Origin of the sequence: Paenibacillus sp. FSL R7-0652 (assembly GCF_038595045.1) — a bacterium.
Lineage (GTDB): Bacteria > Bacillota > Bacilli > Paenibacillales > Paenibacillaceae > Paenibacillus.
The window spans coordinates 402,672-633,357 of record NZ_CP152001.1 but is presented as its reverse complement, the minus strand read 5'-3'; the positions used below and the strand labels follow the sequence as shown (position 1 = coordinate 633,357).

The window sequence follows — 230,686 nt, the reverse complement described above, 5'->3', positions numbered from 1 at the left end:
GCGCAGCATCATCTGTGACGACATCAGCTGGCATCTCATCCGATCTTGGCCATTCCAAGCAGCCTGCCCGCACTGATCGCATCCTGCGTGAAGTCCGGACAGCAGATTTTGTGCCGCACGGCACCGAATATTATATCGATGTGTTCGAAGCGCTGAAACGAGTTAAACAAGCATAACTTCATTTTCTCAACATCAGCATCACTTCATACCTTAAATCTTTCTTACTTTAAATTTCATACCTAAATCTTCTTACCTTAAATTTCATACCTTAAGCAGCATTAACCTGGATCTGAAATACTGTACTAGTCCTAACAACAAAAGGACGAGGCGCAGCGAGCCATCGTCCACGGATCGTCCTTTTATAGTTCACGGCCATAAAGCCGCTATGTCTGCTTCTCTTCCCGTTACCGTACATCTCTTGGTGCAGGGGAAGACCAGTACCGTGCAGCGATATCTGCATATCGTCGTCCGTAACGGCTCTGCAGCTCCTCACCCATGTCCTGCTCCAGTTCATACAGCACCAGTTCCTGTGCAAAGTGATTCAGCAGCAGGCCCGTCATCACCGGATGCTCTGTGACCACGGCCTGCGTTGAAGTGGACTGCCCGCGCATGCCGAGCATGCACCAGCGGCGATCCACGACCAGCGAGAACTTGCGCCCCGTCCCCGTTCCAGATATCGGCAGGCCCGGGAAAGGAAGCGGATGGTCCAGCATGCCTTCTCCGCCCTCACAGGACCACAAGAGGCGCACGCCCCGAGCCTCCGCCTGCTGCAGATCTTCCCGAAGCAGCTCGGCTTCTTCCCGCCAGACGTCTACCACGATCTCCTGCTCGGCCCCGGCCAGCTCACGGCTCAGGTTCTCAAACACATTTTTGTCACCTTCCACATTGTAAAACACAGGTTTCTCCGGCTCACTCTTCGGCATACTTCGCTCCACATAATCCAGCGAAGTATGCATCTGATCCGAGATCATGCGTGTCATCTCTTCAGGTTTCAGCATGCTGTATTTCGCAGGCTCGCCCGGGCTGCACCTGAGAAATCCCCGCTGTTCCAAGCGCTGCAGGGATGCATACACATTCGAACGGGACACCCCCAGCCGTTTGGCAACCTCATACCCCGAGGCTGATCCCTGACGGGCTAATTCCACCATAATTCTGGATTCCATCTCGGTAAACCCGAGATGACGTAAATGATGCAGCAGTTGGTCCATATTTCTGTCCCCCCATGCTGTCAGCAACCAGCACTGCCTAATGGCAGCACGTCCACTGCATCAGATCAGATCTGCTCGGCACCGCAGCGCGGGCACCACTTCGAGCCTTTGGGCAGTTCGGATGCACAGATCTGACATTTCACCATTTCACGCGGCAGTTCTGTCTGTACATCTACTGTATTTACAATTGGATTGTTTTCTTTCCAATAACGAATACGCTCATCCAGCTCCTGCTGACGCTCACGTTCCCGCTGCATCTCCTCTTCCCTGCGGCGCTCCCACTCTGCATCGAACGCCTCCTTCTCTTCCAGTGTAAACTCGGTGCTGTTATACTCCGGCTCTGTTTCGAGATCGGCAATGGATGGAATAACCGTATGATACGGCTCAGGCTCTTCATGATCTTCCACGGCTTGTGCATTAAAAATCGACTGTTCCACAGCCGGATTCTGAGCGGCTGCTGCTTCTTGTTTTGCCGTATTAACGGCTGGAGCAGCTTCTGCAGCTCCCGATGCAGCCGTACCTGGTTTGAATTCCCCCAGCTTGCGTCCACACTTCGGACAGAAGTTGGCATCCAGCGTTGCGACGTGTCCACACTCGCACAGCCGTTCATTTTTCAGCTCAGCAATCTTGCTCCGCAGAGCGTCGATCTCATCCTGCAATTCGTCGCACAGTTGAGACAGATCCACCATCTCTTTTTCGGCCCGCGTCATATCCTGTATACGGTAACCCTCATAGAAGATCCGGCCCATATCGGTAAAATGGACTTCCTGTTCCTGCTGCAAGCCCACAATCTGATTGTTCAATTTGCCAATCTCAACGGCGTGTTGTGCCCGTTCTGTTGCTTTATTTGCTCCATTTTTGATGCGCTGAAGCAGTTTCATATTCATTCCTCCTCTGTCCCGTCAAAACAATATCATTTCATTCTTCATTAGTAGTAGGTCGGCAGTTCGCAGCATGCGAATTGCCCTAGATATATAACTTATACGATATGAAGCCAAAAAGTTGCGAAAAATCGCGCCGGCACCCCATTTTATGCGGATATTGGATAGAAACAGGGGCTTTCGTCAAGACCATACGTTCGGTATAATGGAACTTTGGCTCCATTACTTATGGATTTTCACTCCATATCGATGAAGCGATGCCGTTTGAAACACGCATGACTCGCAGCTAACTCTATCTTACCAATTTACAATGCGATTGTGAAAAGGGCAAATGGTTTACTTTTGAACGGGATAGTCCTATCCCTGAATGCATACAGAGGTGGATGAAACATGTTAAGTCCGAACTCAACGTTTTACCCCCGTCCGCTCGGGGTGACCCCGGCAGCATCCCTGCCCCAATCCCCGTCAGCACCGCTGGAAACCAGTCGGCAGCTTGTGGGTGACGACCAGCAGGATGCATATTACTTCCGCTCGCTAGAGGAAGCAGGCATCAAGCTTAACGGTCCGCAAATCTCGGCCGTGCGCCATGGCAGAGGACCTATACTCACCCTCGCGGGTGCCGGATGCGGCAAAACAACCGTACTCGCTGCAAGAGCAGGCTATCTGATGGAAGTCAGTGGTGTACAAGCGGCCAGCATACTGCTCGTAACGTTTACCAACAAGGCTGCCGCCGAGATGAAAGACCGGATCGCTGCTCTGCCGGGCATCAGACCTGCTGCAGCAAGGGCCGTGCAGGCTCGAACTTTTCACTCGTTTGCACTGACATTGCTGCGCCATTACGGAGTGCAGGAAGACATTTTTGGTGAGCCGCGAGCCCAGCATACGGTGCTGAAAATGCTGCTTCGCCAGAATGGCATGAGCGAGGCTTTCCAGCCGGAGAGTCTGCTGGCGATGCTGTCCGCGTGGAAGATGCAGGGATCAGATACGGCAGATCTGCCGGAGAAAACGCAGGATGAGCGCGATGCCAAACGGGTGCTGCTCGGATACGAAACCTGGAAGCAGGATCGCGGCAAAATGGACTTTGATGATATCCTGCTGCGCGCGGCCGCGCTGCTTCGTGATCCGGCGGTGTTAAAGCCGCTGCAGCGGCGTTTTCAATACATTATGGTTGATGAATTTCAGGATACCAACCGGCTGCAGTACGAAATTGTACAGATGCTCGCTGGAGCACACCGCAATCTGATGGTTGTCGGAGACGATGACCAGACAATATATACGTTTAACGGCGCACGGCAGGAATCGATTTTGGAATTCGATAAAGTATACCCGGGTGCGCGCATCGTGACGCTGGATATTAATTATCGCAGTGATGCTCGTATTCTGGGGCTCGGCAGTGAGCTGGTTGCACGCAATAAACGCAGACGGGACAAACGGCTGCGTGCGGCAGGACAGCGTGGGGATGCACCTCGCTTTGCCACTCCTTCCAATGCCGAAGAAGAAGCGGCCTGGGTCGTTCATCAGATCTGTCAGCAGGTGGAGGAAGGGCTGTATCCATATCGGGACATAGCCATTTTGCACCGGACAGCCAGCAGCAGCCGGGCCGTGTTTGAGCAGTTGGTACTGAAGGATGTGCCGTTTGTACAGCATGGGGCTGCCCCGGTATTCTATGATCAGTCTCTCATCAAACCTTTGATGGATCATATGCGGCTGTCTCTGAACCCGCGGGCAATGGATGCTCTGCCAAGTGCACTCGGTCCGCTGTACGTGTCCCGTGATGCAGGATTGGAGTATATCCAGCGCTGTGAGCAGGAACAGGCCAAGAAATACCCGCTGATCCATCTGAGCAAATGGGACAAGCTAAAACCTTTTCAACAGGAGCAGGTCAAGGAACGCATCAAGCTGATCAAATCCCTGCATAAGCTCAAGCCCATCAATGCGATTCAGGAGATGCGCCGTCATTTTTATGATAAATATATGGAGAGCGGCGATCCTTCCATTTTCACCCATTATAAGGAAACGATGCTGGAAACACTGGATGAGTTTGAAGCAGCTGTCAAAAAGTTCGAAACCGTGGAGGAATTCGTGCAATTCGCGGACGAGCTGTCACGCAGGCATCGGGAGATGGAATCACTGCGCCGCGCGCAGGATAGTGACGCCGTGCAGCTCATGACCATTCATAGGGCCAAAGGACTTGAGTTTCCCTGCGTCTACTGGATCGGAGCCAGCGAAGGCATCGTGCCGCACAGCACTGCTCTGCGGCAGGATATTCCGGAGGATCAGAAGGCAGCACTTACCGTGCAGCAGACGGATGCTGATCTGGATATGGCACTGGAGGAGGAACGCAGACTCGCTTATGTTGCAATCACCCGAGCGAAGCAGCATCTCTATGTAACCTCACCAGCGAGCCATCACGGTAAACCTGCAGACGTGTCTCGTTTCCTGCTGGAAGCCTTCGGTATGGAAGTACCCGACAAACGCAAAACACGGGAAGAGAGCCGTGCCGGCGGCACAGCATCTTATGGAAATAACCGAAATGAAGGATATAACGGAAATGGAAACAGCCGAACCGGCAGCGGCAACTGGAAAAGCATCCGGGACGCCGGGAATGGCAGCAGACATGAGAGTGGTCAGAGCGGCGGGACGCTTCATCATTCAAGGTCACAGCCAGCGAATGCTGCTCAGCGGCATTCGCTGCAGCGCAGTGCGATCAATCATAAGGATCATCGGGAAATGGAGATGCTCGATGAACGGGATGAAGATCGCCTCAGTGAGCAGCGCGGCAGCGGAATTATTCGAGATCATAAAGCATTCAGTACACCCGGCCTTCATCCAAAAACGGCGCAGACGGCCTCCACTTCCCGATCGGCTGCATCCTCACCCGCAGGTTCAGACAAAACGGAGCGGACGGAAATGGTAGCTGTCTGGAAATGCAGCTCAGCTTCGTGCAAAGCATGGTTACGACAGAAACCGGCTGTCCCTTCCGGAAAATCGTCGAAAAAAGACTCTTCCGTGCCTCCGGTTTGTCCACTATGTTCAGGGACAATGGTGGCAGGCACCCGGCAGGTTCCGGTGACGAATCGGTTCGGGAAATAGACTACACTTTCGTTTCAGGACGCTTACTGCTGTTTATTAACAGTAAAAGCGTCTTTTTTCCAGTTCAACAGTATCAGGTCTTTTTTCAATATTGGAATGGGGGTTGGATTATGCAGGACGGTAAACAGCATCTGTATGTATCGGTGACTCATAACCTGATTGAGCAAACCAAAAATGAATCTACACCGTTTGAAGTTATCGTGGATGACGGACAATTGGCCACTTTACAGGACTTGATGAAAATGCTGGAAAAGGGTGATGACTATTCACTGCAGCGTGCACCCGTGCCTTACAAGTCGGCAGATCACGATGAGGGAAATGAGCGGTTTACGGACGGCGTGACGATGCTGTACACCTTTCTTTACGATCACGGCACACCTGAGACCAGACAAGCCATAGATGATATGAACGTGCTTCCCAAGCTGCAGAATACCGACTACAATGACCCGGGATACGAAGATTCGCCCATGAATAAGTAACAAGTACAGATTGGAATGTCGGCCGGAACAGAACTTTATTCATCAAATGCAGCACCCCTCCTTCTAACCAGTAGAGCTTAAATGGAGGGGTGCTTTTATATCAACGATCTACTTAGTCCAGCCTGATCTCCTGCCCTTTTTCGGCAGACTCATAAATGGCGCACAGCATACGCGTGGAGGCCACCCCATCCGCAATCGGACTGATGGGCGGCGTACCGTTCAGGCAGCATTCCACGAAATGATCGATCTGATTCTGGAACGCACCATGTATATCGAGACCGGAGTGGTCTGTCTGGGGTTCAATGTTCATGATCGTGTCATTTTTCTCCGTGACAATCAGCGTTTTCGGCTCCAGTTCAAATCCGCCTCGTTCTCCGTACAGCTTAACTAAAGACTCGTCCCCACGGGCATGCAGGGTAAAGCTCACATCCACTACCAGCGAAGCACCATTTTCGAAACGAATCAGGGCATTTGCCATATCCTCTACGTTATTAACGGCGGCACTGTAGTCTGCTGCTTTATAAAATGAGAGATGTTCAATGTTCGCCCGGTTGCCGAGTTTACGATACGTATTGCCGCTGACCGACACAGGCTTCGGTCTGCCCATCAGATACCAGCACTGGTCGATAATATGTACACCCAGATCAATCAAGGGGCCTCCGCCGGAACGAGCTTTATCTGCAAACCACCCTCCCGGATTGCCCAGACGCCGCAAAATAGAAGCTTTGGCATAATACAGCTGGCCAAACTCTCCGGCATCTATAAATCTGCGCAGCATCTGCATGTTGTTATCATAACGGCGTACAAAACCTACAACAAAGGTACGACCGCTCTTTTTCACCGCTTCCTCAATCCGCAGCGCATCCTCCACATTCGTAGCCACCGGTTTCTCCAGAAGTACATGCTTGCCTGCCTCAAGTGCAGCAATGGCAAACTCTGCATGGGTATTGTTCCACGTACAGATACTAACTGCATCTACATGCGGATCTTCCAGCATCTCGCGGTAGTTGGTATATACGGACTGAGCGTCATACTTTGCAGCAGCCGCCTTGGCCCGTTCCTCGTTCAGATCACAGATGGCATAGATGACCGCATCCTCATTTTTGGCATAACACCTCATATGAAGATCCGAGATCGAACCTGTGCCGATCATGCCGATATGCAGCATTTGCTTTGTGCTCATCCTGGTCCTGCCTCCCTTTTCCAAAACTTCGTTAACGTCTAGTCTGCCCGCAGCATGCCTTCATAAATACCGGGTGTAGAATTTTCAATCTCCACCGCTCCCAGTGTTCGTTTGTAGAATTCGACCGGACCAGCCGATCCAATAATCGCATACCCGTAGCCATCTGCTCTCATCGCGTGCATGCAGGCCAGCAGCAGCGCTGTCCCTACACCCTTTCCGCGTGCATCCGAGCTTACTCCAGTTGGACCAAAGAAATTGCGACAAGTAGCTTCATAACAGGCAAAACCGATCATTTTCCCATGCTCCAGCGCAATATAACAGGTCACAGGCTGACGTGCAAAAGCGACATCACATTCATCTACCCAAGGCTGGTTAAAATGGGATCTCACCCAGTTCAGCACCTGCTGCTTCTCCGGGGCAATCGCTCTGCGAATCACAATGGATTTCGCTCTCAGCTTCTCCAGTCCACTCTCCTGCTCTGGCAAACGATAGAGCGCGACCAACATATCACTCATTCGTATATCCCTCCTCATATCTCACATGCAGCCCTGATTGATTTCTTCAAATGCAGTTCTGTAGAGGTTCAATTTCACAAGTTTGTCCGCTTACCTTCACATTAACCTAAACCTACTACCGATAACCTGCTTCTTACGCGAACATCTGAATTTAGGCTAACACGCTGTTTACATTGTTACAGACCAAGTGCAACACTGGGCCAGGTTATCCCGTCAGTAAATATGATATGCGGCACTCTATTTAAGAGTTTACCGTGACATTACACTGATGAGAAGGGATGATCATATGAAGAACAGCATGAAAAAAGTAAGCACCTTGATGGCCCTTTCGATGGTGCTGAGCGGCGGAGCCGCTTATGCAGCGTCACTGGATAACGCAGCTCCGCCTGCAGAGCAGCATGCTGCTTCCACTGATAACAGCACTGCCGGAGTTGTTAAAATATCCGTTAACGGTGCATTCGTGGCCGACGGTTACTGGAATAAAGAAAGTAAAGCTGCCATGGTTCCGCTTCGCTCTCTGGCGGAAGCTCTGGGTATCGAACTGAAATGGCATAAAGAAAACAAATCCGCCGAGCTGACTCGCGGAGCAATGTGGACCCAAGTGGTTACGGATAAAGATCAGTATTCTGTGAATAAGATGCTGCTCACCCTCGGTACAGCACCTGAAATCAAGGACGGAACGCTATACGTACCTGCTGTGTTTGCGGAGAAAGTATTGCATGCCCAGCTGAATACAACGGGTAATCAGGTGACGATTACGAGTGAAGAGGATGTGAAGACAGTTACAGATCGCGGTGTAATTACCCGAATTTCGAATCAGGATAAATACCAGTCGATTCAGATTGGCGGTGCAGGTCAGGATGGCATCGTGCTGAACCTGAACAAAGACAGTCAGTTCATCTCCGCAGACGGAAAAGAGATTAAACTTGCCGATCTATCCCTGGGTATGGTTGTTGAGGCCGAACATTCCTTAATGATGACAAAAAGCCTGCCCCCACAAACACCGACGTATAAAGTGACTGTGCTGGATACAGCAGCCGAAACAGCAGCGCAGCCTCAAGAACTTTTTGGAACCTCTGGTACGATTGAAGATGTAAATATGAAGGACGGCGCAGTGTCCCAAATTGAAATTAACGGCACACGCCTAACTGAAACAGCACCAGATCATGTTGTACTGAATATCGACAAAGCCACTTCGCTGGTTAGTCAAAATGGCGAAGCTGTAAAAGCCGAGCAGTTGATCAAAGGTGCCAAAGTCATTGGATTCTACAGCCCCATGCTGACACGCAGCCTGCCTCCAATCGGCACAGCCTGGAAATTGGTTATAGAACTTCCGGCGGTGCAGCCTAAAGCGGAATAAGACGACAGCAGTAAACTATAGGTTACAGTGCACAGCTATACCCTGTAACCTATAGTTTAGAGTCTATAGTCTAGAACCCTTTAAACCAGAGGAGAAAATCTACCTTCGACTTCGCGGAAGTATTGAAAATACGGGTAGATAAAGTGTTGGTAACAGCACAGCAATGCCAAATAACCTTGCCACTTGTCTTCGGAGAAGCGGCAAGGTTATATATATTTTTTCCACCCCGTCTGTGTTAGAACTTCTGAATACAGTGCTGAATGAATAAGGGGATTTACACTTCCTCTGAAGTATCAATGATTGCCTCAGCCTCAATCTCAACCATCAGCAAGGGATCAATAAGCGCATTCACTTCGACCATGGTAGCCGCGGGTTGAATCTGCCCAAAGAATTCCCCATGTGCTCTCCCGACCTCTTCCCACTGTGTAATATCCGTGACAAACATGCGTGTTCTAACGACATCGGCCATGTCTGCCCCCAGCTCTTTCAGTGCCTTTTCAATGGTCTGCAGAATAAACTTGGTCTGCACATAGGGATCACCCGCGCCAACAACGACCCCGTCCTGCATGGCTGTCGTTCCAGCTACCTCAACCCGGTTACCCACACGAATAGCTCGGCAATACCCCACCAGCGGTTCCCAAGGGGAGCCGGTAAATACCTGCTGTCTGCTCATTTTCTTGTCCCTCACTTTGTTATGTAATAGAAACTGTAAGTAAACTTAAATTATAACAGCTCAAATTCATTCCGAATATATAAATCTGGCACCTTCCACCCGGCAGCCTGCCTATTCCACAACATCATAAATCCCCTGAACAGCCGCACGATCTGAAAAATAGGCCATTCAAGGGATTGATGATAGGGTCATCCTGGTTCGAAAAAAGTTATACACATGTGGATAGGTGATGTCACCGGTTTACGGTTTAGATACGATTTACAGCTTAATATTCGCTTCGTCAAAATATTCCTCAAGCGTCAATCCGCTTTTGACCACATCCGGTGCGAGGTCGGCACCCACATAACGAATATGCCAAGGCTCGTATACGTAACCGGTCTTGTCCTCTTCACCTTGCGGATAACGGATGATAAAGCCGTACTCGGCTGCATGTTCATCCAGCCATTTGCCTTCTTTGGACGAGCCAAATACCTCTTCCAGCACATTACCCACGCTTGGACTCGATACATCTATCGCTAGTCCGGTCTGATGTTCACTTCTGCCGGGAACGGCGCTTACACGAGAAGCATACTCTTCCCCTTTGGTTTTCACATTGTTATTGTAGATAGATACTTGTCGTTTGTAAGACCGGTAACCGGATACTGCACGAAGCTCGATACCGTCTGCTTTTGCACCTGCAAACAGTTTCTCCAGCGCTTCCGCAGCTTCCTTGCGCATATGCCGTTTCTCATGGGGGCCCTCGAAGGAAAACGGTACGTTTGGCTCTACGAGATCACTCGGCTCATATCCTTCCGGCAGACTGCGCTGTTTGTTAACAATCACCGTCATCGCCTGTGCATTAGTCACGACGGATTGAGAATCTACCGTTGTCTGCAAAGCACTAATACTGCGTTTCTCCATCAAGGGATCTTCAGCCGCCGCTCCACTTCCATTGTCCGAAGAACCCTGATCCTGTCCTGCAGATGTGCTGTCTGAGCCGCTCTCTGCACCTTTATCACTGCCCGAATCGGATGCGTTCTCTCCCATATTGCCTTTTCCCTCTGTGCCCGGGTCTTCGGTCAAATGAACAGTAGTACCATCGGCGCCCTGCTCCGTGGATGATCCGTTTGCGTTCTGATTCTCATTCGATCCAGAACCGTTCTGGCACGCAGCCAGAACAGCTCCACATATCATAAGTGAGGACAGCAGCACCACGATCCGGCGCTGTCTTCCTGTTCCTGATTTCATCGTAAAACCCCTATCACGTTAGTATTAGATTACATATATTCATGTGCGTTTTTACACGGTTCCTATAATGTTCCCTGCGACAGTATACCTTAATTGCATGCGAAGCTCCACCAGTAAAGAGTACCTTCTCCCAAGTTCTATATGGATCTATACCCTATATACAGCTTGTACCCTGGTTTTCTGTAGATTTAATACGCCATTCCAAACTTAGTCAACTTCGATGCAAACTGGAAATGGGTATGCATCTCCACAAAAACAAGCGAGGGCGATCATCCGATCTCCCCCGCTGAATAGGTGATATGCCTCATTTGGCAGCCGGGCTGTCCTTGCGCTTCTGGACAGCCTGCCACATCCGCGCCGCCACGCGCTCGCGGATCAGATCCAGACCTGCGGCTGCGGGCACACCCGGCAGCAGTGCGGTCAGTTCAGGCAGCGCCGGCGGTGTACCCGGCTGCGCGAGCCGCACCTCCACGGCGCCGAAGCCCGGCCCCGGCTGGTGCATGGCGCCGTCCGCGGCCGCCTCGGCGATCCATTCGCCGACGGCCGCGCCGCCTTCGCCAGCCCGCGCCTGCGGGCGGCCCGCCGTCTCCGGCCGCGCGGCCCGGGCCGCTGGGATCATGGGCAAGTTCCTCTGCCCATGATCCCAGCACGCCGGCGAGCGGCGCTTCGCGCGGCAGGCCGGCGTGCGCCAGCGGCGCAGCGGCTCGGCCGCGAGGCGTGCGCGGCGGCGGCACGCTCCGCGGCCGCGGCATGCGCGCGCCCTGCGGCGCCGCAGGTGCACGCCGCCGCGCCGGGCACGGCGTCGCCTGGCGCGCCTGCAGGCTCAGCCGCGGCCAGCAGCCCGGCGAGCTCCTCGGGCGCCGGGCCGCCGCGCAGCAGGGCGTACAGCGCCAGCGGGCGCCTGCGCAGCTGCGCCAGCACGGCCTCGCGCTGCGCCTCGCTCAGCTGCGGCAGCGTGACCGTGACCGTGAACACGCCGGTGGAGGCGGTTCCGGTCTCATTCGCATCAGCGGACCCGGATGCTTCCTTTCCCGAATTCGCTGCTGTATTTACCTCTGCTGTCCACATCCCGGGGGACATATGCAGCTCCACTTTCCACTTTTCGCTCATCATCATCCCCCTTTCTCCCTTGATCATCCGAGCCGATTTTTGCTGCACCACACACAGCTTTAATACCTTCATCACTGAACATTATGGTTTATAAGAGTAAACTACAGCCATGTCTCCCCTTGAAGCGAGATCAGGCTGCGCAGCTCGTCATCGGACATCTCGGTCAGCCAGTTCTCTCCTGAACCAACCACCTGCTCGGAGAGTGCTTTTTTGCTCTCGATTAACTCATCGATCCGTTCCTCTAGCGTCCCCTGACAGATTAGCTTGTGTACCTGCACGTTGCGGTTCTGCCCGATGCGGAACACCCGGTCTGTCGCCTGATTCTCCACCGCAGGATTCCACCAGCGATCATAGTGAATGACGTGGCTTGCCCGCGTCAGATTCAGGCCAACACCGCCTGCGCGTAGAGATAGAACAAACATGGATGGTCCTTCTCCCCTTTGGAATGTCTCCACCATTTCATCCCGCTGTGCCTTGGACACACTGCCGTGCAGGAAATAAGGCTCTTCCTCATAACGCCGCTTCAGCCTGGAAACGAGCAGTTCGCCCATCGCCACATATTGAGTAAATACGAGTGCTGATTCTCCGTTATCCCGAATCGCGTCCAGCAATTCAAGAAGCCGCTCCATCTTGCCGGAAGCTTCTGTCTTCCCATGGTCCTTCCGGCTGCTGTCCGCCAGAACAGGATGATCACAGATTTGTTTCAGCTTGGTCAGAGAGGACAGCACGATGCCTTTGCGAGCAATACCGTTTCGGCCATCCAGACCGCCCATAAGGTCATCGACGACACGTTGGTACAAAATCGCCTGTTCCGGTGTCAGTGAACAATAGGATTTCAGCTCCAGCTTCTCGGGCAGGTCTTTGCGAATGTCCGGATCACTTTTCAGCCTGCGCAGCATAAACGGCGACACCAACCGGTGCAGCTCACGCAGCGAGGCCGCATTCTCTTCCGATGGAACCAGACCTGTATAACGCTGGCGGAACGATGAGGATGTGCCGAGATAACCCGGGTTGAGAAATTGGAAAATAGACCAAAGCTCACTAAGCCGATTCTCCACCGGCGTGCCTGTCATGGCAATACGATGAGAGGTCGACAGCCGCATAACACTCTGTGCCTGCTTTGTACGATAATTTTTAATATACTGTGCCTCATCCAGCACAACCGTAGACCAGTGCAGAGAAGCGAGATCCGGACCGTCACGGCCAGCCAGATGATAGGTGGTGAGCACGATGTCATGCTTCTGCGCCTCCTCCTGAAAGGCACTGCCATGAAGCCGCTGTCCGCCATGATGAATATACAGGGACAGATTTGGCGCAAAACGCTTCAGCTCGCGCTGCCAGTTGCCCAGCAGCGATGTTGGACAGACAATAAGTGCCGGCCATGGACCTTCCAGCATGTCTGCAGCGCCATGCATCGCAGCAGTCTGCATTCTTTCGTTGGACTCACTATGTTTCGAAACCATGCTCTTTCCAGGGTCTTTGTCCTGTATAGTTTCGGTTATCCATCCTCGATCTGCAGATGGACCAGCAGTGGACTTTTGGGCTTCTTTTGATTCCTGTGCCTCCTGCAGTGCAGCCTGCCGTTCCTCTTGTTTCCGGTCCAGCAGACATGTAATCACTTGGACCGTCTTGCCAAGTCCCATATCATCAGCCAGACATACCCCGAAACCAAGCTCTCCCATAGCCGATAACCATTGATACCCGCGTTCCTGATACGGTCGCAGTTCGCCATGCAGCTCCGCTGGTACGGGACGTGGTTCGATGCTGCGAAGCACCTGCCCCTCGAGCAGAAAGGCAAGCATCCCCTCGGACGCAGCACCGAACACAGACATGCCTTTCCAGATGGAGTCCTCTCCCTCATCTGCGGCCAGATGAAGCCATTCGGAGAGCGGCATATACTGCTCTTCTTCTTTTTTCATATAACGAAGCACCTGGCGAATTTCTTTCGTGTCTACTTCTATCCATTCTCCGCGAAACATCACATAAGGAACGGTTGCTTCAGCCAGAGCTGCCAGCTCTTCCGCCGTAATCGGCTTGCCATCCAGCATCGGCTCTGCAGTAAAGGCTACCAGCTGCTCCATGCCCAGCGCAGACACAGCTCCGGGCTGACGTTCCGGAATTCCGTTCATCATCTGCAGACGCAGCCCGGCCCGCCTTTTTCCGGCACGGCTCCATCTCGATGGCATCAGGACCGTTACCCCGGCCTTCTGCAGTTTGGGAACCGCATGGGTCAGAAATTCAAAAAAACTCTGCTGCTCCAGCTGAATCCCTTCTGGTCTAGCATGCAGCAGAGCGGTTTCCAGTTCCGGTGCCAACTCGGACGCCTGACCGATGGCCATCAGTAACTGCTCTGCCGCTGACGCGTAGTACACCTTGCCCCGGTCCAGATCACGCTCCGGATGTGCCCATATGGTACGTGCTGGCAGCCTCAATCCAGCTTCCTGATCACTGTCTACCCAGAAACTGATGCCCCAGGTAGAATCCTGTTCACCCAAAGGCGGCTCCAAACGCAGCACCAGCTTGAATTTGCCTTCGGCGGGCAGCGTCTCTTCGGCACCTAATGCAGGCATCGTTGTGCCGCCAGCTTCATGAATGCTGTCCACAAAGGCAGCCATTTCCTCCGTCGGACCCTGCACAGTAACGGGACGGAACATCGAGATCAGACTGTTCCACCAGAGCTCCGACACCGGTGAAGAACCGCGCCGGAATGATGTCCGATAACGCGAAAGTTCGCTATCCATGCCTTCCAGTTCACTAGTGACCACGGCATGAATGATCCCGCTCATAAACGAAAACAGCACTGCACCAGCCGCCTCTTCGCGTGTTTCCGGCTCCATGGAGGCATAAGCTCCGGGTGCTGACAGCGCAATCGGCGGCATCGATTCGGCAAGGCTTCTGAAACGCTCCTGATCCTCTTCAAGATGCAGACGCGGACGCCAGACCCCTGCCAGTGTCTCCTGTCCGGTTCTCCGCCTTGCACCGGTCTTGGCAGCAAATGCAGCCGCTGGAGCGATTGCCCCGCGAAGCAGCAGTTCCTGTGTGAACTGTGCCGCCTTAACCCAGTAACGCATTTCCTCCCCAGCCTGAATGCCCGCCGCAAGAAACATCCGGTCGTCCCACTGCATCAGCATCCGGAAGGCATCCTTCGGCGAAACTGCCAATCCTTCCAGCGTGCGTCCAAGCAGCTGCCGCCGTTTCACCGTCTTGGCTTCTGCAGCATTTCGAAGCGGATTCGGCCAGCGCAGTTCGGCAAGACGCAGTGCAGCAGGCTGAAACAGACGACCCCCGTCGCCAAATTGCAGCCTTCTAACCACGCTGCTCCATGCATCCACACGCGGTTCCGATGTTTCACCGGAAAAACAAAAAAATACGTCTCCAAGCCATACTCCATACAGCGATTGCATCATTACAGTCTCCCGTCATCCCTTCGCATTGTTACTCTCCATCATATACGAAAATGAACGGATTTAAAAACCTTTACACATAAAAAGTGCCGCTCATCCTCTTTTTCAGCATAAAAAAATGTCCCTTCTCCAGAAAACAGAGAAGGAACATTTTGTTTAATCGTTTGTTTAAATGAAACGAGCCGTATAGGCTGTCACCCGTTTTTAATGATCAAGAACGGATCAGACTGCCAAGCAGTACGTCCAGATTCAAAATACCTGCACGGTGATCTGCGCAAAATCCGATTTTGTCGAAAACACCAATCATGAAGCGGCGATGCTCTTCAGCAGGTTCTTCAAACCGATCATACGTCACAACCGAATCTACCATGTCTACAATTAGCGGCACAAACCCGTTCTTGTATGGAACAACGATAATCCGTGTAGATGAGGTATCTTCCTGTTCAGGCATACCGAGCAGCACGCGAAGACTTACGACCGAAACCACCTTGCCGTACAATGAAGCAAATCCTCTGATTTCAGGGCTTCCAAAAGGAACCGTTGTAACCTCTACCATTCTGATAATTTCATGAACCTCATCAATGCGAAGTGCAAAAATCTGTTCTCCGACCGAGAAATTAATATATTGCATCACTTCATCCATAATTGTCCCCATACCCTCTCATTCCGTAAAATCAGATCTTCAACACGCTTTTGGCTGTCGAACTTTAGACGATGAGTCGTTACATGTTGTATCGGCAATTTTGGCGTAAATGTTTAGGCTTCCAAGCAAGAAGGGGCCCACTCCTCTTTCTTTTTCGATCCTCTTCCCAAAAAATGAGTTTTGATGCGCATTTCTGTGGATAACCACTTCGATAAACCTTGATGTTGGACAAAAATATATAGTTATACCTGTTTTGTGGATAAGTTGTGCACATATTGCTCACAACCTGTGGATATATACGTATATTTATGTGGATATTTAATATTTCAGTGTGGACATGTTGTGTATTTGTTGGTAAATCTGACGTAGAATTTTGTCGTATTTAGTCCTTTCATCCCTTATTGTGGACATATTGTGGAAAGAGAAGGCCTTCTATGGTAATAAACATTCGGGCAGCAGACGGCTGAACTATTCTTATTCAACCGCTTTCTCCTGCCCATGCTGCAAGAATCTCCGCTGTATGCTCATACTCCAACACAGGGAAGTAGTGGTTATAGGGTACCTCGACTTTTTTATACCCGGCCTGCAGACCGCTTGGAAAGCGGTATTCCCGATCCTTGGCAGCCCAGACAACCAATCGATCCGAGGTATTTCCGGTCTTTGTAAAGCTTCCGTATTCCTCCCAAAAACTTAATCCCCGTCTATTCCCTTGACCCAGGTGAATCCACCGCAGCAGGTCGACGTGTGCGCCTGCAATGCGAGGAGATCGGAAATAAGCGTACACCCTCTGGCCCAGTCTCGTGACGCTGCTATCATTGATTTGTCCGCCACTGCCTGTATTGAACATTCGTGTCCAGCTCTGACGGGACCTGCCGCGAAGCAAGGCTCTTACCATGCGGCGCGGTAAACGGAGTATCTGTTTCAAACGCCAATCTCTCGCGTTATCTGCGGCAGGCTGCAGTAAAGCAGTGCGAATATCGGTGCGCCCACTTTGCTTCACCGCCGCTGCTGCGACAGCAGCCCCTACGGAATGTCCAACGAGTCTAAGCGGACCACGGATTGCAGCCAGAACTTCCGCAAGAGCATTAACCTGACCGATAAATGCGTCATGTTCAAGGTGAATAGGTGAACGGCCAAACCCTGCCATATCGATAATCCAGACGGGATTTCCTGTAAGCCGCCGCAGCTGTGCTCCAAGCGGGAGCAAATCGTCAGCACACTGCAGCAGCCCATGCACGATCACCCACGGTTCCCCTTCGCCTTCCCAGCCTAACATGGCCAAATTTCCTTTTCGCACGCGGATATAATCGGTTGGAGAACGTTCAGCTTCAGGCTTTGGCAGAAGGCGGTAATCCAGATCGGCCGTAATGAACGGAAGCTGCTCCTGAATATCCGGCCAGCTTCTCCCCATACGTGCCAGAAGCGCCTCCGTCTCATGTACCGGGAAGGTCCTGTCTGTAACAAATGCGAGTGATTGTGCAGGGATACCGCTGATTCGACTTCCGCCAAGGCTCAAGAGTCGTTGAATCAAGCTTAAAGGTAAGGATCCTGCTGGTTTAGGCACATCAAGCTCCCTTGTGATCAGATTGAGCAGTTCTTTCATATTCGGACTATCTTCCTTGCGAGCCAACAGGGGGTACGTCCCATCAAGCGGAGCTTCATCACGGGCCAAGAATACAAGTGTCTCTGCTACGACATCGTTCTCGACAAGCGGCAGCCAGAAGGACTTTCCGCCAGGTACTACAGGCATCAGACCTTTCTGCACAGCTCCAATGAGCAGTCCGATGCCACCCGTCTGCTCGGTTTCACCTGTGGGACGGGGCCCAACCACCGTACTGGGATTTACGACAGACAGAGGATAGCCATACTGTTTTGCATGTTCCCGAATATAAGCATCTGCTTGGAATTTCATCTCTTCATATGCACTCTCTTGGCTGCCCGCATGGCTCACCTTCATCCGTTCTTGCTGCTCAATTTCCTGTCCGTAAGGACTCATGAAACCAACCACATGAATAAAATGCCGCAGTGCTCCGCTCACCTGGATATCCTGTGCCAGCTGCGCTATTTCTCTTGCCCCATTCATGAAGATTCTCTCTGCCTTCTCTCGCTCCAGAGTAATGTCCATCGTACCGCCTGCATGAAGGATTACATTGGACTCCCTGACGAGTTTGTGTTCTCTTTGTGCAAGTCCCAAACCCTGCAGGGATAAATCCCCAACGATAAACGTTATCCGCTCAAAGCTTTTTACACCATAACTCGCCAGTACTGTTCTGGCCCGCTGCTCGGAGCGAACCAGGAGAAGCATATGTATATCCGTGTTTTCTACAAGTTGTTTGACCGTTTCCCTTCCAATAAAACCTGTACTGCCCGTCATAAAAAGAGTCGTTTTTGCTGAAGCTGTTTTCTCCATTTCATGCCTCCATATTTGCTCATATTTAATATCCAGTCTTTTTGATCATTATCTAAATCAGTACCATAACCATTCCACAAACTAGTACTATATAGTACTATTAAAGTCCAAAAAAAGAGCTTCGTTTAACGAAGCATCTGACAAAATGTACCCGCCGCCCGCTCAATCATACCCAGATCACGAGAAGTTCCGGCCAAGATCAATGAACCTTCAAGTGCCGCCACGAATAGCGAAGCTGCAGCTCCGGGTTCAACCCCTCTGCGGAATTCTCCGCGTTCCAGCCCTTGCTGGAGCAGCTTCTCCACCATAGGTACAAGCTCTCGAAAGAAAATCGAGATGCTTTCCTTCGCTTGGGATGCACTGTCGGGGGCCTGGATATATAGCGTGACAAACGGGCATGTTCCTTCGAAGTTTCGACTTTCTATACCTGCCGAAAGAAGTGACAGGAATGAATGGATTCGTTCCTCTACACTCCGCTCGCGCTGGCTGAGCAGCAGATACAGCTCTGATTCATACTGCGCAATCCAGAACTGTACAACGGCCTGAAGCAGTTCCTCCTTATTTTTGAAATGATAATAGATGTTGGATTTGGATACGCCGCTGACCCGCACCACCTCGTCCATGCTGACATAAGCATACCCCTGCCGTAGAAACAACTGCGCGGCCACTTCAACCGCTTTGGTGCGGTTCACCGGACCAGAGCTTCTAGGCTTGGACAGTTTAGACATTCCTTGATGTGGTGCATTGCTTTTATTGTTATTCATAATTAGAACTATACAGTACTATTTTAACGAAAGCAAGTAAATCCGTTGATACAAGCAGCTCATAGTCCTCATTTTCAAAAAGTTGTCCACATTTAGATCATATACGCACAGGATATCCACATGTAGTATCAAATTCATGTAAAGTATCGTTTGCTTGCTGTAAATGAAAATGAGTTATCCACACATCTTCAAGGCTGCCTGCTGCATTCGGTTGACAGCAAAATAAAGGAGCCAGCTGTACATACAGCTGACTCCACATTGCGTGTGCTTTATTTCTTTTTCAGACTATCCCAGTTCTGCTGCAGGCCATCCAGCAGTGCTTTTTTATCCGATTTGCCTGCTACATAAGCTTGAATGGTGCTGCCGAATTCCTGTGGAACCCCTTCAGGGAAACGGTTAAAGTTCCAGCTTAACGTTTTATTCTCCTGACTATACTTCATAATATCTGTCGCGAGGTCTCCAAGCTCTTCCTCAGAGGCCTGAATAGAACTAAATGCCGGGATGAACTTGAATTCTTTGGTCAGATACTTCTTGCCGATGTCGGAAGTGACCAACCATTCCAGAAACTCTTTCGCTTCCGGCTTCACTTGGGAGTTTTTGTTCACAACCCAGTAGTTAGGCACACCCACAAACAATTTGTCGTTTGGTTCATTAGTAATCGGCATCGGCAGAATGCCCAGATTCAGATCCGGATTAATTCCGTCAATCTGTACCTGTGTCCAGTTCCCCTGCTGCATCATTGCTGCTTCGCCGCTGGCAAACAGCGTTACTTGGGTGTTGTAGTCTGTAGTAAGCGGATTTTTGTTACTGTATTTCAGCGTCAGGTCCAGCAGATTTAACCAGTCGTTAAACACAGGATTGCCTGGAATTTTCTCTGTGCCTTCGTTCAATCCTTGAATGAACTTTACCGGATCGGCCTGATTGGCAAACGCTACGTTAACGTTATGATTCCCCAGCACCCACCACTCCTGATAACCGTTGGAGAATGGCGTAATGCCTGCGTCCTGCAGCTTCTTCGCTGCTTGATCCAGCTGCTCCAGCGTTGTTGGAATTTCAGTAATGCCGGCTTTGGCAAATAGATCCTTGTTATAAATAAATCCGTACCCTTCCAGTGCAAGCGGCTGTCCGTAAAGCTTGCCATCTTTAGTCATAGGCTCTTTGGCAACTTCCAGAACATCCTTGGCCCAAGCTTCACCAGACAGGTCTTCCAGATATTCAAGCCAGGTATCCAGTTCACGATATCCACCCACGTTAAAAATATCCGGCTGTTCGCCTGCAGCAAACTTGGCTTTTAATGCAGCACCGTAGTCACTGCCGCCGCCTACCGTCTGTATATCCAGCTTGATGCCCGGATGGGAGGATTCGTACTCGGCTTTGAGGCGATTAAGGGCTTCTGCAATTTCAACTTTGTATTGAAAAATTTTAATTGTTTTTGAGCCAGCCGCTGCTTCACCGCCGCCAGTTTGCGCATCCGTGTTGACGGGACTGCCGCTCTTGTCCCCGTTTCCGCAACCCGCAAGCATGACTGAAAAAGCGATGAACATCAGCAGCGTTAACTTCGTCATTCTTTTCATAGATACACTCTCCCTGTAAGTAGTTTCATTTTAACTGTCTGCATGCCCCTGCTTACTACCGTTTGCTTCTTGTACTCTGGATTCTTGATTCGCTTTTGCTCTGTTTGCCAGGATTGATCCTGTCCTTAGCCTCTTCTTTCTTTTCCTTACTATATAGATGAACTAGCACGATCCACACAACGTGTCACGCGTAGTTAATCACGGAATTAGCGGACAACCCAAAATCCTTATCTTCTTTGTTTCTTCTCTAACCTTATCTGTCCTTCTCTGCTTTTGACTTCCTTGCACCGTCCTACTCCGGCACATCTGCCCAAGCCTTGCGGGTAGATGTGCCCTTTGCCTCTACCTCCGTGCGAGTCAGAGCGAAGGCAGCATGATGCGCTGGAGGAGCAACAGCGACCAAAAGCACACATGATGCCGGAGCAGCCTACTCTCGCACTACCCTTTAACTGATCCTGCGGTAATGCCCTGAATAATATACTTCTGCATGAGCAGGAAGAAAATAATGATCGGCATAATGCCGAGAACCAGAGCAGGAAGTGCCAGATCCCACTGCTTGGTATATTGACCAAACAGCGCGAAGGTCGCAATCGGAATGGTTCGCAGATTAGAGCTCTGCAGGATCAAGGATGGCAGCAGATAGTCGTTCCAGATCCAGAGCGTATTTAGAATGATTACGGTTACATACATAGGTTTCATCAGCGGGAATACGATCCGGAAGAACACTCCGTAGACCGAGCTGCCATCAACCCGAGCCGCTTCTTCAATCTCCAGCGGAACCGATTTAACGAAGCCATGGAACAAAAAGATAGACATCGGTGCACCAAATCCGAGATAACAGATAATCAGCCCGCCCAGACTGTCGATCAGTCCCAGATTACTGGTTACCGTGACGAGCGGAATCATGATAGACTGAAACGGAATTACCATTGCGGCAATAAATACACCGAATAATATCCGGTTAAACCGTGTATTGCTTCGAACCATACGGTACGCAGCCATGGAACTGATCAGTACCAGCAGCAGATTGCTGATGATGGTGACGATCAGGGAGTTCATGAGCGCTGACGGGAAGCTGATTTTCTCCCAGGCATTGGCATAATTCCCCCACTGGAACACTTCCGGCCAGGCGGCCGAATTCGTAAGCAGGTCACCGAATGTTTTGACCGAATTCACAAACAGGAAGTAAAACGGAATCAGAAACAGTATCCCGATAAACACCATGATGATCTCGGTAATCACCGTACCGAAGCGATAATTTTTCGTCGTCTCCATCAGGCTTCAACCTCCTTGCTCTTCGTCACACGCACCTGAATCATGGTGATGATCGCAACGATTACGAAGAATATAAATGCTTTGGCGGTTCCAATGCCGTACCGGTTGTTCACAAAGGCTTCATTATAAATATTAAGTGCAACCGATTCAGTTGATCCAAACGGTCCGCCCTTCGTCAGCGATAGGTTAAGGTCGAACATTTTGAAAGACCAGGAGATTGCCAGAAACAAACAGATCGTTACACCAGGCATGATAAGTGGTAAAATAATGCTCCGCAGCACCTGCCAGCGGCTGGCCCCGTCAATCTCGGCAGCTTCCAACAGATCAGGTGACACATTTGTCAAAGACGAGATATAAATCACCATCAGATAACCAGCGGTCTGCCATACAAAGACGATGACAATTCCCCAGAAGGCTGTCGGTTCATCACCAAGCCATGGGAGGTTAAAGAAAGACCAGCCTGTCACGTCACCTACCGCTGAAAACCCTTTCACAAATATAAATTGCCAGATAAACCCGAGCAGCAGCCCACCAATGACGTTAGGCATAAAGAAAATTGTGCGCAGCACGTTTCTTGTCTTGAGTGGTTTGGTCAGGAAATAGGCCAGAAAAAAACCGATGACGTTGGTAAGAATAACCCCTATAACGGTAAAGCGTACCGTGAACCAGAAGGCCGACTGGAACTTGGGATCGTTTGCAAAAATATGCACGAAGTTATCAAGTCCTACCCAGTTCACGCTGGCAGATACTCCGTTCCAATCTGTAAAGGAATACACCATGCCAAGCAGGAAAGGGACCACGATGATGAGAATAAAAAATACAACGGAGGGACCCACGAACACAAGCTGCTGTAACAGCTGTGAAGACTTGCGATGCTTCATATCGTTCTCCCCTTCTATAGATGGATGATATTGGTCTCTTGTTCTATTAAACTCCAAAATCGTAAAGGGAAACACCGACATTCTTGAACAGTTGGGTGTAATATATTGTCCTCCCTTGACGAGGCGCCTAGAAGGGGTGTACTGATGTCCAAATATTACAGTATCCGCACCAAGCTAATTGCCTTTATGTTGATTGCAACAACTATTCCGCTGCTGGCATCCATCAGCATGACTTTTATTCAGACCAAAACAGCCCTGCGGGAACAGGCCTTGGAAGAAAATAAACGACTGATCTATCAGGCATCAACCAATCTCAATAACTACGTGGATAACGCGGCACGGGCCTCACTTGCTGTTTACAATGATCCAAATTTCCTGCGAAATTTGGCGAAGCTTCCTGGGGATTATCGCGCTGTTGCCGAGGTATATACCACTTTACAAACGATCAGGTCAGCTGTGCCCGATGTGTTTCAGCTCTATCTGCACTCCTTCGCATCCAACCAATCGACGCTGATTGCTAACCCTTTTCCGAAACGGGAGGAACGGAAGCAGGCCTACTCGGATTCACTGCATGGTAAAACAGGGGACGGAAACTCCGATATCTGGGTAGAATCTGCACATATGAGCCATACCTACGGCTTCAAAGCTGCTTCTCCAGATGATTCACCGAGAACCGTGATTACCCTGCACCGGATCATTCGAGATATTCCCTCTCCTGAACGACTGGGTGTGCTTGCCATCGATCTCAACATGAACAGCATTGCTGCCATCTGCAGCAGGCTGTATGATCCGGCTAAGGAGCAGATTTACGTCGTAGATGGACAAAACCGGATAGTCTACCAAGGGCATTCCGAGGTACAGAAAGCAAGTAATACGGACCATCTGCAGCGAGCGGCAGCTGATGCCCTGCAGGACGGGCGAGCAATTGCAGGCACGGCACTCGATGCGGCCGGTCATTTTGAACAGGATCACTCGATGTATGTGTATCAGCAGCTCGGGAGCAGCTACGCAGACTGGACGATCGTCAAGCAGATTCCAAATGAAACGTTATATGCAAGGGCTACTGCGCTTACATGGAATAATGCAGTGATTGCTTTTGCAGCACTTATTCTTGTCATCGTGGCAACCTTATTCATTTCCATACGGATCACAGGTCCGCTCAAGCAGTTAATGCGGTATATGACTCAGATTCAGGCAGGACGTCTGCATGTGGATATCCGGTTGTCGAGCCGGGATGAGTTCGGGGTGCTTGCAAGGCATTTCCGGGATATGATGGACACCGTTAACAACCTGATTCTAAGAGAATATCAGTTGGAGATTGCGAACAAGACTCATCAGCTCAGAGCTTTACAAGCGCAGATTCAACCCCATTTTCTCTATAACACCCTGCAGTCGATCGGTACACTGGCGCTGCAGCAGCAGGGAAAGCGAGCTTATACCTTACTGTCTTCTCTATCCAAAATGCTGCGTTACAGCATGAGGGATCAAACTCGTGTGACACTTCATGAAGAAGCAGAACATGCCCGGTTATACCTGGAGCTGCAGCAGGAACGCTTTGGTGAGCGGCTGGAGGTACACATGGATTTTGCGGAGGATACCCGATCTGCTCCGATCCCTCGTATGACACTGCAGCCTCTCATTGAAAATTATTTCAAGCACGGTGCAGACATACAGCCTGGAAAAGGAATTATTTCAATTACCAGCCGCCGGGTTGACGAACAGTGGATTGAGATTGTACTAATGAACAATGGACCCGTCATTCCTGAAGACAGATTGGCCGAAATTCGGAAATGGCTCCAACCTGAAGCTGCACTATCTGACATACCACAGGAATCGACAGGATCCGAATCTATTGGCCTGCGCAACGTTGTACGCAGACTCGCACTTAACTCCCCACCGGGCAAACCTGCCCGGATCGAAATGAACAATATAGATCCAAGCGGTGTGAAGCTTCAAGTCAAACTATACGCGGGAGAGTGAACAACATGAAAGCACTGCTTGTCGATGATGAACAGCATGTCCGTCATGCCATCCGGCTTCTCGGTCACTGGCACGACCTCGGAATTAATGTGTTACTGGAAGCAGCAGACGGGTCTGAAGCGATTGAAGCAATTACAGCACATCAACCGGAGATTATACTGACGGATATGCGTATGCCAGGCAAGGACGGCATGGTACTGCTTGAATGGATTTCAGCTCATTCCCCGCACAGTAAGGTCATTGTCGTCAGCGGGTATGATGACTTTGAACTGGTGAGGCATGCCATCCGGCATGGCGGCATGGACTATTTGCTAAAACCTGTCGAGGCGGATGAATTAAACTCCTCCTTGAGGAAAGCCGTGAAGGCCCGGGAAGAGGAGGATGCCCTGCGTATAGAAACCACCAAGCAATCCATCGTAGTGAACTGCATGCGTCCGCATTATCAGGATCGCCTGCTCACTGAACTGGCTGTCGGCAGAGGCAGCACCTCTGCACACATACAGCGGCTGCAGGAGGAACTGAATTTTCCCGTTTTCATTCCGAGGTGCTCTGCTGCCGTCACCAGTCTGTCCCACCTGGATGCGGACTGCTTGGCTAAATATCGCAGCCAGCCGGATCTGCTTGTATTTTCAGTTCTTAACATCTGTGCCGAGATGATGCGCATGCCGGCAGAAGGCGTCACATTCCGCCAGCTCAACCAACCAGATGAAATTGTACTGCTGCACTGGGGATCTCAGTCCTCGCTCGAACGCATTCTGGAAAGTATCAATGATGGATTAGAACAGACAATTCAGCGCCGGCTCCATTTTGGAATATCCACTTGTGACAATTACCCTGCCGGTATTTCAGCTGCCTATCTGGATGCCAGTTCGAAATTGTGGAGACGCAATACGTTACATACTCGGCAGCGCATCCACTCCACGCTTGAATCATCTGCCAAAAATAAAGGCAAGCGGCTCACTGCATTCGAAGAGTCTATGCGCGTGGCAGCCTTGAGTTACCGTGCTTCCAGTGTATCTGCGGTAGTCGCGGAGTGGCTCGATCCCTTCACCAAGCTGGATATAGTCAGCGCAGAGCAGCTGCTGCAGTGGATGCAGGAACTGGAATGGATGCTCAGCCGATGGTTGGATGATGCGGAAGGCCCGCTCTCCCATGACGAGGAGGGTGCTGAGGATCCGTTCCCTCCTTTTGCGGAACTGCCCTTTGACGATGAAGGTCTGCTTTCGTTCCCGCTCCTTCGCTCTCTCTTGGAACAGCGATTGCTTGCAGCCGGGAAGGCACTTTCAGCGCAGCAGCACGCTGTTTCTGATCCTATGAGTGAAATTGCCCGTTACATGGATGCCCACTATCAGGAGGACTTGTCATTGCAGCAGATTGCGGCACGCTTTTATCTGAGCAGGGAGTACATCTCCCGTAAATTTAAACAGCAATTCGGGCTGAACTGGTCGGAATATCTCGGTAAACTGCGGATCAATAACGCCAAGCTCCTGCTGCAGAATCCCTCACTTCGGGTTGCCAAAGTCTCGGAGATGGTCGGTTTCCAGGATGAAAAGTACTTCAGTAAAGTTTTCAAAAAGATGGAAGGCATGACCCCTGCGGAATATCGGAAAACGGTATGCCGAACCGGAACGTAACTCACCTGTTTTCATCTAAGAAAAGAGGACTTCCAGTATGATCTTTTGGAAGTCCTCTTCGCGTATTTACATTTCACTGCAGTCCAGGTTTAACGTCCGTTGGATTTGTCAGATCTATTTTCCTATAGTAGTATCCGACTCGTATCGATTCCGGCCTAGATGGGAAGAGTTATCAATCTCGCAAGATCACTCTAGGTACCACGCGGATATATATCAATTCTCCTGCAAGCTCCACCATCGTCTGAGTAACGATGACCGCTGCAGCGATGGATGCCCACTCGGATGAGAGAGATAACGCCAAAGGCAGAACAACCAGCGAATTACGAGTTGATGCACTAAAAATCAACGCTCTGGAGGCACCTGTATCGAGTCGAAACAGCTTTGCAATAATCCGGGATATCAGGGGCATAATGATTAAAAAAACAGCATAAATCGGAATTACATGAACGATCGTTCCGATGTCTTGGTAGACCTTCCCCATCTGCGATGCAGCCACGACCGTTAAGGTAAGAGCCATCATTGGAACCGGAAGCCATACTGTGGCATACAGCACCCGCTGTGTACTTAAGCTTTTTTGAGAGAACACTTGCGTCAATACGGCCAGCAGCAGCGGAAGGACAATTAGCAGCAGGAAAGCTTCCAGAAACGGACCTGTCTGCATCATTCCAGCTCCCTCACTGCCCAGCAATAACCAGAGATAGACGGGAAGCAAAACCATCTGCACGACAAACAGAAGTGGAGTCGCAGCCAGCATCAGCTTCTCATTCCCCTTCCCCAGCTGTGTGAAAACGATGACGTAATCAATGCAGGGCGTTAACATCACAAGATAAACCCCAATCAGAGCACCCGGGGATTGTGGAAAAACAAGTGCAAGAAGCCATACTACCACAGGAACTAAGATAAAATTAACCAGCAGCAGCGCAGCCATAAATCGCAGATTGGTCCATGAAGCTCTCAGCTCCGTAAATGGGATCTGAACAAACATGCTGTAGAGCAGCACAGCAAGGATTGGAGACACCGCATAATGCATTGCATTTCCCACATCCGGGACGGCCAGTCCGATCCATACACCTGCAAACAGAGCAATCACGTAGAACCAGGTCTGCTGTTTCTCCATCGTTTCTTTCAGTAACATACTTTCCCCCCTAATTGTCGAACAATCTTGTATAGACATATTCATGTCTGCTGCAGCGTACATTGGGACAGAGTGCAGTTCGTCTCCAATAAAACCAGATTAAGCAGGGAATCTGGAGGAACTCTGTGATCGAGTATGGAGTTTCGATTATTAGAACGAGTGGTTAGTGGGTATATTCATAGTAGACTGACCCGCGGTTCATTTATTTTATCAAACCAAGGAGGAAACGCTATGTCACGAAATAATCCGTATAAGTGGTTAAACGCCATCGGTTTTATCGCTGTCATTATTGTGAACTACCTCTCCAATGCGCTGCCGATCGGCGGCAAAACCAACAAGGAAGTATCGGATATGTACCCTGTACTGCTCACACCTTCGGGTTATGCCTTTACTATATGGGGGCTGATCTACCTGCTGCTGGCGGGCTTTGTCATTTATCAGTTCTTCCCTGCTTCCTGGAAAAACAACTCCATCGCCCGTCTAGGATACTGGTTTCTCGCCAGCTGTGCCTTTAACGTGGCATGGATTTTTGCCTTTCAGAATCTGCAGACCGGGCTCGCCCTGCTGATTATCGTACTGCTGCTGCTCAGCCTGATTATGCTTTACGTCAAAACACGCATGATTACCATGCCAACCACTGCCGAGATCTGGCTTGTTAAACTGCCTTTCAGCATCTATCTCGGATGGGTCAGCGTAGCTACGATCGTTAATGCGGCGGTTTATTTATACAAAATCGGATGGGATGGATTTGGCATCAGTGAAACAGCCTGGACGATCATTATGCTGGTTGTTGGTATGATTCTGGCTGTACTTGTCAGCTTCCGCTATCGCGACAGTGTGTATCCACTTGTGTTCACTTGGGCGTACATTGCCATAGCTCTTAAACAAAAGGATGTCACTTCCGTCTATTATACGGGAATTACCATAGCTATAGTTCTGGCAGTTTACGCCGTATGGCTGTTTCTCGCCCGCAATCAAGACCGTGATTAAGCATCTTCTATAAAACCAACCGATAGCAAAAAGCCGATTTGAGGTCATCTGACTCTTAATCGGCTTTTTGCTGTTATTTATGCAGAGCTGGGCTGTCTGTCCCGGTCAGGACTGCAGCTCATGCTATTTCAGCGCGATAACTTCAATCTCTACCAATGCATCCTTTGGCAGACGAGCAACTTCTACAGCACTGCGCGCCGGATAAGGCTGTGTAAAGAAGCTGCTGTACACTTCATTTACGGGAACAAAGTCATTCATGTCTTTCAGGAACACCGTTGTTTTCACGACTTTATCCATACTTGTGCCCGCTGCTTCCAGGATGGCTTTGACGTTGCTCAAAGACAGACGAGTCTGTTCCTGAACATCTGCTCCGAATTCACCTGTTTGCGGATTAAGGCCAAGCTGGCCAGATGTATAGATGAAATCACCCGCATCTACTGCCTGACTGTATGGACCGATGGCACCCGGCGCTTGTTCGGTCGAGATTGCTTTTTTCATTGAACAGGTTCTCCTTTGTGTTCGCTGCCCTGCCGCCCGAAAGCAGCAAGACCTGCTGTTATTTTTTAAAATTTATTATATCATGCTCTCATTCGGGGAAGAAACGCTTATCGCTATTTATCCTTGTATCATTACAGCAGCACCGTCCCACAAAAGGTCAGACGCATGACGTGCCCTGTACACCAACAGCATGAATCACATCATTGGGATATATATGATTACCTGTGGTTTGGACCACGGCTATATTCCTCATCGCTTGAGCGATTGTTGAGGCATGCACAGCCCGGTATTTGGCTGCTCGCCCTTTCATCCAGCGGTCTAATACTTTCATCACTTTGGCAGCAAACTCCTCACCGAGACGTTTCTCGCCGCGATCCCCCAGGATGAGTGATGGACGAAAAATGTGCAGGGAACGAAAACCGATTTTCGAAAGGGCCTCCTCCATCTCACCCTTGGTGCGGCTGTAAAATACACGTGAAGCTGCATTTGCACCCATAGCGGAAATAACCAGCATCTGTTTCACATCATACTGCTTCGCCAGTACCGCCGCACGAACCGGATAATGATAATCCACCTCGCGGAACTTCTCCTGACTGCCTGCTTTTTTAATGGTCGTGCCCATACAGCAGTAAAGATCATCGATATCTTCAAACAGATGCCCCTGACTCTCAAAGTGCGCCCAATCCACAACATGCTGCTTCAATGCGGGATGCTCCAGATCAAGCCTGCGTCTAATCAGGATGCGAACCTCGCTGTACAGCGGGTGTTCCAGCAGATTGCGAACCAGAAGTTCGCCTACCAGTCCCGTAGCCCCGATCACCATCGCTTTACGTTCAGGATGACTCATGTGCATCCCTCCAATCTATTCAAAAATTGAGAGCGCAGTCGTAAATGGTTTAATCTGTTCCTATTTTAGAAGTACACGTCGCCCTAAGGTAAACGTAAGCAGCAGCATCACCGCACCAACGATGACTTGAAATCCGTAGGTGGACATCCAGATCGCCGCCTCTGAGAGTGTTTCCATTTTCTCGTACAACCAGCCTCCAATCAGCGGCCCGATAAACGAAGTTACACCAGTTAGTGCCGAATACACGGCCACAAACATGGGTCTTTCACTTTTTGGTGTATCACCTATCGTAAAATTGAACGCAAGCTGGTTGAAGCCGCCAACGCCAATCCCAAGGAAGATATGGGACAGAAATAACGCAACCAATACCGGAGCAAAGGACATTACTCCCCATGACAGACAGGACAGCGCAATCACCGGCAGCGTCCAGAACAGCAGCGTTTTGTTACTGTATCTCGCATTCAGATTGCCCCAAATATAGAATCCACCCATCATCACCAGAGTCTGAACAACCGTAATCAGGGAAACCATCTGATAACTGACGTGCAGCAGATCGAGCATGACGTAGGAATAGAGCGGTACAATCAAGGTTTGAATCAGCAGCCATACCGCCAGGAAAACGGTTGCCTTCAGGAAAACTTTATCTTGAAAAGGTTTGATAAACATACGCGAAAACGCCTTCTCTGTCGAACGTTCAAAAGGCATATCCGGGTAAAAGAAATAGATGACGGTATTGGCAATGGCACAAATCCATACGGGGATGAACAGGATTAGAAAGCCGGTCTCTCCCGGATAACGGTCCAGTAGAATCCCACCACCAAACAAGCATACGCTTCCAAGTGCATTCAGAATCGTATTTCGTATCCCGAAATAGCGTCCCCTCACTTTGGCAGGTACGATGTCTCCAATCAGGGAGGTCCAGATCATCCCCCCGATGGTATTGCATATGAAAGCGATCGTATATAAGCCAATATAAACGCTGACCCACCACTCCTTGGGAAATATAAAGGGAATCAGTCCCGTTGCACTCCACAAGATGCGATGAGCCCCGACGAACAGCAAAAGCATACGCTTTCGGCTGCGAATGCGCTGCATCCAGTACGCTGCGCCAATCTGTGCAATGTTTACAAACGTAGTAATCGCGAGCACAAAGCCGATATGTCTCGACCCGGCCCCGAGGTAAAGCAAAAACCCGGTGAGGAATGGACCGCCCAGCAGCGTCTGCAAAATAATCGCCGGCACGCCCTCCCATGTTGCAATTGATAAATTCGTACGCTGTGTCGAACCCTTGCGCCGCGGCTTGCCTGTTAACGAAGAGGGGTTCATCTTGAACATCTTCTGTATGGGGATACACTCCTTAGACCGGGTAATGCTTGCCGGTCGATGCTAGTTGTCACCCCAAATTCTACTCACGGCACGAAGGTTGTCAACTCATTTTTTCACGGTCAATGGCAGCCACAGATGGAAGATGCTCCCCTTCCCGGGAACACTCTCGAGTTCGATCGATCCACCCAGCAATCTTGCCAGATCTCTACTGATAGAAAGACCGAGTCCAGTCCCTCCGAATTTCCGGCTGATGGAGCCATCCGCCTGTTGAAAGGCTTCGAATATGGCATGATGCTTGTCCTCCGGAATACCGATCCCTGTGTCCTGTACAGAAAAAACAAACCACTGTCTGTCACTACCCGCTTGTTGGGTCTGTTTGACGCTCACGCTAAGGGTAACCTTTCCCTTCGGGGTAAACTTGATCGCATTGGACATGAGATTTCGCAGAATCTGCTGCACACGCTGCGGATCAGACCAAAGTGTATCCGGGAGTCCGATTTGTTTCTCCAGAACCAGCTTAATCCCCTTCTTGTCTGCAGCGAGTTGGAAATGATTCATTGCATCTTCGATGAGCTGGTTTAGACTGATGTCTTCCAGTACAATGTCCAGTTGGCCGGCTTCTACTTTGGACAAATCCAAAATATCGTTGATCAGTCTTAACAGCTCTTGTCCGGATTGATCAATCATGCCCGCAAAACGTACAATTTCTTCCTGATCCATCGTGTCGGCATTCTCGCTAATCATCTGAGCAAAATTAATTACACTATTCAGCGGTGTTCGCAGTTCATGAGACATATTGGCCAGGAACTCGGACTTGTACTGGGAAGCAATCATCAATTGTTTGGCTCGTTCCTCCAGTACGATCTGTGCCTTCTGCAGCTCTTCCTTCTGCACGGATAAGAGACGATTCGTACTCTGAATCAGGAGAATCCGGTTTTGCTCATTCTGAAAGTCCCGTAAGATGAATGCAAAAATAAGACTAAGCACAATTCCGCTGGGAAGTGTATAAGGCATAATATGTGAGAAGAAATATGCGGCGGGGATGACGCCCACGAAGGCAATATTCACACTATTTATAACGTTAACAATTACGGTAACAATGATACCTTTAACAATCAGTCGGTAGCTGCTGCGCCTCATCCAGATATTCAGACCTGCACACAGCAATCCCAGGATAGACATGTTAATAACGGCGGCGATTGTGGCGTCTGTAATGCCGAATGTCAGTCTGGACAATCCAATCCCCACACCTATAATCACCGTACTATAAGGCTGTCTGTACGACAGGACAGCAACGATTAGAGGCACGTAGCGAAGGTCAAAAATGACTTCATCATTAAGCTGGAATCCAAAGACAGTGCTGATCCAGCCTGCAAAAATCAGCACAAGCACGGAACAAATCTGTTTCACCTGGGAAGAAGCACGTATTACGATATATTTATAGAACACACTCGCAAGATATGCGATCGTAATAAGCATGCCCATATTGAGTACGAACATTTTCGAAAACTGCATGAACTCACTCCTGTTGTTCGACATATAACCCAAGTGCTTATTTTATTCGTATGGTTACATCATATCATGCGCTTCCCGTCTCGGCATGGAAACCTCATCAAATGGCAGCAAAAAAATACACAAAATCAGGATTCATTTTGTGCGCAGGAAGTAGTAAAATATATTGTTGTTTCGTTTTTAGCCTTTATTGCTATGGTCATGTTAGTTTACAACATGATGAAAGGAGAAGTACTGCTGTGCACGTGTTAAAAAATAAATCCTACTGGCTGTCACTAAGTCTGATGTTATCCTTGGCTGTCATGGGGTTATTCTATGATATTCTCAACAGTCCGGAGCGCGGATATGTGATCCTGAACTCTCCCATCGACCGGATGCTTCCTTTTATTCCTGCAATGTCGATCCCCTACTTGGGATGGTACCCGTTTGTATTCGGTGTGCTGGCTTATCTGTGTGCCAAGGATCGGCTTGTCTATTATCGTGTCTTGTTATCCATGAACATCTGCGTCTGGATCTGTTATCTGATCTATTTTAACTTCCAAACCATGGTTCCGCGTCCGGAATTATCAGGTTCCGGTCTGGGCTCTGCCGTCATTGGATGGCTTTACAGCCAGGATCGTCCATATAACTGTTTCCCGAGCATTCATGCCCTTCATTCTTATTTGGTTATGCGTGCTGCCTTGTCGGTTTCCAGCATTCGAAAATCCGTCAAAACACTTGTGGCTTCCGGCGCAGCCCTGATTATTGTCTCCACACTGCTTATCAAGCAGCATGTCATTTACGATGCACTCAGTGCCATCATTCTCGGTGAATGTATCTTCACCATCGTGACTGGACTTGCACTTTACCGGCGGCGCAGAAAATCCAAATGGACCGAGGGGATCAGCTGACCCCCTCTTCCTTCTTTTTCTCCGGCTGTTTTTGCCGTCTCCATTCATCAATAAACAATCCTGCATAATAGGGGTCCCACTGGGTCCCCTTCCCTTCTTCCAGAATCATCAGTGCTTTCTCATCGCTCATTCCATTCCGGTACGGCCGGTCTGACGTCATGGCATCAAAGGCATCTGCCACCGCAATGATGCGGCCAAACAGTGGAATCTCCTCGCCTGCCATACCATCAGGATATCCTTTGCCATCGTATCTCTCATGATGGGACCGCACCCCCGGCAGAAAGTCTGCCATGGCATCCACAGGTTCAATCTGAAGCAAAATACTCTCCCCTAATACTGGATGTGTGCGAATGACTGCAAACTCCTCATCACTGAGCTTACCGTCTTTCAAAAGCACTTCGTCAGGTATGCCGATTTTCCCGATATCATGGAGCAGTGCAGATTTGTACAGCAAATCGGCTTGTTCGTCATTCATACCGCTAAGCCTGCCAATGAGAATGGAATACTCCGCTACACGCATGGAGTGTCCCGCTGTATATTTATCCCGGGCATCCAGTGCAGCCGCCAGCAGCGAAAAGTAACTCTGCAGCAGCTGCCGATTGCGTTCCTGCCTCATTTCCAACCGATTGATCATCATGTTAAATCCGGAAATCAGCTGCGAAAACTCATCTGCATATAAATCCGGGGTCCTTCTGCCGAACTCGCCTCCCTGAATCCGGTTCATCTCCTGCGTTAGTTCTGCCACCGGATCACGGACATCCCGGATCAACAGCCAGCTGCCAATCATGGAGAATCCTCCACCCAAAATGACGATAAGTACACCCCAAAGCGTATATTCCTTCGCAAACTGCGGATCTATGTACTGGAGCCTAATATAAGTAGCCAGAAAAAACAAACACAAGGGAAATAAACCGATGAGGGCAGTACTGGTCTGAAACTTCCGCTGTATAGATACCAGGATTCTTCCGCCCAGTGAAGGTTCCATGCCGTACAGTACCTTGCCTCTGCGGCGAACTTCAAGCAGCAGCGGTCTCACTGCCCGCACCGTAAGATAATATTCAATCAGGGCATGCATGATTGCAATCAAGAACGCACAGACAGCCGCAATAACGACATATCCATAGGGAATCTCCAACCAGCCTGTGGAGATCATCCACAGGGTTAAACCAGCTGCTGGCAGCGAGAAACCCAGCATATGCGGACCGATAATGCGATATATCGTTTGTCCTGGAAAGCGGTGAATCCTCTCATACAGCCGATTCAATTCCGCCTTTTCATGATGCTCTGCAGCAAAAAATTGCCTTATCGGACCCAGCTGAGCCCACAGTGTAATTAACTCGGCAACCAGCATAAACAAAGTTGAAATGACTACAATAACAATTAATCGAATATATTGAATATTGGGTATCTGCAAGGTTGAAACCATCACCACTGTGCCCACTACAAGGATCGCTGTTAATGAACCAATCAGATAATTGCGCAGCAGACGGAAGATAAATGCACGATATACTTCCAATCCAATCCCTCGCTCTCTATGTCTAACCAGTTCTGCCCTGATAAAAAAGGGAGAATATAGGATGTTAACGCCTATATATTTATCGGCTGTTCTCATTAAAAAAATTAATAAAGTCCTGCAAATATTGCTTTTTCTCGCGGATGGCTCGCGGATGGCTCGCGGATGGCTCGCGGATGGCTCGCGGATGGCATAAAAAAGGCTGCTCCCTTGAGGGAACAGCCTTTTTTATGTTTTCAGGTCTAACTTTGGTTTCGGTTATTGTAACGTATCTTTTAAGGCAGCTTACCTTCTAGCTTGTTTTGATTTTCGCTGCCAGAATCATCGTACCGCGCGGCTGGTCTCCCATGGCATCCGGTTCAAGCGTGATTGCCACTGTATCGTAATCATTCGCGGTATCCAATGTATAATAGACTGCCCCCGCGCCATCCCGGCTTAGGAATGTACCTGCATTCTTAGGGGTATCCCCCTTGATCAGCCATACTTGGAATGCTTGATTACCTTCCAGTGCAGGCAGCTTCTCCGCCTGTACAACGAGGTGTGTTCCCTTGCTGTCAATCACGATGGTTGCAAGACCCTGTGCGACAATATCCTGCGTGGCCGGGCTCAGTTTCACAGCCTCACCCGTTTTCATCCCCTGCGCCGGGGCCAGAGCGGAAGCAAGCTGCTCCTGCAGCTGTGCGTTCTGCGCCTGCGCCTCGGCAAGCTGCTCCTGCGCGGCCGACGAGCCTGCGGCTTGCTGCGTCAGCGAGTCGATCCGGCTCTGCAGCTGCGCCGCATACACGCCGAGCACCAGCGCCGCTGCCGCGAGGCCCGCACTGGCTGCGCGCCAAGCGCGGCCACCGCGCGCACGCGCACGCTCTTGCGGCTGCCCAGGCGCAGCTGGGGCAGCCTTCTCGGCCCGGGCTGCAGGCACCGCCGCTGGCGGCAGGCCAGGCCCGGGCTGCGCCGAGCGCGCTTGCTGCGGCGCAGCGTCTTCCTGAAGCACCGCAGATGCGGGTGCTTCAGCCTGCTGCGCAGGAGCGGCCGCCGGCGCTTCGCCGGTGCTCTCCTGCGCCTGGCCAAGCACGCTGCCCAGCACGCGTGCTCGCATGCCCGTCGGCGGCGCCACAGGGTTCGCCGCAAGCGGCAGGAAGCTGGTCACTTCCTGCAATTCCTTAACCTCCTGACGGCATGCTTCACAATTAGACATATGTGCTTCGAATGCCGCCACTTCCTCTGCTTCCAGTCCGCCCAGCACATACATCGGTGCCAGATCAGACCACTCCTCATGTCGTTCTATCATGGATGTATGCCCTCCCTTCCCGCGTCCGGATGCAATTCAGCATCAGCCAGCAGCTTTTGGAGCTGCCGCATAGCAAGCCTGACACGGCTCTTCACCGTACCCAGCGGAATCCCGAATCGGCTGGATACTTCCTGCTGCGTTAAACCTGCATAATATATCGATTCAATCACTTGTTTCTGGTCCTCATTCAATTGGGTCAATGCCTCTTTGATGCGAGTGCCCTCCCATTTGCGCTGGACTTCTTCTTCTGTATTTGTATATTCGTCAGCATATGCCGCCAGTGTCTCTTGCTCAACTGAAGTGGCCGCTGCTCCTTTCGATCTCCGCCTCAGCATGTCCACCGCGATGTTGCGCGTAATCGCGAACATCCATGTGGTCAGCTTCCCCTGTGAGGCATCAAACCGTTCTGCATTATTCCAGATGCGCAGGAAAAGTTCCTGAACAGTCTCTTCTGCCGTCATTGGATCACCAACAATCCGGTAGGCAAAAGAATAGACGGCCCGTTCATACCGGTCATATAACAGCTCCAGCGCCGAGGCGTCACGTTCTGCTATTCGCTGCATTAACCTGCTGTCCTCTATCGATTCAGTCATCCGAGGGCCCCTTTCCGTATCTTCCCTCATATTATAACCTACGCAGAAACGTTTGAAGAGGATTACCCCAAACAACATTTTATGAGAATTATTTTACCCAACCATCTTTTGGGAATATTTATTCTGGCAGTTTTTAGGGTGTTTCTAAAAACGATGAAGGAAGCCAATTTTGCCGAATTTTCGTTCCCATCCAAGAAGTTTACCGCAGGCGTGCCGGGGCACGTCAAGGGAAACTGACGCCGCAGAGGGCAAAAAGGGGGTAAATGATGAACTTCAGCGTGTTTCAAAACACGCCCTAGATTGTTCCCGGAGATTTTTTTTCAAAAGTTTCACTTCGTTCTTTTACACTTCTTTCTTAAAAATGCAATGAAATGGCGTGTGTCCGGGGCTTCTCTTCCTTATTATTGCAATAAATTACAGACTGTGGTATGATATAAAAGTTGTATTAACAACCTCATATGATTTTCCGTCTTCTATATTAACCCCGGAATATTTTCTTCATGCTGCGACCGCAGCGAATAAGCTCAACTAACCTATGGAGATTGACGAACCTGAATCACAATAACCCGGTAGACAAAGGGTTTACAAGATGTTCCCATTCACACTGGCGCGGTCATCGGAGCCGCAAGGACAAAAGAGAGGTAGGGCTTTTGTTGTTTTGGATATCACTTATTCTTGAGAAGATTGAAAACATACATCAAGCACCCGGAATTGGGTTCCGGGTGCTTTTCCATGTCTCATTTATTTTCTGATTTGTTTTTGTGGTTTAATCACCTTTTTATCCCAGATGAAAATCACATCTACCATTTACGATTCGTTGATCGCTTCAGGCTTGCCGGTCAGCCTGAACGTGCAGTCCACGTTTGGACTGCGGCCTCTCAACAGAGGCTTAGATAAACATCGTTTTGGAGATGATCACGAGCAGGATAAACAGAACGAGAATGGTTCCCATGGAGCTCCAGGCTCCTCCACCATAACCATAGGCAGGTGCGCATCCGTGCTGGTATCCTTGCATCATCGGGGCCTGATTAGGCTGATAGCCGTACCCATATCCATACCCCATCGGCATTGTTCCGCAGCCGTAACTGTACATCTCATGACCTGTGTACTGATATCCATACATCTGCTCATGTCCTCCTTTATGTCCGTAAACATGCCCCTGTCCGTTCGGTGAGTTAGGTTTAACTTCGCTCATCGTTCATTCCTCCTTAACATTTGCCTACACCCCTAAGCTATGTATCTGCCCTGTTCATGGACCGGGCTATGGCCCTCATCTGTTCAAAATAGGCGTTTAGCTGCCAATCACTACGCAATAGGCTGGGTGCAGGTTAGTCATCCATAGATCTGAACTTGTTTTTTTCACAAGAACAAACGTACACCACTGACCTTCCAGCGATCTGCATCTAATCCAGCTTGTCCACTCTCATAAAACCCTGCCGGTTACCCGGCAGAGCTCGTCAGATTATACCCAGAACGACTTCGTGATAATTACCAGCAGAATGAACAGCACCAGGATTGCTCCAGTGGAAGTCCAGCCGCCGTATCCACCTTCCATTACGTTACCCATGCAGAACCCTCCTCGCCTATCCATTAAGGTCTAAACGGTTTATTAAACCAGGAATGCTTTCGAGATGATCACCAGCAGGATAAAGAGAACCAGAATCGCGCCAGTCGATGTCCATGCGCCGCCGTATCCACCAACTACTCCACTCATGTAAAACCCTCCTTTAATTTGAGGTACAGTTCACTATATGCAGCAGACATACAGTGGACCGGGCTCATATATAAAATGGGCGAAATCCCTGTTAGACCCTCTTCTTAACCAGCATAAGAGATCGCTATCCTGCTTATGGAGAGGCATCCTTCTCGTCTAACACTTACCTTAACGGACGCTTAGTGCTATAATTTATAAGATTTATGATCTGTATATTTCCATTATTGGGATATATACATTTTTTTATTTAGAAATGCTGTTATTTTAATATTCTAGGGAAAGGAGTAGGCGAAATTACCTTGGGGTGAATGGACACGATCTTATCTATTCTTACAAGAGGAGCATCAAGACCCGTTTAGCAGCCAAGAAGATACCACATGTCATTTCCTTATCATCATAATTTAGAGTGTAGACTTTACCCGATGACCTAAGAAAAGAACCCATCCGATGGGAAGCATATTAGGGGATTAGAAAGATGAAGAAACTTGTTATGATTCTTGCATTAACTGTACTGCTCAGCGCTTGCGGTAATTCGGAATCAGCGAAAACGCCTGACAACCAGACAGCTGAAGCGAAGACTGCTGCCGAGAACGGATCAGCGGAGACTAAAGCAGCTAAATTCACTACATACAGCGGGGAAGGATTCTCGTTCTCCTATCCGGAATCCTGGAAAAGCGTAGATACAAGCCAAATGCACGCAGCGGTCAAAGCCGCTTTCTCAAATCAGTCTGCTTCAGCAAAATTTGCAGATAACATTAATTTGACCATTGAAGCCAACACTTCCGGTTCCGTTAATCCTGAGGAGCTTGCAAATCATACAACGGACTACTACATACAGAACGGCGAGTCTATAGGTATATCCGATTACAAAAAGACGAATTATAGTAACAAACCGTACAAAGAAGTAACTGCAGGCGTACTGGAGGGAAGCTACACCCACTCTTCGGGAACGAATATAAATCTGGTTCAGTTTATGATTCCAACCGATACAGATCTCTATACCCTGACATTATCTTATGCGAAAGATACTTATAATTCAGATGAGGTCAATGAGATTCTGAACTCTTTGAACATTACTGCCGCTTTGGCACAAACAGCTCCTTCTGCTCCAGCAGGAGATTCATCTTCTCCCGCAACTGCAGCGGATTTCTTTAACGATTTAACTCCGTACATTACGTCTGAGACAGCCGCGCTGGAGCAGGCATCTTATGATTTTTTGGCAAAACATACGGATCTGTTCTCTGCAAATACTGCTGAACTTCGCAAAAAGGTAAAAGGACTAGTTAATACCGAAGTAACAACACGGCATCTCAACAAAAATGTGGCCAATTATTATGATACATTTGTCCAAATCCGTGGACAGGTTGTTCAGGTTGAAGAAGATAACTCCCTTGGCTCGACTTTCTCTGAAGTTCTGCTCATGGATGATTATGGAAACCACATCACGGCGCTTTATCCCGACACGACCGGGGATCTGCTTGACGGTGACTATGCAACTGTTATTGGAGTGCCTATTGCCAATTATTCTTTCGATAATGTCAGCGGCGGATTCACCAACTCCACGCTGATCGGTGCATCGTTAGTCACTGCAGAATAGACTGCAGCAAATGAATAAACTCCAAACAAGCTGACTTCAATGAAGTCAGCTTGTTTGGCTTACCGTTCTAATCAACGGTACTTATTTTAGCCATAGCATGCAGTATGACAAATCCAAAAACGGAAAGCCCATGTGTGAGACCTGTCGCCATTTACCAACTGGCCTTTATAATTACTGTGCCAGCAGGCATCCCTTAACCTTTATCAGCGGTATAATGAGCTTGGCGCACTACGCTGGTCAACGCGCAACCAGACCCGCATGGAACTTTTGTTAAGCTCCGCCAGTTGATCTTCTGTTTTCTTCTCACTACTCTTTAATTCGGTCTGTTGTGCAGCGAAACCAGTTTGTCCTGTACCGACTGCAGCTTCTGCACGCTGGAGGCATCCGGTTTGTCACGCCGGTCATCTATCTTCACAGATGTGGAGACACGCTGGGCTCCTGACAGAAACGGAGCTTCATGCAGAGCCGCGATGGCGGTGAACACTTCATTCAGCGGGCCTTCAATAATTGTACTCATCGAGGTCAACTGGTATGTAATACCTCGCTGCCGTTCCAATACCTTTTGCATGTCCGCTACATAACTGCTCAGACTGGTGCTTCCCGTCCCAATCGGAATAACCGTTACTTCTGCAATTGCCACTTCGCTCTGCCTCCTCTGGGCCCGGATTGATCCGCTGCCGCTCATGTTTTAGTCGAGTTTTGACTGATTTTATTTTACCAGTTAAAAGTGCTCCAATTCAAACTGACGTGATGACGTCATTCCATTTTTCTTAAATTTTTTTTCGCAGAATCTTCAAATCTTCCATTCCTTTTCCTTTGCGGATTCTTGGCTTAGATGGTATACTCGGAATTACGTTTCATGGTTTCCACCCTGTTTACAAACACTATATGTTGGGGTACATTAGTATCACAGCAACAAAATATAGTGAAACGGGATACCCCACTTCTTATACCCAGCATCTGGAATCTATCGAAAAACAAGATGAAATCACCTCCAAAGGCACGTCCCTGTAGGTGTAAATCGCTTTCTCGAAGACAGGGCTGGCATGGAGGTTAACGGGGCTGTTTGGACTGCGCCCGGCACCTTTATTCACAGGTAAGAAATGATCAGACAACAGCTTACATACAGCAGCTTGTTCTGTCGGAGATTCATAGATAAGACAGTCAGAAGCCAGAACATGGATGGGCATTTTCAGCCGAAAGGCAAGGGGAATGCTTTTTGTATGGGCATGTACTGTTCACCCCTTGCTTGAATGATTTCATCCTAAAAGTCCTTTTTACCACCGCGGCAGTCCGCAAAATGCGTTTTTACTCACCGTTGTAGACCTCCAATTCTTATTTACAAAGAATTGTTTCATTTTTTATTTTTATCATTATCTTTTTATCATGTGAAAGCGAGGAATATTCATGCCACAAGTTGTGACCAAGCCGAACAATCGCCAGCTTGCCTTCGATGAAATGCGGATCTCGGTATATGCCGATCGTATCCTGGAAGGACTGGACATGCTCGACAAGGAACGTCTGGTTCGCGGAGTAACGAGCAAACTTCGTCGTGACGAAGTTACCGGAGATGAGATCAGCAATGCTTTTATGATGAGCGCTCTGGAACTGGTAACGAAAGAGGAGCCGAACTGGAAATTTGCAGCAGCGAGATCCCTGCTTACTTCCCTTTACAAAAAAGCGGCAACCAACCGCAGATACAAATCATACCCGGACGAGCCTTACGGCGCATTCCACCCACTCATCGTTGACCTTGTCAAAAAAGGCATCTATCGCGAAGAATTGCTGGAATGTTACACCAAGGAACAGATCGACGAGCTTGCGGAGTGCATTGATTATCGCAACGATCTGCTCTTCGATTATATCGGTCTGCTCACACTGGCTGAGCGTTACCTCGCTAATGATTTTGACGGGAAAGTCATGGAACTGCCGCAGGAGCGTTACATGGTCATTGCCATGTACCTGATGCACCAAGAGCCTGCTGAGAAACGTATGGAGCTGGTAAAAGAAGCATACTGGGCGATGAGCAACATGTATATGACGGCAGCTACGCCGACAATGTCCAATGCAGGTAAAAAGGTAGCCGGACAGCTCTCCAGCTGCTTCATTGATACGGTAGATGACTCTCTCGAAGGTATCTTTGATTCCAATACAGACGTAGCTCGGTTAAGCAAAATGGGCGGCGGCATCGGCGTTTACCTCGGTAAAGTCAGAGCGCGTGGTTCAGATATCCGTGGTCACAAAAATACAAGCTCGGGCGTTATCCCCTGGATTCGTCAGCTGAACAATACAGCGGTGAGCGTGGACCAACTCGGAACCCGTAAAGGCGCAATCGCCGTATATCTGGACGTTTTCCACAAAGACATTCTGGCGTTCCTCGACCTGAAGCTCAACAACGGAGACGAGCGGATGCGTGCGCATGACGTTTTCCACGGTGTCTGCCTGCCTGACCTGTTCATGGAGCGCGTTGCAAGTCGTGGTGAATGGAGCCTGTTCTGCCCGCACGAGACGAAAAAAGTGATGGGCTGGAAAGACGAAAACGGCCGCGCACTTGGACTGGAAGATTTCTACGATGAATCCTTCGGTCAAGGTACATTCCGTGAAAAGTACGAAGAAGCCGTGAATCATCCGCTGTTGTCCCGTATTACAGTACAGGCGATTGACATCATGAAACGTGTGATGAAATCGCAGCTGGAGACAGGTACGCCGTACATGTTCTACCGTGATACCGTAAACCGTACGAACCCTAACCGGGCACATGGCATGGTGTACTCGTCCAACCTGTGTACTGAAATTATGCAGAACCAATCTGCTACCGTGGTGGAAAAAGAAGAACTGGTGACGAAGGATGGTCAGACACGCATCGTGATCTCCAAAGTGCCTGGTGACTTCGTGGTCTGCAACCTGAACTCCATCCACTTGGCTCGCGCCGTACCTCATAACGTACTGGAGCGCTTGATTCCGATCCAGGTTCGTATGCTGGACAACGTCATCGACATCAACAACATTGAAGTGCTTCAGGCCCAATACACGAACAGCCAGTATCGCGCTGTCGGTCTGGGAACATTCGGACTGCATCACCTGCTTGCTCTTGAGGGCATTCGTTGGGAGTCCGAGGAAGCCGTCACCTATAACGATAACCTGTATGAAAAAATCAATTACTTGCTCGTACAGGCCAGCATGGAACTGTCCAAAGAAAAAGGACATTATCCGAAGTTCAAAGGTTCTGACTGGGAAAGCGGCCATTACTTCGATCAACGCGAATATACAACGGGTGAGCGCGTAGGCGAATTTGTAACTACAGATCAATGGAAAGAACTGCAAGCGCAGGTGAAACAAAACGGTGTACGTAACGCCTGGATGTTTGCTATCGCACCGAACGGTTCCACTTCTATCATTGCTGGTTCAACAGCTAGTATTGACCCGCTCTACGAGCTGCTGTCATATGAAGAGAAAACAACATACAAAATTGCTAACCCGGCTCCGGATCTGTCCGAGAAGACGATCTGGTACTACAAAACGGCATTTATGGTGGATCAGCATGCTTCGATCAATATGGCTGCTGCCCGTCAGCGTCACGTTGACCAGGGTCAAAGCTTCAACCTGTATGTTCGTCCAGATATTAAAGCGACTGAATTCCTGGAACTGCATCTTCATGCTTGGAGAGCCGGCATGAAATCGACCTATTATGTTCGAAGCCGTGCATTAACGATCGAGGAATGCGATTCCTGCGCAAGCTGATCCGCATAGGATCGTAACATCGTGATAGACATGGGTACCTCCATCCTGCCACGCTAACGATGATGACCACCGGGGCATCCTGTTTTGAATACAAAATAGCGCTGCCCCGGTACTTTTTTGCCTAAAACCTGACCACAGCATCGCAAGATGTTAAACATATACCCAGACAGTACAAGCATGTTCTGTCATGTAGTTTCACAGTGTAAATTCATTCAAGGAGTGAACGAATTATGCAAGTACAGAAAATTTTCAATACCGAAGCACCTAACCAATCAACACGTATTATCGAAGGTGAATGTTCAGGTATCCTGAACTGGAACGACATTCGTATGCCCCATATGTATAAGCTGTACAAAGTACTGCTGCTCAACCACTGGATTGCAGACGAAATTCCGATGTCCAAAGATGCTTCCCAGTTCGCCCACCTGGACGAAGAGGAGAAACGTACGTTCAAAATTAACATTTCTCTGCTGGCTGTACTGGATTCTATGCAGACGATGTTTGTCGGTGACGTGAAACGTTACTTTACGGATTCTTCCCTTGAAGCAATCTCTGCCATTATCGGACAACAGGAAGTTGTGCATAACCAATCCTATTCCTATGTTCTTTCTTCGATCGTTTCCGATCAGGAGCAAAAAGAAATTTTTGAGTACTGGAAGCATGATCCAGTACTGCTTGACCGCAACCGTTTCATCGCCGATATTTATCAAAGCTTCCGGGACAATCCGTCTCCACAGACGTTCTTCCAAGCGATGGTTGCCGACCTTATTCTGGAAGGTATCTTCTTTTATAGTACGTTTGCGTTCTTCTATAACCTGGCTCGTGATCAGAAAATGATGGCAACCAGCCAGATGATCTCGTACATCCAGCGGGATGAAAATCAGCACTGCTACTTCTTCGCGGAAGTGTTCAAACAGCTGCTCGTAGACTTCCCTGAACTGAACACACCAGAAAACATGGATTACGTGTACAAAACGATTGACCGCGCAGTTGAGCTGGAAACGAACTGGGCACATTATACACTCAGCAACGTTCGCGGCATCGACCTGAACGAGCTGGAAGACTACATTAAATACACAGCGAACAAACGCCTGCGCCTGATGGGTATGGAAAAAGCATATGAGGGTGTTGACGTAAACTGCATGCCTTGGATCAAACCATTCTCCGACGAAGCGCTGAACGCAACGAAAACCGACTTCTTCGAAGCCAAATCCCGTAACTACGGTAAAGTCGGCGACGATAACGGATTTGACGATCTGTAACAATATTACCGTAGAGCTGGAGCCAAAGCTTAATCAGGAAGCTGCTCTCTCTGTTTATGCAGGAGCTCGCCTCTTGAGTGCTCTTCTTATGTAAATGAATCACTTGAAACCAACCACTCCCTTCTGCTGGGATAGCTTCAAGGCTGCCAGCTGAAAGGAGTGTTTTTTTGTCTCTAAACCTTGTAAAATAGTTGGAAGAGTTTCCTATTCTTTTACTATGAAAAGAGGTCTAATCATGGATAGAGAGTTGCTGGAACAGATCAACACATGGCATGCACAGGAAGATTACGCTCTCATCGTTAAACGTCTTGAAGCATTACCCGAATCCGAGCAGGATGCCGAAACGATCGGACAGCTTGCAAGAGCATATAACAATTTGGAAGAGTATCGTAGAGCCATTAAACTATTGCAAGGCGTGAAGGAACAAGGCCAACTAGATCCGCTATGGCACTTTCGATTAGGTTATGCCTATTATTACGTCGCTGAATACAAGCTGGCACAGGCAGCTTTCGAAGAAGCGAATCGACTTGAGCCCGATGACGAGTCTACCCTGGAATATCTGGACTGGATTCGCCCCAAAGCAGCTAAAATGGATCAGGATCGCATTCGCTGGGAGACGGAGCAGGCAGAGTGGGAGCAAAGCGGAACACTAAACCAGCTTCAGGCTGCTTCAGGCACATACGATCCTGCAGCGTTCTGGCGGTATAGCGATTATGCGCAAGATAACCATGTGTCTGCTCCTTTTGACGAGGAATTAATTCAATCCATTGAACAGGAACTCGGCTACAAATTGCCAGCTTCCTATATTCAGCTAATGAAAACGCAAAATGGCGGTTTTCCTGCGCGCACAACGTTTCCGACACAAAAGGAAACCACATGGGCAGAGGACCACATCGCGATTACAAGCATCAGCGGGATTGGCCGGGACAAAATGTATTCTCTCGGAGGTGAGCTCGGCAGCCGCTTCATGATTGAAAATTGGGGATACCCCGACCTCGGAATTGTCGTCTGTGACTGTCCGTCCGCTGGTCATGATGTCGTCATGCTGGACTATCGCTTCTGCGGCCCTCAAGGTGAACCTTGTGTCGTTCATGTGGACCAGGAAAGCGATTATGAAATCACCTATCTTGCGCCTAATTTCGAAGTATTCGTCCGCGGTCTGCTGGATGAAGAACAATTTGATCTGCTAGACGAGGAAGGCTCTGACTCTCTTGATGAAAGACAGGCAATTACTGCTGTATTCACAGAGAACCAAAGCGTGTCAACATTCTCTAAAGAAGCCATCGCACCTTTTAGGTTCATTGATGCAGGAACCAATTCCTATTCCGTCATTCTCAATGCAGGTACATATCTTCAGGACGTTTTTGATTCACGCGCAGATGAAGGTTTCGAAGGTGGCGGGTACGATTGGGCCTCCCTCGCATCTGTGTTCCTTGAAGAAAAGATGCCGCATCTGACTTCGGTGATTCGTTTCGATCCGGAAGCCGATATGTTCTGTGCTTATACAGATGACAAAGATGCACTTATATCCTTTATTCTCGGGTTCAAGCGGGCCTGCGAGCAGCGTGATCTTATTCTTGACCTGTTTTCAAGAGCGGAGCTGGACTAAACAGAAAATAAGGAGCCCTTTTATGACAACTCGCATCTACTTTGGTTCGAATAGTCTCGGGCATGTCCCGGAGCCCGACCTGCAGCGGGCACTTGATCATTTCAATATCGGGGAATTAGTCCACTTTCACCGGACAGCTGAAGGGGTGATGGGACAGACCTTGCTCATTCAAACTACGCAAGGCGAGTTTATTCTGAAAGGCAATCCGTTATACAACGGACAGTTTCAGGAAGAGCAATTTTTCGTGGAACAGCTGTCTGCTCGAACAACCATCCCTGTGCCTGTTCCCTATCAGATTCAGGAGGACACGCAGCTGCTGGGCTGGAGTTACGTAATCATGCCCAAGCTGCCTGGAAACCATCTATATGATCCTGTTTTCCAAACGACTCTAACTTCACAAGATCATAAAGACATTGCTGATGTACTGGCTGAAACGTTAGCCGAGCTGCATCACTGGAAAGTTCCGGATGCCGGAGAATATGATCCTGTGGCAGATAAAATCATGCCTTTTGCCGGCTCGTATCTGGACTGGCTGTACGGAAGCATCCGCCACTGGCTGCACGATGCGGAGAAGTACTCCGTGATTACTGACGATGATTTGCGCTGGGTGGATGAGCAATTGAGGCAGTCCGAATCTGCTTTTTTAGTCTCGACGGTCCATGAATTTGTCATGGGAGATTTCAAAGTTGAGAATTTTCTTGTCCAAAAAGCAGATCCGCCTGCGGCTCCGTGGAGAATCAGTGGATTATTTGATTTTACGACGGCTTATTTCGGTGATGGCACAGCCGATCTGACTAAAATGACCGCAAGATACCTTCGGGAAGATCGGCCTGATCTGGCTGCGAGATTTCTTCGTCATTACCGGGAAAAGGTCTGTGCAGACGATGTGGAAAAATGTAAACATTTTCGTTCGCGCCTTCTTATTCATCTATTGTATCAACGTATTCTGTGGTGGGGTGAAGCGAAGGCGACAGGACAGGTAACTTGGGAAGCGGATCTGTCTTTTGCTCCGTGGGCAGAGCAATATATCGAGAGGGTGCTCTCTTTGCTCGACTGAACGTTCAGATCGTAAGACAAGCTTGCGGCTTGCAGGTGTTAAAGGACTCCATGACTACCGATGGATCTGCATCCATAGTGGTGAAAACCTGATGTGATAACTCAAAACGAAAGCAGCCAGTGATCCTTGTGATCACTGGCTGCTTTTAATTTGCTCTATATTATAGCCCACGTCTACTTGGTCTACCTCAGTTATAGTCACATCAAAGATCTACTGAATTCTATAGTGATCCAACGATTCAAATTAAAACTGTGTGGCAGGAGTCTTTTGATGTTTTTGCAAAAACTCGACCATTTTACGATAAACTAAAATTTCATTTGTTTTTCTGGAGAAACCATGGCCCTCATCATCCAATACGATGTACTCGACGTCTACGCCTTTCTCCTGCAGTGCGGATACGATCTGGTCGGATTCAGCCTTGACCACCCTTGGATCATTGGCTCCTTGGATGACCAGCATCGGGTTTACCATCTGATCCAGATACGTAATTGGCGAATCTTTGATCAAGCGTTCACGGTCACGTACCGGATCACCCAACCATTTGTCCATCATAGGCTTCCAGTCTTCCGGTACAGATTCCAGGAAGGTAAACAGATTACATGGCCCAAAGATATCCACAGCTGCGCGGAACAGCTCTGGATGACGACCTGCCAGCAGCAGGGTCATATAACCTCCGTAACTGCCGCCCACCACAAATAAACGCTCTGGGGAGCTAATACCCTGATCAAACAACCACTGAATGCCTGCGACACAGTCCAGCCTTGGCCCTTCGCCCCAATCCCGCTCTACCATCTTCACGAATGCAGCACCATAACCGGTACTTCCCCGGAAATTCGGAGCAAAGATGTGGTAGCCCTGTGCCAGCAGCAGCTGGAACATCGGCCGAAAGAACTTGCCCTCCGATGCCTGCGGTCCGCCATGCGGCCAGAATACGCTGTAACCGTTAGCTTGCTCCGGTTTGGCTTTGAACAGCAGTGCTTCAATCTCCAGTCCGTCATAGGAACTGTACCTTACTACATCTGGATATACGAGATCATCCGGGTTCAGACCCGTTACCCGATTGGCCGTTAACGGCTCCCAAGAATCAGATCCTGCGAGCAGACGATAGATGTTGTGCGGCTGTACAGCACCGCGTCCAAGAATGTACACGTTACCGGCTTTGGTCACGTTCACCTGTTCGATCGTATCAAGCGGCATGTCCATGCGGCGAGGTTTTTCAGCATCTTTTTCCAGCACATACATGTGGTACTCCGGCCCGGTCATTGTCCAAACAAATAACGTTTCAGATGCCTCATGCCAGCGAATTTCTTCTACATCTTCTCCTTCAATGTGACACAACGCTCGGAACTCTCCCGTATCAATCACATACTCAGCCACATAGGAATAGGCCGAATCATCATTGGTAATCAGCAGCAGGCGATCATTTCCTGCAAACAGAACATATGGAACCTGACTCTGTCGCTCGGTAACCGGTACTATGGAATGAGATTCCCCGTTCCGGTACAAATGGGCTGTCTGGTACGTGTTGGAATACATTTTGATGATAACATAGGCTTCTTCATTCGGGCTTACTGCGATCAGACTGCTGGTTGCCTCTTCTCCTTGATGCAGCAGCTTGTCCTCTCCCGTTTCCAGGTCACGGCAGCGTGAGTTCAAATAATTCGGATTGCCCGAACTGGTATTATAATACAACCGTTTCCCATCCTCCGATAAGTGAGCATAATAACAGCGGTCATTTGGCTCTGCCGGCACAATAGGCAGCGGAACTCCACCCTCCGGCGGCAGTGCATAGAGGTGATAATTTTCATCCCCATCTCGATCAAAAGCAGTGAGCAGATGACGCCCCTGCGGATCAGCCTTAATAAATTGACTGCTTTGGTCCAAATACGTCAAAGGATAGGGATATCCCCCAGGCAAATCCAACGCCCAAATATTCGGCTGACCATTCAGGTTGCTGTCCATATACAGCTTCTTCTCATCCGCTGATACGGCAAAATGCGAAATACGATACGTCTGAAAATATTGCTCCACATCCGGTTTTGGAAACTGAATCATCATAAACCTCCTTATGATTGAACCCGTGAATTTAACATTGGTAAATTAAGGTGCTATTTGTCCAGTTTATCGTTTATTCCATTGTTTTCACAATAGATATGTGAGCTTTAATTCCATTAATATTTTCTAAGAGGCATATCCTTACGTATAAAAGGTCATGTGCGGTTTATCCTCACGGTAATATGTCAACCGCTGCTTCAAGCTGCCTGTATGCAGTTCGAATAGATGTCCGTCCGGGTCTGTAAAATAAACCGATCTCCCATCCCGCTCATCTCTCGCTCTTCCGGGAATAATATCGGCTCCTGCAGCTCGCAGCTGCTCCACTGATGCGTCAAACTCTTCCTCTTTTACCGTAAACGCGATATGGGTATAGGTTCGTTCCGTATAATTCCGAAGAACATCCTCCTGGTTCAAAGCAATCCAAAGGCCCGCCAGTTCAAAGTAGGCCAGCTTGCGTCCTTTCACCTGAATTCGGGCACCCAGAGCCTGCTCAAAGAACGTAATGGATCGCTCCAGATTCGATACGGAAAAGCACAAATGATTGATTCCCTGAATGTTCATAGGGCTCCTGACACCTCCATCAAATTTAAAGATTCACATCCTTATTATGGTATATTTTTTGCATAGAAAACAAGCATGTTACTTCGTATCACCGCACCTTCTTCTGGGCGAACGCATAGGGTAGGTTTATCAAGAAACGTTCGAGGAGGATGTCAAAACCATGAACCCTGTCTATCCATTTTACGGTGAAAAAACGGTGTGCAAGCCGCAGAAGTTAGCCTTTCCGCCCCAACATCAGGATCGGCAGCCCGGTCTGGAATCGCTGATGGTGCCCGAACCGATCAGTGAAGATCCTGCTTATATAGGCAGCTGTAAGCTTCAAAACAAGGTTGCCATTATTACGGGCGGCGACAGCGGCATAGGGCGAGCGGCGGCAATAGCTTTTGCCAAAGAAGGTGCAGACGTAGTCATCGCTTATCTATATGAACGAAACGACGCAGAATGGACACGTGATCGGATCGTGGAGCTCGGTCAGCGCTGTCTGCTCATCGAAACAGATCTGCGGCTCAAACCAAACTGCGAAGCAGTCATTCGCAAGACCATGGAAACGTTCGGGAAAATCGACATACTGGTCAACAACCACGCCGTGCAGTATGTGCAGCAGAGCATTGTCGACATCACCGAGGAGCAGCTCTACCATACGTTTCAAACGAATGTGTTCTCGTATTTTTTCCTGATCCAGGCAGCCCTTCCCCATCTGTGCCAAGGGGCATCTATTATCAATACTGCCTCCATTACAGCCTACAAAGGCGATGTGCGGCTAATCGATTATTCTTCGACCAAAGGGGCCGTGGTGTCTCTCACCCGTGTACTCTCCCAATCCCTGGCTGACAAAGGCATTCGTGTAAACGCCGTGGCTCCGGGGCCCATCTGGACTCCGCTTATTCCAGCCAGTTTCTCGGCTGAAGATGTGCAGGTGTTTGGCACCGATACGCCTATGGGGCGGGCCGGTCAACCTTACGAGCTGGCGGCGGCCTATGTCTATCTGGCATCACGTGATTCCTCCTATGTCACGGGTGAATGCATCCATGTCAACGGCGGCGATATGGTGACTACGTAAGCTTAAATAAAAGTGTGTATTCAAACAGCTTGTTTGTATCTCTCATGGATATAACAGGACATGAAATAGGCCCGGATTGTAAATTGTAGATTGCAGGTTACAGACTGAATCCGGAACTCCCGAAATGGGTGAAGACCTAGACATGCATTAGCAGAGAACCGCACTCTGAAAGGCATGTATTGATGCTCCTCACTCTTGGTGTCAGGTTGGATTTGGTTGGTTTGGCAGGAGATTGGTTATCCCGTTGCGAAAAGGGTTAGAAGCTTTACTCCGGTTAAGAAACGGAATCTGACATCTCGCGACAAGGAGCTGATTGACAAATGAACTTTGATCCCCTTTACCAACCCTATCCCTCATACCGTGTGCCGGTATACGCCAAACAGGGCATGGTGGCGACGTCGCAGCCGCTCGCTGCGCAGGCTGGTCTGGATGTGTTGAAACAAGGCGGCAATGCGATTGATGCCGCCATCGCCACTGCGGCAGCACTCACCGTGCTGGAGCCGACCTCCAATGGCATTGGTGGCGATGCTTTTGCCCTCGTCTGGACAGAGGGCAAGCTGCACGGCCTGAATGCCAGTGGGCCTGCGCCTCAGAGCATTTCGATTGAGGCGCTTCGAGCGGCAGGCTGTACGGAGATGCCGAAGCTGGGGGTTGTGCCGGTGACGGTTCCTGGCGCACCGGCAGGATGGGCGGAGCTGAGCCGTCGTTTTGGACGGCTCACGCTGGCGCAAGCGCTGGAACCAGCCATCCGCTATGCGGAGGAGGGTTATCCGCTTGCGCCGGGGCTGGCCCGCCACTGGGCGCGGGCAGCCGAGGTCTATGCACGCCAGGGCGATGCGGAAGCAGGGCGTGCTTGGTTTGAGACGTTTGCCCCTGGCGGGCGTGCACCCGCTGCGGGGGAAGTGTGGCGCTCGCCGGGCCATGCGGCCGCGCTGCGCCGAATTGGCGAGAGCGAAGCGCGAGACTTTTATGAAGGAGAACTGGCGGAACGCATTCACGCTTTTATGGCCGAGCATGGCGGTTACCTCACCCGTGACGATCTGAAGGCTTTCCAGCCTGAATGGGTTGATCCGATCTCTGTCTCCTATCGCGGCTATGATGTGTGGGAGATTCCACCGAACGGGCAAGGACTCATCGCCCTATCTGCACTTAATCTGCTGAAGGGATTTGACTTTGCCGAGAAGGAATCCGTTCTGAGTTATCACCGGCAGCTGGAAGCAATGAAGCTGGCTTTTGCCGATGGAGAAAAATACATTACGGAAGAACACAAGATGGGCGTATCTGTGGAAGAACTGCTGTCTGAAGCGTACGCCTCAGAACGGCGCAAGCTGATTGGAGATACGGCACGGGCACCAGAGGCAGGTGATCCGCGCGGCAGCGGAACAGTATATCTGGCTGCCGCAGACGGCGAAGGAAACATGGTCTCTTTTATCCAGAGTAATTATATGGGCTTTGGTTCAGGATTGGTGGTGCCGGGCACAGGCATTGCACTTCAGAACCGCGGGCATAACTTCTCGCTTGATCCGCAGCATGCCAATGCACTGGAGCCGGGTAAACGTACGTATCATACCATCATCCCCGGGTTTCTCACCCATGGCGGTGAAGCGGTCGGCCCTTTCGGGGTAATGGGCGGTTTCATGCAGCCGCAAGGTCATGTGCAGGTCATCATGAATACGATCGATCATCAGCTCAATCCACAGGCTGCGCTCGATTCTCCGCGCTGGCAGTGGATCAAGGACAAAACGATACTGGTTGAGCAGGGCTTCCCCCCTCACATTGCCCAAGCACTCGCTCGTAAAGGGCATGATATCCGAACTGAGCTGGATTCGTCCCCGTTTGGACGCGGGCAGATCATTTGGCGCAACCCGCACACGGGTGTGTTATGCGGAGGAACGGAAAGCCGAACGGATGGCTCAATAGCAGCGTGGTAGAGAGCATGGTAGAGATTAATAATGCAGTGATGCGTACTGTACGATTATGTACTTAATGAGGTAGTTCTGGAGTGGTGGATAACCTAAGGATGTAATAAGGACTTATAATACTGAAAAAGGCTTTTAAAATAGGCTTTAAGATAGGTCATATCGATTAGACGTGACGTATGTAAAGGTCAAGCAGGGCAGAGCAAAGTAGAGTGAAATTACTCTGCTTTGCTTTTTTTATTTTCACGTTTAATTCAAAGCAAACTTATAACTGGAGAGAACACTAATGTAATGTAACAACACAATTGTAAAAACCACGTTTAATTCATGAAATGGATTTATATTTCTGTAAACTTTCATTAAACACCATTAAAAAAACACATTTTTCACCGATATAGTTAAAGGGAAAATCTCGCTGCATAGATGACTGGTGTCCATCTATCATCCAGTAAATTTCCATAAGCATACATAAAAGCACAAAGAAATGGGGGCATTTCAATGAAAAAAATGATGCATATCCGAATGGGGCTCACGATACTCATGGCCCTGACGCTGCTGGTACTAGCGGCCTGTTCCAACAGCTCTAAAGCGGCGGTTGCAGATACCAAAACCAGAGTGGGGATTGTCCTCACGGAAGTGGGACTGGGAGACCGATCGTTCAATGATGCTGCTTTTAACGGATTGGTCAAGGCCAGAGACGAGAAGAGCATTGTTTTTGACTATCGCGAACCCAGCAAGGATTTGACGGCTGAAGCTGCGTTTGAGGAGTTTTCCAAAGAGAAGTTCGATCTCATTATCGGTCTGAGCAATACGGTTCTGACGGATATGGAGAAGGCTGCCGCTAAATATCCAGATCAGCAATTCCTGTTAATTGATAGTCAGTCTGCCCTGCCTAACATTGCATCCATCTCATTTCGTGCCGAAGAAGGAAGTTATCTGGCTGGTATCATTGCAGGCATGGCTTCCAAAGAGAACCATGTCGGTTTTCTGGGTGGAATGGAGATTCCAGCACTCAAAGATTTTGAGCAGGGATTCAAACAGGGCGTACTCGCCGTTAACCCCGAGGCTGCTGTAGAAGCTGTTTATGCAGGTGATTTTGGCAATGCGGATCTCGGCAAACAGCTGGCTCAAAAAATGATCCAGGAACAGAATGTCGATGTGATCTATGTGGCCGCCGGTCTTACCGGTGTAGGCGCACTAGCCGAAATACAGGCACAGGGTAAATATGCCATTGGCGTGGATACGGATCAATTCTTTTTGGCGGAAAAAGCAATCCTTACATCCATGCTGAAAAATATAGATGTCTCCATCTATAACGCAGTGAATTCGTTCATTGAGAACAAACATACCTTCCCGAAAAAGGAAATCGTAGAGGGGCTGGCAGAGAACGCAGTAGGCTTGACTGGGCTGCACAACATCACGTTGAGTGAGGAGCAGCAGAAAACCTTCGATGATCTGAAAACTAAAATTTCTTCGGGTCAAACTAAAATTACATTGAATCCATAACCCACGGATCGAGGAGGTACGCATATGAAATTACAGGGAAAACTCATCATCAATGCTCTGATCTCAGTGCTTCTATGTCTTGCGCTGGTCGCATATATCATCACGGAACTGCTCGGCATGAATGCGAAAAATCAAAACTTGGTACCTGCCATGCTGAAGGTAAGTGAGCTGAACTCCAATCAAATTCAGACACAGCAGGCGCTGGATGTTTACTCCTTCTCGATGACGGCCGGTAATCAGGAAGCTGTACTGGTTCTTCTAAAAGAAGGCCAAGCCTTAATTAAGGAGCTGAACGATGGACTGCTGGAAACGGTTGAGGAACGGCAGCTCATTCAAACGGTTCAAACAAAGCTGCAGGCACTGGAAAAAGGCGCTGCCGAGGCCATGACCAGCATGAACAGTGCGGAAGCGAAGCGTTACAGCGCACGGGTTCGAGGCATACAGAATGACATTTATTCGCTGAATGAGATTACGCGGGAGCGGTACACACAGTACACGTTGGATCTAGAGAATGACATCCAAATGACCTGGCAGGTGGCTCTGGGCGGTGCTGCCCTTTTGTTCATCACGGTCATGCTGTTTAATATGTACACATCACGTCAGATATCCAAGCGCATTCGACTGCTCAAGGAAGCTGCGGGACATATCGCTAGCGGTGATCTGACCCAAACGCTGCCTGAACCTAAAGGGAAAGATGAACTTGATGATCTGAGCCGCTCCTTCGGGCAAATGACGAATAACATTCGCGGCATTATCCAGTCCATCGATACAGCTGGACAGCGAGTAGATCAGATGGCACAGGATATTGACCGCGGCAATGATACGGTACAAGCGATTGTGCAGCAGGTCTCCCGTACAACGGAAGAGCTGTCCATCGGCAGCCAGAAGATTGCCGAGGACCTCAGCGAAACCGTCATCGTAGTCGACAAAATGCAGTCTACATTTCATGGCAATCTGCAGGCCACTTCTCAATCCGCCATGGCTGGACGTGACGTATTAGCTACGGTGGAAGAGGGGAACAAGGCCATTAAAGAACAGCTGCGGCTGGCCGAAGTGAACCGCCAAGCGATGTCCGAAGTGGAACAGACTGTACTGGAACTGGAAGAAAGCGCGGCTCGCATCACTACAATGACAGGATATGTATCCGAGATCGCGAAGCAGACAACCCTTCTATCTCTGAATGCCTCCATCGAGGCTGCACGTGCGGGGGAAGCCGGACGCGGCTTCGCTGTCGTGGCAGGAGAAGTGAACAAACTCGCTGAGCAGTCTGCCCAGTCCGTCAAACACATCTATGCGGCTGTGAATGAGATTACCGAATCGATGGAAAAAGTAAAAAGCTCTGTGCTGCAGAGTACGCAGCTCTTTGGTGAACAGGAACAAGCCACTGGCCAGACACGGCAATCCTTCTCGGCCATCCGCGAAAGTGTAGAGCGGATCAGTGCGGGTATCCAGCAGCTTGCTGACGATATGCATCACTCAAGCCAGCTTAGCTCCCAAGTACAGCATGCCATCGAAAATATCAGTGCCATCACCGAGCAGTCCGCGGCCAGCAGCGAAGAGATCACTGCTTCTACTGCGGAGCAGCAGCGCTCCTTCAACGAAGCAAGCATCAAAGTCAAGTCACTGCGTGATATCAGTGCGGAAATGCATCAGGAACTCCAGCGTTTCCGTCTCTAGGATAACCTGGAGAGCAGCGGATGACATGCAGCGCGTGATCCTTCTAACTCGCGGTGTACGTATGGTGTACGCGTGGTGTACATACGGTGTATGCGTAGTAGTGCACGTGTGTTGTACGTACGGTGTATGCATATTGTATTGATTCTAGGCGTATCATGTAAATTTTGGGGGAATCATATTGGCTGGTTGTGCGGCTAAGGCTGCATACTGCTCATATATGGGCAGCCTCGCTGAGGGATTCGACGAAATCATAGTAATTCCGTGCTGAGCAAGACATTACATTTTATTGTAACGATCTCAGGTGACCTTATTTGAATGATTTTGAGTCGTTAGAGATTCTAACGATTTCCACGGAGCTTATTTTGGATAAAATTGAAGTAATGGCTCCATTTCCAACCTAAATGATCGAAATAGGGTTCCCTGGGATCGTTAGAGAATAAAGTTTGAGAATATACCCCAAATAAAGTTCTTCAGGATCGTTAGAAATTTCCACCTTCTAAGAGTGGATATTAGCGTTAGGTAACTCGCCTTCGTCAGTAATAGTTAGTGAGTCTTTTTTAAGTTGGATTTGTGGATTCGGTTCGTGTGTGTAGCCTTGGGTTCGATTCATGCGTTTGGTTCGCTGGTTCGGCCTTGGTTTTGGTAATGCTGCTGCAGCGTATCCAATGGTCGCTGACCATAAACAATGATTTAACCATGTTTCTATTATTATTGAGAATATAATACTAAAAAGGAGCCCTCCACAACTTGGATGGGGCTCCTTTTTTGATCCTTCTTTGATACCGCTTGTACGTAGGTTTAATCCATTAGTCAGGTCCAGCACATTTATATGTTAATGCTTTTGTATGATGCTGCTCGCTGGTTTAAGATGTTTCTTACAGCGCATCAATGATATCTCCAGCCAGCAGGGATGACGGGTCACCGCGCAGCAGAGCTGCTCGTTCGGCTGCCTGTCCATGCAGGTATACGCCGAATGCGGCGGACTGCTCTGCGCTTAGTCCTTGGGCAAGCAGACCGGCGATGATGCCGGTCAATACGTCCCCTGCACCGCCGGTTGCCATGCCGGCGTGGCCGGTGGTGTTAATGTACGCCTCGCCGGAAGGCGCTGCGATGACCGTTCGTGCTCCTTTGAGCACAAGGGTCACGCCCTGCTCGCGGGCGTACCGTGCAGCGTGTCCAATTCGGTCACGCTGCACCTCGGGGGTCGGCATGCCCAGCAGACGGCCCATCTCGCCTGGGTGCGGCGTAAGGATCGTCGCCGCACTGCGCTGTCCCCAGATGCGCGGCCCGCCCGGGCCTGCATCTGCCAGCATGTTGAGGGCGTCCGCGTCAATAACAAGCGGACGATCCGTCTGCTGCCACAGACGGCGCAGCCAGTCGGTGTCGTCTTCGAAGCGGCCAAGGCCAGGGCCGGTCGCAAGCACGTCGCGGCTCTCCGCAAGGCGCAGCACAGCTGCGGCGGTAGCCGCGTTCCATTCGCCGCTGCCGTCATCGGCTGCAGGGGCAAGCATTAGCTCGGGCACGGTGCCGATGACATGCGGCATCAGCGCCGCGGGCAGCGCCCATGTGGCAAGCCCGCAGCCTGCGCGCAGCGCGGCTTTGGCCGAGAGCAGGCCTGCGCCGCTCATCGGCATGCTTCCTGCGGCCAGCAGCACATGGCCGTAGGTGCCCTTATGGCCGTCCGGTGCCCGGCGGCGGCCTGTGTCCACGCGCAGCACAGCCTGCAGCACCTCTTCCGTCAGCAGACGGACCGAGGGGCCATGCTCCGGCGCGAGCCGCGCGGGTATGCCGATGCCGCGCACGACAATGCGCCCCGCGGCAGAAGCGCCCGGGTACTGTACCAGCCCGCGCTTAAGCAGCGCAAGGCATACGGTCACCCGGGCTTTAACACAGGGCTCGTACACCTCCCCCGTATCGGCATCCAGCCCGCTTGGCACATCGGCGGACACGACCGGCTTGCCGCTGTCGTTCGCCGCCTGAATTAGCGCCGCGTACGCGCCGCGCGGCGCCCCTCGCGAGCCGGTGCCCAGCAGCGCATCCACGATGCCCGTGCACCGGCTGAAGTCCACGGCTTCGCGCCCGTGGACCACGGCAGGGATGCCGAGCTGTGCGGCGGCATCTCTCTGCACTGCGGCTTCGCCCCGCAGTGCCTCCGGGTCGTCGGCGTAGACCAACGTCACGCCGAGCCTCGCTTCCACCAGATGGCGCGCCGCAACCAGCCCGTCGCCGCCATTGTTACCCTTGCCGATCAGCATATACCAGTGCTGATCACCGGGATGCAGCATCACCAGCGCCGGGTCGGCGATGATGTCGCCCCCATAACCCGCGCGATCGCCGGGCCCGGTGTGTGCCCGTTCCGCCCTTTTGGCCGGGCCATGATCAAGCCAGGGGCGAATGCCTGAATCGCCCTTACCATTTTCACGTTGAGCTTCATCGTCTTCAAACCGGCCACGACCACACTGGCCCCCCCGGCACAGTTTGATGACTTCCTCGGCAATCGCTCTGCCTGCATTCTCCATCAAACTGGCTGCAGGAATGCCAAGATGCCGGATCGTATGCTCGTCCACCGCACGCATCTGATCAGCCGTCACGATAAACAACAGTCATCCCTCCCGATCGACATGCTCATTTTATCTGCATCCGCCATTAACATTCATTAGCTTTCCGTTTCTACGTCCTGCCATTCCATCCGATCCAAGCGCCATCCTATACGTTCCTACTGCCAAAGGATTTCCCCAAAACGGCGTATGCTTAGTATCCCACCGTAAACCGCGCTTGAATAAACTGCGGATCATCCAGCTCATCTACTAAAGCCGCAGCAAAATCGCCTACAGATATGCTGCTCTCGCCCAAATCATCTGTAATTACACGGTTCATGCCAATCCGGAATTGACCTGTTCTCCGCCCTGTAGTGATCGTTGCCGCCGGACTCATATAAGTCCAGTGAATGTTTGATTCCTCAAGAAGTCCATAGGCATCCGCATGGGCCTGCGACAGCGGTTTTACTTCTTCGGGGAATCCAGGTGTATTCATAAGCATTTCGCCAGAATCGGTCATCAGACTCCCTGCCCCGCCAACAACAACCAGACGTCCTGCATTTGCACGGCGCACGCCTTCAATCAGTGACCGAGTCACTTCCAGCAGTTCCTCTTCCTCGCCAAACTTCGGCCCATAAGCACTGACTACCGCTTCTTGTCCGGCTGCAAAATCAGCGACCTGATCGGGGTTAAGTATATCCCCCTGCTCCACACGCAAGCGCTTATGTACCATCTCCACCTTGGATGGATCACGCACGACTGCCGTTACTTCATGACCGCGATCCATCAATTCCCACAAGATGGTTTTCCCAATTTCGCCAGTTGCTCCAAAAATCGCTACTTTCATATCCATTCCCTCTTTTCTGTCGATTTCGTCTCATCAATATCGTTATTGTAATGCGATTTCCTTTTGTTATATACCTTAAACGGCTCACGTCATCTTAAACCGGAAATGAGCACTTGTAAACTCGAATCAACATCCCTGTTTTATACAGGGCGCCAAGTTCATCATGCCAAAAAACCTTTGGTTGTCCAAAGGTTAACGGTCTATTTTTACACATCCTGCTCCCCCTGCCTCCACCACATTCCCTCTGACTTCGGACTTGTATATTCAAAGCCAAATTGAGCGTATAAGCGATCAGCAGGAACATCAGCCAGCAGACTGACGAGTCCTCGCGCAGGTACGGCTTCGCGTAAATAGTTCATAATCTCGATCATAATCACTTTCCCGTAGCCCTTCCCCTGCAGATCGGGATGGACCGCAATATCGACCACCTGAAAAAAACAGCCGCCGTCCCCGATGACACGCCCCATACCAATCAGGACATCGTCCTCTCGTAAACATACTGCAAATAAACTCCGCGGCAGTCCAATCTCGGCTCCTTCCCGGCTCATCGGGCTAAGCCCGGCAATCTGCCGCAGCGTCAAATATTCCACCGCAGCTGGCGGTGCATGTTCAATTTTCACCTCATCCATCCACTGTTCTCCCTTCTGATTTTAATGAACTGCCATTTAATGCTTCATCTAAATGCGTGGATATTTATGCTGATCTTCCTCTGTAATCTCCCTGATGACCCTGCATGGATTCCCGGCAGCAATAACGCCGGCAGGAATAGGTTTGGTAACGACACTCCCCGCACCAATAACGACATTGTCTCCAATCGTGACGCCGGGCAGGACGGTTACTCCTCCCCCAATCCACACATTATTTCCTACTGAGATCGGTAAGGCAATCTCCAAGCCTTGGTTTCGCTGTTCAGCATCGAGTGGATGTTCAGGTGTATAGAACCCGCAATTAGGACCAATGAATACGTGATCTCCAAAACGGATTCTACCCGCATCAAGCATAACGGTATTATGATTGCAATAAAAATGTTCTCCGATCTCAATGTTATATCCCTGATCGCAATAAAACGGCTGCTCGATCAGAAATTTCTCTCCTGTTTTTGCAAAAAGCTTCCGGATAAGAGCCTCTCTTTCCGCTAGATTGCTTGGCCGAATTTGGTTATAGTCATAGCACATTTCCTTAGCAAAAGTGCGTTCTCTAACTAACTGTTCATCATTGTTATTATCGTAAAGCAGACCCTTCTGGGCTTTTTCCTTCTCCGTCCATTTCACACTGATTTCCTCCAACACATGATTTCTCTTCGCACAGGTGTATCCTAACAGAAATCCGTGAATTCTCCAATTGTGAATGAAGGGTATCACATGCCTCACAGTCCATTCGCCTCGCTCAACCAGCAGGTGAATGGGCCTCCTGTATTTCGTATAAATACCCTAAGATATCCTCTAAATCAACGCTCCATCTGCTTGAATTCATCGACTTCCTGTGTAATAGTGAGAGAAAGCTTGCGTGAACCGTGTTTCAATACGTTAAGTTGGTGCAGAGGAGGAAAAATTGTGTTTCAACATTGGTTCGATATCCTGCCCTCATATCCTGGCGCTGAAGCGGCGCTGCTCGGGGTGATCGCCCTGCTTCTGGTAACATACCTGTGGTCGGCCACAGAAATTCGCCGCAACCGGGAAAGACGAATACAAAGGGTACGAGATACATTATACATAAGCACAAAGCTTTTGGGACAACTTACCATTTGGGAACAGCGAAAATATGAAGTATCTGAACACGAGCACCATGAGCTGCTGAAGGCAATGCTGACCTGCAGGACGGCCTCATGCCTCTCCCCGCAGCTGCATGACCAGATTCGTGAATGCGTTAAAGACCACGATACGGCCAGACTTGCACTTATGCATAAAGCGCTGGAACGAGAGTGCACCGCACTTTCGGAAGAACTCATCCGGAATGCCCATTCCGTGCACTGGGGCAGGTCCATCTGGACAATTATCCGCCCGGCTGCTGAACCTGCCGCACTTGCAGCCACTGCACTTTTATTCGGAAGTTTCTACAACAAACTCCTGAGAGAAGGCATCATGCTGGACTCATGGGAAGGAATTCTACCATGGATACAGTGCGCTTCCCTCATGCTGACCATCGTTTACGGTTATCTGCTGTGGGCCAGTCCCAAACGGGGGACAGCCGGCACCTTACTGAGATGGCTCTCGCTGCTGATTGCGCTGTGCGCGCTGCTTCACCTGATCGGACTTGCGGCAGCGCCTTACGCTCTTGCACTGCAGCTGATTCTTTTTGCCTCAGGATTCAGATTGACCGGATCACGTTCCCGCAGTGAGCGTCCCTATGCCGGGCATACCGACAGCGGAGAAGCCGGCAGCAGTGACATCGCGTCAATCTCTGAATCCGTGGAGGAGGAGATGAATGATACAGATGCCTCCCGAAAATTCATATCCAGTTCAGACAAGTGAAACATTCCAATTCAGAGAATTGAACAACTCGTCTCTAGTGATTATATTTGTCTTATAATCCTGCTTTCAGAACAGGTAAAATGGTTAGTGCACAAAAAGGGCTGTTCTCCAAGTCACTTCCGTGATTTGAAGAGCAGCCTTTCATCATTTATTTATATTGTTTAGCTGCAGGTTGTGTTTGCAGCACTTTTTACGTTTTCCACGTTTGCAGCGTTTGTTACGTTTTTTTTTGCATCTACGACCCTTCTCAGCTTATCATCCTAATTGCACTATGAAGTAAATGACGTATTTCGTAAATTCGCTCCAAACAACGTTTCAGATTTCATGTCAATACATCATGATCATACGTTTAGGCTTCTCTATCCTTTGGCACTCGCATTTGATCCACGAACGGAACGGGATGAGGTACTTCGAGAGGTACTGCCGGATTTGGAGGCGCTGCCTGAGGACGTATTTTCAAAACGCCTGCGCTCCGTTCGCTCCATCTGCACAATCTGACCCTCATGTACTACGATGTGCAGTGAACCAAACTCCATGTCATTCAGCTGTCCGGCAATTCGGTCCAACCATACCTCATCCACTTTTAACGGCTTAGCCATAGAGCCGCCTCCTCTTCTCGGGCTTCCACCCGTTATAATCCTGTTAACATCTGTATTCCAAAAGATTATAATTCATTCTTATCCAACCTATATACTTGGTTTATACAATATCAGGGCTTCCAGCGGCTGTCAATTGATATTTTGATCCCATACAGCAGCTTCCTTTTCCAGCTCTTTTCTTACGCTTTCAGTACAACTACCCCTTATCTGACACGGCTTTATGCCCAAGCCAGCTTTTGAGCAGCAGCGTAGCCAAGGCCAGGATTAACAATAGCGAGGCCACAGCAAAGGAAGCTGAAAATTGATATTCGTTATACAGAATTTCAACGTGCAGCGGCAGGGTGTTCGTTTCTCCGCGAATGTGTCCAGACACTACAGATACAGCTCCGAATTCACCCATGGCACGCGCGTTACACAAGATGATGCCGTACAGAAGTCCCCATTTAATGTTGGGTAACGTCACGCTCCAGAAGATGCGCCACCCGGAGGCGCCAAGCGTCACAGCCGCTTCTTCTTCCCGAGTTCCTTGATCCTCCATGAGCGGAATCAGTTCTCTCGCCACGAAAGGAAAGGTAATAAACAATGTCGCAATCACAATGCCCGGCAGCGCAAAAATAATTTTGATATCATGCTCGGCCAGCCATGGGCCAAACCATCCGTTTGAGCCAAACACCAGAACAAAGATCAATCCGCCAACGACAGGGGAGATGGAAAAGGGAAGATCAATCAGGGTAATCAGCAGTCCTTTCCCTTTGAACTGGAATTTGGTGATGACCCAAGCTGCCGCCACGCCAAAAATCGTATTTAGCGGAACGGTGATTGCGGCAACCAGCAGAGTCAGCTTCAGTGCAGACAAGGCATCCGGTTCCGTCAGCGCAGCGATGTAGACACCCCAGCCTTGCTTCAGCGCTTCCATGAGCACGATCACCAGCGGCAGGATCAGCAGCCAGATCAGGACGAGACTCGCAAGTCCGATCAGCAGCCATTTTACCCAAGCTGCCTCTGTTGTCGCGCGATTTGTACTGCGTCCGGTTTTTACAGGCGGAACAGGACCAAGGGGTACAGAACTCGCCATAAATACACCTCCTTCGGTTTGGGTGAGCGTGACGCAGCGCGGCTGTGTATTTCCGTCCGGGCCGCCACGAAAGGGCAGGCCGCACGGACAGAATGTGAGGTTATTCGGACTACCTCTCCTCACCTCCTTGATGCTGCGATATCACGCTCTCCCTGCCTTACGACTCCAGCGTTGCAGAGAATTAATGATCAGCAGCAAGATAAACGAGATCAATAAGAGCAGCAAAGCTACGGCTGCAGCTCCTGCATAATCAAACTGTTCCAGCTTCGCCATAATGAGCAGCGGCGCGATTTCCGTTTTCATCGGCATATTGCCTGAAATAAATACAACTGAACCGTACTCACCAATGCCCCTGGCAAAAGCCAGTGCAAACCCTGTCAGCAGCGGGGGGATCAAATCCGGCAGCAAAATAGTGCGGAAAATCCGCCATCGCCCTGCTCCCAGCGTTGCCGCAGCCTCTTCCACTTCTGCCTCAAGCTCCTCCAGCACTGGCTGCACGGTACGTACGACAAACGGAATACCGATAAACATGAGCGCAAGTGTAATTCCGGCCTGAGAGTATGCCAGCTTGATGCCCAAAGGCTCTACGAACTGTCCAATCCAACCGTTTCCGGCATAGATTGCCGTAAGAGCCACTCCGGCTACTGCCGTGGGCAGCGCAAACGGCAGATCAATGACCGCATCGAATATTCGTTTACCGGGAAATGAATACCGGACCAGCACCCAAGCCAGGAGCAGGCCCAGGAACAGATCAATTAAAGCCGCTGCTCCGGCTGTCAGGAAGCTGACCCGAAACGAAGCCAGCACTCTTGGATTGGTGGCTACTTCCACCATCGCTGCCCAAGTCAATCCTGTGGAGTTGAATATCAGTGCCGTCAGTGGAATTAGCACGACCAGACTCAGATACAATACGCTGTAACCCATCGTTAATCCGAATCCTGGCAGTGTTCGCCTTCCCCGGATTGCGATCCCCTTGCTCATGCCTATTCACCCTCTCCGCCGTCAGCCGGTAGGGCTGGTTGGCTGCGTACAGTGCAATATGTGCTCTTGTAGTGTTTCTTTTGTTGTGTTTCTTTTGCTCTCTTTTGGTTCTGCTGCACTTTCGTTGTTCTCCCAGTTCGACTCCTCGGTTCCGAGAAGAGGTGTTCCTAGCTGCCCGGTACGTAGATCTGATCGAAGACACCGCCATCTTTGAAGTGTTTGGCCTGGGTATCCCGCCAAGTACCAAAAACATCTTTTAACGTGAACAGCTCCAGCGCCGGGAACTGGTCCTTGAATTTCTCTTTCACACGGTCCAGCGTTGGACGGTAGTAATTTTCGGCAGCAATCGTCTGGCCTTCTTCGCTGTAAAGGTATTGGAGGTAAGCCTCCGCCACATCGCGGGTACCTTTTTTGTCTACATTTTTATCCACGATCGCCACAGGGGGTTCAGCCAAAATGCTGATGGAAGGCACAACGATGTCGAATTTGTCCGGTCCCAGCTCTTTCACCGAGAGGAATGCCTCATTCTCCCAAGCCAGCAGCACATCGCCAATGCCGCGTTCCACAAATGTCGTTGTTGATCCTCGAGCACCCGAGTCGAGCACAGGAGCGTGTTTGAACAGTTCTGCCACGAACTGTTTGGCCTTCTCTTCGTCGTTGTTGTTATGCTTCAGGGCATAACCCCATGCCGCCAAATAGTTCCACCGTGCGCCGCCCGATGTTTTCGGATTCGGTGTAATCACCTGGGTGTCTCCTTTGATCAGATCATCCCAATCCTTGATGCCTTTGGGATTACCTTTGCGCACCAGAAACACAATGGTGGACGTGTACGGTGAACTGTTATGCTCGTATTTTTCCTGCCAGCCTGCATTAATCAGGCCTTTATCTTCAATCGCATCAATATCATAGCCAAGCGCCAGCGTCACCACATCTGCATCCAGTCCGTCAATGACGGAACGGCTCTGCTTACCCGAACCTCCGTGAGATTGTTTAATGGTCACTTCCTGACCCTTCTCTTTCAGCCAATGCGCGGCAAATGCCTTATTATATTCCTCATAAAGTTCCCGTGTCGGGTCATAGGAAACGTTGAGCAGTTCAACTACTTTGCTTCCTTCCTTGGTCCCGTCTGTTCCTGATCCTGCTGAAGCACCTGCCGCACCAGACCCGCTGTTATCGGATCTGCAAGCCGCCAGCACCCCTGTTAACACCAGTGCCAGCCCAACCAGAATTCCCTTATGAACTCTCTTTCCCATCACTTTACACTCCCCCCGATATAAACTTGCATGATTAACTACAGGTTGGCAGAACAGCGGAACGCACCCGAAAAAAAAACAACAAGACGGAGGAACCCCTGCGCACTCTCCCCTCATCAAGTCATGCCGACCCCAAGGCCGTGTATGCTTCATCCGGTAAAATGCGCTGCGGTGTTCCTCCGTCTATACGGTGAGAACGCTATGCTGTTCAAATGTGTGTACTCTTGTGTCTGTCATGACCGACTCCGCAACAAAATCAGCCATTTTCATTATTCCTACCTGTTTAGTAAGTTATATACGTATAATAAAGGCAGTCTATATGACTGTCAAACGTTTTTTCCACTTTTCACCGAAATTCTGCACCTCTGGAAAAAAAGAGGAACAACGGCTCCTTACTCGTTGTTCCCTTCCGCGAAGTTTAATCCTTCGCTGATCCTGTTCACATGACTGGAGCCGGGCTGCAGAACCTGCCCGTTCTTTATCTGCCCGCATACCGAATATTCGGCATTGGAGGCGGGTTCATTCCTTCACCCAGATAAAAGCCGGTATGCGGCGGCTGGTTATAAGCCGTATTTTGCCAAGCGATTCCGAGACGATATACCGGATCATGCATCAGAGTATAAATACGCTTGTCCGTCAGAGCTGTGGTGGTGTAGATTCGCAATGCCGAGCTGTCATTTGTACGCCATACGACCTCTTCCCGCCAGTCTCCGAAAAGGTCTGCCTGAAGGCTCGGTGTAGATTTGGTGCCATTATTGGAAGATACCCCGGAAGCAGTCAGCAGATTTACAGTTTTACTGTTGGCATAGTCCCATTTGTCGATCCGGTTGCTGTCCAGCAGCTCGCGCAGCAGATCACCGTCCCACCAGATGCCAAAATTCGTGGAAGAAGGCAGAACAGAACCGAGCTTCTGCCCTTTGGCTGTGTACAGGCTGCCGTCTGCCCATACTTCGGCACCTTTGTACCTTGGATCGATATCTGCTGCCATGCCGCGTCCAATATCTTTCGTTGTTTTGATACCCCAGATAAGCTGACCCGTACCTGCATCACGGAACGATACCCCTGCATTGGACGGTGTCTCGTGAACCTGAAATACCTCCAGCCCCGGACGATCCGGGTCCAGATCACTCAGATGCATCGCATCTCCATGCTTCAAACCTGTCGTGTACAGCCCTCTTCCATTATCGTCGACAGCCATAGCCCCATAAACAATCTCATCCCTGCCATCCCCGTCGACATCAGCCACACTCAGATTATGATTTCCCTGTCCGGCATAGCCTGAATTGCCTGCCGTATTGGAGTCAAAAATCCACTGCTTAGTCAGCTGTCCGTTTCGCCAGTTATAGGCTGCCAGCACACTCCGTGTATAGTACCCGCGAGCCATAACCAGACTTGGGCGTTCACCATCCAGGTAAGCAACGGCCGCGAGAAAGCGGTCGACCCGATTGCCGTAATTGTCTCCCCAGTCTGAGACATTACCCCGTGCCGGTTCATAGTTTATGGTGGACATCGCTTTTCCCGTCTGCCCGTTGAAGATCGTCAGGAATTCGGGTCCGGATAACACATAGCCGCTCGAATTGCGGTAATCCTTGCTGGCATCCCCGATCACAATGCCTGTACCATCCCGAGTGCCGTCAGCTGTTTTCATGGCGATTTCGGCTTTGCCGTCCCCATCCAAATCGTAAACCATGAACTGGGTATAGTGAGCGCCCGCACGAATATTTTTGCCTAAACTGATCCGCCACAGGCGAGTGCCGTTTAATTTGTATGCATCGATGAATACTTCACCGGTATAACCGCTTTGCGAGTTATCCTTGGAGTTGGAAGGGTCCCACTTCACGATCAGCTCGTATTGACCGTCTCCATCCAGATCCCCTGCGCTGGCGTCGTTGGCACTGTAGGTATAAGCCACACCATCCGGTGTGGTTCCACCCGCAGGAACTTGAAGCGGCACGCTCAAATAATTGCTGCCCCAGACACCTGCAGCGGCAGAAGCAGCCTGCTCGGTTCCACCAACAACAGCACGCACCGTATACTTTGAACTGCTTGTCCCGCCTGCATCCTGCAGATTGGTGCTGCCTGTTATAGGTGATGTATTCACTTTGATTCCATCCCGATACACATTAAAAGCCACATTGGAGCCTTCCGTTCCGAGCAGACGCCAACTGACAAACACACCACTGCCTGTTTTCACTGCCACCACACCCCGATCCAGATATTCCATCTGCCTCGGACCAGCTGCATGAGCTCCAGGCAGGTGGATCAGACCAGGCGAAGCGGAAAACAGTGCCGAGCCCAGCAGCATTATGCCGGCTGCCCGCCATGTGCGCTTCCAGAGTGATAATTGTCCCATTATTCATTGCCTCCCCAATCAAATTGGTAAGCCCAATGCCTTGTAGCGCATCTACAGATATGTTGGTAAAAATCAATTTTATGTAAGCGCTTTACTAATTATATTTTAAATTAAACATAAAATCCCATCTATAGGTCTTAATTAGTAAAAACGTTGGTCGTCAGACATTTCGTTCGTATCACAAAAGTAACTGTGATTTCATAATCCGTTCATCGGCCTGACAGATCCCATTGCACATTTTTCTAACGATCTCCAGAAACGCTATTCGGGCATGGTCGCACGGTTTTATTTTCTAACAATTTCAGAAAAGCTTACTGAGACGATCACCCCCGGATTATCGGACTAATCCAAAGGTTACGTTGTGAATTCAGATTTGGCAACAATGGAAGCAACCTTTTGAACAGAAGGGTCGTCTATAGGTGCAAATCACTTTAAAATAAAGGGAAATACCTCCCTGGAAAAGCGAGGCGACACGAGATGAAAAAAAATATGATGGCTGCTTTCAGCGCAGCGGCGCTGCTTACGCTCTCACTAAGTGCAGGTCCTCTCCATGCTGCGCCATCCAATTTCACGGATATTCAAGGATTACCAGGTGCAGACAAAATTGAATCCCTTCATCAGAACGGGTTAATCAAAGGGGTTAGTGACAACTTGTTCAAGCCGGAAGAACAGCTGAATACAGCCCAAGGCATTCAATTGATTGTAGACGGGCTGGATCTTAACCTTAACGCTATTCGTTTCATCAAAATGCCTGTACCGAGTGATTATTTTTCTGCTGTAAAAGATGGCGTCTGGTACAGCGATGCGTTCATCCGCGCACAGTACAACAGCATCAAGCTGCCGCAGAATATCGACCCCTCCAAACCGCTCACCCGTGAGCAGTACACCCTGTTCCTGATGCAGGCCATAGAGGCCAAAGGCGGTCTGCCTATGATCAAAATTCAGCCTGTTGATATCACAGATGAGAAAGAGCTTACGCCGGAGTACCAAGGTGCAGTACAGCGTTCCCTCGTGCTGAAAATCAGCACGCTGGATGCGAATGGACAGTTCAATCCGAAACAAGCCATTACTCGCGCTGATGCTGCGGTGATGATGTACAATGCAATGGAGCACATGGAATCCTTCTTTACACCGCAAATCCCGGAAACACCGGAGAAGTGAGATTAAATTTTCTCTTTAGTAAAGCCGGATTTTAAAAAGCTGATTATTTTGTAAAAGAAAACAGCACCAAATAAACTGCACTATTCTTTCGTAGAAAGAGTGCAGTTTATTTATTATACTGAGTTTGAATTTGAGATGGAGATTCACCTAAAGGTAGAGTGGAAATAAAGCGTGAGTTTGAATCGGAGCCTCTGTCTACGTGATTTATATTACACTGCAGAATCTGTCTCGTCTTTGATGCAGGAGGTTAGCTTGGTCAAACCCTTTAGCAGCATGGTCGTTTTCTAAATATCTCCGCCGCGATAAATATACGCAGACCATTTCGGAAAAACCTCTTTGAAAAATTTGTTTCCCAGGTCGGTTAAGTCCGAACTTTGCTAAACCAGGTCTTCCTTGAGTGAGCCATCCTCCTGAAATGGTTCTACAACGTTTAACTTATGTTCAACTAAAAATTTCATGTGTACCACTGTCATTGAAGTCACCTGCTGTCGATACGACAGACTTTTGCTTCTTTTCAGCATCGTAGGATAACTGTATCTTAATATACTCACACCTGCCGATCACCTCGATTATATGTACTATTGATATCATATTTTACCATACACAGAAATTCCCATTCAGACCGGAGCAATCTCCTGCCCACTTCTTTCTGTGCGTACACCAATACAAACACACAGCAGTTTGATCATCGGCAGCCTCTATCGCAGCAGTAAAATAACAGGTACAGGCCGCCTCATATTGAGCAGCTGAAACGAAGTTGAAGCGTAGTTGAAAAAGCAAAAAAGCGAGTACTCCCCCTGATTAGAAGGACCGTACTCGCTTAAATTATTACTGCTTATAATCCACGTTCAGATGATCTTAGAATGAACCTTTTACAACGACTTCAGACAATGGGAAGCGGCCTGACGGACGAGCCGGCTCAGCAGCCTTACCCACAGTGATCAACAGGGTTGGCACAAAACGTGCAGGGATGTTGAATGCTTCAATCAATTGCTGCGGGTTGTATCCACCCATCGGGCAGGTGTCATAACCCAGGGAGCGTGCTGCAAGCATGATATTCTGGGAAGCAAACGAAGCGTTGCGAATCGCTTCATCACGAGCGATTTGCGGACTTTGGTAAGCACCGTTAATTTGACCAACCAATGCGTCACGAACTTCCGCAGGCAGTGCACCAGCTTCAACAGCCTGATCATAGATAAATGTGTTGCGGTTAGCTTCCAGATCACCAAGAACCGCAATGGTAACGGAGCTGTCAACCACTTGTGTTTGGCCGTAAGCAATCGGGAGCAATTTTGCTTTGTCTGCTTCGGATTCAATGACGAGGAATCTCCAGTGCTGCAGATTCCAGGAAGATGGTGCTTCCGCAGCTGCGGTCAGTATTGCGTTCAGATCAGCTTCCGGCAATACAAAACCTTTTTCATACTTTTTAACTGCGTGGCGTTCGCTAATGACGCGAAGTGTTTCATTTTTTTCAGTAACCGACATTGTGTTCCACTCCCTAGTTGTGTTTGGAATATTTTATTTTTACGTTCGCAAAGCCTCTTGAAAGCTATTTCGCCCTCAAGCAAAGACCTTCCGAAAATAACATCAGCGCAGACGAACGCTCCCCATCTGTGTTCACGTTATGCCCGGAATCACCTCAATCTTCAATCCATCTTACACCGGAGCATACGCCTGTTTACACTTCTCCCCCATGCCTGGTCGAGCTGCATCATGATCCACCTAACGGATGACAATCATCAAGACTTCTCTTTCTCTTTGACAGAGAAACCTTCTATTAGACAGGCTCCTTCTCCACGCTCAATGCTTTGTCTTACATCACGAATGGATATTCCATCGAAATAAGCGCTCAGCGCCTCTTCTCCTCCATCGTATATAGCCCCCATCACACCCTGCATATTAGAGGATACTTTACAAGGTGAACCCGATTCACCTGAACACCAGCTTGGCCCCAGTGAACCTCCGGCTACGAGCCTGTACACTTCCCCCAGCTTGATCTCTTCACTTGGACGGCTGAGCAAGTACCCGCCATGGGCACCTTCCTTTGTTGTCAGGTAGCCATGTTTACGCAGAACACTCAGTACCTTGCGGACTCTGGCCGGGTGCGTCCCCACACTTTGGGACAGGTCTTCACTGTTGGCCATGCACTCGCTTCTCATGGATAGAAAAACAAGACAATGCACCGCAATGGTAAATTCGCTGTTCATAACTTACTCCCTTCCCGGCATAATGCGCCGATGAACTTCTTTCCAAGGTAAGTATAACTGTCATTATATGAATAACAGTTATGTTTGTCAACACCTGCACCTGGGCTTGGACCAAGTATGAATATGCCTGTTATACCAATACTTACAGCCCCTCTACGATCTGCTGAAAACACATTTGGAAAAGCAGGTTGGAGAAGCCATTTATATAAAAAAAGTGAGCCTTTCGCATCGCGAAGGGCTCCAATAAGATAGACATATGAAAGGGCTTACGTGATTATTATAATCGGTAATCCGCAATTTGAAAACGCTTTTTTTGTAAAGTTTGATTTTAATCTGATTTCATGATAACCCGGCTCATTTTAAAATAATGATTGCCAAAACTAATGTCATTAGTTATATTACTAACATCATTAGTTTACGGGAGGTTTTCAAGTGCGTATTATCCGCGAGTTCGATGTAACCCAAGTCACATTTTTCCCCCGCCTCTTTCCTGTAAATGTCTATCTGGTTGAAGAAGAGCAGCATTTGACCCTGATTGATGCAGGAATGCCATTCAGTCTTAAAGGAATTCTTACAGCAGCCGCTGCACTCGGTAAGCCTATTACTACCATCATCCTGACCCATGCTCATGCTGATCATGTTGGTTCACTTGATGGTCTCAAGGATGCACTTCCCGATGCTGAGGTGTGCATCTCCAGACGGGATGCCGAGCTGTTAGCAGGGGATGTTTCACTGCTGCCGCACGAGCCGCAGACGAAAATACGCGGCAGTGTGCCTAAAGGCGTCCGTACGAAGCCGGATCGCCTGCTCGAAGATGGCGACCAGATCGGTTCGCTGGTCGCCATTGCTTCTCCAGGCCATACGCCGGGGCATATGGCCTTTATGGATACACGCAGCCGAGTGCTGATTGCCGGCGACGCGTATCAGGTGCACGGCGGTCTGGCTGTGTCCGGCCGCATGCGCCCGCTTTTCCCGTTCCCTGCGCTGGCCACGTGGAATCGCGAAGCGGCACTAGCCAGCGCCAAGCGCCTGGCAGAGCTGGAACCGTCCGTGCTGGCCGTTGGCCACGGACGGATGCTGCGCCAGCCCGCGACCGCCATGCGCGCGGCCGCAGCGGATGCGCAGCAGCGGCTGCAGCCAGCCGGGGGGCAGCGATGAGCCCCCGGCAAGGTCTGGACCGCGACGCGCTGCTCAGCGCCGCGATCCAGATCGTGGACAGCGACGGCTTTGAGGCGCTGACCCTTGCCGCTCTTGCGAAGCGGCTCGATGTGCGCTCACCGTCGCTCTATAACCACATCAGCGGGCTTCCCGGGCTTCGCCAAGAACTGGCGCTGATGTCAGTGCAGCAGCTTGGCCTCGCCGTAAACGAGGCTGCGGCTGACCACACCGGCGATGAGGCCATTCAGGCCATCGCCGCTGCTTACTTGGGCTTCGTTCGCCGGCATCCCGGGCTCTACGAAGCCTCGTACCATGCACCCGATCTGAATGAACCACAGCTCGCGGCATGCAAAACAGCTCTGCTGAACATGATGCTGCATACCCTGCAGCCATACCCCCTCACCGAAGCGCAGGCGCTGCATGCTGTTCGGGGATTGCGCAGCCTCTGCCATGGTTTTGCCTCAATCGAGGCACAGGGCGGCTTCGGCATGGATTTCAGTCCAGACGACAGTTTGCGTCTGACTGTGTCTGCCTTTCTTCACGGGCTGCGTCACCTTTCCGAAAACACATAACAAGGCCGCTCTTGTCAGAGTAAGAGGACAGTCTTGAACAAGCTGCACCAAGTCATTGAACCTCGCCCAGCCAGTCAAGCTTTGGGTACCGCATGAAGTTTCCATCTTCGCGGTACCTTTTCATTTTCCCATCGTTCGAATAAACATGAGCTCGGCGGGAACACTATTACATACATATTTTCCTAATAAAAAAAGGTCGGTATCTTCATCGTTTTATAATATATGCGTTCTATCGAGTTCCAGCGTTTGTGCTATAATAGGAACTGAAAAATCAGGTTATTTGTATTTCATCCGGTCTATCGGATTACATATCATTCCAGAAAGAGGGCGTTTACGTGGCTCAAATCTCTCCGTACTATCTTCAGATCGGGGCGACCGTTGGTATGCTGGTCATGGCCTTACTTGCCATCTTTATTCGCATGAAGGCCAGCCACCGACCAGTCACCATTCGTAAAATCATTATTCCGCCGCTCGGCATGAGCACAGGCTTTTTTATGTTTGCTGTACAGGAGACGCGTGTCCCATGGTTATGGGCATTCATTGCTTTTCTGGTCGGCTGGTTTATTTTCTCGTATCCGCTGATTCGCAGCACCCGGTTTGAACGCGTAGGAGAAGAGATCTTCGCCACACGTTCCCGCAGTTTTGCCTTCATCTTGCTTGGATTGCTGGCTGTACGCCTAATACTGCATGAAGTCATCCAGCAGTACGTCAGTATTCCGCAAACGGGTGGTTTGTTCTTCCTGCTCGCGTTCGGTATGATTGTGCGCTGGCGTGTATATATGTATAAGCACTACAAAGAAGTGCTGGCTGTTCAACATTAGGCAGCTGTAGTGTCGCAGTATCACAGCAACTCAAAAGACACGTTCATCACCATCCAAAGGTGCTAAAGAACGTGTCTTTTACTTTTCTTGCTGTCACTTTTGTGTTTGCTTTTGTCTTCAACTTCAGACACGAGAGCCCCACAGACCTGCTCAGCTGAGACTTGAAGCAAAAAGCCATTTATCATTCAGGGTCCGCAACTTTTACCAGCTGCTTGCCCAGATTATCTCCCGAGAAAAGACCTATGAAGGCTTCCGGTGTGCGTTCGAAACCATCTACGATGTTCTCCTCATACTGCAGCTTGCCTTCCTTGATCCATTTGGCCAGCTTGGCGCGCCCTTCCTTAAAGGACTTTGTATAGTCGCCCAGCAAAAAGCCTTTCATCAGTGCTGTGTTCGTTAACAGCAGTGTCTGTGGACGCATTCCGATATCCGGCTTCTCCAGATTATAGGATGAAATCTGTCCACACAGCGGAATACGAGCATTCCGATTAATATGACGCAGCACGGCATCCGAGATGTCGCCGCCGACATTGTCGAAATACACGTCCACTCCGTTTGGACAAGCTTTTGCAATCGCTGCAGACATATCCTGCTCCGTCTTGTAATTGAGCACAACGTCGAAGCCAAGCTTTTCTCTCAGATAATCGCATTTATCGTCAGAACCGGCAATACCGACCACACGTGCACCGACGATTTTACCGATTTGACCCGCAATCATCCCCACAGCTCCTGCCGCACCGGATACAACAACCGTCTCGCCATCTTTAGGTTTTCCGATATCCTCCATACCGAAGTATGCGGTCAACCCCGTCAAGCCGAGTGCACCCAGATAGGCTGTGATTGGAGCCTCATCTGAATCAATCAGTGACAGATCCGCTGTATTGACCGCAGCGTACTGCTGCCATCCCCACATGCCGGTGACCAGATCCCCTTTGCGCAAATTCGGCTCGGACGATTCCACAACCTGTCCAATCGCCCCACCCTTAATGACTTCATTCAAGGCATACGGTGGTGCATACGATTTCGTATCTTTCATTCGTCCCCGCATGTACGGATCGACCGACAAATATAATGTACGAACCAGCACCTGCCCGGCTTCCGGTTCTGGCAGCGGTACCTCAACGAATTCAAAATTTTCTCTGGAAGGTGCCCCTTCAGGACGGGACGCCAGTACAATCTGTTTGTTTACAGTCATCAAAATAACCTCCTGATTCCCAATGGCTTCAAGGTCAACCCTTGTCATCTGCAGTGAAACAGTGCACCACTGGCTCTATGTTGAATCTTCATAATAGTTTAAACCGAAACAGGCGGATCACAAACGTGGGCCGCCCAGAAATATACAAATATCATCACACGGCAGCTTTCAACCATGCCTAATACAATTTTTCAATCCTTACGGGGACTTCTCAATGACCCATCTAATAAAACCTCTCAACCAACCTTACTGTGCAGTCAAAATGACGGGGCCTTCCGCTGTGATCGCAATGGTGTGCTCATATTGGGCAGACAGGCTTCCATCCAATGTGCGTGCAGTCCAACCGTCTGAATCCAGCTTGCTGCGGAATGTTCCTGTATTCAGCATCGGTTCAATGGTAATAACCATACCTTCCTTGAGACGTGGGCCGCGATGTGGCGGACCGTAATGTGGAACCTGAGGTTCTTCGTGCATCTTTTCCCCGATCCCGTGTCCAATAAATTCACGAACTACCGCCAGACCTTCTCCTTCGGCATACTGCTGAATTGCATTGGAGATGTCACCGATCCGATTGCCTACAACTGCAAGCTCTATCCCTTTATATAGAGAGTTTTTGGTCACATCCAGCAGATGCTGTGCTTCGGGACTTACATTCCCCACCGCATAAGACCAAGCCGAATCGGCCAGCCAGCCATTCAAATTAACGACCATGTCGATGGTAACGATATCGCCGTCTTTCAGTACGTATTTTCCCGGAAAGCCGTGACAGATCACGTCATTAACCGACGCACATGTCGCATAAGGGTATCCGTTGTACCCCTTTTGTTCCGGAATAGCGCCATTTTTTTTAATAAATGCTTCTGCAAACTGGTCAATTTCCTGTGTTGTGATCCCCGGACGAATCAATTTTGCGATTTCTCTATGGCACGCAGCAAGAATTTCGCCCGCTTTTCTCATATATTCAATCTGTTCTTTGGTCTTTAAAGTAATCATGCCAACTACTCCTTGTCCGTTATGATCTTATCCTGTCTTCTATTGTAACGCGAAATGCCCAAAATAAAAAATTTCGGTTCTCTAGCCAACATCATATTATACGCCAAGCCGTCAATGGATGAATACTCTTTTCTCGAAAAACACGAAACCCCTCTCAGACGAGCATCGTATTAGCATAAATAACTGAAAACGAAAGGGTGAACGACTTATGTTTAAGAAGCTCATAGGAAAACTAATGGACTCCAAGTCCTCATCTCACCACAAACGTTACAGTTCCTCCAATAGACGATCCTATAAAAAATACAGCAGCTCCTCCGGCAAACGCACATACAAACGCTACTCATCATCGGATATGAAACACAGGGATCAACGCCATGGCTCCGGTTATTATAAAAGCAGGAAATACAGCTCCAGCTAAACGAAATACGGTTCTGGCCGGATTGACTGTACAAACCCTAGGTGATAGACCAGCCACCTAACTTACACTATGTATGCAGCGAGCTAAGATTCAGATTCGATTCGTTTGGATTGGGATTGGATTCCCTTATGCTTGGACTGCTGCTTAAGCTTGACTTGTCTTAATTCGGCCTTGGCTTGAGTCTAATTCTCAGCTGCGAGACATACTAAAGGGGTGTTCACCAATACCGTTCTCACGGTCAGCTGAACACCCCTTTTTATATTTATACTTGCTTTGCTCCGCTCTGCACACTTCCTTTACAGCAGCAGTTTCAAACCCTCCATCTCGAACAGCAGCTCTGCTGCCCCGCCCTCATAACCCGGACGAAGCCCCAGAAGCCGTTCCAGCATTTCATGCAGTTCAGGCGTAAGTCGAAGTTCCTCCTGCCAGCTGGCAGGGGCGCTTCCCTTCTGCGGCTCATACGCTGAGTACAGCATAAAAAGCAGAAAGTGTCCGATATCCTGCAGATCCTGATCAGGTACAGCTGGCTCATTTTCGGCCTCAGGCACATCCTTCATTCGGCGCTTCAACTCTGGCAGCAGCGGCTCCCCCAAGCGTCTTGCCAGGCCAAAATCAATCAGATACACCTGTCCCTCTCGTAAGATGACGTTAGGGATTCGTATGTCGCCGTGAATATACCCCTGCTCATGCACATGAGCAACCGGAGTCAGCAGCTGAATGGCGAATTCAATGCACTCAAGCTCTGTATACTGCTGCCCCTGCTCGAAAATTAAATGTTCCAGTGTCTGTCCGCGAATGTACTCTGTCACCATGTAATTCCGTCTTCGCACTGTAAATGCGTCCAGCAGCTTAGGAATTGAAGGATGATGCAGGTGATGCAGCACGTCCGCTTCCCGAAACAACAGCCGTGCGGCAAGTTTCCCCTTGCTGGGCTTCGACTCCTTCAATGCCACTTCTATTCCAGTCTGCTGGTCTACACACAGATAGGTAAGTCCATAACTCCCTATACCCAGCAGCTCCCGTATAACATAACGCTCCCCGACAATCATGTCTTCCCGCCCCGGACGGTCTGTCCACAGCCCAAGCAATCTACGCCAGCTTCGCTCCAGTTCCACGCTGCCTCCTATGCCAGTATGCTGACCCCGTTTATCGTAAACCGAAAAATGGCGGATCAGCGGCTGGACTTCATGTTGTATTGGAGCTAATTATATCAGGCCGTATAGGTTGAAATCACGATCAGCCGTAATGCAGGATGATTATTAATGTAAACTGATCAGTCATGATCATCAAGCTTCCTTATGTTTCTTGGGCAGCAGACCAAACAGCATACGGAGCGAAGTGACTTTGGACTTGCGTTTTCTTCCCTGGTAACTGCGCAGATTCGTGACCAGTTCGCGGTCCCGTTCCTCCTCCAGCTTTTCGTTCATCCATACACGCTGCTTCTCCATCTGTTCCTGCAGCGCAAGGTGGGTTTCCGCCAGATGCTGAAGTGTGAGCTCCAGTTCATCTACACGATGCTGCAGCAGCTGCACACGATCATCCTGTTCCTGCTTTGGTTCTACCGCACCGTAAGTGACCTCACTTACAAGCTGACCCAGCCCTTCATACGATCTCAGCTGGCCATGCTGATCCACTTCCAGCAGCGGTTTGGAATCAGGGCCAGACAGCACGGCACTGGCAGCAGCACACTCCTGTTCTGATTGCTCGTAAGCACTCTGCACTAAGTCCGGTTCTGATTGTTTTTCTGCCGGAGACAGCACCGTGACTACGGCATCAGCCAGCGGCAGATTATGCTCACGAAGCTCCGTCATCAGGCGTTCAATGCACTCGATATCATCGGATTTGAACAATCTTGATTTATTCGCAGCACGTTCGAAGCGATATCCCTGCTCCTCCAGCGCTGCCGCATATTTACGAAGAGTACTGGCGCCTATTCCCAGGCTCTTGGCCGTTTCCGTCGTTGCTCCTGCTTCTTCAATCATTTTTAATTCCCTCCCGGTATGAAGTCTTTTGGGCTTGCAAAATAACGGCTTCAGCGTTCCTGCAGCGAACTGTCATCGGATCGGGTAACCTCTCTTCTGCACAACAATGGATATGGATTAAAATAACCTTTCACACACACCCCATCAGAGTTCCTTTCTGCATGTCGATAAGTATTCGTCGATGTGCACGCATAACCCTTTGACGGTTTAGTTCTGTTTCTGCGGAATCATAAGAACTTTTGTCAGGTATCATTTTCGTAGAAAATTCCCTTTATCCGACAAGCTGCAGGAATGCTGTCATGTCGGAATATGGACATGCAGATGCTGTCTAAAATTCAGAGTTCAAGTGATTCATGTCATTTTTGTTAACTCCGCCGCTCCAATACGCTCCCGCGACAAAGGAAATCATTGCTGTATGGCTTTTTTATGTGTTATCTTATGTAACGTAGAATTGAACATCGGCATAAAATAAAGCACTATACTTAACATAAGAATAATCAGGTAACGGATAAATTCATTGTAAACGGAGGCTGAAGGCAGTGTTAGGCAAATCAGGTAAGGTGGCAGTCATCGGGGCAGGTCTTGTGGGTTCAAGTTGTGCATATTCGATGATTAATCAATCGATATGCAGGGAGATTATGATGGTTGATCGGACGTATGACCGGGCTGTGGCACAGGCTCTGGATTTTTCTCACTGCATGGACTTCACTCATAACCGAACCAAAGTCTACGCAGGGACCTACGCCGATTGCGGCAGTATGGATGTGATCATTCTGACTGCAGGAGCCAATCCGAAGCCAGGGCAGACGAGACTGGATGTTCTGGAGGAAGCGGAGTCCATTGCCAAAGATATTGTGGTCCCCATTATGGATAGTGGTTTTAATGGAATTTTTGTCATCGCGGCGAACCCCGTGGATATCGTTACGTATATGGTATGGAAATTATCTGGTTTGCCGCGTGAACGTGTGATCGGAACGGGTACATCCTTTGACTCTTCACGGCTCAAAACACTGCTGTCCGAGGTATTCTCCATCGATCCGCGCAGCGTACACGGTTATGCACTTGGTGAACATGGAGAGTCCCAATTTGTTGCCTGGTCGCATGTGACGATCGGAGGCAAACCTATTCTGCATATTCTGGATCAGCATAAAGAACGCTTCAAACACCTGAACCTGGACGATATCGCCAAAAAAACGAAGGATGCCGGTTGGGAAATATTTACCCGTAAAGGCTCGACTCAGTACGGCATCGGAAATGCACTCGCCCACATTACCCGCTCCATCCTGAATGATGAGCACAAAATCATTGCCGTTTCCGCTATTCTGGACGGCGAGTATGGGCAGCGGAATGTCTGCGCAGGAGTCCCGGCCATCATAGGCGAAGGCGGCATTCAAGAGATTATCGAATTAAATCTCGACCAAGCCGAGTTTGAGAAATTCGAGCGCTCCTGCGAGATTTTGTCGGGTAATATCAACCGTCTGACCATCGCTTAAGCCCTATAAATCCTCCTTCCAGACGAACAAAAAAAATGCACCTCTTGGAATGTCAGCAGATAGACTACCGATTTAAACCGCTGACTATTCTAAGGGGTGCAGCTCAAAACACGATCAGCAAGCTAAAAGTATCCTCTATTTATTTTGGCCCAATAGATACTCGCACAGGTTAATGTACATTTCCTGCATTTTAAGAGATCTTAGAAGATAAGATGGATTAACATCAATTGGTGCAATCAGCTTTAGGATTGAAGCAAATTCTTCATAGGTTGGGGGTAATTCACTCCGCAGATAATCATCCGGAACAGAGAAGTATTGATTGCGCTCCCTGATCTCTTTTATTTTTTCACTGTGAAAGAGTATGGAATTTTCATCATTTTGAGCAGAGCGACCACGTAATCGATAGTTAAGTATGTACAATAGGTCCTGTAAAGATCGTGTTTGTTTTTCAGTGAAATCATGATCCAGCAGGTACATGAAATAAGGATGTTCGTCCGAGGCAGCCACTGTTTTAATAAGCTTGATTTGGTACTTCAGGAGCTCAAGCTGTTCTTCTACATTCATTACATTCCCACCTTTACAATTCGCTAAATGAATAAGATAGACACTCTATGTTCCTTTACACGATCAGCATACTCCTTTTCCCCAAAATACTTCAATAGAATTCCGAACGCTTCTCTCCCTTCAACGGATAACAAAAAGGACACCCCTATATATTGTCGGCGTGTCCGTATATATCATCTTAATTCAACTTGTCTAGATATTATCTCGAATTAATTGGGTGCAATTCGCGGCTCATCGGAAGGTCCCCACTGCTGCAGGACACGCTTCAGTTCACTCAGCATCACAGGCTTGCTGATGAAGTCCCGCATCCCCATTTCCAGACATGCCTCCTTGTCTTCACGACGGGAATTTCCAGTTACCGCGATAATCGGAGGAATACGATCCTGCGGAATCAGCCGGTGTAACAGATTTGTAGCCTTAAGCCCATCCATCACAGGCATATGAATATCCATCAGTACAATATCATACACATTCTGAGAGATCGCATCAATCGCTTCTACCCCGTTGGTACACACATCTGCCTGGTAACCCAGTTTCTCTAAGTATTCCTGCAAAATCTTCCGGTTGACCGGATGATCCTCTGCCACAAGAATACGCATTGAAACCTTGTCACTTTGACGTGTACGTTCATGCTGGAACTGGCTTGCCGACTTCTCACCAGATGCCTCAACACGAGCTGCCGGAATTGCAAACCGGAAAATAGAACCTTCTCCTTCAGTGCTCTCGACACTGATGCTTCCGCCCATAATCTCAACAAGTCTCTTGGAAATCACAAGCCCCAGTCCTGTACCGCCATATTTACGGTTAATGACCGGATGCAGCTGCGAGAACGACTGGAACAGCTGGTCCTGTTTGTCCGCAGGAATGCCGATTCCTGTATCTTCCACAGCAAAGTCAAGCACCGTATCCTCGGGTTTGCTTCCCTTAATCATATCTACGGTGACGTCAATACTTCCTTGATCTGTGAACTTCAGTGCATTGCCAACCAAGTTCACCAGAATCTGCCGAATTCGCATCGAATCTCCGGCCATATAATCCGGAATATTCGGGTTCAGACGATAGCGAATCTCAAGATGCTTCTCATCCGCTCGCGGCTTGAACAGCTCCGCGACCTGCTCCAGCATTTTGCGCAGCGAGAATGGCTCGTAGGCCAGTGCCATTTTACCAGACTCCAGTTTGCTGAAATCGAGAATATCATTCAGAATATTCAGCAGTGCATCACCACTCTCCTGAATGATCTGAGCGTACTCCCGCTGCTCCTCTGACAAGTCTGTACCGACGAGCAGTTCGGTCATTCCTACAATGCCGTTCATCGGTGTACGGATTTCATGACTGACAAGAGAGAGGAACTCGGACTTGGCCTGCGCGGCCAGCTCTGCGGTTTCTTTGGCCCGAACAATTTCACGTTCTCCAGTGACGTCATTAAAGACAATAACCGCACCGCGAATCTGTCCCTCGTCAATAATCGGAGTAACCTGATACTGTACGAGGAAGCTGCTGCCGTCTTTTCGCCAGAACACATCCTCCGTCACTGAACGCGTATGCCCATCCAGTACCGTCATATGAATTGGACATTCCTCTTTCGGGAAGTAGCTGCCGTCTGCACGGGAATGGTGAATAATTGGATGTGAGCTTTTCCCGATGAATTCATGAGCTTCGTACCCGAACATCGAAGCGGCCGCCGGATTCATAAACATCGTAATACCATCCGCATCCAGACCGTAAATCCCTTCGGTAACGGTATTGAGAATCAGCTCATGCTGTTTGCTCAATTCCTGAATACGTTCTGTGTATTCTTTACGCTCGGTAATATCCGATACGATGCCGTAGACGCCAACCATTTCTTTATCTACAATAATTGGCACATTCGTTACGGACACTTCAATTTTGCGACCATTCGAACTAACAACACGAGTCTCATAATACTGAGGCTCTCCTTCCTTCACAAGCGCGAAGAAAGCTTCACCTTTTTGCATTTCGTTCTTATCTAGATTCGATAAAAAAGACTGACCAATCAGCCTATTGCGCGGAATATCAAGCATCTGCACCATATTGCTGTTTACCGAACTATACTTGCCATCCAGATCCAGAGAATAGACCGCAGCCGGATTATACTCGAACAATGACTTATACCGCTGACGGCTTTCGCGAATACGTCTGTCCGCATCCTTCTGCTGCGTAATATCCCTGCTGATGCTGACAATTTGAGTTACTTTGCCATGTTCTCCAGCCACTGGCTTCGCCAGTGTCTCCATCCAGATGTAATGTCCACTCTTATGCAGGACCCTCATCTTGCAGCCATCCCCTATACTCGGCAGTTCCAGAAGATCAGGAAAATCTCCGGGGTAACAGTAGGACTTAAATGATTTCCCCGTTACTTCCTCCGGCGCGTAACCCAGCAGTGTGTATACAGATGGAGATACATACAAGAGTGTGCCATCCACGCTGCAGGTTGTAATCAGATCCTGTGCATGGTCTGCCAGTACCTGGTACTTCTCCTGTGTCTCCTGCAGTTCCTGTTCAATGATTACTTTATCCGTCACATCTTTGGCAATACCATAGATGCCAACGACTTGTTCGCCTTCTGTAATCGGTATATAGGTAACCTGTGCATGTTTCACAGAACCATCTTTATGATAAAATGCCATCGATTCACTGACTGAATGCCCAGCCAGCACCTTTTCGATAAATTGTGCTCGTCTCTTCTCACTTTCAGGCGGGCTGATGCGATCCCGACTCACCCCTGCAAGCTCTCCTATCTTATAACCGGATAACTTCTCGAAGGAAGGATTGGCATCCATATGATTCCCTTCAACGTCCATGACATAGATAGCATCCGGATGGTTAAAAAACAATGACCGGTAAGAGCTTCCCTCAGAAATAATTCGTTTCAGGGTTTCCGTTTTATTACGATCCAAAGGCCTACCCCTCTTTTCTCAGCCAAATCTTCTTCTTTTCACAAAATTGAATATACGCCGCTTTCGGCTGTAACAGGCTTACCCTCGAATAACCATGTACGCCTGACAAGAAACAGCTTTTTTTATTTTACCAGATTCTCGTCTAATTTTGCTTATAAAAGAGGATAAAATTCATATGGATCGAGATGAAAAAGATGGAATTGAGGTGCCTGGATATTAGAATGAAGAAACCTGAGACTGCTGCATACCGAATATTCGTATGCGCCGCCTCAGGAGAGGTTTCTTTTGTTGTTATACTTCCTTTTTGGCAAAATAGATCATACCCACAGCAATAAACAGTACGGCACTGCCGCCAACGACTGTTAATAGCGAAGTCAGCGGCACATTATATGCACCGAACCCTGCGCCCTCGATAGGAACCATCAGAATCATCGGCTGTGCCCATGGATAATACGGACCAAACGAAGCGGAGTTCACGACCAGAATATTAGGAATGGTCAGGGCAAAATTTAAGGCTAGCGGCGCAGCAAAGCTGCTCCAGATTAGAGAAACAAACATCTGCAGAGCCGCCAGCGGCACACATGCTAGAAGTCCGAGCAGCAGCTTGCCGGCAAGGAATCCCCAAGGTACAGGGTCCACATGGCCTTGAATCAATCCGACCAATACGATCATTCCGAACAAGAGCAGCTGTGTACCTGCCAGAAGCGAGAGTACTATGGTGAATTTGCCCAAATATAAACCTGCACGTGTAAGCGGAAGGACAAGCAGTTGTTTCCATCCTCCACCTGCATGCTCGAATCGGCATACAAATGAGGTAAATACACCTGTAAGCATCGGCAGCAGCAGCATACCGTGAAGCGTAACCATAACGCCCAGCAGTGCCCCCCAGTTACCCGAAGTGGAAGATAACAGACCGATGAGCAGCGCGATCAGTGGACTGATCAGAATCAGAAGCCAGACAGGAGATTTTGCCATTTTCAAACGTTCGGCAGATAAAATACGGAAGTAGGCTTGCATATTAGGCCACATCCTTCCGGCTGAAGTGCATCATACCCATCAGCATAATCAAAATTCCTAAACCTGCGCCCATCCCTGCGTATAGATATGCATTAGGGGCACTCCAAGCCATTTGAGCCCATGCCAGCGGGAACTGGGGAGAGATGGACAATGCGAACATACCGGTAATGGCAAGAATAATGCCGAAGGTAACCGGAAGCGCCTGATTTTTGGATACCAGCGTAAGCCATAATTCGATCGATAGTACCGGCAGTGCACCAGCCAGCGGCATGAGCCCCAGCTTCAGCGCCTGTGACCACGGTATTTCTTTTGCATCAAAACCAAGCACTAGGCCCAGTCCAACAATACCTACGCTCAGCAGCAGACAGGAGATGATAAGCAGCAGACAGGCCATCAGAAACTTGGCCAGATAAACGGCCGATCTGGGAATCGGCATCGCCAGCAGCTGCTTCCACGAACCCTGATCATGCTCGATACCAGCGATCATGGAGCTGAGAATGGTCGCACCCAGCATTAAAGCGAGCGGCACAAACACAATAACATTTCCAAATAATCCTCCCCACAGATTCTCTGCATACTGCTCTTTCAGATAATCCAGCCTCAATCCAAAATTCAAAGCCTGCATGGCTGTTAAGCCAATGGGGGCAAGAAACACGAGAAACCAGATGCCTTTGCCGCGAATTTTGAGCCAATCCGCCGATAATGCACGCCCTGTCATATGGAAGCCCCCTCGCCAATGACACGCATGAAGAGATCTTCCAAAGACTGTCGTTGTTCCTCCACCCGGTATACATCATGATCCTGCTCGATCAGACGGCGCACCAGCAGTGCAACTGCATTATCATCCATGTAAGGGAACGTTAGTGCGGCTCCCTGTCTCTGACCGAATTGTCCCTGTTCACGAGCCAGCTTCATTGCTTTTTCCGGTTCGGATACCGTTAGTCTAATGGAACTTCCCGTCTGACTGTGCAGACTTGCAATCGTATCCTGCAGCACCATTTTGCCATCCCTGATGATGCCGACCCGGCTCGCCATCTGCTCAACCTCGCTCAGCAAGTGGCTGGATACAAGGACTGTAATCCCATGCTCCAGCGGCATCCGTTTGATAAGCTCGCGGATCTCCTGTATACCCGCCGGGTCCAGTCCGTTTGTTGGCTCATCGAGAATAAGCAGTTCCGGGTCGCCCAGCAGAGCGCTGGCAATACCGAGACGCTGTTTCATCCCGAGAGAGTAGCCTTTTACAGCACGTTTAGCATCTTTGGTCAGATCAACGATGGACAGCACTTCAGCAATTCTTGATTTGGGCACATTGATAATACGCCGCAGCACTTCCAGATTCTCTACCGCATTCAGATGTCCATAGTAGGAAGGATACTCTACCAGGGAGCCTACACGGCGCAGAATATCCATCCGTTCCTTGCGAATATCCTTGTCGAAGACTCGGATGACACCTTTGGTCGGTTTGATCAGGCCGAGCAGCATGCGGATGGTTGTTGTTTTACCGGCACCATTGGGACCGAGGAAGCCGTAAATATCTCCCTTTTTAATATGCAGTTCGAGTTCACGAACCGCTGCACGGTCCTTGTATGTTTTCCATAAATTCGCTGTTTGAATAATATTTTCACTCACGATTAATCACCTCGGAACTATCGTAATCCTCCAAGGTTAAAGCAAGCATGGGTCCAAGTTTAAGTTTAGTTTAAAAAGTAGACATGCTTCCCTATTCAAAGCGCACGTTCATCCTCTTTGCCGCTGTAGAGATAGGTGCGAACACCTGCTTCGGAGCTGTCTACCCGCTTACGCAGGCCCATCTCACGAATCAGAAGGTCCACGATGGATAGGCCAAGTCCAGTACCCTTGGTTCCTGAATCCGGCTGCATACCGGGTCCGCGATCTTGGATTACTACAGCAGTCCGTCCCTGTACCTGTTCGGTGGATATGCGGATATACTTTCCGCTGGCCGCATGACGAACTATATTTTGAAACAAATTATCCAGCACACGACGCATACCCTGCTCATCCACCTCCCAGATTAACGGATCATCCGGCAGATCAATATCGATCTCGAATTCCTCTTTCTCCCACACCGGATACCATGATGCCGCCGCTTCTCTAACCATACGCAGCACATCTTTCTGCTCCAGCTTCAATGTATATCTTCCGCTGGTCAGCAGATTATACGAAAGCATATTGTCGATAAGCTCACCAAGATCCTGCATTTTATTCTCCATACGACTCAGCGCACGGATGCCCTGCTCGCTGAGGTTTTCTTTATGCAGCGCATGCATATGACCACGAATAACTGTTAGCGGCGTTCGCAAATCATGTGATAATCCTGCAACCAGCCGTTTGCGAAGCTGTTCCTCCTCCTGCTCACGCTGGCGGCTGTCTGTTAACTGATACACCATCTGGTTAAAGGATTCCTCCAAATGTCCGATCTCATCCGACCTGCGGATTTCCACCGGGAGCGGTATGCCCTCCTTACTCGGAGCAATCATCGCTGTCTGCAGACGAATCAGCCGCTTGCGGATTTTAGCGAAGAACAGTACGGACATCACGATAAATATAATAAAAACAATCAGCATCACAGCACCGAAATAGATAAATTCGAGCAGTCCATTATCGGATGAACTCTGGAGCAGGTCACGGGGAACTTCGATCACCATAAAACCTTGTCCTTTGTCTTCATTCTCTCCTCCAACATATGCAACAACGGTTAGAGGATCACGATTTAAAGCTTTTTTCATGAACTGTACCGTAAAATTTGCTGTCCATACCGCAGGAATTCGAGTCTCTTCTGATCTTCCGGTTACCAGTTCCCACTTCAGTATGACATCCGAATTAGAAGCCTCGGACATCCCTTTTGAAGTTCCCGAAGTGTTCAACGACTTTTGCTTGGACACCTCAGCTTCTGTACCCCCAAGCACCAGTGCCGTTTTCCCGGAAGCATCCACACGATACATGGCGGACTTCGGGTAACTCTTCTGCAGCTGCTTCATCCGTGAATCAATAGTTTGCCCTGAAGCCCCATCCAGCTTTTTCGATTCTATTGTCCACATATCCGTAATCAGTTGCGAATCACCATAAGGTGCATCTTCAACAGGTTTTGCATTGCTGATAATTACAACAAAAACGGTGGCTACGAGCGGTACCACAACAGGCACAAACAGGACAGCTGCCAAAATAAGAAGCATGTATCTGGACATAAGAGATCGCCCAAATTTCAGTTTCTGCCGGACTGGCTGTTCCGTGCTGCTGTCTCTGTCCCGCTCAGACTTCTTCGCCTTTCGCTTCCTAAACCAGATCATGGCTTCTTCACGCGATATCCCACGCCGCGCACCGTCTGAATAATAACCGGATTAGCCGGATCAAGCTCCAGCTTCTCGCGCAGGTGCCGGATATGCACCATCAATGTTTTGTCTCCGTCCAGATAAGACTCATTCCAGACAGCCTCATAGATCTGTTCTTTGGTACGAATCATGCCCATATGCCTGAGCAGATAAGCAAAGATATGGAACTGTTTCCCTGATAAAATAATCTCCTCTCCCGTCTGCTCATTAACGATCCGGTTATCCTGCTCATAGATCGAAAGGTGCTCCAGCCTAAGGACGTTATCGCTGGATACCGATGCACCTGCCTTGCGAAGCTGAACCTCAATCCGCGCAGCGAGCTCGTCCGGGTGGAACGGCTTGGTCACATAATCATCGGCAAAATCAAGCCCGTGCAGCTTATCATCAATGGATGTCCTGGCCGAGAGCATAACAATGGGTATGGCAGGATGTTCTTTTTTTAGCCGCTGACCTACTGTAAATCCGTCCAGTCCCGGCAGCATTACATCCAGTATCACCAGAGAACACTCCGCTGCGGCTTCGGATGCTCCTTCACCGCTTCCAAGCCACACGACCTCATATCCGCGTTCCTCCAGGTCTTCTCTCACCCATGCTGCAATTTCAGTATCATCCTCAATGTATAACAGTTTGGTTTTCATCTATGTATTCGTTTCCTTTCCATACCCTTTGGGTTAATGATATATCTGGACATTCTGCACAGCTGCAGATCCTCAGAGCTAAAGCGCACTGTCTCAAGATTAAATGCCAGCCCGGCTGCACAAGCTACACTGTCTGCAATCACTGAAAAGTTCAACCAGTTCAATGTTTCTCGCCTGGAATCAACCTCTATGACTTTATACGTTCCATTATAACGCAATCCGCTGTCACGTAATATGAGGCTGTCTCATTCAGTAAAGACGAATCTACATAGCAAATCCATGTTTTGTATAACTATTTTAGATCTGACGGGAGGAATTTACATGCTGCTCGAAGCCATCTTTCATCAACCCAAACGGAACTGGGCCTATGCCTATGACCAGGATACCATTCGTCTGCGACTGCGGGCCAAAAAGAATGATCTGACCGAAGTTTTTGCCCTGACAGGGGATAAATATGCATGGGAAGAAACCCGGGATATGGTTCCTCTGACCAAATTCACATCGGACTCCATGTTTGATTATTACGAAGGGGAGGTCAAGCCTCCGTATCACCGTTTGAAATATGCTTTTCTGCTCAAAAATGAAGATGAAAATATCTGGATGACCGAGACGGATTTCCAGGAAGAAGAACCTGATGATCCGGGCCGCATGTTCCAGTTCCCTTATATTCATGCCGGGGCTGTATTTACACCTCCCGCCTGGGTGAAGGATGCGGTTTTTTATCAGATTTTCCCCGAGCGTTTCGCAAACGGCAACCCTGAAATCAATCCCAAAGAGGTCGAACCCTGGGGCGGAGAACCTACACCATTTAACTTCTTTGGTGGTGACCTGCAGGGAGTCATGGATCATCTTGATTATCTTAGCGACTTAGGTATCAATGCGATCTATTTCACCCCAATTTTTGAAGCGAGGACCAATCATAAATACGATACCGAGGACTATCTGCGCGTAGACCGTCATTTCGGTGATGCGGATACCATCAAACGATTGGTAAAGATGTGCCATGAACGTGGTATCCGTATACTGCTGGATGCCGTGTTTAACCATTCCGGCAAAACATTTGCTCCGTTCCTCGACGTACAGAAGCATGGTGCCGCATCTAAATACAAAGACTGGTTCCATATTCACGAGTTCCCGTTAGACGTGAAGGATGGCATTCCAACCTATGAGACATTCGGATTCGAAGCACATATGCCCAAGTTGAATACGGAGAATCCGGATGTAAAGGCATATTTGCTGGAGGTAGCCGAATATTGGATCAAGGAAGTTGGCACAGACGGCTGGCGTCTTGACGTAGCAGACGAAGTAGACGATGCCTTTTGGCGGGATTTCCGCCGCGTTGTCAAAACAGCCAACCCGGATGCTTATATTCTGGGAGAAATATGGAATGAATCTTCTGCCTGGCTGCAGGGCGACCAGTTCGATGCTGCGATGAACTATCCGTTTACCGCTGCTGTGAATGGATTCTTCGTTGAAGATAAAATGCACGCTGAACAATTTGCCAACTCGATCGGCCGCCAGTTATCAAGATACCCGCTTCAGGCAAGCGAGGTCGCATTCAATTTGCTGGACAGTCACGACACTCCGCGGCTGTTAACCCTGTGCGAGGGTGATCAGCGCAAGATGAAGCTGGCTGCATTGTTCCAGTTCAGTTATATGGGAGCTCCTTGTATCTATTACGGTGACGAGATCGGGCTGGACGGTGAACATGATCCGGGATGCCGCAAATGTATGGAATGGGACGAAGCAAAGCAGGATCGGGAGCTGTTTAGCTTTTATCACAAGCTGATTGCCCTGCGTCATGCTCATCCTGCACTGCGCGCTGCGGGAACCGTTCGTTTCCTGCAGGCCAAGGCAGGAGGCAGCCAGCTTGTAATGGAGCGGCAAAGTGACGAGGAGCGCATTCTGATTCTGTTCAACCGTTCGGAGGAAACAGCCATCGTTGAACTGGAAGCAGGGGATCAGCCATGGACCGAGCTGTTTGAAGGCAGCCACCGGACTGCCCTGGAAGATGGTGTACTTGCCATAGAACTCCCTGCCTACGGATATGCGGTGATGCGTACCGAGTTAGAGAATACCTAGAAGAGTGAGCAGGTCAAAACCTGCAGGTGTAAGATCATTCAGATCACGCATTTGAATTCTGTACACGTTTGATCGCCAACTCCAAGAAAGCGTGCGGGATCCTGAACTTTCAGGGTCCGGCACGCTTTCTCGGATTATAAGGTACTGAAATGTTTAATTTCAATCAAACAAAGGTGAACAGCTGATCGTTCATCGGCTGTTCACGCGGCTGCCTATAGTCAGGCACGATTCGGACACATCTTATCGATCAATGACCTTTAAACGTATTGGTGATCTTACTCAGAAGCGGTTTCTGATGTTTCTGACGCCTTATGTGCCGTACCAGCTGTCTCTTCAGATTCTGCACGCTTCGCCTTGGGTTTAGCCAGCTTCTCCATCATTTTACGACCCGTTGGTGTCTGGGCCAGCCCGCCCTGCGCTGTCTCGCGATGACGGCTTGGCATAGCGCTGCCCACCTCCAGCATGACATCGATAACTTCATCAGACGGGATGGCACTGCGAACACCAGCGAGCGCCATGTCAGCCGCAGCCAGTGCCGTAACGGCTCCAAGTCCGTTACGAACGATGCACGGAATTTCAACAAGCCCGGCTACGGGATCACAGATGAGGCCCAATGTATTTTTTAAAGCCAATCCAACGGCATGCACGACCTGCTCCGGTTTACCGCCTCTCAGCTCCACCATCGCACCGGCAGCCATGCCAATCGCAGAACCAACCTCTGCCTGACAGCCGCCTTCCGCACCGGAAATAAATGAATTGTTGGCAATCACATATCCGATGGCTCCGGCACAGAACAGTCCATTCACCAAGTGTTCATCAGTCCAGCCGAAACGCTCCTGCGAACTGATGAACACCCCCGGAATGATACCGCAAGATCCCGCCGTTGGCGTAGCCACGATACGTCCCATTGAAGCATTCACTTCAGATACGCACAATGCATAAGCCATAGCAAGGGCAGAGGCATCACCAGAACATGTTTCCCCTTGGCGAATATATTCGGCCATCTTTTTCCCGTCTCCACCTGTCAGTCCACTGCGCGAGGTTGTATCTTCTGTAAGACCTTTGCGAACGGCTTCCTTCATTACCTGATAGTACTCCGACATCTGCTTCACCACGTCTGCTTCCGGTGTGTTCGTCTCCTGCACCTGCTCTTCAATCATCAGCTGCGCAATCGTTTTGGACTCCGCTGTGCAGATTGAGTTTAACTCATGCAAATGTTTAAATCGCATTCGGGTCAACCCCTCTCTTCAGATCAATCACACGAATATCCAGCACATGATCCAGTGAACGGAGTTTCTTCAAAACCTCTTCACTCGGAGGTGCATCCATTTCCATCGCCGTTAAAGCTTCACCATCGCGCGCCTTCCGGTCCACCTGCATGTATCCGATATTCACGCCGGAGGAGCTGATCGTTGATGTCACAGATGCGAGCACTCCTGCCTTATCCGCATGACGCAGGACCAGTGTCGGAAACTCCCCGCTGATCTGTACACGAAAGTCGTTCAATGCATGTACAGATACACTGCCTCCACCAATGGAAGCCCCCTTTAAAGAGCATTCCCGATCACCGTGCCATAGTTCAATTTTGACCGTGTTCGGATGAGGAGCCGGCAGACCACTCGTGTAGAATTCTACCTCCATACCCGCTTCAGCCGCATACTGCTCTGCATCGGGAATGCGAGGATCATCTGTAGCATAATCGAGCAGGCCCCCGATCAGTGCGAGATCAGTCCCGTGCCCTTGGTAGGTATCTGCAAATGAACCATACAGGGTAAGCCTTGCACGTTCTGGCGTACAGCCCAACCATTGACACGCAATTCGGCCCAGTCTTGCGGCACCGGCTGTATGTGAACTGGATGGCCCTGTCATCGACGGACCGATAATTGAAAAAACATCTTTAAATCGCACCTTATAACCCTCCAATTAGTTTCGTCATCGTCATTCAGACAATACCCGCCACTATGTTCCTTGATCTACTGAATGATGACAATAAAAAAGGACAGAAGAAGGCCGTTAGCCCTCTCTCTGTCCTTGATACCTGAGAGTTTCATGATCACAGCACCGGGCAGAACAGGATCAAGTACATTCCAGTACACGTCTGTTCGCCGGCTGAAGAATCATATACCCCTTGGGTGGCGCTTCTTTCGCGCACTCTCCAGAGCTGCGTCCAACGATGGTACATTTACCTGAGAGATTAACGATTATGCCGGGTGCATAATCGCTTGCTCCTTCGGTGCCTTAAGCCTGCCTATACATTCCAGTTTCGGCATCTGCTGTATGCAGCATATCGATTGGTAACATATTGAATCAGCCCGCTCAGGTCTCTCCCGCTCGTTATCATTCGCTGTATTCTTTTATTTCATTACGAAATTTCAAGTGTTGGCATTCATTCAATCATATACAGAGTAATATGACGCACTGCATATGTCAACAAAAGTGACGTAATCTCAAAGCACTTCATTTTTCTCTATATTATATGCGCTTTTCATTAGGATTGTTCGATGCTTGTTCCATATCTTTCATACCCGGAATACGACTTACTTTGCTTTCGGAATCTGAAGAGCTTCTGCCCATGCCTGCAGTTTCTCCACTGTCCATGAATCATTCTCACCCATGATCGAGTAACGCATGCCCTTCTCACTCCATGACAAGTTGCGGATGATAGACATATACGAACCTTCCGTATCGCGAATACTTACCTTCTTTTCCTCTGGCAGCAGGTCCTCATCTACGTTTTCCTCTGGTGCTGTGAATACAGTCATACTGATCTCCGGCTTGTTATCTTTCACATAGTATAACGTCACCTCATCCCGGCCGTGCTCACCCATGGACGAAGTCAGCTCAATTCTGGACAATTCCATATCTTGACCAACGTACTGCAGGAAAGCCCCTCCAACGGCCTTCTCTGCCTCTTCGAGAGATACCTCTTTGTTATTCATCACATCATTCATTTTTTTCACTTCCACATCTGCCGGAATGTCCAGCTTGAACGTTTCGTCCGTGAACTCGGGATTGTAATCAATCCGGTCATACAGAACTTCTGATCTGGTATCCCCATACGTACTGGTCGCTTTGACAATCATCCACTTTTTGGGGTTTATCCAATACTCGGACGAAATGGACAGTGAATTCTCGTCCTTCGGCGTTAGTTCAATATGGACCACCTCTTGACCTTGAAGCTTCTCTTGACCCAGCATCTTCACGTTATGCGTATCACGCATCCGCTCCAGCTGATCTACCAGCATCTGCTTCTGGGTTTGGTTAGGCTCCTGCTGGAACGCGGATGAATCCATTGAAAATGCAGTTTTTGCCTCTTTCTCATAGATCAGAACCTCTGATCCGTTATGAACAGCAGAGCTTACATTTCCATTATCATCTGTCTCAACCCGCTGCTGTCCTGTTTTTCCATCTACCCATTCCTTCACCTTTATGGTGTTCGTAATCTTCTCATCCGTCCACATCTTTAACACACCTTCTGCATAGTAGGACGCCGGCTCCGACTCGGCAGTAATAATTTTTTCAATCATGTCATCCCCTGACATACCAAGCAGCTCCTTTTCTGCACAACCTGCAAATAGTGAACCTGCGATCAAGACTGCCCCTATCAACTTCCATCCGTTTTTAATCATAAATCATCATCCTTCCTTAGATTATATCCAGTGTTTCATCCGGGTTCCTTCTTTCCGGCAATCGGCAAGCAGCTGCAGTACCGTATTGTTCAGAGGACCACATACGTATATCCCCTCCGTGTTTTAATGCGATTCTTCTCGCTATGCTTAATCCTAATCCAGAGCCTCCTGCATAACCGCCCATCTGCTCTTTGTGATATTGAACGTACGGCTCAAAAATCCGCTCGAGCTGTTCTGCCGGAATAGGAGGGCCTTCATTGTGCACGACTATCAGTGCTGCTCCGGTTCTGTACGCATCCAGTTCCGCGCCCAGGGATGGATCGACCCATCCGGGCAGTTCCGCTTCGGAATCAATTACAGCGAGCCCGATACTCCCTTGGGGCGGAGTGTAGCGAAGCGCATTATGCACCAGATTATCAGTCAGACGCATCAGTGATTCAGGATGAACCCGGTAATCGTGACTTGTACGTACAGACATCCGCATATTGTAGTTTTCACGTTCCGCAAGTTCTCTGTAACTGCCAAGCAGCATTTCGAAGAACTCTTCTCCTTCTACCTCAACCATAGCCAGCTCTGAATCACCAGAACCTAGTGCTGTATACGTTTCAAGCTCTCCTATCATCCGTTTCATACGCTCCACATTTCGAGCAATAACCTCTTTATATTCCTGTCTTTCTAATCGTTTGGAGCCTGTATCCATACTGAGTGCTTCCGCGTAAGCACTGATCGACATCAGAGGTGTCTTTAGGTCATGAGACAGAGAAGCCACAATCATCTCTTTTTCTTTTTGCTGCTTCTCCACTTCCATCTGAGACTCTCTGATGGTCTGCTGCATTGCATCAAATTGCTGTAACAACATACCCATTTCGTCACTGCGAACGCCGCCCCTTATCTCATCCGGTCTTTCTCCACGGGCAAACGCGTCCATCCTGTTCATCAACATCTTCATAGGGAAGAAAAGCTTGCGGGATAACAACCACAACACCGTTCCGTACAAGATAACAAAGAATACAACTGCCCCGCTGATCACCCAGATTGTTCGAATCGATAATCCTTCCAGCCAAGCTTGACGCAGCATCGTTATTTCATAAATTCCTGCCAGTTCCCCTTGATTCCAGACCGGTTTTTTCAGCGAAAACGTGCGATGGCGCATCTGCAGGTTATACAGGTTCCGATATAATTCAGAGCTTCTTACTGTATATCCACTTGTTGACCAAGCATTTCCGCCAGAAGTGTAGACCCGAATACCAGAGGGCAGATATAGATTGAAACTCAGCTGTTCGCTGGCAAGGGCAGATAGAGTTTGATTACGCCCCGGGGATTGCAGTGAGTACAGCGTTGGATCATTCAGCACCTTCTCTATCGGAGCAAGGCGTTCGGTCAACTCCACATACTCCCCTACTGCACGCTGATTCTCATAATAATTGTATAAGGAAAACAAGGCCCAGCCTGCTGCCACAGGCAGCAGCATGACAATCAGGAAAGCAAGCATCAGCCAATATTTCAGCCTCATTCGACCCGCTCCCCGATAAAACGATAACCACTTCCCCATACGGTTTGAATCCAGCGCGGCTGGTGCGGCTCGTCTCCCAGTTTTGCTCGCAAACTTTTGATGTGCACGGTAACTGTGCTGGAGCTTCCTTCAGCCGATTGACCCCACACATGTTCGTAAATTTCTGTTTTCGTGAAAGCCCGATTTGGATGTGAAGCCAGAAGAAGCAGCAGTGCTCCTTCTTTTCCCGTGAGCTGCAGTTCCTCACCGTGCAGTTTCACCTGTTGATTTAACGGGTGAAGCGTCAATCCATCATTGTATTGCAGAAGAACAGAATTGGATGGAGAACCGGAGCGGCCCCCTTGATACCGCCGATATCTGTTTAGATGGGCTTCGATCCGAGCCGTAAGTTCCGCCAGACTGAAAGGTTTGGTAATATAATCATCCGCGCCCAGGCCGAGACCTTTCAGCTTGCTTTCCTCCTGCGTACGAGCACTCATGATCAATACCGGAACATCGCTGATTAACCTGACATGTTTACACACTGTAAATCCGTCCATCTCCGGCAGCATCAGATCCAGCAGTACAAGATGATACTGTCCGTTTTTGAAATCTTCCCAGCTCTCCAGTCCGCTTGACGCCCAGGTCACTGCATACCCTTCACGGCGCAGATGGTCCATCAGAATACGGGCAATTTCCGGGTCATCTTCTACCAGCAGTATGTTATCCTTGTCTGTCATTGCACTTTCATCCTCCCATGACTAAAGTGTAGCGAAGAATACGTATGATTCCGCAAAGTTTATACTTTCTTTATAATTACAGTACAGTACGTACCTCAAATTGTTAGATCGTACCCCAAAACAAAAAAGAGCCCCCTGAACTTCAGGACGCCCGAACAGTACATCACATCACAATGCCTCTTCATAACTCGTATAAACATAATTGATTTCTATTTATCCTAGCACGGCCTCTCCCATCTGGCAAACAATCCCAAGTATTCAGAATTCACAAAAAGCCCCCGGATGCATTGATCCAGGGGTTCCGTCTTCTTCTTATGATGTTATCCAAAACGACCCATAATATATTCCTGCGTCAGACGGTTGTCCGGATTGGTAAAGATATGTTCTGTTTCCCCATGTTCAACCAGACTGCCGAGATAAAAATAAGCCGTATAATCCGAGATGCGTGCCGCCTGCTGCATGTTATGGGTGACAATAACGATCCGCAGCTCCTGCTTCAGCTCCGAGATCAGTTCCTCGACCTTACCCGTCGATACCGGGTCAAGAGCGGACGCTGGCTCGTCAAGCAGCAGAATCTGTGGGTCAACAGACAGCGCGCGTGCGATGCAGAGACGCTGCTGCTGACCACCCGAGAGTGCCAAGGCTGACTCATGCAGCCTGTCCTTGACCTCATCCCAGAGCGCGGCGCGGCGCAAGCTTTTTTCCACAATTTCATCCAAATCCTTTTTACTCTTCGTACCGCGATAGCGGGGGCCAAATGCGATATTGTTGTAAATGGACTTATGAAAAGGGTTTGGCTTCTGCCACACCATGCCGATCTTCTGACGAAGTTTGATCACATCCGTACCCGGCTCATTCAGATCGTTACCATCCATCCAGATGTGTCCCTCCGTGCGTGAACCGGCAATCTCATCATTCATCCGGTTCAATGAACGGAGAAATGTTGATTTACCGCATCCGGACGGCCCAATCAGGGCCGTTACACTGGCTTCGGGAAAAGTCAGGCTGATCTGTTTCACGGCCTGAAAATGCCCATAATATATGCTTAACTGTTCCGTACCAAATGGTATGGCCATGTAGGGTTCCTCCTTATTTCGAAGCTGTCATCCGGCGGTAAACCACCCGGCCGATCCAGCGTGCACTCAGATTGAAAGCCAATACCAGAATGACCAGCACGGCAGAAGCACCTGCTGCGATTTCTTTGGAATCCGGCCCAATGCCTTCACTGTTGACTTTCCAGATATGCACCGCTAGTGTTTCCGCAGGGCGCAGCGGGTTAATCGGTGACCTTGGGCTTGTCGGATTCCAATCCGTAAAGTCCAGCGGCGGACTGCTCATACCCGCAGTAAACATCAGCGCTGCGGCTTCACCAAAGATCCGGCCAGAGGCCAGAATGGTCCCTGTGATCAAGCTCGGCAGTGCCACAGGCAGCAGGATGGACGTAATGATTTTCCATTTGGACAAACCTAGGGCAAGCCCTGCTTCTTTCTGCTCTTTAGGAACAGCCCGGAAGGCCTGCTCCGTCGTACGGACCATCAGCGGCAGGTTAAATATGGCCAGTGCCATTGCACCCGATAACAGGGAGAAACCAAGGCCAAACGTATTGACGATCAGCAAAAGTCCAAACAAACCGATAACGATCGACGGGAAGGATGACAATACTTCGACAACCAGACGAATGAAACTTGTAATCCGCCCCGGTTTGGCGTATTCCGCCATATAAATACCTCCGCCCCAGCCGAGCGGGATCGTAATAATCAATGTTAGAACGAGCAAAAATACAGAGTTAAAGAGCTGCGGTCCGATACCGCCGCCGCCTTTGAGCAATTGCGGTGCACTCGTCAGGAAGTGCCAGTTGATCTGTCCAATGCCCCGGAACAGAATAAATCCGAGTAAACCGAGCAAAAGCACAACAATGAAGAGAGCCAGAATTACGATGACAACTGTTGCAATTTTATCCGCTGTTTTTGGCTTCATTCTCATACCCGGTTCCTCCTTTCAAGCAGGCGAACCAGAATGACAAAGACAAAGGTCATTACCAGCAGGACAAGCGCCATGCTCCACAATGCATTGTTATGAACAGAACCCATCGTGGTATTACCCATACTCAGGGTGATTACACTTGTTAATGTTGAAGCGGATTCGAGCAGGGATTGCGGTACATGCGGCGCATTACCGATAACCATCTGTACTGCCAAAGCCTCACCGAACGCCCGAGCCATACCGAGAACAATACCTGTCAGCAAAGCGGGAAGTACTGTCGGAATGATTACGCGATAGATCGTCTGCCATCGTGTGGCACCGAGCGCATAAGAAGATTCACGCAGACCTTTGGGTAGAGCTGACAGCGCATCAGCCATAATGCTGGTTACGGTAGGCAGAATCATCACGGATAGAACCAGACATCCGGCTGCAATTCCGATGCCGGCTCCTCCGAAAATACTGCGCAGCATAGGAACGATTACACTCAGACCGATAAATCCGTATACAACAGACGGAATACCGGAGAGCAATTCAATCGCAGGCTGCAAAATCTTTTTACCTTTACCGGGTACAATCTCTGTCATAAAGAGTGCTGCACACAGACTAAGTGGACTTGCAATTAAAGCTGCCAGCAGGGTGGTTGTGAATGAACCCGTGATAAACGGCAATGCACCATATACTGCAGGCTCACCTGCCGGATTCCATGTTTTGCCGAATAAAAATTCACGCAGACTGATGCCATCCTGGAAAAAGGTCGATAACCCTTTGGATGCCACAAAATATACGATGGAAAACATGACAACGATCAGGAACACGACACATATCGACGTATAAATCCGTCCCGTCCACTCTTCCCAGTAATGTTTCTCTCTCAAGGGCCGGCGTGGTTTCAACTTGCTGTTCATCACCGTTCCCCCTTCGGTCTGTTCCATAACAACCATCCTTCTATAGTGGAATTAGTGCAAAATATGGGAAAGTTATTCAGCAAACCGCGTAAAGAGGCAGGACATGGGTCCGCCTCTTTCGCTGTATGCGCAAGTCCAAAGCGTGTTACTGAGTCACATTACCTGCTGCATCGCGTTTTACTTTCATGCCGGATACCGGAATGTAGCCCAGATCCTTAACGTCTTTTTGTTGGATTTCATCACTGAGCATATAGTCGAGGAATGCTTTTGTTGCCGCATCCGGCTCACCTTTTGTATACATGTGCTGATAAGCCCATACCGGATATGTTCCTGCTTCTACGTTCTCGACTGTAGCTTCAACACCACCATATTTCAGAACTTGCAGGCTGTCATCCAGGTAAGACAGAGCCAAATAACCAATTGCTCCTGGCGTTTCAGCTACAAGTTTCTTAACTGTACCGGAAGAATCCTCTTGAATTGAACCTTGAATATCTTCTACTTTCGTTCCAAGCGCAAAGTTCTCAAACGTTGCACGTGTACCGGAGCTGCCTGGACGGTTAACAATGACGATGGCTTGGTCTTTACCGCCAACATCTTTCCAGTTCTTGATTTTACCGGAGAAAATATCAACCAGTTGTTCTTTCGTCAGATCCGTTACACCTGCATCTTTGTTGCTTACGGGTGCGATGGCTACGACTGCTACTTGGTGATCAACCAGTTCTTTAGCTTTCGCTTCGTCTTTCAACTTCTCTTCTGCAAAAACGTCAGAGTTACCGATTGTGGCTTGTCCTTCGGAAACCTGTGTCAGGCCCGTACCACTACCGCCACCTTGTACTTGAACCATTACGTTCTTATATTCATCAACTGCCATAAATTTTTGTCCAGCTTGCTCTACCAGAGGCTGCAGTGCTGTTGATCCAACAGCCAGAATGTTACCGCTGAGTTCAGCAGCAGCACCTTCTCCTGATCCACTGCTTGCGGCTCCATTTGTCGTACCTGCGTCGTTTTTCGATCCGCATGCTGCAAGCACCAGTACGAACGTTAAGGTCATCAAAATAAACGGCAACTTTTTAAACATGTTTTGTTTTCCTCCCCCAATGTAGTGATGGCGTTTTGTGAATTTGTGTGATCACCATCAACTCTTTAATCATTGTAATTTCGGTATGTCATCTGAAAATCAATGTTTTGTAAACGCAATGTTAAAAATATGAATGGGGATAAAATACGAAACATATTTTTGATTGCTGGCAGCCGCTTCGGGAACGGACGTTGTTTCAATCGCTGTTATCCCCGAATATATTGGATTAATAATGTAGAGGATTATATCCGGGGATAAAGGCGAGCGCTTCGCTTTTCCACAATCGTTCTGTTGCCTCCGCTGCGTCAGCGCTCATCTGTTTCTAAAACATTTGATTCCCCATCCAAAAGGGAGGGGCAGGGGAAAGAGTACTCCGTGCTGGGCGTTTCGGTTACGGATCATTCTTCCGATCGCTGTTGTCTCCAAATCGTTATGGATTTTATTTTTCATATGTAAACATTCCGAGACAAAGGCGAGCGCTTCGCTTCTACAGAATCGATTCCGTCTCCTGCACTTGATCACTTCGTTGGAATTCCAAAAGCTTTGATTCCAGCTATGGGTGGCAGCAATGGAAGTCCTGACTCAAACAAGGTTCGTCCCGAGAAAAGATATGAACAAAAGCAAAAAAGGCCGTCTCAACGGATGTGTTTAACACATCTGATGAAAACAGCCCTTTGAATCATAACTATCTTATAAATTATAAACTCGATATCTTCACCCTAAAATCCACAGCCATAATGCTAGTCCTGCCAACGTAATCAACAACGTTGGAACCGTCAGGATGATGCCTGCCTTGAAGTAATATCCCCACGTAATCTTCACGCCTTTGCGTGACAATACATGCAGCCACAGCAGGGTGGCCAGTGATCCGATCGGTGTCATCTTCGGACCCAGATCGGAACCAATCACATTGGCATAGATCATAGCCTCTCTTAAGATCCCCTCTGTATGCGTCCCCTGAATGGCAAGCAGATTGATTAACACTGTTGGCAGGTTGTTCATCACGGATGATAATACAGCAGCCATCAGTCCCATACCCAGTGATGCAGCAAGCAGACCATAATTCGCTACAGCATCCAGCCAGCTGCTCAGGTGATCTGTTAACCCGGCATTACGCAGACCGTATACTACAATATACATGCCCACCGAGAAGACAACGATGGACCAAGGTGCTTCTTTGACCACCCGCTTTAAATCTACCGCTTCACTCTTGCGTGCAAGAATACCGAATAAGAGCGCCACCGCACCTACAATAACGGAGACGGGAATCGGGAGGAATTCACTGGAAGCATAGGCGACCAGCAGCAGACCCAACATAAACCAGGCAATCTTGAAGACACGCGGATCACGGATTGCTTCCTTCGGGTCTCGGGCAGCGGTGATATCGTAAGTCTGCGGAATGCTTTTGCGATAAAACATAAACAGCATCGCCGTACTCGCTGCAATCGAGAACAGATTGGGCACAATCATACGCACCGCATACTCTACAAATGTAATGCCGAAGAAATCGGCAGACACAATGTTTACCAGATTGCTGACGACCAGCGGCAGTGAAGTGGTATCCGCTACGAATCCGCTCGCCATAACAAAGGCCAGTACCATGCGCTCATCAAACTTCAACGCACGAACCATCGCCAGGACGATCGGTGTCAGAATAAGCGCTGCACCGTCATTCGCAAACAAGGCAGACACTGCCGCGCCCAGCAAAATGGAATAAAGGAACAGCCTTCGTCCGCTGCCTCCAGCCAGCCTTGCCATATGAAGGGCCGCCCACTCGAAAAACCCGGTTTCGTCCAAAATCAATGAAATCATAATAATACCAACAAAAGCCAGCGTAGCATTCCATACAATAGAAGCTACATCCGAAGCGTCATTCAGGGTGACTACCCCGGCTGCCAGAGCCAGGATTGCTCCCCCTGAAGCACTCCAACCTATTCCAATGCCGCGAGGCTGCCAGATCACCATCGTGATCGTCAAAACAAATATTAAAATTGCTGCATATACCATAGTTCCTCCTGCTGTCCTGACTGAACATGTTTATATTGACGTTCCATAATTAAAATACATCGCATGCCTTGCGTGTAAGAACCAGACGATATATTTATACAGGCCCACAGGAGGATTGTCTATCTTTATTTTCTTCTATATTACAAATACAGGATATTGACCTTCGACATTCAAGACTTGTTGTCGTTTTTGGCAGGATCATCCACCATTTTGAACATACCGAGCAGTCCCTGTAACTGTTCTGCCATGCTGTTCAAATGAGCAGAAGAAGACGCAATCTCCTCAACGGAAGCAAGCTGTTCCTGCGAAGAAGCAGATACTGATTCGGTGCTTGCCGCCGATTCTTGCGTGACGTTCGAGATATCCGTCATCGTTCGAACAACATGAGACGCACCGCTCTCCAATTGTTTTGTCGTTTCGGACAATGCATCCAGCGTATAGACTGCATTTTCCACAGCTTCACGAATTTGAGCAAAAGATTGTTCAGATGTATTTACAGCTTGTATACCATCACCAACCCGGCTTTGGGCTGCATTCATCGCTGTCAGAGCCGAATCCATATCCTGACGAATATTATGGACAAGTTCACCAATCTGGGCTGCAGAACTGCCGGATTCTTCAGCCAGCTTACGCACCTCACCAGCCACGACTGCGAATCCACGCCCTGCATCGCCTGCTCGGGCTGCTTCAATAGACGCATTCAAGGCAAGCAGGTTGGTCTGTTTGGAGATGGAAGCAATGACGTCAACCATACTGCCAATCTCAACCGAACGGGTATTAAGGGACTGAACAACTTTTCCTAACTGCTCTACAGTCTCCTGGATGATGTTCATCTGTTCGACAGCCTGTCCCGCTGCTTTATTCCCTGAAGATGCTGCACCCGACGTATCCCGCATTGTTGTTGTAATGGATTGCACGCGCTCTGACATCAGACGCACATCCTCTGCCATCCGGCTCATCTGTCCCGATCCGTCCTTCACACTGTTCACCTGCTGCTCAGCACCCTCAGCAAGCTCTTGAATAGCCATTGTTGAATGTTCAATAGCTTTAGTTGTCTGGTCTGCACTTGCAGACAGCTCTTGCGAAGATGCGGATACCTGCTCTGCCGTTTCCTGTACGCCCAGAATCATCATCCGTAAGTTATCCACCATACGTTCGAAGTATTTCGCCAGTTCACCTACCTCATCCTTACGTCTGCTATCCATCTTCACGGTCAGATCACCTTTACTCACTGCACGGGCTGATTCCTGAAGCCGCTTGATTGGACGAAGCATCGAACGAGTAAACCAGATAATAAAGATTACAGCCAGAAATACGGAAGCCAGAAGAACGATGAGTGTAGCTAATCGAATTTCTTTGCTTGCGTCGGTGACTTCGCTCTTGAACATCGTACCTGCTATTTTCCAGCCAGTGGCTTCATTGGTAGAGAAAATCATCATTTTGGAGCGATCTTCGTATACATAGTCGAATTGACCTTCCTTACTTTCGTACATCGGTTCCAAAGCTGCACTGTCTTCTTTAGTACCTGCTTCCTGCACAGGGGAAACAACAACATTTTTGTTGGCATCCAGGATAATAACATATCCTTCTTTCCCGACCTTGATAGAGGCCTGATCTTGCAGATTCGTCAAGTCCAGTGACAATCCTATCACGGAGGATTGATCTTTTAAGGTCCTAGAGATAAACACAACGGCTGTGCCGTCTGTATTTTGGGTGACTGGAGAAACAGCAATTGTACCCGGCTTCTCCATCGCCAGCTTGTACCAATCCCGCTCTCTTGGATCATATGCTTCACCTCGCAGACTGCTCTCTGTTGGCTTGCCGCGAACCATGACCCCATCCTTCGTCCCTACGAAAATATTAAGAGCATCTGGATGCAGCCCTAGATACTGAGCGAGCTTGGCCTGAAGCTCAGTACTATCATTCTCTCCTTTGATCAAGGTCGGTTCGAGTGAATCCGAGAAGAAATTAATGTCAAAAATTTTGCTGTTGACCTGACTTTCCACTATTTTATTGGCCGTACTTACACTCTGCACGGCACTGTCATTCAACTGCCCCTGCACCGTATCTTCTGCGATATACAAAGACACTATACTAATCGCCAAACTCGGTACCAAGAGTACGATCAGGAACGAAACGAGCATTTTATTTCTGATATTCCAGACAAAAGTCTTCTTTTTACTCTTCTTTTTGTTTATATTCGGTTTTGCTTTGACTGGTTTGACAGGTTTCTCACTTTTTTCAGGTCTGTGCTCCTGGATTTTGTTCATTTGTTTTTCCCCCTTGTATTTATGAAGCCATTCTCTTTGTTATGTATAAACTTTGAACTTCTATTGGCTTATATTATATATCGGCTAACAATGAGGTTTATTTGATAAGAATGCGGTTTACGACAAACAGGCTGCTTCCTATTGGGAGCAGCCTGTTCTGTACTATAAAGTTAAAACATGATTTATTTCACAGCTTTATACGATGCACCCAAGTACGGCCCGTCTGGAGGATACGCTGCCGGTTTCCCAAAATAATAGCCCTGCGCGAGTTCAATTCCCACCGAGCGACAGAAATCAAATTCTTCGATCCGTTCAATACCTTCAGCAAGCACTTTGCCGCCAAATTGACTAGACATCTGGACAATGTCCACAATCTTCTGCTGTTTGATGCGATCCTGATCACAATGATCGATAAGGCTTCGGTCAATTTTGACAAAATCAGGCTCCAGCCGGTTCATCAGCTCAATGGTGGAATACCCGGCACCTACATCATCCAATGCTACCGACATGCCATGAGCACGATAAACCTTAAAAATATGCTGCAGCGTCGACAGATGCTGAATCTGTTCCGTTTCCACAACCTCGAAGACGAAGTCCTTGGGGTCCAGTGAGAGGCGTTCAATAGCCTCAAATGTATGTGTCAGGCAGTATTCGGGGTTATAGATGGAGGAAGGCAGGAAGTTAACAAAACGTTTGACACCACGAGGCAGGAGCCTCGCACTGGTTTCAATAGCCTTAATACGAGCTGTTCGGTCCAGAAATGAGTGCAGCCCCGTTTCATGTGCCACTTCAAACAATTCATAGGAACTAAAAGCTCTTCCGTGTTCCGCCGGACGGAGCAAAAACTCAAATCCAATAATGCACTCTGAGGCATCGACGATCGGCTGCATATAACTGCTAAACTGGCGTTCCAAAATGATGGAAACGATATCGGCATGTTTGACTCTGGAGTGCTGCATGGATAGGTTGATCCATGCACCATCAGCATCTCCTGCAAAAACATCAGAAGCAGATCTCATCTGAGCCATAAGAGAAATGGATAACATTCTCTCCAAATGAACGATCTCTTCCATTCGAATCTGCAGCTCCTGCACATCTGAAAAATGGAACCAGAGCATCTCTTCTGAATATTCAACATGCCTTCCCTTGGTTTGCAGCGCTTCCAGCAAAGCAGGGGAGACGGGACGCAGGTACAGCGTACCTTGACCCTCTATTGGATAGATCGGACTGCAGCCACTGCAATTCATGTAGAACCCCCTTGCCAGTTTATCAAGCTGTACGTCATTAATGTTATCACGTTTATACCCAAAGTTTGTAAATAGTATATCATGCGTGTTGAAATTAATCTCTATTGTTTTGATGACTTCCTATATGACGTTTATAGAAACAGTTGTATTCACTTCTCTCACAAAAAAGACCAGCAGTCTGATGACTGCCAGTCTTTCCTCTGTACCCATTATTAAAGTCTATGAAGCAGGAATGACAATTTTTTGTCCAACTTTCAGGTTGTACACATTTGTAATTTGATTTGTTTTTAGAAGTACACGCCAGTCCACACCATACTTCAGGCCGATGCGGTACAAGTTGTCCCCTTTTTTCACGACATGCACCACCTTAGTATTTACAGCTGGTTTTTCCGGCTGCGGTTTAGGTGATGGCGTCGGTTTCGGCGTTGGCGCCGGTGATGGTTCTGGTTTCGGTTCTGGTGTTGGCTCGGGTTTTGGAGCTGGATCAGTTCCCGGTTTTGGCGTCGCTGCCTCACCTGTCAGTTTCAATCCGTATTCTGCAAAACCATCTTTATTAGTACCAATGAAAGACATTGCCGGATTGGCTTCAACCAGATCTTTGGCATCTGGAGAAGAAGCAAATACGACTTCAAGGTCATTCAGTGCTTTTGTTACCCCGGCAGATGGCTGGATTGGTGCCAATGACCAGTTGCCGTCTGCTGTGGGGTTAATTGTTTTGTTTTCACGAATATAGTCGATAATGACTTGACGGTTCTCATCCGGTGCTGCCAGAACGATACGTTTGCCATCCGGGTTAGCCAGTTTGGATGAAGACGCACGATAGTTATTGGTTGCTACGATGAATTTCTGTGCTGGATCAACCGGTTTGCCTTCAAAACTCAGATTTTTGATCCGGCTTGCTGATGCATTGACAACCGCTGCTTTGCCGTCATATTTGGCTGGTTGAGTGACATCGATCTGATAGGTTACCCCGTCAATAACATCGAAGTTATACGTCGGGAAATCCATGTTAATCAGCTGCTGCTGACCGCCTTTGGCTGGATGGATCTGGTTAAATTGGCCTGCTGACCATTCTAACCACTCTTTCAACTCAGCACCATTAACCATTACAGCATGTACCGTATTGGGATACACGTAAAGGTCTGCCACATTTTTAATCGCAATTGTACCTTTAGGAATGTTGGTGTAATAGGAAGCACCGGAACGTCCACCCGCTTTGAAAGGTGCACCTGCCGACAAGACAGGAACATTCTCATAATCGGTACCCTGCAGCTTCTTCTCTACATACCATTTCTGTGCATTGGTTACGATCTGAATAGATGGGTCATCCTGCACCAGAGCAAAGAAACTGTTGATTGGTGCTGTCGATTCACCAACTGGACCACGTACATACTTCAGTGTGCCCTCGTGCTCGTCATGGACAGCATCAACAATTGCCTGATCTGCATCGACCAGCGATTTTTTGTTTGCTGTATCATAGATCGGACGAGCTTCCGTTTTGGAATCAACCACTTTCCATTTGCCGTCCACCTGCTCCAGATCCAGATCAATGATTCCGAGATGGTCACCCCAGAAGCCCGGCTCTACAGCAGGAACACCGTTGATTGTACCCTTCTCCAGATCTACTCCTTTTTTACCTTTGAAGTCTGCACTAGGGAACACTTTGTGGGCATGTCCAAACAGGATGGCATTGATGCCTTCCACTTGACTCAGGTACAGCACGGAATTCTCCATCAGGTCGGTTTGCGGAATATCTTCAAATCCGGAGTGAGGAATCGCTACGATAATGTCTGCACCTTCGGCTTTCATCTTCGGAATAAACTTTTTCGCGGTAGCAATAATATCCTTGGCTATTACTTTGCCTTCCAGGTTGGCGCTGTCCCACTGCATGATTTGCGGCGGCACAAAGCCGATCACACCCACTTTAATGGTATGCTCCTTACCATTTTCATCCGTAACTTTCTTGTCCAAAATTTTGTATGGGGTAAAATAGTTTTTGTCGTTTGTTTCATCTTGATCACCATCGTCCACATAGACATTGGCATTAATATAAGGGAAGTTAGCTCCCTCCAGCGTCATGTCAAGGAAATCGAGACCATAGTTGAATTCATGGTTACCGATGTTGCCTGCATCATAGTCAAGCAGATTCATCGCTTTATATACAGGGTGAGTTTCACCCTTTTTCAGAGGATCGATCTTCGCTACATAGTCTCCCATCGGGTTGCCCTGAATCAAGTCACCGTTGTCGAACAACAAGCTGTTTTTCGCTTCTTCACGAGCTTTCTTGATCAGCGAAGCTGTTTTGGCCAGACCATATTGATCTGTCTCTTTGTCCGAATAATAGTCGTAATTGATCAGGTTGTCATGAATGTCTGTTGTCTCCATGATCCGCAATTTGACTTTGGCCGCATCTGCAGCCGATACAGGTACCGGAAATACCGCAAGCACGTTTAACGCAACGAAAGCGGCAGTCAGGCTTGATAACACTTTTTTGCTTTTCTTCAAAATAACCCCTCCCGGTTATGTACATCGAATCATGCCATATTCGCAAACAACAAGCACAGAAAATAATAGATTTCATGGGTTGTGCGTGCTGATAATCCAATGAAGATTCATTAATGGACATCAGGTTAGTTTATCTCACATGAACACCTATTCATATCTGTGCGCGTCATTTACATCCAAATCATAACGTAATGTTAAACCGTTGAAAAGCATTAATTTTTACGTTATCCGCACATACCTGGTCAGAATTACATTTTCATGCGTAAATTCGACAATTTCCGCAGTATTTTAGGGAATAATTAGGGTTATTTTATTTAAATTACGTATATTACATCACCATTACACCCAGCTGATCTAAGCTGCATTGATACGATATCACCAAAAAAACCGTGAAGCCTTGAGAAGGCATTCACGGTTATTATAGGGCAGCAGGCTTCGTCATCTGACAACGGAGCTCCGCAAAGAAATTGCTGAAATAATGTCAGAATGAATCACTGTTCCCATACATGATGTTCATGGTCTTTGCCAGTATATTCAATTCTGGAAGGTGTAATATCCAAAATGACATAGTTAGGGTCATTAGGTCCATCGAACCATGCCTTTAACTCATCATTCCATACCTGCTCACGCAGACCCTCATTTTTGGTTACTTCACATGTACCCTCGATCTCAACCACTTCCTTGGAGCCTCCAGCTTCGTAACCGAGCAGCAGGCTGACATTCGGATTTTTCTCCAGTTCTTCTACCTTATGCGTACGGCGGTTGGTAGCCAGATGAATGTTCAGTCCATCATTGAAAAGAGCCATATAACGAGACTTCGGCTTGCCATTCTCTACGGTTGAAAAGCTGCAAAACGGGTTATTTTCCAAAGCTTTCACAATGTTTTGTTCCAATTCGTTCTGGTTCATGGGAGTTGCTCCTTTCAGGTTGGGGAGTGTTTGACAAATTGTGCAGAAACGTTACGTAAACGGATCGTTCTTCCGATCGCTGTTATCCCCGGATTTATTATTGAATAGCTGTTTAATGGGAAATAATCCGGTGATAAAAGCGAGCGCTTCGCTTCTTCAGAATCGATTCGGTTCTCTCCACTAAGCACAATTCCTCAAACTTAGAGTTACATTTAAAATTTGGAGACAACGAGCGACTTCCTTGCTCTTCAGAAGCGATCTTGTCCCCTTCACTAGTGCTGCTGATCTTCCAGTGGTAAAAGCAGCTAAAAGCCAGAAAGCTTTTAAAGCCTTTCTTGGATTATTAGTAAAAATCTCTGTCCTTTACATTGAACATAGATCTCCTAATACGCGGTACAGTTGTGCCTACTAATTAAGAACAGATGCCTGATTAGTGTGCAAATGCCTGTACTTATAGTGTACCCGCCTCACCTATGTTGAATCCCCAAACCCAGAACGTATACGTGACAATTTTAGAAAAGTTATGCCTAATTCAGGTCGCCAAGGTAGATACGCTGCTTTCCTTTATTTAAAAGCAATTCACCGATCGTTTTGGGATACAGACGAATTTGGTCCAGTTTCTCAAGCGCAATCCACTCCACGGCCACCTGATGATCATCCGGGTTAGAACCTTCAAAGACAGAAGCCTCCCGGTCAACAAGACTGCATGCAAAATAAAATTCGACCTGATGGATATCAGCATCCCACTCGGCAAACTCATGATTGGCTCCGATGTACTCACGAATATGTAAAAGCTCACCTACCTGCACAGCCTGTCCAATCTCCTCCAGGCACTCCCGTGCAGCAGCATCTTTCAACTCCTCGCCTTTTTCCTGCCCGCCGCCAGGGAAAACATAAGCATCACCGTACTGGTCTTCCAGACGAATCAGTAACAAACGCCCCTCCTGAACGATGACCGCTTTGGCCGAATTCCGTATGGGTTTCATGGTATGATATATCCTCCATTCTCCATCCATATTAACTTATTTTTCGTGAAAGGCAGTCATGACTATTCCCTCCGCTTCGAGAAGCAGGCGGATCTCCCGAGCGAATGTCAAAGCTTGTCTGCCATCGCCATGGATACAGAGCGTATCTGCAGTAATCGGAACCTCACTACCCGACGTAGAGACGACTACTCCATCCACAACCATTCGCAATACCTGAGCCAGTGCTTTTTCCGGCTGTTCTATCAGTGCGCCTTCATGACTGCGGGGTGTTAACTGGCCCTCCGAACTATACGTGCGATCTGCAAATACTTCATTCACTCCCCGCACACCAATTCGTTCGGCTGCTCTGATCAACTCACTACCAGCCAGACCATACAGGTATGCCTCCGGACGTACTTGATAGACCGCTTCGGCAATCGCCTCGGCAAGTTTGGCATCGGCTGCCGCCATATTGTACAGCGCTCCGTGCGGTTTAACATGATGCAGCTGTCCTCCACCTGCCCGGACAAAAGCATCCAATGCACCAATCTGATATACGACCATGTCATAAGCTTCTCTAGGCGTGATATCCATCATTCTTCGTCCAAATCCCTGCAAATCAGGAAGCCCGGGATGTGCGCCAACCGCGACGCTATGAGCTATTGCCCGCTCAACCGTCAGGCGCATGACAGCAGGATCACCGGCATGGAACCCGCAGGCGATATTGGCTGAGGTCACCAAAGGCAGGATGGCCTCATCAGACTCCATTAGAATCCGGTGAGCCCCATAGCTTTCACCGAGATCACAATTGATATCCAGTGTAAGTGATCTATCCATTATACCGCCTCCCATGCAGCCATTTTTCTCCGAATCATCTGATCCATCAGCTGCAGCTCTTTCTCCCGCTTCACGTACAGATTTCGCGCTTCTTCTTTCGTAATCGGTGCAAAAGAAAACCGTGTTCCCGGCTTGGCTTGAGCCAGAATCGGCAGATCTACCGCAGCTGTCTGTGCAATTACAGGATACCCTCCAATGGTCTGATGATCTGCCATTAACACAATAGGCTGTCCATCTGTCGGTACCTGCACGGTGCCATAAGAGACTGCTTCGGATAAACGCTGCAGCGGCTGAGCCAATTCCAGCTTTGCGCCCTGCACTCGGTACCCCATGCGATCCGATTGAGGTAAGACCACGTAATCGCCGGCATAAAACTGCTTCAGGCTATCCGCCTCAAAGTACGAACTGTCTTGACCCGGCATCACCCGAATAACAGGTCTTCCGTCATAGCCGGGCCCATTCCGCTCCGACAATCGCCATGATGGAGCTGCCATAGATTCGTTCTCGCCTGCATGCATCGCCATAACACGTATCCATTGCTGTACTTCATCCGAGATCATGCCTGCAGTTAGCACATCGGATGTACGCAGCGCCCTTCCATGCATACCGCCAATCCCCGTTTTGAGGTCCGTGCTTCGACTGCCCATCACTTCAGGTACATCAATTCCGCCAGCCAGTGCCATATATGCACGCATGCCATGCCGGCATACTCCAAATTTCAATATACTTCCGGCTCTCAGCAGCACGGGACGCCACAAAGGCACGCGCTGCCGATCTACCGCAGCACTCAGATCGGCACCACAGAGCGAAATCAATTGATCCTTCTGAAATCGAAGCTCGGGTCCTGCCATCGTAATTTCAATTACCGCTTCACGCCGTGAATTGCCGACAAGTATATTCGCCGCTCTGGCCGCAAACGAATCCATAACGCCACCCACCGACACACCATAACGGCGAAACCCCATTCTGCCTTCATCCTGGACGGTGGTCAACAAGCCGGGACGAATGATCTCCACACCCATCATTCAACCTCCCTCCTTGCCATTTCCACATATTCCTGCATCGTAATCGGTTGAAAACGAACCACATCCCCAGCTTTAAGCAGACTCGGCGAGTTCAGTTCCGGACGGAACAAGCGGACTGGCGTGCGGCCGATACACTGCCATCCTCCTGGCGTTGCTATCGGATAAATTCCCGTCTGCGAACCGCCAATGCCTACCGTTCCTGCCTCTACCCGAAGCCGTGGCGTTCCCCTTCTTGGTGTGGCAATTCGCTCCGGTAACCCTCCCAGATAAGGAAAACCCGGAGCAAATCCAATCATATGTACGAGGTAATCCACAGATGAATGGATCGCAACAACTTCCTCTGTCGTTAAATCATGTTCCGCAGCTACATGTGCTATGTCCGGCCCGAACTCTCCGCCATAACATACCGGAATGGTCATGATTCTGGGGGATGCCGGTTTTCCTTTCGGTTTCGTATCCTTGGATTTACCCGGCTTACCGCATTCATGCGGGTTATCTAAGTGATCTCTTTCCTTCAGGCTGCTCAGCCGCTGCAGCAGTATACTGCTGATCTCGTCATATGACAACAAAAGCGGATCGTAAAATAATGTGACTGACAGATAGGATGGCACCCACTCTACTGCAGCTGTCACAGCACCCTTTTCCAGCAAAACACATACCGACATTACCCTCTGATGCACTTCTTCCGAGAGTACACTGCCGCAGCGGATCACGATCCCATGCTCCCCGAGTGGAGACAACATTTCCTCCGTCCAGTTGTAGGTGGTTGCGGCCATGCCCATCTCTCCCTTTGAGCTTTGTTACCTTGCTGATTGAATTGGTTATTATTCCATGTATCCCTCTGCACTTCTCTTATACCTTTCTTATACTTCTCCGCCTACCAATGCTTTTAACAGCAGCGAACGAACTACCGGAAACGGCTCACCCTCTTTATTACGTACAGCAAAATAAAGAGACTGCATAAACATTCTGATATTCACACTCATGTGACTGTTTTCCTGCAGCGTCATACCATCCCTGACGTCTTCGCTCCTCGCTGTCTGAAGCTGGGCAACCCAGGCTTCAAGTGCTGCCTGTTCCAGCAGGTTACGATTCAAAATAGCCACGGCTGCCTGGGCCATACGCTGATCTTCATCATAGATGTACGCTCTGCCGGACTCCATAACTTTTATGGAGAGTGCATGGAGCAGCGCCTGCAAATCAGTCTGTTCAAGATACGTTGACTGTGCCAGATCCTCCGCAGCGTCGGCAGCATGAGCCGAAGCGTGTGCCCACCCTTTGTCCTCTACATAGCCGCGAACATCCTTTTCCTCTCTCAGATAAGTAATCAATCGCTGCTGAATCCATGCCGCATCTTCTCTTTGCAGGAAAGACCGCTGACGGTCCATACTCAAGATGGGCGGCAGGATCAGCACAGAAAACGTTCGAGTAAATACACTGTCTGTTTCCTGTTCTCCGATTCTGTAGAAGAGATGTTCATCATCCAGTGCCAGCTGCATCAAAGCCTTAAGCTGATCATCCGCAAAGACGTTCTGACCAATCCATGTGGCGAGCGTAATATAGATAAGCTCATCCCGGAGGACAGGGTCCGGGTTACCGATATGCTTCATCATATGCAGCGCGAGTTCATAGGGCTGTTCGACCTGATCTGCAGCATGGTTCACAGTTTGGATCTGCTGCAGCTTCTGTTTTAACGTGATTGCGTCCATTTACAACGATCCTTTCCCCTGTGCCAGATGTGTACTGCAGTTGTACAGCTCACACTGCCACACCTGATCTTGATGTATCATCCGTGTAATGGATGTGTTCCCCAATTTCACACGAATATCCAGCTCCGGCACCAGTGTTCGCAGCGTATTGCGAAGCACAGCCCCGTGACTCACCACGATCACTCGTCCATCCGGGTGCTGGCGAATGATATCTTCAAGCACAGCTATGCCACGAGCAGCTCCTGCCTCGGGAAGTTCTTTTCCCAGATCCAGGGAACTCCAGTCTGCCCCCCACTTCGCAATGCGCTCCTCCTCTGTCGTCCCTTCCACCTGTCCTCCGCTCATTTCACGTAACCTCGGGTCCAGATGAATCTCTTGAATATGCAGCCGTTCTCCGATGATCCGTGCCGTCTCACTTGCCCTTTCCAGATCACTGGCATAGATGGCATCCCATGATTCCTCCGCCAGCCTTACTGCCAGCAAAGCCGCCTGTTCTCTGCCTTCCTGATCCAGCGGGTTGTCCGTCTGTCCCTGTGAACGCTTTTCTTTATTCCATGCTGTACTGCCATGACGTATCAATGCGATATGTGTCATTCTTGTTAGTCCCTCTTTTCCATATGAAGCTCGTCCTCTGTAAAATGTTTTGTTGTTTTTGGCTTGGAAAATTTGCCTTTGTTATAGCTGTCCGATCCACTTCGTGGTATAGAAAGACTATCCCACGAGGCTTGCTTCAGCATTTTGGCAATATGAATAATCTGCCCCACATGATAAGGATAATGTGCCAACTGCCGCATAATGGCTTCCATGATGGTATGGCCTTCATTCCGAATATATATGATCCGGGACATTTGCTCCGGAGTTATCGAACGCAGTGCTCCAAGCAGACAGCCCCAGCCCTCTTCCCACTTGGCAAGCAGCTCTTCCCGGGTATGAAAATCACCAACAAATTCAGCGTCGCGTTCACGCCATGGCTTCTCTCCATCCGTTGTCAGCACATCCGTCCACCGTGATCTCATATTGCCCCACAAGTGTTTAACAATCACTGCAATACTATTGGTATCTTCATTCCACGTTTGGAATAACTGCTCCGGCTCCAGCTGCGCCATCGCGCGTTCGCCAAGCTGCTTGTAATAGATAAACTGTTTCTCGGCTGTCTCCAAAAAGAGCTGATTCGTATCCATTCGTCTTAACCACCTCTCCAAATGTACATAAAGCGCTGACTGATATTATGCCGGAAAAGAAAACGTGCCATCTGCATTCGGTTCAAAATTGATGACTCTACTTACAGCATCCAGGTTTAACTCTCCATAGATGTGTGGAAAAAGCTCGTTTAACTCATATAGATCTTCATAAATCAGTTCCGCCTTCAAAGCTCTCTCTTCAATCCCAAGCAGCAGGAGGTCGGTACGGCCCGCATAATACTGCCCGGCTACCCATGGAATCTGAGCTGCTGTGGAACAATGAATAAAGCCGTCGGTCTGGAGACTTTCCGGTGCGTACGTATCTCCTTTGGAAACTTCGTCCCATAACGAACGGGAAATAATACTGTAGATCATTGGGCTTTTCCTCCTTCGATGCTGTGATGCAGCCATTATTAATCAAATATTATAGATCATCCCGAATGCGGGCGTACAATTTCTGGTCGGTAAACACACCTTTTATTTTCAACTGCTTGCGCAGCAATCCTTCCTGCACCATGCCCAGCTTTTCCATTACACGTGCAGAGCCAATATTACCCGCGTTGCATCTTCCTTCCAGCCGATTGCAGTCCAGCTCCTCAAAGCAATAATCCACGACAGGCTGCATCGCTTCTACAGCCAGTCCCCTGCCCCAATACGAGCTGGCGATAGCATACCCCATTTCAGCGCGCTGCATGGATTCATCCAGATTAAAAATTCCGCCTCTACCGATCAGCTGTCCTGTCTCTTTTAGCACAAAGGCCCAGAGATAGACCGTTTTTTGCTCATAGTTTCGCAGCACCCGTTCCAAATAACCGATGGAATCTTCCTTCGTCTGATGGCACTGCCACAAGCTCTGCTCACTTACTTTCGGATCAGATGCGAACGCAAAATATGGATCCAGATCATCCATCGTAAGCCGTCTGAGGTACAGCCGCTCCGTTTCAAATTCCGGTGATGCCGCAAAAAGTTTGTCTACATTCATTGAGGTACCTCCTTATGAATTATATTGGTTTCAGGACTTCATCACTTGACTCAGCAAAAATCGGTCTACGATATAAACACACAAAATCCCGAACAGGTATCTAATCAAATCTATGACAAGAAATCCCTGACCCAGAATCAGTGCTCCCCATACTGTAGAACGCAGATGATTCAGCCAAGGTACGTGAATCATCTGCGAGAATTCAATAATGAAGCTGAACATGACACTCGCCAGTACTGCACCTACACGGCCCCAATGGATACAGACTGCACGTACACCGAAATAGATCATGCCTGCCCAGAGTGCGTCTCCAAAATGATCGTATATCCATTGCGGCAAAAATTCTCCATATTTTCTAGAGGCCAGTCCGGCTGCCATCGTTATGATCACGGCGGTTACGTATACCAATCTATTTTTCATAAGCATTCTGTTTCTTCCACTACAATCGCCCATCCAGAACCTGTGTAATAAATTCGGTTTTAGCCTTGGTGTATGCTTCTCTGTCATCTTTATTCTCATCAGCAAGCCTCAACTTTAGTGCTGCGTATGCCTTGACCAATTCCGGCCGCTCTCTGAGCACATCCCGAAATCGAATCTGACGCTCCCAGCGTTCCTCACCTGAACGCATGAGATGAAGGTGCACTGCCCTCTTTTCATCCTTGACTCTGACCCAGAAACGCCTATACTCCCGGCCATCCAGTTCAGGCGGAACATAATTCCAGCCGGCAGGATGAAGCCGCTTGGTAATAAGAGAGATATCATCCCAAGACTGCACGGCCCCCATTAAATCAATGATCGGTTTGGCAGGCAGACCCGGCACGGACGTGCTCCCAATATGTTCGAATGTATGTATGTCTAGGTGTTGTAAAAGATCTCTTAACTGCTTCATTTCTTCTTGAGCCTGTACTCTCCAGGAAGCGTTAGCTTCTACAACCTCTACTGGTTCGGTGGCCCACGCAGGCCAATTCTCCGGTTTCAGATGTTCCGTCATTTCCAAGATCACCTCTTAATCCAGATTAATCTAAATTCAAAAAAGGAGGCGCTAGGCACGCCTCCTTCATAGTATATAACATTGATTCAACCAGAGGTTGACGCATATCAAGCCTTCAGTGGAAATCAACCTGCTTCAGGCCCTTACAGGGCAAGAAGTTTTATTTATTTTACTGTTACGGGTATCGTCACTTTTTTATTTCCCCATTTGGCAGACACAATCGTCTTTCCCTTGGACACAGCAACAATCTTGCCATTGGTCACTGAAGCAACGCCCGGCTTGGAACTGCTCCACACGGCACTGCTTGTAACCATCGTTGTTTTCCCTGTATCATATTTAGCCATCACACCCAGCGTAATGCTGGATTGTGGAGACAAGACCAGGCTCTTCTGACCCATAATCAGCTTCTGGAGCGTTGGCACCACAGTGACGGTTACAGTCACAGTCTGGTTTTGATACGTACCTGTCAAGGTTGCTTGTCCTTCCGTCAACGCTTTGACCGAACCATTTTTCACCGCAGCCACACCGGGATTGGATGAGGTCCAGACAATGGATTTGGATAAATTGACCTTTTTCCCATTAGAATAGGTTCCCGTAACTTTAAGTGCCTTGGACTTCTTGAGATTGAGCTGTACTGCTGTAGGTGTGATTTCCACCTTGGTTATAATGTCCGTCACCACTACAGGCACCTTAACCGTGGTTGACCCATATTTCCCCTGCAGCAGCACCCGGCCAGGAGTGACCCCTTTGATCTTTCCATTTTCGAGCACAGCCAAGTTATTGGATACAGTCCATACGATATCGGATGTGACATCCTCTTCTTTTCCATTTGCCCGTGTAATACTTACCTTTGGCAGTGCACCTTCGTTTCCTTTGACAAAGCTGTACGACTTAGGTGAAGCCTTGATACTTTTAATTTTGTCCTGAACCTGAACAGCCACTTGAGCTTTGACTCCGTCCACTTGTGCAATAATGACTGCTTCGCCTGCAGCAATCGCCTTCACTTTGCCCTTGGTAATCGTAACGACAGCGGCATTGCTGGTGGACCAAGTCACTCCGCCGGTAACATCCTGTTTGTTATCAAAACCTTCAACCGCCGCCATCACCTGATAGGACGCTGTTTCACCTACACTCATCATCTTGGAGCTGCCGCCTGTAATTTCAATTGAAGTTATATCACCAGCTGCAGCCCAAGCAGACGCAGGTATCACAGCGGTGAGTGTGATAACCAGAGCAAGCAAGCCTCGAAGCACCCATTTCATTCTACTCATTTCCAGTCTCCTTCTCCCATCATTCAGTATTTTTCCATACCTACAACCAATATTTTACTTCTAATATATCTTATATCGGACAGCCAATGGTTAAAGTTAAATGACAAGCCGGAATAGATCAGGGACGATTGAAAAGAGCCTGCTGGATATAGCTGCTGTTGCGAATAACCGTAAACGTATAAAAGCTATCACTACTTCAACATCCACAAAGGTTCGCACAGAAGATGAAATGATCTTACTGATGAAAACTGCCCGCAACCGTTTCAGAAAAGCAATAGAATCCGGACAGATCGAAAGTATTAACGAGCGTGAATGGAAGCTGCGTTAAGAATATATACTTCTGGAAGCTATAAGACTGCTGATATGGATCTGGTAATGATTAGAGATGATCTGGCACGAGCTTTATTTGATAGACTAGGTTTCATTCGTGAAGGCAGCATCAGCAGAGAATATAAATTAGCAGCCCGCCTGGAACAAGAGTACCAATGGGTCATTGATCATATGTTTGAATAAAGGGACCAGGCAAGGGTCCCTTTGTTATTTGTTTTTCATTCTTTGTTTCATAATCATTCCTAGGGGGGTAGTGCACTTCAGCGGGTTTCAAGACACGCCCTGGTTTAATCTCACCTCTACAATTCGTTATCCTGCTCACGCACTGGCAAAATCAAACGTTCGGCTCCGCCCATATAGGGCCGCAGGGCTGCCGGAATATGAATGCTCCCGTCAGCCAGCTGGTGATTCTCCAGCAGCGGGATTAGAATACGCGGCGAAGCCACGGCTGTATTGTTGAGTGTATGGCAGTACACCAGCCTGCCATCCTCATCAAGACAGCGAATGTTCGAGCGGCGAGCCTGAAAATCATGCAGATTCGACGACGAATGCGTCTCACCATATGCCCCGCGGCTTGGCATCCAGGTTTCGATGTCATACTGTTTGTACGTCTTCTGGGACATATCACCCGTGCATACCGCCACCACACGATATGGCAGTTCAAGCAGCTGCAGCAGTTCCTCCGCATGTTCCGTAATCTCCTGCAGCATACGTTCCGATTCCACCGTATCCGGCGCGCACAGGATGACCTGCTCCACCTTGGCAAACTGATGCACACGGTACAATCCCCGCACATCACGTCCACCCGACCCTACTTCACTGCGAAAACACGTCGATACGGCTGCCAGCTTCACCGGCTGCTTCACATCAATGACCTCATCCGCATAATACGAAACCAGCGGTACCTCCGATGTACCAACAAGCCATTTGTCCTCACCCTGCAGCTCATACACCTGATCTCGGCCTGTCGGGAAGAATCCGGTGTTCACCAAAGCGTCCTCTCTGACCATGAGTGGAACCTCCATAGGTGTGAAACCCTGCTTCAGCAGCAGATCCAGCGCAAGCTGCTGTACAGCCCGGTGCAGCATCAGGCCAGCACCCTTTAATACATAACTTCGAGTGCCGCCGATCTTCACGCCACGCGGAATATCAATGAGTTCATGCATTTCTCCAAGTTCCACATGGTCTCTTGCGGCGTATTCAAACACTGGAAGATCCCCCACCCGGCGCAGCTCTACATTATCTTCATCCGACCTGCCCACAGGGGTATCTGGCGACACGACATTTGGAACCAGCCACTGCAATCGGGTCACTTCTTCCTGAATCTGCGCAAGTTTCGCTTCCTCCTGCTCAAGCTGTTTATTAAGCTGTTTTACCTTCGCCCTCATGTTCTCCGCCTGCTCACGCTCACCTGTCTGCATAAGTTTCCCGATATCTGCCGACAGTGTATTGCGCAGGCGGCGTCCTTCTTCTGTATGCTGCAGAAGCACTTTGCGCTCGTCATCCCGCTGTATCAACGCGGCGATATCAATCTTGATCTTTTTCCCGTCTGCTGCGGCCTGAACCTCTTCTGCATGTGCCCGAACCCACTTCATATCTAACATGGTCACCGTCTCCTTTGGCTAAAAAAATACAAAGAGCGCCCTCATCCCTTGGGACGAGGAGCGCTCTGCTCGCGGTGCCACCCAACTTGCCGAATCCGTATAAATATCCCTGATTCAGCCTCTTGGTCCGCGATAACGGGCGGTTCCGGTTAACTTGGGAAAGTTTCAATTCGCTCCCTGGCGAAAACGCCTCCGAGTTGGATTCTCTTCAACGGCATGATCCGATCTGCAATTGTGTTACTCAGTATATACGAAGACAGAATATAAATGCAACTGATAGATATCCCATTTCAATAAATGATGGAGCTTTCTTCATCCGTTTGTCCAAATCCTGAATCATTACAATGCCCACTTACGTATCTTTACAAAGCTGGATCAAGTAAAATTGAAATAACTTCTAAAACCTCAAGGGGTGAGCTTATGTTTTACTTCATCGTCTTTCTGTTGATTAGTTTAATCGGATTCGTCTTTGGAACCAGAGCCCTGATCATACCGGATTCATGGCCATTCAACCGTAATAAAGACGAGTTAATGCAATCCGACATCATCCGTATCAAATTCCGAGGTATTTTCCTTCTTGCAATTAGCATCGTTATGTCTTTAGCTTCGATTAAGCAATTATTCGAGTAATCGATCTCAAGTTGGATGGTTTTCCTGTAAACAAACTGCACTATGGTTTGATCAGACTACAGATGAGGAGTTGTTGCTTTATGAATATGAGTCCTAACCCTTTGAACTCACAAGAGGCCGAAGCTGCCAAACGAAGAGCAGACGAACTTGCCCACCAAGCTCAGCGAGGTACTTGGATGAGCGGGATTATCACCACGATTATTATAGCCGCTGTTATAATTGGTATTTTATATTGGGTGGCTTACGCTAGAACTTCTTAAGGGAACGCAATTAGCCATTGCCCAGGAAATACTCCTTCGTGACTATTAAAATGAATTAAACGGATACAACGGCTGCTTGTCCTTTGAACAACTTGCCAAATACATACCGTACTAGCGGCCCCAATACGATCAACTGATACGGTAAAGCCAGACTAATGTTACGAGCAATCGTATGAAAATATGCGCCGAACACAGATGCTCCGTCTAACTGATCAGCTGCATAGGCTGTCATAATCCCATATAGAGACATGATCAAAACCATCCCGACAACCATAAAAAAGGACATGGTAACGATCCCTTTGATTCTACTGGATCTCGCAAAAGGGATGGAAAAGGCCATTTTTCTCGCTGCAGGTCCAACGATGAACGACTCCACCACAAAAGCGATGACAAAACAGATTACGAATTGCAGCAGCATCTGCATCGCAGACATCTCGCTTAACATTCCCGTGTGCCATAGATTGAAGGTCATCATGACGACGACCATTCCCGTACACATCATAAGTCCAAAAATAACTTGTTCTTTCTTGCTTCCTGGCAATATACTCATCCTTTCTGTACTGGGATCATTATAGAGATTGTGACCACCCTTACATAAGTGAACATTATGTGAACGATTTGTTGACTAGGGTGTGTCTGAAAACGCTGAAGGAAGCCAATTTTGCTGAATTTTCGTTCCAAGCTAGGAAGTTTTCCGCAGGCGTGCCGGGGCACGTCAAGGGAAAGTGACGAAGCAGGGGGCGAAAAGGCGGTAAAAGATGCACTTCAGTAGTTTTCAAGACACACCCTAGACACACTCCCTTTACTCGCCTATAATTACACCTAGTAATGCCCGTAACTTCATAGTTTCCCAGGGGAGTCGGAATTGGCCGGCTGAGAGTGTATCCCATCAAGATACTAACCCTTAGACCTGATCTGGATCATGCCAGCGTAGGAATCGGAGTATATTGCAACGGCACAGCCATAAGCTGAAAGCCATTCTCTCACGCCTGCACGCGTCCCGGATTACGGGGCGCTTTTTTTGTTTTCTATGGACAAACAGAAACAGAAAAATGACGTTATTCGGACAACCTGCAAGTATAAATTCGTCGATTTATGCAAAGGGATTGGATATGAAGCCAAGGAGTACCCCGTGCCATAGGCCGGACATACCGAAGGAGAGAAACACGATGAAATGGCGTAAAACAATGGGATTGTTACTCATGTGTGTACTGCTGGTAACCGCAGCTGCATGTGGTGGCAAAGAAACGGCTCCAGTTGAGCAGAAAGGTGCGGCCAGTTCAGGGAAAACGAACGATGACAGTGGCGCTGCACTGAAAGATGTGAAGGTCGTGCTCGACTGGACGCCTAATACGAATCATACCGGTCTGTACGCAGCAGTGGATCAGGGTTTTTATAAAGCTGCTGGCTTGAATGTAGAGATTGTACAACCAGGTGCCGGCGGTGCAGATACGATGGTTGCCTCGGGTGAAGTGCCGTTTGGCGTCAGCTACCAGGAGAGTGTAACTCAGGCCCGCACGCAGGATGTTCCACTGGTGTCCATTGCAGCAGTTATTCAGCATAATACATCCGGTTTTGCCGCTCCGGTAGATCGCAAGATCAAATCCCCCAAAGACTTTGAAGGTAAAACTTACGGCGGCTGGGGTTCTCCGGTAGAAGAAGCCGTGATGCAGTCCATTATGGAGGGCGAAGGTGCTGATGTATCCAAAGTTAAAAACATTAACATGGGCGATGCCGATTTCTTCACAGCCGTGAAACGGGACATTGATTTTGCCTGGATCTTCTACGCTTGGACAGGAATTGAGGCTGAACTGCGCGGGGAGCCGATTGACATGTTATATGTGAAGGATTATGCCAAAGCGCTGGACTATTACACCCCTGTGCTTGTAACCAACGAGCAAACGATTCAGAAGGACCCTGAACTGGTGAAAGCTTTCCTGAAGGCCACTTCTGAAGGATACCAATATGCGATTGATCACCCTGAAGAAGCAGCGAATATTTTGATTAAAGCTGTACCCGATCTGGACAAGGAATTAGTAGTGGCAAGCCAGAAATGGCTCAGCCCGAAATATAAGGATGATGCACCGCGCTGGGGTGAACAAAAGGAAGACGTATGGAAAAACTACACCGACTGGATGTTCAGCAAGAAACTGCTGGATAAAAAGATTGATGTAACGAAAGCCTATACGAACGAGTTTTTACCACAATAAAATGAATCTAAATGTAACACTGAAATATGATATTTACACGTTTGAACGAAGAGGAAAGAACTTAAAAAAGCAAAGCGATCGTCTATAAGGTTCGCCGAGTTCCCCCTTCTACATCAACTTCTCATTTTAAATACACCCGAAAAGGAGTTTTGATCTCTCATGGCAAGTACATTACTCAGCATTCAAGTTATTCCCAAAACGCCGAACGGCGAGAACTCCTATCCATACGTAGACCGTGCCATCGAAGTGATTCAGCAATCCGGCCTGAAATATCAGGTCAATGCACTCGACACTACCATGGAAGGCGAACTGGAGGAGCTGCTGGAGGTTGTCCGTAAAATGCACGAAGTACTCGTGGAAGCTGGCAGCCCAAGCATTATCTCACAGGTCAAAATTGCACATAGTCCAGACGGATTCAGCATGGATACGCTGACGGAGAAATACCGCTAATGTCTTCCTATTTCAAAAGTGTATGGCCGCCCTTTGTGGCGGTTATTCTCTTTATTGCGATATGGCAGGTGGCGGTCTCCCTGTTCCATATTGAGAAATGGATGCTGCCTGCACCCTCTGACATTGCCCATGAAGCAGCTTCTCAAGCCGATCGACTTGGCATGCACGCTTCTGCAACAATTCAGTTAACACTCATCGGTTTTGCGGCAGGTACGGCCGTTGGTCTGCTGATTGCAATGGTGCTGCATCTGATCCCTTTTCTCAAATCGGCCTTGTATCCACTGCTTATTCTTAGTCAAAATATTCCGACCATCGCGCTCGCACCGCTTCTGCTGATCTGGTTCGGCTTCGGCCTGCTGCCCAAGCTGATTACGATCATTCTGGTCTGCTTCTTTCCAGTGGCCGTTGCGGCCATGGATGGGCTGACACGCACCGATGCTGCCATGATGAACTATATGCGTATGGCGGGTGCGAAGCGCCGTCATATCTTCTGGAAGCTGGAGCTTCCCCACGCTCTGCCGTCCATATTCTCGGGCATCAAAATCGCTGCGACATACAGCGTGATGGGCGCCATCATCGCCGAGTGGATCGGTGCTGACAAGGGCATCGGCTATTATATGATGCTGCAGAAGTCAGCGTATCGGACAGATCGTCTTTTTGTCGCCATTATGATTATCGTAGCGCTCAGCCTGCTGCTCTTCCTGCTGATCGCACTGCTGGAGAAACTGCTTGTCCGCTGGCGTCCACAGAAACGCTAGATTGAATTCACTGCTGGAAACAATGCTTGGGATTGTTAACAGCTTAGAAAGTTATCGTATTTTGTACATTAGGATGTGATCCTCATATGAAACAGCAACAGGACCAACATGCCGAACATGATGCTTCAGCTCCGCTCCCACCTGCGCTGGACATCGCCGATGTTCACGTGTCCTTCAAAGAACGGCGGCGTAAACTGCCTGTGCTGAACGGCCTGTCTCTGACAGTGAAAAAAGGGGAATTCGTCGCTATCGTTGGCCCTTCCGGCTGCGGTAAAAGCACCCTGTTCCACATCATCGGCGGCCTGCTGACACCGCAGAACGGCGATGTGTTCATGAACGGCAAGCAGGTTACCGGAGAGCGCGGGCATATCAGCTACATGCCGCAGCAGCCCGCTCTTTTTCCATGGCGGACGATTGAAGATAATGTGCTGCTGGCTGGCGAGGTCGCATCTTCCGCAGCTTTCGCTGCCCCAGGTGCTCAGCCCGCTGCGCGTGCCGAAGCACTTGCAGCGGCACGGCAGTGGCTGGGCAGTGTTGGCCTTGCCGGATTCGAGCGGGCATACCCTCATCAGCTGTCAGGCGGCATGCAGCAGCGTGCCGCTTTCCTGCGGGCGCTGCTCAGCCCGCAGGAGCTGATGCTGCTCGATGAGCCGTTCAGCGCGCTCGACGCCCTGACCCGAAGCGACATGCAGCGCTGGCTTCTGGATATCTGGGAACAGAACCGCCGCTCAGTGCTGTTCATCACCCACAATATCGAGGAAGCGCTGCTGCTGGCAGATCGGGTCTATGTGTTATCGAACCGGCCTGCGGCTGTGCTGCATGAGGTTCAGGTTCCTTTTGACCGGCCGAGACAAGAAACTATTACGGAAGAACCCGCTTTTCTCGAACGCAAACGACAGATTGCGCAGTGGATGAAAGAAGAACAGCAGAAAGCCCGCCTATTATGATAGCGCGGGCTTTTAAGTTATTTTTTTCCTAATTTGGTGATCCAACTCGCTCCATTTGGCGTTATATATATGAATACCCATGATACAAGGAGGAACTCCTTCATGCATTCCCAAACGTTTGCACCGCTGATCGACGCCCATCTTCATTTGGATAAATACAAACCGGAAGAACAGGAGGAGATGCTGCTCAGCTTCTCATCGCAGCAGGTCGAGGCTGTCATTGCCGTCTCTATGAACCTGGATTCCGCTCATGCCAATCTGAAGCTCGCCAAACAGCATCCACGTTACGTGTACCCTGCGTTTGGTTACCATCCCGAACAGCCGATGCCATCTCTTACCGAACAGGAGCAGTTCTTTCAATGGATCGAAGAACACATTGGACATGCCATAGCCATTGGTGAAGTCGGCTTACCCTATTACAGCCGCGAAGAAGCACGGCGGTCAGGTCTGGAATTTGATCAGAGGGGATATATTGATCTGCTCGAACAGTTCATTATGCTCGCCAAAAAGCACAACAAACCCGTTATTCTGCATGCGGTGTACGAAGATGCGGGTATCGCCTGTGATCTGCTGGAGAAACATCAGTACACGCGTGCTCACTTTCACTGGTTCAAAGGCTCAAAACAGACGATACGGCGTATGGCCAACAACGGTTATTTCATCTCCTTCACACCGGATATTCAGTACGAGACAGAGATTCGTGAGCTTGCCCGGCAGTATCCGGCAGAGCAGGTCATGGCCGAGACAGACGGGCCTTGGCCCTTCGAAGGACCCTTCCAGGGACGTATGACACACCCGGCAATGACTCGTCAGGTGATCCAGGCCTGGAGTGAGATTACGGGTATGGGAACCGAGCGCGCGACACGCTTGTTTTACCGAAACACAAAACGTTTCTACCGTCTGCCGGAGTAAACACATCATGAAAAGAAGCCCGCACCAGCAATGCAAAGAGCCAGTCTGCTTCATGCTGAACGGCACTCCGCTAGTCATACTTGACTCGGAGGTACCGTCCAGTCATGTTCGACTGGCTTTTCATCTATATTTTATTCATGCTGTTGTTGGTGCTTCCGATTGCAAAGTTCTTACTGTCCTATGGTTTACCCCTATTATCGCTTCAGGAAACCTTTGCGTTCCAGGAATGCTCTTACCTGCAGACGTGCAGGCTCGGTTAGACGAATCGCCATTTGTTCAGACCAAGGGGTTGTACGTTCCCCGTTTGTCCGCTTTTTCAAGTATTCTGCCGTGATCTCATCATACTCCTGCACACCCTTCAGGCTCTGCTCCGGTTGATACCGGTTATGATGCAGTACAGCCTTCAGCGGCAGTCGCGGACGAATACCTGTTTCTTGATCGGCAACTCCAATGCACATGCCGTATACCGGATAGACCCCATCCGGCAGTTCGAGCAGTTCCGCCACTTCTTCAATACGGTTACGGAGTCCGCCGATATACACAATGCCGAAACCAAGGGACTCGGCTGCCAGTGCGGCATTCTGTGAAGCGAGCGCAGCATCAATTGTAGCCACCATAAAGTTTTCAGTTGAGTCCGCATAGGACTCCTTCTCCGGAAGATGGCGTTTTGCGGCATCCTGCAATCGGTACAGGTCAGCACACCATACGAGAAAGACCGGGCATTCATTGATATATGCCTGATTCCCTGCCAGTTCAGCCAGCTTGGCCTTCTGCTCCTGATCGGTTACAGCGATAATGGAATATGCCTGTACGTTGCTTGAAGAGGATGCCATCTGCCCTGCAGCTGCGATGGCTTCGAGCTGTTCCTCACTGACCGGGTCCGGCTTGAATTTGCGCACGGAGCGGTGCCTCATTATCAGTTCAATCGTTTCGTTCATGGCTGTTCACTCCTAATCCTCGAAGTACGAACTCCACCGTCTGTTCGGCAAGTTCCTCTGTGTTCATATCCTGATAGTCAAATCCAAAACGCGAGTGCTTCGCCCGCTTGTGTGCAAGTGCGGCTCCCATAACCTGAAGCATGGCGTACGATGCGGACTCAATCTTAAACAAGCCCTCATCTTTGCCCTGCTGCAGGTATTCTCTCACTTTGTTCCAGACCGGGTCCAAATATTGAAATACGGTCGCAGTCCGGTGAGTGCGAAGGGTGATTTCCAGCTGCACAATGTCACTCATCTCACGATCCGTCATCGTAAATCGCACGACTTCCCCCACAATTCGGCGTATACCGTCAACGGGAGACAAGGATTCTGCAGCCAGTGCACTCAAAATATGCTCGGGAAAAAAATGTTCAAACAACGCGTCAAACACCTTTTCTTTTCCGCCAAAATGGTAGGATACCAGCGACACATTCGCGCCCGCCTCATCACAGATTTGACGAACACTTGTCCCGTCATACCCCTGCTCAGCAAAAAGTTTTTTGGCTGCAAGCAGTATCCTCGTTTTGATGTCCAATTCCGGTTCCGTCATTTGTTTCTCTCCTCTTATCCGTTCATGTCAGCTGCTGCAGCCCCTTATCCTGACTGCTGCCCTCACTCATTCTATCTATTATATTACACCAAGCACCCCGATGAAAATCATCGGGGTGCTTGGTTCGTACGATACAGCTGACTGATTCACGTCTGCGTACGTATATTAGCTGTTTGCCGGAGCCGGACTTGGCATACCGGCCGGTTTGCGTCCTTTTTTGAGCAGCGTCACAACAAGAGACAGTACAACAGCTGCAAGCAGTACAACCACGATGGAAACGGCAGCAGACTGCACGCCTGGCCCACCAAGCTGCACGCTTAGAATGCCCTGTACCGCATAAGTTGCAGGCAGGTAATGACCAATCCCGCTGTAGAAGCTGTTCAGCAGTTCACGCGGTACCATTGCACCGGATGATACCAGCTGCAGGGACAGCGAAATGATATTGAACAAACTGCCTGCCGGTCCAAAGCAGATCAGGAAAAACTGCGAGAAGAACATAAATGTACACAGGAACAGTGCCTGGAACAACCAGAATGCCACAAATCCTTGTGCGATCTGTCCACCCAGTGCGACAATCAGGGAAGACCCAAGTAAGGAAACAACCAAGGCTGAACCGACATTAATAACAACCCTGGCACCGAACAATGTCAGGCGGGAGAACATAGTGGACAGCATGCCCATCGCAACCTGGAGATTCATTCCCATAATCATGGCGCCTACATAAGACGCGAGCACCATCATCATCGGTACCATCTGGTTATTCATGCCGTTCACCGGATTAATCGATGTCGTTTTGCCTTCCACCCGATTGGTCAGGTTCGCAGCTGCCTGGGCAGCCTGATCTGAAGGAGCACCTGAAGCGGTCAGAACGGCTTGTACGCCTTGTGCGGAAGCTTGTTTGTTAATGGTGTTGGTCACGCTCTGCGACACACCCTGCATCATGCTTTTGATCGTTACCGGATTAGCTTCATTAATCGTGTATTTGATCTCGGCCGTGGAACCTGCCGTCTGAAGGGATTCATTAAATCCGGCCGGAATATTCAGCACCATATGGACTTGATGATGCTTCAATTGATCCAGTGCCTCAGCCGCATTCAAGTTGGCTGCCGTGTGGAAAGGCAGTGTCTTTGCCAACTGATCAGCAATGCCTTTGGACAGCTCCCCATCTTCATTCACAATGGCTACAGTTAATTCATTAGTCCGGTCATTCACTCCGGAATATGCCGTCATCCAGATCACACTAAAGATAACCTGGAACATCAGTGCAGTAACGATCCCTATAATTACTGGTGGTTTTTTAAATAAAGTGCGTAAAGCTTGCAGCATATGATTTGGTTCCCCCATCTTCAAAATAGTTCTAATTTGATTTAAACATTCGTTTGAATCAAACAATCGTTTAAATTTTAATTGTATATGTCAATATTGTCAATAAGTTTTCGTTAAATTCAGAAAATTAAAGCAAACTTTCATGAAATAGTGTTTCTATTTTCACGAAGTTTTTCTGGCAATTTACATATGAACACATTTACATAAAAAAATACACGGTCCGCCGCTAAGCTAACCGCGCATTCCTTTGATTTTTCAAATATCTGTTTCTTTCCCGGCTCCCCTTATGTTCCCCCAAGTAACCTCTTTGCTGTATTACTTGGTTCGAGCCAGCTTCATACGCTGCAGACGCAGTGCGTTCAGTACAACCGATACCGAACTGAATGCCATCGCAGCTCCTGCCAGCCACGGCGCGAGGAAACCTGCTGCTGCAATGGGGATCCCGATTACATTGTAGCCAAGCGCCCAGAACAAGTTCTGTTTGATATTGCCCATCGTGCGGCGGCTCATCTCTATGGCATCTGCAATGCTGTTCAAGTCACCGCGCATCAACGTAATATCTGCCGCTTCCATCGCCACATCCGTTCCGGTTCCAATCGCCATGCCGATATCGGCTGTTGCCAGTGCAGGAGCATCGTTAATGCCGTCTCCAACCATCGCTACCTTCCGGCCGCTCTCCTGCAATTTCTTCACTTCGGCCGCTTTGCCTTCAGGCAGAACTTCTGCCAAAACGCTGTGAATTCCCGCTTGCTCCGCTACCGCAAGAGCCGTGCGTTCATTATCTCCCGTAATCATTATGACATCGATGCCCATCGCTTGGAGACGTCCAATTGCCTCCCGAGACGTATCCTTGATGGTATCCGCCACCGCAATGATGCCTGCCCACTGACCTTGAGCAGCAACCAGCATAGCCGTACGCCCCTGTTCCTCCAGTTGGTTCATCTGCATCATGGTTTCCTCCGACAGATCTACGTTTGCGTCTGCCAACAGACGGCGTGTTCCCACCAAAATCACCTCACCAGATACTTCAGCACGCACACCATATCCGGGTATATTCTCAAACGCTGCTGCCGGTTCCAGATCCAGACCTTTATCCCGAATGCCGCTGACAATCGCCTCGGCTAACGGATGCTCCGAATTCTGTTCTGCTGCTCCAACACGTTTAAGCAGCTCGGATTCAGTCCAGCCCGGTGCGGTGACAACATCAGTTAATACAGGCTTTCCTTGGGTAACGGTTCCTGTTTTGTCGAGCACAACCGTTTGAATCTGCTGGGCCGTCTCCAGATGTTCGCCTCCCTTGAACAGGATGCCGTATTCCGCCGCCCGGCCCGATCCGGCCATGACGGAGGTTGGCGTTGCCAGCCCCAGTGCACATGGACAGGCAATAACAAGTACAGCAATCGCCTTCTCCAATGATCCGGCGAAGTCCCCCGGGCTGGCAAACAAATACCAGATCAAAAAGGTCAGTACGGCAATACCCACAACAATCGGCACAAAAATACCCGAGATCACATCGGCAATCCGCTGAATAGGCGCTTTCGACCCCTGCGCCTGCTCAACGACTTTGATAATTTGGGATAAGGCTGTATCTGAACCCACGCGGGTCGCCTGAATGCGGAGAACACCGTTTTTGTTCAGCGTTGCACCCGTGACCGGATCACCCGGCTTTTTGTCTACAGGCAGACTTTCACCACTAAGCATAGATTCATCGACAGAGGACTGTCCTTCTTCAACGATCCCATCCACCGGGATGCTGTCCCCGGGCTTCACCAGAACGACATCACCGACCGCTAAATAAGAAGCCGGAATTAGAACCTCCTGCCCGTCACGGATAACCCGTGCCTCTCGGGGAGCCAATTCAATCAGGCTTTTGATTGCCTGTGAGGAGCGGCCCTTTGCGACAGCCTCAAACCATTTTCCAAGCAGAATCAATGTGATCAGGATTGCACTGGTCTCATAATACAGCTCGACCATAGGCACAGCAGCTGCACCAGCAGCCATGCTCACATCCGTTCCCATCGCCCCGTGTTCCATTCCCTGACCCATCCCGGCACCAGGCAGATAACCGCTCGTTAACGTCAGATACAGACTGTAGAAAAAGGCTGCGCTGGTCCCCAGTGCAACGAGTACGTCCATATTGGCACTGCCATTACGAAGTGCCTTGTATGCTCCGACATAGAACTGCCATCCAATAACAAATTGGACCGGAGTCGCGAGGAGCAGCTGGAACCATGGATTCAAAAACAGATCCGGTACATAAATCCCCGATGTAAACGAGAAATGGCCCACCATCGCCCACAATAGCGGAATGGATAAGAGCGCGGAGATCATCCACTTCCACTTCTTGCGCTGCAGCTCCCGTTCCCGAACAGAAGTCGATTCCTCCTGTGTTAATTGCAATTCGGCACCATAGCCCAGCTGTTTGATCTTGGCTGTAATGTCCGAAGGTTTAAGTGTACCTGCAGCATATTCAATATGCCCCGTCTCCAGCGCCAGATTAACGTTGGCTTGTGCAACACCCGGAAGCCGGGACAATCCTTTCTCAATACGTGCAGAGCAGGCCGCACAGGTCATGCCTGTAATATCCAGATCAACCGATTCAGTCACCGTACCATAACCAAGTGCCGCTACTTTATCCCGTAAGGCGTTCACATTTGTTGTTTTGGGATCATACATAATCGATGCCTGTTCGATGGCAAGGTTTACGCTGGCTTGCTGCACCCCTTCCATGCGGGAAAGACCCTTCTCGACTCTTGTTGAGCAGGCTGCACAGGTCATACCCGTGATGTGAAGAGTTGTCTTCAGACCAGGGCTTTCCATAGGTGCTGGCGTAGGTGCCGATTCTATTTTCTCAGAGTTGGTGGTCGCCATTATGTCGTCTCCTTTCAGAAAAATAATACCCTATAGGGGTATATTGGAAGCGGGAAAACAGGCTGAAACCGTTATCACATTGACCACGCAGGTCTGTTCAAAAATCATTGGAATTGTCTCCATGATTTTACGGTCCCGAGCCTGTTCTGATACATTCCATTCGTCAATGATCCCTTGGATCATTACACGACATCGTATCCCTGATCTTCAATTGCTGCTTTAATCTGATCTACTGTTACAGCCTGTTCATTATATTCCACGGCTACTGTTCCGGCTGCCAGATCGACCTGACCGCTCGCTCCTGCGCTTTTTACCGCTTCTTCAACGGATTTCACGCAGTGATTGCAGGACATTCCTTTTACATTCAATGTAATATTAGACATGTTCTATTCCTCCTTGGTTATGTTCGTATGTGTGACTTGAATCGTTCCATAATTACTTCATTAATTTCCTGACAGTAACCAGCAATTCATCGACCACTTCGTGTTCACCAGCCTGAATGCGTTCTACGATACAGCTCTTCATATGTCCTTCCAGCAAAAGCTTGCCTACCGAATTCAGCGCGGACTGTGCGGCAGCAATCTGGGTTAACACATCATCGCAGTACGTGTCCTTCTCAATCAGACCTTTAATCCCGCGTATCTGGCCTTCTACCCGGTTTAAACGAGAGATCAGATTGCCCTTCATCTCCTCGGAATGGTGGCTTTTGCGAACAGGTCTTCCGTTCTTGTCTAGGTCCACACCATGACATGAATCTGCCTGCTGCCCCACTATATCTGTGCCTACAACATCAGCGGAGCCTTCGGCTGCAGTTAAAACCGGTTCTTCGGGATGGCTCTGATGATCCATCATAACACCCCTTTTCATTCGTTCTTTCATCAGATTAACATACCCCTATGGGGTATTCAAGGGATTTCTTTTCTTATATTATTGAACGTTTTGTGTATGTAGATTGGTGTATGTAGTTTTGACGATTACAACTCATGTCTCGTTTAAATTAAAACTTGTATTCCATTCTGCAGCTGCGCACCTGTAAGCCCATCTGCTCATAGAAAGCCACCGCTTGCGCGTTAAATGCCGACACAGTTAGCTCCATATGCTCTACCTGAAGCTCTTTCCCCAGGTCCAGTATGGCTTGCATCAGCTTCCTGCCCGTACCATGCCCCCGATATGCAGCATCAACGATCAGTTCGTGGATATACAGCATCCTGCGATCACTAAAAAGAGCATGATCCTGAATGATACTGAACTGTGCACTGCTGAATCCGATTAACTTCCCTGTCTCCACATGCTCCGCTGCATATACATAACGCTGGTCCGTAGTAAACCACTCGGCATATTCCTTTTCCCCCAGCCTTGGCTGTAAAGGCCGATATATGTCCGGTCTCGCCTGTACATGCATCTGGTGAAGATCATCCATCAGCCGGGATATACCCGGAAAGTCAGCCAACTGTGCACGCCGAATCTGTACTGCTTCGTTATCCATTACCATCCCTCTCAACCTTTCTATAGGTATTAGAACACATTATACAAGGATGAAAAAGCAGATACCATACGGCACCTGCTCTGAAGATGGCTGCACAAATCTGTGCCCTGCATAAGTTAAAAGCGATCTAACGTTCCAAGCAAATCCTTCTTATCATGAAGCAGGAAGAATCAAGTCTACTTTTTGGAAGAGGTATGGTTTCCTTCGTTAAAAGCAACCGGTGACGGCTTGGCTGCCCAATCATCTGCCTGTGGCTCAATGTCCACACCGTTCATGATTTTCTTTTTCTCCATCAAAGAATCGCCGTCTTCATCTAGTTTGTTGCGGATTGCCGCCTCATCCTGAGGTTGATTGTTCTGTGTCATCGTCTAAGTCCTCCTTTTGCCATTTCATGTTGATGTATGTTCCTTGTATATAATTACCCAATGATTTCAATATCATTCGATATCGACCGGGACAAACTTATCGTGCCTGAGCTGGAAGTAAACTGTTGTGAATAAATCCGTATATCAAGACGTCTTCTATCAATGGATACCTGAGATTTCCACTTCATTTCATGAACTAATTTTGGACAGGTGTCACAAAAGGACCTCTTCCAGGTGTTGTATAGATGAACAAACAATTTACACATGGAGGTATCTATCGTGAAACCAATGTACAAAGTACTAAGTTCCATTGCTCTTGCAGGCATGATCGGCACCGTATCCCTTGCAGCACTGCCATCATCGGCAGACGCAGCGAAAGCCAAAACTGAAGGGTCCACGACGGTTACTGCACCAGCAGAAACAAACAAAAATAAAAAAGCACCGGCAGCCGTGGTCAAAAAAGTAGAACAAACACTCCAAAAGCTGACCAACAAAGCGTACAAGTTGGATAAAGGCAGTTATCTCGAAGGAATCGGTTGGGATTTTAATGTCCTTGGTACCCCTTTCCCAAGCCAATTACTGGTCGACTTAAAGGGAAATATTCGTTCGGGACATATTCAAGAGGATGAAATCTCTTATTTCTTTGAAAAGAACAAGCTCAGCTACACCCAAGAAAATATATCCTTTGAAGATGTAAACGAACAGGACATCAAAGCAGCGGAAGAGGTGTTCGGCAAACTGGATTTACCTATGGGAGAGCTGAACGGTGCTGTGCTGCAGCACAAAGGGAATCATCAAATTCTTGAATTTATGTATACAAACGAAGATTACGGGACGTGGATTAGCGTGGATCAAGCCACGCATAAGGTTGTTGGTGTTAATGCCAGAGCACTCGCCGATGACTTGTTTAACAAAGGACAGAAAGCTATTGATGAATATCACAAAAAAATGAAGAAGATTTCGATCAGACAATTACAAGATAGCGGCGTGGCACAAGCAGAGCTGCTGCTCGGTTTGGATCTGAATGGTCATATGGTGAAAAAAGAAGCGCTGCCTTCAGATCTTGTCACATTCACCAAAGAAGGTGAACCTACTGTAGAAGGCCATTTCAATTCGGACGGTGTCTTCTACTCCATTCAGATCGTATATAATTAAGAAGAACTCTCGTTAAACGAGAGGAGCTTCAAACAACATTTGAAACAGTGTAATTTTGATGAAGTTGGAGATAGACGGTTCCCCCCTTCTCTCTGACACACTCATCTTGGATAATAATAAAATGGCGTCCCTGGTCAAGCTTCTGACCTTAAGGGACGCCTATTTTCGTATGTTCTATTGTACTAGTGCTGCAGCTGATCCTGACGAGCAAGGGCTGCGAGCGCACATAGTGCGGCTTCGATCTCGAGCTCTACAGCCTTGGCAACCGCATCGGTATGCGGATCATACTCGGCAGCAAGATCACTGTCTGCGAAGCCGTCGATCGCTACGATCGCTCCAGCCCGTGTACCGCGAAGCGTACTTACGATATAGAGTGCTGCAATCTCCATCTCCGCGGCCAGCGCTCCAGCCAGCTTATATTTACGATGTGGAATCTCCTCCACGCCTGTGAAGAATGCGTCCAGTGTCACCGTTATTCCCACACCAACCTTGGTCGTCCCTGTACTAGTGAATGATCCTGCCTCAGCCTCTGTTCCCGTCCCGGCACTTGATGCTTCCCCTGCGCCACTGCCCACCTTACGAGCAGCAGCGACCAATGCACTGGTTACATCAATATCCGCCACAGCCGGGAAACCGTCCGGTACGAGCTGACGTGTCAGCCCGTCAGAGCGCACAGCCGCTGTGCTGACAATAACGCTGCCTGCCGGATAATCAGCTGTATATGAGCCTGCTGTGCCCACACGAATCAGAGTTTTCACTCCTGCACGAATCAGCTCCTCGAAGCATACAGCTGCACCCGGCGAACCGACACCATGACTGACCACAGCCATCTGAACCCCTTCATACACACCTATAAATGTACGATATTCACGGCTGAATGCCAGCTCTCTGACATCCTCCAGCTTGCGGGAAATCTTCTCCGCACGGGCGGGATCACCGCACACGACAGCATAGGCGGGCATATCTTCGGAATGAATCTGCAAAATCGGCATTAACATATTAATCAAACTCCTTTTTTGTCCACTCATCCTCAGGAATCGGCAGATCCTCACCCGAAAAACGCTGTTCCTTGAACGGATCGGCAAAATGGTGGAAGCCGTTGCTTTCCCAGAAGCCGTTGCGATCCTCTGTCATGAACTCCAGTCCGCGTACCCACTTCGCACTTTTCCAAAAATACAGCTGAGGCACGACTAAACGCAGCGGAAACCCATGTTTCGGCGTAAGCGGCTCACCGTTATATTTGAACGCAAGCAGTACATCATCATGCATCAGCTCTTCAAGCGGCACATTCGTTTCGTAATCATGATCCGCGTGAATCATGACATACTTTGCCTCCGGCTTAACGCCGAGCAGCTTGATAAATTCGGAGAACCGGATACCCTCCCATGGTGTATCGAACTTCGACCAACGGGTAACACAGTGAATGTCACTCACCATGCTCACCTGCGGCATCGCCTGAAGCTCAGCCAGAGAGAACACTTTCTCTTCTTCGACCTCACCAAAAACCTTCAAATCCCACGTGGAGAGGTCATATTCCGGCACTTCGCCTTCATGCAGAATCGGAAATTTCTCCGTCAGCATCTGGCCTGGCGGCAGCCGATCTCCGTAATCGGTGCCAACTTTCGGTGACGGTGTTTTCGTTTTTTTCAAACGTTCAGCTTTGTTATGCACGTCCCTGATTCCTCCTTTGTTCACGATGTCGCTATGCAGCTGAAACCGTTACTCACATATCTATCCTATCATAGCTAGGCTTCACAACAGGATTAACGCGAGCTTCCTCCTGCTTTCAATGCATCTTGAGCATACGTTCTGTCTTTGAAGAAGAACATCGCTACCAGCGTTACAATATACGGCAGCATCATGGTGAAATGCGTTGGCAGGGAGAAACCCTGCAGACGGATACTCAGTGCTTCCATGAAACCAAACAGCACGCTGGACCCCATCACGCCGAGCGGATTGGCCTGGCCCAGCATGGTAGCAACCAAAGCGATGAAACCGCGGCCTGCCGTCATGCCTTCCGTAAACATCGTCACCTGACCAAGCGACAGCTGTGCTCCAGCCAGTGCACACAGTACACCGCACATCAGCACAGCGCCATATTGAATGCCGCGAACCTTGATGCCGATGCTCTGAGCTGCGATCGGATTCTCTCCCACAGAACGCAGACGGAAGCCGGACACACTTTTGAACAGATAGAACTGCAGCGCAATGACAATAATAATCCCGAGATATACGAGCGGACTATGGCCCGATAACACCGTACCCACCCATGGTATATCCTTGATCAGCGGAATATCCCATTTCGGGAGTCCGACCATATCCTTATCGTAGTATGCACCTTTTACATCGAAGATTGCCCGCAGGGCAAAGGTCGTGAGTCCCGCCGCCAGGAAGTTCAGGGATATACCGACCACAATGGCATTGGCCTTCAGATTAATACTTATAAACGCGAAGAGCGCTGAGAACAGCATCACGATAATAATCGAGAATAATACCGCCATCAGTACATTGCCGAATAAATAGTTACCTACAATTGCAGAGAATGCTCCGATCAGCACGAGTCCTTCCAGACCCACGTTAAACAGGCCTACACGAGAGCATAAAGCACCGCCGAGTGCCGCAAGCAGAATCGGCGTCATGATCCGCAGGGTTGAGCCAAACATGGCTGCATCAAACAGCTGCTGCATTGGACTTTTTCTCCTTTCTCCGCTTCAGGAAGGAATAACCGATCTGTGCCGAAACAAATAATGTAAGGACAGCCTGAATCACACTGCCGACCTCCAGTGGTACATCTGTGTTCCGCTCCATGCCCATCGCACCTGTCTGCAAAGCCGCCAGCAAAACAGCCGCTACAGCTGTACCAAGTGGATGGGAGCGTGCAAGCAGTGTAGCCATGATGCCGCTCCACGCATAACTTGCCGAGGATAACGAGCCATCCAGGAAACGGTACTGTGTACCGAGTACTTCTCCGGCACCTGCGAGTCCAGCAAGGCCGCCGCTGATCACCATGGACAGCATCATCATACGAATACGGCGTACACCGCCATATGCCGCAAATGACGGATTGCTGCCGAGCATGCGAATTTCATAACCCGTCACCGTTTTATGCGTAAACCAATAGATTAGTATTGCGGCTGCAATCGCTATAATGAAGCCTGCGTGCAGTCCCATACCCTGAAACAGCTTCGGAAGCCAGATGCTCTGATCGATCATTGGCGTCTGCGCCATCGCGGCTGATCCTGTGCGATCTTTGAATGGATACGAAACCATGTATCCGCCAAAGTAGGTTGCGATATAGTTGAGCAGCAGTGTTGTAATCAGCAAATTCATACCAAAGCGTGCGTCCAGCCAGCCTGCAAAAAGAGACCACACACCACCAGCGATAATTCCCGCCAGAATGGCAGCAATACATACGAACCAGCCCGGCCCTGGCAGATAAAGCGCCGTAAGTGCCGCACTGAGTCCGCCCAGAATCATCTGACCTTCCGCGCCCATGTTGAAAAATCCTGCACGGAATGCCAGCGCTACGCCAAGTCCCGCCAAGATAATCGGCGTTGCACGTGCCAATGTATTGGTGAAGAAGTAGAAGTTACCGAAGGCACCCTTCCACATCTCGGCGTACGTATCCACCACGCTACCGCCAACAACCAGAATGGCGACCGCTCCGGCGAGCAAGCCGATCAGTACGGCAAGCAGCGGCTGTACAAGTCCGCGAAGTGTTTCTTTTACCCGATTCATACCCGCTCTCTCCCCCCTGCCATTAACAAACTGATCTGTTCCTCTGTCGCTTCTGCCGCCTCAAGTTCCCCGGCAATCTCACCTTCATACATCACAATAATGCGATCCGATAACTGCAAAATCTCCGACAGTTCAGATGAGATCAGCAGGATGCCTGCACCTTCATTTCGTTTGCGCAGCAATTCGGCATGAATCGTTTCCATCGCACCGATATCCACTCCCCGTGTAGGCTCAGCTGCAATCATGAACGGTGTATCCTGTGCAAACTCACGCGCTGCAATCAGCTTCTGCAGATTACCGCCTGAGAGGAATTGTGCTTTCGTTTCCGCGGAACCTGTTTTAATACTGAACTGTTTGATCCAGCTCTCCACCATCGCTTTGGCCGCTTTGGCCTTGATCATGCCCCGCTTCTGCAACCGATGATGGTGTCCCATCAGTCCATTCTCTTTCACGCTGGCATCCTTCGCCGCGCCCCACATATAGCGGTCTTCCGGTATATGCGCCAGCCCATGCTCACGGATACGGCGAACGGGCCAGTTGGTCGTGTCCTGTCCGGATAAAAGCACGCGGCCTCCATCCGGCTTCCGCAGCCCAGCGATGATCTGAATCAATTCGGATTGACCATTGCCGGAGATGCCTGCAACCCCGACCACTTCACCTTTGCGAACCTGCATGTGAATGTCTTTCAGTGCAGATCGGTCTTTGCCTCCCGAGAGTTGAACGGCTTCCACCTGAAGCACAGCTTCTCCCGGAACAGATGCCGGCTTGTCCATCCTCACCAGTTCACGTCCCACCATCAGGCGTGACAGCTCCTCCACATTCGTATCCTTCGTTTCTAATATACCTGTGACTTGTCCATCTCGAAGTACAGTGATTCGATCCGCAGCATCCATGACCTCCTGCAGCTTGTGTGTGATGATAACGAACGTTTTGCCCAGCTTCGCGAGTGATTTCATGTTTGCCAGCAGCTCTTTCACTTCGAGCGGAGTGAGCACCGCCGAAGGTTCATCCAATATAATGATGTCTGCTCCCTGATGCAGCACCTTAAGAATTTCTACGCGCTGCTGCATACCAAGCGGGCATTCACCCACTTTTTTCCACGGATCTACCGGCATGCCATATTTTCTGCCTAATTCATTGACCTGTGCCGCTGCTTTTTTTCGGTCAAATACCCCTGCCGCTGCAGGTTCACGTCCAATAACAATATTCTCAGCCACCGTAAAGGAAGGAAAAAGCATAAAATGCTGATGCACCATACCAATCCCGCTGGCCATGGCCTGAGACGGTGCAGCAAAGCTCACCTCGCGCCCACGAACTTTGATCGTGCCTGACGTGGGCTGTTCCATCCCGTACAGCATACGCATTAAAGTCGTCTTCCCCGCCCCATTCTCTCCAACAAGGGCATGAATCTCCCCCTCGCGCAGATTAAAATGGATATCCTTGTTCGCCGTGAAGCTGCCGTACTTCTTCGTAATTTGCTCCATCTCCAACAGCATATCTTGCGTTCGCTCCTCTCGGTTGATATTAGTTCAACGTGAAATGGTTACACTGGGCACTCCGATGACAGAACAACCTTTCGATCGCTTGTTATCCCCGGATATTTTTGAACTCCCTCTTATAAGGAGAAAATCCGGGGATAAGCGTATGCTTACGATGCAGCTTTCTTGCAGAAAGCTTTTAGGCAACCGCTTGGCTTCTCCAGGTTTCTTCTGTCCTCTCCGTTATTGTGTAAACGTTCAGTTCAACATATAAGGTCACTGTAAACAGCAGCAAAACCGGCTGCCTGGTTGGGCAGCCGGCTATAAACTTCTTTTTCACCCATGAAGGGACATTTATAAAACTACTGCTGCAGTGGATCTTTAACGACAATTTTGCCGGATACGATATCCTCTTTAATTGCTTTTACTTTGTCGATAACCTCTTGTCCAACAAATGCATTCAGCGGAGATTCACTGTCACGCGTAACGTAAGTCAGACCTACACCGTCTTCTTTCAGGCCGTAATTCACTGCACCTGCTTTGAATTTGCCTTCCACAAAATCCTTCACCGTCTCATAAGCAACCGTATCGGTGGATTTCAACTGGGAAAGAACGATATGCTCGGGATCTTCTACCGTACGGTCCGTATCTTGTCCGGAAGTGTAGAAGCCTTTTTCTTTGGCAGCTTCGAACACACCGAGATCGCCTACAGCCGATGCGCCTGCGATGAAGTCGGCGCCTTTGCCGAACTGCACCAGCGCCAGTTCTTTAGCTTTGGCCGGGTCATTGAAACCACCGACATAGTTCACAAGGAATTCTGCTTTGGGATTAACGGATTCCAGACCCGCTTTGAAACCTTCTGTATATTTCTTGATCAAAGGCACGTCCATTGCAGCGATCATGCCCACTTTGTCTGTTTTCGTGGAAAGTCCGGCAGCCGCGCCCAGCAGGTACGCTCCTTCATACTCACGGAAACCAACGCTGCGAACGTTAGGCAGATCAACCGTTGTGTCTACAATCGCAAACGATTTGTTTGGATTCTCGGCAGCTACCTTTTTCAATGCATCCTCTGCTTGGAACGTTGCTGTAATAATCAGATCGTAGTTCTCAGCAACAGCTGCACGAAGATTTTGCTCGAATGCTGCAGGGTCTGTAGATTCGATCGTTTTCGTATCGACCTTGAACTCTTGACCTGCTTTTTTGAAGCCTTCATCCATTTGTACAAAGAAAGGGTTAACCCCTATTTTTTCAGGAAGTACCAATGCCATCCGCAGGGATTTCTCAGAATTGCTGCCTTGAGCAGATTGAGTTGATTGTTCGTCTTTAGAAGCCGAATTCCCACAAGCAGCCAGCAAAATAGCCAACATTACAATTGATAAGACGAACGATAAACCTCTTTTCATTTTCGAAAATTCCCCTTTTCAATAATCTTTTTTTTATATCCTAGCGGATAATGTCGATCCTTGTCAATAAAACTTTCAGCGTTTACACTCATATGGAAGATCATCACAGAAGAAGGGATTTCCAGCCATTGGAAGACCTGCTGTGGCGGTTTTTTTCCGTTGACATTTGGCGCGACTCCGTGCTAAAGTCAATCCAATTATTCTATTCTGATAGGATTTGTCAGAATTATATTGTATATCTCTATCATTTTCAACTATTTCTAAGGAGGCATTCATTTGAAAAAAATCACCCAGATCACACTGGCGGCTCTGCTCGCCGCTCCGGTAACCCTTGGCAGCCTCAGCCTGCCTGCTTCAGCTTCTCCAGCATCCGCCGCTCCGATTGCTCCCAAAACAACAATAAATGTGAAAACGCCTGCAGTAAAAGAGAAAGCCCCCGCAGGTTCCACGGAGACTGCAGCGGCAGATTTCGCCCAATTCCTGCAGGCCAAGTATGGCATTGAACTGCCAAAGGAAACCACCAAGGGTGATTTTATCAAAGCCACTGCAGCTATCCTGGAAGCAAGTTCCGCATCCACTGCAGATGCGGATGACGCACAAACGCCTGCCTTTAGCGATCTGAAACCTGGTGATGACGCTTATGATGCGGCTGCTGCCCTCTTTAATAACGGGGTTTTATCAACTACCGAAGTTCATGCTGAGGAACTGCTGAGCATATACTCAGCGGTCTTCATCGCCGTGAAAGCAGCCGGCTTCAAAGAACTCGCTTACACCTATCCCGCAGACAAAACGGCTAAAGCTCTTGCCAAAGCTGGCATTAAGCCTTACCGTCTGCAGGGACAAGCGGAGCAGGAACTGGCTGCAGCCATTGACACAGGACTGGTTCCTGAGAGTCTGTACCCCGCAATTCAAAGAGGCGGCCTGGCAACCACCGATGCAGCGAACATTTTGCTCGGTCGTGTGCTGGTAAGCCAAGGTAAATACAAAAACGAAATCGGTCGTTCCGGTGATGCCGACATCTATGCCAAGCTGAATGCTGCATATCGCACGGCCGATCTGATCGAAGCTCCTGACCTCAGAAAAATTGTCGATCAGGCACTGCGGGAAAACCTGGTTACAGGTTATAATCTGAAGGACAGCCGGTTCGATTCCAACTTTATTGATCAATTGACCCTGACATACGGGCATGACAGCATTAAACATGCAGTGCAGCTCATCGGTCTGCTTCGCAGTGAAGGCATTAATGCCCATGTGCAGTTCCAGCCGAAAACATCTGCCTTTATTTATTTGAAAGAGTGGGGCGAGCCAAAAGAAACACCTGACTACAAAGTTACACAGATCGAAAATGGCAATTATATTGCGTATGCAAAGGAATATGACATTCAGTTCGAGTTTAACAACACTTCTGACAAATCACGTTTCAATGACATCGTTCTGCAGTATGCAAAAAAGAACAGCAGCAGCCAATCCCCGCTGATTATCAACTCTTGGTGGCAGCCGCTGTATTATTCACCAACTGCACTGGCTAACTATCCGGTTATTACAAACAACAAAATCTCGCTCGGTCATTACTATGCTCAATCCTTCTCGCTTAAAGAGAACGCCAAATCGATTCAGGAAGGATTCCGCAAGCTGGCTCCTGAAGCAAATATCACCTCGTACAACTTTTGGGTGGACCAGCCTTTCTTCAATTATTTGAACGGGGGTTCCGAGTAAACATCGATTGAAAAAACATGAATCATATGCTCTTTTTTTAGCAGAATATACAGCCGTCTTCACCGATTTGGATTCAGGTTTCGACCTTTATTGCTCGGGAAGGCGGCTTTTTCGTATGCTTTTGCAAAATTCTTCTTAAAAATCATTTTACAAATGCAGGAATTGCCAATATCAGGTCGAATGTCTTATGTACACAAACACGCAAGTAACGCTGCACATCTCCGCAAGAACAGGGGTTAAACATGGTATACGACGGTATTTTGATCGGCTTGATTGTTGGTCTGTTCAGGGGTGGAGTCCGTTATGGGCTCAACCAGTTTGCAGCACTCCAGCTGCGCGGCGGCTGGGTCTTTCCACTGCTGTTACTCTTTCAGTTTGGCATTTTTTATATGCAGGAACGATGGAACTGGGTAGCATCCATTAATGGTTATCTGTTTGCAGCCGTTTACGTTACCGGCCTCATCTTTTTATGGCTTAACAGACAGCACCGGGGTTTCACACTGATTTGGATCGGGGTGTTTCTCAATTTTATGGTGATGGCTGTCAATGGAGGCCGCATGCCTGTTTCAGTGGAAGCTTCTGCTGTGCTCGGCCCCTATTATGTTGATCTGCTTCGGGAAGGCGGAGCTGTGTCCAAACATTTTATGATGGATGCGTCAACTCATCTTTCTTTTCTCGGTGATATCATTCCGCTCTCAAGTCCTTATCCACGGACACAGGTCATCAGCATCGGTGATGTCGTGATGAATGTGGGCATATTTCTGTTTATTCAGTACATGATGGTGAATCGAAGCAAAAAAGATGTGACGTCAGCAGAAGTATCCCCAACCCCGTGAGGATCGGACAGATTCCAAGGAAGGGAGGTCTTTTCCATGAAGAAATTCGAGGGTATCAAATATTCCCGTATTGTCATCAACGCAATCATCGTAGCTTCTGTCGTTGTAGCACTAACTTCGGGATACAAGCTTGGCGGCTAGTATCACTGCCAAACCAGACAAACAGGCTGCGAGCGGCCTGTTTTTTCTTGCTGGATTTTTGGGAACGATCTTGTTATGTTAAAAAACATATAGTATATGTCTATACAAGAATAACCAATATAAATGGAATGAGCCATTCATACGTTAACCCAATTAGAGGAGCGGCATCATTCATTTATAGATAACATCACGAGATAACTAAACCCAAGCAGGAGATTTAATATGAACTTTATTCGCAACCTTATCCGTAAGGCAGATCGAAGTATGATGTATGTTACTCTGCTCAGCTGCACCGGGATTGGCGTTTTTATCTATATGAACCAGTGGTCCTATCTGCACCTGACTACAGCCGACTGGGTCATGGTATATACCATGCTGGGAGCCGCGCTGATCCTCGACTACTTTACATTCCAGATTCCCCCGAAGGGTAACCAGCAATCGATGGATTCCTCTGTGTATTTGGCCTGTATATTTATGTTCGGCGGGGCATTCAGTCTCTCTGTGCTGCTGCCGATTTCCATCATTCTGCTGATTAAAGACCGCAAACTTACCTGGTGGAAGCATATCGTCAATTTCAGCATATACAGCCTCATGATTACCGGGGCTGCTGCGGTGTATGAATGGACAGGTGGTCAGAGTGGAGCGATCAATGGCTATAACTTGTTCCCTTATTTTGCAGCTCTGGCAGCTTATTTTATCATTAACACGATTACGCTGGGATTGTTCTTTCATTTCTCAACCAAGGATGCGCTGCAGCAGATGAAACGGGCATTCGTGACGGAGTCGCTTCTCGTTTATCTGTGTACGCTTATTCTGGCACTGGTGCTCACCATTCTGGTCGTACATAACGGCGTGCTTGGTCTGCTTTTATATCTGAGTCTCAGCATCCTGCTCTCCCATGCGTTTAAACAGCTGTTCATTATGTACCAGTCTATCGAAGAAAAAGCCAACTCGGACCAGCGTACAGGGCTGTTCAATCACAGTTATTTCGAGAGTATGCTGGAAACAGAGCTGAACAAAGCACGCACGCAGGGAACCCCGCTCTGTCTGGGACTGCTTGATATTGATGATTTCAAAAAATATAATGATCAGTTCGGCCACCTTCAGGGTGACAGCCTGCTGGCACTGCTCGGGGATTTTCTGATTCGCAAAACCGAGGGCACACCGGTTACTGCATTTCGCTACGGCGGAGAAGAATTCACCCTGCTGATGCCGGGCATGGAACTCGATGAGTCTTATCAATTCATGAACAAGATGCGCAAACAGCTGAACGACACACCGTTCGAAGGAGTTGAGGTACTACCACACGGTTGTCTCTCCTTCTCAGCAGGGGTTGCTTCCTATCAGGTGGATATGTACAACAAATCTCAACTGGTGGATCAGGCGGACAAAGCGCTCTACTATGCCAAAAAACAGGGCAAAAACAATGTGCACCGTTACGGAAGCAATGACGGTATGGAACACGAGATCGATCTGGTTCAGGATGTCCGCGATATTGAGCAGCAGCTCAATTTGTTTCAATACAAAGATATGGATACGTTCAAACATTCCAAACGGGTCTACAAATACGCGCTGGATATCAGTGAAGTGCTCAAGCTGGACAATGCAGAGAAACGGCGCTTCGTGCTTGGGGCCTTGATTCATGATATTGGCAAACTGGAGATTCCCTGGTCGATTCTGAACAAAAAGGAGAAGCTCACCTCAGAGGAATGGGATACGATTAAAGGCCATGTGACCTGGGGCAAAAAAATGGTAATGACGAATGATCGCTTCGCCGATCTGATCCCATACATTGAACTGCATCACGAACGTTACGACGGTCATGGATATCCTTACGGCCTGAAGGGGCATGAAATTCCGAAGCTGTGCCGCATGCTGACCGTGATCGATTCCTTTGATGCCATGACAACCGAGCGTCCGTATCAGGAAACCAAAAACGTGGACGAAGCCATTCTGGAACTGCGAGCTTGTTCAGGTACACAATTTGACCCGGAACTCGCCGAGTTATTTATTCGATATATTGAAAAACGAACGGCTCATCAACTGTTACAGTAAGCCAAAATAGAGAATAACGCTTCTAATACGCCAAAGCGCTATCCCCATGCAGGGATAGCGCCATTTTCATTTTCATCGTGATGTGTTGTGTACCATGGACCAGGGTGCATCGGATGCATCCATAAATCAGTCCTGTGAACTCTCTGTGCTGCTCATCGTATTCAGTTCATGCGAGGTCTGATGCAGCTCTTTAATCATCTGCTGCAAAAACATGTTGTCCTGGCGACTGATCCCGTGCTGATTGTCTTGAACAAGCATCTGGTGAATGTTCTTCTTAAGCAATTCACTGCGACGTTCCAATACTTCTTGACTCATGCTGCTGCGTCACTCCTTAACATGTTTTGTGATGATTTTGCGTTCTATATAAGTATAGAGGACCTTGCTTCATATCGAAAACGGGCAGAGCTCTCCTGAGTCGAGCACATGAACCCTCACCCAGCATGACAGCATTTCACCCCATAGTGTTCTTAGATATCCTTCTAAATACTCTTTGATCCTGCCCGATTTCCTGTAAACTGCCCGGACTAGGGTCTTGGACAAGGTTGCGTTATAATGGTCCCATTAGACTCATCTTTATTTAAAAGGAGTTATATACAGATGTCCTACAAACAGATTAAATGGATGATCCTGCTGATTCCCACCATCACCGTGGGGTTGTGGGAATATATTCGCCATCAGTTTCTGATGCCTTATCTATCGATGGATGCCGGAAACTGGCTGACGCCTGTGATCGTTTACTTTGTCAGTGTAACGCTCCTCAGCCGTTTGTTCCGCATGCTGGAGGGGGCAAGGGCCGCACTGGAACAGGAACGTGCATCCAAGACTGCGCTTGAAGCCCGCGACCAGCTTGCCCGGGAGCTGCATGACGGCATTTCACAGTCTCTGTTTCTGCTCTCCGTGAAGACAGACAAAGCGGGGCGCAGCCTCGCTGGTACCCGTCATGAGCAGGATATTCGCGATATCCAGAAAACGGTACATGAAGTCAATACATATGTAAGACAAGCCATTGCCCAGCTGCGTTATGTACCTTCTCCCGCTGCCGATCCCGAAGCCATTGCCCTGCAATCCCAGGTTGAATCCATCGTGAGTGATACGGTCCCTGATGCTCATATTACATGGCACCTCACCGAAGTTTCTTTCTCAGCAAAAGAACAGGTCGAGCTGCTGGCCTGCATACGGGAAGCGCTGCTTAATGTACGCAAACATGCTCAAGCCACCCAGGTGCGCGTTCACGCGGAAGGCAGTGCCTCTCGCTGGTCCGTTAACATTCAAGACAATGGCGTCGGCATTCAGGGAGACCCACTGCAGCTTAAAGACCGTTATGGCTTGAGAATTACGAAGGAACGAGCCGAGCAGATGGGTTGGGAATTGAAGCTTAATTCAGCGCCAGGTAATACACAAATGATCATTGGAAAGGGGCAGAATTGATGGAACTGGTACGTGTACTGGTCGTGGACGATCATGCGCATGCGCGTGAGGCGATCTGCACCATTTTATCTGAGGACAGCTTGTTTGAAGTCATTGGTACGGCAAAGAATGGACAGGAAGCGCTGGAATTGACCGAGCAGTGGATGCCAGATCTGATACTGATGGATGTACAGATGCCGGATATTGATGGATTGGAAGCAACGCGGCAGATCAAACTCCGTTTCCCCTACGTTATTATCGTGATGGTTACTGTTTCGGATGATGTCACTTACCTCTTTGAAGCTTTGAAGCAGGGGGCTCAAGGTTATCTGCGCAAAAATTTATCTCCTTCAACTTGGCTTGAATATCTGCGGGCCATTGTCAGTGACGATGCACCGCTCAGCAAGGAGCTGGCATACCGAATTTTGCAGGAGTTTCCCGCTCCTCGAAGTGAGGATGTACAAGAAAATCCGTTAACAGCCCGGGAATTGGAGATTCTGCAATGGGTATCTGCGGGATATACCAATCGTGAAATTGCCGAGCAGCTGGGCATCTCCGATCAGACCGTCAAGAACCATCTAAAGAACATTCTACAGAAGCTGCAGCTGGAGAACCGGGTACAGCTCACTCGCTATGCGTTGGAGAGCGGACTTGCCGGCCGCAAACCTCGCAAATAAGAGTGTTTTCAAGTGAATAGGGAATTCTATCATAAAATCTGCCGCTTACGATGTGCAGGATGTAACAGCACTGCATCTGAGCGTGCAGCATTTCAAGCTTTTGTCACAAATATGCGATAATCCATGATTTTTTATAGCCCAATGTAGTCATACGTCTTCATTTTGGACAAAGTTATAATGGTATAGATTGTGTGCGAACGAACAAATCATGGATATATAACTGCAAATCTATAACCTGAGGGTGATGATTTTTTGAATGTAAGAATTTTGACCCCGCGCTGGAACAAACGCCACTGGGCACTGCTCACAGGTCTGCTGCTGGTGCTCTGTCTTGTGATGCCGCAGTGGGCATCTGCACATGCGTACATTGTGAAGGCGTCACCGGATGAAAATGAACTGCTTGCGACCGCGCCGCAGCGGCTGACGCTGGAATTTAACGAATCGCTGCAGACGGCCTTTTATGATATTAAAATTACCGGACCTGATGGCAATCAGGCGGGTGATGGGAACGTGCAGATTGATCCGGAACGTCCGCATATTCTGGAAGCCAGTTTGAAGACTGGACTCGGAGATGGAACATACGCGGTGAACTGGAAGGCAGTATCGGCCGATGGTCATCCCATCTCCGGAGCATATGTGTTCCACATTGGTGAACCTTCCGGTGCGCCTGCCGGGCTGAAGGATCTGGCTTCCGGTTCGGGTGCAGCCGGCGGACCGTTGAAATGGATTGTATCTTTCACGGACTGGATTCAGTATCTGGGGCTGTCCATCATTCTAGGCACACTGGCCTTCCTGCTCCTGCGAATTGCACCCTCTTCGCTGCTTCGGGAACCGATGGATGCTCCAGGCAGCTATAAACTGCTCTGGATCAGCTATGCTGCCGCATCCTTCGCCGCGCTGGTGAGCCTTCCGCTAAATACGCTGTATGAGTCTGGCGTGACTTTGGGCGAGTTCAGTTGGGCATTAATGGGGAGCGCCCTCAAACTGACATCCTTCGGTCAGATTTGGATGCTGCAGATGCTTATTGCGATGCTGATCGCCGTCACGCTGTTGTCCGGCTATGATCTGGACCGCTCCATACGAGTACGCATCTGGTCCTCATACGGATCACTGCTGCTTGTGCTGGGCTGGCTGCTTACTCATGCCATGACGGGCCATCCCGCTGCTGCCGAGCAGCGTGTACTGGCCATTGCGATGGACTTTGTACACCTGGCTGCCGCTGCGTTCTGGATTGGCGCTCTCACTGCTATGGCGGTATGCCTGCCGCCGCTTACGGATCGATTACCTGCGAAACTGCGGGGCGAAGTCTACTGGGCGGCGTTAAGAAGGTTTACAGCATGGGGCATCGGTGCTGTAGCTGTTCTGGTTGCTACGGGCATCTACAGCAGTATAATTATCCTGCCCGCACCGCTGCTGACTTCCCTGTTCACGACAGCGTATGGTCTTGTGCTGATCGGCAAAATACTGCTGCTTGTTGTAATGCTTGTTTTCGCTGGTTATCACGCGAAGCGAGCAAAGGCAGCTGCTGGCAGCCGTCTATCCCGCAGCTTGAAAATTGAACTCGCTGCCGGTGCCGTCATCCTTGCACTGGCGGCTGTGCTTACTCATCTGTCTCCTGGTCAGCCTGCTCCGGCAGGACCTTATCAAGGCACACAGACGACAGAGGGCGGCTCCGTGATTACACTTCAGGTGAGTCCTAACGTAACGGGAGAGAATCAGTTTAAAGTCAGCTTTAAACAGGCTGACGGCAGCATCGTCAAAGATTTGGAACAGGTAACGTTATCACTCACCCACCTGGATATGGATATGGGTATTTACGAGATCACCATTCCGAAGAATGATACTGGAATGTATGCAGCAGAAGATTATATCTCCATGCCCGGCAAATGGAACATCAAGGTCCATGCGCTGACGAAATCACTTGATGCGATAGACGCCGAATTCGAGATTGAAACATCCAGACCATAGCAGCAGTCCGCATATAGAATCAAACATATATGAATTCACAGCAGAAGAATGAGAGGGGTTATGATTTTGAAGAAGACATCATGGGTATCCAAACTTACATCCACTGTGGCAGCAGGTGCAGCAGCATTCCTGCTGGTCTCCGGCTTGGCCAGCGCTCACGTCACGGTGAATCCATCTACCGCACAGACCAGTGCATGGCAGACCTATACGATTAAAATACCGTCTGAGAAAGAACTGGCAACCACCAAAATTACGCTTAAAATTCCAGAGGGAGTTGCGTTCAAGCAGTATCAGCCGCTTGCAGGATGGAAGATCACAACCGAGAAGAATGACTCTAACGAAGTAACTTCGATTACTTGGGAGATTGACGGAGATAACCAGGGTATTCTCGCTGGACAGTTCCAGCAGTTTAACTTTGTTGCACAAAACCCGAAAACGGCAGCAGAAGTTGCTTGGGATGCATTCCAATATTACAGTGACGGCAGCATTGTAGAATGGACGGGGAAGCCGGGGGACAACAATCCCCACAGCATTACAGCAATCAGTGATGACCCTGCCGCTGCTGGTAATGCCGCAGGTGGTGGCCACGACAGTTCAGCTGCAGCCAGTGATGGACATGACAGCGCAGGTGCAGCTGGCGACAAGACCGACGGCACAGCTTCTGATGGTGCAGCCGACGGCAAAAAAGGAAATGATGACACCACTCTGGGCGATGCCCTCTCTGATACAGTGACAGGACAACCGAACAACACAGATACAGACACCGGTACGCTGAAACTGCAGCAGGCGACGTTAATCGTATCCATTCTGGCTCTAATCATGTCCTTCCTGGGCATTGCACTGGCAACTCGCCGTAAGAAACGTTAAACAGTAATAAATAGCAAAGGAGGCTGCAGCACACGGGATTGCCCCGTTTATGCTGCAGCCTCCTTTTTTGTTGTCCCAATCAAACCGGGCCGTTCTTGATAGATCTGCCTGGCTGATCTTCAGCGCTCCTGATCCGTTTGAATCATCACTTCGATATATTGGTTCAAACTTCGCTTCTGCATTTCGATCGATTGGATCCGCTTGGCGAGGCCTGCGAAGAACTCTTCAATCTGCTGCCTCGTGTAGTTAGCAGACTGCCCTTTCCAATCGTTGAGTCGGCCGTAAAGCGCTCTGGCCTCCTGTTCGTCCGCCTGCAGGCGAACAAGCAGCTGCGACAGCTCCTTTTCTGCGATCCGCAGGTCATTCAGTTCCACCAGCAGTTGTCCGCTCATCTGTGTACCTCCCCCTCTATGCATGTAGACACGCTTCACGTTGAATGTTCGTTTCTCGGGCCATTACCGGACACTAATTAAAATGAACCGGACTCTCATCCGCCTGCCGGAAAGCATCTGCCTTCTCATCAATAAAGGTCAGGAACTGGCTGGTATGCTTCATATGCCATGTGCTCAGCTCCTGGATGGATGCATCCAGCTGCGTTACAATCGGCTCCAGTCTGCGGCTTCGACTCGAATGTAAATACTGGGCCATTCGTGTCCGTACCTGATTCAGTTCGGCATTGCACTGCTGGGCATTTTGTTTCCAACGGGAGGCCACACTTTTCAGTTCCTCCGGCGTTACCTGAATCAGGCCGGATGCTGCTGAAGCGATTCCACCCATTAGACCGCCTGTATAGGCTCCAAAATTTCGTGCAAAGGCTGAGAGGTCAGTTAAAACATTGGAGGGTTCACGAGGAGAAAAGTTGATTTTTTCTCCAGTGATCGAGTCATAGAGATCGTTAGAGACATACCCATTTCTAAACTGATACTGCTTCAAATCATGGTACTCTTTACCACCGAAGGTATTATTAAATTTGTCCATCATGCTCATGTTGTCATTCATATCTTTGTAATTGGAGTTGATATAATACATCGAACCCACATGCCGATCGTATCCACCAAAGAAGCCGCTTGCCACAAAATCGCCAGGATGCCCGAAATTGGTGATCTGCGAATCAAACCCGCCTTCCTCTGCCTTGCGTCTCAAGGCTGGAGTCAAGCTGGAGATGACAGAAGGCGCACTGAAGGTGACTGCTGTCAATCCTGTTGAAGCTGCCGCATACTGGGCATTTCCACCCCCAAGCGAATGGCCGGTCAATGAGAAATCCAGATCCTTGTATTTTTTTTGCATATTAGTCGCATAGTCTTCGGCTTCATACATCTGATTAGGTAAAGGATTCAATGTTTTGTCCAGCTGTTTATCTATTTCGCCTTTAAAATTCTCCACTGTAGTCAAGCCGGTGAAGTCCTTTACCTTTTGTATGCCATCGGCTAACCAATCCGGTCTTATGTCAGTTGTTTGATTGATTTTTCTCCCAAGTTCCGGTAGAGCAATCTGCCCATCCGCAAAATAATCCGGTCCGCTGCGGTCTATCGGAGCACTCCCTTCAGTTCCCCGGTAAGCAATGACTGCTTGTTTTGTCTCAGGATTGTAGAAGGTCACCGCATCAAAACCGGATTTTTTATTTCCATGAGTTTCCTCAAGCACCTTCCAGCCCGGAAGATTTGCGTATTCTGTACCAGCTTTCGCATGCTCATAAGCGAGTTCAGACATCAAGCGGTACGTTTCGTCATCAATTTCTGGCGCAGCAGCCATACTCTGTTCACCTCCCAAAAGTCAATTTATTCATTTTGCGTAAGGATCATATCCTTTTGCTGTAATGGCTTCCTTGATTGCAGGACTCATTCCAAAATTTTTGATTTTCTTCTCGTTGTAATCATAGGAGATCGTAAATTCCTGATCTTTATGCTCGGCAACATGCCCCTCCATAGCAATGGAGTCAAGCGCCATCTCAGGCAGCAGCTCCTTGCTCGTAATGACGACATCCAGTTCATATTTATCTTTAAAATAACTTGTAGCTTTCTTCTCCGCTTCTTGAAAATAAGCCTGTTTCTCGCTCTCCGTCATGTTCTGACACCCCCCCAGCACAAATATAGCGAAAATCATTATTACCACTAGGCCAATTTTATGATGTACCCGCTGCACACAGCTCACCTCTTTCAGATGAATCAAACCATTCAAAAGTTCTCATGCACATGTATCCTTTCGTCTCACGAAGTCGCCTATTTCTTCAGTTATCTGAATCATAGTACAAAATCAACATTAGGCACATCGGCTATCAGGAGCGTTTTCATGAAACTTTTTTCCTAGATGATTCATCCCTATATCTGGGTGTATATTACCCACTTTCTGGACCACTGTATCAACCAATCTCTAACTTTTTTCATCTTAAAACAAAAAAACTTCCTCCCCGGCTCCATTGGAAGCCATGAAAAAAGTCTTATTCAATAACATAGTTCCTCTTATCCACTGCGACCACAGCCATACACAATCTATGTCGATTGAGAAGCTTACCCGGTGGGCTCGAGATCAATATAAAAAGAGCCTGCTCTGCACAAGAGCGGCTCTTCCCACAGTCAGATTGACCTGCCTTTTCCCGTTATTCAAGGACCATCCGCAGCGCGGTCAGCAGTACCCCGATGATAAATCCGGTCACCGCACCGTTAATTCGAATCCACTGCAGATCCTGACCCACCTTGTCTTCAATCAGCGAGATGAGTGAAGCATTATCCATTTTATCTACATTTTCGCGCACAAGGTTACCGATTTTGGAATGGTTTTTCTCCAGCAGTGTGGTGACACCTTCCACGATCTTGGCATTCATACTTGTCATTAACGCTTCATCTGAGCGCAGATCAGCCAGAACCTTTTCAATGGCAGGCAGCGCATACGTGTCCACATAACGTCCATCCTCCATTGCCACCAGCGCTTTATCCCGCAGCTCCGTGAGCTTGTTCAGCACCGTCTCCTCGGCGTCCCAGCCCTCCAGCAGCTTGTTCTTCCAGCCGTTCAGGCCATCCTGCACGGCTTCACTCACTGCCAGGCGCAGTGCCTGAGTACGCAGCATGTGAAGTACTTTGTAACGCAGCGCGCTGCCCTCTCTCTTCATATCCTCTACCCGGTCAAAAAGGTATCCTTGAATAATGCCGCCGAGACGGTCCTCATTCATATAACCCATGAACGCGTTCATCGCAAACTGCATGAGTCCATTCATCTGGATACCGCTAATTGCTTTCATGCCGCTTTCACCCAGTAACAGAATGGTCTCCGGTTTCACCAGCCACTCTTCCGCTTCTTTTAACGCATAATCCAAGGCCTGCGCATCATACCCTCGCTCCGTCACCTGCACAGCGGCCCGCTCCAGGATCGGCCCCAGATCAAATGCACCTGCCTGGGATTTGATCTCTTTGGCAGCAATCGGAGCAATCTGTTCCAAAGGCAGCCCTGCCAAAATGCGTTTGCACAGCGTATCAATCATCGTTTTGATACCATCACTATGCAGTTCCCGGCCCAGGGTATCCAGTACGGTCTCCGCTGCTTTGAAGCCGGCAATTTTCTCGGTAATACTGTCCTTGTTCAACAGATTATTCTCGACAGCAGATACCAGTCCTTCCGTCATCTTGTCCCGGTTCTTCGGCAGCAATGCCGTATGGGGGATGGGTATGCCAAGCGGATGCCGGAAAAGCGCAGTCACCGCGAACCAGTCCGCAAGTCCGCCCACCAGCCCTGCTTCAAAGGAACCTACCAGCAGCTTGCCTACCGGAACCCCCTGGAATGGCAGTGACGCCGCGAAACCCGCTCCCATAATTACAAGAGACCAGGCTGCTGCCGTTTTGGTTTGTTTAGGTTTAGCCATAATTATTCTGCTCCTTTATCGTTAATCGCACGGCTCTGATTGTCATTCGAAATAACCGCGCTTTAGTTGGTTAAGATTATGTAGAACATACTGCCCCGAGGTTTAGACCGGTTTCCCGGCTCAGCCCTCCATAGAGCATTTTTTTCGATATGTTACATTCGTTTTTTGTATACTTCATCTTATCACCCACAAGCGGTAAAACCAAACCTGTGCCTGCCGAAAAAGGATAAAACAGGGGCTTCTCGCGCGCAAACTTCTCCATGCTGATTCAAAGAGAGCTCATCTTTAGTATAATAAAGACGGACAGCCTGTCTCTACCCGATTGGCTGCCCCACTGCAGGGTAATAAGTTAATGTTAAAGTGAAGAATCAGAGGAGGAATGACAGATCATGAAACACGTTCAGGACACAACAACACTCTACAACGGCGTCAAGATGCCATGGCTCGGGTTTGGCGTATTCAAAGTGAAGGACGGAGATGAGGTGGTAGATGCCGTCAAAACCGCGATACAGGCCGGGTACCGCAGCATTGATACCGCCAAAGCATATAACAACGAATCGGGTGTCGCTCAAGGCATTCGTGAGTCTGGCATAGCCCGTGAGGATCTGTTTATTACAACCAAGGTATGGAATAGTGATCAGGGGTATGAGAGTACACTCGCCGCCTTCGAAGAAAGCATGAAACGTCTGGACCTTGAATATCTCGATCTCTATCTGATCCACTGGCCGGTCAAAGGCAAATACAAAGACACCTGGAGAGCGATGGAGAAACTCCATAAGGAAGGCCGCATCCGCGCCATCGGTGTAAGCAACTTCCAGATCCATCATCTGGAAGACCTTATGATGGATGCTGCCGTGAAACCTGCGGTCAATCAGGTCGAGCTTCACCCGCTCCTGACCCAGACAGAGCTGCGTAATTACTGCAGCAAACACGAGATTCAGATTGAAGCCTGGTCTCCGCTTGGACAAGGCAATCTCATGGGTCATCCTCTACTCCAAGACATTGCTGCCAAATACGGCAAGTCTCCCGCACAAGTCATTTTGCGCTGGGATCTGCAGAACGGCATCGTGACGATACCGAAATCGGTAACCCCTGAGCGCATTCGTGCCAATACCGAGCTGTATGACTTCGAGCTAACCGCTGAGGAAATCGAACAAATCAACGGTCTGAACGAAGATAAGCGTTTCGGTTCCGATCCGGACAATTTTAATTTTTAAATCATGACAATTAGAATAACCCATCTGCATACAGACCCTATAGAATTCAATGACACCTGCCTTCGTTTCTGGAAGCAGTAAAATGAGAACAGCGCAAAAATCCCGATCCAGATGCCGAACATCTGGATCGGGATTTCTATTCAGCATGCTGCGTAAGCTTATCCTTTGGATACCAGCTTGAAATCATCAAAGTGGAACCCTGGCGCGACCACACAGGTCACCAGCACCGGCTCATCACCTAGTGGACGTGCCGTCTGCCATACCCCTGCCGGAACAAGTACCTGTGGCGATTGCCCTGCAGCGATATCCATACCGAGAATCAGCACTTCTTCGTTCTCCGGATTATCGCCATTACCGCCAAGCTTCAGCTCGATTGGACTACCGCTGTGCCACAGCCACAGCTCATCCGAAAGCACCGTATGCCACTCGGAGACTTCGTGAGCATGCAGCAGAAAATAGGTCGAGCTTGCCGAGAAACGCGGGCCCGAATATGCATCTGGCAGAACGGACTGCGGAATCTGATACGATGCCTTCCATACTTCTTTATACCAACCACCTTCAACGTGAGGCTGCATATCCAGCGCAGCAACGAGCGGTGATAATTCATGTGTTGTCATATCGTGTTTCCTTCCTTCCAACTCAATTTCGGAGATGCTCCCGAACCGGAGCCTGACCTCGCTCTCCCTACTCTAAAACAACATTACCAATTTGTCACCTTGACAATTGGTAATATTCATTACTTCTCACCTTTTTAAGGAATACTTTTCTGGACCAAAAACTGATTTCACTCATAATGATAGCGTTTACAAATTTGTTAACTTTCCGTTATGATATGGATATCAACGCGAAGCCTGGAGTAGAGAGGAGCTGCATAATGAGTCTCATCGAAGATCGGATTGGTCCGAAGTATCGAATTGGCGAGCACGCCTTTACCATTGAACATATGCGAAGACATGACGGAAGCGCGATGCCGCAGCCTCATGCTCATCCCTTTTACGAATTGTATTACCTGCTCGAAGGTGAACGGGTATACTCCATGAACGGACAGATACTGCCTGCCCGTAAAGGCGATCTTGTTCTCATCAACCCGCATGATGTACACACAACATCCAAAGGCAGTAAACCCGGCTTCGAACGAATTCTTATTGGTTTCTCGCCTGCTTTTGCTACAGGTATGGAGCTGGGTATTTGCGGTCTGCTGCCATTTGAATGCTCCAGCCTGCTCCGTCTTCCCGAGTCCGAACAACCCGAGATCGAACGTCTACTATGGCAGATGCTGCAGGAATGCAAAGATCGGCGTCCTCACTATGAGATCGCTGTACGCAGTCTGCTGGCTCAGCTTCTCATTCGAATCCACCGGGTGCAAGAGGTTATCCGGGAGTCTAACCCGGGTTCATTACACCCGATGCAGGACAAGATTAGCGAGATTGTAACGTATGTAAATAAACATTATACGGAACCGCTCACCTTGGAAGGTGCGGCAGCCCGTTTTTATATCAGTCCTTCCTATCTGAGCCGAATGTTCAGCAGGCTTACTGGATTCCGCTTCAGCGAATACCTGCGTGTCGTCCGGGTTCGAGAGGCTCAGCGAAGACTGCTATCGACACAAGAACGTGTCCAATTGATCGCAGAGAAAGTAGGATTCGAGCATACCGCTCATTTTAACAAAACCTTCAAACAGGTCACCGGCACGACGCCGCTGCGCTACCGCAAAGAACATCGGTGAGAGCAGGCACTGCGCTGCTCCGCCCTGCATCTTTTATAAAAAAACCGAGTAGGCAGCCGTGCTCCAGTATATGCGCCTTCTTTTTATAGGAATCACAAACCCTGCTGTAAAGAAAACTTCATTTACTGGACGTCCGGCTGCATTACTGCGATTTAAAATTCTTGATTCATCTAACTCGGCTGGCCGTTATCTGCGAATAATGACGCCATTTCTAACTTCGGGACCAACAGAAATCTGCCGGCCTTCGGTATCTGCATCCGTTTCCCGACATACAATCCCCGCGGATTCCAGTCCAGTGACCATAAGCATCTTCCCGTCTGCTCCCCTGCCTTCAACACCCTCCAGCGCTGCACCTTTGCAATTGTGGAGATGAATCAGCGGCCCTTCGGTGATTCGTGCCTGCAGCCCCGTAATCTGCAGATGTTTCGCCTGAGCACACTGAATTCCTGTGCGTGCTTCTACGCTGTACCGCTCAATACTTACGCTGTCCAGAGGCATCTCCGGCAGACCGCTGACCAACAAAGCTGTATCCGCACCCGCACAGACCACATCCGAAATTCGGATGTCCCGGAACACCGGCGTTTCTTCGCTGATGTCCTTCGCCAGATCCCCACCGCGAGCAGAACCCTCCTGATTGGCATAGAAAAAAGAAAACGAAATCGCCTCCATAATGATGTCCTTCATGTAAATACGCTCAATCTGAATATCTTCAACAACACCGCCGCGTCCACGTGCACTTTTGAAACGCAGACCGATATCCGTACCAATGAATGTGCAGTCCGTTACACGTACATGCCGTACACCGCCCGACATCTCACTTCCAATAACGAAGCCGCCATGACCGTGGTATACAGTGCAGTCCCGGATTGTAACGTATTCTGATGGCAGCCCCAGTTCGCGCCCCTCGGCATCTTTGCCTGATTTCATACAGATCGCATCATCCCCAACATCGAATACACTCTGTTCTACCAGAACATGACGGCATGACTCGATATCAAGCCCATCTCCATTTTGGGAGAACCATGGGTTACGTACGCTGACATGACGTATAGTCACATGCTCGCATGCCCAAGGATGAAGGTTCCAGGCTGGCGAGTTCTGGAATGTAGGCCCCTCCAGCAGTACCCGCTTGCATCGGCGCAGGCTGACCATATTCGGCCGCAGGAAATCCCGGATGTCTTCATAAGCGGCGATGTCCCCTACGTTTTCGCGGTGGAGCTTCTCGGCAATGGTCCCGCCATCACGTGCAGACTGAGAAGGCCACCAGATCTGTTCGTCTGCACCAGACGTTTCCACAACACCGCCTGAAGCAAGCAGTCGCTTCCACTGACCAGCCGTCATTTTGGAACGTTTGACCGGACGCCAGGCTTCCCCTCCGCCATCCCAGATCCCTTCTCCCGTTATCGCAATATCTTCGAGCCCGTCTGCATCAATGGGTGATTGGCACCGTACGACCTGCCAGCCCTCGAAGCTTGAAGCAATGAGCGGATACTGGTCAAAGTCCCGACTGAAGGTTACCAGCGCGCCGCCCTTCACATGCAGTTCAATCCGACTCCGCAGCACAATAGGCCCTGTGAGCCATACCCCAGCGGGAATGACAATTTTCCCGCCGCCTTCGTCTGCACATGCCGCAATAGCCAGCCGGAATGCCTCTGTATTATCCGTAACGCCATCTCCGACAGCACCGTACTCGGTAATGAGATATTCACGCTCAGGAATAGCAGGCAGATCCACTTCGTAAGCTTGAAGATCCGCTGTACTGCCTGCCCCTCCGGACAATGGGGAGTGATATATATTCATGGTTTGGAATCATCCTCTCTACTGTAATCAAGGTGTCTGACAGGTACCATTTATTTGTACTTTCATGCGCCTGCATCACATATGTTCAAACGAATTCCTTTGCTCCATCATATCAACGGCACTATGGTGCCGGGTTGAGCTTTTTTGCCATGTACAGGGAGAACTTGATGTTATTTGTTATGTATATTCCTTATCCGGTTTATGAAAACAGGATATCAATTCCAGTATACAGCACACATCAATTCCAATGATTGTAAATAAACTAGGAATATCGATTCATTTTTCTGTCAGGATTCGTCACAAGCCCTCTATCTATATAACACATATATAACGCATTTACTGGCTATAGCCCTATATAATCTATTACTTATGTCATGTTTTATTACAGACTAATTGCTATTAGCAGGATGACTATGTATGATTAAATAACTACTTTGCAATATTACCTTATTATTCCTTTTATTTTTCGTCGCAGAAAGGGTGTATGTTCTTGATTGAATTTAAAAGTGTCCAAAAGCATTTCGGTCATTTCCATGTCCTCAAGGATATTCATCTTCGCATCGAAGAAGGGGAAGTTGTCGTTATTGTCGGCCCCTCAGGCTCTGGCAAAAGCACACTGCTCCGCTGTATTAACCGTCTGGAAACGATCAGCGAAGGCGAACTCATTGTCAGCGGCATCCCGCTGCATCAGAAAAAGGTGGACATCAACCTCTTCCGCCGCGACATCGGCATGGTTTTCCAACATTTCAATCTGTATCCTCACAAAAAAGTCATCGATAACATTACCCTTGCACCCATGAAGGTGCGCAAGCAACCCAAAGCCCAAGCGGCAGCAACAGCAATGAAATACCTGGAACGTGTCGGCATTGCCGATAAGGCAGACAGCTACCCTTCCCAGTTGTCCGGTGGACAGCAGCAGCGTGTAGCGATTGCGAGAGGACTCGCGATGGAACCGAAGATTATGCTTTTTGACGAACCTACGTCTGCCCTTGATCCCGAGATGATCGGGGAGGTCCTCGATGTAATGCGCTCCCTGGCACATAACGGCATGACCATGGTTGTGGTTACCCATGAGATGGGTTTTGCCCGCGAGGTGGCAGACCGGGTCATTTTCATGGACGAGGGCCGGATTGTAGAAGAGGCACCCGCCGCAGCGTTTTTTGACAACCCCCGAGAGGAAAGGGCGCAGCAGTTTCTCAGCCGCCTGATCCATCACTAGCTCACGCTCCTTCATGAGATTCGAAAGACACTCACACTACAACTACCAAGAAGCAATAGACACCAGAGAACCTGGCTCTCGCAATGAGAACAATTATTCCGTATCGGCATATCCGTCATCATTCTTTTATGCGCAGTCCAATTTCGAAAGGGGTCTTAATTGATGAAAAACATAATGAAGTGGCCGTCTTTGACGTTAATGTTGGTACTAATACTGTCCCTTGTATTGTCCGGCTGTAACACGGGTACAGATACACCCTCAGCGAGCGGCGGAGGCGATGCAGAAGCGAAAGGAACGATTGAGCAGATCAAGGAACGCGGCAAGCTGGTCGCTGGCGTGAAATACGATACCAAACTGTTCGGGCTCAAAGACCCGTCGAGCGGGAATGTGGAAGGCTTTGATGTCGACATAGCCAAAGCGATCGCCAAGCAGATTCTTGGAGATGAGACGAAGGTCGAACTGAAAGAAGTCACCTCCAAGACACGGATTCCGATGCTGCAGAATGGGGATATCGATATCATCATCGCCACGATGACCATTACAGATGAGCGTAAGGAGCAGGTAGATTTCAGTGATGTATATTTTGAGGCAGGTCAGTCCCTGCTGGTGAAAAGCGACAGTGCCATCACCGGGCTGGACAGCCTCGATGGCGTGAAAGTACTGGCTGTGAAAGGCTCCACGTCGGCACAGAATATACGCGAGAAGGCACCGAAGGCCGAGGTACTGGAGTTTGATAATTATCAGGATGCATTTACGGCACTGAAAGCAGGCAAAGGGGAAGCTCTGACTACCGACAACATCATTCTCATCGGCATGCAGCAGACGGACAACAACTACAAGCTGGTTGGCGGTAACTTTACAAGCGAACCTTATGGCATGGCCATTCGCAAAGGAGACACGGCTTTTGTAGAAGAAGTGAACAAGGTGCTGAAAAGCCTGAAAGACAGCGGTGAGTACGACACCCTGCACGAGAAATGGCTGGGAAGCAAGCCTGAATAACATTTAGAGTGCATCTGCTGATGTGATGCATATCGTGCAGGCCTTCGCTGGCCAAGCTGCATGCTATGCATCTGGCGACGATGCAGCATTTGCCGATCTACTCATCAGATCATGGTGCATATGGTGATCTGCATAACATGTATTGTAAGCATCTGCTGTATGCGAGAGGTATGCATGCAGCGGATGCGTCTGCTGTTTTATTTTCACACCTGGAGAACGGGGGCACTTGTATATGGGCACATTGGATTTCAGCGTACTGTTCAGGCACTCGGACCGGTTCATTGAAGGATTCCTGAATACAATTCAAGTGAGCGTGGTAGCTCTGATTGGCAGCTTTGTGCTGGGAGCCATTCTTGCTATCTTTCGAATCTCTCCAGTCAAACCGTTAAACTGGTTCGGAACGGCCTTTGTTGAGTTTATCCGCAATATTCCACTGCTGCTGGTTGTGTTTTTTTTCTATCTTGGACTGCCTGCACTCGGTATTTCTCTGGACGGATTTATATCAGGCACACTGGGGCTGACCATCTACACGGCCGTTTTCATCGCGGAAGCCATTCGGGCAGGGATTCAGACCGTACCTCGCGGACAGCTGGAAGCCGCACGATCCTCCGGGCTGTCCTATGTACAGGCCATGAACCTGGTCATTCTGCCGCAGGCCATCAAAATTGTGCTGCCCTCCATCGGCAACCAGTTTATTAATCTGGTCAAAAACTCATCCATCCTGGCAGTGGTAGCCGGAATGGACTTGATGTATTTTGCAGACATTGTAAACTCGGATACCTTCCAGCCGCTAAGTGTATACACCATTGTTGCACTATTCTATTTGACGCTAACCTTGCCACTCAGCTTTCTGGTGCATTATATGGAACGCAGGTTTGGACAGAGTGATGCCGAGGCACGCAAACCTAAAGGAAAACCGAAAAAAAACAAACCCGCTGGGCAGGTTACGATGTAGTACGGAATTTGAGATGGAGTTTGGGCTTACGATAGGCCCGAGAAGGATTTGGGTCTAAGCTTGTGTTTGGGTTTGCAAACATTGAACATATACTGCTCACCGAAGGAGGCATCGGATGTATGGACTTTAGCGGGGCCTATGAATGGCCTAACCTTCGTTTCCTGCTGCAAGGATTTTGGGTAACCCTGCAGGTTGCGGGCTTATCCATTGTGTTCAGCTTTGTGCTGGGTACGCTGCTCGGTACAATACGATTCACGCGAGTTCCCGTCCTCTCACAGATTGTGGCGGTCATCGTAGATACCATTCGTAACCTGCCGCTGCTGCTCATCATCTTTTTTATTCATATCGTGCTGCCGCAGCTCGGCATTAAAATGCCCGCCTTCTGGTCTACGGTCGTGGGTCTGAGCCTGTTTGAGGGCGCTATGATTGCAGAAATTGTGCGCAGCGGTCTTAAATCTGTGGAGCGCGGCCAAGTGGAAGCTGCTCGCTCTTCGGGCCTCAGCTACATGCAGACGCTCGGCGGCATCATTATGCCGCAAGCACTGCGCCGCATGTCTCCGCCCATGGTCAGCCAGTTCATCTCTCTGCTGAAGGATACGTCGCTGGCAATCATCATCTCTCTGCCGGAGCTGATGCGTAATGTACAGATCCTTGGCGGGCAGAGCTTCGATTATATTATCCCGGCGCTGCTTCTGGCAGCAGTCTTGTATTTCATCATCAACTACTCCCTCTCCATCGTTGCAAGAAAGCTTGAGGCACGCATGAATTAAGAAGGGACTGCATCGCAGAACTGGCACTTTTCGAGGATCGTTCACTCTTGATGCGCTGCTCAAATTGGAACTTCCCGAGGCTCAGCTGTATAAACCCAACGACTCCATAATAAAAAGCTCCACTCTCACATCTTTCGTGGGATTGGAGCTTTTTAGTTCTAATAGTTCTAAAGATCCTTAGAAACCCTGCTGCTCACAACCCACTCTTCTCTCAGATTGCTGCACCATTCCGACGCAGCTCGGCCTGCAGCAGCGGTACGGGCAGTTTCTCCGGGTCAAGCTTCAGCTTTACCGCCAAAGCCGCTGCTGTCCCGGAAGCCTCTCCCGTTGCCATGCAGCTCGGGGTTAGTCTGGTCGTGGCGTGGGCCTCATGTGTGGTTGAGATACACCGCCCGGCTGCCAGCAAATTGCGAATATTACGCGAGACAAGACAGCGATAAGGAATATCGTACGCTCCATCTCCTTTAATAAAAGCAGCCGTCACTCCCTGACCGGAGGGATCATGAATATCGATTGGATAACCGCTTCTGGCAATCACATCTTCGAAGCTCCGCCCTGCAACGACATCCTCTTGAGTGAGCGCATAGTGTCCAATTATACGTCTGGATTCTCGAATACCGATCTGCGGTGCTACTGCCGAGATGGAAGCCCGTTCGAAGCCTGGTACGTCACGCCGCAGAAACTCGGCAATCATCAGCACCTGCTTCCGTCCTTCCTGTTCTGCAGTCGTTAAATCTACCGCATTTGTGGCATCATACCCCTGCACCCGGGTGCAGTTAATCAGCACCTCATCTTCCGCCGGTCCGGTAAAAAACAACACCTGATCACGCTGAATCGGCACCGCCGCTCTCTTCCAGTGTGAGTAGAAGCCGCTCACGCCCGTTAACGGAATCGTGTCCAGTTCGGCAAAGGGCGTTTTCTCATAAAATTCATCCGGGTGCGCCTGCATATACTGCTTCACACGCCCAAGGTCCACGCCGCGCATGCGGAATTTCATCGTCATGGGCTGGGACTGACTATCCGCCTCTCTTCCCTTCGCTACAGCAGCCCCAGCCAGATACGCTGCATCGGCATCTCCGCTTGCATCAACAAATACTTCCGCTTGAATCTCGAGCTGACCGGATTTGTTCGTAACTCGCACAGCTTCTACACGACCGTCTACGGCAATAACACCATCCACAAAACTATGCAGTAACAGCCGGACTCCCGCCTCCTGCAGCATCTCTGCCGCAACCACTTGGTAGACGGCCGGATCGTATGGTGTCACGCTGTGCACAAAACCAACCGTATCACGCAGATGCCCCGGTGAGCCGCCGCATGTCTGCAGACGGTCTACAATCTCCTGTGCAATCCCCCGAATGACCTGTTCGCCCTGCTCGGTATGAAACGTCATCCACGGATACACCATAGCGGCCGTTGACATCCCGCCAACGAATCCGTAGCGTTCCACCAGCACTACACGGGCACCCTGGCGTCCTGCTGCGATAGCTGCTGCAATCCCCGCAGGGCCGCCTCCAATGATAACGACGTCCGCCGATTCCATCTCCACATGTTTATGTTCACTCATACGTTACCTCCCCTTCCATGTGATCCGCTGCCTTTCCTATCCTGATTACTCTTTCAATCCCGTCATCGCTACACCCTCGATAAATCGCCGCTGCGCCAGGAAGAAAACAATCAATAGCGGCACCGTTGCCATAACGGTCGCACTCATCAGATACTGCCAGGCTGTACCTACTTCATCGGTGAACAGGGACAATCCCAGCGGCAGTGTCATCAGTTCTCTCGAATTGATGAAAATCAACGGATCAAAGAATTCGTTCCAACTTGTCACAAATGTAAAGATCGTCAGGGTTGCCATGCCCGGTTTTGCAAGGGGCAGCATAATCTGCCAATAGATTCGAAATCGGCTGCAGCCGTCAATCATTGCCGCTTCCTCCAGCTCGGAGGGGACCGTAATGAAGAACTGCCGCATCACAAAGATGCCAAACACACCGCCCGCGCCAAAGATCGGCAGCAGAATCAACGGAAGATGCGTATCAATCCATCCCAGCTGTCTCATAAACAAGAACATCGGAATCGCCGTCACCTCATGGGGGATCATCATCGCACTCAGCAGCATAAGAAAGACTACATTCCGTCCCTTGAACGGAATCTTGGCAAAGGCATACCCTGCAAGAGAAGCAAAAAACACCGTCCCCAGCACTACCAGCGCAGAGATGTAAACACTATTCCCGTAAAAACGGTGAAACGGAATCAAGCGAAACACATCGATATAATTCTGAAATTGTACTTGGTCCGGTATCCACTGCGGCGGATAGGTAAATATGCTTTGCGGTTCTTTCAAAGAAGTCGAGACCATCCAGAGCAGCGGAACAATCATGATTAACGAAACTACGGTCAGCACGAAATATGTGCCCGCAGCGGCGCCGAACCTCCGGCCGTTCAAACTAGGCATCGCCTTCACCAAATACCCACCTCTTTCGAAGCTGCCACTGCAGCAGCGTTAGAATCAGTACAATCAGGAACAGCACATAGGCAAGAGACGAAGCATAGCCGAACTGGAACAGCTTGAATGCCTTTTCCCAGATGTAATAGACCAACACCTTCGTGCTGCTGCTTGGCCCGCCTTGGGTCATGACATAGATCTGTCCGAATACTTTGAGTGATCCAATCACGGTCATCACCACGGTTAGAAATACAGTCGGCGTGATCATAGGTAATGTGACGTTGAAAAAAGAAGCCCTTTTGCCCGCTCCATCTAGTGTCGCCGCCTCATATAAGGAACGAGGCACTTGCTGTAATGCTGCAATGAACAGCACCATGTTCAGCCCGACATTTTTCAGCACACTGGTCACAATGACCGCAGGCATCGCCAGATTGGGATCATACAGCCAGGCCGGTCCCTTAATACTGATCATCAGCAGCAGCTGATTGATTAATCCTGATTCTGTCGCGTACATCAGCTTCCACACAATCGCCCAGACAATCAACGAAGTCATGACCGGCACAAAAATGGCTGTTCTAAAAATGCCGATCCCCCGAATGCTCTTGGACAACAGCAGGGCAAGCAGCAGGGCGAGTACAATATTCAGCGGCACCAGACCTGCGGTAAAATAAATCGTATTACCGAGCACTTCCCAGAACATGCTGTCCGTCATAATATCCCGGTAATTGTCCAGTCCGATAAAATGATGGTCTCCCAGCAGCGGCCAATCCGTCAGGCTCATGTATAACGCCAGGCCCATCGGAAACAGCAGCAGCAGGGTAAATCCCAGCACCATAGGTGAAATAAACAACCAGCCAGCAATCTGCGCCTCTCTTGCGAGCGGTCCGCCGCGTCTCCGCTTGTTGGCGCGGCTCACAACCCGTCCCTCCCCGCCAAACGATCCATTGCATTACGGAAATTACTGACTGCTCTGCGCAGCTGATCCTCCGTTTTGCCTGTAACGATTGCGCCGAGCATTATCGCCTTGACGCCGCTGTGGTGCAGCACCGGAATATCCTCCGGCACCAGCTTGCGCTGGGAAGGAACCAGTACCGGAATTCCGGCCTGCTGGACCAGCCGCCGGTAGTGAAGTACGTCCGCGAAGCTTAGCGGGGTACCGTATTCTTTTCCGGGTACAATGGAAGCCTCCAGCGCAGTAAAACCAAAGTGTGCAGCCCCAGCCACCAGAGACGGATCATACTCATCGTTAATCGCAAACGTAGATGCCAGCCCCAGATCACGCAGCATAAAAGAAGGCAGATGATGCGCGTAGATCGAGTAAAAATCAAAGCCCATACCCGCCAGGCGCTCCACATCCTCTCTTCGTGTTCCTTCGATGCTGCCGGATGGCACAACACCTAACGGCCCTCCGAACTCCGAGCGGATCGCATCAAACACCTCGGTGTATTCATCCAGTGGACCAAAATGGCTGCCGCTGGCGCGGTGGCCAACATTATAGTGCACCTTCAGCGCATCGGCACCTTCCTCCTTGGCCGCCCGTGCCAAGGCAGGATCGTTTGCAGGCAGACTGACGATGAGCGACAGCGGTTTTTGATCCAGCAAAGCCTGCAGCCGATCCGTCTTCAGCACGTCCTGCTTATCCCAAAGCTGATCGACCTGCTGTGAATGCTGCACCTTGTGCACTCCCTGCAGCTGCTTTGTCTGCTCGGACTGCTCGGATCTCTGTTCGTTGTGCATTCCCTGTAACTGACGCATCTCCTGTGCCTGCCCCGTATGGTGCACATCGCTCGGGTGCTGTCTCGGCTGTATCCGCTCCGGCTGCTGCTCGGACCCCTGTTCGCTGCGCACTTCATGCAGCTGCTGCATCTCCTGTGCCTGCCCCGTATTCTGTACATTGCTCAGCTGCTGTACTCGCTGCGTCTGCTCGGACTGCTCGGGCTTCTGCTCCTTCCGCTCCTTCTGTACCTTCTTCATGTGGTCCACCTGTTTCATCCTCCTTTCGCTGCTCTTCAGGGCTGCAGTATGGGTTGTACTTCCGTCTGCATTTGCTTTAAATTATCCTCGGCAGCCGCTGTACGGGCGAACAAACGGTCAAACCCCTGCAGCACCGCATTATCAATATCCTGCCAGCGAATATGTCCTGGAATCAGGCGCGCTTTGGGCATTTCATTAATGACCGCCTGCTCGATATGCTCTCTGCTCGGGTTGTTCGGCTGCTCGATGAAGGCGTCCGAGTTCAGCACCGAAGTACGCGCAGGCACAAAATACGTCGCGGTGGCCTGAGTCCCCTGTTCACTGGCAAAATACTTCAGCAGCTTCTTCGTTTCCTCCGGATGTTTGCTGTCGTTAAACATGGCATAACCCGCCTGCCCCAGCATCGGTACGCTGCCCTGTGAACCGGACGGCATAGGGGCAATGCTCCATTCAAAATCCTTGATCTCCCTCGCTTTGGACACATAGCTGTAGTTATCGAAGAACATGCCCACATTGCCTGCATCGAAGCTCACCTGCTCGCCCGCTTTCGGGTGAGATTCGTCGGTAAACATCATGCGCTCCAGCATCGCGAAGGTCTGCACACCGTACTGATCATTCCAGGTAAACGCTGTCATATCTTCGTTGAACGGCCCGCTTCCATTAGACCAGGAGTACGAAGAAAGCACCGCCCAGGTTTTCCAGTCGCGAAAAAAGTTAGCCCCATAGATGCGATTCGCCGCATCTTTGCTGGTGATGGCTTTGGCAGATGCCTCGAACTGTTCCCACGTCCACTCCCCTTTGGCAGCCAGCGTGTTTGGATCGGTCAGCCCGGCTTTGTCGAAGAGCGTTTTATTATAAAACATCACCACCGGCGGTGTAGAAAACGGCAGGCCTAACAGTTGATCTCCCTCACGGAAGAGATCAAGCGTGCTGGGAATGTAATCGTCCAGCTTAAACTGTGCATCATCCTTGAACGCCGACAGGTCCGCCAGGATCTGGTTGGACTTGAACTGCGGTATCATTCGTTCCGATACCCAGGCCAGATCAGGCAGCGAGCCCCCTGCGGCAAGCACCGATATTTTCTGCTGATAATCGGCAAACGGCACCGATTCCATCGTCACCTTGATGCCCGGGTTTTCTTTGGTAAAGCCATCAATCAGCTTGTTGTACACATCAATGTGTGCCTGATTCCCCCACATCATGAACTTCAGCTCTACCTTGTCGTTCTCTCCACCAGAGGCGTTAGAATCCCCGCCCGTATTGGTGCTTGTGCACCCGATTAGAGCTGTGATCATAAACACGAGAACCAGCATCAGTCCTGCCTTTTTCATAGAAATCCCCCTTATGGACGTTATGGTATTCCTGTGCCACCTCAGTATATCGAAAGCGCGGCTGGCTCCTAAATCACGTCAATTGCAGAAATGGTACGGAATTTAAAGAGGTTTTGTGTCGCTCTAGCCATCCACTCTGTTCTCACTACTCCCCACGCTGCACACCATATCCGTCACGGTATTCCCCCGCCGTACACCCTGCCTGCTGCTTAAACACCAGCATAAAATGTTTGGGGCTCTGGTACCCGGATAACCGGGCAACGTCATAGATTTTGAGCCCGGTGTTGACCAGCAGCCATTTGGCCCGTTCCATGCGGGCCTCCGCGATATAATCGGAGTAGTTGATGCCTGTCTCGGTTTTGAACAGCTGGCTCAGATAAGTCGGGTTCAGGTTGACCAGTGCAGCAACCGTCTGGAGCCGCAGGTCACCATCCAGATGCTGGTGGATATGTTCCTTCACACTGCGAATAATTTTACGCGGCTCCCCATGATCCAGCTCTGCTGCCCCAGCAGGTTCTGAAACAGGAAGTGTGGAGCGGCCGAATCTGCGGTCCAGCAGCGATTGCATTTTTTGCAGACATTTCACCAGTTCATGACGCTCGATGGGCTTCAGCAGATAGCTTAACACCCCGTGCTCCATTGCCCGACGTGCATATTCAAATTCACCGTATCCGCTAATAATGAGCATCAGCAGTTCGGGGTACATCTCTCTGGCCAGCGAAACGAGCGTTAACCCATCCATCTCACGCATGCGGATATCGGTAATTAATACATCCGGCACTTCACAGCGCAGCACCTCCAGTGCCTCGGCTCCGCTCGCCGCTTCCCCCACCACCTGAAACTGAGGGGATGCCTGTACAATCAACTCTCGCAATCCCTGACGAATCACCGTTTCATCCTCCACAAGCAGCACTTTATACATGCGTATCAATCCCCTTTCGGTTGAAGGTGAATGGATAAGGTAACAACCAGCCCCTGTCCAGGACTGCCATCAACACTCAGCCCGCTGTCTTTTCCATATACCAGATGCAGCCTTTGGGCGATATTGTGCAGCCCCAGACTCTCCCCGGCATGACGATGCAGAATGGGATTAGCAGGTGGGTGCACGGTTTGCCCGGAAACGCTCTGTCCAGAGATAGAAGCATTTAACCGATCCAGTTCCTCCTGTTCCATTCCTTTGCCGTTGTCCCGTACACTGATGAGCAGTTCCTGATCGAATAAAACGGCAGATACCCAGATTATGCCCCCCGTGCTGCCGCCTGCTAGACTTCCTTCGATCCCATGGCAGATCGCATTTTCCACCAGCGGCTGCAGGATCAGCTTGGGAACAGGACAGTCCTTAACTTCTTCCTCAATGTCATAAATAATCTCCAGTTCACCGTTATAACGCACCTGTTGAATTCGCACATAAGAATCGACAAACGCCAGCTCTTCCCGCAGCGTCACCATGCGATCTGCCTTATCAATCGTGTATCGCAGCAGCCTGCCAAGCGCTGTCACCATTGCAGATACTTCGGCATGCCTCTGACGGACAGCCATCATGTTGATCGACTCCAATGTGTTGTATATAAAATGAGGATTCATCTGGCTCTGCAGCGCCGACAGTTCTGCTTCCCGTTCCTGAATTTCGAGTACATACACCTCATGAAACAGGCGATGAATCTCCTCCATCATGCGGTTAAATCCCCGGCTGATCTGTCCTAGTTCATCACTGCTGTACTGGGTAACCCGCTGGCTGAAATCACCCTGCTCCACACGAATCATATGGTGTTTCAACCGAATAAGCGGACGAGTGACCCTATAAGATACCAGTACGGCGAGGATCGCTACAGCCGCCATACAGAGGAGGGCAAGTCCCATCGTAAACGTAAGCATTTCCCCCGACTCCTTTTGAATGACCGTAATTGGCGTCAGGCTGATCACAGACAATCCGGAGTATCCCGAATGATGCCTGACATGGAGGTAAGAACGTCCATTCAGTTCTATCTTCTGATTCTCTGCATAATCGCGAATTTTCCCGTGGGATAACAGCGGTTCATAAGCGGACAACCCATCCGTAGACGTCTTTTCATAAACCAGACGCTGCTGGCTGTCCACGATCATCAGACTTGCCTTTTGCTCGAAATTCAGGTTGGACAGCAGCTGCCCAAAGGCCTCCAGACGGATATCAATCAAAATGTACCCCAGCCGCTGGAGCGTCCCCGGATCACGCAGCTCTCTGCCCACCGTAATATAGGATGCTTCCTGACCACTTACGTAGTAGCCGGGAACATGCGGGGGAAGCAGACGCCATGTGCCTTCTGTGCCTTTCAGTTCAGTAAACCACTGCTCCCGGCTGCCGTCCCAGACAGGCTTGACCGCAAGGGAGTCCAGATTGGAGAACAGGATGCCGCTGTTGCTGATCAGATGAATGCCCCGAATCTCCGGCCGATCATAAGCTTGAGCCGAGGTGTACAGTTTCATTTTCTGATAATCATCCGACCTCGCCCACGTTCCCGAACCCATCGGTCCATCGTACTCACGCAGGATGCCAAGCACCATTTGGTCATAGAGCGGCAGGAGCGACAAGCGCTCGAAGTCCTTCAGCATCCGGTTGAGATTCATGTTGATCTGCCGCACCATATCAATGGTGAACTGCTCGGTCTTGCGGTCCAGCGTCTGCGAAAAATGGGCGTAGCTCATCACCCCCTGCAAGCTAAGCGGCAAGAGCGTCAATGCCAGAAAAAGCACTAGCAGCTTAGAGCGCAGGTTTATGCTTTTTCGGATAGAACGAACAAAGTTCATCGTCCTTTCTGCCATCCACTTGTCCCCCTCCTTCGTTTCATTGTATGAGACCTCGCTGTTGTTCGATGAAACGGTTCAATCCGTTGGAACAAACAGATGCATCCATTCGGATGAATTGAGGTCATCATATCCAGTTTAGAGATGTCGCGACGATCCTGTAAGCTATGGATTTAGTACGGAATTTGAAGAGGAATTGGATGAAGGGCTGTTATGGGAGTAAGTTGGGAGAGCGTGATACTTCTTTCAGAAAATATCAAAAAGCCGACTGCAACATTTGCGGTCGACTTCCGCTTAGCATCTAATGGATACAACCTGGATTCAACAGGTTTTATTGGGGCGGGTGCGCGGGTGCTTCTTATAGACTCCATAATTTTTCTAGATCTTCAAATCTTCTAAGAAAGGGGATGGTCACATTAAAAAACCGACTGCATTAAGCAATCGGTTGTCTCTTCATCATATGTTTATATTGGAATCGATAATATTCATTGATTAGCTCATCCAACACCATGGACTGCTCGAGGACTTTGTTATCCTGCATGCCATGATTCTCCGCCAACCGACGTAACTTCTGCCTATCATGTTCAATTCGATCTTTGATCTGCAACGGTTCACTCACAGCATACACCCCCTCTTTGTATAACATAATAGGATAGATTGCCAAAAAATTCATATTTTGTTCCTTTGCAAAATTTAATGTTTGTTTGCAAGGATGTAATTTCGTAAATTTAGTATGGTTGATATTGTGCAATGTTAACAACCCACTACAACATATGGATACGTGATCTATAATTATAGCTATATACCGTACCCTATCTATCTTTCACTGAAAATCTCAAACTATAATTTAGATTATCCTTTTACCGTGATGAATGAAAAGCATTGTTTGTCGAATGCGATCACTAAATAATCAAAACAAAAAGAAATAGACCGCCACCGCTAAGGTAAAGGTCTATTTCAGCTACCTATGCACAGCCACCGCCCTTAGAAGCGGCTGTTGTAAAGAGTAGGGATGTTAGCGCATCCTTGCTCTTTTTTTATTATCTCCAGTTTAGCACAGTTTGTTGCACAAGTTAACTCTTTACTGGTAATTATTGTCGCTCAGTTTTGAGTAAAAGGGAAGTGGCAAAGCTGGTAGATAATCTCCTTCTCATCCAGAATACCTTGTATTTCTGACGGGCGTTTTATCACATTCGCGATCAGATCACATAAAGTCGTTTTGCCGGAACCATTTTTTTTGCTGCTACAATTTAGAAAACAGGGCTGTCCCTAGCCAATTTTATGACTTATGGGACAGCCCCTGCCTTATTTATTACGTAGTGAATTTGCTAAATACAACATTAAAATCCCTAAAAAAATCAATAATATTCCTTCAATTTTATACGACCAAATCTCTGAGTTTATAAAACTACCAAAGATATCAAAGGTATCAGACTTTACATGTTGGTATTCTGCAAAAACCAACATAGCTTTGTCCATACCCCAATCAGTACTTTGAGCAATAAATTGAAATCCAATAACAAATAATACAATAGAACAGATAAGGGGAACTAAGAAATTCATTTTACTTTTCAAATTTAAATTCTCCTTTAGTAATATAGTATCGCTATTATATACGCGTTAAATTACCAAAATTATGAAAGTAAGTCTAGTTACCAACCAGTAGTATCTTGCCAGTAAAAGTGTACCCCCGTTGGTTCTTTATACTCATAAGTATCAATAATATGAGTAAGCTATTTATTTTGCTAATGACTACAAGTGCTTTTTATAACATATTATACTTTGCATAATATTGTAAAAACAATTCTTTAAAAAAAGCGTTACATTCTGCCTTTTCTAGCATGTGAAAATAAAAAATAGCTTTTCCCCTCTCCACCCTCGGTTCAAATTAAAGATGAGTATCTGCGGTTTTGAAAATGGAGCAACACCTCTCCTACTTCACCTGCTTCATAAACGCCAAGTCAGGATTCACTCCATCTCCCATTTCAATAAATGTCTCATATGATCCACTAAAGGTTATTTTACCTTGATGAATAAAATGCAGAACACATTGGATATTTGCAATATCCTGCAAGTGATGGTTCGAGACCAGTACAGTGCACTCATTATGGAGTGCCAGCTTTTCGATCCTTTTTAAAATATGATAACGCATCTCAGGATCGATTCCCGCCAATGGTTCGTCGAAGATGTACAATTTCCTCTTCATTAATGTGATTGCCAAAATACACAGATAGCGCCTCTCCCCAACAGATAGCTGCCCAAACTCCATATTCCATACACGCTGTACCAAATCAACCTCAGCTGGACTCATAGCTTCATCTACATAAGGTTCATTATTCACTTCAATACGGTTGGAGTGGTCAGAATACAGAAAAAATCGAAAAAGATCCTTAGCCTTTAAGGTTAGAGGAAATAACAAACCCTGCAGCTGGTATATGATTTCCTTCTCATCAGGAATACCTTGTATTTCTGACGGGCGTTTTATCACATTCGCGATCAGATCAAATAATGTCGTTTTGCCGGAACCATTTTTGCCAATGATCATATTAACGGTTTGTTCGGGAAACTCCACATGTAAATGATCCAGATTTTGACGAGAGGCTTTGGGATAAGAAAAGCTCAAATCTTCAATTTTAATCATAGATCCTCCTGCTATGTCCGATGTGTTCTGGATATGACTTTCACAAACTTGAGTGCGATAAGTCCGCAGGTAACATAACAAAGTGTGATGAAGCTCATGTTGATCAGACTCAAATGTGGGAACGGGCTATCCATAAACCATTCTGCTAATAAAAAAGTTAGATTTCTTACGTATTCCATAGGGTTGATGAACACCAGAAGTAGACCATACTCTGTTGAATACGCCAGTCCCTTTGCAGATAGAAAAAACATGACCAGTAAACTCATACTGACCACCGCATTCAGCGACTCCTGCCTTACTGGAAGAAGCATGAGGATAAGCGTTAATAAAATGACCATTACAGACCCCAATATACAGCTTGTTAAAGACACGGCAAGAAACAAAGCAACCTGTCCAAAGCTATCCAGGAATATCACTCCCGATACTAGCGAGAACAGAAGAATGGTCAAGAACAGAAAACCAATTTGGTTCAGAGCTTTTCCCCAGATAATAGGATATTTACTACCCGAGATAAATTTGAACATTTTGAAAAAACCGCTCTCCCTTAAAGAGATCAGATTGGTCGTCACATCGATGGACATCACGAAGATAATATATGAAACGAATACACTGGTCTGGATGTAAAATTCATTGATCTCAGGCCCCTGAGTAAACCATTGATAATTAAAGATAAAAAAAGCAATGAGGGGAAATAACAAATACCATACGAATGCGACTTTGTTGCTTAACATCATTTTAGTAAACAGACGGAAGTATTCACGAGTTATTTTCAAAATACAACCTCCAATTGATTTCCTTCTTTATTTCTCATTAGAGTAGATCTTAATTACCTTTAAGCAAATATACTAAAATTATATCATTTATTTTTTACATTATTATCACTATTTTCATTAAAATAACAAAATACAATATTATGCAAATAAACTTATTATCAAAGCAGGAGGTGTAATTGTGTACAATTCTTCTAACAAGGCGAATTGATCAAATAAGACTTGATTAATTTTATCTAGTACAAGCCTAAACTAACTTGAAGAATATCTAATCTGATTAAAAAACTAAAGGAGATGCTATTCAAAATGATAAGAAAACTGTTAATTCCCTTATTGGCTTTAACCGTTACTCTAGGAGGCGCTTTTTATTCTACATCTACCGTTAAAGCATCCGATAATCCTGAAGTATCTGCTAAATTAGTTGTACAAAAATTTTTTGATACTATGTCTGAAAGGAATTTCGCTGAAGCTACAGAGCTAGTTGTAGACTTGAGATACCCAAGTAAAGAGAAACAAATCGCAAAGTATGAGCACTACAATTCTGTAAGTGACTTTGAATCGATGAAAATCATTGATGCTCATACAGAGAATGATTCGACAGTTGTTGTAACATTTCAAGGTAACGTTTCGGGAGTTGAATCCAAAAACGAACTATATGTTAAAGAGTTTGAAGATGAATGGAAATTGGTTTTGGGTGATGATGATCCCGCTACTGTAGCGGCCTTAAATGTACCAGAATTTAGCACACATGCTATGGTTGATTACTATTCTTTTACTGGTTTTAACTACGGAAGAGCACACTATACGATTAACTCTTTTTCGACACAGGGGAATGCTGTAAATCTTATAGGTTGGCAATATGCTAGTACTGATTACCATGCAGATGTGTCTTATCAAGTCGCTCAAGATTCTTTTATCGGATGGAAAACATTTGGAAATGCTTCTTCTGTTTATGGTAACTATACATCAGCTGCTGGTGATCGTTTCACCATTTCTTTAACAGGTGTTCCCAAAGGAAATGATTATCACATTCGCATTGTGAATTGGGCACCAGTATCCGTTGATGGTGCAGGGAATGTTTATACTAATTAAAATTCATTAATCTAAATTGCCCACTCGGCGCCTTTATTTCTAGTAAAAGGTTACGAGCAGGGCTTTTTTTATTATTGGGGCAAGATCAGATACAACTTTATAAAAAGATATAGTTCTTGACCTTGAAACATTTTCAAATATATGTTAATTTAACTACATAGAAATACATAGTAGGTGGTGTATGAGTTGAAAAATGAAATGATCAAAGGATATATCGATGGTATTGTGCTCTCCATCCTGAGTCAAAAAGATGCATACGGTTATGAGATATCTCAATATATAAATCAAGTAACCAACGGGGCATTTCTACTCAAAGAAGGTACACTGTATCCCGCTTTAAAACGATTGGAAGCTAATACTTACATTGAAGGCTACTGGGGTGAACAAGAAGGTGGCCCTAGACGAAAATATTACAGGATAACAGATGATGGCCAACTTCGACTTGAAGCGATCAAAACCTCATGGGAACAAAATACACATATCATTAATATTTTCTTAGGAGGAACGGCGAATGGACATTCAATCCTATTTAGACCAAGTTTTTAAGAAATCATTCTTATCTAAACGAGAGCGTAGCGATTTAGCCGAAGAAATGGCTACTCATTTACACTCCTCCAAGGAGCATCATATCAATGAGGGATGCACTGAAGAAGAAGCTACCACAAAAGCTATAGCGTCCTTTGGTGATCCGATCAACATCAGAACTAAATTGACTCAAGAGACTTACGGTCTATCAAGTAAACTGATTCTACAGTTTATAATCATGAGCTTAATCCTGTATTTAAGCTCCCTGTTCACAGGAGTGGCTCTTCATTATTATGATGTTCATAACAGTGTGATCGAACTTTTCCCTGTAGCCTTCATTACACTATGTGCCTTGAGCAGTGCTCTGTTGCTTACTCGCAAAAACACTGATCGTTGGTGTCTATTGTCGGTTCCCATTTTATTTGGGTTAGGATATTTGCAGGCATATCTAGGTCTTTTCAAAAATAGGCTTGGGGGCGCCGATTCATTTACGCTTTTTGAGAATTTATTTTTTAGCGGTGCGTATGACTTTTCAGAACGCAGCAGCTTCATGTTTATTGGTGGTCTGATCCTAGCAGTTCAAACACTCATTTTGTTTATTTTCAGCAAAAATATCTATATTTCTTTGATGCCTTTTGTATTCTCTATTCTTTACACCGTTTCTCACATGGTTGTTTTTGGATCATATTATATGTTCTTCGGGGACGGTTTTAGTTCATCCGTTACCAATGGATACAGTGTTTTTGCCATCGGTAACATCCAACGTCTCTCGGATATCGGTGTGAAATTAGGAATGTGTCTTGTCTTGTTTTTCACTTTAAGTTCAGTGAAAAAGTTGATTCTCAAATCTAAGCTTCAGGCTGGATGAGCGGAATGACATATGAAATTGAATAAAAAATAAGCCGCTTGTAATTATAAGAGCTGGCTTATTTTCCATGCACATGTCGATTTTCACTTTTCAAAAAGAATTATGATACCTATCCACAATATAGGCTTAATTTGAGGTTAACATAAGCAGCTTACTTCCAGCCCAAAGTAAATAACCAGCTTGGGTGATGATATACATTGATCTTTCTATACCTGTTAATGGCCTTTGCCTTTTAATCCTTCTCAAGTGCAGAAAATAAAAAAAGGAACCTACAAGTAAAAAAACGACTCCCAAATCATTAAGTGCATTTAAAATAGGTATCTTAATCCTCTCCTTCCCCTCTTCCTTGTTAAAGTAGAACTCACCGAGAACAAACATCTTCAATACCCTTATTTTACAATAAATTCAATTTTAAGAAAACCAATGAAATCCCTTTTGTATGCTACTACATACAAAAGGGATTTGGACAGATGAATTTAGCCAGCTGGAGCAGGGCCACATGTTAAGCCAAAAACAAAAATGGCAATTGGACTAAAAATGACTCCACTTATTGCTAGAACCCCCGCAGCAGCTGCCCACTGTTTTGCCTCAACATAACCCAAAAATTCATTTAAGATATCTCCGCTAATTCCTACCGCTTCCTGCCAACATCTCTGCCATGCATTACTTTGAATTGTTATGCTGTTCTCATTATTAATATATTGAATCATAGCACGTACGCCTTGCTTTTCCTCTTGGTTAAACGTAGATTGTGCTAATGCTTGCTCATCAATAATATATAGACCACGCCCTTCATCTTTATGAGCGATGTTCTCAAAAATGTATTCTAATTCAGCAGCCCATGCACGAATTTCTTGATTAGAAACGTTCTTCGGTTTTGCTGCTGCATTAGATACAGGAACAAGGATAGTTCCTATCGCTAATGCAAAAATGAATGTAAATGCATAGAATTTCTTTAACATATACAAATTCCTCCTCATCAGTTTTAAAATAATCACGTTAATAACCGAAAGTAACTAAGATCATAAGACTGTGATATCTTTGAAGCTAGAATTCTCCCTTCATCAACTTAATCAAATTTCATCGATTTCCTAACGATGCAATCACCTCTTTTCTTTGTAATTGTGAATGTGTTCTGAATAATCATATAACCGTTTTCAAAATAACTTAAATATACTTTTTATGAATAATAATCCATTTATTCAGCCCTATTTTAAAAATTATGATCATCATACAAGCATGGTTTAGTATGACTATGATCTTAAGTTAGCGTTACAATACTTTATACCTTTTTACATTCACTCCTAAAGTAACTCGATTATACTCATTAATTAGCTCATCCAACGCCATCGACTGCTCAAGCACTTTCACATTCGGGATTCCATATTGATCTACCAAGCGACTCAACTCTTGCCGACCTTGCTCGATTTCGTCTTTCAAGATACTTAGTTCTCTCATGGCATGTACCCCTCTAGGACATTCTAGAAAAACATATATTATGAGTAAGCTATCTAGTTTTGCTAATGACTACAAGTGCTTTTTTAGAACATAATGTGTTTTGCATAATATTGTAAAAATAATTCTTTAGAAAAGGCCTTGCGCTCTACCTAATCCTTTCTCAAAACACAAAACAGCCTACCTCAAAAGCAGATAGGCTGTTTGTTTTATTTAATATTTATCGTCTTAAATAATTGTGAATACGTCTTTTGCTGACAAACTAGCTTGCTGTCCGTAAGTTCCATATAAATCAATACATTTTACTGTATCAAAAAGTCGGCAAACTTAACTTTTCTACTACATTTTTGTACCTTCTGATCTGTGTTTCATTGGCTTCACTCCTGTACTCCCCGTACAAATCTAAACATTTAATACACATCAGGTCATCTTTACTTGAAGAAGAGAGATCTAAACACATGAGTAAGGCATCAATTCCAAGTAAGTAATTGCGTTGTTTTATTTGATAATATCCTAATTCATAGTAAAAATCTTGATACCCGTGGTTTAACATTTGATCGTTATAACCACCTTTAAAGTGCATGTCAGTATTAAACAATTTGATCTGGTTCTTAAATCTATCTAAAGCAAAGTCAATGTTAAAAGAATACTGATTAGCTGCTTGCAAAATATTAACGAATCCAGCTAATATTTCTGACGGGTTATTTTCGATATAATCCAAATAAGAATCGATTACATTTTCTTGACCAAGCATTAATTGGGAGGCATATTGATTCCCTTCCCCCCATCCTCGGAACAAATCTATTATTTGTTGATCCTCTTGTGTAGGATTCCCAACCTCAACAATTTCCAAGTATTTTTCTGTATACTTTAGGACATTTTCATATTCCTTACGGGCATCATAAACGCTTGATATTAATAAGTTTGCATAGGCTACATATGTAAAAAGAGGATAGGCTGTTAGCCTTCTTTTATTTTTTCGCCTACGAGATTGAATTTTTAATTGGAATTCTGCTTTCCGTTCCAGTTCCCGTGCCCATAAATCGACCTTGTCCCACAAATGTATCGTCATATACACGTTAGCCAAGTCTTTAATTGCATCCAATTGCACTTCTTCATTTAATTTATCAATATATGGTTCGAACTTTACTGCTGCATTGAGATTATCAAATTTACTCAGTGTTTTATGCAGCAAGAAAATGCGGTACTGGCAAAGGGCCAACCGCTCCGAATGTTGATACTTCTCACTGTCGGCCACACATTCATATAAGATGAGTGCCGCTTCATTCATGCTTTTCTTAAAGAGACTCTCTGCCACATCAAATAACTCATCAATATAGGATTGATCATCTGTCACATGAGTAATGACTTGTTGTATAATATCTAGCTTACCAAGTTCAGCACAACGATATAAAAACGGTTCTAATCGCCTCCAATGGGGCGCAGATTCAATAAAACATTCAACTCCATACATTTCATAAAAGTACCCCTGTTCCAATCCCATTGCAGATGTAATCTGATCGAGTTGGTTCATCGAAATAAGTCTGGTTCCTTTGATGATCGCACTTAATGTCCCCACATTAATGTCAGCAATTCTTGAAAATTGCTGTAGCTTATATCCCTCATTCTTCAAGTAATCTTCAATAAAGGAACGTATATTGGACATTGTCTTCATCGTCCTCCCCAGATAATTTACTATTGAAAAGTTGGTACACTTAACTTATCTATTAGTTTTGTATACTGCTCTTCCTGGGTCTTACTAGCGAAATGTCTGTATTTTCCGTACAAATCAATGCATTTGATACACATCATGTCGTCATTACTTGAGACAGAACGTTCGAAACTAGTAATTAAATGTTCAATCCCCTTTTCAATCTTGTTTTGATTTAATCTGTATTTTGCAAGTTCGTAAAATAAGTGAGTATAACTAAAATTCAAATCATGCAAATTTTTCGTCCCTAGTACGTAGTTAACTAGCCTGTTCTTATCGAGAAAATTATGGAATCTATCCAAAGCGTAATTAATATTGTATGAATACTGATTAGCACACTTCACAATATATACGAATGCTGTTAGGATTTCTTTAGGATTGGCATCCAGATAATCTAAATAAACATCTAGAACTTCGAAATCGCCTAAAAATAATGTATATAAATATCGATTACCCTTAGCCCACCCCATTAATAGCATTATTAAATCTTGTTCTTCTTTAGTTGGATTTTTAATTTCATGTAGAATATTTTCATATATATCTATGTACTTTAATGCCTGTACATATTGTTTTCGCTCTTCAGAGACATTAGCCTGTAGCAGGTTAGCATAAGCATTATAAACAAATAGAGGATAAAAAGATTTCCTACCTTTAGTTTTATGCTTTTTATTTTGAAATTCAATCTGAAAGTTAACTCTCTTTTCCAGTTCTTGAGCCAATTACAGAACCTTATCCCATAAGCTAATTGAAGCATATATGTTAGCTAAATCTTTAATGGCGTCCAACTGTACTTCCTCATTCAATTTATCAATATATGGTTCAAACTTTATTGCCGCTTTAAGATTATCAAATTTGCTCAGTGTTTTATGAAGCAAGAAAATACGGTACTGACATAATGCCAATCGCTCCGAGTGTTGATATTTCTCACTATCTGCAACACGCCTGTATAAGATAAGAGCCGCCTCATTCATTCCTTTACCATAGAGACTCTCTGCAACCCCGTATAATTCTTCAATATAGGATCGATCATCTGTCACATAAGTAATGACCTGTTGGATACAATCTAATTTGCCAAGCTCAGCACATTCGTATAGGTATGGTTCCAATCGTCTCCAGTGGGGCGCAGATTCAATGAAGGATTCTACCCCATAACTCTCATAAAAATACCCTTTTTCTAATCCCATTGCATAAGTGATCTGATTCAGTTGGTTCATGGACATTGGTCTGCTGCCCTTAAGAATAGCACTTAATGTCCCTACATTAATTCCTGTAATATCGGAAAAATGCTGCAACTTGAGATTTTGTTCTCTCATATATTTCTCAATATTTGCTCTTGTTGTAGGTACCAATTCCATTTATCACACCTCCATCACATAAATCACTTATAATTCAATAACATATAATAAATGTTATTTTAATCCTGTATTTTACATCGGTCAATCTATGAAAATACAAGAAGACTTACTCTCATTATTGAAAGTAAGCCTTTTTTAACAAATTAATATCTCTGACTGTTTTATAAACCGCCCAGACCATGGTTGATAGCTAACATTTGTATAAGTACATCACTGTCAAAATTACCAATTTGACTTATATTAATAACCATAAAGCTAAGCAAGAGTATATAGAAGATTTTCTTTTTTTTCATAAGATTTCTGAACCTCCATCATTATAAGTTTATACTGATGCTCGATTTCAGTCGTTTCCATATTCTTATGCTTCTCGTATAGAGAGATACAATGAATGATATTTGTTTGATTATTTAATTTTATTGACTCTTCTAGACAGTGCATAAGTTGCTTCAGACCCTCCCGATATTCATGGCGATTTAAGTGATAGATAGAGAGTTCTAACAAGAATGCAACATACATTTCATATCTCATCTGCTCTGTATATCCTTTTAAACGAATGATTTCAGAGTTAATTCGATCACTAAACTTATTCAAAAGGTCATCAATATCATGGTTAAATTTATTAGCTGCCTCTAAAATATTAATCATAGCAGGTAGTAATTCCGCTTCATTATCCTCGATAAATTTCACGTAAGCAGGTAAAATATTGAAGTCACCTATCATTAATTTATATAAATAAGTATTGGCTTCTGTCCAACCGGCAAATTTATCAATAAAAATCTGATCTTCTTCATCCGGTTCAGAGACTTTAGAAAGTTTGGCATAGAGCTCTGTATAGACTAAAGCCTCTTCATACCGCCCCTGCTTCTCACATGCCGATGATTTTAGTAAATTTGAATAAGCCCTATATACAAACAAAGGATAGGCGGTAAGTCTATCACTTTTGTCTATTTTTTTCTTTGTATATGACTGCAAAATTTTCGTTTTCTGATCTAATTCTTCAGCCAAATTAAATACCTTTTCCCAATATCGCAGAGATGCATACGTATTCGCCAAATCCTTAATCGCATCCAGCTGCCTCTCTTCATCCAGCCGATTAATATACGGCTCGAAATGCACGGCAGCACGAAGGTTATCATGTTGATTCTGACCGAGTGAGAGGGTGAAGATGCGATACTGGCAGAGGGCCAGGCGCTCGGAATGCTGGTATTTCTCGCACTCGGCTACGCATTCATATAACATGCGGGCTGCTTGCTGCTGACCGCGCTCCAGCATACCTTCGGCCATTTCGAACAATTCCGAGATATAGGAGCGATCGTCCGTCACCTGCTGAATCACTCGCTGGATACAGTCGAGCTTGTCCAATTCTGCACAGCGCTGCAGGAAAGGCTCAAGCCTTCGCCAGTGAGGAGCCGACTCTACGAAGCACTCCGCACCGTACGTCTCGTAGAAATAACCTTCCTCCAGATTCATGCCCTGGGTAATCAGATCAAGCTGCGCCATGGCGATGGGACGAGTTCCCTTAATGATTGCACTTAGCGTTCCGGCGTTCACTCCTGATATATCTGCAAAATATTGAAGGGTATATCCCTGTTTCCTGATGTAATCCTCAATCGTTGAGCGTATCGTAGTTGCAGGTTCCATGTATCCCACCTCCACAATTAAAATCCAGAAATTTGAATTTATATGATTACACCAATTTTAATCCTAAATTTTACAGTGGTCAATAAAAATCGTGGCAATTATTTTACAATTTTCTCCCAGAAAAAGGTCCTTCTCCATTTCCAGTTTGGCTTAGTCCCCCATTGCTTATAGAAAAAATCCATTAGAAGAATGAGCAGGAACATGATACAGTTAATCCAACTTCAATATCCTACTATTTCAATAGGATTATACAACACGGACAGACACTTTTATACAAGCAAGGGAGTACATTCAATGAAATTTGCCTTGTTTAGCCTCATGATGAATCTGCCTAATGCCGTCACAGGGGAAGTTTTGACAACCCAGCAGAAATTCCATAACATCCTGCAGCAAGCTCAGCTCGCTGAGCGGCTGGGATTCGACGCCTACGGCATCGGTGAACGACACGGGGCACCTTTTCTGTCTTCATCGCCGCCGGTTGTGTTAACAGCCATTGCTGCGGCCACCTCACGGATTCGTCTGCTGACCACGGTTACGGTTCTCAGCATCCTTGATCCGGTTCGGGTTGCCGAAGATTACGCTACGTTGGATCAGTTATCGGGAGGACGACTGGAGCTGATTATCGGCAAAGGCAATGATCCGCGTCATTATCCGCTGTTTGGCATTCGTGAGGAGCAGCAGTGGGATTCTCTGGATGAACGCTATCATCTGCTGAAGCGGCTGTGGTCGGAAGAGAATGTCACCTGGGAAGGCACATATCGCCCTCCACTTGATGGGGTGACCACGTGGCCGAGACCCCTTCAGAAGACCATTCCGATCTGGCATGGCAGTGCGTCGAGCACGTTATCTACAGAACTGGCTGCCAAATATGGTGAGCCGCTCTTTACCTCGAATTCCTTCCACCCTCAGGCCAAATACAAAGCTTTGATCGACCATTACCGCGAGCGCCTCACTTATTATGGTCATGATGCACAACAAGCTGTGATTGGTTCTGGTGCTGGCAGCCTCTATCTTGCGAGCACAGGCGAAGAAGCGATTCGCCGTTACAAGCCGTATTACGAAGCATTTCACGCCACCGCTTCGGCACAGCATAACCAGTCTCCTTTTACGGATCTGGAGGACAACATCGCCCGCGGCCCGGTTTTGATCGGCAGCCCGGAGCAGGTGATCTCGAAGATTCTGGATTATCATGCCGCTTACGGGCACCAGGTGCTAAGTATAAGCGTTGACGGACTCACGCATAGCGAGCAGCAGGAGCAAGTGGAACGTTTTGCCACAGAAGTGGCCCCTGTATTACGACGCGAACTGCCAAGCTCAGTGTGGAATGATCCTCCCCTGTTGACCGAGCACGAAGGTTCCTTCTTCCCCAAACCAACGGACATATGGCCCTCTGCCATCTCCCCGATCTTTCAGGTATAATATCACCCTGCCACACATAAACCGCTTCCCGGGTAATTCGGAATCCCTCCGTATTGCCCTCTTCCTCTTCTTCTCTTCCTCTTCCTCTTCCTCTTCTTCTTCTCTTCCTTCACTTATCACATATTGCTGCACTTCTTGCTATGCCTCAGACCCGATGCCTTTGAATACCGAACCCAGCAGCAGCTCCACAAACGTATCATCCATCGGCTCACCCGTGACCAGCATCCGGTAGAACACAGGCCCGTAGATCATGTCGATATACAGTCCAATGTCCAGTCCCTGCTTCAGCTCGCCGCGTTCTACACCTTTCTCCAGAATGCCCCATGCTTCACGGCGACGCGGCTGAATATATCTGCTGCGGTATTCTTCCGCAAGAGCCGGATCAGACTGCCCCTCTCCGATAATCTGTGTAATGACTTTCCCTTCGGCACTTGTCAAAAATTGAACCAGATTCCCTGCATGAGCACGCACATCCTCATATACTGACCCCGTATCCGGCACAGGCAACCTGGCCGTTAACGCCGACATGTATCCATCCAACATGACAGCCCCTTTGCTTGGCCACCATTTATAGATCGTTGCTTTGCTCACCTGTGCACGTTCGGCAATCTTCTCCATCGTCACCGCAGCAAACCCATCTTCCAGCAGCAGTTCATACGCCGCCGTAAGGATTGCATTCTGGGTTTCCATGTTGCGGGGACGTCCTCTTTTTGCAGTCATTGCTGACCCCTCCATTGTAATCCTTTATAAATTAACAAAACGATACGTTCATTATACTAAAATGCATCACCAATAGACATTTCAAGGCTCCCTGCAGTGTCGTTATATTTCTGTGAAATTCCATTGTTCTGTAACTGCCTATTTACAATACTAAACGTATCGTATATTATTTAGGTGTAAATAGTAAACGGAACGTCCAGTAATAAAACCGCAAATCATTACAGGCAATACATGCATCTGTGTTACCCATCCTATATTTTATTGGAGGTCGATTTTATGAATACGAAACAAAAACAAGGTGCCCAACCGATGAAGGCTGCAGTGCCTGGCTGGATTATTTTCCTGCTCGCCGCCTCCTGCGGTTTGATCGTCGCCAATCTGTATTACGCTCAGACGGTACTCGGGCCGATCAGCACCACAACAGGCCTTTCTTCTTCCGCTGCCGGTCTGATTGTAACCCTCACACAAATCGGCTATGTCATTGGTCTGCTTTTCATCGTACCGCTCAGTGATATTATTGAAAATCGCCGTTTGATGATTCTGTTTCTTATCCTACTCGCTGCCGCGCTAATTACCGCCACTTTTTCTACCAGTGCTTTTCTCTTCCTCACGGCTTCGCTGCTCATTGGCGTCGGTTCCGTCGTTGCACAGATTCTGGTACCTTACGCCACATACCTGACTTCCGAAGAACAGCGTGGGCAGGTCGTCGGCAATGTCATGAGCGGTCTGCTGCTCGGCATTATGCTTGCTCGGCCTGCTGCCAGCTTTATCACCAGCATTTGGAACTGGCAGGCAGTCTTTGCATTCTCGGCCGTGGTAATCGCCCTGCTCATGCTGCTGCTGTCACGGGCACTTCCCGTTCGTCAGCCTGAGCCGAACCTGAAGTATGGACAATTGATCCTGTCTCTCTTCACGCTGCTCCGCACGCTGCCCATGCTGCGGCGGCGTGCATTCTACCAGGCCAGTCTGTTCGGTGCGTTCAGCCTGTTCTGGACAACGGTCCCTCTAAGGCTGGCAGATGATTTCGGCCTGTCCCAGCAGGGCATTGCCTGGTTTGCTCTGGCAGGCGTGGGCGGTGCTGTTGCCGCTCCGATCGCCGGAAGATGGGCAGATCGCGGCTTCACCCGGGTACTCACCGGAGCCGCTATGGTGATTGCTGCTGCCTCCTTTGGTCTGGCGTATCTGTTTCAGAGCCATTCTACACCGGCCTTGATCCTGCTGGTTGTCGCCGCCATCACGCTGGATATGGCTGTATCCGGCAATCTGGTGCTGGGACAGCGCATCATCTACTCCCTTGGCAGCGAGGCGAGAGGACGAGTGAACGGTCTGTTTATGTCGATCTTTTTCATCGGAGGTGCCATAGGTTCTTCACTCGGAAGCTGGTCTTATGCCCATGGCGGCTGGAGCCTTACTACGCTCATTGGCCTAGTTATGCCGCTGCTCGCCCTGCTGTACTACTTCACGGAGAAAAAGGTTACGGCTATCAGCAGCACATAACCTTGCAGCCGCATCGACTGCATACAGCTTTTTAAATATTAAACTCCCGACACAAATCAAGGGCAGACGTCTATCCCAAGGATAACTTCTGCCCTTTCTTTTATTACCATACACTGCACGGCCCTCCCAGCTCGTTCCACCAGCTGTATTTTCCTGCTTACTTCATCACACTGAACTTCTTGGTCTTTGCCCGGACCGACTCATCTTCTCCCCACACAATGACACCTACGACCTTGGTCGCCTCCAATGTCATCGATGCGATCTCACCTGCATATTGTTCAAAAGCATTATTCAGGGACTGCCCCGTCTGTGTAAAAACAAGATGTTTCAAGCTGTCCTTATCCTCAGAGCAAGCCTTAACCAGATTGATCAGCTGGTTCTCTCCCGCCTTCAAAATGACGGTGCTGTATCGGATACCCGCATGCTGGACACCGGAACGATCCCGTACAGGATGATCCGAATACAACCCCGGTTCATTCAGGGCAGCTTGTCCCATGAGAAGCGCTGCCGCATTGGCTGCGGCTCCCTGCTCCAGATTTTTATCCAGTATAATAGCAATTCTCTTCATATGATCGCATTCACCCTCTATGTTTTATTTCGTAAAACCTACTCATGTCCTGTGGGTTCTACATTCCATCCATCATATTTATGCTGCTCATCTTATGCAACTCACTCGTTTAATCCGTCAGTTTCTTCAGCTCAAAAATAGTTGCCTCTGATAGCAAGATAAGCCTATCGTTATTGACAACAAAGAAACTGAAAGGAATTCCAAGTTTTGTAGATGGGTCACCTATACTTATTACTTTTACTCCATCATCTCGTTTCAGGCCTGGGATATCTATTTTATATAATCCATAAAAAGAGGTAGAGTTATAACACATCGTTGTAATCTCATAGATGGGATTGTCCAGTTCATACTGATATTTCTTATATTTTGTAAGTCCTTTGGATGAAAAAAAGTCTTTTCGGGTGATCAGTTCATCCCCAATGAATTTTTGTCCTGCCGGATATTCAGAAGCATCATTATATGAATTTGCAAATCCAAGAAGCTTCTCCACTTTCCAAGCTCCAAAGAAATACGCTTCCGTTTCACGATCCAAATGTGTACGATCTATAGTACAATCGGATGTGTTTTTCGGGATAATTGACTCATCCGTTTCATTTTTTGGCTCGCTGGAAATATTTGCACTTAAAGTCGTTTCAACAACATTTCCATAAGCTAATGTCAGCATCAATATGATCATAACAGCCAATATTGTTTTTTCCATACCTCACACTCCTACCTCGTGTACACTACATCCACTGTTTATCTGCCTGGAAAAATGATACCAGATCATTTGAACCAATGAATGACATAAAAATAACAAAAATGAGCAGCACAAATTAGGTGCTGCTCATGGCTCGTTTGATTCACTATTGGCGTAATCTGCGTGCACTTAATGCATGGTGTCCATTTTGTAAAAAGGTGCTGCGCGTATTCTTCATCATCTCGATTCGCTGCTCGGCCAGCTGATCTGCGGCAGCATAGGTAGGGATGCCTCCTGTACGAGAGCTTTCGAAAATCCTCTCAAGCGTAGTATAGATCTCACCGATCTTCGCCCAAGCTCGCTCGGCGTGGTATCCGTTCAGCTCGTCGGCAATGTTGATCACACCACCTGCGTTAATGACATAGTCCGGCGCGTACACAATGCCTCTATGATACAGCTCATCGCCATGGCGCGGCTCCAGCAGCTGATTGTTGGCACAGCCCGCGACAACTTTGGCCTTCAGTGTTCGGAGCGTATCATCATTAATCGTGCCGCCGAGCGCACATGGCGCATAGATATCACACGCCACGCTTGTGATATCCGCCGGGTCAACAGCCTTCGCCCCATAACGATCTACCGCCAGCTTCACGGAATCCTTATGGATATCGGTTACGATGAGCTGTGCGCCTTCCTCGTACAGATACTTGCAGAGATGCATCGCTACATTTCCGACACCTTGAACGGCAATCGTCTTACCTTCCAGCAAATCGGTGCCGAAGGCTTCCTTCGCAGCTGCCTTCATGCCGCGGTATACCCCCCAAGCGGTTGCCGGCGAAGGGTTGCCGGACGAGCCATAGCTTGCGGAGATGCCTGTGACATAATCCGTCTCCTGATGGATCAGATTCATGTCCTCTTCCGTGGTACCGACGTCTTCGGCGGTGATATAACGACCGTTCAAGCCTTGAATATAGCGGCCAAAGGCGCGGAACATCGCTTCGTTTTTATCCCGGCGCGGATCTCCGATAATGACCGTTTTTCCCCCGCCCAGATTGAGACCGGACACAGCGTTTTTGTATGTCATACCGCGAGCCAGGCGCAGTGCATCTTCAATAGCCGCTTCCTCTGAGGCGTATGTCCACATCCGTGTACCGCCAAGCGCAGGTCCAAGGGTCGTATCGTGTATGGCAATAATGGCTTTCAAGCCTGACTTCCGATCCTGGCATAGAACCAGTTCCTCATAATCATGCTGCTCCATTGCTTTAAACCAACTCATCTGCTAACCGTCTCCTCTACCATTTATGAGATAAATTTGCATTTGTATAATTAACACTCCACCCCTATTTTACCCATATCCACCCAGTTTGTGCAAAATCACATCACCATGTTCGCTTTGGAGTCAGATTGGTATTGCAATCGCAGTCCATATCGATTGCTGCCGTGAATCTTACTTGCCATAGCAAAAAGAGGCCCCGCCTGTCATGTCATGACTGGTCAGCCCCTCCAACAGCTTATACCTGATATGCAACCGCCAGCTTGTGCAGCTCGCAGCTGGTCAGGTCAGTATGGTCATACTCCATTCGCTCTAGGTGAGCGTTTCGACCACATTAATCGGATGCAGTGCTCCATCTACGGCAAAAGAAGCCTGCCCCGTCTCTTCCGAGACGACCAGCACAACCGCATCTGTCAGCTCACTTAATCCGAGTGCCGCCCGGTGGCGTGTACCCAGCTTTCGCTCATGCGCTTCAGCCTGGGATAGCGGCAGCACATTACCAGCAGATACAATTTGATTACCGCGAATAAGCACGGCCCCATCATGCAGCGGCGCGCCCGGAATGAAGAGCGACTCGAGCAGCGCGTGTGTCACTTTGGCATCCACCGCTACCCCGGAATGAATCATCGGCGCAAGCGGAACTTCCCGTTCAATCACGATCAGTGCCCCATACCTGCGGTCAGACAGATGCTGCACGCTGGACGTCAGCTCTGCGAACTTCTCGGTAAATGGAGACAGGTAACAGTCGAGATAAAAAGAAGATGCGAGCACCTCGATGTGTTTGATCTCGGCCCGAATCTCGGCAAACTGCCCCAGCAAACAGACACTGTCATGGTCAAAACGCGATAATGTCGAATTCATTCGCTCTGCTACGCGGTGCAGGTCTGCCTTCAGCTTCTGCCGCATCAAGGAACTGTCGCAGTCCGCTTGCCCTGCTTGATTCATCCTGTGCCGCCTCCCTCTTCCCTATTATTGTCTTCACTCAGACTCGACTGCATTTGGATTCGGATTCCATGATTAGTACCCATACCTTGCCCATCAAAGACAAGCTTTATGCAGCGATAAGCTGTGAGGCTGTCACAAGAGAAGCAAATAAGACGGACTGTTCAGCAAAAACCATATACCTATCATGAAATAAATCTGGATAAATGTTACAATGACTTCAATGGATTATTTAAGGGAGAGAAGTCATGAAGAAACGAAATTACTACCTTTTCGCGTCTATAATCATTAATTTAGCTGTCGGATTATGGCTCTTTACCATGAATTCAACAAAGCCTCTAAAAGAGGCTGCATGGGACGATGTTAACTTTGACACGATCACCTCAATAGATATCGAAAAGGGTCATGACCAAAAAATAACCCTTACAGACAAAGATGAAATTCATAAAATAATGAGCAGTTTGTCAGCCCTTGAAGTGAAGAAAAATTCCAAGGTTTCCTTAGATTTCAATGAGGTGTATAGGCTCTTTGTTGATGTAAATCATGGCGCAAGACTTGGAATGCATTTATATGATAATAAGTATATCGATGTCTACGATTACGAAGCGTCTCCTAAAAAGAACTCATCTATGCATTACCAAATTTCAAGTCAGTTCGATCACAGAATAATTCAGGATTATGTAAAATGAAAAAACGCAAAGAAGCTGAATTGACATCACCAGCTTCTTTGCGACATTTATTTTCAGCTATTTTCAGCTGCTCCTTACTCTGAATTGATTAATATTCAGATTCCGATCCTGACCTCGTTATTGTGCCTTGCCGTACGAACCTGCTTTAAACGTCGTCGGATCATACCATTTGTATCCTGCAGCCGGGGCAGCCCAAGGTTCTTCTTTCGGTTCGGTGGATGCAGACGGTGTCTCCATTGGCAGCAGGCTTGTTACGTTATCCAATGTCAGACCTGGCACTTGGGCCAGGCTGGTATAGCTTTCTTTCACCGCCAGCCATTTCACGGTATTCACAAGGAACGCGGCGTCGTCCACCTCTTTGAAGCCATCATATGTCTTCTTCGTGGCTCCGTTTTCTTCACGCAAATACTTCGGCGTTGCATCTTCAACCGGAGAAGAATCACCGATAAATGCGGCTTTCCCTGCGCCTACTTTGGCAATTGCAGCGTAAGCCCCTTCCGCTCGCCCGCCTCCATTGTACACGCCCTGATCGACGGCATTATTCCACTTGGACACGCCGTTTGGAACATACACTAATCCTTTGGCTTTGTTCGGGTCCATAATGGCAATGGTTGATCCCGCATGCATTGCCACAGCTTGTACACCTGTTGTAATGCCAAAAGACTGCGCTGGTGTTACGATATCCGTGGCATTCACATCACCTAATGCGTTATAGCGGAAACGAACACCAAAGTTGTTCCCCAGCCAGTCCGAACTGATTACCCCCTGCATGGCTGGCGATGCTGCTTCCGCGGAGGACATGCCTTTCGCTGGATTCAGGAAAGCTCCCCGGCGGTAGCCGTTGAACACCTCGGAGGAATCCCAGCGGTTTTTGTTCCGGTCTGCATTATAATGATCCGAGATAAAGAAGATACTTCCACCGTTCTGTACGTACTGCAGGAGCGCGGCCTGCTCTGTCGCTTTGAATGGCACGTTGGCTTCGCCGATGACAAACACGTCATAGTCCTTCAATTTGTTATAGGTGTAAGCCTGTTCACCAAATGTATACGGGATGCTGCGTTCCAGCTGATCCACGGTAAAGCCTGCGTTTCGCAAACCGTTTGCAAAGTCTGAAAAAGCTCCATCAATAATCCAGTCGGCTGCACCTGCGGTCTGGGCATGCGTGTTATCAAACAGCACTTTTTTGCCTGTACCATCCGGCAGGGTCGTTCCCGGGTTCGGGTTTGGCTCTGGATTAGGGTTCGTGGTTCCTGACGAGAGGGTAATTGAGGTTGGATTTTTGACTCCGGCATAACTGTTATATGCGCCCAGCGTTCCAGTGACAATAATTTTTTTGCCTACCAGATCCGGATTTGAAGCCAGTCCGTATTGAGCACGAAACGAAGAAGAGATCTGCACATTGAGCAGTTTGTTGTTCGAACGTTCCGATGCCGAATCCGCAATCAGCACATTGAAATCATTGGCATATGGAGAGGTAAACTTGGCCGTCAGTGACCCTGTCGCATGTCCCACAACATAACCTTCGACGGCTGCCGTGCCTCCGCTGCTCTGGGAAGCAATAGCCTGTGATACGGTAAGTGGTGCTGCGGCCTGAACCGGAGTCTGATATCCCGGAACCAGTAATGCTGCGGCCATCATCATAAAAACCAGGAATGCCCCAATCCACTGCTGCCTTAACGCCTTTTTCATATCCTCTTTCTCCTCCTCCGCATCGTTTGATGCCTGTGCATAATGTTTTCCCTCAGGTGGTTCGGTTCGGTTCGGTTGTTTCTATCTTGATAACTTATGCTTGTCCCTTTTTAATTTAATGCTTCATGTAATGAATTCCTCTATGTTTATGTAAAATTTTTGCAAAAATTTTCCGAGTGTTTATATCTTGGTTTCGATACGAATAAGGCTTTTTATCAAAAAAGTTGAGTGATCTCAAGGTTAAGCATTGCATTTTACTCGAATACGAGGCATAATGTGATTATATATGATAATGATTATCATTCTTGAGCTTGTTATGATGCAGTAGGACAATGACAACTATGCTTACGACTTTATAGATAAAGGGGAACGAACATCGAATGAACACAACTCTGCAAAAGGCTGACCTGCAGCTGGACGATTATTTGGATCTTCTGAACCTGGCGACCCATCTGGGTGATACGAGATGGCAAAAGGAAATTATCCGCAAACTGGCATATACTTATCCCAAAGCGGCTTGCAATCAACCACAATAGCACACTGCCTAGACAGAAATATGTGAGCTGCGATTCATGGACTGAAAGAAATCTTATCCAATTCAAGAATTAACGATGACTGCCTGCGAAGAATTCATGCTTTTGAATTCGGTCGTGGGCTTTTTTGTATCTACACCTTGCGTTACAATAGGATGCAATCATATGCGGATTCAGGTTGAATGCAGAAACTTACAGTGCACATATGAGAAACTAAATTGGAGCAGAGGAGCTTACATGATGCAGCTTGAAACCGAAAGATTACTTATCCGCGAGATTGTAGAAAATGACTGGCAGCACATACATACGTACACCTCCCTGCCCGAAATAACGGAGCACACCGCATGGGGACCGAACACGGAGGAAGATACCCGGGCTTATGTGCAGGATGTAATCCGTATGCAGCAGACGGAGCCGAGAGAAGGGTATGAGCTGGCGATTGTTTTGAAAAAAGAAGGCATTCTCATCGGTGGCGCTGGGCTCCACCTTGTGGATCAGACTAACGCCGAGATCGGCTATGTTCTGCATCCCGCGTATCAGGGGCATGGATATGTTACGGAAGCATGCCGTGCACTGCTTCACTTTGGATTCAGGGAACTTGGCATTCACCGCATTTTTGCCAAATGCCGCCCTGAAAATCCTGCCTCCGAGCGAGTCATGGAACGCATCGGGATGCAGCGTGAAGGTTTACTGCGGGAGCATTGGTTCTATAAAGGCTTGTATCATGACTCCGTGCTCTATTCCATTCTGGATCGGGAGTTAGAATAAACTAAACAGACATTTATCTGCGCAGCGGTAATATGCACATTTATGAGGCAGCGCTGGATCAGGGGATTCTAGCGTTTGGAGATGTACCTTGTGAGTGCTGCCGTGGGGCTGCAGCGTGTGGGATGCAGCTTGAGTGCTGATAGGTTGTAAGTAATATGTTTTGAGAGGTAACGATGTGCTGTCCTAGTAAACACCTGCTGTGTCTTTGAGGTGCTGCGGGTGCTCCTAACAGTGAGCCAGCAGCGTATAAACAGCACACGAAATTTCTAACGATCTCCAGAAACCTTATTTGGGTAATTTACTGCAATTTGTAATTCTAACGATTCCCAGTAACGCTATTTCATTAAAAATTCGCTAAATACCCACAATTTTCACTGGAATTGAAAAAATAACGTCTCTCCAGATCGTTACATTTTCAAAAGGACCGAAACACCTCAAATAAGCTCCTCTCGAATTGTTAGCCGCAGTCGGGGTAATAAAATCATTCTTCGCGCCTACTTAGTAAAAAGACGAAGCAGCATAGGCTGCTTCGTCTTTGATTTCCGTCCCGATCTCATTTCTCCCCACCATACATCATCTCTATTTATTTGTTACACGTCACTTGCTGTCTATCATTTGTTAAACGTTACTTGTTACTATTTCCCAGTTCCGTTATCCGACCATGCTAACTGTTTGTTCTCCGTCCACGTTAATAAGTCTCTTTTTAATCTTCTCCGCTCAACCGATCTTCCGGTTTTCTCTCCATATTGCTCCCTATATCCAGAACGCCCCGCATCCTTCAGCACTTTTGCCATCTCCCGTTACGACCCCAATCGCCAGTGGAGATGACACAACCTTCCGTATGTTGTGTGCATGGTATGCTGCGTTAATACTTAAATCTTCTGCTGTCAATCTATGCTGCATCTCTTACAAACGGCACAGTTCCTTCGGACAGCTCGGGAACGAAGGGCATCCACACATACAGCGCAGCGCAGCCATATCCCGGATCATTAACTTACCGTCCATCATGTCCAAGGTACCCTGCTCTTTCCACGCGCCAAGCATACGCGTAACACTCTCCCGCGTTGCTCCGATCATCTCCGCAAGTTCAGTGTGATTCAGCTTCATCTCCAGCACGATTCCGTCTGGAATAATCTTGCCATACGTGTTGCTGGCACGAATCAATGTCGAAGCAAGTGCACCTGCTTTGCCGTACAGCAGCAGGTCGCGGAATCTCGACTGGGTAATCCGTTGTGCGAGCGCCATCCATTGCAGAAATTTCAGCGCCAGGTCTCCGTTTTTGCTCAGCACACTTTCGAGATCCGTCAGCGAGATGATGGCCAGTTCCCCTTTTTCCGCCATCTCTGCACTGTAACTGTGATTTAGTCCGCCAATACCGCCAAATTCACCGATCAAATCACCACTTTGCTGAATCGACAGAATAATCTCTTTGCCATCCTCCGTCGATTTGGTCAGCTTCACCCGTCCCGAACGAATGTAGTACAGATATCCGGCTTCATCACCTTCCAAAAAGAGACTGTATCCCGACTTCACTTTCTTAGGCTGCATTTTCTCTTCAATCAGATTCCACTGCTCCGCTGTAACAAAAGACAGAATCCCACCTGTTTTCTGTGTCATTTTGCCCGCCTCCGTCTGTGTCCGCTCTGCTTTTTGGGTGATTCTTTCCACAAATACTGTACCCATCATTTTCGTCCCCCTCGGTGATTCCTTATGATTCCATCATATCGTGAAACAGACCGAAAGGTTATCGGGGGATTACCTGATCTTTGGCGGGAAACTCCCCCAATTCGCTGTGAGAAAAGTCACATATCATCAACAAAGACCCGGGTTAACGATGTATTCAACCTTGAATTGTCAATCTTTTACGTTAGTGCTAGCATACAGTTAAACGTTGGTACGTCTTCAAGCTTGTGAATCTGTAATCTTATGCATCTCCAGAACAGGAGGAATACATATGTTATCGCTTGATAATGATCTTTGGGCAGAACTATCGGGTCCCTATGGCTCGGCCAAAAATGTACCCGGTTTGCTGCAGCAATTAGAGCAGGCATTCAGCCAAGAGGTTTTTGACACATTGTTTCAGGAATATCTGTTTCATCAGAACTCAATCTATACGGCTGCCTATGCCGTGATGCCATTTCTGGCAAAGCTGGCAGGTGAAACATCTGATGCTGCCGTGCGCAAAGAGCTGTTTATCCACTGCGGTATTATTGAAGCAAGCCGCAATGAAGAGCATCAGGTACCTTATCCGCCATCCTGGATTGAACTGGCCGAAGCCGTAGGCAGTACCCTCTGTACGCAGATGTACGGTGATTATGTGAATGCCATTAATCTATTCAGATCACTGACAGAAGAAGTGCTGCATGATGCTGCTGAGTCATCCACAGATGACACCGAGAAGCGTTACATCCTCATTGCCGATGCTGCATTCCGCGAATCCTACATTGTCGCTAATATGCTGATGACATTTACTGAAGGCGATGAATACGTAGCCGTATGCACGGCCTGCGAAAATGAAGTGTACATATGGCCTGACGAAGATCATACCGTGCCCCTCCGTGCCTATGAAGATGATCCTGTCTTTCATACCGATCAGGAAGCTGTAGTTATTCAGCCCGCTTCTTCATTGGCAGATGAGGCCGCACAAGCTTTAGCAGAACGGGCCGGGAGGATCGGAGAGCAGAAACTTACAGCACATCTCCCTTATCTGGCAGGGAAAACCGTATGCCCGGCTTGCCGTGAGAATTTATCTGTATGGCCTGCGTTACTGGGTACATTTACAATATAAATGAAGCAGCATCTTCTCTAATTGGCAGGAAAACTATGCTTCTCAGAGGTATTCGGTGCCCAGGTTCAGCATTTTACAGAATGCAAATAGGGGTTTTCCCTGAATTACAAGACTCATCAAAAAGTCTACAATAGAACTAACATCGTAATATCCTGATTGTAAATCGCTTTTCTATCCAACGAGCCTTGATTCAAGGTTACCCATATGTAATCCATATATGATCCGAAAAAGGAAGTGTCCCTCATGCATGATGAAGTCTCATCTGCCGTTCAGGAGATGATGAGCGGCCTGTGTCAGAGCACCACCGGCGATTTTTGCGGAATGGCCTGTGTGTCTGGATCGATGCTGCGCTGGAAATATACCTCCGGGGCAACCAATGAACGTGTGAAACGGATGGCTATGCGCCCTGGACAAGATCTGGTAGGCACAGCGCTGAGAACGGGACGCACAGTCATGCTGGATGAGCAGTCCCGTGGAGAATATACGCCGGATCGCTGCCCGCTTATGCTTGCTGAACGGTTGGTATGTGCGATAGCCGTGCCCATGTTCAAGGAAGGCAGGCTGCCAAGCGGTGTACTGCTTGTAGGAAGCAGAACTCCCTGCACGTTTTCCCCCGAGATGGTTGTCCAAACGGAACGAACCGCCCGGCAGTTGGAGCAGTATGCATGAGCGAGTACATGTGCAGGGCCTGAACTGCACCTTACCGGGATTACAGCTTCGCCACACATATTAACGATTTGTTTACATCTCATAAGGAGACTTTTCGGAGATTACCCTCTGAAAAGTCTCTTTTTTTGGTATGATAGAGGTAGATGAAGGAAGCGGACAGGGGGAAATGATTGTGATTCGACTGTTAGTCGTAGATGACCATGTAGTTGTACGTTCCGGGTTGATCGCCCTGCTTGAGGGTAAGAACGATATACATATTGTTGGAGATGCAGCGGATGGCGACGAAGCCATTACCAAAGCACAGGAGCTGAAACCGGATGTGGTTCTGATGGATTTCAGTATGCCTCCGGGCAAGGACGGATTAACCGCTACTGCCGAATTGAAGAAATTAATGCCAAATATATCGATTTTAATACTAACGATGCATGATGATGAGGAATACCTGTTCCGCGCAATCCACGCCGGGGCTTCAGGGTACATTCTCAAGAGTGCGCCCCATGAAGAATTACTCGCTGCCATTCGTTCTGTAGCCGATGGAAGTGCCTACCTCTATCCAAGTGCAACGAAGCGTTTAATGAGTGAGTATCTGGACAAAGCCAAACAGGAAAATGCCGGGCCGTATGACACCCTATCGGATCGGGAGAAAGAGATTCTGTCCTGGATCGCCAAAGGATATGCCAATAAGGAAATTGCCGAGCATCTAGTCATCAGCGTCAAAACGGTGGAATCCCACAAAAGTAATCTGATGGAGAAGCTTGGCCTGCGCACCAGACCGGAACTGGTGAAGTTCGCGATGAAAAAGGGGTTGTTAAACTTTGAGTAAACCGCGCAAAAACAGACTCAGCGGATTAGCCGACCAGCCTGTTCAGCTGCTGCTGAAGGAGATTGACGAGCATATCTCAGACAATGAGTTCCGAAGCAAACTGAAGGGATCACTGCATCAGCTCAGCGACCTGAAGTTTGCACTCGATGAATCCTCGATTGTAGCGCTGACGAATCGTCTAGGCAAAATCCAATACGTAAACGATAAATTCTGTGAGATCTCGCAGTATACTCGCGAAGAGCTGATTGGTCAGGACCACCGGATTATCAACTCGGGGTATCACGGCAAAGCCTTTATGAAGACGCTATGGAACACGATTTCTGCTGGCAAGGTGTGGAATGGCGAGATTCGGAATCGCGCCAAAGACGGCAGTTATTACTGGGTGAACACCACGATCGTGCCTTTTCTGGACAATGACGGTGAGCCTTATCAGTATTTGGCCGTGCGCAGCGAGGTAACCAAACTCAAACAAGTTGAGGGCGAGCTGCAGCAGATGATGTCACAAGTGATGAACATTCAGGAAGAGGAACGGCGCCGCATCTCCCGTGAACTCCATGACGGAATCGGACAAAGCCTCTTCTCTCTCGTTATCCAGATGGACCGCCTACTGGCAGATCAAGCAAATCCGGGTGTGGAAGCGTTACGGAAACAGGTCACCACTATTATGGAGGATGTACGGGGTTTGGCCTGGGAGCTTCGGCCGTCTGTCCTGGACGATCTCGGCGTAGTTCCTGCGATTCGTACCTATATCGAGAACTATACCCGTCACTACGGCATCGAGGTTGCTCTGGAGTGCAGCCTGCGCAAGCGGCTGGATATGAACAAGGAGATTGCCATCTATCGTATTATCCAGGAAGCTTTAACGAATGTCGCCAAATATGCTGACACTGCAGAGGCACGTGTAACGGTAGAAGACAGTGAAGACCTCACGCTCGTTGTTATTGAAGATCAAGGTGCCGGATTTAATGAGGGCTCGGCGGGGAATGGTGTCGGGTTGTTCAGTATGGAGGAACGTGCACGCGGAGCAGGCGGGACGTTACGCATTACGTCTGAACCCGGTGAAGGCACAACGGTAACCCTTTTACTTCCTAAAACAGAGCGTGCATAGGGCTTACAAAACTTGGGCTTCTTTATGCAAATCTGCAGCTGTAAGCGCAAGCGTTACGGGCTCAGCTTATAGACATAAGGCGATGGGGTGACCATCGCCTCTGTTTCTTTACATCTTCTTTTCATCTATAAAGGATGCATCTCGTTTGACTCTTCTAACGTGAACCCAGGAAATACACGCTGTACGCGGACTGGAACAGATTTCACAACTTCGCGTTTAGTGACTACGTAATCCATCTTTCCTCCAGTTGAAATGGTTTTTCCATCATCAACCGCTGGAGTAAATAGAACAGTTAGATCCCAATATTCTACTCTCAATTCATCTCCTCCTGCCTGAATGCCTACTCTAACTAAATACTCAGGCTTCTGACCATTTATATTTTTTTTAATTGTCTTCATATCCAAAATCTTGGTGGATAACATCGTTGGCCCCATAGAGAAGTGTTCCTGCTTCAATCGATCTACATCCATATTGAACGTCGATTTCTTTAAAAGATCTTCAATCCCCGTATCCATCCCGGCCAAGAAAACTTGGATTGTATTATTTATACGGGCTAACTCAAAAGGCCCGATGTCTTTCATGTTTTCATCCCACACATTTTCGTAAGGGATCCCTGTGGTATGAATTGAAACCGTTTGGTTTTTTTCATTCCATGAAACAGATGCACCCAGCGCTTTCGACACAGAACTGAGCGGCACCATGACACGGTTGTTCACCATTTTCGGAGCTGTATCCGTTTGCAACTGGGTTCCGTTCACATTTATTTTGATCATTCCTGCTGCGTATGCTGAGCCCAGCACACCTGACATTACCGCAACCGTAGTTAAGACGGATAATATAATTTTTTTCCTCATATGATTTTCTCTCCTCCTATTCAACAATAAAAACACGTAACATTTAGAAAAGTTACACCGTTATTTTTATTTTTGTGTGGCGATTAATTACAGACTTCGCTTCCCGCATATATATGTGACAAAATGAAGGGAATCTATCGACTGTTTTCAACATATTTAATAAAATCAGTTGACTACAGTTACGTTTCGTCATTAAACTATGAATGCTGCAGTGATACTGCATACAGGAAAACGAAAAGGATGGTTCCAACATGTCACAGAGACGTTCCTCCAAAGGCGGAGAAATTCCGCAAATGTATAACCTGGACGAGATGGATCGCAAAATTATTGCCGCCCTCCATCAGAACAGCCGGATATCCTATACAGACCTCGGCACACAGATCGGATTATCACGCGTAGCCGTTCAAGCTCGCATTAATGCATTATCGGAAAAAGGAATTATCGAACGCTTTACCGTTGTCATTAATCCTGGCAAGGTTGGGCTGCAGGTCTCTGCCTTTTTTAATGTCGATGTGGAACCACGCTTCCTGGACGAAGTGGCGGAGAGGCTGGATGAAGAGCCAGCTGTGACCAGCCTCTACCACATGACAGGCCCAAGCACCCTGCATATGCATGGTATTTTTGCAGATATGGAAGAGATGGAGCAGTTTTTGCTGGAGAAGCTCTACCAGATGCCCGGCATCGTCAAGGTGGAATCTCAGATGCTGTTGAAACGATATAAAAGCCGTATGGGCATGAGACTCTAGGAGGATATCAGCATGAGTTGGAAAGATTACAACGGTCTCGTGATCGGCATGGTACGAACCGGAATTCTCGGATACGGCGGCGGTCCCTCGGTTATTCCGCTCATCCGTTATGAGGCCGTCACTCGTTACAAATGGGTTAGCGATGATGAATTCGGCGAGATTCTGGCCATTGCCAACGCCCTGCCGGGGCCTATTGCAACCAAGATGGCTGCTTATCTCGGGTATAAAACGAAAGGTGTACTGGGCGCTATTGTGTCCGTACTCGCTCATATTTTGCCGACCAGCATAGCGATTATTGCTCTGCTCGGTTCAATGTACGCCCTGCGCGAATCCAAGATTGTCGCAGGGATGGTTGCTGCCGTACGGCCTGTCATTTTTGTAATGCTCGGCATGATGGCCTATGAATTTGCGATGAAAGCCTGGAAAGGGCTGGGTAAGTGGTTTGCCATATTATTCGGTTTGATTGCGTTTGCCGCACTGCAGCTGCTGAATATTCATCCCGGAATAGTCATTACGATTTTTCTTGCCTATGGCTTCTTCCATTTTGGTCTGGTGCAGCGTTTAAAATCCAAAGGCAGCTCCGACAAGGAGGTGTCCTAGGATGCTTCAGACATGGTGGGAATTATTTTGGGGATTTTTTGTGGCGAACATCCTCGGATATGGCGGCGGTCCCGCCTCCATTCCATTAATGCAGGAAGAGATTGTGAATCACTACCACTGGATGACAACCGAACAGTTCGGTGACGTGCTGGCCATCGGTAATGCGCTCCCGGGCCCGATTGCCACGAAAATCGCTGCCTTTGTCGGATATCATGTCGCAGGCTGGTTTGGTGCTGTAATCGCCAGCTTTGCAACGATTGTACCGTCAGCGGCCGCACTTATCTTGTTAATTCGTTTGTTAAACAAACACCGGACTTCACCTAAAGTCAGAGGCATGACCCTGCTAGTACAGCCGGTTATTGCAGTGCTCATGATTCTGCTCACATGGGAATTCGGCCAAGTATCTACGGACTCCATCGGGATCTGGCAGACGCTGATTATCGCAGGAATCTCGCTCTGGGTCATGACGAAGACGAAGCTGCATCCGGCTATTCTGATCATTATCGCTTTTGCTTACGGGGCATTGGTGCTGTCGCATACGATGTGATAATACTTTTCTCTTATCCCGTAATGGTCAAATACATCAAAAAGGATCTGAACCATGGTTCAGATCCTTTTTGCATCATGCTATTAAACTAATCATCAGCATGGCCCTGCTGCCAATCTACCAGCCGTGGGCATAAGCCCATAAGCCATCCAGCTGTCGGCCTTTTCAACCATGTCATACGTGACTGTACATCTCGTCCACCATGAACTTATTACTTGGCTTCAACCACTACGGTGATCTTCGTTTTTACTCCTGCATAGGAGACCGTAATCGTTGCTTTACCTTTACCAGTTGCTTGAATCACACCATCTTTTACAGTAGCTGTTGCGATCCGAGAGGATGTCCAGAGAGCGGGCTTGGATACATCGGCCTCGCTTCCATCCATATATGTTGCGGTAGCTTTAACCGCTGCCTTGTCTCCCGTTTTCATGGTCAATGTAACTTTGTCTGTCTGCAAATACTTCAGGGTATCTACATCCAGTGCAATCGTAACGCTTTTACTGCCATACTTTGCTGTGATTTTGGCTTTTCCTGAGTTCAAAGCTTTCACTTTGCCTTTATTCACTTGAGCCACTTTGTAACTGCTTGTTTTCCATTCTGCTTTGTCCGTTATATCCCGTTCGCTGCCATCACTCAAAGTCGCCGTTACTTTCAGGTCAAAGGAATCACCCGATTTCAGGGAAATGGCCGGCTCGGATGCTTCGATCCGGGAGATGACATCGACTTCAACCTGAATCGTAATTTTTTGGGAACCATATTCAGCTGTGATATTCGCTTTACCACTGCTGTTTCCTGTAATTACGCCTTTTTTCACATCCGCTACGCGAGCATTACTGGATTTCCAGGTGGCATCTGCTGTAACGTCTTTCGTGTTACCATCACTATCCGTACCTGTAAGGATAACGGTTTGGGTTTCTTTGGCCGAAAGCACGACAAAGTTGACATCCGCCTCAAGACCGCTCGCCATACCAACCTCAACCAAGAGAGTCAACGTTTTACCTTCAATTTTGGCCGTAATCGTTGCTTTTCCTGTCGCTACTCCTGTAATAACCCCTTTGCTGTCTACCTCAGCAATTTTCTCACTGCTGCTGCTCCAGTCTGCATTTTCAGAAACGTCCTTAGAAGTTTCACCATACATTGCAAGCACTTTGGCAGTAGTCGTTCCGCCTACAGCGACGGCTGCTTTCTTCTTGTCCATCTCATATTTATCAGCAACATCTACGCTTACTGTGAATTTCACTGTTTTGCCGCCGTATGCTGCGGTAATGGTAGCTGTACCTGATTTATAAGCGATCAATTCACCGCCGCTGGATACAAATACAACATCTGCGTTGCTGGAAGCCCACGTCGCTTTGGACGTCACATCTTCTGTGCTCGCATCAATGTATTCTGCATTTACAGTCAATTTTTTCGTTCTGTTTTCCCCAGTAACACTCATGGCAAGCTTGTCGTTCACATCTTTGATATCCAGATATCTCGCTGTATCTACATCCACAGCAATTTCCACCGTTTTGTCGTTATAGACGGCCTTGATTGTGGCTGATCCCGTGCTCACTGCTGTAATTTGACCTTTGAACACGGTTGCCACCTTCTCATTGCTGGACGTCCATACTGCCTGATCGGTTACGTTCACATCACTGCTGTTTGGATAGGAAGCCGTAACCACGACATTAGCCGTTTTGGTTCCGCTCAAGCGGAAGAAAACACTCTGTTTGTCTGCACTCAGCTTGCTGGTCAGATCCACATCCACGTCTACCGATACCGACTTGGTACCGTATTTCCCTGTGATTTTGGCAGACCCTCCGGAGTAACCTGTAATTTTACCCTTCAGCACATCTGCAACCTTCTCATTGCTGGATGTCCATTCCGCCAGATTGGTAACATCCTTCGTAGTCCCATCCGGATAAGTCGCCGTCAATACCACACTCTCACTTTTATTGAGAAGCAGGTTCACCTGCTTTTTGTCCACATCTACACGTTTGACCACCTCAACATTGACTTCTACCGTCACGCTTTGACTGCCCAGCTTCGCTGTAATCAATGCTGTTCCTGCGCTCTGACCGGTAACTTTCCCGTTTACTACAGTAGCAACCTTCTCATCACTGGTCGTCCATGCTGCTGTGGTGGAGGCTGCTGCATTGGTAGTATTGTCACTATAAGTGGCAGTCAGCTCAATGTCTTTTGTCTCCCCCATACGCAGATCAAGGCTCTGGACATCTTTCGAAAGAGCTTTGACCTTCTTCGTTACTTTAACTTGAACATCCTGAATCAGTCCCTTGTACGATGCCGTAAGGGTTGCTGTACCTTCTTCCTTCGCTGTAATCGAACCGTTATATGCAGTTGCTATCGAAGGATTATTGCTGCTCCAGGTTGTGCTGATTGTCACGTTAGCCGAGGTATTATCCGAATATACCCCCGTCACAGTCACTGCTCCGGATTCGCCGACTTCGAGCGACATTTCATTTTTGGAAACTACAATTTTGGACAGTTCCTTCTCTGCCGCAGCGGCCAAGCCTACGTTGGAAATACTCAGCATCACTACCAGCATCATCACCATGTACTTGGTCAATCTTGGCTTTAACATTATTTCCCTCCGATTATTATCATTTTATGCCTACTACTTAATGTCGGCAGAGACTTTCCAGATGTTTAGTCTTTCAGGAAATTTTCAGGTAATTATATGGAAAATCATTCCGCATCGTCATCTAACGGAGCTTATATGTGGGTGGAAACCTGTGCAGGCATCAGGTTCATTCATAACACAGCCTGCGGTGCATAATCTGAATAGAAGCAGGGTGCGAATCCCATTTTTCAGAATTGGGGGAATTCGAGTGAATCAGCCATTTGATTACATTGAATACTGGGAACAGACCTATCGTTCAGGGGAGACTTCGGGCAGAGGTTCGTATGGCGTATTGGCTGAGTTCAAAGCGGAGATTGTTAATGGACTAATACAGCGAGAGAATATTCATCGGATCATTGAATTTGGCTGCGGGGATGGCAACCAGCTGAAATATATGAGTTATGACCAATATCTTGGCATGGATGTAGCGGCCTCCTCTATTAAACACTGCGCGTCGCTGTATGCTGATGATCCTTCCAAAAGCTTCATGCTGTATACACCTGGTCTATGGATTAATCGCGGATTTCTCCAAGCCGACCTGACGGTGTGCCTAGATGTGCTGTATCACATTACGGATGAGACAGACTTCCGCGCTACCCTCAGCGACGTTCTCCACGCTTCAACCAAGTGGGTTGTTATCTACACAAGGCTGAGAGAGGAAGGCAGCTCCGGCGTGCAGACGATACAGGATCGGAACCTGTTTCATTACCTGTTTGATTATCCCGAGTTCAAGGTACACGAGATTATTCGTCAGCGATATCCGGAGCAATCCTCCGCCGATTTCGTGATCCTGAAACGTTCGCCTGCAAAATGAACTGTCTGCGAACGATTAGCGAATTGCTAAACATACTGCGGAACACACGGATAAACACAGAACATACAGGATACAAGAAAGACAGTAAAGACAGGGAAGACAGCGAAGACAACAAAATAGAACCGCCCTGTAAGGGCGGCCTCTTATCATTCCCGTTCGATATGCAGGACTCTCATTAGCAGCATAACCGCTTTTGGCATAAAATAGTATCCTGCGTGCCGGGAGCCAGCTGCACACGATGCCGCGGAGATCTAGATATGCCTATGGAGTTTGACATCCAGCTCTGTCGATGCTGCCGTGACATACTCCAGATAATTGACAGAGCCATTAAAGTTCAAATAAGCTTCATAACGCTTCCGAATCCCGGGTAGAGTGATCCAATCCAGCACTTGATCCTTAGGCACCCACCTGCACTCGCTCGTTTCTTCAGAAACCGTTAATTCTCCTCCTGCAGCTCTGCATACGAAGTCAAACATGACTTTTGTAGGGACATCCGTCTCACCGTCGTACCACTTATGAATAGCTGTATTCGATACAATACTGATTAAATGACTCACCGTCACGATGATGCCGCTCTCCTCCTGGATTTCACGGATCACACCATCAATCAGGTTCTCCCCAACTTCTGTAATCCCGCCCGGGTACACCCATCCATCATCATGAGCTTTAACTAAGAGAATATTCCCCTTCCCATCTTCTACAATGCCGCCTGCAGATACGATATGTGTTGGAAAAGACATGCCTGCACCTCCTGAAAAATCTTCTCTGTTAAAATAAACCCTCACTTCCGCGCAGCTTCGCCAGCGCCTCCATATAGAAGTAATCGCCGTATATAATCGGCACATTAATCCCCCGCCCTTCGGGGTAGTGCACCGTTCCCTTCATGATCAGCCCTTCCTCCGCTGCCGATTCACCGGCGCTGAAGTGCTCATACAAGCCGCGGACGATACGCTCTCCCGCGGCAGCATAGATTTGCCCGCGCGGCGACAGCTTCGCGAGCTCTAACAGGCCGCTCGCAGCAATGGCTGCAGCGGACGAGTCCCACGCCGCCCGATGCTCCGCAGGCGCGCGGAAATCCCACACCGGCACGATGTCTTCGCCAAGCATGGCGAGGAAGAAATCGGCCGCCCGCTCCGCTGTCTCCAGATATCGGGCTTCGCCCGTATACCGGAAAGACAGCGCAAACCCGTGCAGCGCCCAGGCGGTACCCCGCGCCCAGGCGGACCTGGGAGCATGGCCTTGGCCCCCATGCTCCCGCAGCTTCTGCCCCGTGTGTGGATCAAATTCCACCACGTGGCAGATGGACCCGTCTGCGCGGACGAACTCGCGCGCCACGGTGTCCGCATGCGCTTCCGCCAGCGAGCGGAAGCGGGGATCGCCGCTCTGCTCGGATGCCCAGTAGAGCAGCGGCAGGTTCATCATGCTGTCAATGATGGCGACGCCGCGCGTATCCATCGTTGACGAGCTGAAGTTCCATGCGCGGATGAACTCACCGCGCAAGTGAAAGCGGGCAGCGAGCAGATTCGCGGCAAGCATGCCGCGGCGGCGCCCTTCCTCGCTGCCCATCTGGCGATAGCTGGCTATGCCGCTAAGCAGCCAGATGAAGCCCAGGTCGTGATCCACCGAATCCGGATCACGCAGGCAGCCTTCGAGCTGCCGCTCACAGCTGTCAGCGATGCGACGCAGCTCCGCTGCCGCTTCGCTCTCTGGGGCATCTCTGTGCACCAGCCATAACAGGCCGGGCCAAAAACCGGCCGTCCACCATTCGGGATCATTGCTGTCGTACATCCCCTGCACTGAAGTATGAGGAAAGGTATCCTTGATTCGTTTCGCATTCTGAATCGTCCTGCTCGCCCCTTGCTGCCATGCTTTTTCCACCCATGATGCCGATACGGATGTATTCATGTTTTTCTGTCCCTCCCGCTTCTGAGTGATGTAATCCTTCTTTGCCGGGTCTTTTTTCTTCTTACATACGTCCCAATTGAATAGTAAATGTCAGCTGCTGTGCACCGTGAACTTCTATTCTTGCTTTTTTCAGCAGACCATTGCGGGAGGATGTCTCCTGCTGATCCAGCCGGATTACCGCCCCTGCATCATGCGCCGTAGATTCAACGTATGCTCCGCGGTATTCCGTACGCACACTCTGTCCGGTTCGCGTAATTACGGCCTGTTCCTGACCATCGCTGTACATCAGGGGAATCAAAGCCCCCGCCGCCTCAATCTCACCTTCGAAAACATAGGTTACCGTCAGCTGATCTGCCCGCTGCACATATCGGGTACATACAGAACGTATTCCAGGTAAAGGCCCCGTCCAAGTCATATCAAATGCATTCTCCACAGTATCCCCCGAAGCACGATCACCAGCCTTCGCATCAGCCGCCGGCACGGTATCACCTGGTTTGTTCGCTGCCTTAACCTTATTCGTCAGAGCAGCTGACTCACATACAACCGAACCGCCGCCGCTGGCTGGATCGATCCCTGCATCGCGGTCATATACGCTGCCGGGCGGGATACCTTCCGCAAGACTGTGCCATATCCCGTCTGCTGTCTTCCAGGCAGGGCAGTAACTCAAGGGCTGCACGATCCCCTCTGCAAATTCGGTAAACCCGGCCTGTACATGGCTGGCTGCAGACGGACCAATCAACCCCGGGAGTTCTGCATGCTGTATTCGTACCAGTCCCGGAATCGTATATGGATCATTCAATGCGGTGTGCAGGACCAGCTGCTGGCCTGGCACGGAAGCCAGCACGGTTTCAAACCATCCATCCGCCTGCAGTACCCTGCTCCCAATCTCGGAAGGAAGACTGTACTGGATGATATCTTCGCCCGGATCACGAAGACAGGCATGAGCCAGCGCGGCTGCCGTCCACAGATTGTAGCAGGTATGATTGGTGTAAATTTCATATCCGTGGCGTTTCTCCGGTGCATATTCATTGCGCACGATTTTCAAACGCCCGTCAGGCATCAGCCAGCGCTCCACTGCTTCAAAACAACGGTCCGCCGCTCTTGCAAATGCTCCGGCAAGCACCGAATCCCCTGCCTGCATTGCCAGTGAAGCATGCAGTGAGCATACGTATGCCGCAGCAGCTTCATTCCATTGATGCTGAGAGCTTCGACCACGCGGCGGTATTTCTCCAAGGGGAGACAGCATCAGCAGCGTGCTGAATGCACCGCTGCGCAGCTTCTCGCGCAATGCGTCGGCGACTGCCCCTTCATATCCTGCATCAAGCATTACTCCAAGGTGATAGCGGGTAGCAATGTCATAGGAAAACGGACAATTAGGGCGGTCCAGTGGACCATCCTGATACAAACCAAGCGCGGTAAACCGCGGCAGATGATAAGCTTCCAGATAACAATCCATCCATGCTGTATCTTCACTCGCCAGCTGTTCACTCCACCTCAGATACTCACCTGAGATCATAATGGCGTTCCAGTTAATCATGCGATTTGGGTTATTCATTCGGGTCATTGTAAATACATAATCCTGCTCAGGATGAATGGTTTTGAGTGCCTCAGCCCAGATCGCTGCCTGCTCAGGCAGATGAGGCTTCAGCAGCATATACGCCCGCATCATCAGCACAGGGTAAAAATCAGGATGATTGTCCGGTGCACTTCCTTTCACCACAGCATCAATGCTCTGTGACAGAGCATTCGATGCGGAATCCAGCAGTTCCATGTGCCCTGCATCCACCAGCACAGCTGCCGCCATCGCATAAGCTGGTGTGGAATAGTAGCGTTCTGTACCGGAGTATGGATCGATAATGGCCCCATCACCATGCTGATGCTTTTTGTAAGCGCAAACAATTTGTTTGACAAGTGTCAGCTTGCGCTCTATATTCCAGCCATCCGCAGGTACGGGACCCGCCTGCACTGCCGCAGTGCGATATCGATCAAGCTCATTTCTCCATGGATACGTCGCTGCAGCTGTATAACTATTCACGGGGACTCACCTCGGTTTCTCCTATATGCGGTTCAACAATAAAATCGACTTGGCACACGATCTCCAGCGGGACAGAATTACCTGCTTCATCCGTCTCGACACCTGCAGGGTACACAGCATCTCCATGATTCCTGCTTTCCTTTTTCCCAAGAAGTTTAAGATGATCTGGAGTTTCCGTGTTCTTAGGTTTCAGAGATTTCAGGGGTTTCGATAATTCTAATTTCTCTGTTCCCCTTCCATTCTCGTACTTCGTTACGGTCTCTTCCGTTCCCTTCCATATAAGTGATGTACGATAAAAGGTGACAGGCATCTCATCGTGATCCACGGCGTGCACAGATTCCACCTGCGCCTCCCACTGGACTGCATCATATGTCATGTACATGTTGGCGCGTGAAGCCTGCCACTGAACAAGTCCCTCCTCTTTCACAACCGGACATATCCGGCTGATCCAGCGCTCAACAACTGGTGAAGGGACAGCATACCGCTCATCCGCCGAGAACTTCACAGCATCAGCACCTGTCTTCATATCCCATTCAAACCTGTCTATGATTCGTAATGCTGCGACGTCCACATCCGCATTGATGATCTCGTTCATGCCGATGAATCCGAATTTGTGAATCCCGGCGTCATTCGTCCCAGCCCTCCAACATAGATGACGTGTATATTGCTGCAGGGATACAGCATCAGGGTATGCACGTGTCAGGTCCAGAATGGCCTGCATTTCACTTCCGTCTTCTGCAAGTCTGAACTCCAGCACTTTGGCTTCGGCCTCTCTGCCAGGGCTCTGCTCACACCCTTCAATCAGCGGCACGTTATGCCCGGAGGACGAAATATGAAACAGCTGCTCACGTCCGGGAGCAAAATAGGCCTGGGTGTACAATCCTGCTCCGGGGTCACACAGTATATTTTCGCCGCCGCAGTGGATAATCACTTGTCCCAGATCAAGATGGTTATGAGGCTCATCGTTATGACCGCCTTTGAATGAACAAGCCGCTTGAACCCATTTACTGCCCGAACGCGGATGGTCTGTCTCCTCACGTTCATCCAGCCTTTGGAGAGCACTCTTGGCAACCATCCAACCGAGCTGATGAAAAATAACCCCCCTACTCGCCTGCACAGCTGCTTCGCCCCGCCCATGTCCAACCACTGCCGGATCGCTCCACATCACGTTCCGCAGCAGATGGGCCCACCTGCGGCAGGGATCGTCTGTCAGCCGGGGAACTCGCAGCGGCAGCTCCATCTGCAGCCCGAACCGGGCGGCTAAGCGGGACAGCAGCCCTGATGGGATCTCTTCCTGCTCTGCACTGTCCGAGTAATTGACATATGTACCTTCCGACAGATGAATACGCAGCGGGAAGGCCGCTATTGCCGCCGCTTTGGAGTCCGTCAGCAGATTCAACGCTCCCTCGCTGTAATCCAATAACATCTCGGCATAATAGATGAAGTAACCGAATCCATATACCCAGTACCCGATGCCTTCAGCACAGCCGCCGTCCTCGCCATAACCGCTCAGAAACGCCTCCATACAGTGGATTGTCTGCCAAGTGGACTCGCGCAGAACAGCTTCATCTTTCACCAGCAGCAGGGCAGCCATGCCGCAGCATCCTCCGCAGACTGCGGACCAGTTATGATCTGCAGTCTGCCAGTGATATGCCCGCTGTTCCCGATATAACGGGGTAAAAATACGCCGCTCTGCCTCCATCCCAATTCGTTCGACAATCAGAGGGTCCAGATGCTGACCGTGAAGGGTGGCAATCTCAGCGAGCATATGGACTGTCTCTGCGGCGAAGAGATCAATATGAGCTTCTACCTGTTCCGCTTCTCCTGTTCCCAGATGGGCCGGGAGACACCACGTATATTCATCACATACAGCCCACAGCATCTCTTCAAGCACGTGAAGTACATCGGGGCTGTTGTCATCAAGAGCGAGCAGGGAAACTGCTGCTAATCTCCCACGTCGGTCGAAGTACACGCGCTCGTAGGATTTGCGGTTCCCAGTTTTGCTGAATTGTCGAAACAGGTTGAATGTTAGAGGCGGCATTGGTTCACTTACTGCCTGTTCTCCATAAGCATTCAGGTCCGCAAGCAGCTCTCTCCATTCCGGCCTGTGAAGCTTCTCCCGAAGTCGGTCAACCTTGAATACCTTGTTTTCTTGATTGTGGTACTGGTTGTTAATATGCAGCTGATGAATAAGCCGTTCATCCGGCCATTGAATTACCCGAGCATCGTCTTCAACACTGCTTGTATACAGATTCGTATGCTCATTTCCCATTTCGTGATTAGAGCCTTGCACAGGATTCACCACGTTCCCTTATGAAATGAATGATACAAGTTCAACAAAATGTGAACTCTCTGCTTTTTTTACTCAATAACAAGTGGAGATTGCTGTACAACAGACAGCCACTGACGTGCAATTAACTCATGGCCTGCGGCAGTTGGATGAACGCCATCCCATAACCAATACGAAGCATCCGCCTTCTGCAAAGCCGCATTGAACGTTTGCTGCAGCGGTACCCATACTGCCCCGAACTGCTCAGCCATGTCACGAACCTGTTCCTGATAATCTGTCATAAGCTTTTCCCATTCATCCCATTTATCCAGCGTCGCTCCGGTCTTCAGAATAAACGGTTCCATCAGCACCAGCCCGGTCTCCGGCACGACTTCTCGTGTCTCCTCCAGCAGGTGACGATATGCCCTCGCAAAACGATCCGTATACCCTTTAGCCTCACCATTCATGGAACGCCAGGCATCGTTAACTCCGATCAGGATACTGATCAGATCCGGCTGCAGACTCAACGTGTCTTCGTTCCAGCGTGCATACAGATCGGAAGCCCGATCCCCGCTGATCCCCCGGTTATAGAACTTTTTTTGTCTATCTGCCAGTTCCATGCCAAGTCTGCTTGAGATCAAATATGCATACCCGTGACCGAGAACATGATTCAGATCGTCATTGCGTGACCTTCCTCCGTCTGTAATGGAATCTCCTTGAAACAAGATCGTAGATGGACTTGGTTTCATCTTGAACATCATTCCCTTCTATCAGAATATACGATGAAATACCGCTTACTCTGTCTCTAGATTGGACTGCTGCATACTGCTGTTTCCATCTTATCCCTTTCTGCATCATTAGAAAATAGCACCTGCAAAGAAGCTGCATCTCTCTACCTATCCCATAAGGTAACGTAATATCATCATCGATACAATACCAACCAGCACCGTACCGAGCAGACTGCGTGTCCAGATAGCAACAACAGCTGTAGGCAGCGCGGCCCACAAGGCAGCATTCTCTGTAATGGGTACGAGGCGACTGCCTGACATAAACAATTCCTGACCAATGAGTGAGGCCATAACAGCAACCGGCACATATTCAAGCCAGCGCATCAGCCACACCGGAATCTGTATTTTACTGAAGAGCATAAGCGGCAGCACCCGCGGGATAAACGTGAGCAGCGCCGAGCCCATAATAATCCAGAATACATCCCATCTTACTTCCATCGTTCCATAAACACTCCCATCGTTGCTGCGACCACTGCTGCTATGATAATGCTTAGACTGCCGAGTGAAGCCATGCTTGCTAAGATGACACAAATGACCGCAATGATTGCCACATTGATATGTATTTTTTTGTTTTTGCGATGTACCAGTTGAAGTACGATCAGACCGATAAACATGGCTGGTAAAGCATAATCAAGACCAAAACGATCGGGGTCCGTTATCCAGCGTCCAAAGTAGGCCCCTGCCATGTTAGCGGCAAACCAGTTCAAGTATGCGGTAATATTCAGACCGTGCATCCAGCGTTCACTGAGTGTTTTTCTGCCTATGGCACGGGTCATTGCCACGCCGAATGACTCGTCTGTAAGCAGGGAGCCAATCCACATATTTTTAAGCGGTGTCAGATGCCTGAAATAAGGGGATACCGCTGCACTCAGCAGCAGATGGCGCAGATTCACAAAAAATATAGTGAAGATGATCGCTAATGCCGATCCATTGGAAGCCAGCATACCTGCTGCTATGAACTGCGCTGAACCTGCATACAAAACAAGACTCAGCAGCGCTGTTTCGGCAAAACTCAGACCTGCCGTCATCTCGATAACCCCTGCCGCAAAGCCAATACTTAAATATCCGAGCAGTGTAGGTACACAATCACGGACTCCCTGCATAAATGAGGCATCGTCCCGAATCTCTTCATTTTTTTCGTGTCCGGGTAATCTTATTGCATTTTGATTCAAATCGGGTGCAGCTCCTCTCTAATTTTAAACAATGCCAGCCGATATATATCGATACATACCATTCTGAATCAGAAACTTATTCCGAGTGCAGAATCGGTTCGCATTAACTTAGAAATATACCACATTTTATGTCAGTTCGGGAGAGCTGACAGGGGGAGATTGGATCATGGAGAAAATAAAGCAGCCAAAGGGGAAACGAACACTGCAGATGAGAGAGAAGCTGATACTGTCATTTGCTATCGTGCTGCTGATCCCGACGATCAGTTTAGGCATTATTTCATTCCAGACAGCAGCTGCCAAGGTCGAAGAGAAAATGTTTGAGAATGCTAACAGCAGTGTGAGCGTGCTGAATCAGACCATCGACCAGATCATCGGGGCTTCGCGTAAAAATGTCGATTTCCTGGCAAGCCAGCTCGACGCTGGCAATGTCGGTCCTGTTCAAGGGGACGAAACGAAAACCATTCGTACCTTACTTGATGCATATAAGGACACCCACAGTGATGTGGAATTGGCTTCTGTCGGAACAGACAAAGGCATCTATATTAATTCCCCCATTACCGCTGTGAACAAGCCAGGGTATGATCCCCGTGAACGCCCTTGGTTTAAAGCTGCTTCCGAGAACAAAGACGTACCTACGGTAATTACACCTTATATCTCAAGCAATACGGGTAATGTCGTTGCTTCAGTCGCTCAGACAACCGGTGACGGTCATGGTGTCGTTTCGGTCAGCCTGTCCCTTGAGGCTCTTTCCCAGACGGTAAATTCCACGAAAATCGGGCAAAGAGGATATATCTATATTATTGATAATGCGAACAAAATCATCGTACATCCAACCGAGAAACCAGGTACTGAAGGCACGATGGAACCCTACAAACAAATTTTTGACCAAAAGAATGGTGATCTGCAGTATACGTTGAACGGAAAAAACGAGCATGCCTTCTTCGTTACCAATGAAACGACAGGCTGGACAGTCGTCGGTGTTATCGATAACGACGAAGTTACGCAAACCGTTCGTCCTATCCTGTACACTACTTTGATCGTGATCGCAGTTGCCATCGTCATCAGTTCCATCATTATTTACTGGATTGTACAAGCCATTACGAGACCGCTTAATCGACTTGTCAAAGCCTCCAACGAAATCAGCGATGGAAACCTGACGATTGAAGTTGCCGTGAACGGGCAGGATGAATTCGGTAAACTCAGCAACAGTTTTAATAAAATGAGTCAATCTCTGCGTACGGTTATTCAGGATGTGCGTCATACCGCTGACGAACTCACCTCCTCTTCCGCACAGCTTGCCATTAACTCATCAGAGACAACCAAAGCTACGGAGCAGGTAGCTCTCATTACGGAGCAGTCTGCAGCCGGAATTGAAAAACAGGCCAGCAGCCTGAAGCATACTGCACAGCAGATGAATGAACTTGCTGGAGGGGTTGGACAAGTAACCAACAGCACACAGCAAGTATCCGAAGCGGCTATGCAGGCCAGTGAACTTGCACAACAGGGGAATTCGACTATCAAAACGGCTGTATCCGAAATGAGTTCCATCCAGCATTTTGTACAGGGCATCGCAGAGACCGCTGCACGTCTTGATCAGCATTCCAGCTCGATCGGTGAGATGGTTTCTGTCATTACAGATATTGCAGCCCAAACCAATCTGCTTGCGCTTAATGCTTCTATAGAAGCAGCCCGTGCAGGTGAGCATGGACGCGGCTTCTCCGTCGTTGCAAGCGAAGTCCGCAAACTGGCGGAGCAATCCAGCGAGTCTGGTCAGAAGATCGTCGAGATGGTTGCATCCATCCAGAACGAAATCTCGAAGGCCAATGAGAATGTACGTCTGGGGCAAAAAGACGTGGATAACGGCATCCGGGCTGTGCAGTTTGCCGATGATGCGTTTGTGCAAATCAGCGAAGCTGTTGGCACGGTTAATCAGCAGCTTGAGAACATCGCAGCTGCTTCAGAGCAGATGTCTGCCAGCACTGCCGAAGTGGTGCAGTCAATTGACCAAATTCATACGATCTCGGAAACTAATGCAGACGGCACCGAGAATATCTCTGCGGCTACAGAAGAACAGGTAGCCTCGATGCAGGAAATCTCCTCCTCTGCTGACTCCCTTGCTCATTTGGCTCACAAGCTGCAGAAGCTGGTCGAACAATTTAAGCTGTAGCCGATACAAAGTACCAAATTACTCGCCTGAATCGGACGATTCACGCGGGTGCACCACAATGAAAAGTCCCTTTGCCAACTCTTTGGCAAAGGGACTTTTCATTTGGTTCGGTTTGGTTTGGTTTTGATCCCACAGATCAATCAGGATCGGGAGCAGGGTTCTTTTCTATTCGCCAGATGGTTTTGGGTCTCCATGATAACCACGATCTCCATAAGGTTCAAGCTTCTCAAACCAGCGATTCAGACATTTGGCGAGTGCATCTTTCGCATTAAAGAAAGGATTATCCTCTTTTTTCAATATCTCCAACACCTCGATTACAAAGGCACTCTCACCGTATTCATTCCACTCCGCCTGCAAACGGCGGTTCAAATGGCTTCCCATCTGCAGCATAAACTGCTGTCCGTTAATTGTTTTTAAATTCAGCGTACTATCAATATACACTTTGCCATTACGTTCGTTACGTATTTGATAGACCCCCGCTTCGGTTTTGACCTCTTTGGCCTGCTCCTGTAACTCTTTGCGCCGATTCATATTCTTCTCTCCTTTATCTGCGTTTCCGATCAGATCCTGCTGTTTCACTTCCTGCCCTGTTTTCCGCTCCGCCAAAGATTGCCGGACGGATTCTTCTGTCTGCTCCTCCTGCTTGTGGCCGTTACCCTGTTCCGCAGCAGCACTGCCCAACCAGTATCGGCTTCCATCCTCATCCCGTTCTAACAGACCGTAATCGACCAGGTACCTTCGGATTTCCACATAGTCATCATGTACTTTTTCCAAAATGGTGTTCACCTGTTTTTCGGTATAATGACGCTGTGGTTCGAATCGTTTGGCGATCTCCGTGAGCACGATGTACTTATGCTTTTGCTGCATATGGAACGTAGTCATAGGCCCGCTTGTACCTTCCGGGAAATATTTCTGCAGTACGATTTCCCGTTCCTCTTCCGATATATCGAATGATTGATGATGAATCGTATGCCCTTGTTTCATGACCGGCGATACCCATGCTGCCGGAGCATGAAGGTCCTTATTTTTCAACAGCTCCATTAAAGCCAAAAAAATCTTGGCCTGCCTCTCCTTTTCCTTCAATACAAACCGGTGGTTTCGAATGGTGGATGCACTGCCGATGCCGAGCGCCTTTTGTACTTCCGCATCCTTCTTCCCTTCATAGAACTGGGCCAGCAGGCCTCGCTGCACATCGGACAGTCCTGTCACACTTTTGTCCAGCTCCAGCAAATATTCAAATACGGACCCATGCACCTTTTCAATATGGACACGCATGTAACGGACAGCCTCATAAAGAACGCCCTCTTCGGGATAAATTATCCCCCCTTCCGTCGTATACCCGCAGCAGATGCACGTATAGACCGTGCCTTCCTCCACATATCCGCGTTTGATCTCTTCCAGGGAAGCTGTCTGAAGTCTTGAATCCGAAGTTTTCATGATTTAATCTCCTTTTGGTATTCGTCCAATCCGCATGGGATAAACCGCATCTTAAACATTATGTTTATTTATTTATAGATATTTTATTATTTTGTTTGTTTATTGTCAAACCGCTTGACTGTGTTTGTAATTAAACATTATGTAAGATACGTAATATGCATATCTTTGAGCAAAAGAAAAAGACTGTGGGTTCACTAACCCGACAGTCCTCCTATATACACCGTTACAGTTTAAAACGTTCAATGATGTGCTGCAGATCCTCTGCCATCTGCGATAAAGCCGCCGAAGACGCGGCAACTTCTTCCATTGCTGCAAGCTGCTCCTGAGCGGCAGCCGAGCCATCCTCGGTTCCGGCAGCAATCCGGTTGGATAGTACCATCGTATCGTTTACCGCTTTGTTCACATACCCCATGCCTTGATCGATCTGACGGGAAGCTGAAGCAGCTTCTTCGGCTTGTGCCGCTACCATCTGTACCGCATCACGGATCGTCTGGAAGGCTTCTCCTGCCTCCGTGATCATCTGTGAACTTTTTATCATACCTTCACCTGTGCGTGCAAAGGTAGACTCTACCGCATGCGTCTTCTCATACATCTCCCGCATCAGCTCATTAATTCGCTCCGCCGAAGCCCCTGAACTGTTCGCAAGCGATTTGACTTCATTTGCCACCACAGCAAATCCTCGCCCATGCTCCCCTGCTCTGGAAGCCTCGATCGAGGCATTCAATGCCAGAATGTTGGTCTGTTTGGCGATGGCTGTAATCTCCGCCACGATCTCCAGAATCTCTTCATTTTTTGCACGCAGATCGTCGATCACAGTTTCCATTGCCCTGCTCTCTTCATTCACCTGCTGAATATGGGATACGGCCTCCTGCATGGTTACCATTCCCGCTTCCGATTTCGTAGATGCTTCGATCGCAATACGCTCCGCTTCTCCTGCTCTTGAAGAAATCTCTTTAACTCCAACTGACATCTCACCAACAAGCTGCTCAGTCGCAGCCAGACTTTCATTCTGCATGGTCGTTCCTGCGGCTGCATCCTGCATCAGTTCAGCCACCTGCTCGGTGGCTTTCGAGGTCTGCTCGGAGCTTGCCATCAGCTCTTCCGATGAGGCTGCCAGCTGGCTGGATGTATCATGTACCTCGCCAAGCACATTGCGCAGTGAAGTTGTCATTGTATCAAAGCTCTCTCCAAGCTGACCGAACTCATCCTTACGCTGCAGCCCTACACGAACCGTTAGGTCTCCTGCGCTTACTTGCGATGCAGCCTGTGTTAACTGCTGTAATGGCCGATGAATGCTGCGGATAATAAAGATCAGCAGTATGATCCCTACAACGACCGCTGCCCCTACAAGCGTAATCGCACGGATCATGATCGGCTGTACAGCCTCCGCTGCTTCGCCAGGAATCATCTCACCTACAATTTTCCAGCCTGTTGCAGGATTGGTGTAGAACACAGCCTCCATTGTCTGACCATCATATGTATACTTCACTGTTCCTCGATCCTTCGTATACATCTCATTAATGTAACTCTGATCGGACTGTGTACCGGATTCAATCTTATAATGGAATAAAAATTTCCCTCCATTATCCAACATATACAGTTTTCCCGCCTTACCGATATGTATCTGGTCCACTGTTTCCTTCAAATGATTCAGACTTACATTGGCGCCAAAAACACCATTCCCATCTGCCAGTTTGGCCGCTGCCGTTACGACCCACTCTCCTGTGGTTACAGACTGGAAGGTATCCGAGATGATTGGTTCGGATTGTGACATCGCCATTTTATACCATGTGCGTTCACGAGGATCATAGATCTGGTTCCCGGGATCGGGAGATTTCATCCAGCTGCCGTCTTCGGCTCCGGCAGTAAGGATACCCAGCTCTTTATGGTTCTGTGACATCCGATCCAGCTGTGCTTGAAGTGCAGGAGATTTGTTAATGATCTCCTCTGAAGTAATGCCCGCTGCCATCTGCGCAGCGTTATCCTTCTCCATACTAAGCATCTGATCAATCTGCAGACTAAGCATTTCCGTTTTGGCCTGTGCAGAACGAACAATCTCCAGTTTAACCTGATCTGCCGCCTTGAGATACGCCAGCCACCCTACACTGAGACTGGGTACAATCAGGAATAAAAGCAATGCGGCAATCAGCCGTTTTTTTACCGTCAACGTAAACCAGCTCTGCAATTTTGTCTTCACTCTAGATTCTGTTCGAGACCTTTTCTTCATCAGCTACCTATCCCCCATCATCAAGTTCAACTCTTTTTATCGGAAAATGGTTCTCAAATCATTATGTAAACAATCTAAATAATCGCAATTTTAATGATCTGATCTTCTTCCATGAGGGGGCGCGGTTTTGACCCCCCAGTTGAGATCGTTTACAATGCTCATATGCTGGTTTTACATGAAACACTTGGAAGGAGAGGGTTCAAATCTTACGCAAGGCCCCTACGCAGCAAACTATTTCTACGGTTAACTCATCCATGCTTCGCATCCTTTTGGCACTTATTCTATGTGCTGGCGCAGTTTTCGGGCTGGCTGGCAGTTTCACAGCTTCTGCAGCGCAGCATACGCAAGCCGTCCACATTGAAGTCAATGGGGAGCAGCAATTCTGGCAGCATGCTCCGCTTAATTTTAAAGGCACCACGTATGTTCCCTTACGGGATGTTGTTCAATCTGTCAAAGGAAATCTGAAATGGGATGCACGCAGCAAAACAGCCACCATTATTGTTGGCAGGGACACGCTGGTGCATCAAGCTGGCAGTGACACCATCCAAGTAAATAAGGTCTCTCTATCTATTCCTGCGAGTTCACGCACCGTAAATGGTACATTGATGGTTCCGGTACGGGCTGTGGCGAACGCGCTAAAAGCTGATATCAAGGTGGAGCGGACTGCTTCAGGCCAGATGAATGTCGGTATACTTACGGATCAAGTAAGTGTTCTGCGTCCTGAAGCTTCTGTTGTTGATACATATCTGCGCGAGATCAACTATCCCGGTATGGCTCTGATTGCACGAGATGGGAAAGTAGTACTAAAGCAGGGTTATGGCCTTGCCGATAAACAGACACTGAATCGTCCGGATCAGAAGACCCGTATTGCCTCCTTGAGCAAATCATTCACAGCAGCTTCCGTTCTGAGCTTGGCAGAAGCAGGCAAACTGGATGTGCAGGACCCGATCTCCAAGTATATTTCGGGCATTCCAAAGGGGGACGAAATTACACTGCATATGCTGTTGTCCCAGACTTCGGGGCTGCCTTCAGCCTTTGGCCGTGGTGAAGGCACTGCACTTGAAGAGACGGTGGAAGAAATTCGCCACAAAACGTTGAAGTTTGATCCCGGCAGTGCATATCTTTACAGCAACAGCGGTTATGTTTTACTTGCCTACGTCGTGGAGCAGGTGTCCGGCATGAGCTATGCCGATTATGTGCAGCAGACTATTCTGGAGCCGCTCGGCATGAAAGACTCGGGAGAAGCATCTCGCAAAGTGCATACGAACAGCGGTTTTGTTCAACAGGGTAAAGGATGGGAACCTGCACCGTACTATGTTTCACAATCCGGGTCTGGAACGATCTATTCTACCGTGGATGATCTGCTCAAATGGGATCGTGCGTTATACACGGACCAGATTCTAAGTCAGGAAACGATTGAAACGATGTACAAGCCTTACTCTGATAAAAATTACGGTTATGCCTGGATTCTCAAGGAAAACGGAACAAAACGCACCGTCTTCCATAACGGAAGCGGCGGGGGTTTTGCTACAGCATTCTCACGTAATCTGTCCGACGATGTGACCATTATTCTACTCGGCAACCATGCAGGCATGGATATGACCTCGCTTCTGAATGAGGTAGAGGCTCGTACAGCCAAAGCTTTGAACCTGTAATGATCTCTGGGTGTGAGGATACTCGGTTTGGCGGCCACCCAGAGCATGGTGACTTAAGTTGGTGGACTGAGCGGAGGTTGCAGTGGCGACTTAGGTTGGAGGTTGGTTTCGATGTAAAGTTTTAAGCGTTCCTCCATCTCCTATTTATTCTAACGATCTCAGATGAGCTTATTTGAGCGATATAACGCTCTCTGGAATTGTAACGATCCCCAGAAACCTTATTTCGCTTAAAACATAAGTTCAACACCTATTCTCACTTAAAATACCCTAAATAAGGTCCCCTGAGATCGTTAAAAAATAAAACTAAGTGATATGACCCAAATAGCGTTTGTGGGAATCGTTAGAAAAGCATTCAGCTGAATTAAGGGAGCCTTACAGGCTTGCGGCTGAAATGAAGCTGCATGACTTTCAAATGTGTTCGTCAGCATCACTCTGGATCGTTGGCATCATCTGTGTTCGTCAGCATCATCCTGAATTGTTGTCACCAATTAAATAGTTATCAATATCAACACTCTCTACACGCGCAGCAATGAGCGTGTAAAAGAACACAAAGGGACAAAGCATAATAAGCTTTGTCCCTTTTGTTCCTTATACCCATTTGCTGATTCTTTCTCAGCCTATGACATATTGTTATCATTCGTACAACCACTGCACTGCATCACACTATGCCGTGCCACACCACTTTATATCATATCGAGCTGAACCATCGTCATCCCCGATGCTGCCGTTTTATAATGTTACTTTATATTCAATCGACCTCAAGGGAAACGGGAAGCTTGCCCTTAAATGTGATCTGTCCCATCATCGCTTTTGCCACACTGTTCATGGCAAGCGGCCGACTTTCATATGCTGCGATATAGGTCTGCACATTGGGAAGCTTCAGAAGGTCATAGGGGCTGCGGAGTGCGGCCACAGCCAGGGGTTTGCCAAGCTGCTGAAGCCAACCGATTAGTCGGCACTGCGGATCACCCGAGGGACTACCTGCATTATACGTGCCGATCACGATCTGTTTAATGTCCTCCGCTTCTGCAGCCTGGAGCAGACGGGCTGAGGAAATAGCAACCTCGTCCGCTGCGACCACCAGATCAACGACATCCAGACCTTGAGCCAACAAAGCGGCTCCAAGTGCTGCGCCGTCCAACTGCTCATCTGCAATACTTGTCACTGCTGCCCCAACGGTGATTACAAGTGTCCGCTCTCTTTTCAAAGGCAGCATATGCTGCGTGTCCCTGACCAATGTAATGCTCTTCTCGCTAATCCGCCGGGCTGTCTTCTGATGCAGCGGACTGTTACGCTGAAACAGAACAGTTGATGGCTCGATAGCGTTCATAGCAGTCGGAATAGCGGGATCTATGCTGCGACCCTCCGCACCAAACCTCCCGCTTATGCTGACAGATTCCCCTTCTGCCGCGCCGCTCTCTACTTCCATCTCCATCAGTCCACGTTTTACTTTATACATCAGCAGACGTTTAACCGATTCGTCGATCCTCCGTTCACTGATGCGCCCACTGCTCACAGCATTCATTAATGCTTCAAAAGCTTCCTTCTGCAGCTGTGCCGTATGACTGATCAGCACTAGATCTGCTCCAGCCTCAACCGCCATGACAGCAGCCTGAACCGTGCCGTAGTGATTCGCGATAGCCTTCATCTCCATGCAATCGGTCACGATCATGCCTTCATATCCAAGTTCTTTCCGCAGCAGCCCGGTCAGCACGGAATGGGATAACGTTACGGGAAGACGCTCTGTCTCCAGTGCCGGAAAATAAATATGAGCAGACATCACCGCATCCACGCCTGCTGCTATAGCTGCACGAAACGGTACAAGTTCAATCTGATTGACCCGCGCTCTGTCATGAGGGATCACGGGAAGATCCAGATGGGAATCTGTATCCGTATCGCCATGGCCAGGGAAATGTTTGGCAGTAGCCGCAATGCCCGCATTCTGAAATCCGGTAATTGCTGCTGTACCGAATTCGGCAGCGGATTCCGGGGATTCTCCGAAGGAACGTACACCGATAACCGGATTGTTTGCGTTGTTGTTTACATCGAGCACGGGTGCAAAGTTCATATTGATGCCCATTGATTTTAGTTCCATTCCACTGATGCGTGCTGCATCATAAGCATCCTGCACCGACCCTGCTGCTGCAGTGGCCATCTGTCCCGGCATCAGCGTAACACCCTGCGTAATCCGGGCCACCATGCCGCCTTCCTGATCAATCGCAATCCACAGCGGCACGTTACCGCCTGCTCGTGCAGTATGCTGCAGTCCATCCGACAGCCGCTCCACCTGCTCAGGTGAAACGACATTTCTTGTGAAATAAATGACGCCGCCAACCGGATAATCCCGAAGCAGCGTCTGTACCTCACCCTCCGGCTCGGTTCCGTGGAACCCGCATAACAGCATCTGTCCAATCTTGTCTCGCAGACTCATCCGCCCAAGTCTCTGCTTCACCCTGTCTTTCAAGCTGCGCATACATTCCCTCCTCCCACAAACATCAAATCTTCACCTCAAGCAGCAGCATGGTTGTACACATTGTTTTTCCCTCTTCCATCCCTGCTCGTACCCTTAATCCATTCATTAATCATACATCAAAAAGGAGCTGCGCCGTTCCTGCCACTCCTGCTCCTGCTCACGCCAAATCTCCATTAAACCGGACAAGCGGTCGCCATCACCAATGACTTTGCGAACCTCCACACTGCCAGTGAGCAAATCAATAAAATATCTGGATCCTTTACGCGGAGGCTCAAGCCACTTAAAATGCTCAGGATATGCAGCTGCTGCTTCGTGCAAAAGCAGCAAACCTGTTTCCACCGAACGAAATTCCTTCTCATTCGTCACAAAAATTCGCACCCCCCCGCACAGCTCACCTGCGTATTTCGAGAAGGATGGCGTCATATATACCGGGTGAAAACGAACTCCGCGCAATCCATGTGCCTGCATCGCTTCTGCCAACTGCTCGCCGTTGATCCATGGAGCACCAATCCATTCAAAGGGCCTCGTCGTACCGCGGCCTTCCGACACATTGGTGCCTTCAAACAGACAGGTTCCCGCATATGCCCGCACAGTATCTACGGTTGGCATATTCGGTGAAGGCATCATCCAGGGCAGTCCGGTTTCTGAAAACGCCATGCTGCGCTGCCATCCTACCATAGCAATCACTTCTAATGAACAGGATACGGGAGACTCGGCATTGACGAGCAGGGCCAGCTCACCAATGGTCATACCCGTGCGGATGGGGGTAGTCCAGGCACCTACGAAAGATTTAAATCCCTCATGCAGCAAACCACCCTCTACCTCCTTACCGCCAAGCGGATTGGGCCGATCCAGCACCAGCAGACGTTTCCCCGCTTCGCCGCACGCCTCTATCATCTGAAATAACGTTGAAGCATACGTATAATACCGCACACCCACATCCTGAATATCAAAAACGATCGTATCCACCTCGGCCAGCATGAAAGGCAGCGGCTTTTTATGTGCACCGTACAGGCTGTATACCGGTATGCCGTACTTGGGATGTACTGAATCCGCAAAAGCTGCACCTGCCTGCAGTTCTCCAGTCAGCCCATGCTCACATGCGAACAGTGCTGTAAGCCGTGTATCCGCAAGACCAGCACATACATCCACCGTAGACACGAAATCTGATGTGATCCCTGTCGGATTCGTCACCAAGCCAATGCGTGCACCACCGGATAACCAGGGATGAGCGCCTCCCCCAGCCAGCACATCCGCTCCCGTTTTCACTTTCATGACACATGACCCTCGCTCAGCCAGCCCGTCTGCTGGTGATCGTTCCCGCTGGACGACGAAACAGCTTCCTCCTCAGGTTCGATCAGATTGAGTGTGACCTTATGCTGATAGATGGCAAACATGCCTGCAAATAGAGCACCGAAACCCACGACCGTCAGCATCAGCAGTGCCATAAAACACAACGCCTGGAAACAGGCAGCGATTGTATACCCCGGATAACGGAAGAACAGCTTCACACTTTCACCCATCGCCTGAAGGATACCCATCCCCTTTTGCAGGATAAGCTGCCAGGTGTAGAACTGCGAGATCACCGCCAGGATGACAAAGAACGTTTGGAACATGCCTACCGCCATGCCCGTCATGCTGCCTTGTCCGCCGTAATACCACCAGGTCGACCAGAGGATGAAACCGAGCAGCGCAAACAGCAGCCCCGTGACACCACCCGGAAGCAGTCCCTTTAACGCACCTTCCCACAGATCACGCAGCCCATTCCGGCGCTCTTTCCGCTCCAGCCGGTGATGTACTGCATAACAAACACCGAACAAAAGCGGCATATAGATGACGGCAAGCAGCAGTACGGCCACCGGTATCGGTGCAAACATGAGAATCGGAATGAGCAGCACGGAGCTGCCTGCACTGAACAGCGCCACCGGAATAATATCCCGGTAGATCTCCACCCCTGACTTGACCAGCACTTCACTCAGTTTACGCATCGGTGTTGTTCTCCCTTCTGTCATTCAGCATCTATTCTCGTCCAATCGCCATCTCCGTCTCCGGGTCAAAAAAATGCGCTTTGCGCATATCCAGCACAAAGGTCTTATCCATACCGACATATGCATGGGTCTCAGGATGAACCTTGGCTGTTACGGTTCGGCTTCCCAGATGGAAGTAAATCAGGTTCTCCGACCCGAGGTGTTCCACCACCTGAACACGCGCCTGAAGCATGTGATCTTTCGGAATATTAAAGGCTGCATCGTCGCCAAAAATATGTTCCGGACGCAGTCCGAGAATGACTCGTTTACCCTGATATGCACTTAACCGGCGCAGCGCATCATCAGGCAGCGTAAAGGAGGCACCTTCCACCTTAACTTCTGTGCCTTCAATATGAGCATCAATAAAGTTCATGGCAGGCGAGCCAATAAATCCGGCTACAAACATATTGCGCGGGCTGGCATACAGCTCCTTCGGTGATGCAACCTGCTGGATATCCCCATGATTCATAACAACGATCCGTTCCCCAAGCGTCATGGCCTCCACCTGATCATGCGTAACATAAACGATCGTTGCACCCAACCTTTTATGCAGCTCACCCAGCTCTACACGCATCTGTACACGCAGCTTCGCATCCAGGTTCGAGAGCGGCTCATCGAACAGAAACACCTGCGGATCACGGACAATCGCCCGTCCTACGGCGACACGCTGGCGCTGTCCTCCGGACAATTCACGCGGCTTACGCTCCAGCATGGCCTCAAGACCCAGAATGGAGGCAGCGTTCTGTACCTGCTCATCGATATAGCTCTTCGGTTTCTTCAGATTCTTCAGGCCGAAGGACAGATTTTCCCGAATGGTCATATGCGGATATAAGGCATAATCCTGAAAGACCATAGCGATATCGCGATCCTTGGGATGCAGATCATTCACGATCCGATCCCCGATAACGATATCTCCGCTGGTTTGTTTCTCAAGCCCTGCGATCATGCGCAGTGAGGTTGTTTTACCGCAGCCCGAAGGACCGACAAACACGACAAATTCCTTATCCTCTATAACAAAGTCCGAACCGGCGACTGCCGTGAACGTTCCTTTATGGTCGTCTTTGAACTCTTTGCGCACTTGGCGAAACTCCACGCGTGCCATAGGTTGATCCCCCTTTACATTGTCACTTTCCCAGAAAGGCATGCACTATATAAGTTGAACTAAAGATTTTACACAATCCACTCCGATGACATAACAACCTACCAATCACCGTGATTCCCGTTACCCCTTCTGCCTTTACCCCTTCACCGCACCAATCGTAATACCTTGAAGGAAGTAACGCTGCAGCGAGAAGAACAATATGATCATCGGTAATGCACCAATGGTAGCCCCTGCCATCATGGCACCGAAGTCGGTGGATTCAGCAAAAACAAAGGATGCCAGTCCAACCTGAACCGTACGCATTTCATTGGAATTGGTAATCAGGAAAGGCCAGAAAAACTCATTCCACGAGGCGACAAAAGTGAAAATCGCCAGCACCGCGATTCCCGGTTTTGCCATCGGCAGAATCACCTTCCAGAAGATGCCGAACTCACTGCAGGCATCAATTCGGGCAGCATGAATGAGTGAGGTCGGCAGCGTGGACATGAATTGTTTCATCAGAAAAATATTGCCCACACTCACCGCCGCTGGCAGAATAATCGCCGTATACGTATCTCCGAGATCAAAAACGTTGACCATCAAAATGTAAAGCGGGATCAATGTCACTTGTGCCGGAATCATCATCGTTCCAAGCAGCACCCAGAATACAGCCTGGCTGCCGGGGAATTTTAATTTAGCAAATGCATATCCCGCCAGAGAGGCGAAGAACACATTGGTTACCGTCAAAATAACGGAGATCAGCAGCGAATTGTAGAGCCAGCGCCATGCATCCGTTTTGGCAAAAAATCGCTCATACGGCGACATCGACAGCTGCTCTGGAATCATCTGTGGTTTGAACGAAGCCGACATTGTTGTATCCTGAACGGACCCCACCAGCATCCAGTACATCGGAATAATGGTGATCAGCGCCCAACCTGCCAATAGAACGGATGCGGTCACGAGCAGCATCTTTTTTCGTGTTGATTTCATACGTTGCATTCACCCCCGGATGCCTAATGAAAGCCTTGGTTAATACCTAATACTCGATATCGCTGGAGAAATATTTGAATTGAATAACGGAGATGACGATAATAATGACCGCGAGTACAAAGGACTGCGCCGAAGCAAGTCCAAACTCGTAGAACTTGAAGGCCGTCTCATAGATCAGGTAAGCAATCGTTGTGGTTGCAAAGTTTGGTCCGCCCTGTGTCATCAGATATACGGAGATAAACACCTGAAAGGACGTTATGACTCCAGTCACAAGCAGATAGAGCGTGGTTGGCTTTAGGAGGGGCCACGTAATCCTGCTAAACTGTGTCCATCCGCTTGCGTGGTCGATATCTGCAGCCTCATACAATGACTTCGGGATCCCCCCCATAGCCGCGAGATACAGAATAATGCCCGCACCGTGCGACCCGAGCCAGTTCATCAGAATCAGTGAAAAAAGGGCCGTGCCCGACTGGCCAAGCCAGATGACGGGGTCAAGACCGAAGAAACCGAGGAAGCGATTAAGCAGGCCTGAATCCGTCGGATCAAAGATCGCCAGCCATACGATCGAGATCGTCACTCCCGATGCTACCGCAGGCAGATAAAGTGTGGCCTTGAAGAACGTCTGCCATTTGCTTTTCATCTGAAAGATGAAATACGAGAGTACAAACGTAATCAGGATGTTAACCGGCACTGTTCCCACCGTGAAAATGACCGTATTTTTGATCGACTTCCAGAAGGTTTCGTCCTTCACCAGGCGTTCGTAATTATCCAGCCCCACCCACGTGGAGTTCATGATGTTGTATTTTTGGAAACT

At 48.6% G+C, this 230,686-nt stretch carries 206 protein-coding genes and 2 riboswitches (2 of these 208 only partly in view); of the genes, 64 read left to right on the top strand and 142 right to left on the bottom strand.

Annotated features, from left to right (window positions below; translation table 11 throughout):
* Positions 1–176: the 3' portion of an NUDIX domain-containing protein gene (locus tag MKY97_RS02975; protein ID WP_342554045.1), read on the top strand. It extends 544 nt beyond the left edge of the window; only the last 176 of its 720 coding nucleotides appear in the window; its start codon lies off the left edge, out of view; its stop codon occupies positions 174–176.
* A gap of 228 nt (positions 177–404) precedes the next feature.
* On the opposite strand, the gene MKY97_RS02970 is transcribed toward MKY97_RS02975, so the two are convergent.
* Together MKY97_RS02970 and MKY97_RS02965 are read right to left on the bottom strand one after the other, a co-directional pair.
* Positions 405–1,208: a helix-turn-helix domain-containing protein gene (locus tag MKY97_RS02970; RefSeq protein WP_342554044.1), complete on the bottom strand. Its 804-nt coding sequence runs from the start codon at positions 1,206–1,208 to the stop codon at positions 405–407.
* A 65-nt stretch (positions 1,209–1,273) separates the two neighbouring features.
* Complete coding sequence (locus tag MKY97_RS02965) at positions 1,274–2,089, bottom strand: zinc ribbon domain-containing protein (protein WP_342554043.1); 816 nt, start codon at positions 2,087–2,089, stop codon at positions 1,274–1,276.
* Between the two features lie 390 nt (positions 2,090–2,479).
* On the opposite strand from MKY97_RS02965, the gene MKY97_RS02960 reads away from it, so the two are divergent.
* Together MKY97_RS02960 and MKY97_RS02955 are read left to right on the top strand one after the other, a co-directional pair.
* Complete coding sequence (locus tag MKY97_RS02960) at positions 2,480–5,182, top strand: UvrD-helicase domain-containing protein (RefSeq protein ID WP_342554042.1); 2,703 nt, start codon at positions 2,480–2,482, stop codon at positions 5,180–5,182.
* 110 nt (positions 5,183–5,292) lie between these two features.
* Positions 5,293–5,661 carry a hypothetical protein gene (locus MKY97_RS02955; protein WP_342554041.1) on the top strand — a complete coding sequence of 123 codons (369 nt, stop codon included), beginning with the start codon at positions 5,293–5,295 and terminating at the stop codon, positions 5,659–5,661.
* 112 nt (positions 5,662–5,773) lie between these two features.
* On the opposite strand, the gene MKY97_RS02950 is transcribed toward MKY97_RS02955, so the two are convergent.
* Both MKY97_RS02950 and MKY97_RS02945 read right to left on the bottom strand, forming a co-directional pair.
* The gene (locus tag MKY97_RS02950; RefSeq protein WP_342554040.1) at positions 5,774–6,844 is read right to left on the bottom strand and encodes a Gfo/Idh/MocA family oxidoreductase; all 1,071 of its coding nucleotides are present in this window, start codon (positions 6,842–6,844) and stop codon (positions 5,774–5,776) included.
* A gap of 38 nt (positions 6,845–6,882) precedes the next feature.
* Complete coding sequence (locus MKY97_RS02945; protein ID WP_342554039.1) at positions 6,883–7,359, bottom strand: GNAT family N-acetyltransferase; 477 nt, start codon at positions 7,357–7,359, stop codon at positions 6,883–6,885.
* A gap of 286 nt (positions 7,360–7,645) precedes the next feature.
* On the opposite strand from MKY97_RS02945, the gene MKY97_RS02940 reads away from it, so the two are divergent.
* Positions 7,646–8,719: a copper amine oxidase N-terminal domain-containing protein gene (locus MKY97_RS02940; protein ID WP_342554038.1), complete on the top strand. Its 1,074-nt coding sequence runs from the start codon at positions 7,646–7,648 to the stop codon at positions 8,717–8,719.
* A gap of 274 nt (positions 8,720–8,993) precedes the next feature.
* On the opposite strand, the gene MKY97_RS02935 is transcribed toward MKY97_RS02940, so the two are convergent.
* From MKY97_RS02935 to MKY97_RS02885, 11 genes are all read right to left on the bottom strand, one after another.
* The gene (locus MKY97_RS02935) at positions 8,994–9,392 is read right to left on the bottom strand and encodes a RidA family protein (protein ID WP_342554037.1); all 399 of its coding nucleotides are present in this window, start codon (positions 9,390–9,392) and stop codon (positions 8,994–8,996) included.
* A 258-nt stretch (positions 9,393–9,650) separates the two neighbouring features.
* Positions 9,651–10,619: a D-alanyl-D-alanine carboxypeptidase family protein gene (locus tag MKY97_RS02930; protein ID WP_342554036.1), complete on the bottom strand. Its 969-nt coding sequence runs from the start codon at positions 10,617–10,619 to the stop codon at positions 9,651–9,653.
* Positions 10,620–10,923: 304 nt separating this feature from the next.
* Positions 10,924–11,238, bottom strand: coding sequence for a hypothetical protein (locus tag MKY97_RS02925; protein ID WP_342554035.1), 315 nt, complete (start codon positions 11,236–11,238; stop codon positions 10,924–10,926).
* A complete protein-coding gene (locus MKY97_RS02920) occupies positions 11,235–11,735 on the bottom strand; it encodes a hypothetical protein (protein ID WP_342554034.1) in 501 nt (166 codons plus the stop codon). The genes MKY97_RS02925 and MKY97_RS02920 overlap by 4 nt, the downstream gene beginning before the upstream one ends.
* A gap of 95 nt (positions 11,736–11,830) precedes the next feature.
* Positions 11,831–15,133, bottom strand: a complete 3,303-nt coding sequence (locus MKY97_RS02915; RefSeq protein WP_342556212.1) for a DEAD/DEAH box helicase — start codon at positions 15,131–15,133, stop codon at positions 11,831–11,833.
* 211 nt (positions 15,134–15,344) lie between these two features.
* Complete coding sequence (locus tag MKY97_RS02910; protein WP_342554033.1) at positions 15,345–15,776, bottom strand: chemotaxis protein CheW; 432 nt, start codon at positions 15,774–15,776, stop codon at positions 15,345–15,347.
* 478 nt (positions 15,777–16,254) lie between these two features.
* Entirely contained in the window at positions 16,255–18,186 is a 1,932-nt protein-coding gene (locus MKY97_RS02905; protein ID WP_342554032.1) for an alpha/beta fold hydrolase, read from the bottom strand.
* Between the two features lie 125 nt (positions 18,187–18,311).
* On the bottom strand, positions 18,312–18,878 hold the full coding sequence (locus tag MKY97_RS02900; RefSeq protein WP_342554031.1) for a TetR/AcrR family transcriptional regulator: 567 nt from the start codon (positions 18,876–18,878) through the stop codon (positions 18,312–18,314).
* Between the two features lie 341 nt (positions 18,879–19,219).
* Positions 19,220–20,524 carry an ABC transporter substrate-binding protein gene (locus MKY97_RS02895; RefSeq protein WP_342554030.1) on the bottom strand — a complete coding sequence of 435 codons (1,305 nt, stop codon included), beginning with the start codon at positions 20,522–20,524 and terminating at the stop codon, positions 19,220–19,222.
* Positions 20,525–20,962: 438 nt separating this feature from the next.
* On the bottom strand, positions 20,963–21,799 hold the full coding sequence (locus MKY97_RS02890; protein WP_342554029.1) for a carbohydrate ABC transporter permease: 837 nt from the start codon (positions 21,797–21,799) through the stop codon (positions 20,963–20,965).
* Positions 21,799–22,680 (bottom strand): sugar ABC transporter permease, encoded by an 882-nt coding sequence (locus MKY97_RS02885; RefSeq protein WP_342554028.1) that lies wholly within the window; start codon positions 22,678–22,680, stop codon positions 21,799–21,801. The genes MKY97_RS02890 and MKY97_RS02885 overlap by 1 nt, the downstream gene beginning before the upstream one ends.
* Positions 22,681–22,824: 144 nt before the next feature.
* Between MKY97_RS02885 and MKY97_RS02880 the strand changes: the two genes are divergently transcribed.
* On the top strand, positions 22,825–24,660 hold the full coding sequence (locus tag MKY97_RS02880; RefSeq protein WP_342554027.1) for a sensor histidine kinase: 1,836 nt from the start codon (positions 22,825–22,827) through the stop codon (positions 24,658–24,660).
* A 5-nt stretch (positions 24,661–24,665) separates the two neighbouring features.
* Positions 24,666–26,294 (top strand): response regulator, encoded by a 1,629-nt coding sequence (locus MKY97_RS02875; RefSeq protein WP_342554026.1) that lies wholly within the window; start codon positions 24,666–24,668, stop codon positions 26,292–26,294.
* Positions 26,295–26,466: 172 nt separating this feature from the next.
* On the opposite strand, the gene MKY97_RS02870 is transcribed toward MKY97_RS02875, so the two are convergent.
* Positions 26,467–27,429, bottom strand: coding sequence for a bile acid:sodium symporter (locus MKY97_RS02870; RefSeq protein WP_342554025.1), 963 nt, complete (start codon positions 27,427–27,429; stop codon positions 26,467–26,469).
* A gap of 231 nt (positions 27,430–27,660) precedes the next feature.
* On the opposite strand from MKY97_RS02870, the gene MKY97_RS02865 reads away from it, so the two are divergent.
* Positions 27,661–28,419: a tryptophan-rich sensory protein gene (locus MKY97_RS02865; protein WP_342554024.1), complete on the top strand. Its 759-nt coding sequence runs from the start codon at positions 27,661–27,663 to the stop codon at positions 28,417–28,419.
* 123 nt (positions 28,420–28,542) lie between these two features.
* Here MKY97_RS02865 and MKY97_RS02860 read toward each other — a convergent pair whose 3' ends face one another.
* The 4 genes from MKY97_RS02860 to MKY97_RS02845 all read right to left on the bottom strand — a co-directional run bounded on the left by MKY97_RS02860 (position 28,543) and on the right by MKY97_RS02845 (position 32,605).
* Positions 28,543–28,917 carry a RidA family protein gene (locus tag MKY97_RS02860; protein ID WP_090918620.1) on the bottom strand — a complete coding sequence of 125 codons (375 nt, stop codon included), beginning with the start codon at positions 28,915–28,917 and terminating at the stop codon, positions 28,543–28,545.
* Positions 28,918–29,074: 157 nt separating this feature from the next.
* Positions 29,075–29,764, bottom strand: coding sequence for an oxidoreductase (locus tag MKY97_RS02855; RefSeq protein WP_342554023.1), 690 nt, complete (start codon positions 29,762–29,764; stop codon positions 29,075–29,077).
* Between the two features lie 60 nt (positions 29,765–29,824).
* Positions 29,825–31,090: an MFS transporter gene (locus MKY97_RS02850; RefSeq protein WP_342554022.1), complete on the bottom strand. Its 1,266-nt coding sequence runs from the start codon at positions 31,088–31,090 to the stop codon at positions 29,825–29,827.
* Positions 31,091–31,195: 105 nt separating this feature from the next.
* Positions 31,196–32,605 carry an ATP-binding protein gene (locus MKY97_RS02845; RefSeq protein WP_342554021.1) on the bottom strand — a complete coding sequence of 470 codons (1,410 nt, stop codon included), beginning with the start codon at positions 32,603–32,605 and terminating at the stop codon, positions 31,196–31,198.
* A gap of 236 nt (positions 32,606–32,841) precedes the next feature.
* Here MKY97_RS02845 and MKY97_RS02840 point away from each other — a divergent pair, with 236 nt between their 5' ends.
* A complete protein-coding gene (locus tag MKY97_RS02840) occupies positions 32,842–33,492 on the top strand; it encodes an inositol phosphorylceramide synthase (RefSeq protein WP_342554020.1) in 651 nt (216 codons plus the stop codon).
* Here the strand turns inward: MKY97_RS02840 and MKY97_RS02835 are convergent.
* The gene (locus MKY97_RS02835; RefSeq protein WP_342554019.1) at positions 33,485–35,008 is read right to left on the bottom strand and encodes an HD domain-containing phosphohydrolase; all 1,524 of its coding nucleotides are present in this window, start codon (positions 35,006–35,008) and stop codon (positions 33,485–33,487) included. The genes MKY97_RS02840 and MKY97_RS02835 overlap by 8 nt on opposite strands.
* A gap of 61 nt (positions 35,009–35,069) precedes the next feature.
* Here MKY97_RS02835 and MKY97_RS02830 point away from each other — a divergent pair, with 61 nt between their 5' ends.
* Positions 35,070–35,201 carry a hypothetical protein gene (locus MKY97_RS02830; RefSeq protein ID WP_342554018.1) on the top strand — a complete coding sequence of 44 codons (132 nt, stop codon included), beginning with the start codon at positions 35,070–35,072 and terminating at the stop codon, positions 35,199–35,201.
* Between the two features lie 96 nt (positions 35,202–35,297).
* On the opposite strand, the gene MKY97_RS02825 is transcribed toward MKY97_RS02830, so the two are convergent.
* The 5 genes from MKY97_RS02825 to MKY97_RS02805 all read right to left on the bottom strand — a co-directional run bounded on the left by MKY97_RS02825 (position 35,298) and on the right by MKY97_RS02805 (position 38,597).
* Positions 35,298–36,290 carry an anti-sigma factor gene (locus MKY97_RS02825; RefSeq protein WP_342554017.1) on the bottom strand — a complete coding sequence of 331 codons (993 nt, stop codon included), beginning with the start codon at positions 36,288–36,290 and terminating at the stop codon, positions 35,298–35,300.
* Positions 36,287–36,883, bottom strand: coding sequence for a sigma-70 family RNA polymerase sigma factor (locus MKY97_RS02820; protein ID WP_342554016.1), 597 nt, complete (start codon positions 36,881–36,883; stop codon positions 36,287–36,289). Before MKY97_RS02820 ends, MKY97_RS02825 begins: the two co-directional genes overlap by 4 nt.
* A gap of 889 nt (positions 36,884–37,772) precedes the next feature.
* On the bottom strand, positions 37,773–37,898 hold the full coding sequence (locus tag MKY97_RS02815) for a sporulation protein YjcZ (protein WP_342556211.1): 126 nt from the start codon (positions 37,896–37,898) through the stop codon (positions 37,773–37,775).
* Positions 37,899–38,345: 447 nt separating this feature from the next.
* The gene (locus tag MKY97_RS02810; RefSeq protein WP_342554015.1) at positions 38,346–38,450 is read right to left on the bottom strand and encodes a YjcZ family sporulation protein; all 105 of its coding nucleotides are present in this window, start codon (positions 38,448–38,450) and stop codon (positions 38,346–38,348) included.
* 42 nt (positions 38,451–38,492) lie between these two features.
* Positions 38,493–38,597 carry a YjcZ family sporulation protein gene (locus tag MKY97_RS02805; RefSeq protein WP_342554014.1) on the bottom strand — a complete coding sequence of 35 codons (105 nt, stop codon included), beginning with the start codon at positions 38,595–38,597 and terminating at the stop codon, positions 38,493–38,495.
* Between the two features lie 475 nt (positions 38,598–39,072).
* Here MKY97_RS02805 and MKY97_RS02800 point away from each other — a divergent pair, with 475 nt between their 5' ends.
* A complete protein-coding gene (locus MKY97_RS02800; protein WP_342554013.1) occupies positions 39,073–40,194 on the top strand; it encodes a PsbP-related protein in 1,122 nt (373 codons plus the stop codon).
* A 313-nt stretch (positions 40,195–40,507) separates the two neighbouring features.
* Here the strand turns inward: MKY97_RS02800 and MKY97_RS02795 are convergent, their stop codons facing one another.
* Positions 40,508–40,834 (bottom strand): MTH1187 family thiamine-binding protein, encoded by a 327-nt coding sequence (locus tag MKY97_RS02795; RefSeq protein WP_342554012.1) that lies wholly within the window; start codon positions 40,832–40,834, stop codon positions 40,508–40,510.
* A gap of 767 nt (positions 40,835–41,601) precedes the next feature.
* On the opposite strand from MKY97_RS02795, the gene MKY97_RS02790 reads away from it, so the two are divergent.
* The 4 genes from MKY97_RS02790 to MKY97_RS02775 all read left to right on the top strand — a co-directional run bounded on the left by MKY97_RS02790 (position 41,602) and on the right by MKY97_RS02775 (position 47,863).
* A complete protein-coding gene (locus MKY97_RS02790) occupies positions 41,602–43,935 on the top strand; it encodes a ribonucleoside-diphosphate reductase subunit alpha (protein WP_342554011.1) in 2,334 nt (777 codons plus the stop codon).
* Between the two features lie 230 nt (positions 43,936–44,165).
* Complete coding sequence (locus MKY97_RS02785; RefSeq protein ID WP_342554010.1) at positions 44,166–45,197, top strand: ribonucleotide-diphosphate reductase subunit beta; 1,032 nt, start codon at positions 44,166–44,168, stop codon at positions 45,195–45,197.
* 235 nt (positions 45,198–45,432) lie between these two features.
* Positions 45,433–46,806, top strand: coding sequence for an Imm51 family immunity protein (locus tag MKY97_RS02780; protein ID WP_342554009.1), 1,374 nt, complete (start codon positions 45,433–45,435; stop codon positions 46,804–46,806).
* Positions 46,807–46,828: 22 nt separating this feature from the next.
* Positions 46,829–47,863 carry an aminoglycoside phosphotransferase family protein gene (locus tag MKY97_RS02775; RefSeq protein WP_342554008.1) on the top strand — a complete coding sequence of 345 codons (1,035 nt, stop codon included), beginning with the start codon at positions 46,829–46,831 and terminating at the stop codon, positions 47,861–47,863.
* A gap of 243 nt (positions 47,864–48,106) precedes the next feature.
* Here MKY97_RS02775 and MKY97_RS02770 read toward each other — a convergent pair whose 3' ends face one another.
* Together MKY97_RS02770 and fosB are read right to left on the bottom strand one after the other, a co-directional pair.
* Complete coding sequence (locus MKY97_RS02770) at positions 48,107–49,918, bottom strand: S9 family peptidase (protein WP_342556210.1); 1,812 nt, start codon at positions 49,916–49,918, stop codon at positions 48,107–48,109.
* 141 nt (positions 49,919–50,059) lie between these two features.
* The gene (fosB, locus tag MKY97_RS02765; protein WP_342554007.1) at positions 50,060–50,479 is read right to left on the bottom strand and encodes a metallothiol transferase FosB; all 420 of its coding nucleotides are present in this window, start codon (positions 50,477–50,479) and stop codon (positions 50,060–50,062) included.
* A 160-nt stretch (positions 50,480–50,639) separates the two neighbouring features.
* Between fosB and MKY97_RS02760 the strand changes: the two genes are divergently transcribed.
* The 4 genes from MKY97_RS02760 to MKY97_RS02745 all read left to right on the top strand — a co-directional run bounded on the left by MKY97_RS02760 (position 50,640) and on the right by MKY97_RS02745 (position 56,641).
* Positions 50,640–51,539, top strand: coding sequence for an SDR family oxidoreductase (locus MKY97_RS02760; protein ID WP_342554006.1), 900 nt, complete (start codon positions 50,640–50,642; stop codon positions 51,537–51,539).
* 320 nt (positions 51,540–51,859) lie between these two features.
* Positions 51,860–53,470, top strand: a complete 1,611-nt coding sequence (locus tag MKY97_RS02755; protein WP_342554005.1) for a gamma-glutamyltransferase family protein — start codon at positions 51,860–51,862, stop codon at positions 53,468–53,470.
* Positions 53,471–53,956: 486 nt separating this feature from the next.
* The gene (locus tag MKY97_RS02750) at positions 53,957–54,964 is read left to right on the top strand and encodes a BMP family ABC transporter substrate-binding protein (protein ID WP_342554004.1); all 1,008 of its coding nucleotides are present in this window, start codon (positions 53,957–53,959) and stop codon (positions 54,962–54,964) included.
* A 24-nt stretch (positions 54,965–54,988) separates the two neighbouring features.
* Positions 54,989–56,641, top strand: a complete 1,653-nt coding sequence (locus tag MKY97_RS02745) for a methyl-accepting chemotaxis protein (RefSeq protein ID WP_342554003.1) — start codon at positions 54,989–54,991, stop codon at positions 56,639–56,641.
* An 875-nt stretch (positions 56,642–57,516) separates the two neighbouring features.
* On the opposite strand, the gene MKY97_RS02740 is transcribed toward MKY97_RS02745, so the two are convergent.
* The 4 genes from MKY97_RS02740 to MKY97_RS02725 form a co-directional block, all read right to left on the bottom strand.
* Positions 57,517–59,241: an NAD(P)H-hydrate dehydratase gene (locus MKY97_RS02740; protein WP_342554002.1), complete on the bottom strand. Its 1,725-nt coding sequence runs from the start codon at positions 59,239–59,241 to the stop codon at positions 57,517–57,519.
* Positions 59,242–59,392: 151 nt separating this feature from the next.
* The gene (locus tag MKY97_RS02735; protein ID WP_342554001.1) at positions 59,393–60,025 is read right to left on the bottom strand and encodes an NAD(P)H-binding protein; all 633 of its coding nucleotides are present in this window, start codon (positions 60,023–60,025) and stop codon (positions 59,393–59,395) included.
* 206 nt (positions 60,026–60,231) lie between these two features.
* A complete protein-coding gene (locus MKY97_RS02730; protein WP_342554000.1) occupies positions 60,232–60,654 on the bottom strand; it encodes a GNAT family N-acetyltransferase in 423 nt (140 codons plus the stop codon).
* Positions 60,655–60,702: 48 nt separating this feature from the next.
* Complete coding sequence (locus MKY97_RS02725; RefSeq protein ID WP_342553999.1) at positions 60,703–61,296, bottom strand: sugar O-acetyltransferase; 594 nt, start codon at positions 61,294–61,296, stop codon at positions 60,703–60,705.
* A gap of 282 nt (positions 61,297–61,578) precedes the next feature.
* Here MKY97_RS02725 and MKY97_RS02720 point away from each other — a divergent pair, with 282 nt between their 5' ends.
* The gene (locus MKY97_RS02720; RefSeq protein WP_342553998.1) at positions 61,579–62,496 is read left to right on the top strand and encodes a hypothetical protein; all 918 of its coding nucleotides are present in this window, start codon (positions 61,579–61,581) and stop codon (positions 62,494–62,496) included.
* 359 nt (positions 62,497–62,855) lie between these two features.
* Here the strand turns inward: MKY97_RS02720 and MKY97_RS02715 are convergent, their stop codons facing one another.
* The 5 genes from MKY97_RS02715 to MKY97_RS02695 all read right to left on the bottom strand — a co-directional run bounded on the left by MKY97_RS02715 (position 62,856) and on the right by MKY97_RS02695 (position 68,628).
* Entirely contained in the window at positions 62,856–63,095 is a 240-nt protein-coding gene (locus MKY97_RS02715) for a YezD family protein (protein WP_342553997.1), read from the bottom strand.
* Between the two features lie 196 nt (positions 63,096–63,291).
* Positions 63,292–64,170: a sulfate ABC transporter permease subunit CysW gene (gene cysW, locus MKY97_RS02710; protein WP_342553996.1), complete on the bottom strand. Its 879-nt coding sequence runs from the start codon at positions 64,168–64,170 to the stop codon at positions 63,292–63,294.
* 141 nt (positions 64,171–64,311) lie between these two features.
* Positions 64,312–65,151, bottom strand: coding sequence for a sulfate ABC transporter permease subunit CysT (cysT, locus tag MKY97_RS02705; protein ID WP_342553995.1), 840 nt, complete (start codon positions 65,149–65,151; stop codon positions 64,312–64,314).
* A gap of 167 nt (positions 65,152–65,318) precedes the next feature.
* A complete protein-coding gene (locus MKY97_RS02700) occupies positions 65,319–66,404 on the bottom strand; it encodes a sulfate ABC transporter substrate-binding protein (protein ID WP_342553994.1) in 1,086 nt (361 codons plus the stop codon).
* A gap of 478 nt (positions 66,405–66,882) precedes the next feature.
* Complete coding sequence (locus MKY97_RS02695; RefSeq protein WP_342556209.1) at positions 66,883–68,628, bottom strand: rhamnogalacturonan lyase; 1,746 nt, start codon at positions 68,626–68,628, stop codon at positions 66,883–66,885.
* Positions 68,629–69,234: 606 nt separating this feature from the next.
* Here MKY97_RS02695 and MKY97_RS02690 point away from each other — a divergent pair.
* A complete protein-coding gene (locus tag MKY97_RS02690; RefSeq protein WP_342553993.1) occupies positions 69,235–69,918 on the top strand; it encodes an S-layer homology domain-containing protein in 684 nt (227 codons plus the stop codon).
* Between the two features lie 377 nt (positions 69,919–70,295).
* On the opposite strand, the gene MKY97_RS02685 is transcribed toward MKY97_RS02690, so the two are convergent.
* The 3 genes from MKY97_RS02685 to MKY97_RS02675 form a co-directional block, all read right to left on the bottom strand.
* Positions 70,296–70,469, bottom strand: a complete 174-nt coding sequence (locus MKY97_RS02685) for a hypothetical protein (protein ID WP_342553992.1) — start codon at positions 70,467–70,469, stop codon at positions 70,296–70,298.
* Between the two features lie 307 nt (positions 70,470–70,776).
* The gene (locus tag MKY97_RS02680; protein WP_342553991.1) at positions 70,777–71,403 is read right to left on the bottom strand and encodes a nitroreductase family protein; all 627 of its coding nucleotides are present in this window, start codon (positions 71,401–71,403) and stop codon (positions 70,777–70,779) included.
* Positions 71,404–71,657: 254 nt separating this feature from the next.
* Entirely contained in the window at positions 71,658–72,125 is a 468-nt protein-coding gene (locus MKY97_RS02675; RefSeq protein WP_342553990.1) for an Rrf2 family transcriptional regulator, read from the bottom strand.
* A gap of 432 nt (positions 72,126–72,557) precedes the next feature.
* Between MKY97_RS02675 and MKY97_RS02670 the strand changes: the two genes are divergently transcribed.
* From MKY97_RS02670 to MKY97_RS02660, 3 genes are all read left to right on the top strand, one after another.
* Positions 72,558–73,283: an MBL fold metallo-hydrolase gene (locus MKY97_RS02670; RefSeq protein WP_342553989.1), complete on the top strand. Its 726-nt coding sequence runs from the start codon at positions 72,558–72,560 to the stop codon at positions 73,281–73,283.
* Positions 73,280–73,855: a WHG domain-containing protein gene (locus tag MKY97_RS02665; protein ID WP_342553988.1), complete on the top strand. Its 576-nt coding sequence runs from the start codon at positions 73,280–73,282 to the stop codon at positions 73,853–73,855. The genes MKY97_RS02670 and MKY97_RS02665 overlap by 4 nt, the downstream gene beginning before the upstream one ends.
* A 335-nt stretch (positions 73,856–74,190) precedes the next feature.
* The gene (locus MKY97_RS02660) at positions 74,191–74,676 is read left to right on the top strand and encodes a cytochrome c biogenesis protein CcdC (RefSeq protein WP_342553987.1); all 486 of its coding nucleotides are present in this window, start codon (positions 74,191–74,193) and stop codon (positions 74,674–74,676) included.
* 181 nt (positions 74,677–74,857) lie between these two features.
* Here MKY97_RS02660 and MKY97_RS02655 read toward each other — a convergent pair whose 3' ends face one another.
* From MKY97_RS02655 to MKY97_RS02640, 4 genes are all read right to left on the bottom strand, one after another.
* On the bottom strand, positions 74,858–75,871 hold the full coding sequence (locus MKY97_RS02655) for an NADP-dependent oxidoreductase (RefSeq protein WP_342553986.1): 1,014 nt from the start codon (positions 75,869–75,871) through the stop codon (positions 74,858–74,860).
* Positions 75,872–76,117: 246 nt separating this feature from the next.
* Positions 76,118–76,864, bottom strand: coding sequence for a type I methionyl aminopeptidase (gene map, locus MKY97_RS02650; RefSeq protein WP_342553985.1), 747 nt, complete (start codon positions 76,862–76,864; stop codon positions 76,118–76,120).
* Between the two features lie 714 nt (positions 76,865–77,578).
* The gene (locus MKY97_RS02645) at positions 77,579–78,397 is read right to left on the bottom strand and encodes a protein kinase (protein ID WP_342553984.1); all 819 of its coding nucleotides are present in this window, start codon (positions 78,395–78,397) and stop codon (positions 77,579–77,581) included.
* Positions 78,398–78,568: 171 nt separating this feature from the next.
* Positions 78,569–79,264: a hypothetical protein gene (locus MKY97_RS02640; protein WP_342553983.1), complete on the bottom strand. Its 696-nt coding sequence runs from the start codon at positions 79,262–79,264 to the stop codon at positions 78,569–78,571.
* 539 nt (positions 79,265–79,803) lie between these two features.
* Between MKY97_RS02640 and MKY97_RS02635 the strand changes: the two genes are divergently transcribed.
* Entirely contained in the window at positions 79,804–80,757 is a 954-nt protein-coding gene (locus tag MKY97_RS02635; protein WP_342553982.1) for an L-lactate dehydrogenase, read from the top strand.
* Between the two features lie 135 nt (positions 80,758–80,892).
* On the opposite strand, the gene MKY97_RS02630 is transcribed toward MKY97_RS02635, so the two are convergent.
* From MKY97_RS02630 to MKY97_RS02600, 7 genes are all read right to left on the bottom strand, one after another.
* Positions 80,893–81,321, bottom strand: a complete 429-nt coding sequence (locus MKY97_RS02630; RefSeq protein WP_342553981.1) for a hypothetical protein — start codon at positions 81,319–81,321, stop codon at positions 80,893–80,895.
* 209 nt (positions 81,322–81,530) lie between these two features.
* Complete coding sequence (locus tag MKY97_RS02625) at positions 81,531–84,239, bottom strand: PAS domain S-box protein (protein WP_342553980.1); 2,709 nt, start codon at positions 84,237–84,239, stop codon at positions 81,531–81,533.
* 291 nt (positions 84,240–84,530) lie between these two features.
* Positions 84,531–85,256, bottom strand: a complete 726-nt coding sequence (locus MKY97_RS02620) for an ABC transporter permease (RefSeq protein WP_342553979.1) — start codon at positions 85,254–85,256, stop codon at positions 84,531–84,533.
* Between the two features lies 1 nt (position 85,257).
* The gene (locus MKY97_RS02615) at positions 85,258–85,974 is read right to left on the bottom strand and encodes an ABC transporter permease (RefSeq protein WP_342553978.1); all 717 of its coding nucleotides are present in this window, start codon (positions 85,972–85,974) and stop codon (positions 85,258–85,260) included.
* The gene (locus tag MKY97_RS02610; protein WP_342553977.1) at positions 85,971–86,885 is read right to left on the bottom strand and encodes an ABC transporter ATP-binding protein; all 915 of its coding nucleotides are present in this window, start codon (positions 86,883–86,885) and stop codon (positions 85,971–85,973) included. Before MKY97_RS02610 ends, MKY97_RS02615 begins: the two co-directional genes overlap by 4 nt.
* A gap of 95 nt (positions 86,886–86,980) precedes the next feature.
* A complete protein-coding gene (locus MKY97_RS02605) occupies positions 86,981–88,462 on the bottom strand; it encodes a HAMP domain-containing sensor histidine kinase (protein WP_342553976.1) in 1,482 nt (493 codons plus the stop codon).
* Between the two features lie 98 nt (positions 88,463–88,560).
* Complete coding sequence (locus MKY97_RS02600; protein WP_342553975.1) at positions 88,561–89,244, bottom strand: response regulator transcription factor; 684 nt, start codon at positions 89,242–89,244, stop codon at positions 88,561–88,563.
* 321 nt (positions 89,245–89,565) lie between these two features.
* Here MKY97_RS02600 and MKY97_RS02595 point away from each other — a divergent pair, with 321 nt between their 5' ends.
* On the top strand, positions 89,566–91,326 hold the full coding sequence (locus MKY97_RS02595; RefSeq protein WP_342553974.1) for an alpha-glycosidase: 1,761 nt from the start codon (positions 89,566–89,568) through the stop codon (positions 91,324–91,326).
* A gap of 275 nt (positions 91,327–91,601) precedes the next feature.
* Here MKY97_RS02595 and sdaAA read toward each other — a convergent pair whose 3' ends face one another.
* From sdaAA to MKY97_RS02465, 26 genes are all read right to left on the bottom strand, one after another.
* The gene (sdaAA, locus tag MKY97_RS02590; protein ID WP_342553973.1) at positions 91,602–92,555 is read right to left on the bottom strand and encodes an L-serine ammonia-lyase, iron-sulfur-dependent, subunit alpha; all 954 of its coding nucleotides are present in this window, start codon (positions 92,553–92,555) and stop codon (positions 91,602–91,604) included.
* Positions 92,545–93,234 carry an L-serine ammonia-lyase, iron-sulfur-dependent subunit beta gene (gene sdaAB / locus MKY97_RS02585; protein ID WP_342553972.1) on the bottom strand — a complete coding sequence of 230 codons (690 nt, stop codon included), beginning with the start codon at positions 93,232–93,234 and terminating at the stop codon, positions 92,545–92,547. The genes sdaAA and sdaAB overlap by 11 nt, the downstream gene beginning before the upstream one ends.
* Before the next feature lie 107 nt (positions 93,235–93,341).
* Positions 93,342–93,495, bottom strand: a riboswitch (glycine riboswitch).
* A 368-nt stretch (positions 93,496–93,863) separates the two neighbouring features.
* Positions 93,864–94,955: a sigma-E factor regulatory protein RseB domain-containing protein gene (locus tag MKY97_RS02580; RefSeq protein ID WP_342553971.1), complete on the bottom strand. Its 1,092-nt coding sequence runs from the start codon at positions 94,953–94,955 to the stop codon at positions 93,864–93,866.
* 16 nt (positions 94,956–94,971) lie between these two features.
* Positions 94,972–96,468: a HAMP domain-containing sensor histidine kinase gene (locus MKY97_RS02575; protein ID WP_342553970.1), complete on the bottom strand. Its 1,497-nt coding sequence runs from the start codon at positions 96,466–96,468 to the stop codon at positions 94,972–94,974.
* Positions 96,465–97,187, bottom strand: coding sequence for a response regulator transcription factor (locus MKY97_RS02570; RefSeq protein ID WP_342553969.1), 723 nt, complete (start codon positions 97,185–97,187; stop codon positions 96,465–96,467). Before MKY97_RS02570 ends, MKY97_RS02575 begins: the two co-directional genes overlap by 4 nt.
* Before the next feature lie 320 nt (positions 97,188–97,507).
* Complete coding sequence (gene pstB / locus MKY97_RS02565; protein WP_342553968.1) at positions 97,508–98,263, bottom strand: phosphate ABC transporter ATP-binding protein PstB; 756 nt, start codon at positions 98,261–98,263, stop codon at positions 97,508–97,510.
* Positions 98,264–98,276: 13 nt separating this feature from the next.
* Positions 98,277–99,164, bottom strand: coding sequence for a phosphate ABC transporter permease PstA (gene pstA, locus MKY97_RS02560; protein ID WP_342556208.1), 888 nt, complete (start codon positions 99,162–99,164; stop codon positions 98,277–98,279).
* 2 nt (positions 99,165–99,166) lie between these two features.
* Positions 99,167–100,075 (bottom strand): phosphate ABC transporter permease subunit PstC, encoded by a 909-nt coding sequence (gene pstC / locus MKY97_RS02555; protein WP_342556207.1) that lies wholly within the window; start codon positions 100,073–100,075, stop codon positions 99,167–99,169.
* 145 nt (positions 100,076–100,220) lie between these two features.
* Positions 100,221–101,153, bottom strand: a complete 933-nt coding sequence (locus MKY97_RS02550; RefSeq protein ID WP_342553967.1) for a phosphate ABC transporter substrate-binding protein PstS family protein — start codon at positions 101,151–101,153, stop codon at positions 100,221–100,223.
* Positions 101,154–101,867: 714 nt separating this feature from the next.
* On the bottom strand, positions 101,868–103,160 hold the full coding sequence (locus MKY97_RS02545) for an arsenic transporter (protein ID WP_342553966.1): 1,293 nt from the start codon (positions 103,158–103,160) through the stop codon (positions 101,868–101,870).
* Between the two features lie 170 nt (positions 103,161–103,330).
* Positions 103,331–105,430 carry a methyl-accepting chemotaxis protein gene (locus MKY97_RS02540; RefSeq protein ID WP_342553965.1) on the bottom strand — a complete coding sequence of 700 codons (2,100 nt, stop codon included), beginning with the start codon at positions 105,428–105,430 and terminating at the stop codon, positions 103,331–103,333.
* A gap of 182 nt (positions 105,431–105,612) precedes the next feature.
* The gene (locus tag MKY97_RS02535; RefSeq protein ID WP_342553964.1) at positions 105,613–106,677 is read right to left on the bottom strand and encodes an EAL domain-containing protein; all 1,065 of its coding nucleotides are present in this window, start codon (positions 106,675–106,677) and stop codon (positions 105,613–105,615) included.
* Between the two features lie 219 nt (positions 106,678–106,896).
* On the bottom strand, positions 106,897–109,125 hold the full coding sequence (locus tag MKY97_RS02530; RefSeq protein WP_342556206.1) for a bifunctional 2',3'-cyclic-nucleotide 2'-phosphodiesterase/3'-nucleotidase: 2,229 nt from the start codon (positions 109,123–109,125) through the stop codon (positions 106,897–106,899).
* Positions 109,126–109,673: 548 nt separating this feature from the next.
* The gene (locus tag MKY97_RS02525; protein WP_342553963.1) at positions 109,674–110,090 is read right to left on the bottom strand and encodes a pyridoxamine 5'-phosphate oxidase family protein; all 417 of its coding nucleotides are present in this window, start codon (positions 110,088–110,090) and stop codon (positions 109,674–109,676) included.
* A gap of 527 nt (positions 110,091–110,617) precedes the next feature.
* A complete protein-coding gene (locus MKY97_RS02520) occupies positions 110,618–111,076 on the bottom strand; it encodes an NUDIX domain-containing protein (protein ID WP_342553962.1) in 459 nt (152 codons plus the stop codon).
* Positions 111,077–111,112: 36 nt separating this feature from the next.
* A complete protein-coding gene (locus tag MKY97_RS02515) occupies positions 111,113–111,892 on the bottom strand; it encodes a 5-oxoprolinase subunit PxpA (RefSeq protein WP_342553961.1) in 780 nt (259 codons plus the stop codon).
* On the bottom strand, positions 111,892–112,917 hold the full coding sequence (locus MKY97_RS02510; protein WP_342553960.1) for a biotin-dependent carboxyltransferase family protein: 1,026 nt from the start codon (positions 112,915–112,917) through the stop codon (positions 111,892–111,894). The genes MKY97_RS02515 and MKY97_RS02510 overlap by 1 nt, the downstream gene beginning before the upstream one ends.
* Positions 112,914–113,693 (bottom strand): 5-oxoprolinase subunit PxpB, encoded by a 780-nt coding sequence (gene pxpB, locus MKY97_RS02505; protein ID WP_342553959.1) that lies wholly within the window; start codon positions 113,691–113,693, stop codon positions 112,914–112,916. The genes MKY97_RS02510 and pxpB overlap by 4 nt, the downstream gene beginning before the upstream one ends.
* An 87-nt stretch (positions 113,694–113,780) precedes the next feature.
* The gene (locus MKY97_RS02500; protein ID WP_342553958.1) at positions 113,781–114,626 is read right to left on the bottom strand and encodes a DUF2785 domain-containing protein; all 846 of its coding nucleotides are present in this window, start codon (positions 114,624–114,626) and stop codon (positions 113,781–113,783) included.
* Positions 114,627–115,220 carry a histidine phosphatase family protein gene (locus tag MKY97_RS02495; protein WP_342553957.1) on the bottom strand — a complete coding sequence of 198 codons (594 nt, stop codon included), beginning with the start codon at positions 115,218–115,220 and terminating at the stop codon, positions 114,627–114,629.
* Between the two features lie 5 nt (positions 115,221–115,225).
* Positions 115,226–115,807 carry a DUF1572 family protein gene (locus MKY97_RS02490; RefSeq protein WP_342553956.1) on the bottom strand — a complete coding sequence of 194 codons (582 nt, stop codon included), beginning with the start codon at positions 115,805–115,807 and terminating at the stop codon, positions 115,226–115,228.
* A 45-nt stretch (positions 115,808–115,852) separates the two neighbouring features.
* Entirely contained in the window at positions 115,853–116,182 is a 330-nt protein-coding gene (locus MKY97_RS02485; RefSeq protein WP_342553955.1) for a DUF952 domain-containing protein, read from the bottom strand.
* Positions 116,183–116,231: 49 nt separating this feature from the next.
* Positions 116,232–116,789, bottom strand: coding sequence for a GNAT family N-acetyltransferase (locus MKY97_RS02480; protein WP_342553954.1), 558 nt, complete (start codon positions 116,787–116,789; stop codon positions 116,232–116,234).
* 30 nt (positions 116,790–116,819) lie between these two features.
* Positions 116,820–117,215: a DUF2809 domain-containing protein gene (locus MKY97_RS02475; protein ID WP_342553953.1), complete on the bottom strand. Its 396-nt coding sequence runs from the start codon at positions 117,213–117,215 to the stop codon at positions 116,820–116,822.
* 13 nt (positions 117,216–117,228) lie between these two features.
* Positions 117,229–117,780, bottom strand: coding sequence for a GrpB family protein (locus tag MKY97_RS02470; RefSeq protein WP_342553952.1), 552 nt, complete (start codon positions 117,778–117,780; stop codon positions 117,229–117,231).
* 164 nt (positions 117,781–117,944) lie between these two features.
* Complete coding sequence (locus MKY97_RS02465) at positions 117,945–119,051, bottom strand: Ig-like domain-containing protein (protein ID WP_342553951.1); 1,107 nt, start codon at positions 119,049–119,051, stop codon at positions 117,945–117,947.
* A 312-nt stretch (positions 119,052–119,363) separates the two neighbouring features.
* Between MKY97_RS02465 and MKY97_RS02460 the strand changes: the two genes are divergently transcribed.
* Entirely contained in the window at positions 119,364–119,564 is a 201-nt protein-coding gene (locus MKY97_RS02460) for a hypothetical protein (protein ID WP_342553950.1), read from the top strand.
* A gap of 116 nt (positions 119,565–119,680) precedes the next feature.
* Here MKY97_RS02460 and serS read toward each other — a convergent pair whose 3' ends face one another.
* Positions 119,681–120,985 carry a serine--tRNA ligase gene (serS, locus tag MKY97_RS02455; protein ID WP_342553949.1) on the bottom strand — a complete coding sequence of 435 codons (1,305 nt, stop codon included), beginning with the start codon at positions 120,983–120,985 and terminating at the stop codon, positions 119,681–119,683.
* A gap of 710 nt (positions 120,986–121,695) precedes the next feature.
* On the opposite strand from serS, the gene MKY97_RS02450 reads away from it, so the two are divergent.
* The gene (locus MKY97_RS02450) at positions 121,696–121,875 is read left to right on the top strand and encodes a hypothetical protein (RefSeq protein WP_342553948.1); all 180 of its coding nucleotides are present in this window, start codon (positions 121,696–121,698) and stop codon (positions 121,873–121,875) included.
* 55 nt (positions 121,876–121,930) lie between these two features.
* Here the strand turns inward: MKY97_RS02450 and MKY97_RS02445 are convergent, their stop codons facing one another.
* Positions 121,931–122,425: a hypothetical protein gene (locus tag MKY97_RS02445; protein ID WP_342553947.1), complete on the bottom strand. Its 495-nt coding sequence runs from the start codon at positions 122,423–122,425 to the stop codon at positions 121,931–121,933.
* Between the two features lie 292 nt (positions 122,426–122,717).
* Positions 122,718–122,830, top strand: a riboswitch (TPP riboswitch).
* Positions 122,831–123,044: 214 nt separating this feature from the next.
* On the opposite strand from MKY97_RS02445, the gene MKY97_RS02440 reads away from it, so the two are divergent.
* From MKY97_RS02440 to MKY97_RS02420, 5 genes are all read left to right on the top strand, one after another.
* The gene (locus tag MKY97_RS02440) at positions 123,045–124,085 is read left to right on the top strand and encodes an ABC transporter substrate-binding protein (protein ID WP_342553946.1); all 1,041 of its coding nucleotides are present in this window, start codon (positions 123,045–123,047) and stop codon (positions 124,083–124,085) included.
* Positions 124,086–124,244: 159 nt separating this feature from the next.
* Entirely contained in the window at positions 124,245–124,535 is a 291-nt protein-coding gene (locus tag MKY97_RS02435; protein ID WP_342553945.1) for a thiamine-binding protein, read from the top strand.
* Complete coding sequence (locus MKY97_RS02430; protein ID WP_342553944.1) at positions 124,535–125,293, top strand: ABC transporter permease; 759 nt, start codon at positions 124,535–124,537, stop codon at positions 125,291–125,293. Before MKY97_RS02435 ends, MKY97_RS02430 begins: the two co-directional genes overlap by 1 nt.
* Positions 125,294–125,379: 86 nt before the next feature.
* A complete protein-coding gene (locus MKY97_RS02425) occupies positions 125,380–126,240 on the top strand; it encodes an ABC transporter ATP-binding protein (RefSeq protein ID WP_342553943.1) in 861 nt (286 codons plus the stop codon).
* A 102-nt stretch (positions 126,241–126,342) separates the two neighbouring features.
* Positions 126,343–127,152, top strand: coding sequence for a TatD family hydrolase (locus MKY97_RS02420; RefSeq protein WP_342553942.1), 810 nt, complete (start codon positions 126,343–126,345; stop codon positions 127,150–127,152).
* Between the two features lie 194 nt (positions 127,153–127,346).
* On the opposite strand, the gene nfsA is transcribed toward MKY97_RS02420, so the two are convergent.
* From nfsA to MKY97_RS02380, 8 genes are all read right to left on the bottom strand, one after another.
* A complete protein-coding gene (nfsA, locus tag MKY97_RS02415; RefSeq protein WP_342553941.1) occupies positions 127,347–128,090 on the bottom strand; it encodes an oxygen-insensitive NADPH nitroreductase in 744 nt (247 codons plus the stop codon).
* Positions 128,074–128,679: a TetR family transcriptional regulator gene (locus tag MKY97_RS02410; protein ID WP_342553940.1), complete on the bottom strand. Its 606-nt coding sequence runs from the start codon at positions 128,677–128,679 to the stop codon at positions 128,074–128,076. The genes nfsA and MKY97_RS02410 overlap by 17 nt, the downstream gene beginning before the upstream one ends.
* A 165-nt stretch (positions 128,680–128,844) precedes the next feature.
* Positions 128,845–130,005: an ABC transporter permease gene (locus MKY97_RS02405; protein WP_342553939.1), complete on the bottom strand. Its 1,161-nt coding sequence runs from the start codon at positions 130,003–130,005 to the stop codon at positions 128,845–128,847.
* Between the two features lie 315 nt (positions 130,006–130,320).
* A complete protein-coding gene (locus MKY97_RS02400; protein WP_342556205.1) occupies positions 130,321–132,825 on the bottom strand; it encodes a heavy metal translocating P-type ATPase in 2,505 nt (834 codons plus the stop codon).
* A gap of 233 nt (positions 132,826–133,058) precedes the next feature.
* Positions 133,059–133,259 carry a copper ion binding protein gene (locus MKY97_RS02395; protein ID WP_342553938.1) on the bottom strand — a complete coding sequence of 67 codons (201 nt, stop codon included), beginning with the start codon at positions 133,257–133,259 and terminating at the stop codon, positions 133,059–133,061.
* A 52-nt stretch (positions 133,260–133,311) separates the two neighbouring features.
* The gene (locus MKY97_RS02390) at positions 133,312–133,617 is read right to left on the bottom strand and encodes a metal-sensitive transcriptional regulator (RefSeq protein WP_342556204.1); all 306 of its coding nucleotides are present in this window, start codon (positions 133,615–133,617) and stop codon (positions 133,312–133,314) included.
* A gap of 256 nt (positions 133,618–133,873) precedes the next feature.
* Complete coding sequence (locus tag MKY97_RS02385; RefSeq protein ID WP_342553937.1) at positions 133,874–134,362, bottom strand: GNAT family N-acetyltransferase; 489 nt, start codon at positions 134,360–134,362, stop codon at positions 133,874–133,876.
* Between the two features lie 176 nt (positions 134,363–134,538).
* A complete protein-coding gene (locus MKY97_RS02380) occupies positions 134,539–134,727 on the bottom strand; it encodes a hypothetical protein (protein ID WP_342553936.1) in 189 nt (62 codons plus the stop codon).
* A 279-nt stretch (positions 134,728–135,006) separates the two neighbouring features.
* Here MKY97_RS02380 and MKY97_RS02375 point away from each other — a divergent pair, with 279 nt between their 5' ends.
* Positions 135,007–135,882: a hypothetical protein gene (locus tag MKY97_RS02375; protein WP_342553935.1), complete on the top strand. Its 876-nt coding sequence runs from the start codon at positions 135,007–135,009 to the stop codon at positions 135,880–135,882.
* A gap of 182 nt (positions 135,883–136,064) precedes the next feature.
* Here the strand turns inward: MKY97_RS02375 and MKY97_RS02370 are convergent, their stop codons facing one another.
* From MKY97_RS02370 to MKY97_RS02345, 6 genes are all read right to left on the bottom strand, one after another.
* Positions 136,065–136,880: a nucleoside phosphorylase gene (locus MKY97_RS02370; protein ID WP_342553934.1), complete on the bottom strand. Its 816-nt coding sequence runs from the start codon at positions 136,878–136,880 to the stop codon at positions 136,065–136,067.
* 1 nt (position 136,881) lies between these two features.
* A complete protein-coding gene (locus tag MKY97_RS02365; protein ID WP_342553933.1) occupies positions 136,882–137,553 on the bottom strand; it encodes a sulfite oxidase-like oxidoreductase in 672 nt (223 codons plus the stop codon).
* Between the two features lie 92 nt (positions 137,554–137,645).
* Positions 137,646–138,569 (bottom strand): ABC transporter permease, encoded by a 924-nt coding sequence (locus MKY97_RS02360; RefSeq protein ID WP_342553932.1) that lies wholly within the window; start codon positions 138,567–138,569, stop codon positions 137,646–137,648.
* Entirely contained in the window at positions 138,553–139,620 is a 1,068-nt protein-coding gene (locus MKY97_RS02355) for an ABC transporter permease (protein ID WP_342553931.1), read from the bottom strand. The genes MKY97_RS02360 and MKY97_RS02355 overlap by 17 nt, the downstream gene beginning before the upstream one ends.
* Positions 139,617–141,116 carry an ABC transporter ATP-binding protein gene (locus MKY97_RS02350; RefSeq protein WP_342553930.1) on the bottom strand — a complete coding sequence of 500 codons (1,500 nt, stop codon included), beginning with the start codon at positions 141,114–141,116 and terminating at the stop codon, positions 139,617–139,619. Before MKY97_RS02350 ends, MKY97_RS02355 begins: the two co-directional genes overlap by 4 nt.
* A gap of 344 nt (positions 141,117–141,460) precedes the next feature.
* Positions 141,461–142,501, bottom strand: a complete 1,041-nt coding sequence (locus MKY97_RS02345) for a BMP family protein (protein ID WP_342553929.1) — start codon at positions 142,499–142,501, stop codon at positions 141,461–141,463.
* Positions 142,502–142,777: 276 nt separating this feature from the next.
* On the opposite strand from MKY97_RS02345, the gene MKY97_RS02340 reads away from it, so the two are divergent.
* The 3 genes from MKY97_RS02340 to MKY97_RS02330 all read left to right on the top strand — a co-directional run bounded on the left by MKY97_RS02340 (position 142,778) and on the right by MKY97_RS02330 (position 147,249).
* Positions 142,778–144,217, top strand: a complete 1,440-nt coding sequence (locus tag MKY97_RS02340) for a hypothetical protein (protein ID WP_342553928.1) — start codon at positions 142,778–142,780, stop codon at positions 144,215–144,217.
* Between the two features lie 242 nt (positions 144,218–144,459).
* Positions 144,460–145,053, top strand: a complete 594-nt coding sequence (locus MKY97_RS02335) for a DUF5317 domain-containing protein (RefSeq protein WP_342553927.1) — start codon at positions 144,460–144,462, stop codon at positions 145,051–145,053.
* Positions 145,054–145,416: 363 nt separating this feature from the next.
* Positions 145,417–147,249, top strand: a complete 1,833-nt coding sequence (locus MKY97_RS02330) for a diguanylate cyclase (RefSeq protein ID WP_342553926.1) — start codon at positions 145,417–145,419, stop codon at positions 147,247–147,249.
* A 126-nt stretch (positions 147,250–147,375) separates the two neighbouring features.
* Here MKY97_RS02330 and MKY97_RS02325 read toward each other — a convergent pair whose 3' ends face one another.
* Positions 147,376–147,564, bottom strand: a complete 189-nt coding sequence (locus tag MKY97_RS02325; RefSeq protein WP_342553925.1) for a hypothetical protein — start codon at positions 147,562–147,564, stop codon at positions 147,376–147,378.
* Between the two features lie 282 nt (positions 147,565–147,846).
* On the opposite strand from MKY97_RS02325, the gene MKY97_RS02320 reads away from it, so the two are divergent.
* The 4 genes from MKY97_RS02320 (at position 147,847) to MKY97_RS02305 (ending at position 152,168) form a co-directional block, all read left to right on the top strand.
* On the top strand, positions 147,847–148,677 hold the full coding sequence (locus tag MKY97_RS02320) for a histidine kinase (RefSeq protein WP_342553924.1): 831 nt from the start codon (positions 147,847–147,849) through the stop codon (positions 148,675–148,677).
* Positions 148,677–149,333 (top strand): response regulator transcription factor, encoded by a 657-nt coding sequence (locus MKY97_RS02315; protein ID WP_342553923.1) that lies wholly within the window; start codon positions 148,677–148,679, stop codon positions 149,331–149,333. Before MKY97_RS02320 ends, MKY97_RS02315 begins: the two co-directional genes overlap by 1 nt.
* A 252-nt stretch (positions 149,334–149,585) precedes the next feature.
* Positions 149,586–151,301, top strand: a complete 1,716-nt coding sequence (locus tag MKY97_RS02310; protein WP_342553922.1) for a copper resistance protein CopC — start codon at positions 149,586–149,588, stop codon at positions 151,299–151,301.
* A gap of 60 nt (positions 151,302–151,361) precedes the next feature.
* Positions 151,362–152,168, top strand: a complete 807-nt coding sequence (locus tag MKY97_RS02305; RefSeq protein WP_342553921.1) for a YcnI family protein — start codon at positions 151,362–151,364, stop codon at positions 152,166–152,168.
* Between the two features lie 119 nt (positions 152,169–152,287).
* On the opposite strand, the gene MKY97_RS02300 is transcribed toward MKY97_RS02305, so the two are convergent.
* From MKY97_RS02300 to MKY97_RS02285, 4 genes are all read right to left on the bottom strand, one after another.
* Positions 152,288–152,560, bottom strand: a complete 273-nt coding sequence (locus MKY97_RS02300; RefSeq protein ID WP_342553920.1) for a hypothetical protein — start codon at positions 152,558–152,560, stop codon at positions 152,288–152,290.
* A gap of 73 nt (positions 152,561–152,633) precedes the next feature.
* Positions 152,634–153,920, bottom strand: coding sequence for a hypothetical protein (locus MKY97_RS02295; RefSeq protein ID WP_342553919.1), 1,287 nt, complete (start codon positions 153,918–153,920; stop codon positions 152,634–152,636).
* Positions 153,921–153,950: 30 nt separating this feature from the next.
* Positions 153,951–154,232 (bottom strand): hypothetical protein, encoded by a 282-nt coding sequence (locus MKY97_RS02290; protein WP_342553918.1) that lies wholly within the window; start codon positions 154,230–154,232, stop codon positions 153,951–153,953.
* A gap of 532 nt (positions 154,233–154,764) precedes the next feature.
* Positions 154,765–156,021, bottom strand: a complete 1,257-nt coding sequence (locus MKY97_RS02285) for a DUF445 domain-containing protein (protein WP_342553917.1) — start codon at positions 156,019–156,021, stop codon at positions 154,765–154,767.
* A 389-nt stretch (positions 156,022–156,410) separates the two neighbouring features.
* Here MKY97_RS02285 and MKY97_RS02280 point away from each other — a divergent pair, with 389 nt between their 5' ends.
* Positions 156,411–157,238: an aldo/keto reductase gene (locus tag MKY97_RS02280; protein ID WP_342553916.1), complete on the top strand. Its 828-nt coding sequence runs from the start codon at positions 156,411–156,413 to the stop codon at positions 157,236–157,238.
* Between the two features lie 158 nt (positions 157,239–157,396).
* Here the strand turns inward: MKY97_RS02280 and MKY97_RS02275 are convergent, their stop codons facing one another.
* Positions 157,397–157,855: a cupin domain-containing protein gene (locus tag MKY97_RS02275; protein WP_342553915.1), complete on the bottom strand. Its 459-nt coding sequence runs from the start codon at positions 157,853–157,855 to the stop codon at positions 157,397–157,399.
* Positions 157,856–158,112: 257 nt separating this feature from the next.
* Between MKY97_RS02275 and MKY97_RS02270 the strand changes: the two genes are divergently transcribed.
* Positions 158,113–158,964, top strand: coding sequence for an AraC family transcriptional regulator (locus tag MKY97_RS02270; RefSeq protein ID WP_342553914.1), 852 nt, complete (start codon positions 158,113–158,115; stop codon positions 158,962–158,964).
* 186 nt (positions 158,965–159,150) lie between these two features.
* On the opposite strand, the gene MKY97_RS02265 is transcribed toward MKY97_RS02270, so the two are convergent.
* Positions 159,151–160,764: a glycoside hydrolase family 28 protein gene (locus MKY97_RS02265; protein ID WP_342553913.1), complete on the bottom strand. Its 1,614-nt coding sequence runs from the start codon at positions 160,762–160,764 to the stop codon at positions 159,151–159,153.
* A gap of 484 nt (positions 160,765–161,248) precedes the next feature.
* Between MKY97_RS02265 and MKY97_RS02260 the strand changes: the two genes are divergently transcribed.
* The 4 genes from MKY97_RS02260 to MKY97_RS02245 all read left to right on the top strand — a co-directional run bounded on the left by MKY97_RS02260 (position 161,249) and on the right by MKY97_RS02245 (position 164,707).
* Positions 161,249–161,983: an amino acid ABC transporter ATP-binding protein gene (locus tag MKY97_RS02260; RefSeq protein WP_342553912.1), complete on the top strand. Its 735-nt coding sequence runs from the start codon at positions 161,249–161,251 to the stop codon at positions 161,981–161,983.
* Positions 161,984–162,145: 162 nt separating this feature from the next.
* The gene (locus tag MKY97_RS02255; RefSeq protein ID WP_342553911.1) at positions 162,146–162,982 is read left to right on the top strand and encodes an ABC transporter substrate-binding protein; all 837 of its coding nucleotides are present in this window, start codon (positions 162,146–162,148) and stop codon (positions 162,980–162,982) included.
* 232 nt (positions 162,983–163,214) lie between these two features.
* The gene (locus MKY97_RS02250) at positions 163,215–163,937 is read left to right on the top strand and encodes an amino acid ABC transporter permease (protein ID WP_342553910.1); all 723 of its coding nucleotides are present in this window, start codon (positions 163,215–163,217) and stop codon (positions 163,935–163,937) included.
* A gap of 119 nt (positions 163,938–164,056) precedes the next feature.
* Positions 164,057–164,707: an amino acid ABC transporter permease gene (locus tag MKY97_RS02245; protein ID WP_342553909.1), complete on the top strand. Its 651-nt coding sequence runs from the start codon at positions 164,057–164,059 to the stop codon at positions 164,705–164,707.
* Positions 164,708–164,918: 211 nt separating this feature from the next.
* On the opposite strand, the gene MKY97_RS02240 is transcribed toward MKY97_RS02245, so the two are convergent.
* The 11 genes from MKY97_RS02240 to MKY97_RS02190 form a co-directional block, all read right to left on the bottom strand.
* Positions 164,919–166,274 carry an FAD-dependent oxidoreductase gene (locus tag MKY97_RS02240; protein ID WP_342553908.1) on the bottom strand — a complete coding sequence of 452 codons (1,356 nt, stop codon included), beginning with the start codon at positions 166,272–166,274 and terminating at the stop codon, positions 164,919–164,921.
* A 45-nt stretch (positions 166,275–166,319) separates the two neighbouring features.
* Positions 166,320–167,165 carry a carbohydrate ABC transporter permease gene (locus MKY97_RS02235; RefSeq protein ID WP_342556203.1) on the bottom strand — a complete coding sequence of 282 codons (846 nt, stop codon included), beginning with the start codon at positions 167,163–167,165 and terminating at the stop codon, positions 166,320–166,322.
* On the bottom strand, positions 167,158–168,072 hold the full coding sequence (locus MKY97_RS02230; RefSeq protein WP_342553907.1) for a sugar ABC transporter permease: 915 nt from the start codon (positions 168,070–168,072) through the stop codon (positions 167,158–167,160). Before MKY97_RS02230 ends, MKY97_RS02235 begins: the two co-directional genes overlap by 8 nt.
* Complete coding sequence (locus MKY97_RS02225; RefSeq protein ID WP_342553906.1) at positions 168,069–169,139, bottom strand: hypothetical protein; 1,071 nt, start codon at positions 169,137–169,139, stop codon at positions 168,069–168,071. The genes MKY97_RS02230 and MKY97_RS02225 overlap by 4 nt, the downstream gene beginning before the upstream one ends.
* A gap of 26 nt (positions 169,140–169,165) precedes the next feature.
* Positions 169,166–170,461, bottom strand: a complete 1,296-nt coding sequence (locus MKY97_RS02220; protein ID WP_342553905.1) for a sugar ABC transporter substrate-binding protein — start codon at positions 170,459–170,461, stop codon at positions 169,166–169,168.
* A gap of 145 nt (positions 170,462–170,606) precedes the next feature.
* Positions 170,607–171,383 carry a response regulator gene (locus MKY97_RS02215; RefSeq protein WP_342553904.1) on the bottom strand — a complete coding sequence of 259 codons (777 nt, stop codon included), beginning with the start codon at positions 171,381–171,383 and terminating at the stop codon, positions 170,607–170,609.
* Between the two features lie 5 nt (positions 171,384–171,388).
* Positions 171,389–173,260 (bottom strand): sensor histidine kinase, encoded by a 1,872-nt coding sequence (locus MKY97_RS02210; RefSeq protein ID WP_342553903.1) that lies wholly within the window; start codon positions 173,258–173,260, stop codon positions 171,389–171,391.
* A 415-nt stretch (positions 173,261–173,675) separates the two neighbouring features.
* A complete protein-coding gene (locus MKY97_RS02205) occupies positions 173,676–173,861 on the bottom strand; it encodes an aspartyl-phosphate phosphatase Spo0E family protein (RefSeq protein WP_342553902.1) in 186 nt (61 codons plus the stop codon).
* A 686-nt stretch (positions 173,862–174,547) separates the two neighbouring features.
* The gene (locus MKY97_RS02200) at positions 174,548–174,817 is read right to left on the bottom strand and encodes a hypothetical protein (RefSeq protein ID WP_342553901.1); all 270 of its coding nucleotides are present in this window, start codon (positions 174,815–174,817) and stop codon (positions 174,548–174,550) included.
* A 358-nt stretch (positions 174,818–175,175) separates the two neighbouring features.
* Positions 175,176–175,883, bottom strand: coding sequence for an AAA family ATPase (locus MKY97_RS02195; protein WP_342553900.1), 708 nt, complete (start codon positions 175,881–175,883; stop codon positions 175,176–175,178).
* An 11-nt stretch (positions 175,884–175,894) separates the two neighbouring features.
* A complete protein-coding gene (locus MKY97_RS02190; RefSeq protein ID WP_311281544.1) occupies positions 175,895–176,656 on the bottom strand; it encodes a hypothetical protein in 762 nt (253 codons plus the stop codon).
* A 303-nt stretch (positions 176,657–176,959) separates the two neighbouring features.
* Between MKY97_RS02190 and MKY97_RS02185 the strand changes: the two genes are divergently transcribed.
* The 3 genes from MKY97_RS02185 (at position 176,960) to MKY97_RS02175 (ending at position 179,138) form a co-directional block, all read left to right on the top strand.
* Positions 176,960–177,745: a hypothetical protein gene (locus tag MKY97_RS02185; RefSeq protein ID WP_342553899.1), complete on the top strand. Its 786-nt coding sequence runs from the start codon at positions 176,960–176,962 to the stop codon at positions 177,743–177,745.
* A 177-nt stretch (positions 177,746–177,922) separates the two neighbouring features.
* Positions 177,923–178,291, top strand: a complete 369-nt coding sequence (locus MKY97_RS02180) for a PadR family transcriptional regulator (protein WP_342556202.1) — start codon at positions 177,923–177,925, stop codon at positions 178,289–178,291.
* Entirely contained in the window at positions 178,257–179,138 is an 882-nt protein-coding gene (locus MKY97_RS02175; protein ID WP_342553898.1) for a permease prefix domain 1-containing protein, read from the top strand. Before MKY97_RS02180 ends, MKY97_RS02175 begins: the two co-directional genes overlap by 35 nt.
* A 476-nt stretch (positions 179,139–179,614) precedes the next feature.
* Here MKY97_RS02175 and MKY97_RS02170 read toward each other — a convergent pair whose 3' ends face one another.
* From MKY97_RS02170 to MKY97_RS02145, 6 genes are all read right to left on the bottom strand, one after another.
* Positions 179,615–180,100: a hypothetical protein gene (locus tag MKY97_RS02170; RefSeq protein WP_342553897.1), complete on the bottom strand. Its 486-nt coding sequence runs from the start codon at positions 180,098–180,100 to the stop codon at positions 179,615–179,617.
* 310 nt (positions 180,101–180,410) lie between these two features.
* On the bottom strand, positions 180,411–180,596 hold the full coding sequence (locus MKY97_RS02165; RefSeq protein WP_342553896.1) for an aspartyl-phosphate phosphatase Spo0E family protein: 186 nt from the start codon (positions 180,594–180,596) through the stop codon (positions 180,411–180,413).
* Between the two features lie 307 nt (positions 180,597–180,903).
* Entirely contained in the window at positions 180,904–182,259 is a 1,356-nt protein-coding gene (locus tag MKY97_RS02160; protein ID WP_342553895.1) for a helix-turn-helix transcriptional regulator, read from the bottom strand.
* A 29-nt stretch (positions 182,260–182,288) separates the two neighbouring features.
* The gene (locus MKY97_RS02155; protein ID WP_342553894.1) at positions 182,289–183,023 is read right to left on the bottom strand and encodes a hypothetical protein; all 735 of its coding nucleotides are present in this window, start codon (positions 183,021–183,023) and stop codon (positions 182,289–182,291) included.
* On the bottom strand, positions 183,024–183,659 hold the full coding sequence (locus tag MKY97_RS02150) for a helix-turn-helix transcriptional regulator (RefSeq protein WP_342553893.1): 636 nt from the start codon (positions 183,657–183,659) through the stop codon (positions 183,024–183,026).
* Between the two features lie 255 nt (positions 183,660–183,914).
* Positions 183,915–185,300 carry a helix-turn-helix transcriptional regulator gene (locus tag MKY97_RS02145; protein ID WP_342553892.1) on the bottom strand — a complete coding sequence of 462 codons (1,386 nt, stop codon included), beginning with the start codon at positions 185,298–185,300 and terminating at the stop codon, positions 183,915–183,917.
* 294 nt (positions 185,301–185,594) lie between these two features.
* Here MKY97_RS02145 and MKY97_RS02140 point away from each other — a divergent pair, with 294 nt between their 5' ends.
* The gene (locus MKY97_RS02140) at positions 185,595–186,719 is read left to right on the top strand and encodes an LLM class flavin-dependent oxidoreductase (RefSeq protein ID WP_342553891.1); all 1,125 of its coding nucleotides are present in this window, start codon (positions 185,595–185,597) and stop codon (positions 186,717–186,719) included.
* A 138-nt stretch (positions 186,720–186,857) separates the two neighbouring features.
* Here MKY97_RS02140 and MKY97_RS02135 read toward each other — a convergent pair whose 3' ends face one another.
* On the bottom strand, positions 186,858–187,439 hold the full coding sequence (locus MKY97_RS02135; RefSeq protein ID WP_342553890.1) for a TetR/AcrR family transcriptional regulator: 582 nt from the start codon (positions 187,437–187,439) through the stop codon (positions 186,858–186,860).
* 276 nt (positions 187,440–187,715) lie between these two features.
* Between MKY97_RS02135 and MKY97_RS02130 the strand changes: the two genes are divergently transcribed.
* Positions 187,716–188,936 (top strand): MFS transporter, encoded by a 1,221-nt coding sequence (locus tag MKY97_RS02130; RefSeq protein ID WP_342553889.1) that lies wholly within the window; start codon positions 187,716–187,718, stop codon positions 188,934–188,936.
* Positions 188,937–189,093: 157 nt separating this feature from the next.
* Here the strand turns inward: MKY97_RS02130 and MKY97_RS02125 are convergent, their stop codons facing one another.
* From MKY97_RS02125 to cdaS, 4 genes are all read right to left on the bottom strand, one after another.
* Complete coding sequence (locus MKY97_RS02125) at positions 189,094–189,504, bottom strand: DUF2000 family protein (RefSeq protein WP_342553888.1); 411 nt, start codon at positions 189,502–189,504, stop codon at positions 189,094–189,096.
* Between the two features lie 109 nt (positions 189,505–189,613).
* Positions 189,614–190,204, bottom strand: coding sequence for a hypothetical protein (locus tag MKY97_RS02120; RefSeq protein ID WP_342553887.1), 591 nt, complete (start codon positions 190,202–190,204; stop codon positions 189,614–189,616).
* Positions 190,205–190,349: 145 nt separating this feature from the next.
* Positions 190,350–191,456: a Glu/Leu/Phe/Val dehydrogenase gene (locus MKY97_RS02115; protein WP_342553886.1), complete on the bottom strand. Its 1,107-nt coding sequence runs from the start codon at positions 191,454–191,456 to the stop codon at positions 190,350–190,352.
* A gap of 309 nt (positions 191,457–191,765) precedes the next feature.
* Positions 191,766–192,398: a sporulation-specific diadenylate cyclase CdaS gene (gene cdaS / locus MKY97_RS02110; RefSeq protein ID WP_342553885.1), complete on the bottom strand. Its 633-nt coding sequence runs from the start codon at positions 192,396–192,398 to the stop codon at positions 191,766–191,768.
* Between the two features lie 245 nt (positions 192,399–192,643).
* Between cdaS and MKY97_RS02105 the strand changes: the two genes are divergently transcribed.
* Positions 192,644–193,084, top strand: coding sequence for a hypothetical protein (locus tag MKY97_RS02105; protein ID WP_342553884.1), 441 nt, complete (start codon positions 192,644–192,646; stop codon positions 193,082–193,084).
* 117 nt (positions 193,085–193,201) lie between these two features.
* Here the strand turns inward: MKY97_RS02105 and MKY97_RS02100 are convergent, their stop codons facing one another.
* Positions 193,202–194,773 carry a DUF6359 domain-containing protein gene (locus tag MKY97_RS02100; protein ID WP_342553883.1) on the bottom strand — a complete coding sequence of 524 codons (1,572 nt, stop codon included), beginning with the start codon at positions 194,771–194,773 and terminating at the stop codon, positions 193,202–193,204.
* A 380-nt stretch (positions 194,774–195,153) separates the two neighbouring features.
* Between MKY97_RS02100 and MKY97_RS02095 the strand changes: the two genes are divergently transcribed.
* Positions 195,154–195,309, top strand: coding sequence for a hypothetical protein (locus MKY97_RS02095; protein WP_342553882.1), 156 nt, complete (start codon positions 195,154–195,156; stop codon positions 195,307–195,309).
* 237 nt (positions 195,310–195,546) lie between these two features.
* A complete protein-coding gene (locus MKY97_RS02090; protein ID WP_342556201.1) occupies positions 195,547–196,074 on the top strand; it encodes a GNAT family protein in 528 nt (175 codons plus the stop codon).
* Between the two features lie 906 nt (positions 196,075–196,980).
* Here MKY97_RS02090 and MKY97_RS02085 read toward each other — a convergent pair.
* A complete protein-coding gene (locus tag MKY97_RS02085; protein ID WP_342553881.1) occupies positions 196,981–197,760 on the bottom strand; it encodes a Crp/Fnr family transcriptional regulator in 780 nt (259 codons plus the stop codon).
* A 268-nt stretch (positions 197,761–198,028) separates the two neighbouring features.
* Here MKY97_RS02085 and MKY97_RS02080 point away from each other — a divergent pair, with 268 nt between their 5' ends.
* The 4 genes from MKY97_RS02080 to MKY97_RS02065 all read left to right on the top strand — a co-directional run bounded on the left by MKY97_RS02080 (position 198,029) and on the right by MKY97_RS02065 (position 201,462).
* Positions 198,029–198,862: a hypothetical protein gene (locus tag MKY97_RS02080; RefSeq protein ID WP_342553880.1), complete on the top strand. Its 834-nt coding sequence runs from the start codon at positions 198,029–198,031 to the stop codon at positions 198,860–198,862.
* 243 nt (positions 198,863–199,105) lie between these two features.
* On the top strand, positions 199,106–199,531 hold the full coding sequence (locus MKY97_RS02075) for a GAF domain-containing protein (RefSeq protein WP_342553879.1): 426 nt from the start codon (positions 199,106–199,108) through the stop codon (positions 199,529–199,531).
* A 172-nt stretch (positions 199,532–199,703) separates the two neighbouring features.
* Entirely contained in the window at positions 199,704–200,354 is a 651-nt protein-coding gene (locus MKY97_RS02070; protein WP_342553878.1) for a response regulator transcription factor, read from the top strand.
* The gene (locus MKY97_RS02065) at positions 200,347–201,462 is read left to right on the top strand and encodes a PAS domain-containing protein (RefSeq protein WP_342553877.1); all 1,116 of its coding nucleotides are present in this window, start codon (positions 200,347–200,349) and stop codon (positions 201,460–201,462) included. The genes MKY97_RS02070 and MKY97_RS02065 overlap by 8 nt, the downstream gene beginning before the upstream one ends.
* A 125-nt stretch (positions 201,463–201,587) precedes the next feature.
* On the opposite strand, the gene MKY97_RS02060 is transcribed toward MKY97_RS02065, so the two are convergent.
* A complete protein-coding gene (locus MKY97_RS02060) occupies positions 201,588–202,316 on the bottom strand; it encodes a copper amine oxidase N-terminal domain-containing protein (protein ID WP_342553876.1) in 729 nt (242 codons plus the stop codon).
* A 251-nt stretch (positions 202,317–202,567) separates the two neighbouring features.
* Between MKY97_RS02060 and MKY97_RS02055 the strand changes: the two genes are divergently transcribed.
* From MKY97_RS02055 to MKY97_RS02045, 3 genes are read left to right on the top strand one after another with little or no spacing between them, the layout of a single operon-like run.
* Positions 202,568–203,062 carry an Lrp/AsnC family transcriptional regulator gene (locus tag MKY97_RS02055; RefSeq protein ID WP_342553875.1) on the top strand — a complete coding sequence of 165 codons (495 nt, stop codon included), beginning with the start codon at positions 202,568–202,570 and terminating at the stop codon, positions 203,060–203,062.
* Between the two features lie 12 nt (positions 203,063–203,074).
* Positions 203,075–203,662 (top strand): chromate transporter, encoded by a 588-nt coding sequence (locus tag MKY97_RS02050; protein ID WP_342553874.1) that lies wholly within the window; start codon positions 203,075–203,077, stop codon positions 203,660–203,662.
* A gap of 1 nt (position 203,663) precedes the next feature.
* A complete protein-coding gene (locus tag MKY97_RS02045; protein WP_342553873.1) occupies positions 203,664–204,209 on the top strand; it encodes a chromate transporter in 546 nt (181 codons plus the stop codon).
* 211 nt (positions 204,210–204,420) lie between these two features.
* On the opposite strand, the gene MKY97_RS02040 is transcribed toward MKY97_RS02045, so the two are convergent.
* Positions 204,421–206,793, bottom strand: coding sequence for an Ig-like domain-containing protein (locus MKY97_RS02040; RefSeq protein ID WP_342553872.1), 2,373 nt, complete (start codon positions 206,791–206,793; stop codon positions 204,421–204,423).
* A 247-nt stretch (positions 206,794–207,040) separates the two neighbouring features.
* On the opposite strand from MKY97_RS02040, the gene MKY97_RS02035 reads away from it, so the two are divergent.
* Positions 207,041–207,646, top strand: a complete 606-nt coding sequence (locus tag MKY97_RS02035; RefSeq protein WP_342553871.1) for a class I SAM-dependent methyltransferase — start codon at positions 207,041–207,043, stop codon at positions 207,644–207,646.
* A gap of 251 nt (positions 207,647–207,897) precedes the next feature.
* Here MKY97_RS02035 and MKY97_RS02030 read toward each other — a convergent pair whose 3' ends face one another.
* The 7 genes from MKY97_RS02030 to MKY97_RS02000 form a co-directional block, all read right to left on the bottom strand.
* Positions 207,898–208,386: an NUDIX domain-containing protein gene (locus MKY97_RS02030; RefSeq protein ID WP_342553870.1), complete on the bottom strand. Its 489-nt coding sequence runs from the start codon at positions 208,384–208,386 to the stop codon at positions 207,898–207,900.
* A 28-nt stretch (positions 208,387–208,414) separates the two neighbouring features.
* Positions 208,415–209,551: a glycosyl hydrolase gene (locus tag MKY97_RS02025; protein WP_342553869.1), complete on the bottom strand. Its 1,137-nt coding sequence runs from the start codon at positions 209,549–209,551 to the stop codon at positions 208,415–208,417.
* A gap of 61 nt (positions 209,552–209,612) precedes the next feature.
* Positions 209,613–211,586 carry a glycosyl hydrolase gene (locus tag MKY97_RS02020; RefSeq protein WP_342553868.1) on the bottom strand — a complete coding sequence of 658 codons (1,974 nt, stop codon included), beginning with the start codon at positions 211,584–211,586 and terminating at the stop codon, positions 209,613–209,615.
* Entirely contained in the window at positions 211,579–213,888 is a 2,310-nt protein-coding gene (locus tag MKY97_RS02015; RefSeq protein WP_342553867.1) for a heparinase II/III family protein, read from the bottom strand. The genes MKY97_RS02020 and MKY97_RS02015 overlap by 8 nt, the downstream gene beginning before the upstream one ends.
* Before the next feature lie 59 nt (positions 213,889–213,947).
* On the bottom strand, positions 213,948–214,604 hold the full coding sequence (locus MKY97_RS02010) for an SGNH/GDSL hydrolase family protein (RefSeq protein ID WP_342553866.1): 657 nt from the start codon (positions 214,602–214,604) through the stop codon (positions 213,948–213,950).
* A 147-nt stretch (positions 214,605–214,751) separates the two neighbouring features.
* On the bottom strand, positions 214,752–215,081 hold the full coding sequence (locus tag MKY97_RS02005; protein WP_342553865.1) for an AzlD domain-containing protein: 330 nt from the start codon (positions 215,079–215,081) through the stop codon (positions 214,752–214,754).
* The gene (locus MKY97_RS02000) at positions 215,072–215,746 is read right to left on the bottom strand and encodes an AzlC family ABC transporter permease (protein WP_342556200.1); all 675 of its coding nucleotides are present in this window, start codon (positions 215,744–215,746) and stop codon (positions 215,072–215,074) included. Before MKY97_RS02000 ends, MKY97_RS02005 begins: the two co-directional genes overlap by 10 nt.
* A gap of 235 nt (positions 215,747–215,981) precedes the next feature.
* Between MKY97_RS02000 and MKY97_RS01995 the strand changes: the two genes are divergently transcribed.
* Positions 215,982–217,982 (top strand): methyl-accepting chemotaxis protein, encoded by a 2,001-nt coding sequence (locus MKY97_RS01995; RefSeq protein WP_342553864.1) that lies wholly within the window; start codon positions 215,982–215,984, stop codon positions 217,980–217,982.
* Between the two features lie 165 nt (positions 217,983–218,147).
* On the opposite strand, the gene MKY97_RS01990 is transcribed toward MKY97_RS01995, so the two are convergent.
* Both MKY97_RS01990 and MKY97_RS01985 read right to left on the bottom strand, forming a co-directional pair.
* Positions 218,148–219,419 (bottom strand): DUF2087 domain-containing protein, encoded by a 1,272-nt coding sequence (locus tag MKY97_RS01990; RefSeq protein WP_342553863.1) that lies wholly within the window; start codon positions 219,417–219,419, stop codon positions 218,148–218,150.
* Between the two features lie 223 nt (positions 219,420–219,642).
* Positions 219,643–221,646 carry a methyl-accepting chemotaxis protein gene (locus MKY97_RS01985; RefSeq protein WP_342553862.1) on the bottom strand — a complete coding sequence of 668 codons (2,004 nt, stop codon included), beginning with the start codon at positions 221,644–221,646 and terminating at the stop codon, positions 219,643–219,645.
* Between the two features lie 254 nt (positions 221,647–221,900).
* Here MKY97_RS01985 and MKY97_RS01980 point away from each other — a divergent pair, with 254 nt between their 5' ends.
* Positions 221,901–223,301 (top strand): serine hydrolase, encoded by a 1,401-nt coding sequence (locus MKY97_RS01980; protein ID WP_342553861.1) that lies wholly within the window; start codon positions 221,901–221,903, stop codon positions 223,299–223,301.
* Positions 223,302–224,049: 748 nt separating this feature from the next.
* Here MKY97_RS01980 and nagZ read toward each other — a convergent pair.
* From nagZ to MKY97_RS01950, 6 genes are all read right to left on the bottom strand, one after another.
* Positions 224,050–225,774 (bottom strand): beta-N-acetylhexosaminidase, encoded by a 1,725-nt coding sequence (gene nagZ, locus MKY97_RS01975; RefSeq protein WP_342553860.1) that lies wholly within the window; start codon positions 225,772–225,774, stop codon positions 224,050–224,052.
* A gap of 105 nt (positions 225,775–225,879) precedes the next feature.
* Complete coding sequence (locus tag MKY97_RS01970) at positions 225,880–227,049, bottom strand: DUF1343 domain-containing protein (RefSeq protein WP_342553859.1); 1,170 nt, start codon at positions 227,047–227,049, stop codon at positions 225,880–225,882.
* Positions 227,046–227,762, bottom strand: coding sequence for a hypothetical protein (locus MKY97_RS01965; protein WP_342553858.1), 717 nt, complete (start codon positions 227,760–227,762; stop codon positions 227,046–227,048). The genes MKY97_RS01970 and MKY97_RS01965 overlap by 4 nt, the downstream gene beginning before the upstream one ends.
* A 31-nt stretch (positions 227,763–227,793) precedes the next feature.
* Positions 227,794–228,903, bottom strand: a complete 1,110-nt coding sequence (gene ugpC / locus MKY97_RS01960; RefSeq protein WP_342553857.1) for a sn-glycerol-3-phosphate ABC transporter ATP-binding protein UgpC — start codon at positions 228,901–228,903, stop codon at positions 227,794–227,796.
* Between the two features lie 135 nt (positions 228,904–229,038).
* Positions 229,039–229,872: a carbohydrate ABC transporter permease gene (locus MKY97_RS01955; RefSeq protein WP_342553856.1), complete on the bottom strand. Its 834-nt coding sequence runs from the start codon at positions 229,870–229,872 to the stop codon at positions 229,039–229,041.
* Between the two features lie 46 nt (positions 229,873–229,918).
* On the bottom strand, positions 229,919–230,686 hold the 3' portion of the coding sequence (locus MKY97_RS01950; protein WP_342553855.1) for a sugar ABC transporter permease. Its footprint extends 153 nt past the window's final position; only the last 768 of its 921 coding nucleotides appear in the window; its start codon lies beyond the right edge, outside the window; the stop codon is at positions 229,919–229,921.

Coding starts and splice junctions, on each gene's coding strand:
- MKY97_RS02970 (WP_342554044.1), bottom strand. CDS start 1,208: ATGGACCAACTGCTGCATCATTTACGTCATCTCGGGTTTACCGAGATG.
- MKY97_RS02965 (WP_342554043.1), bottom strand. CDS start 2,089: ATGAAACTGCTTCAGCGCATCAAAAATGGAGCAAATAAAGCAACAGAA.
- MKY97_RS02960 (WP_342554042.1), top strand. CDS start 2,480: ATGTTAAGTCCGAACTCAACGTTTTACCCCCGTCCGCTCGGGGTGACC.
- MKY97_RS02955 (WP_342554041.1), top strand. CDS start 5,293: ATGCAGGACGGTAAACAGCATCTGTATGTATCGGTGACTCATAACCTG.
- MKY97_RS02950 (WP_342554040.1), bottom strand. CDS start 6,844: ATGAGCACAAAGCAAATGCTGCATATCGGCATGATCGGCACAGGTTCG.
- MKY97_RS02945 (WP_342554039.1), bottom strand. CDS start 7,359: ATGAGTGATATGTTGGTCGCGCTCTATCGTTTGCCAGAGCAGGAGAGT.
- MKY97_RS02940 (WP_342554038.1), top strand. CDS start 7,646: ATGAAGAACAGCATGAAAAAAGTAAGCACCTTGATGGCCCTTTCGATG.
- MKY97_RS02935 (WP_342554037.1), bottom strand. CDS start 9,392: ATGAGCAGACAGCAGGTATTTACCGGCTCCCCTTGGGAACCGCTGGTG.
- MKY97_RS02930 (WP_342554036.1), bottom strand. CDS start 10,619: ATGAAATCAGGAACAGGAAGACAGCGCCGGATCGTGGTGCTGCTGTCC.
- MKY97_RS02925 (WP_342554035.1), bottom strand. CDS start 11,238: ATGATCCCAGCGGCCCGGGCCGCGCGGCCGGAGACGGCGGGCCGCCCG.
- MKY97_RS02920 (WP_342554034.1), bottom strand. CDS start 11,735: ATGATGATGAGCGAAAAGTGGAAAGTGGAGCTGCATATGTCCCCCGGG.
- MKY97_RS02915 (WP_342556212.1), bottom strand. CDS start 15,133: ATGCAATCGCTGTATGGAGTATGGCTTGGAGACGTATTTTTTTGTTTT.
- MKY97_RS02910 (WP_342554033.1), bottom strand. CDS start 15,776: ATGGATGAAGTGATGCAATATATTAATTTCTCGGTCGGAGAACAGATT.
- MKY97_RS02905 (WP_342554032.1), bottom strand. CDS start 18,186: ATGGAGAAAACAGCTTCAGCAAAAACGACTCTTTTTATGACGGGCAGT.
- MKY97_RS02895 (WP_342554030.1), bottom strand. CDS start 20,524: ATGAAAAGAATGACGAAGTTAACGCTGCTGATGTTCATCGCTTTTTCA.
- MKY97_RS02890 (WP_342554029.1), bottom strand. CDS start 21,799: ATGGAGACGACGAAAAATTATCGCTTCGGTACGGTGATTACCGAGATC.
- MKY97_RS02885 (WP_342554028.1), bottom strand. CDS start 22,680: ATGAAGCATCGCAAGTCTTCACAGCTGTTACAGCAGCTTGTGTTCGTG.
- MKY97_RS02880 (WP_342554027.1), top strand. CDS start 22,825: ATGTCCAAATATTACAGTATCCGCACCAAGCTAATTGCCTTTATGTTG.
- MKY97_RS02875 (WP_342554026.1), top strand. CDS start 24,666: ATGAAAGCACTGCTTGTCGATGATGAACAGCATGTCCGTCATGCCATC.
- MKY97_RS02870 (WP_342554025.1), bottom strand. CDS start 27,429: ATGTTACTGAAAGAAACGATGGAGAAACAGCAGACCTGGTTCTACGTG.
- MKY97_RS02865 (WP_342554024.1), top strand. CDS start 27,661: ATGTCACGAAATAATCCGTATAAGTGGTTAAACGCCATCGGTTTTATC.
- MKY97_RS02860 (WP_090918620.1), bottom strand. CDS start 28,917: ATGAAAAAAGCAATCTCGACCGAACAAGCGCCGGGTGCCATCGGTCCA.
- MKY97_RS02855 (WP_342554023.1), bottom strand. CDS start 29,764: ATGAGTCATCCTGAACGTAAAGCGATGGTGATCGGGGCTACGGGACTG.
- MKY97_RS02850 (WP_342554022.1), bottom strand. CDS start 31,090: ATGAACCCCTCTTCGTTAACAGGCAAGCCGCGGCGCAAGGGTTCGACA.
- MKY97_RS02845 (WP_342554021.1), bottom strand. CDS start 32,605: ATGCAGTTTTCGAAAATGTTCGTACTCAATATGGGCATGCTTATTACG.
- MKY97_RS02830 (WP_342554018.1), top strand. CDS start 35,070: ATGTTAACGCCTATATATTTATCGGCTGTTCTCATTAAAAAAATTAAT.
- MKY97_RS02825 (WP_342554017.1), bottom strand. CDS start 36,290: ATGATAGAACGACATGAGGAGTGGTCTGATCTGGCACCGATGTATGTG.
- MKY97_RS02820 (WP_342554016.1), bottom strand. CDS start 36,883: ATGACTGAATCGATAGAGGACAGCAGGTTAATGCAGCGAATAGCAGAA.
- MKY97_RS02815 (WP_342556211.1), bottom strand. CDS start 37,898: ATGCAAGGATACCAGCACGGATGCGCACCTGCCTATGGTTATGGTGGA.
- MKY97_RS02810 (WP_342554015.1), bottom strand. CDS start 38,450: ATGGGTAACGTAATGGAAGGTGGATACGGCGGCTGGACTTCCACTGGA.
- MKY97_RS02805 (WP_342554014.1), bottom strand. CDS start 38,597: ATGAGTGGAGTAGTTGGTGGATACGGCGGCGCATGGACATCGACTGGC.
- MKY97_RS02800 (WP_342554013.1), top strand. CDS start 39,073: ATGAAGAAACTTGTTATGATTCTTGCATTAACTGTACTGCTCAGCGCT.
- MKY97_RS02790 (WP_342554011.1), top strand. CDS start 41,602: ATGCCACAAGTTGTGACCAAGCCGAACAATCGCCAGCTTGCCTTCGAT.
- MKY97_RS02785 (WP_342554010.1), top strand. CDS start 44,166: ATGCAAGTACAGAAAATTTTCAATACCGAAGCACCTAACCAATCAACA.
- MKY97_RS02780 (WP_342554009.1), top strand. CDS start 45,433: ATGGATAGAGAGTTGCTGGAACAGATCAACACATGGCATGCACAGGAA.
- MKY97_RS02775 (WP_342554008.1), top strand. CDS start 46,829: ATGACAACTCGCATCTACTTTGGTTCGAATAGTCTCGGGCATGTCCCG.
- MKY97_RS02770 (WP_342556210.1), bottom strand. CDS start 49,918: ATGATTCAGTTTCCAAAACCGGATGTGGAGCAATATTTTCAGACGTAT.
- fosB (WP_342554007.1), bottom strand. CDS start 50,479: ATGAACATTCAGGGAATCAATCATTTGTGCTTTTCCGTATCGAATCTG.
- MKY97_RS02760 (WP_342554006.1), top strand. CDS start 50,640: ATGAACCCTGTCTATCCATTTTACGGTGAAAAAACGGTGTGCAAGCCG.
- MKY97_RS02755 (WP_342554005.1), top strand. CDS start 51,860: ATGAACTTTGATCCCCTTTACCAACCCTATCCCTCATACCGTGTGCCG.
- MKY97_RS02750 (WP_342554004.1), top strand. CDS start 53,957: ATGAAAAAAATGATGCATATCCGAATGGGGCTCACGATACTCATGGCC.
- MKY97_RS02745 (WP_342554003.1), top strand. CDS start 54,989: ATGAAATTACAGGGAAAACTCATCATCAATGCTCTGATCTCAGTGCTT.
- MKY97_RS02735 (WP_342554001.1), bottom strand. CDS start 60,025: ATGAAAGTAGCGATTTTTGGAGCAACTGGCGAAATTGGGAAAACCATC.
- MKY97_RS02730 (WP_342554000.1), bottom strand. CDS start 60,654: ATGGATGAGGTGAAAATTGAACATGCACCGCCAGCTGCGGTGGAATAT.
- MKY97_RS02715 (WP_342553997.1), bottom strand. CDS start 63,095: ATGGCTAAGCCGTTAAAAGTGGATGAGGTATGGTTGGACCGAATTGCC.
- cysW (WP_342553996.1), bottom strand. CDS start 64,170: ATGGCGAGTTCTGTACCCCTTGGTCCTGTTCCGCCTGTAAAAACCGGA.
- cysT (WP_342553995.1), bottom strand. CDS start 65,151: ATGAGCAAGGGGATCGCAATCCGGGGAAGGCGAACACTGCCAGGATTC.
- MKY97_RS02700 (WP_342553994.1), bottom strand. CDS start 66,404: ATGGGAAAGAGAGTTCATAAGGGAATTCTGGTTGGGCTGGCACTGGTG.
- MKY97_RS02695 (WP_342556209.1), bottom strand. CDS start 68,628: ATGGAATATCTGGATCGGGGTGTGGTGGCAGTGAAAACAGGCAGTGGT.
- MKY97_RS02690 (WP_342553993.1), top strand. CDS start 69,235: ATGAAAAAAAATATGATGGCTGCTTTCAGCGCAGCGGCGCTGCTTACG.
- MKY97_RS02680 (WP_342553991.1), bottom strand. CDS start 71,403: ATGTCGGTTACTGAAAAAAATGAAACACTTCGCGTCATTAGCGAACGC.
- MKY97_RS02675 (WP_342553990.1), bottom strand. CDS start 72,125: ATGAACAGCGAATTTACCATTGCGGTGCATTGTCTTGTTTTTCTATCC.
- MKY97_RS02665 (WP_342553988.1), top strand. CDS start 73,280: ATGAGCCCCCGGCAAGGTCTGGACCGCGACGCGCTGCTCAGCGCCGCG.
- MKY97_RS02655 (WP_342553986.1), bottom strand. CDS start 75,871: ATGACTGTAAACAAACAGATTGTACTGGCGTCCCGTCCTGAAGGGGCA.
- map (WP_342553985.1), bottom strand. CDS start 76,864: ATGATTACTTTAAAGACCAAAGAACAGATTGAATATATGAGAAAAGCG.
- MKY97_RS02640 (WP_342553983.1), bottom strand. CDS start 79,264: ATGATTGAAGAAGCAGGAGCAACGACGGAAACGGCCAAGAGCCTGGGA.
- MKY97_RS02630 (WP_342553981.1), bottom strand. CDS start 81,321: ATGAATGTAGAAGAACAGCTTGAGCTCCTGAAGTACCAAATCAAGCTT.
- MKY97_RS02620 (WP_342553979.1), bottom strand. CDS start 85,256: ATGCAAGCCTACTTCCGTATTTTATCTGCCGAACGTTTGAAAATGGCA.
- MKY97_RS02615 (WP_342553978.1), bottom strand. CDS start 85,974: ATGACAGGGCGTGCATTATCGGCGGATTGGCTCAAAATTCGCGGCAAA.
- MKY97_RS02605 (WP_342553976.1), bottom strand. CDS start 88,462: ATGTCCAGATACATGCTTCTTATTTTGGCAGCTGTCCTGTTTGTGCCT.
- MKY97_RS02600 (WP_342553975.1), bottom strand. CDS start 89,244: ATGAAAACCAAACTGTTATACATTGAGGATGATACTGAAATTGCAGCA.
- MKY97_RS02595 (WP_342553974.1), top strand. CDS start 89,566: ATGCTGCTCGAAGCCATCTTTCATCAACCCAAACGGAACTGGGCCTAT.
- sdaAA (WP_342553973.1), bottom strand. CDS start 92,555: ATGCGATTTAAACATTTGCATGAGTTAAACTCAATCTGCACAGCGGAG.
- MKY97_RS02580 (WP_342553971.1), bottom strand. CDS start 94,955: ATGATTAAAAACGGATGGAAGTTGATAGGGGCAGTCTTGATCGCAGGT.
- MKY97_RS02575 (WP_342553970.1), bottom strand. CDS start 96,468: ATGAGGCTGAAATATTGGCTGATGCTTGCTTTCCTGATTGTCATGCTG.
- MKY97_RS02570 (WP_342553969.1), bottom strand. CDS start 97,187: ATGACAGACAAGGATAACATACTGCTGGTAGAAGATGACCCGGAAATT.
- pstB (WP_342553968.1), bottom strand. CDS start 98,263: ATGGCCATACCATTTGGTACGGAACAGTTAAGCATATATTATGGGCAT.
- pstA (WP_342556208.1), bottom strand. CDS start 99,164: ATGAAGCCAAAAACAGCGGATAAAATTGCAACAGTTGTCATCGTAATT.
- pstC (WP_342556207.1), bottom strand. CDS start 100,075: ATGAACAGCAAGTTGAAACCACGCCGGCCCTTGAGAGAGAAACATTAC.
- MKY97_RS02550 (WP_342553967.1), bottom strand. CDS start 101,153: ATGTTTAAAAAGTTGCCGTTTATTTTGATGACCTTAACGTTCGTACTG.
- MKY97_RS02545 (WP_342553966.1), bottom strand. CDS start 103,160: ATGGTATATGCAGCAATTTTAATATTTGTTTTGACGATCACGATGGTG.
- MKY97_RS02540 (WP_342553965.1), bottom strand. CDS start 105,430: ATGAACAAAATCCAGGAGCACAGACCTGAAAAAAGTGAGAAACCTGTC.
- MKY97_RS02535 (WP_342553964.1), bottom strand. CDS start 106,677: ATGAATTGCAGTGGCTGCAGTCCGATCTATCCAATAGAGGGTCAAGGT.
- MKY97_RS02525 (WP_342553963.1), bottom strand. CDS start 110,090: ATGAACCAGAACGAATTGGAACAAAACATTGTGAAAGCTTTGGAAAAT.
- MKY97_RS02520 (WP_342553962.1), bottom strand. CDS start 111,076: ATGAAACCCATACGGAATTCGGCCAAAGCGGTCATCGTTCAGGAGGGG.
- MKY97_RS02515 (WP_342553961.1), bottom strand. CDS start 111,892: ATGGATAGATCACTTACACTGGATATCAATTGTGATCTCGGTGAAAGC.
- MKY97_RS02510 (WP_342553960.1), bottom strand. CDS start 112,917: ATGATGGGTGTGGAGATCATTCGTCCCGGCTTGTTGACCACCGTCCAG.
- pxpB (WP_342553959.1), bottom strand. CDS start 113,693: ATGGCCGCAACCACCTACAACTGGACGGAGGAAATGTTGTCTCCACTC.
- MKY97_RS02500 (WP_342553958.1), bottom strand. CDS start 114,626: ATGGACGCAATCACGTTAAAACAGAAGCTGCAGCAGATCCAAACTGTG.
- MKY97_RS02495 (WP_342553957.1), bottom strand. CDS start 115,220: ATGACACATATCGCATTGATACGTCATGGCAGTACAGCATGGAATAAA.
- MKY97_RS02490 (WP_342553956.1), bottom strand. CDS start 115,807: ATGGATACGAATCAGCTCTTTTTGGAGACAGCCGAGAAACAGTTTATC.
- MKY97_RS02485 (WP_342553955.1), bottom strand. CDS start 116,182: ATGATCTACAGTATTATTTCCCGTTCGTTATGGGACGAAGTTTCCAAA.
- MKY97_RS02480 (WP_342553954.1), bottom strand. CDS start 116,789: ATGAATGTAGACAAACTTTTTGCGGCATCACCGGAATTTGAAACGGAG.
- MKY97_RS02475 (WP_342553953.1), bottom strand. CDS start 117,215: ATGCTTATGAAAAATAGATTGGTATACGTAACCGCCGTGATCATAACG.
- MKY97_RS02470 (WP_342553952.1), bottom strand. CDS start 117,780: ATGACGGAACATCTGAAACCGGAGAATTGGCCTGCGTGGGCCACCGAA.
- MKY97_RS02465 (WP_342553951.1), bottom strand. CDS start 119,051: ATGAGTAGAATGAAATGGGTGCTTCGAGGCTTGCTTGCTCTGGTTATC.
- MKY97_RS02460 (WP_342553950.1), top strand. CDS start 119,364: ATGGAAGCTGCGTTAAGAATATATACTTCTGGAAGCTATAAGACTGCT.
- serS (WP_342553949.1), bottom strand. CDS start 120,985: ATGTTAGATATGAAGTGGGTTCGGGCACATGCAGAAGAGGTTCAGGCC.
- MKY97_RS02450 (WP_342553948.1), top strand. CDS start 121,696: ATGAATATGAGTCCTAACCCTTTGAACTCACAAGAGGCCGAAGCTGCC.
- MKY97_RS02445 (WP_342553947.1), bottom strand. CDS start 122,425: ATGAGTATATTGCCAGGAAGCAAGAAAGAACAAGTTATTTTTGGACTT.
- MKY97_RS02440 (WP_342553946.1), top strand. CDS start 123,045: ATGAAATGGCGTAAAACAATGGGATTGTTACTCATGTGTGTACTGCTG.
- MKY97_RS02435 (WP_342553945.1), top strand. CDS start 124,245: ATGGCAAGTACATTACTCAGCATTCAAGTTATTCCCAAAACGCCGAAC.
- MKY97_RS02430 (WP_342553944.1), top strand. CDS start 124,535: ATGTCTTCCTATTTCAAAAGTGTATGGCCGCCCTTTGTGGCGGTTATT.
- MKY97_RS02425 (WP_342553943.1), top strand. CDS start 125,380: ATGAAACAGCAACAGGACCAACATGCCGAACATGATGCTTCAGCTCCG.
- MKY97_RS02420 (WP_342553942.1), top strand. CDS start 126,343: ATGCATTCCCAAACGTTTGCACCGCTGATCGACGCCCATCTTCATTTG.
- nfsA (WP_342553941.1), bottom strand. CDS start 128,090: ATGAACGAAACGATTGAACTGATAATGAGGCACCGCTCCGTGCGCAAA.
- MKY97_RS02410 (WP_342553940.1), bottom strand. CDS start 128,679: ATGACGGAACCGGAATTGGACATCAAAACGAGGATACTGCTTGCAGCC.
- MKY97_RS02405 (WP_342553939.1), bottom strand. CDS start 130,005: ATGCTGCAAGCTTTACGCACTTTATTTAAAAAACCACCAGTAATTATA.
- MKY97_RS02400 (WP_342556205.1), bottom strand. CDS start 132,825: ATGGAAAGCCCTGGTCTGAAGACAACTCTTCACATCACGGGTATGACC.
- MKY97_RS02395 (WP_342553938.1), bottom strand. CDS start 133,259: ATGTCTAATATTACATTGAATGTAAAAGGAATGTCCTGCAATCACTGC.
- MKY97_RS02385 (WP_342553937.1), bottom strand. CDS start 134,362: ATGGATAACGAAGCAGTACAGATTCGGCGTGCACAGTTGGCTGACTTT.
- MKY97_RS02380 (WP_342553936.1), bottom strand. CDS start 134,727: ATGACACAGAACAATCAACCTCAGGATGAGGCGGCAATCCGCAACAAA.
- MKY97_RS02370 (WP_342553934.1), bottom strand. CDS start 136,880: ATGTTAATGCCGATTTTGCAGATTCATTCCGAAGATATGCCCGCCTAT.
- MKY97_RS02360 (WP_342553932.1), bottom strand. CDS start 138,569: ATGCAGCAGCTGTTTGATGCAGCCATGTTTGGCTCAACCCTGCGGATC.
- MKY97_RS02355 (WP_342553931.1), bottom strand. CDS start 139,620: ATGAATCGGGTAAAAGAAACACTTCGCGGACTTGTACAGCCGCTGCTT.
- MKY97_RS02350 (WP_342553930.1), bottom strand. CDS start 141,116: ATGCTGTTGGAGATGGAGCAAATTACGAAGAAGTACGGCAGCTTCACG.
- MKY97_RS02345 (WP_342553929.1), bottom strand. CDS start 142,501: ATGAAAAGAGGTTTATCGTTCGTCTTATCAATTGTAATGTTGGCTATT.
- MKY97_RS02335 (WP_342553927.1), top strand. CDS start 144,460: ATGGTATACGACGGTATTTTGATCGGCTTGATTGTTGGTCTGTTCAGG.
- MKY97_RS02330 (WP_342553926.1), top strand. CDS start 145,417: ATGAACTTTATTCGCAACCTTATCCGTAAGGCAGATCGAAGTATGATG.
- MKY97_RS02325 (WP_342553925.1), bottom strand. CDS start 147,564: ATGAGTCAAGAAGTATTGGAACGTCGCAGTGAATTGCTTAAGAAGAAC.
- MKY97_RS02320 (WP_342553924.1), top strand. CDS start 147,847: ATGTCCTACAAACAGATTAAATGGATGATCCTGCTGATTCCCACCATC.
- MKY97_RS02315 (WP_342553923.1), top strand. CDS start 148,677: ATGGAACTGGTACGTGTACTGGTCGTGGACGATCATGCGCATGCGCGT.
- MKY97_RS02305 (WP_342553921.1), top strand. CDS start 151,362: ATGATTTTGAAGAAGACATCATGGGTATCCAAACTTACATCCACTGTG.
- MKY97_RS02300 (WP_342553920.1), bottom strand. CDS start 152,560: ATGAGCGGACAACTGCTGGTGGAACTGAATGACCTGCGGATCGCAGAA.
- MKY97_RS02295 (WP_342553919.1), bottom strand. CDS start 153,920: ATGGCTGCTGCGCCAGAAATTGATGACGAAACGTACCGCTTGATGTCT.
- MKY97_RS02290 (WP_342553918.1), bottom strand. CDS start 154,232: ATGACGGAGAGCGAGAAACAGGCTTATTTTCAAGAAGCGGAGAAGAAA.
- MKY97_RS02285 (WP_342553917.1), bottom strand. CDS start 156,021: ATGGCTAAACCTAAACAAACCAAAACGGCAGCAGCCTGGTCTCTTGTA.
- MKY97_RS02280 (WP_342553916.1), top strand. CDS start 156,411: ATGAAACACGTTCAGGACACAACAACACTCTACAACGGCGTCAAGATG.
- MKY97_RS02275 (WP_342553915.1), bottom strand. CDS start 157,855: ATGACAACACATGAATTATCACCGCTCGTTGCTGCGCTGGATATGCAG.
- MKY97_RS02270 (WP_342553914.1), top strand. CDS start 158,113: ATGAGTCTCATCGAAGATCGGATTGGTCCGAAGTATCGAATTGGCGAG.
- MKY97_RS02265 (WP_342553913.1), bottom strand. CDS start 160,764: ATGAATATATATCACTCCCCATTGTCCGGAGGGGCAGGCAGTACAGCG.
- MKY97_RS02260 (WP_342553912.1), top strand. CDS start 161,249: ATGTTCTTGATTGAATTTAAAAGTGTCCAAAAGCATTTCGGTCATTTC.
- MKY97_RS02255 (WP_342553911.1), top strand. CDS start 162,146: ATGAAAAACATAATGAAGTGGCCGTCTTTGACGTTAATGTTGGTACTA.
- MKY97_RS02250 (WP_342553910.1), top strand. CDS start 163,215: ATGGGCACATTGGATTTCAGCGTACTGTTCAGGCACTCGGACCGGTTC.
- MKY97_RS02245 (WP_342553909.1), top strand. CDS start 164,057: ATGGACTTTAGCGGGGCCTATGAATGGCCTAACCTTCGTTTCCTGCTG.
- MKY97_RS02240 (WP_342553908.1), bottom strand. CDS start 166,274: ATGAGTGAACATAAACATGTGGAGATGGAATCGGCGGACGTCGTTATC.
- MKY97_RS02235 (WP_342556203.1), bottom strand. CDS start 167,165: ATGCCTAGTTTGAACGGCCGGAGGTTCGGCGCCGCTGCGGGCACATAT.
- MKY97_RS02220 (WP_342553905.1), bottom strand. CDS start 170,461: ATGAAAAAGGCAGGACTGATGCTGGTTCTCGTGTTTATGATCACAGCT.
- MKY97_RS02215 (WP_342553904.1), bottom strand. CDS start 171,383: ATGTATAAAGTGCTGCTTGTGGAGGATGAAACGGTGATTCGTCAGGGA.
- MKY97_RS02210 (WP_342553903.1), bottom strand. CDS start 173,260: ATGGCAGAAAGGACGATGAACTTTGTTCGTTCTATCCGAAAAAGCATA.
- MKY97_RS02195 (WP_342553900.1), bottom strand. CDS start 175,883: ATGATTAAAATTGAAGATTTGAGCTTTTCTTATCCCAAAGCCTCTCGT.
- MKY97_RS02185 (WP_342553899.1), top strand. CDS start 176,960: ATGATAAGAAAACTGTTAATTCCCTTATTGGCTTTAACCGTTACTCTA.
- MKY97_RS02175 (WP_342553898.1), top strand. CDS start 178,257: ATGGACATTCAATCCTATTTAGACCAAGTTTTTAAGAAATCATTCTTA.
- MKY97_RS02170 (WP_342553897.1), bottom strand. CDS start 180,100: ATGTTAAAGAAATTCTATGCATTTACATTCATTTTTGCATTAGCGATA.
- MKY97_RS02165 (WP_342553896.1), bottom strand. CDS start 180,596: ATGAGAGAACTAAGTATCTTGAAAGACGAAATCGAGCAAGGTCGGCAA.
- MKY97_RS02160 (WP_342553895.1), bottom strand. CDS start 182,259: ATGTCCAATATACGTTCCTTTATTGAAGATTACTTGAAGAATGAGGGA.
- MKY97_RS02150 (WP_342553893.1), bottom strand. CDS start 183,659: ATGGAATTGGTACCTACAACAAGAGCAAATATTGAGAAATATATGAGA.
- MKY97_RS02145 (WP_342553892.1), bottom strand. CDS start 185,300: ATGGAACCTGCAACTACGATACGCTCAACGATTGAGGATTACATCAGG.
- MKY97_RS02140 (WP_342553891.1), top strand. CDS start 185,595: ATGAAATTTGCCTTGTTTAGCCTCATGATGAATCTGCCTAATGCCGTC.
- MKY97_RS02135 (WP_342553890.1), bottom strand. CDS start 187,439: ATGACTGCAAAAAGAGGACGTCCCCGCAACATGGAAACCCAGAATGCA.
- MKY97_RS02130 (WP_342553889.1), top strand. CDS start 187,716: ATGAATACGAAACAAAAACAAGGTGCCCAACCGATGAAGGCTGCAGTG.
- MKY97_RS02125 (WP_342553888.1), bottom strand. CDS start 189,504: ATGAAGAGAATTGCTATTATACTGGATAAAAATCTGGAGCAGGGAGCC.
- MKY97_RS02120 (WP_342553887.1), bottom strand. CDS start 190,204: ATGGAAAAAACAATATTGGCTGTTATGATCATATTGATGCTGACATTA.
- MKY97_RS02115 (WP_342553886.1), bottom strand. CDS start 191,456: ATGAGTTGGTTTAAAGCAATGGAGCAGCATGATTATGAGGAACTGGTT.
- cdaS (WP_342553885.1), bottom strand. CDS start 192,398: ATGAATCAAGCAGGGCAAGCGGACTGCGACAGTTCCTTGATGCGGCAG.
- MKY97_RS02105 (WP_342553884.1), top strand. CDS start 192,644: ATGAAGAAACGAAATTACTACCTTTTCGCGTCTATAATCATTAATTTA.
- MKY97_RS02100 (WP_342553883.1), bottom strand. CDS start 194,773: ATGAAAAAGGCGTTAAGGCAGCAGTGGATTGGGGCATTCCTGGTTTTT.
- MKY97_RS02095 (WP_342553882.1), top strand. CDS start 195,154: ATGAACACAACTCTGCAAAAGGCTGACCTGCAGCTGGACGATTATTTG.
- MKY97_RS02090 (WP_342556201.1), top strand. CDS start 195,547: ATGCAGCTTGAAACCGAAAGATTACTTATCCGCGAGATTGTAGAAAAT.
- MKY97_RS02085 (WP_342553881.1), bottom strand. CDS start 197,760: ATGATGGGTACAGTATTTGTGGAAAGAATCACCCAAAAAGCAGAGCGG.
- MKY97_RS02080 (WP_342553880.1), top strand. CDS start 198,029: ATGTTATCGCTTGATAATGATCTTTGGGCAGAACTATCGGGTCCCTAT.
- MKY97_RS02075 (WP_342553879.1), top strand. CDS start 199,106: ATGCATGATGAAGTCTCATCTGCCGTTCAGGAGATGATGAGCGGCCTG.
- MKY97_RS02060 (WP_342553876.1), bottom strand. CDS start 202,316: ATGAGGAAAAAAATTATATTATCCGTCTTAACTACGGTTGCGGTAATG.
- MKY97_RS02055 (WP_342553875.1), top strand. CDS start 202,568: ATGTCACAGAGACGTTCCTCCAAAGGCGGAGAAATTCCGCAAATGTAT.
- MKY97_RS02050 (WP_342553874.1), top strand. CDS start 203,075: ATGAGTTGGAAAGATTACAACGGTCTCGTGATCGGCATGGTACGAACC.
- MKY97_RS02045 (WP_342553873.1), top strand. CDS start 203,664: ATGCTTCAGACATGGTGGGAATTATTTTGGGGATTTTTTGTGGCGAAC.
- MKY97_RS02040 (WP_342553872.1), bottom strand. CDS start 206,793: ATGTTAAAGCCAAGATTGACCAAGTACATGGTGATGATGCTGGTAGTG.
- MKY97_RS02030 (WP_342553870.1), bottom strand. CDS start 208,386: ATGTCTTTTCCAACACATATCGTATCTGCAGGCGGCATTGTAGAAGAT.
- MKY97_RS02025 (WP_342553869.1), bottom strand. CDS start 209,551: ATGAATACATCCGTATCGGCATCATGGGTGGAAAAAGCATGGCAGCAA.
- MKY97_RS02010 (WP_342553866.1), bottom strand. CDS start 214,604: ATGAAACCAAGTCCATCTACGATCTTGTTTCAAGGAGATTCCATTACA.
- MKY97_RS02005 (WP_342553865.1), bottom strand. CDS start 215,081: ATGGAAGTAAGATGGGATGTATTCTGGATTATTATGGGCTCGGCGCTG.
- MKY97_RS02000 (WP_342556200.1), bottom strand. CDS start 215,746: ATGCAGGGAGTCCGTGATTGTGTACCTACACTGCTCGGATATTTAAGT.
- MKY97_RS01995 (WP_342553864.1), top strand. CDS start 215,982: ATGGAGAAAATAAAGCAGCCAAAGGGGAAACGAACACTGCAGATGAGA.
- MKY97_RS01990 (WP_342553863.1), bottom strand. CDS start 219,419: ATGAAAACTTCGGATTCAAGACTTCAGACAGCTTCCCTGGAAGAGATC.
- MKY97_RS01985 (WP_342553862.1), bottom strand. CDS start 221,646: ATGAAGAAAAGGTCTCGAACAGAATCTAGAGTGAAGACAAAATTGCAG.
- MKY97_RS01980 (WP_342553861.1), top strand. CDS start 221,901: ATGCTTCGCATCCTTTTGGCACTTATTCTATGTGCTGGCGCAGTTTTC.
- nagZ (WP_342553860.1), bottom strand. CDS start 225,774: ATGCGCAGCTTGAAAGACAGGGTGAAGCAGAGACTTGGGCGGATGAGT.
- MKY97_RS01970 (WP_342553859.1), bottom strand. CDS start 227,049: ATGAAAGTGAAAACGGGAGCGGATGTGCTGGCTGGGGGAGGCGCTCAT.
- MKY97_RS01965 (WP_342553858.1), bottom strand. CDS start 227,762: ATGCGTAAACTGAGTGAAGTGCTGGTCAAGTCAGGGGTGGAGATCTAC.
- ugpC (WP_342553857.1), bottom strand. CDS start 228,903: ATGGCACGCGTGGAGTTTCGCCAAGTGCGCAAAGAGTTCAAAGACGAC.
- MKY97_RS01955 (WP_342553856.1), bottom strand. CDS start 229,872: ATGAAATCAACACGAAAAAAGATGCTGCTCGTGACCGCATCCGTTCTA.